A 220,071-nucleotide genomic window follows, 5' to 3' on the forward strand; every position below is an offset into this window, starting at 1 on the left:
TCGGGGCCGGATTCCTCGGTATCATCGTGGGTATGGCCGCCCGCCAGACGCTCGGGTCGGTGCTCGCGGGCTTCGTCCTGATGCTCTCGCGGCCCTTCGAGATCGGCGACTGGATCGCCGTCGACGACCACGAGGGGACCGTCACCGACATCACCATCGTCGACACGCGTATCCAGACGTTCGACGGCGAGTACGTCATCCTCCCGAACGACCAGATCAGCGGCGGGACGCTCGTCAACCGCACGCGGAAAGGGCGGCTCCGCCTCGAAGTGGAGATCGGCGTCGACTACGCGACCGACCCCGAACGCGCCGCGGAGGTCGCCCTCGAAGCCGTCGAGGAACTCGACGAGCTGATGGGGGTTCCGTCCCCGCGGGTCGTGCTCAAGCGGTTCGCCGACTCGTCGGTGATTCTGGGCGTCCGCGTCTGGATCGACAACCCGAGTGCCCGCCGGAAGTGGCGCGCGCGGACGGCCGTCATCTCCGCGGTGAAATACGCCTTCGAGGAGGAGGGCATCAAGATCCCCTTCCCGCAGCGCGAACTCTCCTCGCGCGACGCGGAGGGCGACGTCCCGCTGGCCGGCGGTGGGGAACGCCATGAGGCGACGACCGACGGCGGAGGCGACGAATGACGGACGAAGAGCAGTCCAGCGCGGACGGTCTCGCCGACCGACGCGGCATGAACGTCCACGTCTACCAGCCCGCGGAGGACTCGGGGTTGCTCGCGCAGGCGGCCGTCGAGTATCCCGTCTCGGGGACGGTGCTGGAAGTCGGCACCGGCTCGGGATGGGTCTCCCAACAGGTGCAGGAGAAGACTGACGCCCGCGTCGTCGGCACCGACATCAACCCGCACGCCTGTCGGCAGGCGCGTGAGCGCGGCGTCGAGGCCGCCCGGGCGAACCTCCTCACGCCGTTCCGCGACGGCTCGCTGGACGCCGTGCTGTTCAACCCGCCCTACCTCCCCACCGACCCGGACAACGAGTGGGACGACTGGATGGAACACGCCCTCTCGGGCGGCAAATCAGGGAGAGAACTCATCGACCCCTTCCTCGACGACGTGGGGCGGGTGCTTGCTCCCGACGGCGTCGTCCTGCTGCTCGTCAGCAGCCTCACCGGCTTCGACGCGGTCGTCAAGCGCGCCGAAAGCCAGGGATTCACCGTCGAGACGGCCGTCCAGGAGTCGTATCCCTTCGAGACGCTCACCGTGCTCGCGCTCTCTGAATAACTGACAGTCATTTTCTTCATTAGCAAATATTAAGCGTCGGCATTTCATAGCCGATAGTGATGAGTAAACTCGTAGCGACGACACCCGGGCTCTTTCCCCTCCCCGACTGGGCGAAAGACCGGCTGTCCGACCTGAAAGGCCACCAGAAGGGCGATCTGATCTCCGGCGACGAGGGCGACGACATCGTCGCCGCCTACGGCGAGGCGCGCGCGGAAGTCATCGAAGACCAACTCGACGCCGGTCTCGACCGCGTCGGCGAAGGGCAGCTCCGCTGGGACGACAATCTCGCACATCCGCTGACCGTCCACGACAACGTCGAGACGGGCGGTATCGTCCGCTACTACGACAACAACAACTTCTACCGCGACCCGCAGGTCGTCGGCGACCTCACGTTCTCCGGCGACGTCGCCGCCGAACTGGAAGCGGCACACGACGTCGTCGACGACGAGGCTCCCCTGCAGGCCGTCCTCCCCGGCCCGTACTCGCTTGCGGACCTCGCGACCGACGAGCACTACGGCGGCGAGGCGGAGTTCCTCGACGCAGTCGGCGACTTCCTCGCCGGCGAGGTCGAGGCGTTCCCGGAGCACGAGACGCTGTTCCTCAACGAACCCTCGCTCGTGACGAACGCGCCCGGTGACGACACCGACGAACTCGCAAGCGAGGTCGTCGACCGCGTCGCCGCCGCAACCGACGCCGACGTCGTCGTCAACACCTACTGGGGTGCACTCGACGAGAAGACCTACGCGCATCTGATGGACGCCGACGTCGACGCCATCGGCTTCGACTTCGTCGCTGGCGACCGCCAGCAGACCCTCTACAACATCAACGAGTACGGCACGAAGGCCGACATCGCGCTCGGTCTCGTCGACGGGCAGAACACGCTCGTCGAGGAGCCGGAGACGGTCCGCGAGCGCGTCGACTGGGTCCAGGAACAGATCGCTTCGCAGGACTTCGAGACGGTCTACGTCACGTCCAACACCGAACTCTTCTACCTCCCGGTGAACAAAGCACAGCAGAAACTGGCCGTTCTGGCCGAGGCCGCGAGCCTCAACGAGGTGAAAGCATGAGCCGTAATCCCGCCGCAAACCGCGAACAGTTCCGCCCCGAGGACCACGACAACGACCACTTCCTGCTGACGACCATCGTCGGCAGCTACCCCAAGCCGAAGTGGCTGAACCGCGCGAAGGAGCTCTCCGAGGACGAGGAGTCGAAGTTCACCGCCGACCACCTCGAAGAGGCCTACGACGACGCCTGTGAGGTCATCACCCACGAACACGAGCGCGCCGGTCTCGACACCGTCGTCGACGGCGAGATGCGCCGCAACGAGATGGTCGAGTTCTTCGCCCACCGCATCGACGGCTACGAATTTAATGGTCCTGTCAAGGTCTGGGGACACAACTACTTCAACAAGCCCTCGGTAGCCGACGAGGTCGAATACGACGAACCGTGGCTCGTCGACGAGTTCGAATTCACCACGAACGTGGCCGAGAAGCCCGTCAAGGTGCCCATCACCGGCCCGTACACCCTCGCGAACTGGTCGTTCAACGAGGCCTACGAGACCGAGGAAGAACTCGCCTACGACCTCGCGGACCTCGTCAACGAGGAGATCGAGAAGCTCGTCGAAGCTGGCGCGCGCTACATCCAGATCGACGAACCCGCGCTCGCGACGACGCCGGACGACCACGCTATCGTCGGTGAATGTCTCGAGCGCATCGTCGCCGACATCCCCGAGGACATCCGCATCGGTCTCCACGTCTGTTACGGCGACTATTCGCGCATCTACCCCGAACTCAACGACTACCCCATCGACGAGTTCGACGTCGAACTCTGCAACGGCGACTACGAGCAGATCGACGTCTTCACCGAGCCGGAGTTCGAACCGGACCTCGCACTCGGCGTCGTCGACGCCCACACCGCCGAAGTCGAACCCGTCGAGGAGATCAAGGAGAACATCCTGCAGGGCCTCAAGGTCGTCCCGCCGGAGAAGCTCACCATCTCGCCCGACTGCGGCCTGAAGCTCCTGCCGCGCGACATCGCCTACGGCAAGATGGAGAACATGGTCAAAGCCGCCCGCGAGGTCGAACAGGAACTCGACGCCGGCGAGATCGACCTCGACGTCGCAGCTCCGAAGGCCGACTGAGCGGTCCGCCACGAACGTCTGCGGTTCTGCTTTCTTGCTTTCTCCCGTTCTCCATTCTCTCGCATCCCCACCCTCTCGCATCTTCACTCTCCATCCATCCGTTCATCCCTCTCTCCAGTCTCCACTTTCACACCTCGAATTCACACCCCGAAACGCCCGCTCACAGTGCGGCACGGAGGGTCCAGAGACCGAACAGCACCGCCCCGAGCGCGACACAGACGAGGACCACCCCGGCGACGCGGTAGACCGTTCGCACGAGTCTCGTCTGTGGCTCGTCTTGGTGGAAGGTGGCCCACGCGGCGACCGGTGCGAGACACGTCGGGAGAGCGAGTACCGCGACAACCCTCGTCGGCTCGCCGGCCAGTGCCAACGTCGCAGCCGAGAGGGCGGTGCCGACGCCGACGAGGACGAAACAGGCGGCGAACAGCGTGTTCGTGCGCATACCGTCCCACCGAGGGGGTGCGGCAAAAACAGTGTGGTCGCTCTGACTCGGCCCCGACTCGGCCCCGACGCGGCCATCCGACACCACCACCTGCACGATTCCCTACGGCTTTCTCCTCCACCGGCGTCTCTCGACCATGACGGACGAAGTTTCACTCGACGGCCGCACCGTCGTCGCCGTCGAGAACGAGGGCGGCGACGTCGGCAGCGACACGCGGATGACGTTCACGCAGGACGGGACGCGGCTCTCCGCGGAGTACAGCGGTGGTGACATCGCCCAGGGCTATCTTCTCGGAACGCTCGTCGACGGCGAGTGGGACGTGCGCTACGTGCAGGTCGACCACGAGGGCGAGACGGCGACCGGCCACTCGGTCGGAACGGTCGAGCAACTGCCGGACGGCCGCGTCCGCATCGCAGACGAGTGGGAGTGGGAGTCGAAACCCGGCGGTGGACGGAGTCTGCTCGAAGAGGTCTGAGTACCGACCCACAGCAGGACCCCGAACGACCGAAACGGTTTCCTTCCCGACACGTCGACTTCTCGGCAGTGTCCTCCCCGCTCCGCTCCGGCCTCCACGTCGCGCTGAACCGGCCACGGGTGCTCGCCCTCGTCGTCGCCGTCGTCTTCGTCGAGACGGCACTCCGCGTCGCGCTCGGCTTCGTCCATCCGCTCGCGTCGGTCGTCTTCCCGCCCGTCGTCGCCGTCGCGGTTCTCGGTGCCGCGCTGCCGACCGTCCGCGGACTCGCGGCTGGCCCGTCGTCGACGCCCGACTGGCAGCTCCCGGCGCGACTGCGCGAGCGCGGCCGTCGACTTGCCAGCGCGGCTGTCGTCTGCCACGTCGTCGCGCTGGCAGTCGGTGTGGCCCTCTTTCTGCTCGTCGACACTCCCACCCGGTTCGCCTTCTACGCTGTCGACGGCAGGCCGCTCCCGTGGCCGTTCGTCTACGCCGCACCGCTGCCTGGCGTGCTCCTCGGGACAGTCCTCGCGTGGGGACCGTTGGCGACGGTCGTCGCCCGCGTGGCCGACGGAGACTCCGTTTCGGTCGCGTTCGAGACGGCGGTCGGCTCCGCAGTCGCGAGCCCCCGGTGGACGGCGACCGTCTTGGGACTGCATCTGGTCGCTCTCGTTATCGTGCTCGGTGCCGCTCTGACCGGGTTCGTCTTCGCGACGCAGGCACGGGTCGACCTCGCGTTCGTCGTCGTCCTCGGCGGACTCGTCTTTCTCACGGGACTGCTCACGCTCGGGTTCCTCTACCCCGTCCACGCGGCACTGGCGAACGCCGCTCCGGAGCGGGCGACGGTTCCCGCCCGGCGCGTCGTTCTCGCGGTCTTCGTCGTCAGCGCGGCCTTCGCCGGTGCGGGTGCGGTCCGGGTGACGGAGTACCGACCCACCCCGGACCTCGCGTCGGCCTCCGTAGAGTCGGCTGACCCGTACGCGGCGGCCGTCGACAACACCGCCCGCACGAGCTACGACGTACGGTACGTCGAAGGGGTTCGCGGCGAGACGCGCGTCTTCCGGCGGGCACTCGAACGCGAGGACCGCGAGTATCTGACCGGGAGCAACGCGTCGGGCTGGTACACCGGCTACAGCGATGCGGGGGTCACCTACCGCGTGTTCGGGACCAACCCGCCGTTCGAACTGAGCCGACGGACGGTCGACGGCAGCACCGCAGCGGCGGTTCCGGGATACTGGCTGGCCCGCAGCCAGGTCGAGCCGACCGGCCAGTTCGGACTGCCCCGCGCAGACGCCGGCCGGTGGAGCGTCGTCGACCGCACCGAAGACACGGTGACGGTCGAACTGACCGACGGCACCGACGTCTACGACGCACTCTTCGACTACCGGCCGGAGAACGCCAGCTACGAGACCGCGTGGGTCAGAATGCGCGTCGACACCGACCGTGGCGTCGTCACGGATGGCGCGGCTCGGATCGATATGACTCGACGGGGAGAACCGCTCGACCTCCGGCGGGAGTACACCGTCCAGACGGGCGACGACGTCGATATCCAACGCCCCACGGAGCTGAACCCGCGCCGTCCGAGCGAGTGGGTCTGGAAGCTCTTCGCGTACTGACTTCTCACTCGGCCTTTGTCGCCCGCACCGACAACGTCATCGGAATCTCCGGGCCGTCGGGTAGTCGCCACCAGCCGTCGTCGCCCTCGACCATCCCGTCGAGTCGCTTGTAGCTCGACTTCGGAAACTCGTGGACGAACTCGATGTCGAGCCCGGCATCGACGAGCGCGGTCACGATGTCGCCGACGCCGTGGTTCCACTCGTAGATCGTGGTTTTCGAGAGCTCCGCGTCCTCGTCGGCGTAGCTCCCCTCGTCGGTCTCGAAGCTCATCGCCTCGTCGTTCGAGTACGCGTAGGGGAGCTGAATCCAGTCGTCGTCGCCGACGGTCTCGCTCATGGCGAAGGTCGGATGAATCTCTGCGAGGTAGAACGTCCCGCCGAGCTTCAAGAAGCGCGACACGACCTCGGCCCAGCGACCGAGGTCGGGGAGCCAGACGAGCACGCCGTAGGAGGTAAAGACGAGGTCGAACGTCTCGTCGAGTACGTCGGATATGTCGTACACGTCGCTCTCGACGAACCGAGCACGTTCCTCGTCGATACCCGCCTCGTCGCGCAACTCACGGGCGGTTTCGATGGCGACCGGGGAGAAGTCGACGCCGGTCACGGTCGCGCCCTCGCGCGCCCACGAGAGCGTGTCGAGCCCGAAGTGACACTGGAGATGGAGCAGGTCTGTCCCGCCCCCGACGACGTCGGCCAGTTCCTCACGTTCGAGGTCCATCAGCGTCGTCTCGCCCGCGAGGAAGGACTCGACGTCGTAGAAGTCCGTCTCCGGGTGGAGTTCGGCCAACTCGTCCCAGTGGGCGCAGTTCGCAGAGAGATAGTCGTCCATACGACGGCGGCGTCACCCCACGGTAAGTGTCTTCCCGTCGTGTGCGGGTCGATCACTCGGCGTCTGCGTCGTCACCCGTCCCGTCGTCCGCCTCGGCGGGACCGACCGACTCGCTCGGCCCAAGCTCCAGCGGCGTCGGGACGGGTTCGAGCCGGGCCTCGACCGACGCCGTCGCCTGCAACTCCCGGCCGTACCGACGCTCCTCGGTGAGTTCGTAGGTCCCTGCCCGGAGACCGTAGGCCCGTCCCTCCTCCTCCCGTTCTGTCTCTGTCTCCTCCGTCACCGTCAGATCCAGTTCGAGGCCGATGGTGGCTTCGCTGAACTGGTAGCTCGTCGGCGTGAAGCCCAGTTCGAGCAGCGACCGCGGCTCGCTCGTCGTGGTCGTCGTCACGGTGCCGTCCTCGCCGACTTCCCGAGCGACCCGTGTCGGAACCTCGACGTCCGCCTCGGCGAGCGTCTGCAACACCTCGGCGGTGTTGCGGTCGAGTTTCGCCTGCGCCTCGGCGACGCTCTCGGCGACGAGGTACAGCAGGTCCCCGAAGGGAGCGTCGCGCTGGTCGCGCCGCGAGGTGGACGTCACGAGGCCGCGTTTCTGCAGGTCCCGTGGGCTGAACGGCATCTAGCTCGACCCACCGCCACCGCCGCCACCACCGCCGTTCTGCGGCGGCGTCCGGTTGTCGACGGTCTCGATCTCCGGCACCATCAGCTCCGGCGGCGTGACCGGCACGAGCGTCGTCTTCATCTTGCTGGTGCCTTCGACGGTCTTGCCGAACTTCCGATTGTGTTCGAAGTCCGCCTGCACGCTGCCGGAGTAGACACCCCAGTTGACCGAGTGCTCGGTCTCGACGCCGAAGGAGGTCTCCGTCTCCAGTTTCGTCTTGATGTCCATCGAGACCTCGATGGTGGCCTCGCTGAACTGGTAGAACGTCGGCGTCAGCCCCACGTGGAGCAGCGACATCTCGATGGGGTCGGGTTGGTTGAACTCGACGCCGTCGTCGGTGATGACGCGTGTGATGGCGGGATAGACGTCGATGGTCTCCTCGGCCAACTCGACGGCCGTCTCGACGGAGTTCTCGTCGAGCGCGTTCTGTGCCTTCGCGATACCCATCGCCAACTCCTCGACCATCCGCGGCAACGGCACGTCGAGCAGTTGTTGTCCGACCGACTGATTGTTACTTGTTGACATAGCGCACCAAACGAATACTCCACGAATCAGGACATAAATACAGTCTGTTTCACGGATAAACGGGGTGGAAGTTGCTGACTCACTCGGGCGGCGTGAGTGCCTGTCGGAGCCGCTCGATGTCGACGTTGACACCGCCGACGTGGCTGACGTACGGCTCGCCGCGCAGCGTCTCGGCGCGGCCGAACGTCGTGTGGACGACGAACAGCCCGTCGGGATGGCCGAGCAGAAGCCTGTCGACGCCGCCCACCGCCGAGAGAAGCCACGTCCGAAACGCCTCGTGGTCGGCCTCGGGATGGCGTTTGACGAGGAAGAATCCGGCGTCGTCCGGCGGCGGTCGTGCGACGTCGACCGTGGCACCGAAGCGGTCGCCGACGTCGCCGAGACTCTCGTCACCCGCCACGTCTCACCACCGCCTGTCGCCGCTCGGCAGTGGTCACTCTGCACTGACTCTCGGCGGTGGTCACTGCTTGTCGCCTCCGCCGGGGTCGCCCGCGAGCAACTGCGCGGCGTGGTCGAGCCAGTGGCCGGCGCGCTCTTCGGACGCACCGGTCAACGTCGCGAGTCGCTCGACGTCGGCGGAGGCGACGTCGCCGACCGTCTCGATACCCCCTTCGCGGAGCCGACCGCCGAAGGTCGGCCCGATGTCGAGGACGTCCTCCACCGGCCGGGCGGCGGCCGCCTCGTCGACAGTCTCGCCGTGGCCGTCGTCCGTCTCCACTCTGTCGCCGTCGTCGCCGCGGTGGCTGTGCCTCTCCTCCGCCGACTCGTCCGTCGACTCCTCTTCGGCGGGGACTTCGACGGTCAACTCGACGACTTCGCCGGGTTCGGCCACCGCTCGACTCGACGGGAACTGGTCGACGACGACGCCCGCGTCGGCCGTGGCGTCGACCGCGAATCCGGCCTGTCGGAGGAGTGCCGTCGCCTCGGCCACCTCGCGGCCGACGACCGAGGGGACGCGCTGGTAGTCGAGTTCGGGTGCGGCCGTCTGGGGTTTGACGCCGAAGCGGATGGTCGACAGCGACTCCGCGCGGACCGTCTCGGAGACGCCCGGGAGGTGAAACCGCACGCCGTTGTCGGTGTTGACCACGCCGGCCTTCAGGTCGACCTGGACGTCGGCGACGCCGTAGCCCGCCGAGCCGAGGTCCGCCTCCACGTCGTCCAGTGCCTTCCCGAAGTTTCCGAGCAGGTCCCGCGCTTCGAGGTCGACGCGGCTCTTACGCGCGTCGGCGAGCTGGTCGACCAACTCGGCGTTGCGCGACTCCAGCGTCGACACCGTCGCCTGCAACTCCGAGCGGTTCGTCTCGGCGGTGACGACGCGGTGTTGGAGCGTGGCGATGCGTTGCTCGCGGGCGACGAGTGCGGACTCCAGTTCGGTCACCTCCGTCGAGGAGAGTTTCGAGAGGTCGACCTCCACCTCGTCGGCGAGATTCAGGTCGACGGTGAAGTCGACTGCCTCGTATTTCGCGGGATCGAAGCGGTTCGGGTCGAAGCCGCCGCCACCACTCATGGCTCCCGTGTCTCCGGTCGGTCGGCGGGGACCGGGACGAGCCGCGCGCGGACCGAACTCGTCAACTCGGTGTCGACCGCCTCCCGCTGGCGGTCCTTCGCGTCGACGGGCGCGGCGGCGACGAACGGCCGGAAGCCCTTCCGCTTCCCGTCGCGCTCCTCGGGGCGGGCCGCGAGCGACAGTTCGAGTTGCACGTCGAGGTCGACCTCGGCGAAGCGGTACGACGTCGGCGGCGGCGTCCCGTTCTGTGCTGCTTCACGCGCGGCGTCGGCGACTGCGCGGTCCAGTTCTGCCTGCCCGTCGGCGACGGCCGTCGCGAGGTCACGCACTACGTCTGCGAGGGGCCGTGTCCGCCACTGTTCGACTGACATATAGTGTGGTATCGTCTGCCATGGTATAAATATCTCTGTGGCGAGAAAAATCGGAGCGGTGACAGACGGTCGTGAGCTGGCCTATGCCACTGTGCGGTCGGGAGTACCGCTGTCGGCGACGGTGACGGGCGTCCGTACGACCGACTGCGCCCGTCGCCCGTTGACGACGACCTCCGCGACGTGGACCGTCGCCTCGATTTCGTCGCCCGGACGGAGGTCGAGGCGGGCCGCGGTCTGTGCCATCAACACCGTCGTGTACGGCTCTCCGTCGGGTCCGTCGAGGACGACGTGGACTTGGCCACCGCGATGCGTTACTGACCGGACGATGCCTCTCAGTCGATTGCCTGGCGTGGGGGACATATAGGAATTTGAACGCGTTGGGAGCGAATAAGGCTTCGCTCGGTGGAGCCGTCGCTGGCGACGGTGAAGAAAACGGAGAAGTTCGGGCCGGGTCGGGTTAGTGGTCTTCGTCTTCGTAGACCCAGACGGCGTTCGTCTGGTCCCAGTCGACGAGTTCCTCGTCGTCGAAGAACAGCTCGATCTCGCGCTCGTTTGCGCCCTCGTCAGCGTGATCCGAACCGTGGATGACGTTCTGACCGAGGTCGAGACCGAAGTCACCGCGGATGGTACCGGGTGCGGATTCGGCGGGGTCCGTCTCGCCCATCATCTGGCGGACCTGACGGGTCGCGTCAGCTCCCTCCCAGACCATCGCGAAGACCGGACCGGACGTGATGAAGTCGACGAGACCGTCGAAGAACGGCTTGCCCTCGTGCTCGCCGTAGTGCTCGTGGGCGAGCTCCTCGTCGATCTGCATGAACTTGCCGCCGACCATCTTGAGACCGCGGTCCTCGAAGCGAGAGACGATCTCGCCGATGAGGCCGCGCTGGACGCCGTCGGGCTTGACCATCACGAACGTGCGCTCGTCGTGGTGGCTCATTGACGGCTCCCTTCCTCGGTCCATTCGAGGTCGCGCGCTTCGCGACCGAGGTCGGCGTTCTTCTCACACTTCGAGGAGCAGAAGTGGATGACTGTCCCGTCGGTACGGACGAACATCGTGCCCGTGCCGGGCTCGATGTCCGCGCCGCAGTAGTCGCAGTCACGGTTCTGTGGCATGGTTTACTGCCCTCCGATGGAGTCGGCGTCGCGCTGGGTCTCGCGCAGCTGGAGGATGTCGCCCTCCCGCACGGGACCGAGCACGTTCCGCGTGATGATGCGGCCCTGGTTCGAGCCCTCGCGGATGCGGCACTTGACCTGCATGGCCTCGCCGTGCATCCCTGTCTTGCCAACGACCTCGATGACCTCGGCGGACGTCGAGTCGCTGGCGGTCTCTTCTGCGCTCATGGATGCTTACTGCAGGTCCTCGAGCTTACCGGCGATGTCCTCGACGTCCTCCGAGGCTTCGCCAGCGTCGACGATGGCCGCGGCGGCACTGCCGACTTCGAGACCGGACGCGTGACCGATGTCGTCCTGGGTCTCGACGTAGATGAACGAGATGCCCTTCTCCTCACAGAGTTCGGGAAGGTGCATCACGATCTCTTCCGGCGAGACGTCCTCGGCGATGAAGACGAGGTCGGCGTTGCCGCGCTCGACGGCTTTCGTCGTCTCGTTGGTTCCTTTCTTTACACTACCTGTGTCTCGGGCGACCTCGAGCGCCTCGACGGCGCGTTCCTGAAGGTCGGCTGGGACTTCGAAATTGACGTAAACTGGCATGGTTGTTCACCTCTCCTGCTCGCGGGCTCGACTGCCTCGCCGTCCCACCGAGAAACCTCAGCGGAAGTGGTCGTTCCCTGACGACGAGGAGTATCATCAACCCCGGGCAGGCTGTAACTCTGAATTGCGCATCACCCCATAAAAGCGCTTTCAAAGCAACCCCGGCGTGAGAGTCTGCGACACGGCGACGAGCATTCACACGCGGGTCTGCTCTCGGTCGCCCCCGACGGCGAGCTGATGGCCGCCTCGGACGACGGTTCCTCCCGCGCCAACGCGGTCGTGCTCAGCGTCGTCGACACCGCGAGTCACGGCTCATCACACCACACACCATGACACGTGTGAACTGTTCAAACGGCCAGTTCCTCGCCGATTGACGCTTTTGAATTGGACAGTAATGAACAGAGATGCACATTCGGCGTAATTTTCACGATTGTGTCGGAGAATCGGAGTCGGGATTCGTGAGGCTTTTCCGCGCTATCGGACAACGGGCGAACCAGACACACACATGAGTGAACGAGAAACGTGGGCAACGAGGGCAGGATTCATCCTCGCGGCCGTCGGCAGTGCCGTCGGTCTCGGGAACATCTGGCAGTTCCCGTTCAAGACCGCACAGTTCGGGGGGGCGTCGTTCCTCCTCGTCTATCTGATCGCCGCGCTCGGCATCGGCATCCCCGCGATGCTCGCCGAGTTCGTCATCGGCCGGAAGACGAACCTGAACACCATCGACGCCTTCGAGAAACTCGGCTACCGCAACTGGCGTATCGTCGGCGCAATCGGGCTGGCGACGGGCTTCTGGATTCTGTCGTACTACAGCGTCGTCGGCGGCTGGGTGCTGCGCTACATCGGCGGCAGCATCACCGGCGCGTACTTCAGTGACCCGGCGGCCTACTTCGGGCAGGTTTCGGCCGGTCCGGAAGCACTCGCGCTCCACGCGGTCTTCATGGCACTCGTCGTCGGCATCGTCGCCCTCGGTATCGAGGACGGCATTGAGAAGGCGACGAAGCTGATGGTGCCGAGCGTCGTCGTCATGCTCGTCGGTCTCGCGGCCTTCGCGTTCACCCTGCCGGGTGCGAGCGAGGGCTACGCGTACTTCCTCTCGCCGGACTTCGGCGCGCTCGCCGCCAACTTCACCGAAATCGTCCCCTTCGCCGTCGGCCAGGCGTTTTTCTCGCTCTCGCTCGGCATGGGCGCGATGATCACCTACGCCTCCTACATCGACGGCGACGAGAGCCTGTTCGCCGACAGCGTCACCATCGTCGTGCTGAACTCCTTCGTCGGCATCCTCGCCGGTCTCGTCGTCCTGCCGCTGCTCTTCGCACAGGGTATCGACCCGAACACCAGCGGTGCCGGTGCGGTCTTCGTCAGCGTCGCCACGGCGTTCGCGGAGCTTCCGGCCGGGCAGGTCCTCGGCTTCGTCTTCTTCGTCGTCGTGCTCATCGCCGCGCTGTCGAGTGCGATCAGCCTCCTCGAAGTGGTCGTCTCGTGGGCCGTCGACAACACGTCTTACAGCCGTCCCGTCATCGCGACGGGACTCGGCGGCGTCATCTTCGCGCTCGGCATCCCCTCGGCGTGGGACACCGCCTGGCTGACGTGGTTCGACAACCTCGCGTACCAGCTGCTGCTGCCCCTCTCCGTGCTCGGCATCCTCGTCTTCGCCGGTTGGGTCTTCGGCCGCCCGGCACTCGGGGAACTGCTGAAGGGCAGCGACTTCGGTGACGGCGTCGGCCTGACGTGGCTCTGGACGGCCCGGACGGTCGTCATCGTCGCCGTCGTCGGCACGCTGCTGCTCGGTCTCCAGACGCTGTTCGTCGGTGGGGCCATCGTGCCGCCGCTCTGAGCACGCGAGCGACTCCGAACGTCTCTCACAGTTGAGAGGTTACGAATCGTCACCGAACAGCCGACTTTTGTGGAAGTTCGTTTCGTTAGACGGCCGTCCGAACGTCGGAAAACCGTTATCATGGGAATTTGACGGTTCCACGACTCGAAACCCACTTTAAGCAGAATAGGCCAATGCATGACAATGACACGAGAAACGTGGGCAACGAGGATGGGGTTCATCCTCGCGGCCGTCGGCAGCGCCGTCGGTCTCGGGAACATCTGGCGGTTCCCGTGGGTGACAGCGGAGAACGGAGGCAGTGCCTTTCTGCTCGTCTATCTGGCAATCGTCCTGCTCGTCGGGGTTCCCGGCATCCTCGGGGAGTTCGTCATCGGCCGTCGCTCCGGCCGCAACCCGGTCGGCGCGCTCCGTGAACTCTCGGGGTCGCGTGCGTGGGGAATCGTCGGGATGTTCAGCGTCGTCACCGGCGTCATCCTGCTCTCGTTTTACAGCGTCGTCGGCGGCTGGATTCTGCGCTACTTCGTCGAGAGCGCGGTCGCGCTCGGCACGGCGGGACCAGCACCCTACTTCACCGACCCCGGCCCGTACTACGACAGCCTCGCGTTCACGACGGAGGCCGTCGCCTACCACGTCGGCTTTCTCGCGCTGACCGGTCTCATCGTCTTCGCGGGCGTCCGCAGGGGCATCGAGGTCGGGACGAAAGTGATGATGCCCGCCATCCTCCTGCTCCTCGTCGGGCTTGCCGTCTGGGCCTCCCAGCAGCCGAACGCGGCCGCGGGCTACGCCTTCTATCTCAGTTTCGACCTCGCGACGCTGCGGGCGAACTTCTTCGACGTCCTCGGTCCCGCCGCGGGACAGGCACTGTTCACCCTCTCGCTCGGCGCGGGCACGATGATCACCTACTCCTCGTATCTCGGTGACGACCGCTCGCTGCCGTTCGACGCGACGACCATCGCCGTGCTCAACACCTTCGTCGGCGTGCTTGCTGGCTTGGTCGTCTTCCCGCTGCTGTTCTCGGTCGTCGGCGAGGCCGGCGGCAGCGGTCCCGGCGCGCTCTTCGTCAGTATCGCCGGCGCGTTCGCCCGCCTCCCCGCCGGGACGCTCATCGCGACGGCCTTCTTCGGCGTCGTGACGCTCGCCGCGCTCTCCTCGTCGATCTCGATGTTGGAGATTCCCGTCTCCTTCCTCGTCGACGAGTTCGACCTCTCGCGACGCGTCGCCGTCCTCGGGATGTTCGGTGTCGTCACCGTCACGGGCGCGGTCAACGCGCTGCAGGCGTCGCTCTTCAGCTTCGTCGCCGGCCCGCTCGTCGACTCGCTGCTCACGGCCGGACTTATCGCCTTCCTGCTGTTCGTCGGTTGGGTGCTCGGCGTCGACGCGCTCGACGAGTTCGTGAAGGGCGGTGGCTCGCTCACGGAGTCGCTGAGCACGCCGTGGCTCTTCGCGGTCGGCGTCGTCATCCCGCTCTTTCTCGTCTTCACGCTCCTGTCGAGTCTCGGCTTCGGCGGGCTGGCCGCGTCCGTCGTCCCGGTTTCGGGCTTCTGGCTGACGCTCGCGGCGACCGTCGTCGTGACCCTCGCGGCCTTCCTCGGCCTGCGCGGGTCGCGCTCGCTGGTCTGAGGGAACCGAAAGAGTCGGCAAACGCCGAGGCTTCCGGCGCGTCCTTCTTACTCCCGAGACAACGGTGGCCATGGTCGGACCGCTCTCGGGTATCGTGACGCCACTTTGGGGCACTTCGGAGCTGTCGAGTCTGTTCTCTGCACCGCCGGAGGTCTATCTCCTCGCGCTCGTCCCCGCGCTGCTGTGGGGGTTCTCACCCGTGCTCTCGAAGCGCGGGATGTCCGAAGGTGGTGACGCCGTCCAGGCCGCGCTCGTCGTGGTGACCGTCGATTCGGCGATCTACTGGCTGCTCCTCTTCTTCCGGCAGGGTTTCGATCTCTTTGCCGACCTGTCGCTCGCAACGCTCGGTGTCTTCGTCGTCGCCGGCGCGGTCGGGACCGCCCTCGGCCGCATCGCCGTCTTCAACGGCGTCGAACGCGTCGGCGCGAGCGTCAACAGTGCCGTCATCAGTGCCCGGCCGCTCTTCGCGACGGCACTCGCGGTCGGCTTCCTCGGCGAGTCGGTGACGCTCACCACCGGCGTCGGCGTCGTCGTCCTCGTCGCGGGGCTCGTCGTGCTCACGCTCGCGAAGGGCGGCGACCTGCGTGGCTGGCAGCCGCGGGACCTGCTCTTTCCGCTCGGCGCGGCTGCCTTCTTCGCCGTCGGTAACGTCCTTCGGAGATACGGGCTGACCACGTCGCCGACGAACGCGCTCGAAGCGGTGACGCTGAACGAGACGGCCGCGCTCGTCGCGCTGGCAGCCTACGCGCTCACCCGCCACCGCGACGCCGTCTTCGGCTCCCCTACGCGGAGCTACCTCTACTTCGCTGGCAGCGGCGTCCTGACCGCCGCCGCCCTCCTGTCGCTCTTCACGGCGTTCTCGCTGCCCGCGGGCGACGTCGCTATCGTCGATCCGCTGGCGGCGACCGCACCGCTCTTCACGACCGTGTTCTCGTATTTCCTGCTCTCGGACCTCGAAACCGTCACGAAGGGCGTCGTCGTCGGCGCGGTGGTCATCGTCGTCGGCGCGGCACTGGTGACGCTCGGGCCAGGGGCCGCGGCTGGGGTGTAAGACGACGTACGCGGTTCCGAATCAGGACACTCTCGACAGCTGTCGAACTCCCCTTGCGACATGCGGAATTTATTTCCCGTGTCTCTTGCATCTTGGTGGTAATGAGCGCAGGTGGTCACAAATGACCATGGACGACCGAATCGAGGAACTCCGCGAGAAGCGCGACGAAGCACTTCTCGGCGGCGGCGAGGACCGCATCGAGTCCCAGCACGACAAGGGCAAGATGACGGCTCGCGAGCGTATCGACTACTTCCTCGACGACGGGACGTTCCAAGAGTTCGACCAGTTTCGCACCCACCGCACCCACACGTTCGGGATGGAGGAGAAACAGCTGTACGGCGACGGCGTCGTCACGGGCTACGGCGAGGTCAACGGCCGGACCGTCTTCGTCTTCGCCCACGACTTCACCGTCTTCGGCGGCTCGCTCGGCGAGGTCTTCGCCGAGAAGATCTGCAAGGTGATGGACAAGGCGATGGAGGTCGGTGCCCCCGTCGTCGGTCTCAACGACTCGGCTGGCGCGCGAATCCAAGAGGGCGTCAAGTCCCTCGGCGGGTTCGGTGAGATCTTCCGCCGCAACACCGAGGCCAGCGGGGTCGTCCCGCAGATTTCGGCCATCATGGGCCCGTGTGCGGGTGGCGCGGTCTACTCGCCCGGCCTGACGGACTTCACCTTCATGGTGAAGGATACGAGCCATATGTTCATCACCGGCCCGGACGTTATCAAGACGGTCACGGGCGAGGAAGTGACGTTCGAGGAACTCGGCGGCGCGAAGACCCACGCCTCGACGTCCGGCGTCGCGCACTTCGCCGCCGACTCCGAGGAGGAGGCACTCGACAACATCGCCCTGCTCCTCTCGTATCTCCCGCAGAACAACGTCGAGGACCCCCCGCGCGTCGAGCCGTGGGACGACCCCGAGCGCGCCGACGAGGAACTCAACGAGATCGTCCCGGACCAGCCCCGGAAACCCTACGACATCACGGACGTCATCGGCCGCGTCGCCGACGAGGGCTCGTTCTTCGAGGTCCACGAGGACTTCGCGAAGAACATCGTCGTCGGCTTCGCCCGCCTCGACGGCCGTTCCGTGGGGATTGTCGCCAACCAACCGCGCGTCAACGCGGGGACGCTCGACATCGAAGCCTCCGAGAAAGCGGCCAGATTCGTCCGCTGCTGTGATGCGTTCAACGTGCCCATCGTGACCTTCGTCGACGTGCCCGGCTTCCTGCCCGGCACCGACCAGGAACACAACGGCATCATCCGCCACGGCGCGAAGCTCCTGTATGCCTACTCCGAGGCACAGGTCCCGCTGCTGACGGTCATCACCCGCAAGGCCTACGGCGGTGCCTACGACGTCATGGCCTCGAAACATCTCGGCGCGGACGTCAACTACGCCTGGCCGTCGGCCGAGATCGCCGTGATGGGTCCGCAGGGTGCGGTCAACATCCTCTACTCGAAGGAACTCGAGGCCGCGGATGACCCGGACGCCCGCCGCGACGAACTCATCGAGGAGTACCGCGAGGAGTTCGCGAACCCCTACACTGCCGCCGACCAGGGCTTCCTCGACGACGTCATCGAACCGCCGGAGACCCGCGCGCGTCTCATCGCCGACCTGGAGATGCTCACCTCGAAGCGCGGGGACCTCCCGGACAAGAAACACGGTAACATCCCCATCTGATGACTCTCGTCGACGACATCAGCCTCCCGGACGACGCCGACCCCGAGGAGGCCGCGGCCATCGTCGCCGCCCTCGGCGCGCACATCCGCGACCAGCAGGCCGCCGCAGCGGCGGCCGCCGGAGATGAAGAAGAGACGTGGCAGGGCGAGAAGTGGACCTTCGCGGGCCGCATCGAGGGGCTGCAGGGTCGCTCGCTGCAACGCGTGCCCGACGGCGCGCCGACTGACTCCTGGACCGCCGCGTCGCGTGCAGACCGGTTCTAGACCAGCCTCCAGTCGTCGACGATGACGCCGTCGACGCCCCGCCCGCGAAGCTCTTCGACCTCTTCACGCGTTGGCACGGTCCACGCGTTGACTTCGAACCCCAAGCCGTGGGCTTCGTCGACCCGGCTTTCGTCTCCGACTTCCAGCAAGAGGGTGTAGAGCGGATGGACGTACGCACAGCCGAGGTCCGTCGCCGTCGCCAGCGACTTGGCCCACTCTTCGGCGAACAGGTACGCGAGCGGGACGTCGCTCCGCTCTCTCACCTCCCGGAGTGCGTCGCTCTCGAACGACGAGACAAGGAACTCGTTTCCTCGGCCACTCAGCTCCGCGACCACCTCCCCGGCCATCCCGGCGTGTTTCAGTTCGACGTTGACGCCGACCGACGGGGGGACGGCGTCGAGCAGCTCCGAGAGGAGTGGGATTCCCTCGTCGCTGCCGTCGACGCGGAGGTCCCGAAGTGTCTCCCAGTCCGTCTCTCGGACCAGCCCGTCCGCGCCCGTCAGCCGCGTCAACGCCTCGTCGTGGAAGACGACCAGCTCGCCCGACCCGCACCGCTGGACGTCGATCTCCACCATGTCGACGTGTTCGACCGCCCGCTCGACGGCGGCGACGGTGTTCTCCGGAGCGTGGGCGGGACAGCCGCGGTGGCCGATGAGACGCATGGCCGTTCTCGACCCGGCGTGGCCAAGAGTCCACCGCCGCGAGACGGCCGTCGTCACGTCGATACGTGAGCACGGCGTGCTGACAACACTCCGATTTCGGACCGATAGAATAACGGGACCATTGTGTGTAGGGGTTCCCAAGAAATGTTCAGTAAGGTTCTCGTCGCGAACCGAGGTGAGATCGCAGTGCGCGTCATGCGCGCCTGTGAAGAGCTCGGAATCCGCACCGTCGCGGTCTACAGCGACGCCGACAAGCACTCGGGGCACGTCCGCTACGCCGACGAGGCGTACAACATCGGCCCGGCCCGCGCGGCCGACTCCTATCTCGACCACGAGGCGGTCATCGAAGCCGGGCGGAAGGCCGGTGCCGACGCCATCCACCCCGGCTACGGCTTCCTCGCGGAGAACGCCACGTTCGCCGCGAAGGTCGGCGAGAGCGAGATGAAGTGGATCGGTCCCTCCGCGGCGGCGATGGAACGGCTCGGCGAGAAGACGAAGGCTCGCGCGCTGATGCAGGAGGCCGACGTCCCCGTCGTCCCCGGCACGACCGAACCCGTCGAGTCCGCCGACGAGGTCAAGGAAATCGCCGACGAGTACGGCTACCCCGTGGCCATCAAGGCCGAGGGTGGCGGCGGCGGCCGCGGCCTGAAGGTCGTCCACTCGGAGGACGAGGTCGAAGACCAGCTCGCGACGGCCCAGCGTGAGGGTGAGGCGTACTTCGACAACGCGTCGGTCTACGTCGAGAAGTATCTGGAAGCTCCGCGCCACATCGAAGTCCAAATCCTCGCCGACGAACACGGCAACGTCCGCCATCTCGGCGAGCGTGACTGTTCGCTCCAGCGGCGTCACCAGAAGGTCATCGAGGAGGCACCGTCGCCCGCGCTGACCGAGGACCTGCGCGAGCGCATCGGCGAGGCCGCCCGCCGCGGTGTCAAGGCCGCCGACTACGCCAACGCCGGGACCGTGGAGTTCCTCGTCGAGGACGGCGAGTTCTACTTCATGGAGGTCAACACCCGGATTCAGGTCGAACACTGCGTCACCGAGCAGGTCACGGGCATCGACATCGTCAAGTGGCAGCTCCGGGTCGCCGCGGGCGAGGAACTCGACTTCGCACAGGACGACGTCGAAATCGATGGCCACGCCATCGAGTTCCGTATCAACGCCGAGAACGCCGCACAGAACTTCGCGCCCGCGCCGGGTGGCAAACTGGAGACCTACGACCCGCCGGGCGGTATCGGCGTCCGCATGGACGACGCCCTCCGGCAGGGCGACGACCTGGTGACGGACTACGACTCGATGATCGCGAAGCTCATCGTCACTGCAGGGGACAGAGACGAGTGTATCACCCGCTCCGAGCGCGCGCTGGCGGAGTTCGAGGTCGAGGGCTTCCACACCATCATCCCCTTCCACCGGCTGATGCTCACCGACGAGAAATTCTGTGCTGGCGAGCACACGACGAAGTATCTCGACGAAGAGCTGGACAAAGAGCGTATCAAGCAGGCCGTCGCGGAGTGGGGTCCGGCCGAGTCCGAGTCGGAGGAAGACGACGACGAAGAAGTCACCGAACGCGACTTCACCGTCGAGGTCAACGGCAAGCGCTTCCAGGTCTCGCTCGAAGAGCGCGGCGCGCCCGCCATCCCGGTTTCCGGCGGCGGCCGGAACAAGGGCAGCTCCCAGCGACCCCCGCAGGCAAAGCAGAGCGAGGAGAAAGAAGAGGTCGTCGTCGAGGGCGACGGCGAACGGGTCGAAGCCGAGATGCAGGGGACCATCCTCTCTGTCAACGTCAGCGAGGGCGACGAGGTCGCGTCTGGCGATGTTGTCTGCGTCCTCGAAGCGATGAAGATGGAGAACGACGTCGTTGCCTCCCGCGGCGGCACGGTCTCGCAGGTCCTCGTCGGCGAGGGCGAGTCCGTCGACATGGGCGACGTGCTCGTCGTCATCGAATAACGGAGAGCGTCCCGTTCCGTTCTTTTTCGTTCTCTCTTTTAGCTCTCGTTCGAGAACAGTGCTCTGAGCCGGCCGTCGAGTTGCCACGAGACGGCGACGCTGGCGAGCACGAAGGCGACTCCGACCCACGGAACGACTGGACGGTCGACGAGCGACAGTGGAAGCCCGACGCCGAGCAGTACGAACCACGCCGCGGCTCGTGGCCGCCCGTCTCGGTATCTTCTGAAACCGGACCAGAGACAAAAGACGCCGCCGACGGCGGCGACGACGAGTGCCGTCCGGACGGCCGTGCCACCCAGTGAGATGCTCGGGACGACGCGGAACAGCACTGCGGCTGCACCGGTGAAGACGACCAGAACACCGAGTCGGACGAGCGACGAACGAGAGACCATCTGTCCGTCACCACTGGTGGCCACGAAGTAGTTCTTGTGTTGATACGAGACCGTGCGGAGCGTCGCTACTGACGGTCTCAGCGTGCGATAGAAATGAATCGAACCGTCTGAACTCGAAATCCCGAGTTAGATGCCGGCCTCGAAGTCGTCGAGGGCGTACGTGGGTTCGGCGCCGCGGCGGTCGAGCGTCTCGTTGGCCAGCAGCCAGTAGACGACCGACAGTGCGCGACGACCCTTGTTGTTCGTCGGGATGACGAGGTCGACGTTCGACGTCTGGTTGTTCGAGTCACACATCGCGATGACCGGAATCCCGACGGTGATAGCCTCTTTGACGGCCTGGCTGTCACCGATGGGGTCCGTGACGACCACGACGTCCGGCTCGATGTAGCCGTCGTAGTCGGGGTTCGTCAGCGTGCCCGGGATGAACCGCCCGGTACGGGCGCGCGCGCCGATGGCGTCGGCGAACTTCTTCGCCGGGAACCGACCGTACTGGCGCGACGAGGTGACGAGCACCTGTTCGGGGTTGTAGTTGGCGAGGAAGTCGGCGGCCGTGCGGACGCGCGAGTCGGTCTGACTCACGTCGAGCACGTACAGGCCGTCGTCTCGGACACGGTGGATGAACCGTTCCATGTCCTTCGTCTTCTGCTGGGTACCGATGTGGACACCAGCAGAGAGATAGTCCTCGACCGGGATGAGGAGGTCTGCCTCGTCGTCGGGCATGACGTCCTCGTCGAACGTGGGTTCTTCTGTTTCTTCGGCCTCGGCGGCAGCCTCGTCGGCTTCCCCCTCGGCGGGCAGGTCCTCTTCGGCGGAGACGTCGGGATCGACAGTCGGGTCTGCACCGGCCTCTTCGACCGGCTCCGCGTCGATCTCCTCCTCCGCGGCTTCGAGTGCTTCGTTGTCGTTTTCGCTCATACAGCGTCCTCCGCGATGCGGATGAGTTCGTTGAGTTTGGCAGTTCGCTCGCCCTGGACGGTGCCCGTCTTGATGAACGGGGCGTCGGTCGCCACGGCGAGGTGTGCGATGGTCGTATCCTCCGTCTCACCGGAGCGGTGAGAGACGACGGACTTGTAGCCGTGCTCGGTCGCCAGTTCGATGGCGTCGAAGGCGTCGGTCAGCGTGCCGATCTGGTTCGGCTTGATGAGGATGCTGTTGCCAGCCCCCTTGTCGATGCCCTCCTGCAGGCGCGACACGTTCGTCACGAACAGGTCGTCGCCACAGATGAGCGTCTGGTCACCGACGCGGTCGGTGAGTTCGGCGAACGCCTCGTAGTCGTTCTCGTCGAGGGGGTCCTCGACGTACGCGAGGTCGTAGTCCGTCACCAGCTCGGCGACGTAGTCGATCTGTTCGTCGACCGACTTCGTCTCGTCGCCGTAGTGGTATTCGCCGTCCTCGTAGAGTTCGGCTGCGGCCATGTCAAGTCCGAACTTGATCTCGAAGCCGCGGTCGTCTGCGACCCGCTCGACGGCTTCCTCCATGATGTCGAAGGCCTCGGCGTCGTCGACGGCGGGTGCCCAGGCACCCTCGTCGCCCTTCGCCGCGGGCACGCCGCGCTCGTCGAGGATGTCGGCGGCGGCGGCGTGGACCTCGGCGTTGGCGAAGACGGCCTCGGCGACGCTCGGCGCGCCGACGGGGGCCGCGAGGAACTCCTGGATGTTGGTGGCGTCCTTCGCGTGTTCGCCACCACCGATGACGTTCCCGAGGGGAATCGGGAAGTTGTCGCCCCGGAACGCGCCACCGAGATGCTGGTACAGCGGCGCGCCGAGCACGTCGGCACCGGCCTTCGCGGCCGCCATCGAGATGGCGACGGCCGAGTTGGCACCGATCTCCGAGAAGTCCTCCGAGCCGTCGGCGGCGTGGAGTGCCGCGTCGACCTCACGCTGGTTGCCAGCGTGGACTTCGCCCACGAGCCGCGGAACCGCGTGCTCGCGAGCCGAGGCGATTGCCTCGCTCGGCGGGAGTTCGATGGCTTCGTACTCACCAGTGGACGCACCACTCGGTGCGGCCGCCCGGCCAAAGCCACCGGACTCGGTCAGAACGTCCGCCTCGACCGTGGGGTTGCCACGGGAGTCGAGGATACGGCGCAGGCGAACAGCAGTGATGAGCGTCATCGTTCTACTGTGCACCCCGCTTGACCGTAAATGGTAGCACGCCTGCGTCGTACTCCTCGGCGGCGATCAGGATCGGCTCCGTCTCGTCCGTGTCGATGAGCACCGGCGCGCCGTACGACACCTGCAGAGCGCGTGCTCCGAGGATTCGGGCTTTCTCGTAGCGGTTGTAGCGTTGGGCAGTCATCATTGATAGGGGGAGACGACGTCGACGAGGTCCTTGTGCGAGACCATCATCCGCCGGCAGCAGTGGCGCTCAACGCCGAGCTCGTCTAAGACCTCGGCGGGGTCTTCGTCGCCGTCACGGGCGCGAGCTTTGAACTCTTCCCAGTGTTCGCCGATGACGTTGCCACACGTGAAACACCGGACGGGTATCATCATGGTGTGATCACCTTAGCGGTAGGACTTCTGGTAGCGTGCGCGGGCGCCAGGTCCGCCCCATTTCTTGGATTCGGACTGACGCACGTCGTTGACCAGCAGCGACCGGTCGAACTCCATGTACGCATCACGGAGCTCGGCGTCGTTGAAGTACTGGACGATGCCGCGTGCGATGGCCGTGCGGGTGGCGTCTGCCTGCCCGCTGAACCCGCCGCCGTCGACCTGCACGTCGATGTCGACTTCGCCGCGGAGCTCTTCGCCAGCGATGCGGAACGGTTCCAGCATCTTCAGGCGTGCCATCTCCGGTTCCGCCAGCTCGACTGGCTGGGAGTTGATACGCACTCGACCCTCGCCCTCGCGCACGGTTGCGCGAGCGACGGCGGTCTTCTTCTTGCCGCTCGTGTTCGTTACCATGTGACGTTAGCACCCAGTTTCTCGCTGATCTCCCCGAGGGAGATGAACTTGATACTCGACAGTCGGTCCAGCGACGTCTCTTCGAGCACTTCGCCGTCCTCGTCGAACGGGTTGCCCACGTAGACGCGGACGTTCTCGAGTGCCTCGCGACCGCGGGTCTTCTTGTACGGGAGCATGCCGCGGACGGCACGCTTGAAGATCCGGTCGGGCCGCTTCGGGTAGTACGGACCCCGGTCCGAACCGACGTCGAGCCGCTTGCGGTAGACGCTCATGATGTCGTCGTCGCTGCCGGTGATGACGGCGTCTTCGGCGTTGATGATGGCGACCTTCTCGCCAGCCATTGCGCGCTGCGCAACTTCGGAGGCAACGCGGCCGAGGATACAGTCCCGTGCGTCGATGACGACGTCTGCGTCGAACTCTGCGAGGCTCATTTAATCACCCGGACGTTCGAACCTTCGGGGTTCTCTTCTGCAATCTGTTCCAGCGACACCGTGCTGCCGACCTGTTCGATCTTCTTCCGCGCCGTGGCGGAGAAGTCGACGGCTGCAACGGTGACGTTCTTCTCCAGCACACCGCTCCCCAGCACCTTGCCGGGGACGACGACGGTCTCGTCCTCCTGGGCGTACCGCTCGATGCGGCCCAGGTTGACTTCCGCGTGGGTGCGCCGGGGCTTCTCCAGACGGTCTGCGATGTCCTGCCAAACTCCGGCATCGGATTCGCGAGAGACCGCCTTCAGCTCGGCGATGAGACTAGTGAGTCTCGGGTTTGTCTTACTCATGATGTAACCTCCTGAAAAAGGGAGTGCAGGGAGCAGGATTTGAACCTGCGGACTCCTATGAGACAGCGCCCTGAACGCTGCGCCGTTGGCCTGACTTGGCTATCCCTGCACGCATTCCGCTCTACTACACGCCCCTTAAAACCAGTTTCGGTACACTGTCGGCGTCCTCGCCGATGAGTGCCCCACACACCCGTTGCTCGGGGTGCCTCGGTGGCAGGCGAGCGCGTGGTGGTGGGTGAAGGGGACATGGGGTGTCAGACCGAAACTTTCTCTTCCAGTTCTGCTGCGCGCAGGTTGATCGACTCAACCGCACGCAGGACCAGTTCCTCGACCGTGAACGAGCCGTCCGTTTCCACGTGGAAGACGAACGCGCCCGGCACGTCGTTTACTGCGACTTCTTTTCCGGGGTATCGGTTGGTGAGGTCGTTGTCGAACTCGTCGGTGTGGACGAGTTCGCCGTCCTCGGTCTCGATGACCCCGCGCAGGATGTGTGGCTCCTCCTCGTCGAACTCGGGAGCGTCGCCGACGACCTCCACCTGCTGGAGGTGACGGTAGCCGACTGCCACGCCGCCCTGATGTTTGGCGTGGGACTTCCCGGATGCGAGAACCGCGTCGGCTTCGAATTCGAGCCGCTGGTTCTCTTTCAGTTCGATGATCGGGATGTTCTCGTCTGCCGGCTGGACGTAGTCGACCGACGACACCATGTCGCCGGAGTACGCCGTGGCCGGTCCTTCGACATCGAGCGCGAGCGTGACCGTCTCACCCTCCTCGAAGTCGTCGAGGCTCGTCGTCAGCGGCACGAGCCCCAGACGCAGCGCGATCATCTCGTCGAACATCACCGAGGAGTTCTCGACGAACCGGACCGTGTCGATCGAGAGCGTCGGAACGTCCGCGACCATCGCACGGCGGATGCCGTTTGCGATAGCCGGGGTCAGCCCTCGGACGAGGAAGCGTGCCTTCCGGTCGCCGCGTTCGATGAACTCGACGTCGAATTCGTGTGCCATGGGTGAGTTACATCCGCTTGTTCTTCGGCGCGCGCGTGCCGTCGTGCGGGATCGGCGTCACGTCTTCGATGCGGCCGATCTCGAGTCCGGCGCGTGCGAGCGCGCGAATCGTCGCCTGGGCACCGGGCCCCGGCGACTTGTTGCCGTTACCGCCCGGACCGCGCACGCGAACGTGCAGGCCCGAGATGCCTGCAGCCTTGACCTCGTCCGCGATGGAGTCGGCCATCTGCATGGCTGCGTACGGCGATGCTTCGTCACGGTTCTGCTTGACGACCGACCCGCCGGAGGACTTCACGATGGTCTCCGCGCCGGTCTGGTCCGTGACCGTGATGAGCGTGTTGTTGAACGATGCGTGGACGTGGGCGATTCCCCACTTGTCACCTTCGGATTCGCTCATGATTGATTACTCCTGTTCCTCCGCCCGTGCCGGGTGGAGATCGTCCGCGAGCTCCGAGTTCTCGTCGAAGCTGACGGTGTCTTCTTCTGCCACCTCGACCTTCTTGGACGGGACGGTGACACGAGCACCGTCGACCGTCACGTGGCCGTGGGTGATGAACTGGCGCGCCTGATTCGGCGTGTTCGCCAGGCCCTTGCGGTAGGCGACGGTCTGGAGACGACGCTCCAGCAGGTCCGTCACGTCGAGCGACAGGACGGCACTGATGTCGTCTTCCTCGCCGAGGATACCGAGTCGGCGGAGGCGAGCGACGAAGTCCGCGCCTTCAGCTTCGGCGACGTCGATGTCACCCTGCGCCTCACCGAGGAGGCGACGGGATTCACGACGGAAGTCACGAAGCTGGGACTGTGCCTTCCACAGTTCCTTCTTGTTCTTGAGGCCGTAGCGGCCCAGCAGATCTGCTTCCTGAGCGATACGCTCGCCCTGGAAGGGATGGTTCGGGGTCTCGTAGAACTTGGTGTTCTTTCCGGTTGCCATTATTCTTCACCACCCTCTTCTGCTTCTGCTTCTTCGCGGATTGCCTCCACGTTGACACCGATGGTACCTTCCGTACGACCGGTGGACTTCGTCCGCTGTCCGCGGACCTTCTGGCCGCGCTTGTGACGAACGCCCTTGTAGGAGCTGATCATCTTCATGCGGTTGATGTCGTGGCGGCGTTTCTGTTCGAGGTCGCTTCCGACTTTGTGGGTGGTCTCCCCGCTGAAGAAGTCCTTCTGGCGGTTAACCATCCACTCCGGGGCGTGGTCTTCGAAGTTCTGGACGACATCGGTGACTGCGTCGATGTCCTCCTGCTCCAGTCGACCGAACGTAGCGTGTCGGTCCACACCCGCGGCGTCGGCAACGATGCGCGCTGTGCGCTTGCCGATACCTTTCATGTCCGTCAGGGACCGCTCGACCGACTTCGTCCCATCGAGGTCTGTCTGCCCGATGCGGACGAAGTAACGGAGGTTGTCCTCCTCCTCGGCTGAGCCGTCCTGTGGTTCTTCTGCACTCATAGCTGGATGGATTGAGCGAGCGTTGCGGCGGGGATTCGAACCCCGGGGGCTTGACGCCACTGAGTTAGCAACCCAGCGCCTTGGGCCAGGCTTGGCTACCGCAACACGCGGTCGGTTATTGTCGCCCTACACGGACTCGGGACCCGACGCCCCTACAGTTGCTGCACTGGATACAATTCGTGGTCACTACTTAAGGGTCACGAAACCTGACCCGGCGTGGTACACTGACACGTGTCGAGAGAGTGCCGCAGCCCCGATGTCGGCCGTGTCTCTCTCGGTTGCAATACGACTCGAACAGACCGAAAAGCGTGGCCGCCACCTACCAGTCGGTGTCGACGGCCCGTGTCCGCCCCAGCAGCGTCTCGCCGTAGACGTCGGCGGCCTGCTCGGGAGCCGCCGCGTCGATGGCGCGTGCCGTCCGCACGGTGTTTGCGAACGTCTTGAACGTCGCCTCGTCGACCATCTGGCCGTCGACGGTGACCGCACCCGTCCCGCTCCCCTTCGCCTCCTGGAAGGCCTCGATGCGGCGGATGTCGCGCTCCAGTTCTTCAACCGACGGCATGTGCAACCGATTGGCCTGGGCGGTCTGCTTGGGATGCAGCGACCAGCTTCCATCGAGACCGACCCGTGCCTCGCGCTCCACCTGGTCGGCGTAGGCGTCGCCGTTGTAGAACCGCACACCCCCTCGCTCGCCGAACAGCTGGTCGAACGGGCCGCCGAGCGCGACGAGACCGTTCGCGCTCGCCTCGTTCGAGAGTCGCCACAGGAGGCTCTCCCACGTCGGTCCCGCCCCGCCGAGTTCCCGGCCACCCAACTCTGCCGTGTAGTCGACCGGGCCGAACACCAGCCCGTGCAGTCGCGACTCACCGCCCCAGCGGGCGATCTCCCGCAGGTCCGACACGGCTCGCCCGGACTCGACGATGACGCTCAGGCCGACGCTCCCCTCGGGATAGCCGTACTCGCGTTCGGCCTCGCTGATGACCGCTTCGGCGCGCTGCACGTCCTCGAGGCGGCCGACCTTCGGGACGACCACGCCGTCGACGAACTCGCCCACCTCGCGGACGAGGGTGTGAATCTGCTCCTCGCCTCGGTCGCGGAACCGCTCGTCGTCGTAGCTCCACTCGACGCGGGGCCAGATCTCACCGACGAAGTCGCTCTCGGGGAGCCGTTCGACGACGTTGTCGAGTGCCTCGGCTTTCATATCGGGGGCCGTCCCGTCCTCGATGTCGGGGACGAGCCAGTCGGGTTTCTCGAAGCCGGTGGCCGAGAGACCCGAGTCGAGATACTTCGCCGTGTTCTCGCGAGGGACGGCGGCCGGTGCGGTCTGAAACGTGCGGCAGAGCCGCGGGTTGTCTGTCGTCATGTGTGGTGTCGTGTCTGTGGTGTCTGTGTGGTGTTCGTCTCCCTGTGTTCAGTCCTCGCGCCGCCGAATCCGCGCCGTCCGCGTCCCCGAGTAGACCACCCGGTCGTCACCCGCGACGGCGTAGTGTTCGAAGGTCACGCGGCCGGTGTCGGCTCCGCTCGCCTCGTCGCTGGCGACGCTCACGTCTCCCGCTTCCGCGTCCGCGTCGACGACGCGAGTGAACGCGAACACGGTGTCGCCCGTGGTCACGAAGTCGTGGAACCGCTCGTCCTCGTAGCACACCTCCCGCCACGTCGCTTCGTCGGAGCGGGCGTGGCCCAACGCGATAGAGCGAGTGACGTCGCCGTAGACGACCATCTCACCCGAAGGAGAGTCGGCCATCATCTCGGCGTTGTGGTGCTGTCCCGCGGTGTTGAGCGTCCGCAGCGGTAGGACGGACATGAGCACGTCGTCGACGGTTCGGCCGCGTTCGTGGCGGTAGGCGACGGCGGCGTCTCGTCCCTCTACTCCCTCTAGAGCCTCACGGAAGTCCTCGAAATACGGGCCCGAAGGAGCGACGAGGTCGATCGGGAGCGAGGGCGTGGGCGACGTCGCCGTCTCCCCACCGTCGGTCGCAACCGCGTCTCCCGGCTCACGACGGGGCACCATGTTCGTCCGCGTGTAGGAACACAGCGGCTCGTCGGTCGCGACGTCGTAACTCGTGGTCTCCCAGCTCACGATGCCGTAGGCTGGCCGGGACGACGAGGTCCGTTTGTCCAGTACCCGAGATTCGACACGGAGGTCCGTGCCTGGAGAGACGGCCTCGCGGTGAAAGCGCACGTCCGTCCGCCCGAGGAAGTAGCCGCCCTTCTCGCTGAGATCTTCGACGCTCGGTCCCATCGTGCAGGCGACGAGGTAATCCGGGTGAATCGGCGGCTCGTCGAAGCCACGGTCGCGGGCGGCATCGGGCCGCCAGTAGGCCGGGTCGTGGTTGAGCGTCTGGCTGGTCCACAGGTCGTTGCCGTCGCGGGTCAGCCGCAGACCGGGCGCGTGTTCGACCGTCTCGCCCTCGGTGAAGTCCTCGAAGTAGCTCCCTTTCTCCAGGGTGTCGGCACGGGCGAGTGCCTCGGGCATCGCTGCCGTCCAGTCGACGTCGTCAGTCATCGGCGGGCACCTCCCGTTCCCCGACAGTCCGCTTCCGACGCGCCACCGTCCGGCGCATCTCGTTGGTCACGAGCATGAACCCCTCGTCGAAGCCCATCCCGGGCTTGGCGAGCACCTGTGCCGCCCGCGTCGCGAGCGCGACGTGCGCGCACGTACGTGCGGAGACATCTGTCTCGTTGCACGTCCCACCGAGATACGCCCGGGTGTCGGTTCCGCGGCAGGTCAGGACGGCCTCGGCACTGCGGTGAATCCCACCCAAGTCGGGCGTCTTCACCTGCACCACGTCGGCCGCACCGGCGTCGACGAACGCCTGCACGTCGTCGAACGTGTTGCACCACTCGTCGGCGACGACGTCGACGGCGACACCACCGTCTGCGAGACCGTCACGCAACTCGGCCATGGCCCGAATCTGTGTCTCCCGGCTCCCCTCGTCCATCGGTCCCTCGACCTGGAGCGGATAGGGCGCGGCCGCCGCACGCAGGTCGGCGAAGTAGTCGACGACCTCGGCGCGGTCGTAGGGCGGGCCGAAGACTTCTCCAAGAATCCCGTAGACGTCGACGTGGAACCGTGGCTCGTAGCCGTCGAGCCGAGTCGCACGCTCGGAGAGCCACCCTAGGTAGTCGCGGAGTCGTTCGCCCGACTCGCCGACCTTCTCGACACTGTTGAACAGCCCGTGAGGGAGCACGGGCACGCCCTTCAGGAGCATCTTCTCGGCGTTGACACGGCGGTCGTCGCCCGACTGCCCGAAGACCGGTATCGGTTCGGTCGCCGGTTCGACGTCGTAGGCGTCGGCGAGGACGTCGGCCATCGTCGTCCGCTGACTCGTGGCCGCCGCGTCCAACAACGCCTGGGAGACACCGTAGCGAATCGCCGTATGCAGTCGGTCACCGCCCTCCCCGGGCGTCATCGCTTCGACCAACTTCGCGTTGGTCAGGAACGCCGTCGCGTCGCGTCCGCGGAGGTTCTCGGCGACCGGTCCCTCCACTACGGAGCGGTACTCACGCGCCCGGAACAGCGGGTCGCGGCCACCGGCACCCGAATACTGCACCGCACAGCAGTCGCCGGTCGCGATCTCGCCGGACGAGAGTTCGAGTTCGACCGAGAGTGCCTCGCCGGCCTCGCGGATCCGACGGAAGCCCGGTGTCACCGGGTCGCCCCGGTAGTCGAATCCCTCCTGTTCGGCCCCGGCTTTGATGGCACGCTGGTCGTCGAAGAAGAATCCCGAGACCGTCGGGACGGCTCGCACCGACTCGATGCGGACGGTCACGTCCATCCCTCCGTGGAGCCTTTCGGTCGGCCGATGAGTCGGCCGTCGCTGATGGCGTCGACGTCGTCGGCGACCATCCGAAAGGAGCAGTCCCGGCCTTCGGTCTCGGCCCGCTCGTCCAGCCGATTTCGGTGAACCTCTTTCAGGTCGGCGGAGAGTGCGAGGTCGCCGAACTCCAGAATCCGGACCCGGCCGTCGTCGTCGCGGGCGGGCAAGACCGCGCCCTTCGCGCTCTCGCTGGGGGCGAAGGGCACGTCGAGTGCCCCGGTCTCGAACGCCCGGAGCGTGCCGTGGGCGACGTCGCCGTCGCCGAGGTCGAACACCGTGTCGAAGAGCGAGCGGGTGGAGCGTTCGATGAAGGCCTGTTCGTCGTCGATACCGTCGAGCGTCACGTCCTGTTCGATGAGCATATCGATGAGCTGTCGTGTGGTTCGCAGTCCGGCGGCGTTGGCCTCCATCGTAGGCACGCCTTGGAACTCCTGGGGCGATTTCGTGATGACCTTGTCCGGCTTCGCGACCGCAGCGGTCGCCCCGCCGAGACCGATGACGCCGTTCGCGCGAGCCTCGTCCGGCGGGAAGCCGCCCATCCACTCGTGGAAGACGGTGGTGACGGCAACGTCGTCCGGGAGATACTCCTCGCCGAGCGCCCGGAGCGCCCGGAGCGCGGCGACGTCCTGCACGAGGTTGCCGACCTGGCCGTAGCCGAGCGTGAGCGACTTCACACCCTGTGTCGCCGCCAACAACCCTTCGACGACGCCGATGGCGATGGCGATGGAGGGGGGAACGAGCGTCCCGGTCAGCGGGCCGAACGGTTCGCGGTTGATGCGGACACCGAACTCCGTGTAGAGCCCTGCAAGGCGGTCGACGAACTGCCAGTGTTCGATGGTCTCTCCCAGGTCGCGACGCTTGGTGTACGGGATGTTGTACGAGATGGGACCGCCCTCGAAGCTCTGGAAGCCGCCAGCGAAGGTGACGAGCGCGAGGAGCCGGGCGTCGGGCGTCCCGTGGCGCACTTCGATGGGGCCGGGGACGCGTTCGATGAGCTCGCGACAGCCGTCGACGCCGTGGTTGACGGCGGGGAAGCCGTTGAGCGTGTCCTCGCCGGACTCGCGGGCCTCGTCCAGTCCCTCCTGTGCCTTCCCGTACTCGTTGTCGCGGGTGTAGGAGTCGATGGTCGTCGGGAGCAGGTCGGCCCCGCCGTCCTCCCAGAGATGGGTCAGGAGGTCGACCTGTGGGTCGAGACGTGGCACGCCCGCTCGGGGCTGTAGCAGCGGCCTGTCGGCCGATTCGAGGACGTGCGCGAAGCGTTTCTCGTCGGGGAGCGTCTCGTGGTAGCCGAGGGCCTCCTCGAAGTCGACAGCCTCGGCTGTCGGCCAGTCTCCACGGAGTCGGTCGGCGATACGGCCGAGTTCGGACTCCGGGAGGCGTTCGTCCCGAACCATCAGGTGTAGGCGGGGACCGACTCGCGGTCGGTCTCTGTCGTCGAGATGTCGAGGTCGACACGGAGTGCGTCGATGGCCTCCTGGGGTTCCGTCTCCGAGTCGAAGACGCGGGTGAACCCCATCCGCTCGAAGCGACGGCGGGTCTCGGTCCACTCGTCCTGTCCGACGGCGAGGTTGCCGCCGATGTAGGTCGGGAGGTCGAGATCAGCCGCCGCGAGCTGCTCGTGGAAGCCGCGGCAGTCCTGCTCGGCGTGGCCGTAGAGCGAGGAGACCAGTACCGCGTCCGCGTCGTGGGCCGTCGCTGCGTCGACGAACTCCGCTTGGGACGTCTGGACGCCGAGGTTGACAACGTCGAACCCCGCCGCCGAAAGAGCCTGGTCGAGTATGGTGATTCCGACGACGTGTGCGTCGGAGCCGATCACGCCAAGGATGACTGTTCGCGGCATCATCGTGAAGGACCGTGAAGGAACAGATAAAGTTAATGATTTATAATGATAATATTCTTTAAGGTGTTTTACCAACCGGTGTGTCATATCCACACAAACTACATGATTAATGGGGTAGATTTTTCCCTCCTATCCACGACGGCGTAAGCCATGGCCGCGCTCAGCGACCTTCGGGTGCTCGACCTGACACAGGTGCTCGCCGGACCGTACTGCACGATGCTCCTCGCGGACCTCGGCGCGGACGTGGTAAAGGTCGAGCGTCCCGGCGGCGACCTCATCCGGTCGAATCCACCGTTCGTCCGTCCTTCGGAAGAGCCTGAGTCCGACGGCTCGTCGCCGTCGGAGCAGCCCTACGGTGGCTACTTCCAGAGCGTCAACCGCGGCAAGCGCTCCATCGAACTCGACCTCGGCAGCGACGAGGGGCGCGCGGACTTCCTCTCGCTCGTCGAGGCGGCCGACGTCGTCGTCGAGAACTACCGCGCGGGGACGATGGAGCGGTTCGACCTCGGCTACGAGACGCTCCGCGAACACAACCCCCAGTTGGTCTACAGCGCGATCCGTGGCTTCGGCGACCCCCGCACGGGCGAGACCCACCGCCAGGGCCAGCCCTCGTTCGACCTCGTGGCACAGGCACTCGGCGGCGTGATGGAGATAACTGGCGAGGAAGACGGCCCACCGACGAAGGTCGGTCCCGGCATCGGTGACCTGTTCACCGCGACGCTCAACGCCGTCGGCATCCTCGCCGCAGTCCACCACCGCGACCGGACGGGAGAAGGCCAGTTCGTCGACACCGGGATGTACGACAGCATCGTCAGCCTCTGTGAGCGGACGGTCTACCAGTACTCCTACACCGGCGACCCGCCGACGCGACAGGGCAACTCCCATCCGACACTCTTCCCCTACGACTCCTTCGAGACGGCCGACGGCCACGTCGTCATCGCCGCCTTCGGCGACAACCACTGGGAGGCACTCTGTCGGGCGATGGACCGGCCGGACCTCGCCGCCGACTACCCGGACGCGGCGAGTCGCCGCCGGAACCGCGAGCCACTGGGCGACGAGATCGCCGACTGGACGGCGAGCCGGACGAGCGACGAGGTCGTCGACGCGCTCGTCGGTGAGGTCCCCTGCGAACGGGTCCAAAGCGTCGAAGACGTCTTCGCCGACTCGCACATCCGCGACCGCGAGATGCTCGTGGAGGTCGACCAGCCCGGCACGGACGAGCGGGTGACCATCGCTGGCCAGCCCATCAAGATGACGGCGACGCCCAGCCAACCGGGCCGCCGCGCGCCACTGCTTGACGAACACCACGAGTCCGTGTTCAGCGATTGGGTGGCACAGCCCTCCGGTAGACGGACCGACACCGCGAGGGACGCAACGGACGCGGCCGACGACTGAGACGGCCGACGACGGCCACGTGGTCATCGCCGCCTGTGGCTGTCGCTGTACCACAGAGAGTAGGTAGGTCCCGCGACACCCAGCTTCTTGGTCCCGACCCCCCTCGTGAGAGCTATGCCCGGTCCAGCGGTTCTCGAAGGCGAGCGTATCACTCTCAACACCGTCGAGGAGGAGGACCTCGAACTGCTCCGCGACGGCGTCAACGACCCCAGCGTCCGCGTCTCCGCGGGGCAGGTCCTCCCGAGCAACGGTCTCCAAGAGCGCGAATGGTTCGAGGAGACCAGCACGAGCAAAGACGTCCTGCAGCTGCTCGTCGTCGTCGACGGCGAGTACGACGACCACGACGACCGCCGTGCTGGCGTCATCGAGTTCGACCCGATCGACCGCGAGACGGGTACCGTCGACGTCGCCTACTGGCTCCGCCCGGCCTTCCGCCGAAACGGCTACGCCCGCGAGGCACTGGAGTTGATGGTCGACTACGCGTTCGCCCAGCTCCGTATCCACCGTGTCAGCGCGGCCGTCTACGACTTCAACGAGGCCTCGATGCGACTCCTCGAATCGATCGGCTTCACCGCCGAGGGCGTCCAGCGGGAGAACGCCTACGTCGACGGCCGCTACTGTGACACGCACTACTTCGGACTGCTGGAGGACGAGTGGAACCGCGGGTGACCGTCAGGCCTTGACGCCCAGATACTTCTCGTTGAGGACGTACTCGCCGCTGTCGTTCTGGACGAGATACTCGCCGTAGTAGGGGACCCGGTTGGCGACGACCTCGCGGAACGTCTCGCGGATCTCGGCTTTCGTCATCTCACCCATCGACTTGAGGTCGTCGTTGCGGTTGAGACAGCCCTTCAGATAACCCTCGTGGGTGACGCGCACTCGGTGGCAGTTCGCACAGAAGGTCTCGTTCTCGACGGGGTCGACGATCTCGACCATCCCCTCACCGACGTAGTACCGCTTGCGGTCGTGCATATCGCGGGTCTCCACGCGGTCGGCGAGGTCGGCGAGCCAGTCGTGGACGCGTCCGATGTCGATGTTCCACTCGGGCTTGCCGGTCAGCTCGGGCATATACTGGATGAGCTGGAGCTGGAGTCCTTCGTTCTCGGCGACGTGGTCGACCATCCCCTCGACGTAGCCCGCGGTGTGTTTGAAGACGACCATGTTGAGCTTGACCGGCGTCAACCCCGCGTCGACGGCGGCGTGGACGCCCTCGATGACCTTCTCGTACGCGCCCGATTTCGTGATCTCGGCGAACGCCTCGCGGTCCAGCGCGTCCTGCGAGACATTGACGCGGTCGAGACCCGCCTCCTTGAGTGCCTCCGCACGGCCCGGGAGGAAGGTGCCGTTCGTCGTCAGCGAGGTCTCCATCGAGTCGGGCGTCCGGCGGATGATCTCTTCGAGGTCCTGTCGGAGCATCGGTTCGCCGCCGGTGAACTTCACCTTCTCGACGCCGAACTCCTCGACGACCTCCAGAAAGCGGACGACGTCGTCGGCACTCATCTCACTGTCTTGGGCGTCCATCGGCCCACGTGTGTCACCCAGTCCCTCGTTGTGACAGTAGACGCAGTCGAAGTTACACCGGTCGGTGAGAGAGATCCGCACCCCAGAGACCTCGCGACCGAAATCGTCCTCGAGCATTATACCTATTCTTCGTGGAAGTGTTCTTAAATGAAGCGGCGATTGCCCACTCCCCGTAACCAGAGTCGGTTACGTCTCCAGGGGAACGTTCGCCCTAACCGTCACAGTTCGTGGTTGCGATGAGACCACCGTGACGCCCCTCCGACGTCTCCGACGCTTCCGACGTCCCGGACGGTTTCCAGGGGTGTCGGGACTGTCTCGGATTCTCGCTCCCGGAAGGTCTTTTGCTCGAAGGGACGACCCTTCGAATATGATAGACGAGACAATCGAGGAGATCCGAGAGATGCAGACGCACTCCTCGTCTGTCGTCGCGGTGAAGGCCACCCGGTCGCTGTCGGCGTTGCTCGACCGTGACTACGCCACCGTCGACGAGTTCGAGCGCGACCTCGAACACAACACGGGCGCGCTCCGTCGGGCGAACCCCTCACACGCCTCCCTGCACAACGCGATGCGGGAGGTCGCCCGCAGCGTCGTCGGCCGCGCGGACTCCGTCGAATCGGCCAAGAAGATCGCGAAGTCGACCATCGCCCGCGTCGTCGAGGACATCGAGACGGGCAAGCGCAAAGCTGCCCGTAACCTCGCGGACACCTTCGTCGACGGCGAGACCTTCCTCACGCACGATTACTCCTCGACCGTGCTGGAGGGGGTCGAACTCGCCGCGAGCGAGGGCATCCACACGACCGCCTACATCACCGAGGCCCGGCCGCGCTACCTCGGCCGGAAGACCGCCCGCACGCTCGCCGAGATCGACCGCGTCGACCCGCATCTGATGGTCGACGGTGCCTCGGGCACGTATCTGCCCGAATGCGACCGCGTCGTCATCGGCATGGACTGCATCGTCGATGACACCCTCTACAACCGCGTCGGCACCTTCCCGCTCATCGCCACCGCCCACCGCCTCGACGTCCCCGTCACCGTCGCCGGAAGCGGCGCGAAGATTATCGAGGACGGCTTCGCCTTCGAGAACGAGTACCGCCCGGCCAGCGAGGTGCTTCTCGAACCGACCGAGGGTGTCATCATCGAGAACCCCGCCTACGACGCGACCCCGGTCGACCTCATCGACGAGGTCGTCACCGACGACGGCGTCCGCGAGTTCTGAGCCGACACGCCACTCTCGCCGCTCTCGACTCTGTTCTCTCAAAAAACACGTCCCGAAGCTGTTCTGCTGGCTTAGTCCAACGAGACCCACTCGCCTCGAAGACTGCCTCGCAGGTGTCGCGCTGACCTACGTCAGCGAGACCCACTCACCAGTCTCGTCACTTCGCTCGATGGCGTCCAGCACGCGCTGGACCTCGTAGCCGTCCTCGAACGACGGATGGAACTCCGCATCGTCGCGGACGGCCGAGAGGAACTCGTAGTTCTCGTGGACGAAGGTGTGTTCCCAGCCGATGACGTGGCCCGGCGGCCACCAGTGCTCCAGATACGGGTCGGACTCGTCGGTGACGAGGATGGTCTCGTAGCCGCGGTGGTCCGCACCCTTGTACTCCAGTTCGTTCAGCCGTTCGAGCGAGAACTTCAAACTGCCCTCCGAGCCGTGAATCTGGATGGTGTGGTCGTTCTTGTGGCCGTCCGTCACGCGAGAGGCCTCGAACGTCCCGATGGCACCGGACTCGTACTCCGCCTGTGCGGTGTAGGCGTCGTCGACGGTGACCGGCCGGGTCTCGTCGCTCCCGGCGACGGGGCGCTCCTCGACGAACGTTTGAAGTTGTCCCGAGATTCGGTCGATTTCGCCGACTTCGTCGCCGACGAGGAAGCGCGCGAGGTCGATGGTGTGGGCACCGAGGTCGCCGAGCGCGCCGCTTCCTGCCATCTCCTCGTCGTTGCGCCACGACCACGGAGCCTCGGGGTCGACGAGCCAGTCCTGGAGATAGCGGCCGCGAACCTGGTGAATCTCGCCGAGCTTGCCGTCGGCGATGAGGTTCCGCGCGTAGCGGATGGCCGGGACGAAGCGGTAGTTGAACGCACAGCCCGCGACGACGCCCGCGTCGGCCGCGGCGTCGCGCATCTCTTCGGCCTCGTCCAGGGTGGGTGCGAGCGGCTTCTCACAGAAGACCGGCGTCCCGGCTTCGAGTGCCGCAATCGACGGCTCGGCGTGGACGTGGTTCGGGCCGAGGTTGTAGAAGACGTCGACCTCGTCGACGACGGCTTCCCAGTCCGTGGAGGTGTGTTCGAAGCCGAACTGCTCGGCCGCCTCCGCGAGTGCCTCCTCGTCGCGGCCGACGAGCGTGTGGCGGTTCACGTCGGGCGCGTCGTCGAAGAACATCGGCAAGCGGGCCAGCGCGTTCGAGTGCGCCTTGCCCATGAACCGATAGCCCAGGACGCCGACGTCGAGTGGTTCGTCCGTCATGGTTACTCCGCCCAGTAGGCGTCACCGGGGGTGGTCTCGAAGACTGCGCGCTGGAGCAGGTCGACCGCCTTCTCCAGACCCTCCCGCGAGGAGGTCAGCGAGTCCTCGTGTTCGATGCTGAGCGCGCCGTCGTAGCCGACCATCCGGAGCGTCGAGACGACGTCCTTCCAGTGTTCCTCGCCGTGGCCGTAGCCGACCGAGCGGAACAGCCACGAGCGGTCGAACTCCTCGGTGTAAGCATCGGTGTCGAGGACGCCCTTCACGTCGGCGTTGGCGTCGTAGACCTTCGTGTCCTTGGCGTGGAAGTGGTGGATGGCGTCCTGCTCGCCGAGGAAGCGGATGGCCTTCGTCACGTCGATGTCCTGCCAGTAGAGATGTGAGGGGTCGAAGTTCGCGCCGATACGCTCGTTCGTCGCCTCGCGCAGTTTCGCCATCCCGGTCGGTTCGTAGACGAGCATGTTCGGGTGCATCTCGATGGCGACGTCGACACCGTGGTCGTCAGCGAACTCGGCGATCTCAGACCAGTAGTCGACGGCGACCTCCCACTGGTAGTCGTGCGCCTCAGCGTGCTCGGTGGGCCACGGCGCGGTGATCCAGTTCGGCACCTCGTCGTTCGGGCCGCCCGCGGGCAGCCCCGAGAACCCGGTGACGGTGTTGACGTCGAGTTCGGCGGCGAGTTGGATTGCCTCGCGAAGCTCCGCGTCGGCCTCGGCCGCCGTCTCCTCGTCGGGATGCAGCGGGTTGTTGTGCGTCGCGAGCGCGCTCACTCGCATCCCGTGTTCGTCGAGGAGTTCCTGTAACTCCGCTTGGGCCTCCTCGTTGCCGAGGTACTGTTCGCGGTCGAGATGTGCATCTCCGGGGAAGCCGCCGCAGGCGAGTTCGACTGCGTCGACACCGAGACCGGAGAGGTATGTCAATGCGTCTTCGAGCGACTCCCCACCGAGGGGGACTGTGAGTACTCCGACGTCCATACGCGGGGCTACAACTACGCGACGAATAAAAGTTCAGGAGGAACCGATGGTTGCCGTCAGGTCGGCGACGCACCGCTCGGCGCGCCGCCGCCTCGCTGCGGCCGCTCATCGTCGGCCGCCTCGTCGAGCGGGTCGTCCAGTTCGCCCATCACCGACTCGAAGGCGTCGGTCGCGGTCAGGAGACCGACGACCTCGCCGTCGCGCATCACGAGCGCGAGTTCCTGACTCTCGGCCTGGAACTGGTCGATAGCGTCGCTGACGCTCGTGTTCGCCGCGAGCGTCATCGGCGGCGCGGCCAACTCCTCGACGTCGATCTCGCCGTTCGAGAACGCCTCAAAGTGGTTGAACACCGCGGGCATATAGACGATACCGCGGAAGTCCTCGAAGCCCTCGCCGACGAGAGGGAAGCGGGTGTGAGGGGTCTCGGAGACGACCTCGAGGTTTTCTTCGGGGCTGTTCTCCGTCGACAGCGCGACGATGTCGTCGCGGTCGACCATCACGCTCTCGACGGACTGGTCGCCGACGCGCAGCGCGTTCATGACCTCCTGACGACGTTCTTCGGGCAGTTCACCCTCGTCGAGCACGGAGCCGAGTCGCTTGTGAAGGTCCGCGCGGGACTCGATGGCGTCCTGTTCGGCCTCCAGCCACGCGCCGGTCATCTCCACGCCGAACAGCTTCAGCGTCCACTTGGCGACGGTGTCGCCGATGGAGATGATGGGCGAGATGAGCTTCGCGAACCAGTAGAGCGGGGTGGCCCCGTACTTACAGACGAACTTGGTCCGCTCGACGCCGAGGTAGGTCGGCGTCTGCTCGCCGTGGGTCAGGTGTACGAGGTTGATGATGATGAAGGCGAGAATCCCCCCGGCCCCGATGGAGGTGAGTGCCGGGTTCGTCAGATACGGCTCGAACAGCGCGGCCAGCGCGGGCTCGGCGACGATACCGACCGCGATGGACGACGCCGTAATCCCGACCTGGCAGCTCGTCAGATAGATCTCGAGGTCGTCGGTCATCTCCCACGCCCGACGCAGCCCCGGCGTGTCGAACTCGTCTTCGGAGTACTGTCGGACCCGTGTCAACGCGAACTCGATGGCGACGAAGAACCCGTTCGCCAGGATGAGCGCGAGCCCGGCGACGAGACGTAGCGACAGCTCTGCGATTTGCATCACTCACGGCTTCACGTCTCACGCCTAAAAATCGTGTGGCCACAGCGAGGACCGATTCCGGCTCGACGGCCGTTCGGAGTCGGGTCCTACTCGTCCAGACGGACGGCGCGGCCGGTCTCCGAGGACTCGTAGATGGCGTCGATGACGCGTTGGACCGCCAGCCCCTGCTCGACGGTGTTGCGGTCGGGTGCCTCACCGTCTTCGACGGCCTGGACGAACAGCTTCTGTTCCTCCGCGTGGGTCGTCACCGACCGCGTGTCGACGGTCGTATCGGTGAGATGGTTCGCACCGCCCTGTCCGGACTCGTAGAGGGTGAGTTCCTGGGCCGCGCGGTCGAAGTTCGCGCCAGCCTCGGTGCCCTGGATGAGGAACTCGTCGTTTGTGGGGCGGTTGACGGCCCACGCGACTTCGAGCGAGACGGTCGTGCCGTCGGCGGTGCGGAGGAACGCGCTCGCGGAGTCGTCGACGTCGAAGCCCTCCGGGCCGGTGTCTTCGCCCCACATCTCGACGAAGGCGTAGTCGTCACGGCCGCCGAACTGCGAGCGGGTGACGCCCGAGACCTCGACGATCTCGGGGAAGTCGAGGAAGTAGAGCGCGAGGTCGATGGCGTGGACGCCGATGTCGATGAGGGCACCGCCGCCGGAGATCTCCTTGTTCGTGAACCACGAGCCGCGGCCGGGGACGCCGCGGCGACGGACGTAGTTCGCCTCGACGTGGGTCACGTCGCCGAAGCGGCCCTCGTCCTGGTAGTGCTTGAGGACTTCGACGGGGTTGGCAAAGCGGTTGTTGAAGCCGACCATACAGAAGCCCTCGGCCTCCTCGGCCGCGGCGGCGATGCGTTCGGCGCTTTCGAGGCTGTGTGCCAGCGGCTTCTCCAGGAGGACGTCGACGCCAGCTTCCAGCGCGGAGATCGCGTACTCCTCGTGGAACCGGTTCGGGGTCGTGATGATGACGGCGTCGACGACCTCGTACAGCTCCTCGTCGCTCTCGTAGGCGAGTGCGTCGAACTCCTCGGTGAACCGCTCGCGGGCCTCTTCGGCGATGTCGACGCCGCCGACGAGGTCGGCGTCGAGGTTCTCGAGCTGGGTGGCGTGGTGGTGGCCGATGTTCCCAAGCCCGACGATTCCGATGCGTGGGGGACGGTCGTTGCTCATCGTGGTGAAGTTTACTCAAAGAATAGTTAAGTTACTCGTTCTCCGCAAGCGGGCGTGATACCGACAGTAACCCCGCGAAAGCAGGACTCGACGGCCGTGAGAACCGAGAAAACGGTGCGCGCGTCAGTAGAGCTGCTGTTCGCGCTCGGAGCGTTCTTCTTCCTCTTTCTTCTCCTCTTTGAGCTTCCGTCGCCCGCGGAGGAACTGCCGTCCCTTCGGGATGTAGATGGACCGGAGGTCCATCACGAACCGCACCACCCCGTAGGCCCACGGCAGGAACAACAGGCTGACGAGCACGATGTACAGCACGCCGGAGTCGGTGACCATCGCTAGTCGTCGCTCTCGGCTTCGGTCTGGGTAGTGCTTTCGGGTGTCGTCGGCTTGACCAGACCGTGCTGGATGGCGTCCCCGTTGTTCGTGTCGAACAGGTGGATCTTGCTGCGGTCGAGGACGACCTCGACGTCTTCGTCCTCCGAGATGTCGCTGTCGGGGTCGACGCTCATGAGCAGCTGGCTGTTCGAGGCCGTCTGCGTCATGTTCATATCGGCGTCCTCGTCGAGCATGAGGTAGATGAAGATCTCGTCACCCATCGGCTCCAGCACGTCGCTGACGGCCGAGATTTCGGCGGTCGGGTGCGAGATGCTCCGACCTTCGTCGATCGGGAAGACGTCCTCCGGCCGGATGCCGAGCGTGACTTCGTCACCGACGTTGACACCCATCTGTGCGGGGTCGAACTCGATGTCGAAGTTCTTCGAGGTGAAGCCGCTTTCCGTGACTTCGCCCTCGATGAAGTTCATCGACGGCGAGCCGATGAAGCCCGCGACGAACAGGTTCTTCGGCTCGTTGTAGCAGACCAGCGGCGGGTCGATCTGCTGGAGCTGCCCGGAGTCGATGACGGCGATACGGTCGCTCATCGTCATCGCCTCCGCCTGGTCGTGCGTGACGTAGATGATGGTCGTGTCCAGCTCCTTGTGGAGCCGCTGAAGCTCCGTCCGCATATGGACGCGGAGCTTCGCGTCGAGGTTCGCCAGCGGCTCGTCCATCAGGAACACTTCGGGGTTCCGGACGATGGCGCGGGCGATGGCGACGCGCTGACGCTGTCCACCGGACATCTCGTCGGGCATCCGGTCGAGCATCCCTTCCAGCTGGACGATGTCCGAGGCCTTCTGGACGCGCCGGTCGATCTCCTCCTTGTCGTAGTCGCGGAGGCGGAGCCCGAAGCTGATGTTGTCGTAGACGTCCATGTGCGGGAACAGCGCGATGTTCTGGAAGACCATCGCGATGCCGCGGTCCTTCGGCGGAAGGTTGGTCACGTCGTGACCGGCGATGGAGACCTTCCCCTCGGAGGGGATGGTCAGCCCCGCGATCATCTCCATCGTCGTGGACTTCCCACAGCCGGAAGGTCCGACGAGACAGATGAACTCGCCGTCGTGAATCTCGACGTTCATGTCGTCGACTGCCGTTACATCGTCGTACTGCTTGGTTACGTGTTCGAGTTTTACGTCTCCCATGGTCTTACTCCTTGAGTGCTCCTGCGGTGAGCCCGCTGACAATCTTCTCCTGTGCGATGATGACGAGGATGGCGACCGGCAGCACCCCCATGATGCTTGCGGCGGCCATCAGATGGTACGGCGTGTCGAACTGCCCCTGCAGGCCGAGGATGCCGGCCACGATGGGGGCCCAGTTGCCCGCTTCGCCGTTGTTCATCAGGAACGAGAAGAAGAACTCGTTGTAGACGCTGATGAACGTCAGGACGCCCGCGGTGGCGACACCGGGTGCCGACAGCGGGATGATGACCCGGAACAGCGCGCCGAGTCGAGTCGTCCCCTCGACACGGGCGGCGTCCTCCAGCCCGTCGGGGATCTGCCCGTAGAACGTCGTGAGGATGAAGATGGACAGCGGCATGAACAGCGCGCTGAACGGAACCACCATCGACCACGGCGTGTTGAAGATGTCCGGACTGTTGATGAACAGGCCGGTCCCGGGAATCGCGACTTGCAGCGACCCCGTGAACAGTTCGAACAGCGGGATGAGGAACGCCGCTGGCGGGAAGTACGAGATGGCCAGGATACCGAGCATCAACGGTGCCTTTCCGGGGAACCGGAGGCGACCGAAGACGTACCCGGCGAGACTCGCCAAGACGAGCACGATGACCGTCGTCAGGACACCGAGCACGAAGCTGTTGAACATGAACACGTGGAACGGGACGCGTTCGAACACCGTCACGAACGACATCGGGTTGAAGCCGTTCGGGAGGAGTCCGACGTTCGACAGCATACTCTGTGGCGTCAGCGCGAGCGCTAACAGCCAGTAGAACGGGAACAGCGTGGTGAACAGGAAGAACACCGTCGCGACGTAGAACATCGCGCGGTAGACCCGTTCGGGGTTCTGGATGGAGCGGTCGACCCAGCGGCCGAACGCGCCGCGTTTGAGCGGGCGGTCCTCGCCGATGGAGGTTCCCTGTCCGGAGTCGGCTGCCATCAGAAGCCACCCCCTTCAGCGTCGGCGAACTTGACGATGTAGACCGAGACGACGATGCCGATGATGGCGGCCGTCACGAAGGCGACGGTCGCGGCCGTCCCCCACGCGCGCTGACTGAAACTCGAGACGACGAGACACGACAGCGACGGAACCGTCTGACAGCCGGTCGTCGTCTCGATGATGCCGTAGACACGCATCGCGGCGATGGTGCGGAACAGCATCGCGACGAGGATGGTCGGCAGGATGAGCGGCAGCGTGATCATCTTGAACTGCTGGAGCTTCGACGCGCCGGACACCCGTGCGACGTCGTAGAGCGAGCGGTCGATGCTCTGCAGTCCGGCGAGGATGAGCAGTGCCATGAACGCCGTCGTCTTCCAGACGTCGGCCACCGTGATGATGAGCGTCGAGTCGATGGTGTTGACGAGCGGCGTCGTGCCGATGATGCCCAGCGAGTTCAGGATCGAGGGGTTCTGCGAGGTCCCCACGAGGAACCCGATCCCCGGCTGGAACAGCAGGTAGAAGATCATCCCCTGGATGACGATGGGAACGGCCCACGGGATGATGATGGCGACGCGGACCCAGCGCCGTCCACGGAAGTCCTGGTCGAGGATGAGCGCCTGCACGAAACCGATGATGGTCTCGAAGAAGACGCTCACGAGGGTGAACACGAGGGTCACGCCCAGCGCACTGGACATGAGCCCTTCGACGCTCAGCGACGTCGGGAGGAACGGCGCGGGTAGCGCGTACGACTTTTGGTTAGTGATCAGTTCGACGTAGTTCGTGATCCCGACGAACTCCCCGAGTGGTGCGGCACCGCTGAGTGCGTCCGCGAAGAGCGACATCCGGAATGTCGACAGCAGCGGATACACCGCGATAACCAGCAGCAGGAGAATCGCCGGCGTCAGGAGGAAGTACGCGAACTGCGTCTCGCTGAGGCTCTCCATCCAACGGATAGCCGTGACGTATGGACCCGAGCGAGAGCTGTCACGTAACGCTCCTTGTGATTCCTGTTCTGTGGCCATTGGTAACAATAATGAAGGTCGAAGGCGAGACGCTTAGGCGTTGTCCTCGATTTCCTGCAGCGTCGACGCCAGTTCTGCCATCGCGTCCTCGGGCGAACTGTCGCCCGCGTACGCGGCGTTCACGCGCTCTGCGACCGGACCGGACTGCTGCGGCCAGACTTCGGTGACCGGCCGGGGAACCGCGTTCTCACCGGCGACACGCAGCTGCTCGACGTAGCGACCCGTGACGGGGACCTCTGCGGCCTCGTCGGAGCTGAGCAGCGACGGACGCGGCGGAATCCAGCCCGTGATACCGAACATATTCAGCTGGAAGTCTTCCTGCGTGATGGTCTGGAAGACCTGCAGCGCGGCACGCTTCTGCAGGTCGGGCGCGCTCGGGTTCATCGTCAGATGCCAGCCACCGAGGGCGGCGACCGGTCCACCGGTTCCCTCGTACTGGGCTTCGCTGGCCGGGATGCCGTACGGGATCGGCATGACGCCGAGGTCCTCGCCGAAGGCGTCCTCGGCACCGGCGGCGTTGATCGAGTACGGCCAGTTGCGGTGTGCGACGACGTTGCCGTTCATGAACGGTGCGCGCGACGGCTCTTCGGTCCACTGCAGGACGGCCTCGGGCGAGATCTGCTCGTAGCCGTCGAGCGTGTTCTCGGCGTCCGAGCCGTGGATGAACGAGCGGACCATCCGGATCGATTCGAGGACGGCGTCTTCCTCGATCGTGATCGGGCGGTCGCCGACCGGGCCGAACAGGTTCTCGTGTTCGCCGAAGAACGCGCCGCCCCACGAGGTCATGAACTCGTTGAAGTCACAGCACGAGAGCCCCTCGTAGATGTCGGCCTGGAACGTGAAGCCGTGTTCGGTGTCGGTCGCGTCACGAACCTCGGCGACCGCCTGCGAGAACTCCTGCCACTGCATGGACTCTGTCGCCCACGTCTCGAAGTCCGAGTCGCTGTAGCCGGCCTCGCGGAAGAGGTCCTTGCGGTACTGCATCGTCGGGAAGTCCGGGAACAGCGGAATCCCGAACATATCGCCCGAACCCGGGTTCTTCGCCGTCTCGACGGAGGCACCGAAGTACTCCTCTTCGACCGTACTGATGAGGTCGTCCGGGAGCGCCGTCGAGAGGTTCTGCAGCTGCTCGCGCACGATGAACGGAATCGTCCAGCCACTGTCCATCATGAGCAGGGTCGGCTCTTCGCGACCCGCGCTGAGCCACTGCTGGTACTGCTGCTGGCGGTTGTCCGTCACCTGCGAGCCAGCAATGAACTCGACGGTGATGTTCTCCGGTAGCCCGGCGTCGTAAAGGGCCTGCTGTACTGCGTCTGCGTTGTCGGAGAGGCGCGTGTCCGCGGCCCAACGGACCGTGACGTCCTCCGTGGGCGCCTCGGTGTCGATCGGCCCGTCACTGCCGCTGCCACCGTCACCACCACTGATACAACCGGCGAGCCCGACGGCCACGCCCGATGCACCTGCTGCTTGCACGAACCGGCGACGCGAGATACCGTCGCGTCCGCCATCTACGTGTGAGTCACTGTCAACCATTACAGTTGGAAAGTATGGACAGGACTTATTTAAACGTTCGGGAAGAATTACTACCTCTGTTGTAGTGAATTCGCTGTCAGATATATGCCGCTCACGTCTTGCGGTTAGTCCCCAGAGCTAAGGTATTTTCGCTCTCTTGGGCGATCTCTTACGAAGTTATGAAAGTGTTCTGTAAGTAATTTCCGGCCGTGGCTGTCGGCTCGTGGTCACAACTCTCAAGCCACCCCGCCCGTGAGACAGTCCTATGTCACTCTTCGAGACGCTCCGCAAGCCGGAGCACACGGGCGACGCCCGATGTTGGCCCTGTACCGCCGTCAACAGCGCGTTCGTCCTCGGTCTCGCCGGGGTCGTCGGCCGTCGCTGGAAGCCCGCGGGTGTGGCCGTCCTCCTCTTCGGCGCGGCCGCCATCGCACTCCGCGGCTACGTCGTCCCCTACACACCACAGTTCGCTCCCCGACTGGTCGAACCGCTGCCGGTCGACTTCAAGACCGACGAACCGCGCTCGGACTCGTTCTCGACGGTCACCGTCGAGCGCGCGGGCGACGGGGAGACGGTCGACGAGACCGACGAGACTGATGAGACTGACGCCGAGGAGGCTGACACCGCTGACGACGAACCGGAGACACCGCCGGACTCCGACTCGCTGACGGCACTCGACGCCGACGGCGCGCAGGTGATGGGCGCGCTCTTGGAAGCGGGAATCATCGTCGACGACGGCGAGATGGTCGTGCCGACGGACGAGTTCGTCGAGGCGTGGGAGTCGACGATGGCCGAACTCCGCGGGCTGGACGACGCGGCGTTCGCCGCCGCGGTCGCCGACGCCGCACCTTTCGAGGCCGAGGGTGCGGTCGACGACGGCTGGGTCGTCGTCGAGGGCCAGGGGCAGGCGGTCCATCTCACGCGCGCCATCGCCATCGCCGAGACCGCAGCCATCCGGGTGATGGCCGACCACGACGTGCCCGAGTCGGTTCGCGTCGACGCGGCCCAGCCGCTCCGGATGTTCCTCGAACACTGTCCGAAGTGTGGTGGCGTCGTCGAGGAGACGACGACCGCCGCCTGCTGTGGCGGGTCGAAAGGTGCCTACGGCGGCGTCGTCTACGACGTACTCGCCTGTAGCGAGTGTGAGACCATCGTCTACGAGTTCGACGAGACAGTCGAAGACTGACCGGCCGAGAGCGGCCGGACGGCCGAAAACGAGTTCTGCTATTCCAAGCCCGGCGGCGCCTCGCGCGCCAGCCGCAGTTCCTGCGCTTCGATGTCTTCGAGCGCCGCGACCAGCCCACCGACTTCGAGACGGCCGTCTTCGGTCTCGATGATCATCGAGGCGACCTCCTCGGTGTCGACGAACGAGACCTCGACGACCTTCCCCTCGACGACGATGGCGTTGCCCGTCTCGACGTCGCGGCCCTGGACGGTCGCGTAGAACTCCCCGCCCATCTCCTCGATGTCCTTGACGGCTCGGCGGATAGAGGCGTAGCGCCGCGGGAAGGGGTGGTGCATCCCGTCGGCCGCGAGCGTCTCGGCGGTCGTCCACAGGACGGTCCCGAAGAAGCCGCTGACGAGGAAGCCCAGTGCCGAACGGTTGAAGATGACGCCGTAGCGGTCCTGGTCGTCGCGCAGCGCGTCCTGTGTCGCGTAGACCGAGTACTCGCCGTCGGCGACGGCCAGCACCGGCGTCGTAATCCCTCGCCGCGCACGGGCGATGGTACAGACTTCGAGATAGTCGAACTCCGCCGGGTCCGGCGCGCGGCTCGCGGGCGTGACGAGCAGGTCGATGCTGACGCCGTCGTCGATGGCGGCCGAGAGATCCTCGTAGAACCGCCGCAGGAGGTCCGGCGTCAGCGACAGGACGAGTTCGTATTCGGCGGTGTCGATGACGTCTTCGAGATACCGCAGGATGGTCGAGCGGGACTTGACGAGCGAGACGGCCTCGGTGTCTCGCGCGGGCGCAGTGTACCGTGCACCGAGTTCCTCGACGAGTTCCGTCAGCGACGACTGGATGTTGCCGAAGGCGTCCTCGGGGTTGACGGCGACGATCTTCATCGGCCGCGACTCGCGGAGCTCGACCAGTCCGCGGTCCGAGAGGCTTCGAACCGTGTCGTACACCCGCGGCTGTGGGATCTCTGTCCTGTCTGCGATCTCGCTCGCAGTGAGTTCGCCGTGTTCGAGGACGGCGAGATATGCGTCGATTTCGTACTCGCCGAGGTTGAAGCGCTCCCCGACGCGCTCCATGTTGACTCGGAGGTCGTCTACCATGGTTCACCCACTGTGGTCCCACCTTAAGGAATTTACTAAAAACCGAGTAGCACAGATTTCCGAAACCCTGTGGTATATCACGGTCGTTCGACTCGCACCGGCTCCGGTCCGGGCGTTCTCCGGATTGGACGGTGTGTGACACGCCCCCTGAGAGGACAACGCTTTTTCACCGACACGGAGAGGGCTATGCAATGACAACTGGCTGGCGGCGACTGCTCGACCGTCTCCTCGCACAGGCAGGGACGTCGACACCGGGCCAGACCGGCACGGACTCCGGCACAGCGACGCCGACTCCCGCGCCAAGCCCCACACCGACGAGCGGTCCCCCGACGCCCGAACCGGCCGGTGGTATCTTCGATCTCCTCCCCGTGCTTCCGGCGACGCCGACGCTCCAGATCCTCGTGGTCATCTTCGTCGCGCTCGTCGGTGCCTCCCTCTCGAAGTACGTCGTCCGGCTGCTCGGTCGGCCCATCGCCAAGCGGTTCCATCGCCAGAGCGTCGCCCAGACCGTCCTCCGGGGCGTCCGTGTCGGGACGGTCCTCGTCTTCACGGTGTTAGGAATGACGCTCGCCGGTCTCGAGATCGGCAACATCGTCCTCTCGGTGACGGTCTTCTCGGCCGTCCTCGGTATCGTGCTCGCACCCATCGTCGGCAGCGTCATCAACGGGCTGTTCGTCCTCGCCGACCAGCCCTACGAGATCGGCGACATGATCGAACTCGACGACGGCAAGCGCGGCTTCGTCGAGGACATCACGCTGCGGTACACCAAGATGATCACCCTTGACAACACCTTCCTCGTCATCGCGAACTCCTCGATCCGCGAGCGCGACGTGACGAACTTCTCCGCCGAGGACGAGCGGACCCGCCTGACGCTCGACGTGCTCGTCACCTACGAGAGCGACATCCCCGGCTCGCGGGACCTCATCGAGCGCGCCGCCCGCCAGTGCGACGACGTCATCGAGGGCGGTCCCGACATCCGCATCGGGAGTGCCCGCTATCCGGCGACGCCGCGGGCCTACATCCAGAGCTACGCCGACCACGGCGTGCTCATCCGACTCCGCTACTGGGCACAGAAACCGTACAAGATCGGCACCGTCCGCTCGAACGTCCAGACCAAGCTGTGGGCTCTCGTCGAGGAGACAGACGTCGACATCGAGTTCGCCTACCCGCACCAGCATCTCATCTTCGACGAGACGAGCGGCGAAGCACAGGTCGCGGTCAGACACGGTACCGCCCCGCCCAGCGAAGAAGGAGACGTCGACGCCGCGGCGACCGGAGACGGCGTCCCCGAGGGCGAGACGCTCGAAGATGGAGGCAGCGCGCCCGACGTCGATGCCGTCGATACCACCGATGTCGACACCTCGGACGCTGACGCCTCCAACGGCGACGCATCCAAAACCCCCGACGAGTCGATGTAGCCGACGTAGCCGGCGGCCGCCGCTCAGCTCGCCCGTACCGTGATGACGGTACAGTCCAGTTTCTCGCGGAGGAACGACTCGATGTCCGGGTCGTCGAGGAACCGACGGAGGGTCCGTCGCCAGCGGCCTGCCTGTTTCGAGCCGATGACGACCACGTCGGCCCCTTCGGCGGCCACCTCTTCCAGAATCGTCTCCTCGACGAGAAAGCCCCGACGGACGACGTACCGCGTCCGGGGGACCTGTCCGAACTCCCGCTCGACCGCGCGTTTCAGCTCTGTCCGCGTCACCCCGTCGCTGTCCTGATAGAGGTTGACGTGCAGGACAGTCAGTTCGGCATCGCGGTCTTCGGCGACCTCGATGGCCTCCGCGAGCGTCGCTCGCGAGTGGCTGGTCAGGGGGTAGCGGACGGGAACCACGACCAGTGTCATTGCCAGAACCCACTCGCCTCGGCGGTGTCAACCTTACCCTTTGGGCGAAAGAGTGCGGGTGGCTGTCGTGCGATTCGGTGACTCGCTGGCGGCCGTCCGGCCCGCCAGCCCACGGCTCACTCCGTCTGACTCGCCGACGTCGCCGTCGTCGCCGACCCCGCGGCCGACGACCGTCGCTCGATACGGCCCTCGACGGCCGAGTCGATGCCGAACTCACGGGCGTAGTCCGCGAGCACGTCGTGTTGAATCCCGAACTCGCCCGCGCGGTGACGTTCCTCGATGGCCGGGAACTCGTGGTCCGAGTGGAGCAGATACTCCGCCATCGCCACCGTGTACAGTCGCTCGGGGTCGACGGGTTCGCCCCCGACGGTCGCCTCGAGAAGTTCCGCGGCGTCGTCGTCCCAAACGATCCGCGCGCCACTGACGTGGCCGTGCCACCAGCCGTCCTCGCCGAAGTCGACGACGGCCGAGGACATCTGTCGGAAGGCGTCGAGCAACTCCGCGCCCGTCACCTCGGCGACGGCGACGGGTTCCTCGAAGGGGACGACGCTCACGAGGTCGGCGATGGTCACGTCGCCCGCGAGCGGCGGACCCGCACGCAGGCCGCCGCTGTTCTGGAGCGCGACGTCCGAGTCGGCCGCCCACCGGTAGGCGTCGGCGACGAAGTTGCCGACGCGACACTCGCCGCCGTGGACCACGTCGGCGTCGCGCGGAATCGGCTCGTCGACCGTCGCGACCACCTCGTCCAGCCCGGCCGCCGCGACGCGGGCACGGAGGGCGTCGGCCAACTCGGGCGTCTCCGGTCCCTGCGTCGCATCGTGGCGTTCGACGCGCGCGCCGTCGGCGTCCAGCGTGACTTCGAGGACGACCTCGCCGTTGACGCCGGGGCGAGTCAGGAGCGTGTCGTTAACGTACTCCGCGCGCTCGCTGTGGACGTGGCCGCCGAGGATAACGTCGACGTCGACCCGCTCGGCCAGTTCGTCGTCGCCCCCGCCGAGATGGGAGAGCGCGACGACGTAGTCGACGCCTTCGGCACGGAGGTCGGCGACGGCCGACTCGGCGGCCTCGTAGGGGTCCGAGAGGGTCAACTCGGCCGCACTCGGGTTCAGCGAGTCGGTCGCGGGGTCGGTGACGCCGAAGAAGCCGACGCGTGCGCCGTCGACCTGTTCGACGGTCCACGGGACGACGCCCTCGGCCGCGCCGAAGGGTTCGCCGTCCTCGTCGAAGACGTTCGCGCTCACCCAGGTCTGGGGGGCGTCGGCGAGGAGCGTCCGGGTCTCGTCGGGACCGTAGTCGAAGTCGTGGTTGCCGAAGGTCGCGAGGTCGGCGTCGACGGCGCGGAAGAAGTCCAGTGCCTGGTGGCCCTTCGCGACCATCGCGACGACGCCCGGCGAGGTGTTGTCGCCGGTGCCGACGACGAGCGCGTCGTCGCCGTCCAGCTCAGTGATGGTCCCGGCGAGGCGGCCCGCACGCTCGGGGTCGTCGTAGACGTTCTCGATGTCCGAATAGTGGAGAAACCGCGGCATTACCCGAGGTGACGCTTCCGACGACAAGAAGCCGTCGGGATGCGGCTCGGGATACGGTCGGCGACGCAGCCTCCGTCGCAGCGTCGCTGGCGTCCGGTTCGTCGGTTAGCCCTGTGGCTCTTCGAGCTGGAAGGCCACCTCGACCTCCGCCTGATACTCTCGTGTGTCGACCGTGGCGATTTCGACACCCAGCTCTTTCACCTCGATCCAGTGGACGTTGTCGAGGGTGTTCTGTGCGCGGTCGATCGCGTCGTCGACGGCGTCGTCGAAACTCTCGTCACTGCGGCCGATGAGGGTGATCTTCTTGTATACCATCCACCCTCCTGTTCACTCGGCTAGATGAAAAAGACCGTCCCTAATGATACCACGTGACGCACTCTCCGACTGCCGCCGACGGTTCGCGCTCCCGCCTCAGTCCCCCGTCCCGTCGAGCCGCGCGGTCACCGCTCCGGCGACGTCCGTCAGGTGGGCCGTCCCCCAGACCGCGACGATGACGCCGCCGACGATGTCGAAGATGAGGTCGGTCATCGTGTCTTCCAGTCCGTACTGCGTCAGGACGGCGTCGTTGCCCGTGATGTCGGCCGCGCCGCCGATGGCGAACTCGATGACCTCCCAGAAGACGCCGAAGGCGACGACAAAGAGGAGGATGAAGACGAACATGAACCGCGGGGGGAGCCGGACGGCCTCGGTGTGTTCGTCGATGCCGCGGGCGACCGTGTAGCCGATGGCGGCGACGACGCTGGCCGACAGCGCGTGGGTGACGCTGTCCCACCACGCGAGCGACGTGTAGAACGACTGGTCGGTCCCCGGCACGCCGACGGTGCCGAGCGCGTGGAGGAAGACGGCCGAGGAGATCCACAGCGTCAGCCCCGGATTCATCGGGACGTGGTAGTCGCGTTCGAGTATCGCGGGCAGGTAGGTGATGGCGAGTGCGACGGCCGTATTGACGATGATGCCGAGGTCGCCGCGTTCGAGACCGATGAACAGCAGCCCGACGAGCGTCAGCTGCATCGCTCGCGCGAGCCACCGCTGGGTCCGTTCGTCGAGGTCGACGAGCGAGCGGAAGCGGGCGAGTGCCGCCGACGCCGGGGCGTCCGCCGTCTCACCCATCTCACCCGCTTTCGGGCCTGACTCCACGTCGGACGAGGCGTCTGCCCCCACGTTGGACGAGGCGGCCGACCCGCCGTCGGAGGCTCTCTCGCCCCCGGAGCCTGCGTCGGAACTCACGTCTGCACCTCCTCGACGAGCGCGGCTTCGCGGTCACGCTGCCTGCGGAAGTAGAACTCGAAGAGCAGCCCCGCGCCGAGCCCGGCGGCCGTCGCGGCGACGAAGTCCCACATGAGTCTCGTCTCGGCGGTCGTCGTCTCACCGACCCGTTCGGCGAAGAAGGCGGTCCCGAGATAGATATCCGAAAGCCACTGGGCGACCGCCCAGACGCCCGCAGCGGCCATCGTCGCGATGACGACGAACAGGACGGCGAAGGAGTAGTTCATCTTCACCGGGGTGAACACGTCGAGTTCGACGGCGATGATGAGCGCGACCGCTGCGACGGCGAGATAGGTCGTCACCCGTCCGGTGAGAGTGATTCCGCCGACGCGCTGGCCGGTGATGAGTACACGGGCGAGCATCGGCAGCGACGCCAGGGCGACGACCTCCCACGGCAGCATCGCCAGCGGGTCACGGGAGACGACGGCGGGCACGACGACGAGCGCGGCGACGACGATGGTGAACCCGGCCCAGAGCAGGTCGCCGGTGAACAGCCCGGCACCGGCGACGAGGGTGAGAAACCCCACGAGTAGCCAGCCGATGACGGCGTTCGTCTGTCGGCGTTCGACGACGTCTCGGAGGCCGGAGCGCGACATACCCATCCGTAGGTGGGGTGTGGTGCAAAACGTTTCGGCCTCGGAACCGCTCAGGCGACGAGATAGAGGACGGAGTACGCGAGCCACGCGAGCGTGACCGCGGCCAGTCCGGTCAGGGCGGCCGAGTAGCGGTCGGGCAGCTCGAACGCCGCGAACCGGCCGACTACCGGGGACCCGGTCAGGACGGCGGACGCTCCGTCGGCTCCGGTCCGCCCGCGCCGGTTCATCCGCGGCGTCGCGCCGATTGCCCCGACCGCGAGCACGGTGAAGACGAAGGGATACGAGAGGTCGAGCGTCGGTGCCGGGATGACGAGCAGGCTGGCGGCGTAGCCGACGCCGAGTGCCGCCCGCGGGTCGACGACGGTCCGAAGCGACCGGCCGGTGAGCCACAGTGCGACGAGCGCGGCCGCCCAGACCGTCGCGAGTTCGAGACCGAACGCCGAGAGGAGATGGAGCGTCGCGGCCTCGTGGAGCGTGACGCGCTCGGCGACGAGCGTCACCTCGAACGGGTAGAGCATCGCTGGCGGCTCGCCGGTGAAGAGGTCGCCGAAGGGGTGGGAGGCGACGCCGACGAGTGCCGCGCTCGCAACCGTCTTCGCGTCGAGGTCGGTCCGGTCGGCCGCCGCGACGGCGACCGCGAGCGAGACGAGAACGAACAGTCCCATGACGCTCGCGCCCAGCACGCCACTGACCGCGCCCGCGACGGCGACGAGTGCGGTCGCGACGACGAGACCGGCGGCCCCTGCGGGCCGTGCGCCAGCCCCACCTTCAGCCCGTCGCCAGCTGGTGACGAGTCCGACGGCGACGCTGACGACGACGGCGACGACGAGCGAGTGGGTGACCGCCCGGTGGACGAGGTTGCCAGTCTGCCAGAAGACGCCCGCCAACGCCAGCGCGTCGGTCACGCTCGCGGTGGCGACGCCGACGAGCGCGTAGGCGATGTCGACGTCGGGCGCGGCGGCGAACAGCCCGGCGACGATACCGACCGTGAGCGCGCGCTCGCGCGGCCACCCGCGAAACGCGGCGACGCTCGCGACGAGCGCGAACGCGAGGAGAGCGTGACCGATAAACACGGCCAGTCGTTCGCTCGCTGGAGAGATAAGCCGCTCGGAAGATGTGCTAGCTAGTCACACTCGCGTCGGTCTCGGCGTTTCCGGCGTTTTCGGCGTTTTCGACGTTCTCTGCCGGTGGTCCCATCTTCCGCCACTTCTTCTCGATCTCGGCGTTGCCACGGACGACCGTGTCGCCGTCGACTGCGAGTCGGGTCTTGCGGAGTTCGATGGTCTCGACGACGCCCGTGGTGTCGCCCGCCTGCACCTGGTCGCCGGGGTTGAAGTCGGGGTCCTTGAGCAGATAGACGCCCGCGACGGCGTCGGCGATCATGCCCGACGTGGCGTAGGAGATGCCGAGTGCGATGAAGCCCGCGGCGGTCCCGAGGGAGGCGGCGATGCTCTCCAGACCGACGATGGAGAGAAACGACAGGCCGACGCCGAACCAGAGGAAGACGGCGACGATGGTCGTGATGAACTGTCGGTAGGCTGGGGCCTCCCCGGGGAGCGTCCGCGAGAGGGCGACTTTGAGCGCAAACAGGATACCCTTGACCGCGATGGCGGCCACGAACAGGAAGACGAGTCCCGAGATGATTGCGGGGAGCGCGGCTCGGAAGTTGGCGGCGAACTCGGCGAGTGCCTGTGTGACGATGTCGAGTTGGAGTACGGCCATGGCTCTCCGGTCGGCTGGTGGGGTGAAAAAGTCGGTGGGCTGTCAGCCCGGTCAGGCCGGGACGGTCGCGTTGTCGAGGACCTCGTAGCCGCCGTGGTTGTCGACCTCGATGACCGCCCAGTCGTACGGCGGCTTGACGTCGAGTAGTCGCTCACGAAGCTCCCCTGCATAGCCGTCCCACGTGACGAAACAGCGCAATCGCGGCTCGCCGTCGCCGCCGTCTGTGCGGATACATTCGGTCTCCGCATCCGTTCCGGTCATCGCGGTTACGTGGACGGTGCGCCACTTGCGCTCCGCCGTGAGTTCCGTCCCCTCGCCGGAGACGACGTAGCCGAGACGGGTGAATATCTCCCGCGCTTGCTCGACTGGTGGCATGGTAACAGGGGCCATGTAAATGATTATTGTTCACCACCCATGATAAATCTTGGCACGGGCGTCATCGACAACTTGAAGCCCTCTGGCGCGAGAATCGCCTGACTCGGCCTACTCGTGGGCGGCGTCCCACTCGTCGGGTTTGCGGATGTTGCCACACTGGTTGCAGGCGATGCGGCCCATCGTGTCCATCGCGTTGTCGAACGTGTCGCAGTTGCTACAGTAGAACCCCCAGCGGTTGTCGGCGTCGTCGGAGACGTAGACGACGAAGAACGGCCCTTCCGAGCCGCGGAGTCCCTCGCTTCGGCTGACGTAGACCTGCTCGCCGTCGGGCGTCGTAGATGCTTCGAGTGTCACGACGACCAGTACGTTACGGTGGCTTTTGAACTTGGTTCCTCCGTCAGAGGATGACAGCGTCGGTCGAACAGTAGGACTGCGTGAACTCAACGAAGTACGCCGCTCCTTCGACGTTCTCGTTTGCTGAGAGCGCGATGAGCAGCCGTTCCGGTGGGTGGTCGCCGCCCGTACAGTCGGGGAGGAAGTGGTAGTGTGCCTGGTCGATGTGGCGGCCACTAGTGTCTCTGGCTGCGACGCGAACCAGATACGGCCGGCTGGGGACGGCGTTCTCGTCGCTGACTCTCCCGGACTCCTCGTCGCGTCCCGGCAGCTCGTACCACTCGTTCAGGACTCTCGCCTCGCTTCGCTCGTTCCCATCCGCCCTGAGTAGTTCGACATGGAACTCAACCGGGTTCGGGTAGCGGTTGATTAGGTCAAGGGTCAGGTCGGGCCGTCGCGCGAACTGCCAGTCGGTACAGCCCGCGAGTGCCGTCGCCGCCGCTACGCTCCCGAGTCCGAGAACGTCGCGTCGTGAGTGGAGGGCCATACGCCCACCTACGGAGCCGACGAAAAGAACCTTGCTCTACGTCCGGAACGACTCGCCGCAGCCGCACTCGCTCTCGACGTTGGGGTTCTCGACGTGGAAGCCCTTGGCCTGCAGGCCGCTCTCGTAGTCGAGCGTCGAGCCGCCGATGTACTTCATGCTCGCGGGGTCGACGAAGACCCGGAGACCGTGGAAGTCGGTGACCGTATCGTCGTCTTCCGGTTCGTTGTCGAAGCGCATCCCGTAGGAGAGACCCGCACAGCCGCCCTGCTGGACGAACAGCCGCAGCCCGGCGACGTCCGTGTCCATCCCCTCGCTGTTCAGAAGCGAGAGGGCCTCGTCGGCCGCCGCTGGTGTGACCGTGATGGGCGCGCGCGCGCTCCCCTCGGCGGTTTCCGTGCTCATAGCCATCATTACTTGGTCCGACGTGTTAACCCTGACGCTGGGGTAGGGGTTCGCCGGTTCGCCCCCCGCTCACCGCCGTGCGACGACGAGCACCGCGCCCTCGTCGGCCGCGTCGTGTTCGACGACGACGTCGCCGAAGCCAGCCGCCGCGAGCGCGTCACGGAGTTCGACGAGGGTGAACGTCCGAACCGGCAGTCGCTCGCTCGCGGTCGCCTGTCGGTCGCCCGCGACGTCGGTGACGCGGTAGTCGGTGTCGACGCGAACGCCGGGGAGGTCGGGCGCGGGGACGACGTCGACGGCGCGTTCGAGCCGGTAGCCACCGCCCGTGAACACGTCGACGCCCGGCTCCTCGACCGCGACGGGGTCGACGACCGCGTCGAAGACGAACACGCCCTCCGGCTGCAGCCGGTCGTAGACCGTCTCGAAGGCGGCCGCGAGGTCGTCGTCGGTCAGCAGGTGGGCGGTGACGTACTCGACGGCGACGACGACGTCGAAACGCTCGTCGAGGTCGCAGTCGGTCACGTCGCCCTCGACGAGGGCGGCGTGGCGGGCGCGTCGCTCGGCGAACGCCAGGAGTTCGGGCCGACGGTCGAGGCCGACGACGTGCGGGAAGCGGGCTTCGAGCAGGGGGAGGAGACCGCCGACGCCGCAGCCCACCTCCAGGACCGTCTCGGCCGTCTCGGGGACGTGCGGCGCGAGCGCGCGGAACTTGTTGTCGTAGTGCTCTTCGAGGTCGGCCATCAGCCGGTCGTACAGCGGCGCGAGCGTCGTATACAGCGAGTGCTCGCTCTCCGGCTCCGAGAGGACCGACTCACAGGCGTCGGCGAACGTCGGCGTCGACTGGCTGCGGTTCACTCGTCGGCGTCGTCGCCTGCTTCGGTCGTCCCGTCGGTCGCCTCGCCGTCGAACCGCTTGCGGACGCTCGCGGCGTGGGCCTCCAGCCCCTCGGCCTCGGCGAGCGTCGTGACCGTCTCGGCGAGACCGTCGAGTCCCTCGCGGTCGAGTCGCTGGACCGTCGTCGACCGGAGGAAGCTGTCCACGGAGAGCCCGCCGTAGAGCCGCGCGCCGCCGTTCGTCGGCAACACGTGGTTCGTGCCGGAGGCGTAGTCGCCCGCCGCGACAGGAGTATATGGTCCGAGAAAGACGCTACCCGCGTTGGAGATGCGGTCGAGCAGCTCCTCGTCGTCGCGCGCCTGAATCGTCAGATGTTCGGCGGCGTACTCCTCGGCGAAGAGGACGGCCTCGGACATCGAGCGGGCGAGGAAGACGCCGCTGGCGTCGTTGTCGAGCGCGTCGGCGATGATGTCGGCGCGTTCACGCTCGGCGGCCTGCTTGTCGACCTCGTCGGCGATGGCCTCCGCCGTTGCCTCGTCGTCAGTGACGGCGACGACCGAAGCGTTCGGGTCGTGTTCGGCCTGTGCGACGAGGTCCGCAGCGACGAAGGCGGGGTCGGCGGTGTCGTCGGCGACGACCATGACCTCGCTCGGGCCGGCGAGGAAGTCGATCTCGACGTCGCCGCGGACTTCGGCCTTCGCGGCCGTGACCCACTTGTTGCCCGGCCCGACGACCTTCTGGACGGCCTTGACCGTCTCCGTGCCGTAGGCGAGCGCCGAGATGGCCTGCGCGCCGCCGATGCTGTAGACGACGTCCGCGTCGGCGACGTGGATGGCCGCGAGCGTCACGGGGTTGATCTCGTCGGCCGGCGGTGTCGCGACGGCGACGTGGTCGACGCCAGCCACCTTCGCCGGGACGACGCCCATCAGGACGCTGGAGGGGTAGGCGGCGGTCCCGCCGGGGGCGTAGACGCCGACGCGGTCCAGCGGCCGGTAGCGACGGCCCAGCTCGCGGCCGTCGAAGTCCTCGCGCCAGTCGTCGGGGACCTGTCGCTCGTGGAACTCGCGGATGTTCTCGGCCGCGGTCTCGATGGCTTCGCGAACCCCCTCGTCGATCTCGTCGTAGGCGCGTTCGGCCGCGTCGGTGATGTCGAGGTTGCCGACCTCGACGCCGTCGAACTCGCGGCAGAACTCCCGGACGGCCACGTCGCCCTCCGTCTCGACGCGGTCGACGATGTCGCGGACGTCACCCCGGACCGCCTCGATGCCGGCGTCGCGCTCGAAGAGGGCGGCGCGCTCGTCCGGCCCGAGGTCGGCGATGTCGCGTACGTTCATGGCTCGACGTTCGGGAGGGGCCTGAAAAACGGTTTCCATAGCGTGGCTGGCTCTCTCGGAGCACGACTCATGTACTGTCACGACGTCTAGTACGCTATGAGCCGTGCGGCATCCCACGGGCCGAACCAGGCCGTCAGTGCCCTCTCTGAGAGACTCGGCGACCTCCTCGCACTCGGTGACGACGCGTTCGTCGAGCGCGGGCCAGCCCTCCTGCAAGCCGCCATCCGCGACCCCACGTTCTTCGACGGCGTCGCGACCGACCCGGCCCCGGCGGACAGCTACACCCGCCGGAAGGTCGTCGGCGACCCCGGCAGCCACGTCGTCCGTTTCATGGAGTGGCCACCGGGCTACAGCCTCCTGCCGCACGAACACCACGGCCGTCCCTGTTTTGAGGTCCTCGTCGACGGCTTGCTCGTCGTCGTCGACATGGTTGCCCACGAAGCCGGTCACGACGAGTACGAACTCCGCATCCTCGACTCACACGTCCTCCACCCGGGCGACGCGGCGGTCGTCGACCCCCGCGTCAACGACATCCACGCCGTCTACAGCCCCGTCAGGAGTCGGTCGCTGCACGTCTATCCCGACGACGCGGCCTTCGCTGTCGGCTACTGTCTCGGCGACAACGACCGGTACACGCGGACTCGCTTCGAGTTGGACCGCGACTCCTCGCGGCCCTGATGGGCACTCTCAGGACTCGTCGCGAGTGTCGTCGCCAGCGACGCCAGAGATGCCAGCAACGCCACCGACCAACCGGTCTATCGCCGCAATCTCGTCGTCGTTGATGCTGTGGCCGAGTCCGTCGTAGACGCGGTCGGTCACGTCGGCACCGAGTCGCCGGAACGTCGCTGCCGACCCTCGGATTCGGTCGGCGTCGACGTGCGGGTCGTCCGCGCCACAGCCGAGGAAGACGGGCGTGCCGTCGAGGTCGCCGCCGTGGTCGCCGCCCGCGTCGGGACCGAACAGGCTCCCCGCGAGGACTGCGAGGCCGCCGTATCGCCGTGGCTGACTGGCGACGTACTCCGCCGCTATCGACCCACCCTGTGAGAAGCCGACAAAGACGACCCGCTCGGGTGGGATACCTGCGTCCGCGGCCACGTCAACCGCGCGGTTGACGAGCGCGAGTGCCGAGGAGAGCCACGGCTCCTTGTTCTCTCGGGGTTCCTCAAGCGGCCCCGGATACCACGCGCGACCGGCCGCTTCCGGGGCGATAGCGAGCACGCCGCGGTGGTGGAACTCGTCGGTCAGCCGGAGGAAGTTCCGTGGACTGTCGCCGCGGCCGTGGAGCATGACGACGGCCGCGTCGGCGACGGCCAGCGGCGCGCCCGCCGTCTCGATGGGCTGGTCGGCATGAGGTCCCTCCGCGGCCATTATTCGCTCTCACCCGGCGCGGAGAGCGGCGGCAGCTGTCCCTCGATCATCCCTCTGTCCTGCTCCAGCCACGGCGGCAGGACGAGCGACTCGCCCGGTACCGGCGCGTCGACGGCGACGCCCTCGCGCTCCGTCGCCAGCTCGAACAGGACGCCGCCGGGTTCCCGAACGTACAGCGAGTGCATGAACTGGCGGTCCTTGACGCGCGAGACGTCGAAGTCGCGCTCCTCCAGCAGCTCGCGCCACTCGTGAAGCGTGTCCTCGTCCTCGACGCCGAAGGCCACGTGGTGAATCGACCCCGCACCCTCCCGGCCGAAGGAGGCGTCGCCCGTCAGGATGTCGACGGTCGAGCGGCGGCCGCCGGGGAGTCGGTAGCGGACGCGCTCGTCGTTCTCGCCGACGAGGTCGAAGCCGAAGGTGTCGAGCAGGCTCGCGGTGACGTAGGGACTCCGCGACTGGAGCGAGACGCCACGGACGCCCCGAATCGCGCGGTCGACCGGGACCGGACCGGCCTCGTAGGGTAGGTCTTGGGACGGCCCAGTCACCAGTTCCACCTGCATCCCGTCGGGGTCCGTGAAGGGGACGACGGTCTCTGCTCGCGGCTGGTCGTCGCTCGCTTCTCTCGAAGCACCTTGCGCCTCACTGCCGAACCTCGTGGTCAGCTCGCCCACCTCGACGTCGTGGCTCCGCAGCCGTTCGACCCAGTATTCGACGGCGTGCTCGGGAATCGCCAGCTGCGTCGTGTGGATACCGGGGCTGCCGAGGCGGCCTTCGACCTCCCGTGGATACGCGAAGAACGTCAGCACGGACCCCGGCGAGCCGTCGGCGTCGCCGAAGTAGAGATGGTAGTTGAACTGGTCCTCGAAGTTGACGGTGCGCCGGACGAACCGAAGCCCCAAGACGTCGGTGTAGAAGTCGACGACTCGCTGGGGGTCGCTGGCGATGGCGGAGACGTGGTGGACGCCGGAGACGTCGGTCAGCATTGACTGATTGGTTGTCGCCGCAGCGATTTAACACCCCAACTGACACGAGCGTAACCGGCTGGGGTGGGGGTAACTGCCGCGTTTATCGGTCCGCCGTGTGTAGTCGAGGGTGATGAGCGACAACCCAGTCACCGCCGACCTGCCCGACAGCCCCTTCCACACCACCGGCACCGACCACATGACCATCTGGGGAAGCAACGAGGAGGACACGGTCGCCTTCTACCGCGACCTGCTCGGGATGCCGCTCGTGCTCCGCCAGCCGAACCTCGACGACCCCTCCCAGACGCATCTGTTCTTCGACACCGGCGACGGCCGCATCGTGACGTTCTTCGTCAGCGACGACCGCCCCTCGAACCGCCGCGGCCAGCGCGGTCAGGTCGGCTCGGTCCACCATCTCTGTTTCAGCGTCGACCCCGAGCGCTTCGGCGAGATGGTCGAGGCCATCGAGGAGGACGGCCGCGGCTACAACATCTTCGACCGCGGTATCTTCTTCTCGCTGTACACGCAGGACAACAACGGTCTCGTCATCGAGCTGTCGACGGACAAGTACGACATCCCCGACGAGCGCCGTGGTGAAGTCCTCGCCAAGACCCAGGAGATTCGCGAGGAGGCCGGTGCGGACTACGCGAAGGACGAGCACATGAAGGCCGCACTCGACGAACTCGGCATGGATTCGACGGCCCACGACCTGCCCGACGCGGCCTCGGGTGTCGGCGGCCTGTCGTAAGCCCCACCAGCCTCACACCGCTCCCGCTCCCGCGAACCCGACGCGCGGCTTTTCTCCCCAGACAGCCTACGACAGTCGTGACCACAGCTATCGAAACGACGGTCGCCGCCTGGCCCGGCGTCGCCGTCGACGACCACCGGTTCGGCGGCCGCGAGTTCACCCTCGCGGGCCGCGAGTTCGGCCATCTCCACGGCAGCCGGCAGGCCGACATCCCCTTCCCGAAGCGCGTCCGCGACGTCGTCGTCGCCGCGGGCCTCACCTCGAAACACCATCTCTACCCCGACTCGGGCTGGGTGACGAAGTATCTCGAGCGCGGCGACGACGAGACCGCCGTCGACCTCCTGCGGCTCAACTATCTCTATCAGGTCGCCGCACTCCAACGGCGCGAGACGGTCGACGAGGCCATCGTCGCTATCGACGTCGCCGCGGAACTCGACGCGATGGCCCTGCCCGACGGACTCCGTGAGCTGTTTCCGCTCGACTCGTCTACGGGGTCAGGGTCGGGCGCGGCCGCGGAAGGGTAGTCCCGCTCCTCACTCGGTCGCGTAGCGGTCGAGTACGGGTTCGCGACTCCGGAGCAACGTGCCGAGGTGGTCAGCCTCGGGGAAGGTCGTCGTCTGGGCCGCCGGCAGTCGCCGTCCGAGCGCCGCCGCGTCGCCGCCGACGTTCGTGTCCGCGCCGCCGTACCACAGTCGGGCGGGACCGTCGACATCGCCGAGCGAGACGTCCCAGTCGTCGGCGAGGAGCCGCGTCTCCCGCACGAACCCCTGTCGGTGGGTCTCGAGCGCCTCGACGAAGTCCCGTGCGACGAGGGCGGCGACCTCGTCGGCGACGCTGTCGGGGTCTGCGGCGTACTGCGAGACGACGAGCGACGGCGACGCCCGGGCGGCGACCAACGCCTGTACTCGCAGTAGCCCACCCAACAGCCGCGGCGTCGTCGTGGCCAGTCGTTCGAAGAGTCGAACCGGTGCGGGCGTCGTCGTCCGCGCGTCCGGCGGGAGCGCGCCCGCGACGACGTCGACGGCGGTGACGAGGTCGTCACGTGTCGCCGCGGCCGCCAGCGCGTGCGGGCCGCCACCGGAGAACCCCACGAGTCCGGCCGTGTCGACGCCCGCGTCGGACAGAACGGCGGCGACGACGTGGCCGGTGTCGGCCAGCGTCCGGTCGGGCCACGGCGGCGACCCGCCGTACCCCGGTCTGTCGGGCGCGAGCACGCGGACGCCGCGGTCCCGTGCGGCCTCGTGGAACAGCGCGCCGAGCAGTCGCGACCCCGGCGTGCCGTGGAGGAAGACGACCGGGTCGCCGTCCGGAGCACCGTACTCGGCGTAGGTGACGGCCTGACCGTCGACGACGGCGCGCCCGTCGCACACGTCTGCGGCGTGGGAGTCGAGGGGAGCGTCGGTGAGAGCCATCGTCTGTTTCTTCTCGCGCCCGAGTGGAGGCCGTGATGCCGAACTCGTGCGGCTTTTTATATACTTCGTCGGTAGCCACTCGGCATGAAGCGCGTCGCGTTCCGGGTGAGCTATCCACCGACCGCCGCCCATCCGATTCACCGTCGACTCGCAGACACGGACGAGGTCTCCCGTATGGAACTGCTCGTCTGGGGACCCACCGCAGAGGTCACGACCCTCTCGTGGTACGATGCCGAGCCGGCGACGGTCCGGGAACTCCTGACGGCCGTCGAGACGGCTGTCGCGTCGAGCACCGTCGCCGGCGATGGCGGGACCTACGCCTTCCTCCACCAGTCCGAGTACGAACTCGACGCGGACGTGCTCGACCTCGTCGCTCGCTCCGGTGTCGTCTTTCTCCCGCCGGTGGTCTTTCTCGACGACGGCGACGCCGTGTTCGAGGCAGTCGGCGAGCAGGCCGAACTGAGCCGGCTCTACGCCGACCTCGGGGATCTGCTCGACACCCGTATCGAACGTGTCTCGGAGTTCCGCAAGCCGTCGTCGCCGGCGCGGCTCACCGACCGCCAGCAGGCCGCGCTCGCTGCCGCCGAGGCCCTCGGTTACTACGACGTCCCGCGAACCGGGAGCGTGAGCGACGTCGCCGCCGAACTCGACTGCGCGCGGAGTACGGCCGGCGAACTCCTGCGGAAGGCTGAGGCAGCCGTCGTGCGGGAACAGCTCCACCGCGGCGGTGAGCGGTGACGCCACAGCCTGCGGACGGTGCGGCGACCGGGCCGACGGTTCTCGCCCGGTGGGGGCCGGCGTACCGGTTTATCGGCACTCGTGACGTACTCTCGTGTATGGTCCAAACACAGATGGAAGGGGCCACCGTGCCCCGACAGCTCTGGCCGCTCGGCTTCCTCGGCTTCCTCGCCGCGATGGGCTTTCAGGCGTTCCAGTCGGGCGACCCGCTCTCGCTGTTCTGGTTCGCCTTCGCCGGCTTCTTCTCCTTCTTCGGCTACCGCTGGGCGTCGCTGAAGTATCTCGGACTGCTCGGGGTCGTCGGCCTACTCGTCGCGGTCCTCGGTGTGCTCGGTATCGTCTCGGTCTGAACCGGAATCACTTCGCCCGCGGTCACTCGGGGAACCGAAACGCGAGGCTGTACATCCGGCCGACGTCCTCTGAGCCGATTTCTCGCTGGAGCCGGTCAGCCTCGGCTGCCAGCGACGCACCGAGGTCGCCCGAGACCTGCGACGCGAACGACCGCGCGACGTTCGCGTGAGCCTCGACGTGCCCCGCGGTCCACGGTACTGGCTCCAGCAGCGTCCGCTCGCGGTCGAACGTCCAGCCCGCACCGACGGCCGTCCGCCGTACCGACGTGGCGGGGTAGAACGTCAACGCTGACTCGCCGCGCGCTAGTTCGCTCGCTGCGTTCTCCAGGGCGAAGAGGTCGCGGACGGCCGCTTCGGCGGGAAGCGGGTCGTAGTCGTCGACGACGAGCCGGCAGCCGGGGGCGGCGACCCGCGTCAGCTCGCTGACGACCGTGTCGAGCGCGGCGGGGGTGAGCACGTTGAGCAGGCCGTGGGCGGTGACGACGTCGACCGAGTCGGCCGCGAGCGGCAGGGCACGGAGGTCTGATTCGAGGACCGCTGCCCGCCCGGGGTGGTCGTCGGCGACGCGCTCGCGGACGGTCGCGGCGTGGTCGGCGTCGTTGGTGACGGCGTAGACGCGCTCGGCTCCCGCCGCGAGCAACCCGGCAGTGGTGTTGCCGACGCCCGCACCGGCCTCAAGACAGACCGCACCCTCGACCGGCTGGTCTGCGAGCGCGGCCGAGACGGTCGTGGGGACGTCCATTTGAGGGAACGACTCAGTGGTGCAGCTGTTCGGGTACGGGGCTGTCGTCGTGCCGAAGCCGCTCGACGAGCGACCGCTGGGCCTCGTCGGTCATGCCGTCGTACTGGGTCGCGGCGTGCAGCACCATCGACACCAGCTTCGGGTCGCCCATGCTGACGACGCTCGTCAGTCCTTGCGAAGCCGCGAAGTCGAACCGCTCTGTGATCTCGTCGGGCGTGTCGACCGGTTCGTACCAGTTGGCGTACGGCCGGTCGGCCTCCGGAAGCTCGTCGGTCGAGGGCCACGGCCCGCGCGCGAAGGCTTTGATTCCCAGCGTGCCGATGCCCTCCTCCGCTGCGCGTTCGAGGACGGCGTCGTAGGCGTGGTCCTCGTCGTCCTTGCCGACGACGACGGGGTTGAGCGGGAACATCAGGCTGTCGAGGTCGTCGATGCGGTCGATGGCGTCGAGGATGAGCTGGGGGTTGCCGTGGCTCGTCAGGCCGATGTGGCTGATGGTGCCCTCCGCCTTGGCCTCGCGGATGGTCTCCAGCGCGCCGCCCTCGGCCGTGATGGTGTCCAGTTCGTGTTCGTACTCCAGGCCGTGAATCTGATAGAGGTCGATGTGGTCGACGCCCAGCCGATTGAGCGACTGGTCCATCTTCCGGCGCGCACCCTCGGCGTCGCGCTCTTGGGTCTTGCAGCCGAGGAAGATGTCCTCTCGGTGCTGACGGAGTTTCGGGCCGAGTTTCAACTCGGCGTCGCCGTACATCGGGGCGACGTCGAAGTGGTTGACCCCGCGGTCGAGCATCAACTCGACCATCTGGTTTGCGCCCTCCTGGTCGAGCCAGTTGAGCGCGATTGCCCCGAAGGTCATGATGGTGCTGTCGTGACCGGTGTCGCCGAGCGGGCGTGTCTGCATATTCGGACACTCACGGTCGGTCCACAAAAGCGTGCGTCTCGGTGGCGGTCTCGCCGGTGCTTGCTCGTCCCGACGGCGTCGCCGACGATGCGAACGACAGCGTCGCCGACGGACGTCCTGATCGCGTCGCCGACACCGGCGGCTCCCGAGTCGTCCACTACGCCTGACCGCACCGACACCTCAATCTATTTAGTTGGCCATAGCCAACTTCGCGTATGCGAGAGTTCGCCTTCACCATCGAGTACGAGAAGGGGGCCGACCCCCTGATGGACGTCTTCATCGACAACCCCGACCTCCACGCGCGGACGATGAACACCCACGTCTCGCCGACGAGTATGTGGCGCATCGACCGGATCGCCGGACCCGAGACCGCCCTGAAAGAACTCGACGAGATCTACACCGCGCCCGAACACTGCAACGAGTGTATCGGCTCGCGACACTGCCACACCGACTGGGAACACGAGATTCTGGAGTCGTCGCCGTCGCGCCGGACGGTCTACACCTACCGACCCTCACCGGGCGACTGTTACTCGATTCCCCAACTCGCCTGTATGTATCTCGGCGAGGGCTACATCCCGACGGCGGAACGCCGGGAGAACCGCTACGAGTGGCGGATTCTGATGCGCGACGACGGCGACGCGGGCGGGCTCCACGACGCGCTCAGCGAGGAACTCCGCGACGGACTCTCCCTGAGCTTCCGGCAGATCGGCGGCCCGTCGTACTGGGCCGAAGAGGCCGTCTCGCTGGCGGAGCTGCCGTACGAGCAGCGCGAGGCAATCGAGACAGCGGTCCGGATGGGCTACTACCAGACGCCCCGCGGGACGTCGATGTCGGAGGTCGCCGACGCGCTCGGTGTGCCGCGCTCGACGCTCCAGTACCGCCTCCAGCAGGCCGAATCGTGGATCATCGGCAACTTCGTCTCACAGTCGGTCGCCGACATCGGCGAGGACCGCTCGGGGCCTCCGATGGCGACGGAAGTCTGAGAAAGAGGGTTGTTTACGCCGCGAGGTTCGCCTTCGCGTCGTCGAGGTCGGCCTGGTCGGCCGCGTCGAACAGTTCGCGGTAGCGGTTTCTGATGGTGACTTCGCTGATGTCGGTCACGTCGCTGACTGCCGCTTGCGTCAGCTCCTCGTTGGCGAGGAGACCACCGGCGTAGATGGCGGCCGCGGCGAGACCGACCGGCGATTTCCCGCTGTGGACGCCCTGTTCCTTCGCGTTCTGGAGGAGCACGTGTGCGTAGCTCTCGACGTCGCCGTCGACGTCGAGGTCGCTGACGAACCGCGGGAGATACTGCTCGGGGTCCGCGGGCTGGACCTCCAGTTTGAGTTCGCGCACGACGTAGCGGTAGGTCCGACTGACCTCGTCCTTGTCGACGCGCGAGACGCGGCGGACCTCGTCGAGGCTCCGCGGAACGCCCGCCTGTCGGGCGGCCGCGTAGAGCGAGGCGGTGGCGACGCCCTCGATGGAGCGGCCGGGGAGGAGGTTCTCGGCGAGTGCGCGGCGGTAGACGACCGAGGCCGTCTCGCGGACGTTCTTCGGCAGACCGAGCGCGCTGCCCATCCGCTCGATCTCGCCGAGTGCCTGCTTGAGGTTCCGTTCTTTGGAATCCCGCGTGCGGAACCGCTCGTTCCACGTCCGCAGGCGTTGCATCTTCTTCCGCTGGCGGCCCGACAGCGAGTTGCCGTAGGCGTCTTTGTTCTGCCAGCCGATGTTGGTCGACAGCCCGTCGTCGTGCATCAGTTTCGTCGTCGGCGCGCCCACGCGGGACTTCGCGTCGCGCTCCGCGCTGTCGAACGCGCGCCACTCCGGCCCGTGGTCGAGCTGGTTCTCGCGGACGACCTCGCCGGTCTCGGGGTCGACCCACTCGCCGTGGCGTTCGTCGTAGACGAGATCCTCGTCCGTCGACTGCCGCTCGGCGTCGGCGTCAGCCTGCTGACGCGCGTCCTCCGTCGTCGATTCGGTCTCGTCGGCTGCGGACCGCAACCGTGCCCGTGTTGCATTCGACATTTGAGTACCTCTTCGTAGACGCTCCTCTCTATTGGGTACTCGGTTGGCATATGACGAACGGAAGTCGCGTCGCCTGCGCTCACTCGGCCGTGACGACGATGTCGTCGAGGTAGTGTGTCGCGTCGGCCTCCCAGACCACCGAGACGCCGACGGCGAGAAACAGCGACTCCGGCGTCGACTCCGGCTCCCACTCGAAGCTGTACTCGCGCCATCCCTCGGCGAGATGCAACGGTTCCCGAAGCCCGCCGAAGGGTGCCTCGGGGACCGCCGTCGAGTTCGCCCCTGGGTCGGGGAAGTCCCCCTCCGCGGTCGGTTCGGTCGGCCCGAGGTAGGCGACGAGGTTTCGCAGGGTGTTGAAACTCTCCGACTCGCTCCACGCCTGCAGCGAGACGCTGAACGACGTTGCCTCGCCGGGGTCGAGTTCCGTCGAGACCCACGCCGTCCCGTCGTCGTGGTCGCCCTCGGTGAACAGTTCGAGACTCCAGTCGCCCGTCGCCGCCTGCGTCCGGCTCCGTTCGATCTCCCACTCGAAGGCCGACAGCGGCTCCTCCGGTCCGATGTGGGCGTGGGAGTCCCAGCTGTCCAGTTCCGACTCGAACCCCTCGCTCAGGAGCGAGTCGCGCGTCGGCGCGCCGACACAGCCCGCGAGGCCACCGAGTGTCACTACCGCGCCCGACCGAAGGACGTCCCGTCGGCTCCGTCGTCGTGTCATACCCCAGTAGTGATTGCCCATGAACCTAACCGTTGGGCCGACATCGAAGGTCCGCGACTCGCGAGGTATGGGTCGCCCTGCGACCAGCTACCAGCGGTGGCCGCCGATGTCGACGACGGCACCACAGTTGGCACACTCCGTCACCTGGAGTGGGTCCGAGAGCGAATGGTTCGTCACGACGTCGTCGACGTCCGTGGGCGCGCCGCACCGCGTGCAGGTGTGGGCGTGTCTCGATTCCGATTCCGGTTTCGGTTTCGGTTTCGATGTTGGTCTCTGGTCTCTTGTTTCCCGTGTTGGTCTCTTCTGGCTCGTTCTCTGTGTTGGCACTAGTTCTCTACTACGCTAGTCTCTATCTCACACGATATAGCTGCCTCAAACTGTCTGTCGAACGTCCGCTCCGGCAGAGAAGTAAATCAATCGCGTGCGGGAGGCTAGTTCGGATTCGGTTACTTCGCGCGCAGTTCCGCTTCGGCCTCGACCTCTTCCGTCGAGACGGCCGGGACGACGGTGGTCGGCGGCGTCTCTGCGACCGGTTGGGCTGGCGGTTCCGTCGCCCGCGTCCCGCCAGAGAGCACGCGGAGCGAGCCGACCAGCAGCGCGCCGAGGAGGACCAGCCCGCCCGCGACGCTGAAGGCGGCAAGGTAGCCGAAACTCGCCGCCCAGCCGCCGAGGACGCTGCCGATGCCGCCCGCGACGGCTCCGAGTGCTGTGTGGAGACCGAGCACTTCCCCGCGGACGCTGGCCGGTGCGAGTCGGGTGACGATGGCCGTCCCGACGACGGCGATGACCGCCCACGTCACGCCGATTCCGGCGAGGACGACGCCAGCCGTCACGAGACCCACCGACACCGCGCCGACGGCCGTCGCGAGCACCACGGCCGGAAACAGGACGCCTCGCAGTGTGAGCGCGCCGGACTGCAGCAGCCGGACGTCGTACGTCGACGCGAGCCGCCCGGCACGTTCGTACAGGGCGGCGGAGGCGACGCTGGAGACGAGATACAGCCCGAAGACCTCTCCGGAGCCGAACGACGCCTCCGTGAAGAACAGGGGCAGCGGTGCCCAGAAGGCCGCGAAGCCGACGAAGAAGAGCGTCGCCGCGGCGAAGTAGGTCACCAGTGCCGCGTCGAACCGCCCGGCGAGCTTTCGGGGATGGATGTTCCGCGTCGTCCAGTACAGCCGGTTCGGCGAGAAGGCGAACGTCGCCCCCTTGACGCCGCCGCGAGAACTCGCCAGGAGCCGGGCGATGCGACGGACGCGGTGCTCGCTCGTGACGTGGTTCTCGGGCGCGGGCCGCGGCAGCGACCGTGCGGCTCCGAGCGCGCTCAGCGCGGCACAGCCCGCGAGCAGCCAGAAGAGCGTCTGCGTCACGAGCGTCACGTCGACCGCCGGTCCGGCCGTGGCGGCTCCCACGACGAGCGGGCCGACGAAGGGCCAGACCGTCCCGAGGACGAGGCCGCCGGCCCAGCCGTAGCCCTGGAACTTGTTCAACCGGCCGATGCGCGCGCTCCACGCCGACTCGGGGGCGTCGTCGACGACGAGCATGGTCAACACCGGTGCAACGGACGACACGACGAGCCACAGCGCCGCGTTGGCGACGATGACCGCCGTGATGTTCGAGAGGAAGGGAATCGCGGTGAGCGCGAGGGCGACGCCGACGAGCGTCACCAACACCAGCGGTCGGCGTTGGCTGACGCGGTTCGCGAGCCGGCCGAAGACGATCGCGCCTGGCGCGGCGATGACGGCGGCCGTCGCAGCCAGAATTCCGAGCTGTACGGGTGTCGCACCCAGTTGGACGATGTAGAGCGGGACGAGCAGCGACGCCCCACCGAAAGCGACGGAGCCGAGTCCCCACGCGTAGAGCCACCGTTCTGTCATCAGTGGCTGTCGACGTGGAATCGACTAAGTGTTACCGACAGTCGTTCCCAGCGATACGACCAGCTTGTCCGCGCTGGATTCATGTCGTCACGCCAGACGCTGCCATGGCCCGGTAACACTCACGTCAGCGGTAATTGAAGTCGCTCCAGCACCTACCGTTAGGTAATGGCAACCCCTACACCGACACCGGGTATCCACCACGTGACCTGCATCGCGGGCGACCCCCAGCGCAACATGGACTTCTGGGTGGAGACGCTCGGTCTCCGACTCGTCAAACGCTCCATCAACCAGGACGACCCCGGCACGTACCACTTCTTCTTCGCGGACGCCGAGGGCACCCCAGGGACGAGTATGACGTTCTTCCCGTGGGAGGACCTGCCGCAGGGGAAGGTCGGCTCCGGGCAGGTCTCGCGGACGGCCTTCCGCGTCCCCGAGGGAAGCCTCGACTACTGGGAGGACCGCTTCGACGAGTACGACGTCGACTACGACGCGAGAGTGGAGCGCTTCGGCGAGACCGTCCTGCCCTTCCGCGACCCCGACGGTCTCCCAATCGAACTCGTCGAAGTCGAGATTCCCGACGACGAGCCGACGGTTCCGTGGACGGAGTTCGTTCCTGAAGAGTCCGCCATCCGCGGTTTCCACTCGGTGACGCTCTGGCTCGCCGACCCCCACCCGACGCAGGACCTCCTGCGCACGATGGGTCTCGAAGAGGTCGGTACCGAACAGGCGCAGGGTGACACCCCCGGCGACGAGCGGACCCGCTTCGCCGCCAGCGGCTCGGTCGGCAAGTACGTCGACGTGCTGCCGACCATCCAGGGCGGCCGACAGGGCCACGGGACGGTCCACCACGTCGCCTTCCAGACGCCGACCGACGAGGACCAAGCCGAGATGCGGAAGGCCGTCCGCGGGCAGGGGCTGAATCCGACGAACCAGATCAACCGCCACTGGTTCCGCTCGGTCTACTTCCGTGAGTTCGGTGGGGTCCTGTTCGAGCTTGCGACGAGTGAGCCGGGCTACGACAGCGACGAACCGCTCGACTCGCTCGGCGAACGGCTCGTCCTCCCCGGTAAGTTCGAGGGGCGGCGCGAGGAGATCGAAGCCGGATTGCCGGACGTGACGGTGCCGCGGGCCGAGTCGGTCGAAGCGGACGACTGAGCCGACTCAGTACGGCGGTAACGGCACCGCGCCACCGTGTTCACGGGTCGTGACCTCGTCGGCGAGGTCGCGCATGAACGGGTGGACGGTGTTGGCCATGAACATCACCGGCTGGTCCGTCGCGAGCAGCGCGTCGAGCACGTCGCTTGCGTCCGTTTCGTCCGTGTCGTGCTCCGTCGCCGGGACGTCGACGCGACGGGCGAAGACCCTGGTGTACGCGCCGCCGACGTGGACGCGGTCGATGAGGTCGCGGTCGGCCAGGATGTTGATGTAGCGGACGAACGACGCCGTCCGCCCCCGACGGTCCCGGCGGAGGAAGACGAACGGACAGACGGGTTCCGCACCGTCGCCCTCACCGGCGAGTTGGCGGCGGAACAGCTCGGTGCTCTCGATCTCGTTGACCTTTGCGGCGTTGAACACGCGGCCACCGGGGAGCGTCGTCCACTCCGGTTGAATCGCATCGAGCATCTCTCGGAGTTCGGTGTCCGGAACCCGCTCCTCGTCGAGATAGTCGAGGACGTGGTTCAGCGCGTGGACCGTCTCCGCACCGGTCAGATGGCGGTGGCCCTCCGGGACGTCGACCTGTTCGATGGTCCCGCCGCGGGCTTCGATCTCTTCGCGGAGATAGTCGTGGATGACGGGATGTTGCTCGCCGCTGATGACGTGACAGCCCTTCGGCACCGACCGAGCGAACGAGCGAGCGATGGTCTGTCGACGCTTGCCCAGCGTGTCGTTGTGGTCCTGTCGGACGTTACAGATGAGCACCACGTCGGGCTTGAGGAACTGCTCGTTGACCATCCGCATCGTGTACTCGGTGATGGCCTGATTCTCCATGACGATGCTGTCGTCGGGCGCGGTGTTCGCCAGCTGGGGGACGAACTGCCTGATCAGGTTCAGGTTCTCGTACAGCGTCACCCGCGGCCCTCGCCGCTGGATGGGAATCATGCGACCGTTGTAGTAGGAGGTCGGATGGTCGCCGGTGATCTTCGTGTACGTGTCGTGGCCCCGCTCCGCGAGCAGTTCGCCCAGCCGCTTTGCGGTCGATGACTTGCCGCGGATGCCCGAGACGCTGATGCGGAAGTCCGCCTCCGCGAGCAGGTCGCGGTGGTGGTCCCCCCGCCCGAAGAAGGCCCGAATCCGGTCGAGCAGTCCCGTCCCACTCAGCTCCGTCCCGCCGTACGAGAGATGGTGTTCGAACGGTCTCATCAGCCGTCACCTCCCGAGAGAACGGACGCCGAAAACACGTCTTCGTCGGCCGGTTCGGGGATGCGCAAGCTGTACGCCACCAGCAGGCAGACAGCGACGACAAGCGCGCCACCGACGAGATGCCAGACCGTCAGCTCCTGGATGAGACCGCGACGGAACGGGTCGACGACCGTCCGGACTAAGAGGAGCATGCCGACGAACACCCCGAGGGCGAGAAACGGCTGGATGCGGCGCTCACGGGGCGGCGTCGTGTGGACGGCGTAGGCGTCGACACCGGCGATGACGCCGACGAACAGTGCCGACATCCCTCTGACGACGGGGAGCTGCATCGCGAACGCCAGCGCGGCCAGCGAGCCGACGCCGCAGCCGAGACTGATGAGCACCCGACCGTACAGCAACGTCGTGTGGTGAATCGCCCAGACAGCCACGAGCGACACGAGAAACGAGAGCACGAACAGGATAAGCAGCCAGTAGCTGACGAGCGCGAACAACGCGAGCAACGCCATCGAGATGATGCCGATACGGATGCCGAACCCGCGGCGGACGAGTTCCGAGAGCATCATCCCGACCGTCATCAGTGCCACGATAGTGGTCTTGATTTCGACGTTCGGCGCGAGATAGCCGTCGACGACTGCGCCCCTGAGGACGGCGACGTCGGCCGTCCTGGCGAACAGCACGAGCGGCGTCAGGTCGCCGATTGCGCGGGCGGTCCACGGCGAGATGACGAGACCACCGAGCAGGATCAGTCCGAGCACCAGCGCGGCCGTGTAGAGCAGGTCCTGGCGGCGGTATTCGGGTTTCGTCTGGCTCACGTTGTACGCAGCGAGTCCCGGCAGGATACTCCCGAGCAGGAGGACGGAGTTGGTGTCGACGATGGCTGGCACGAATGTCCTGAGGGCGAGATAGCCAGCCACCGGCAGGAGTGCCCCGGCCGCGAGGGCGACGATGAACTCGTCGCGCCCGTAGACCAGGGTCCGTTCTTTCGCCTGCCAGAGCACGAGATAGGCGACGGCGGTGCTGACGAGGAAGACCGGGAGCGTGGTGAAGTCTTTGAGCGCGTACACCACGATTGTCGGGACGAGAATCGCCCCGCCGAGTCGGAGCCCTTTGGTCTGGGTCACGGCAGCCGTCAGAAAGAATCCGAGTGCCGAGAGGATGATTGCGACGATCACGGGGCGATGGGCGAACAGTTATCGTCACTATATTTAACTTTGACCCGTCGGTGACGCTACAGTTCTCGGTTTGACGCCCGTTCTGTCGTCTCTGTGGCGACAGTCAACTCCCTGGTACGTCCGGCCGTCGGGGGTCGTTCTCGCCGTCGCCTGCCGCGCCGATATTGGATGCAATCACAAGTACCATGCCGTCCGCCGACACAGTGCAGAATACTCAGGTGGCATCCGTGACCAAGAAACGCGAATACAGAGACGACTATCGCGAAAAGACACTGTACATCCCCGGCCCGACCGAGGTCCGCGAGGACGTCATCGAGGAGATGGCCCAGCCGATGTTCGGCCACCGGATGGACCGGATGACGGACCTCTATACGACCATCGTCGAGGACACGAAGGAGTTCCTCGGCACCGAGCACAACCTCGAAATCCTCACGGCCTCTGGTACCGAATTCTGGGAGGCTGCGACGCTCAACCTCGTCGACGAGAACATCCTCGTCACGACCTGCGGCAGCTTCTCCGAACGCTTCGCCAACGTCGCCGACCGACTTGGCAAGAACGTCGACCGGCTCGAATACGAGTGGGGCGAGGCGGTCAAACCCGAAGACGTCCGACAGTATCTCGACGAGAGCGACAAACACTACGACGTCGTCGGCTGCGTGATGAACGAGAGTTCGACCGGCGTCCGCAACCCCATCGAGGAGATCGGCGACGTCGTCGCGGAGTATCCGGACACCTACTTCGTCGTCGACGCGGTCTCCTCGCTCGGCGGCGACTACGTCGACATCGACGAGCACAACATCGACGTCATCTTCGCCTCCACGCAGAAGGCCTTCGCCATGCCGCCGGGACTGGCGGTCTGTGCCGTCTCCGACGCCGCCTACGAGCGTGAGGTCGCAAAGGACCAGGCGTCGTGGTACGGCGGCTTCCAGCGCGCGTTCGACTACTACGACCGCAAGGGCCAGACCCATTCGACGCCCGCCATCCCGGTCATGCTCGCCTACCGCAAGCAGATGAAGTATATGCTGGAGGAGGGCCACAAGGCCCGCAGCCAGCGTCACGCCGAGATGGCCGAGTACACCCGCGAGTGGGCCTACGAACACTTCGATATGTTCCCCGAGGAGGGCTACGAGTCGCAAACTGTGGCCTGCATCGAGAACACCCAAGGCATCGACGTCGCCGCGACCATCGAGGAGGTCTCCGAGACGTACGACTTCGCCTTCTCGAACGGCTACGGCTCACAGCTCGGCGAGCAGACGTTCCGTATCGGCCATATGGGCGAACACACTGTCGAGTCCATCGAGGAACTGACCGACGCCATCGAAGACGTCGCCGGGCTGTAACTGCGCTCGGAGACCGACGCAGTCACTCCGCGTCGACGTCCTCGTCCCCGTCCATCCACTTCTCGCCCCACGCATGGATCTCATCGAACGCCGCGTGGAGTTCCGACCCCTTCTGCGTGAGCGAGTAGTAGACCGCGACCGGACTGCCGTCGGCGACGCGGCGGTCGACGTAGCCCGTCTCTTCCAGGTCTTCGAGGACGCGCGAGAGCGTCTGTGAGTTCGCGTCCGTCGCGCGCTTCAGTTCGTTGAACCGGAGGTCACCCTCGCGGAGGACGTGAATCACCGTCATCCGCCAGCGCGAGCCGATCTCTTCGAGCGTCTTGACCACCGGACAGTCGCCGTACTTCGCCGCGAGGTCGCCTTCTGATGACATCGGTGTTACCTGGTCAAGTCGACGTTCGCTGAGCTATATGAAGGTCACGCACCAATACCTGGTGTGAAGAGATGACCGCTCACCCGCGGTGGGTCGGCGGTGACTTTCGACCACCCCAACAGACACCATGAAGGTACTCCTACTCGGCGCAAGCGGACGCATCGGACGACGAATCACGACCGAACTGCTCGACCGCGGCCACGCGGTGACGGGCGTCTCCCGAAGCGGCGACGTCGACGGAATCGACGACCCGGACTTCGAGACCGTCGCTGGCGACGCCACCGACGCGGGCGACGTCGCCGAACTCGCGGCGGGTCACGACGCGGTCGCCTCCGCGCTCGGTCCCTCCGAAGACGAAGATGTCGCGGCTCTCGTCGAGATGGCCGAGGCCGTCGTCGAGGGCGTCCGCGAGGCGGGCGTCGACCGGCTCGTCTGGACCGGCGGCGCGGGCATCCTCGAAGTCGCGCCCGGCGTCCAGCTCGTCGACACCGAGGACTTCCCCGACGAGTGGGAGCCGGTCGCCCGCGCGGCCATCGAGGCCTACGACGTCATCAGTGCGGCCGAGGACATCGAATGGACCTACCTCGCGCCCCCGGCGTTCATCGAACCCGGCGAGCGCACGGGCGAGTACCGGACCGCAGAAGGCGAACTCGTCGCCGACGACGAGGGCGAGAGCCGCATCTCGATGGAGGACTTCGCCGTCGCCTTTGCCGACGTGCTCGAAGACGGCACGGCAGTCCACACACAGCTCGGCGTCGGCTACTGACTCCGTCGGCCAACCACCGCGCCGACGACATCGACGACACTGGCGACACTGACAACATCACCGACACCGACGACTATTCCCCACCTCGTGGCGTTTCTCCGGAGAGACTCCCTCGATAGCCTCCACGCTTCACACTCATGACTCACTCCCCAGCCGTCCCTGACACCGCACGCATCGGCCGCACCGCCCTGACCGTCAGCGACCTCGACGAGACGGTCGCGTTCTACCGCGACGTCGTCGGTCTCACGGTCCAGACACACGACGACGACGCGGCGACGCTCGGCGTCGACGGGACGCCGCTGCTCGTCCTGCGCCGGGACGCCGAGGCAGCGCCCAGAGACCGCGACGGAGCGGGGCTGTTCCACAACGCGTTCCTGTTTCCCTCGCGCGCCGCGCTCGGTGCCGCGCTCGACCGCGTGCGAGAGCACTGGCGGCTGAGCGGTGCCTCGGACCACTACGTGAGCGAGGCACTCTACACCAGCGACCCCGAGGGCAACGGGGTCGAACTCTACTGGGACAAACCGCGCGAGGAGTGGCCCCGCAACGACGACGGGACGGCCGACATCGGGACGATACCGCTCGACATCGGCGAGGTCGCGGCCGCCTCCGACGGGTCGGCGAGCGCGCCCGCCGGGACGACGGTCGGCCACGTCCATCTGGAAACCACCTCGCTGGACGCGGCGCGCGACTTCTACACCGAGACGCTGGGCTTCGGCGTCCAGACCGAACTGCCCTCGGCACTGTTTCTCGCCGCGGGCGACTACCACCACCATCTCGGTCTCAACGTCTGGAACGGCCGGTCGAAGCCGGTCGGCGGCCGCGGTCTCGCGTGGTTCGAGGTGATCGTTCCGGACGACGAGACACTCGCGACGACGCGACGGAGACTCGCCGAGGCGGGGGCCGAGGTGACGGACCGCGGCGACGCCGAAGACGGCTTCGAACTCGCCGACCCGGACGGTATCACAATTCGGTTCCGCGCCGACTAGACGCGCTTTTGCACCGGCTGCCATCTGTATCGCCTGCTATTCGCATCAGCTGCCATTTTCATCGGCTGCCATTCGGCCTCCAAAGGGCTATGTTGCATTCCTCTGCTCGTCGGACGCCTCGTACATCACCGGCCACACGGTCCCCGTCGACGGCGGGCAGGCGGCCGACTGACGGCGACTGCCCGCAGTCGCTGACGAGAGAATCGCGCGACTTATCGGCGACGCCAGCAATTTTCAGACACGCGACAGTGGCCACCGAGACATCCGACGACGTTCCGACCGACGACAGTTCTGCCGAGGAGATCCCCGACGACGAACGCGACGCACTGTTGACCATCGGCCACGGTGCAGTCGTCACCTCCGGCGGACAGTCCCTCCAGCGGGCACTGACGACGGCGACCGAGTACGTGCTCGCACAGGGGTTCGGTCCCGTCGTCTACGGCGTCTACGCCTTCGCCTGGCGCGTCACCCAGCTGTTGTTCCGGCTCGTCAACCTCGGGTCGGTCGCGACGCTCCAGCGGTATCTCTCCGCGTACGACGGCGACCCGGACCGACAGGGTCGCGTCGTGGGACTGGCGTATCTGACGACGCTGGTCGTCGGCGTCGCCATCGCCGGTGGCTTGCTGCTCACCAGCGGCTGGCTCAACGACGCGACGGTCGCACACCCCGACTTTCCGCCGACGATACAGCTCTTTGCGGCACTGGTCGTCCTCGTCGGCGTGGTGCGGATTCACGCCGGTGTCCTCCGGGCGGTGCAGTCGGCCCGCGGCGAGGTACTGTTCAACCGCGTGCTCCGCCCGGTGGTCAAACTGGCCGTCGCCGTGGGGGCGACGGTGCTGGGCTATTCGGTCGTCGGCGTCGCTGGCGGGTTCGTCGCCGGGATGGCCGTGCTCGCAGTCGTGGGCTTTCCGATGGTCATCGCAGCGAGCGACATCCGCCCGACGCTCGCCGGTGCGCGCTCGGAGGCACGGCGGTTCTACAACCACTCGGGACCCATCGCCCTGAGCAGTCTCGGGAAGGTGTTTCAGAACCGCGTGGACGTGCTGCTCGTCGGCTTCCTGTTGACCGCGAAGGCCGCAGGTGTCTACAACGTCGTGCTCGTCCTCGTCTCGCTGGCGTGGATTCCGCTCCTCTCGTTCAATATGCTTCTCCCGCCGGTCGCATCGGAACTGTACGCCAACGACGAGATGGAGACGCTCGATGCGGTCTACACGGCGGTGACGCGGCTCATCGTCACCTGTGTCGTCCCGATTCTCGTGGTGCTGGTCGTCTACGGCCGGGCGATCCTCTCCGTCTTCGGCCCGACCTTTACGACCGGCTACCTCCCGCTCGTGGTCTATCTCGGCGGGGTGCTCGTCGGCAGTGCCGTCGGCGCGACGGGCTGGCTGCTCATGATGACCGACCACCAGTACGCCCGGATGGTGCTCGACTGGCTCCTTGCCGTCCTGAACACGCTTCTCACCTTCGCGTTCGTCAGCGCGTTCGGTCTGCCCGGCGCGGCACTCGGCACGGCCATCGCCATCGCGGTGCAGAACGGTATCCAGGTCGGTCTCCTGCGGCATTTCGAGGGGCTGTGGCCCTTCGACGCGACGTTCTTCAAACCGCTCGCGGCGGGTGCTGCTGCGACTGGGGTCATGCTGCTCGTCCGTGAGACGCTGCGCGGTGTCGAGGCGGTCGCCGTCGGACTCGTCGTGGGTGCCGTGACGTACGTCGGGACGCTCGTCGTCCTCGGCGTCAACGACCGCGACCGGCTCGTGGTGACGGCCCTCGCCGCCCGATACCGTCGAGCGATACGGGCAGCGCTCGGCGACTCGCGCTCAAGCGAGTCTCGCAACGGATAGGACGGCCGCACGGCGGACAGTGTTTCCCATGCTTCCCGTTCGGCTGTCTCGCTTATTCCCTCAGGCAGCGTAGATACAGGGACATGACTGGGATTTTCCGAGAACGGATGGCTGCGGAGATGGACGACGGCTTCGTGATCTACATCAACGGGATGCGGCTCAACAAGCTCCGCGCGCTTCCACACTGGCTTATTGCGAACTGGAAGGTCGCGAAGATGTTCAAGCAACTGGAGGCGGACCCGGACAGCGGCTTCCTCGGCTACACCCCGATATTCCTCGGGTTCCGCAAGGGGGCGGCGATGCAGTACTGGCGCTCGCTGGAGGATCTCCAACGGTTCGCGACAGACCCTGACGGCCCGCATATCCCGGCGTGGAAGTGGTACAACGAGGAGGCCGACCCGGACGGTGGGCTCGGGTTCTGGGCGGAACTCTACGTCGTCGACGGCGACTCCTTCGAGACCTTCTTCCGGAACGTCCCGCCCATCGGCATCGGGAAGTTCGCCAAGATGGTCCCGATGCGGGACCATAAGCGACGACTCGGACTCTCTCCGGACGGGAGCACTGAGCGTGCAACGGCTCCGAGCGAATCCGTCGAGAGGTAGACCCGTACCGCTCTTTGGAACCTGCTTCGGGAGTAGGAATTCAGACAGTACGCGTCATGCAGAGATGAATCTGGTAGTAGACAGAACTGTTGCCCGGAACACTGGAGATTGGTAAACTGCTAGGCGCGACTACAGAGGTACGGCAGTACACTGATTACGTCGGCACACGAATCTCAGACCATGCCCGTGAGTATCGATGACTTCGAGTCTGGAGACCTTCCACAGGGACCGAGCGTTCCAGAACAGGTAGTCGTCTATCTCCATACACATCGTGACCAAGCGTTCACTCGCTCGGAGATTGCCAGTGCTATCGGTGAACGCCCGAACACTGTTGGAACTGCCCTGTCACGGTTGAAGCAGCGTCAGCTGGTCCGGCACAAGGGCGAATACTGGGCGATTACGGACGACGAAGAGAGAATCACGGCCGCGTACGATTTACACACCGTTAGCAGCCGACTCGACGACGAAGACGACGGGATCGACGTCGACGAGTGGGAGACGACCGCACCGGAGACGCCCCATCCGAGCGAGCACCACGAAAGCGAGGACACGACGTAGATACAACCAGAGCGTGGTGACGTCGTTCGAAGCGCGGATCCATTCAAACTCGGCGACGACCGGCAGCGACCCTGGCTCATCGTGAGCAACGACACTCATCCGTTCGACGGTGAACAGTACATCGCTGTCGCCATCTCGACGAAAGAGTACTCCGACTCGATTGCACTCGCTGACGAACGCTGGGGGGTCGGTGGTGTTCCTCTGCAGTCGTTCGTCTCACCGTGGGCTGTTCATTCGCCTCGACGCGAGGACTTCGTCGCGTGGCAAGGTCGCGTGACGGGCTCGTTCGTCGACCGCGGCGCAGAAGCAGTAGAGACGTATCTCCGATAGTCTGAGCTGTTGCCCGGAACACTATCAATCGACATACTACTAGTAGATTCTGGAGAAGTCGAAGTCCGCCATCCCAGATACTGACCGCAGAATTTGACGCACCTATGCGCTGGCGTTCCTGACAACCTCGACCCAATCTAGTTTTGAGAACCGCGACCTGGATTCAGCAGTGTCTACACGACCACTCAAAAGTCCATCTGGATACGTGTGGCCGATTCAGAGGAGGTATACACCACAGCATTCAGCCATTTGACATCCGTTGACTCGCTCTCGATGGGCGACCGGTCGAGTCGGCCGGTCCGGTCAGGAGTGACGACGGACCCCTCGACGGCCAGCACTCGCCGGTTACCGGATGAGGGTGACTGGAACCGGAATCCGATCGACGACGCGTTCGGCGACGCTTCCGACGAAGAACCGCTCGAGGAAATCACGGCTGTGACTCCCGAGAACGACGTGGTCGACGTCGTGATCGTCGACGTAGTCGAGGATCTCCTGCCACGGTCGGCCCTGTTCGATCGCCGTCGTCAGCGGCGCGTCGAACTCCGCAGCGACCGCCTCAGCCTCCTCAAGCATCGCTTCGCCCTCCTTCTTGCGCTGCTCGTAAATCTCGCCGAGTTTCACACCCACGTACTTTTCGGGCTGGTACGTAACGCTCGTGTCGACGACGAACAGCGCCGTCACCTCCGCCTCCGGGAAGCGCTCGTAGGCGAACCGGAGGGCCTGGATTGCGAGCTTCGAACCGTCGAACGGAACCAGAACTTTGGTCATGGCCTACCCTCGAGAGCCAGCGCATTAAATTCGGGCTCGACTGTTGGATGGTATTTATATAACTGTTCGACTGTTGGATGGCCTTTATATAATCTTGTGTAGTATGTGCACATATGACAGAGTTTGGGGCACTATCGCTCATCCCGCCGTTGCTGGCCATCGTTCTCGCGATCGCCACTCGAAAAGCGGTCCTCTCGCTGTTCGTCGGCGTCTGGGCCGGGGGTGTCATCCTCACCGGTGGTGTCGGGCTTGGACAGACGTTCGACTGGATCGCGGCAGCAGTCGGTGAGAGCGTCTTTCACGCCCAGATAATCATCTTCACGTTGTTGCTCGGGTCGTCTGTCGCGATGATCTGGCGGCTGGGTGGCTCGCACGCTGTCCGGGACTTCGCGCTCGAACGCATCGACACGAAACGCAAGGCCGGCGTCGCGGCGTGGATACTCGGGGTCGTGCTGTTCTTCGACGACTACGCGAACACGGCCGTCGTCGGGAGTACGATGAAAGACGTCTCGGACCATCTGCACATCTCACGGGAGAAACTCTCGTACCTGGTGGACTCGACCGCCGCGCCGGTCGCGACGCTGGCGATTTCCTCGTGGGTCGCGTTCCAGCTGTCGATGATCGAGTCGGGCTACGAGGCGACGAACCTGGCCGAGAGTGAGATTCCCGACTCCTTCGGGATCTTCTTGCAGTCGATCCCCTACAACATGTACGCTATTTTGGCCATCGTAATGGTCGGTATCGTCGTGCTCACCCAGCGGGACTTCGGCGAGATGCTCACCGCCGAACACCGCGCCGCCAGAACCGGCAAGGTGACCCGCGACGACGCCCGACCGATGCAGGACGTCGAATCCGAACTCGGGACGCCGAACATCGACGACCCACGGCTAATCTCGTTCTTCTTGCCCATCGTCGTGCTCATCTCCGTCACTATCGGTTCGGCATTGTACACCGGCTACGAACCGGGGGCGTCGCTGTACGATATGGTCACGGGTGCCGACTACGCGGTGGCGTTAATATTCGGCTCCTTCGCGATGGTCGTCTCGACCTACGTGCTCGGATACGTGTACAACCTGCTATCGCTGGGCGAGAGCGTCGACACGACCATCGACGGGTTTGGCATCATGTTGACAGCAGTGACGATTCTGGTCCTCGCGTGGAGCATCGGCAACGTCGTCGCGCCGGTCGAGGACGGCGGACTGGGCACGGGCGCGTACATCTCGACTCTCGTCGGACAGTTCCTCTCGCCCGAGATCCTGCCCGTCGCGGTGCTGATTACGGCCGCGTTCATCGCCTTCTCCACGGGGAGTTCTTGGGGGACCATGGCCATCGTCACCCCGATCGCCGTTCCGGTGGCCTGGGACCTCACCGGTAGCCACACCATGGTCGCGGCCATCGTCGGAATGGTGTTCTCGGGGGCCATCTTCGGCGACCACTCCTCCCCTATCTCCGACACGACAGTGCTGTCGTCGACGTTCACCGGTGCCGACCTCATCGACCACGTCCGTACGCAGTTCTACTACGCAGCGACGGTCGTCCTCGTGGCGATCGTGCTGATGCTCGTGTGGGGGTACACCCGTATCACGCCGTTCGTCCTGCTCGCGGTCGGCGGCGTCTCCCTGGTCGGACTCGTCTACGGCCTCTCGGAGTTCGACGCGAACCGCCGCGGAATCGACCCGAAGTCGACCGACGAACCTCCAGAGGCCGCACCTACCGACGACTGATTCGGGCGCCCCCTGACGAGTGACCGTGGGGTCGCACCCCGGGTGGGGCCGCCCCGACCGTTGAATCCGCACGGACACCGGTGGCCTTGTCGACATGGCGTGGGGACCGAATCCCCCCGTCCACGGGTCGTGTTTAGTTAAGCGTCAAAAATGAGGCGAGGTGATTTGTTGGTGCCTATGCCAGAAATCCGCCGCCTCGTCGGTCATCGCGACGGGATTGGTTTGGAGTGACTGACTCACGGGCGTATCACACGCACTTGCGAGTCCACCAATACGCGTTCTGCGAGTTCCCGCTGTCGTAGTTCTCTTCGCGCGGATGGTCGGTCTCTTCGCTGTCAACCGGATGTTCATCCGGGTCTGCATCATCAGGAGAACGGTGGACGTCCTCGACGAACCTGTGCTGACCCGGAACGTCGACGGCTTCGAGCGTCTCGGTGTCGCCGTCGAGACGTACTGAACCCATCACTTAATTCGTGTAACCGGAGAGCAGCAACCGCTCGTCGAATCAGAACTGTTGCCCGGAACACTAACGGCCGGTCTCATCCCGATGGCAGCATGCCGAGTCAACCGGGAAACCCTCGTGCCGGGCACTCGTCTCTTTGGGGCGGACGGAGTCCTGTCCGTCGTCGTCGCCGACGTCGGATGGCCACTCAGTACGTGGCCCTGGAATGTCGCACACCCGGGTTCGCCGCGCGGTCATCGCTTCCAAGGTGGAAGAACTCGGGCGGGGACTAAAGGTGTGCAGTCGAGGGTAGACGACGACCCCACAAACGTGTTCCGTTCGACGTGTCGGCGTCGACTGCGTCGTCGGCAACGGCGACGTGCTCAGATCCAATGTCGTCGGTGTGACCTCTCTCGACAGTCTCGGCAGATACTGCCGCCCCACCCGGAATCCAAACCGCCTTAAGCTATTGTCACCCTATCGCATAGCAATGTCAGTACGAGTCGGAATCCTCGGTGCAACCGGTGCAGTCGGCCAGCGATTCATCCAGCTTCTCGACGGCCACCCGACGTTCGAACTCGCGGCGGTCACCGCCAGCGAGTCCAGCGCGGGCAAGAGCTACCGCGAGGCGGCCAAGTGGCGCGTCGGCACCCCCATCCCGGACGACGTCGCCGAGATGGAAGTCCAGCCCACGGCGGCCGACGCCCTCGACGACGACCTCGACCTCATCTTCTCCTCGCTCCCGTCGGGCGTCGCCGCCGACGTCGAACCGGACTTCGCCGAGGCGGGCTACGTCGTCTCCTCGAACTCCTCGAACGACCGGATGGCCGAGGACGTGCCGCTCACCATCCCCGAGATCAACGCCGACCACCTCGGTCTCATCGAGGTCCAGCGCGACGAGCGCGGCTGGGACGGCGCGCTCATCAAGAACCCGAACTGCTCGACCATCACGATGGTCCCGACGCTCGCCGCGCTCGACGAGTTCGGCCTCGACCGCGTCCACGTCACGACCCTCCAGGCCGTCTCCGGCGCGGGCTACGACGGCGTCACCTCGATGGAGATCATCGACAACGCCATCCCGCACATCGGCGGCGAAGAGGAGAAGATGGAGTCCGAATCCCGCAAGCTGCTCGGCTCCTTCGACGGCGCGGAACTGAGCCTCCACGGTGCCGAAGTCAACGCTTCATGTAATCGGATCCCGACGCTCGACGGCCACCTCGAATCCGTCTTCGCGGACCTCGCCGACGACCCCAGCGTCGACGAGGTCGCCGAGGCGATGGAAGCGTTCCCCGGTATCGACCTCCCGAGCGCGCCCGAACAGCTGATTCACGTCTTCGACGACCCGATGCGCCCGCAGCCGCGGCTCGACCGCAACCTCGAAGGCGGCATGGCCGTCGCCGCCGGCGGCATCCAGTCGACGGCGAACGGTATCAAGTACAACTGCCTCGCGCACAACACGATTCGCGGCGCGGCCGGTGCCTCGGTGCTGAACGGCGAACTGCTCGTCGAAGAAGGCTGGGTCTAAGGGACGACCTTTTGCTCTGCGGGCTGGCTTCGCCAGCCCTCGGCAAAAGCTCGATCAAAAGCACTCCTCCTTCTCTTCGGACGGCTTCGCCGTCCTCCGTTCAGTCGTCGGCCCACTCGCTCACTCCGTTCGCTCGTGGTACAATACCTGTGTCTTCAGAAGCGGTTTGACTGGGTGTCGTTCTCAGAACGGAAACGAGAATCTCTGTCTACTGTTGTATTACTGTGGACGTGCTGAACACAGGGCGCGAATCGACTATCCGCCTAGCACCATCACAAACTGAAGAGCGAACCCAATAGCTAACACGCCAATCCCGAGACGACGAATATACCGGGCCTCCCAATCTTTCACAGTGGCCGAGAATTCCTTCCGACGAAGAGGTGAATCACGGTATTCTACTCCATCTGGAATGCTAATGGTGTATCTCTGCCGACCAATTCGATTTGACCGAATGTCTCCGTTTACGTCTCTTTCCAGATGCTGTTCCAGGATGTCACAGATCTCTTCGTGCGCTTTATCCCCCTTCCGAAGCCAGACCTCACCACCGCCTTCTTTGGTCGTCATCTCTCGTCTCACCCTCTCTACGTGCTTGATCCGAGGACAATACCGGGAGAACTCTTGACGCCGGTTAGGTAAGTCAGCAATAACGAGGATGAACGCTCCGAGAATATCGATTGCCAACCCGGCAGCCGTAATCAGAGACATACTGAATTTCTATCACTCATCGAAAATAGTGGTTAGCCAATCAATCTACTTCGTTGGGGATCACGCCGGAAGATTGGTCAAATTTTAATCCCGTATGAATCATGTGAATAGTACCCCGAGTTGAACCTCATGACCTCCATACTGAATCGGACTGTGTTTCACGAACCGTCCGGACGTCCCAATACGGTGGCACTGTTCGCCGGGTCACTACTCTCTCTGAGCAGCTACGTCTACTACTGGTCGCTCGGTGCGTCACCGTCGGTTACTGCACTGGCCGTCGCAGTCGGCTTTGCCCTCTCCGGGGTCGCCGAATCCCTGCCGAAACGGCGACGGCGCGTCGCCGGTGTCTTTCGTGTCGCCTTGCTGACTCTACTGTTCGGTCTGTTGGCGACGACGATATTCTCTCCTGAGGTCATCTGACAGACACGCTCGGCGAACAGTGGTCTTTGCCAAATTACTTGAGCGAGCGCAGTTTATAATCCGTATGAGTTTTTTCACAGTTATTGAGTCCCGGTCCGTTCTTTGCAGGCAGATGGCCTTCGACCTGGGTGGGTCGTGAACCCGAGTCGCGTCGACTCCATCGTCGACTTGACCTACGGGCTGTTGATCGCGATTTCGGTCGGGCTGATCGTCGTCGCCGGAAACGCCATCGGGCTGGCGTTCGGGTTCGGGGTGCTGGTCTCCTACGTCCTCCATGTCGTCTGGAAGATGGCCCGGTTCGACCCGAACTGGATGACGACGGCCGTCAAGGAGACTGTCGAGGAGACCGTCAACGAGACCGTCGAAAAGACGGTTGGTGAGACGGTGGAGAAGACGGTCGACGAGAAAGTCGGAGAGACGGTGGAGAAAACCGTCGGCGAGACGGTAGAGAAGACAGTCGACGAGAAGGTCGGCGAGACGGTCGAAAAGACTGTCGGCGAGACAGTCGAGAAAACGGTCGGAGAGACGGTGGAGAAAACCGTCGGCGAGACGGTAGAGAAGACAGTCGACGAGAAGGTCGGCGAGACGGTGGAGAAAACCGTCGGCGAGACCGTCGAAGAGACGGTAGAGAAGACAGTCGACGAAAAGGTTGGAGAGACAGTCGAGAAAACGGTCGGCGAAACTGTCGAAGAGACGGTGGAGAAGACAGTTGACGAGAAGGTCGGCGAAACGGTGGAGAAAACAGTCGGCGAGACTGTCGAGAAGACCGTCGGAGAGACGGTGGAGAAGACTGTCGACGAGAAGGTCGGCGAGACGGTGGAGAAGACAGTTGGCGAGACGGTGGAGAAGACCGTCGAAGAGAAGGTCGGCGAGACGGTGGAGAAGACTGTCGAAGAGAAGGTCGACGAGACGGTGGAGAAGACTGTGGGAGAAAAAGTCGACGAGACTGTCGAGAAGACCGTCGAAGAGAAGGTCGACGAAACGGTCGAGCGGACCCTGGAAGAACAGAAAGCGGCCGAGCGTGCGGACGGTGACGCGGACGAGGCTGCCGACGACGAAGCCAAAGACAACGAGGCCGACGACGACGAGACCGAGGACAACGAAGCCAAAGACAACGGAACCGACGACGACGAGACTGAGGATCGATGAGCAGCGTACTCCTCGTCGCTGGCGTCGTCGTCGCGATGTTCGTCGCCTACAACATCGGCGGCTCGACCACGGGACCGGCGTTCGGGCCTGCCGTCGGTGCCGACGCGATCTCGAAGCCCGTCGCCGCGGGGCTGATGGGTGTGTTCTTCTTCATCGGTGCCTGGACGCTCGGGCGAAACGTGGTGACGAAACTCGGCAGTGAACTGGTCGTCGACACCGGGGTCTTCACGCTCGAAGCTTCCATCGCGGTGCTCTTCTTCATCGGCATCGCCCTGTTGGTCGGCAACGTCTTCGGCGTCCCGGCCTCGACCTCGATGACCGCGGTGGGTGCGATCGCCGGTCTCGGGCTGGCCGGTGGCGTGCTGGACTTCGCTGTGATGGGAGAGATCGTCGTCTGGTGGGTCGTCTCGCCCATCATCGGCTTTTGGGTCTCGCTGATCATCGGCCGGTACTTCTACGCTCGGCTGAACGAGATGGTCGCGATGGAGCGGAGTACGGGCCCGCTGTTCGACATCGACCGCTCGGGGCTGATTCCCATCCCGCGGGTCCACCGGACGACCAACCGCCGGGAGCTGGGCGGGACCTTCACGGTCGTCGCCATCGGCTGTCTGATGGCCTTCTCCTCGGGCACTTCGAACATCGCCAACGCGGTCGCACCGCTGGTCGGCAGCGGCGAACTGGCGATGAACCCGGCCATCATCTTCGGCGGCGTCGCCGTCACCATCGGCGCGTTCACCATCGCCCGACGAACCCTGGAGACGATGGGCAGCGACATCACGGAACTCCCCCTGACTGCCGCCATCGTCGTCGCGTCGGTCTCCTCGACGCTGGTGGTCTTCCTCTCGGCACTCGGCATCCCCGCGAGCTTCGTCATCATCGCGACGATGTCGATTGTCGGGCTGGGCTGGGGCCGTGCGACCCGACCGCTGACCGCGCCCGAAGTCGTCACCGGCGACGGCGGCGCACGGGTCACGGTCGACGCGCTGGCGGCCGACGAGGAGGGTGAACCGCTCCCCCCGATCGGTGCCGAGGACGTCGACGACATCCCCAGTCCGGGGGCACTGTTCAACCCCGTGACGACCGCCCGCGTCGTCCTGATGCAGAACGTCGTGCCTGCCATCGCGACGGTTGGCTCCTATCTCGCCTTCCGGTTCGTCCCGATCTTCGGGTTCTGAGCCGAGGCGACCCGCCTCACTCGGTGGCCGACGGACCCCCACAGCTTTCTGTCCGACTCCACCAACCACCAGCCATGAGACGTGCGCGTATCCAGACCCCCGAGGGACCACGTGAAGGCGAATACCGCGACGGCGTCGTCGTCACCGACGATGGCGAGTACGTCGTCGGCGACGACGGCCCGCTGCTCGCGCCGTGTGAGCCGTCGGCACTCTACTGCGTCGGCCGGAACTACGCGGCCACGTTGGAACAGATGGAGTACGAGCGGCCGGAGGAACCGGACTTCTTCATCAAGCCTCCCGCATCCGTTATCGCCCACGAGGAACCAATCCCGTACCCCGAGTTCACCGAGGAACTCACCTACGCGGGCGAGCTGGTCGCCGTCATCGACGACACCTGCCACGACTTCTCGCCGGAGGAGGCTCCCGACCATATCCGTGGCTACACGATAATGAACGACGTCGACGCGCTGGACCAACAGGGCCGCACGGCCAGAAAGGCGTTCGACGGCTCGGCTCCGCTCGGCCCGTGGCTGGAGACGGACCTCGACCCGCGAAGCATCGATATGCACACCGACGTCAGCGGCGAGCGTCGCCAAGAGGCCAACACCGAGTTGATGCTGTTCGGCCCGTACGAGGTCGTCTCGTATCTCTCGAAGCGCTTTACCTTTCGGCCGGGCGACGCCATCGCGTTCGGTAGTCCGGCGAATCCGGGCACCGTCGAACCCGGCGACGTGATCGAGATTACCTACGATGGAGTCGGGACGTTGCGGAACGAAGTCGTCTAGTTCTCTTAGTTTACCTGGTTCTCCAGGTCCTCATAGCTCCCCGTCTCCTCGACCTGTTCGACGTTGCGCGCGAGGATGTCGGCGAGCCGTTCCCAGTAGTTCGGGGTGTGTCCGGCGTTGTGCGGCGTGATGAGCACGTTGTCGAAGGTCCAGAGGTCGTGGTCCGAGGGGAGCGGTTCGGGGTCGGTGACGTCGAGTGCGGCACCCCGGATGGCGTTGCCCTTGAGCGCGGAGACGAGGTCGTCGGTGTCGACGATGGGACCGCGGCCGATGTTGACGAGGACGCTCTCGGGCTTCATCGTCTTGAACGCGTTCGCGTCGAACATCCCCTCCGTCGCGTCGGTCAGGGGGGCCGCGATGACGACGTAGTCCGAGACGGCGAGTGCCTCGTGAAGCTCGTCGAAGCCGAGAATCTCGTCGGCAGGGCCACCCTTCTCGGGGCTGTAGCGGACGCCGACCGTGTGGACGCCGAAGGCGTCGAGGCGGTCGAGGACGGTCTGGCCGATCGCGCCGAGACCGACGACCGAGACGGTGCTTCCCTGGAGTTCGTGCGTTTCGAAAGAACGCCACTCGGTCCGTTCCTTCTGACGCCACGCGGTGTGGAAGCCGCGGGTGAAGCTCAGGATGGCCCCGAGGACGTGTTCGGCGATGTTCGGCCCGTGGACGCCTGAGGCGTTGGTGACGGCGACGCCGTGCTCCTCCAGTGCGTCCATCGGGAGATGGCCCGTGCCGGCGAACGAGCAGGCGAAGAGCTGCAGGTTCTCGGCGTCGTCGAGCAGTTTCGCGGGCACGTTGAAGCCGGCCGCAATCTCGGCTTCCTTCAGCAGTTCGCGCTCCTCTGCCGGCGTCTGCCCGTAGACGATGTTCTTCTCTGGTAGCCGCTCGCGCAGTGCGTCGATGTAGCCGTCGGCGGACATCCCGTGGATCTTCTGTCGCAGGACCGCGATGTCGACATCGGAGTCGGTCATGCGTGGCAGTTACACGGTAGGGGTTAAGATAGCACCTCATTCGGCAGCGTCTTCGCGGTCTCTCTCGGAGCGCTTTCGAGAGACGTTTAGGGCCGATTACCGTAGCCCCCGACAGTGACCCTTCGCGACCGCCTCGTCGTCACCGTCGCCGCCGCCACCCGCTTCGGCAGCGGCATCCTGATGGGGACGGCACTCGGCTTCTACATCGGTGACGGCGGCGGCTCGGACCTCGCTGCCGCGCTCGTCTACACCGCGTACTTCGCGGGCATGATGCTCTTTGCCCCCTTCTGGGGGGCCGTCGCCGACGTGACCGGCCGCCGCCGGGCCGTCCTCGTCGCGACCGGCGTCGGCGCGACGCTGGCCGTCCTCCCGCTCGTCGCCGTCGAGGCGACGTGGGCGTTCGTCGGCCTCCGGGGGCTGTACGCCGCCTTTGCCGCCGCGTTCCCGCCCGTGATGCTCACCGTCGTCAGCGCGAGCGGCGGCGACTCTGGCCGTGGCCGTGCGGTCGGCTTCTTCAACAGTGCTCGCGCGGTCGGCTTCACCGGCGGCCAGCTCACCGCGGGCGCGCTGCTCGGACTCTTCGTTCCGGATTCGCTGTTTCTCGTCATCGCCGGTGTGAGTCTCGTCTCCACTATCGCTGTCGTTTTCCTCACTGACAACGCCCCCAAACCGGACGCCGACCCGACCGTGGCCGAAGTCGCCAGCGAGGTCAGAGAGCGGCTCTTCCCCGCCGTCGGCGACCGCGCCCATCTGGAGACAAATGGACTCAAATGGCTCTACGTCGCGCTCGCGCTCCGGAACATGACCGTCCTCGGCGTGATGTCGCTGATGCCGGTCTACCTCCCGCAGTCGCTCGGTCTCTCGGCGTTCCTGATGGGTGTCGTCCTCGCGCTCAACCCCGGCGGACAGGCCGTCTTCATGCTCCTCTTCGGCCGTGTCGCCGACGTCACGGGACGCAAACGGCTCATCACGCTCGGGATGGCCGGGAGCGCGCTGTTCGCGCTGGTGGCCGCGGCGGCGACACTCCCGGCGTCGCCGACCGTGCGGTTCGCCGTCGCCGTCGTCGCCTTCCTGCTCATCGCCGCGTCGTTCTCGGCGATGACGACCGGCGCGCTGGCGTTCATCGGCGACGTCGCGCCCGCCGACCGCGAGTCCGAACTGATGGGGCTGCGGACGACGGCGAAGGGCGTCGGCGGCGTCCTCGGCCCGGTGCTCGTCGGCGGTCTCGCGCTCGTCGTCTCGAAGGAGGTCGCGTTCGTCGTCGGCGCGGTGCCCGGTCTCGTCGCGACGGCCATCGTCGCCGCCACGCTCGTCGAGAGCTACGGCGCGCGGGCCGGAGTCCCGTTCCTCGGTGACTGACCGCGCGCGGAGGACAGAACCCCGCGGCGACGCGACGTTCCGGACCTTTAATAGCCCAGTGCTGCCGGTAACAGAGTATGAAGCGCGTTGACGTGGCAATCGTCGGTGGCGGGCCTGCCGGGTCCGCAGCGGCACACGCCGCCGCCACGGCCGGTGCGGACGCCCTCGTCTTCGAGAAGGGCGTTCCGCGCGCGGACCGCGAGCGACTGGGACCGGACTCGACTGACGCGGCGGGTATCCTCGACTACTGGGTCGACATCATGGGTATCCACCCCGACGAGTTCCCCGACGACGTCGTCTTACACGAGTTGGACCGCGCCGAGTTCATCGGCCCGAACGAATCGCTGACGATGCGGACGACCGGCATCGAGTCGTCGTACGACCACTTCGGGTACGCGATGCAGCGCGCCCGCTTCGACGACTTCCTCCGCGACCGCGCCGAGGACGCCGGTGCCGAATATCGGGTCAAGGCCTCGGTCAAGGACGTCGAGACCGACCTCACGGCCTCCGGCACCGAGGACGACCCCCGACACGTCCTCACGCTCGCCGACAAGTCGACGGTCGGTGCGGACTTCATCGTCCTCGCCGACGGTCCCCAGCGCACGGTCACCAACAAGGTGCTCGACCGGTTCCTGCCGGGTGACAAGCAGGCCTCGGAAATCATGGCCTCGGTAAAGGCCAACCACATCGCCTACCAGGAACACCGCGAGTTCCCCGAGGAGGTCTTCGAGGAGGTCGCCGGTGCCATCATGTTCTGGTGGGGCTATATGCCCGGCCATACGGCCTATCCGTGGGTCTTCCCGAACGACAACAACGTCGCCCGCGTGGGCCTGACGATGCCCATCGGGATGGACATCGACGAGGTCGAAGACCGCGAGAAGTACGCGCTGCTCCACGAGGACGACGAACGCATTCCTTCTGGGAGTGTCTACATCGAACGGCTGCTCGAACATCTCTGGGGCGACGAGTACGACATCGACGAGGACTTCCCGGTCGTCGAAGACCGCGGCAAGTCGAAGGGGACCGAGACGTATCCCATCTCCTCGACGCGACCCATCGACTCGCCGGTCGACGCCGGGATCGCCGTCACCGGCGGCGCGATGGGTGCCACCTCGGCGTTCCACGAGGGCGGCGACCACGTCGCGGTCCGCACGGGCGCAATCGCTGGCGAACTTGCGGGCGAGGGCGACCTGAGCGAGTACAACAAGCGGTGGAAGGACGCCATCGGCGACGAAGTCCTGCGCAACGTCGCGATGGCCGAGTGCGTCCGCGGCTACGGTCCCGACAAGTGGGACTGGGCGTTCAAGACCGCGAACAAGCTCAAGGCCGACGACGACGGCTACAAACTGTTCAACACCTCGAAACTCGGCGCGGGGCTGAGCGCGGCCCGCCTCGTCGGCGGCTACCAGAAGACGAAGTTCAAGTACCGCAACGGCAAGTACGTCCAGATCAAAGAGAGCGACTACGACTACTGAGCGGCCGACGTCGGTGCTGTTCTCGCTGGCGGCTTCTTCGTTGACGTCGTTTCAGCTGTCGTCTTTCTCGCTGATTCGTCTCGCCACGACTCGACGACGACACTGTCGTCACTGCACGCTCGCTTCGGGAGAACTGAGAGAGACCAGACCGATTACGCTTCGACCGTCGCGCCGCCCTTCTTCCGCGTGACGTAGCCCGCGATGCGGTTACGAACCGGCTTCGACTCGACGTTCGTCAGCTTGCTCACGTTCTCTTTGTTCGTCTCGAAGTCCGTGTTGAACGCCTCCGGGTACCGCTCCAGCAGGAGAGTCCCCATCTGCTTGACGTACTTGGGCTTGATTGCCATGTCCAACAGTTCCCTAGAGAGCCACTAAAACGATTCGTTCCGTGTCGGCTCCAGCCTACTGCTCGCGGTAGCTCCGCCACTCGGTCTCCTCGGAGAGGGTCTCGAAGGCCTCGGCCTCCCGCGGCCCGCCGCACTTCTCGACAGTCTCCGCGAAGTACTCCAATCGGTTCACGAGGACCGCCGTGTCGAAGGCGGGCACGTCCAGCCGCGAACAGGCGACGGTCGCGTCGACGACAGCCGAAAAGCCCCGGTTGATGGTCGGCACGGACTCGCGGACGACCGCGCTCTCGACGGGCCGAAGCTCCCACCGCTCCCAGCGCGTCCCGCCCTCGGAACCTGCGTCGACCTGCGTGGCCTCCACCTCGACCCAGGCGTCCGCGCCGGGTAGCGTCGGTTCCTCTCGCTCGTGGATGGTCAGGGCGGCCGCGACGAACTCTCTGGGGTCCCCCGTGAACTGGACGACGCCGCCGCCTTGCCGGTGAAAGTTTCGGCGAGTTCGGGTGTTGCCCCACGTCGTCGCCGTCACCGGCGCTCCGTTCTCGCTCGGCGCGTGCAACCCCAACGCGGCGAAGTTCCACAAGTCGTTCGGCCCGAGCGTGGCGACGACTGATTCGGTGACGCCCCTGAGTTCCACGGGCCAGTCTCCAGTCTCGCTCATACTGGAAGCCCCCGCTCCAGCGCGACGAACAGTGCCGCGGCGGTGATGTCGGCCGTCGTCCCGGGGTTCAGTCCCTCGGCGACGAACTCGTCGGCCAGTCGCTCGACGGCCTCGGGGTCGCCCTGCACCTCGGCGGCGCGTCGGCTGACCTCGCGTGCGACCTCGGGACCGTGCTGGGTCGCGACGAGCGTGTCCGGTTCCTCGGCGAGCAGGTCGACGAAGGCCCGCGAGGCGCGGTCCAGCACCGGGCCGTCGTCCGCGAGGATGGACTCGGCCGTCGCGAAGGTCCGCGCGAAGCCGCCGGTCCACTCGCGGGCGTTGCCGTCGCGCTCCTCGCTCATCGCCATCACGTCGGCGAGGGTCAGTCCACGCTCCTCCAGCGTCGGAATCGCCCCAGCCCCGCGGCGGACGTCGAGGTCGGGGGCGTCCGCCGGGGGGTCGTCGACCGCGACGTCGACGTGCTCGAAGGCACGGTAGAAGTCCGCCGCGTCGGCGACGGTGGTCGACTCGACGACTGCGGTCACACCTTCAGGCGTCAACTCATGGTCGTCGCTCGCGGCGGCTCTCACGAGCGTCACCAGTAAGAGCAGACAGCCGAACTGCGTGTTTCCCCCTCTTTGTTGGCTCATCCCAGCTACGCCGTGCTCGAACGCCTCGCCGACGCGCGCGCCCTCCTCGGCCAACTGGAGACCGCGGCGCGAGCCGACCGACCCGGCGAGGAAATGTTCGAACCGCAGGTCGTCCAGGTCGTGCGTGCGGTCGACGTTGCCGGGTTTGGGCGTCCCCGCGACTTCGAGCAGGAGCGCGAGTTCGGCGTGTTCGGCTGGCGAGAAGTCGCGGTCGCTCGTCGCCGTCACGGCGACGCCTCCGGTTCCGGTCGGTCCTCGCCCCCGCCAGCGAACCAGCCGTCGACGGCCGCACGGACCCGCCGGAGGACGGCTGGATTGTCGCTCGGCCGCCCGACACTCACCGCATCCGCGCCGTACTCGAGATACTCTCGAACGGTCGCTGCGTCGCGGACGCCGTTGTTCGCGACGACGAACAGGCCCGTCGCGTCGGCGACGTCGCCGACGACGGATTCCGAATCCATCGCGTCGATGTGGATGAGGTCTGCACCGGCGGCTTCGACCGCCTCCGCCGTCTCGACGAGGTCGACGCCGTCGACTTCGGCGCGGACCTTCACACTCACCGTCGCACCGGCGTCGACTGCGGCGGCGACGTACTCGGCGAGGCGGTCGGTGTCGCGCAGTAGCGACTCGCCGCAGCCGACGGCGCACAGCTCTTCCTGCCGGCAGTGGGCGTTGATTTCCAGTATCGCGTCGTGGTCGGCACAGACCGCCGCGGCGTCGGCGACGGGGCCGACCGTGGCACTTCGGACGTTGAAGCCGACGGTGAGCGACGAATCGGCGAGTTTTGAGAGCTCGCTGTCGACGAAGGCCAGCGGGTCGTCGGGCAGGAACTCGTCGCGGTCGCGGGCGACGAGTTCGCGGGCCGCCGCTCGCGACGCGTCGTCGAGTGCGATACCGCCGAGGAAGGCGGCTCCGGCGTACTCACTCCCCGCCCGTGCCCACGCCGCGTCGGCTTCGCCGGAGAGGCTGGCGAGCGCGAGCCGCGGCTCGAACCCGGCCATCAAGCGGCCTCCGCCCCGGCTGAGTCGGTCAATTCGGCCAACGCCTTGGCGACGGCGCGCGCGACCCGCTCGGCGTCCGCGGGACCGTCGATCTTCGTGTCGGTCCGGACGACCGGCCGGTCCAATTCGGTCCCGTCCGCGGTGTCGAGGACGAACGCGTCGGCGAAGGGGTAGGCCTCCGCGACGCCCGCCGTGCTCGCCTCGTAGCCGACAGCCTCCATCAGCTTCGCTGCCGGCCCGGAGAACACCTCGTCCTCGACGAACGGCGAGACGGCGACGACCGGCGTCTCGTGGAGTGCTCGCTCGACGCCCGGCAGTGCCAGCATCGGGCCGATGCTCGTCACCGGATTGGAGGGGCCCACGACGACCGGGTCGGCGAGCGCGTCGAGGGTCTCCGAGGAGGGGCGGGCCTCGTCGGCCCCGCGGAACTCCACGTCCTCGACGGCGGGGGCAGCACGCTCTGCGACCCAGAACTCCTGGAAATGCATCGCGCCCTCGTCGGTGTGGATGATACTTGCTACGGGGTCGTCCGACATCGGGACGAGGTCGACCGCGAGGTCGAAGGCGTCCGCGAGGATGCGTGTGACCTCGGTCAGCGAGTTGCCCTCGTCGAGGAGGCTGGTTCGGGTGACGTGAACTGCCCGGTCCTTGTCGCCGATCTCCATGAACTCCGCGACGCCCGAGAAGCGTCGCCAGCGGGCGATGTCGCGGCCCGCGACCTGTGCCTCGTCGTCGAGGTAGCGCGGCCCCGGTTCGAACCCCGCAGCGTCGGCGAGGCGGTGCAGTTCGGCGTTCGTCTCGGTGGTGTCGTCGGCGATGCCCCACCACCGGTCGGTGTCGAGGACGCCGCCGCCGTGAAAGAGCACGGTGTCGACGTCGGGGCAGACGAGCAGCCCTCCGAGTTCGACGTCGTCGCCGGAGTTGCCGACGACGGTCGTCTCGGCGGGGTCGAACACGTCTGCCGCGCCGTCGAGGAGCTTCGGCGTGCCCGTCCCGCCCGCGAGAAAGGTGACCATTGCCCCGTGGTTGTCCGCGGGGCGGTTTGTATCTGCCCCTCTCCGTGGTGCCACGACACACTCACGTCCGGAGTTTTGCCACCCCGAGCGCGACGGCTGTCGGTCCCAGGAAGACGACGAGTGCCAGCACCGTCCACGCCACGACGGCTTCGGTGCCCGTGAGGAAGGTGATGTTGTACCGCTGAAAGTCGCCAAAGACGACGAACAGCGAGGTGACCAGCGCGACGGGCAGGCCGACGGCGGCGTACCGGAGTGCTCGCTGACCGTCGAGGCCGCGGCGGACCAACACCCAGCGGGCCAGTCCGAACGGGAGCACCCACAGGATCCCGGCGGCCCCGACGACGATGACGCCGACGACGATGCCGACGTCGAGCGCGAGGAAGGAGGCGGCGACGACGAGGGCCGCAGCGAGGACACCGACCCCCGCACCCACGTAGGTGAGCGCCCGCGAGAAGGGGCGGACCCGACGCTCGAGGAGGAACGCCGCTGCGACGAATAGCACCGACCCGACGACTGCGCCGAGGAAGACGAAGATGACGAAAAGCCCCGCAGGGTTGTTGGTCACGGTCACCGCACACTATGGTCTGCTGACAGCATAACCTCTCTCCCCGTTCCGAAACACCAAACACCCGACACCACGCACCACGTCTATGACCGCCGTCAAGGACAGCGTCCACGACTACATCTCGCTCGACCCGCTCGCCCAGGACCTCGTCGACACCCCCGAGTTCCAACGACTCCGCCACATCAAACAGCTCTCCACCGTCCGGCTCGTCTACCCCTCTGCGAATCACACCCGCTTCGAGCACTCGCTCGGCGTCTACCATCTCGCCTCCCAGGCCCTCTCACATCTCGGTATCGACGGCGACCGCGCCGACCATCTCCGTGCCGCCGCGCTCCTCCACGACATCGGCCACGGTCCCTACGGCCACCAGACCGAGCACATCATCATGCGCCACACGGGGCTACACCACGACGAGATTGAGTGGCTCCTCACAGACCCCGAAGCGGGCCACCCGAACGGCGAACCCGCCACCCAGACAGTCCGCGACACCCTCGTCGACCACGGTCTCGACCCCGAGCGCGTCGCCGCCCACGTCCGCGGCGAGGGTGAACTCGGCCAGCTGGTCTCGGGCGAACTGGACGTCGACCGGATGGACTATCTCGTCCGCGACGCCCACCACACCGGCGTCCCCTACGGCACCATCGACACTGGACGGCTGGTCCGCGAACTCCGGTACAGCGCGGGCGAACTCGTGCTCGACGAGGGCAACGTCCAGACCGCCGAATCCCTCTTGCTCGCCCGCGGGCTGATGAACGGTATCGTCTACCGCCACCACGTCTCGCGCATCGCGGGGGCGATGCTCGAACGCGCCTCCGAGCGGCTCATCGCTCGCGACGACACTGTCGACATCGCGACCTTCCAGCGCATGGCCGACCACGACCTGCTCGTCGCGCTCCGCGAGCACGTCCCCGAACTCGGCCGCCGCATCGAACGCCGCGACCTCTACAAACGCGCCGTCTGGGCCGACCTCGCCGACGTTCCGGTCGACGTCGTCGACTGCTCTCACGAGGACGAACGCGCCGCCGAGCGCGAGATCGCCGACGCGGCAGGTATCGACCCCATCGAGGTCGTCGTCGACGTCCCTTCCCGGCCGAGTCTCAAGGAGTCGAACGCCCGCGTCGTCGTCGGCGGCGTCGTCCAGCGGCTCGAGGAGGCCTCCGAACTCGTCGGCGCGCTCCGCGACGCCGAACGCGCGCAGTGGCGACTCGGCGTCTACACGAAACGCGAGCACGTCGACCGGGTCGCCGACGCCGCTCGCGACGTGCTCGGCGTCCGTCTCGGCCGTACCGAGTAGCACTTCGCGACGCTCCGAGGGCTTTTGTCATCGTCAGGCGAAAGCACTCGCAAGCGATGCCCTCCACCGAAGCACCCGCAGAGACACACGAGGTCGAGACCGTCCACGGCTCGGTCGAGTACGAGACGGTCACCTGCAGCAACTGTCGACACGAGTTACAACCGGCCGAAGCGCTCCCGGTCGGCATCGGTCTTGAAGCGACGGACGACCACTTCATCGGCGATCAGACGCGAACTGCCTACACCGCGGCCGAGGTTCGACACCTCTGTACGCACTGCGCCGAGTCGACGCTCGGTTACGACGGGCCGCCGGGTCGGTTCGAAACTCTCACCGAGACGATTACGTCGCTCTCGACGCTCGAACGGGCACTGCTCGCTCTCGGGAGTCTCGCACTCGTCGGGCTGTTCGTGCTCAACCTCGCTGTCCTCGTCTGACGGCGACGGTTGCTCCCACGGTTTTTATCCGAGAACGCCAAACCCACCCCCATGCTCACCATCAAGGACAGCGTCCACGACCACATCGAGGTCGGGGGCGTCGCCGAAGCCCTCCTCGACACGCCGGAGATGCAGCGGCTCCGGCACATCAAGCAGCTGGGGACGGTCCAACTCGTCTACCCCTCCGCCAACCACACGCGCTTCGAGCACAGCCTCGGTGTCTACCATCTCGCGAACCGCGTGCTCTCGCATCTCGGCATCGAGGGCGTGCTGGCCGAGCGGATCCGCGCCGCCGCCCTGCTGCACGACGTCGGCCACGGACCCTACAGCCACAACATCGAGGCACTCACCCACCGCCACACGGGCAAGTACCACGACGACGTGGCGGAACTCCTGGCGAGTGGCCGCGTCGGCGACGTGCTCCGCGAGCACGACCTCGACCCCGCTGCCGTCGCCGACCTCGTCGCGGGCGAGGGGCAGTACGGCCAACTCGTCTCGGGTGAACTGGACGTCGACCGGATGGACTATCTCGTCCGCGACGCCCACCACACCGGCGTCCCCTACGGCACCATCGACACCGGACGGCTCGTCCGCGAACTGACCTTCGTCGACGGCCAGCTCGTCTTGGACGAAGGCAACGTCCAGACCGCCGAGTCGCTGCTGCTCGCGCGGGCACTGATGAATCCGACCGTCTACCAGCACCACGTCGCCCGTCTCTCGAAGGCGATGCTCCGCCGTGCCTCCGAGCGACTGCTGGAGGAGCCGGACATCTCCGCCGACCAACTCCGGCGGATGGACGACCACGACCTGCTCGCCAGCCTGCGGATGACCGGGCGTACCACGGAACTCGCGCGCCGCCTCGACGAGCGCGACCTCTACAAGCGCGGCGTCTGGGCCGAGCGCGAGGACGTGCCGGACGACGTGCTCGACCTCCCGCACGAGGAGATCCGCGAAATCGAGCGCGACGTCGCCAACGACGTCGGCGTCGAGCCTGACTCGGTCATCATCGACGTACCCGCAGAGCCGTCGATGAAGGAGTCATCCTCGCGGGTGATGGTCAACGGCGACGTCCGGCGGCTCGACCGCCAGTCGCCGCTGGTCAACGCGCTGCGGACGGCCCAACGCCAGCAGTGGCGGCTCGGCGTCTACGCACCCGGCGACGTCGCCGACGACGTGGGCGAGGCCGCTGTCGACGCGCTCGGTCTCGACATCGAGGGCGCGCTCGTCAACTACGTGCGCACCGGCCACCGAACGACGCTCGACCAGTTCGAATAGCGGGTCCAAGCGTGCTTGCGACGACCGCGCGACGACGTCGAGACGAGTCGTTGGGCGGCTTCGAGAGCTTCAAGCCGTTCGCGCTTCGTTCTCAGGACGATGATACTGGAGGGAACCGTCCTGCGCGGCCGGGACTTCGAGCCGGTCGAGGGACGCGTCGTCGTCGAGGACGGGACGATCATGGAAATCGAGGAAGCGTCGGTCGAGTCGACCGACGTCATCCTCCCGGCGTTCGTCAACGCCCACACCCACATCGGCGACTCCATCGCCAAGGAGGCCGGTGCGGGACTCTCGCTGGACGACCTCGTCGCGCCACCCGACGGGCTGAAACACCGCTTGCTCCGACAGGCCAGTGCCGAGGAGAAGATCGCGGCAATGCGTCGCTCGCTCGAATATATGCAGGCCGGTGGCCAGGCCGCCTTCCTCGAGTTCCGCGAGGGCGGTGTCGACGGTGTCGACGCCATCCACGACGCGCTGGACGGGCTGGACATCGAGGGCGTCGTCCTCGGCCGCGAGACGGAGGCCGCGATGGAGGCCGCCGACGGCTTCGGGGCGAGCGGTGCCCGCGACGCGGACTTCGACTATCTCCGCAACGCCACACGCGGCGCGGCCAAACTGTTCGGCATCCACGCCGGGGAGCGCGACTCCGCCGACATCAACCCCGCGCTCGACCTCGATCCGGACTTCCTGGTCCACATGGTCCACCCCAAGCCCCTCCACTTGGAGCGCGTCGAGGACAAGGGAATCCCCATCGTCGTCTGCCCGCGCTCGAACCTCGTCACGAACGTCGGCGTCCCGCCGCTGCGCGACCTCTTGGACCGCACGACCGTCGCGCTCGGCACCGACAACGTGATGCTCAACAGCCCGTCGATGTTCCGCGAGATGGAGTTCGCGAACAAGCTGACCGACGCGACGGCGAAAGAAGTCCTCCGGATGGCGACGGTCAACGGCGCGGAGATCGCGGAGCTGAACTGCGGACTCGTCGAACCCGGACGCGACGCCAAACTGCTCGTCCTCGACGGCGACACCGACAACCTCGCTGGCGCGCGGGACCTCGTCCGCGCGGTCGTCCGACGCGCTGGCCACGCCGACGTGAAGCGGGTCGTGCTCTGAGTCGGCGGCGTCTCTCCTTCTGACAGCCGCCACTGCGCGAAGAGTTAATACGGCCGACCGGCTATCGTGCGGTGAGTTACCATGGCACTCTACGACCGGATTCTCGTCCCGACCGACGGCTCCGACGGCGTCGAACGGGCGATCTCGCACGCTGTCGACCTCGCGACGGTACACGGTGCGACGGTCCACGCCGTCTACGTCGTCAACTCCGCGGGCTTCACCGGACTGCCGATGGAGGCCTCGTGGGAGGGCATCGACGAGATGCTCCGCGCCGACGCCGAGGCCGCGCTGGCGACGGTCCGCGACATCGCCACCGCCCGCGACATCCCGGTCGAGACGCACGTCCTCGACGGGTCGCCGCAGCGGGAAATCGTCCGCTACGCCGAGGAGGAGGGCTGCGACCTCGTCGTCATGGGCACCCACGGCCGCGGCGGCATCGACCGCCTGCTCCTCGGGAGCGTCGCCGAGAAGGTCGTCCGCGCGTCGAACGTCCCGGTGATGACCGTGCGGGTCGGCGACGAAGAAGTCGAAGGAGTCGAAGAGACCGGAGAGGTTGGCGAAGCCGAAGAGACTGAGCAGGGAGAACAGGGGCAGACCGCGTAGTCGGAGTCAGACAGGACGGAGATGTTCGCAGTCGCCCGCGTGGACCGTCACGTCGCCCCTGCCCGTCCGCACGACGAGCGCGCCGGGGAACTCCACGTCGACGGCGCGACCCTCGACGACGCCGCCGGGGGTCTCGACGCGCACGCGCTGGCCGAGCGTCGCCGAGTGGGCACGCCACGCTGGGAGCACGTCGTCGGGATTGTCCCGCAGGTCCGCGAACTCCTCCAAGAGCCGCTGGACGAACAGCCGCCGGTCGACGTCCTCGCCGAGTTGCTCGCGGAGGCTCGTCGCTCCCTCGGGCAGGTCGGCGGCGTCGACGTTGGCGTTGACACCGATCCCCGCGACGAGCCACGAGACGCGGTCGGCCTCGCCCTCCATCTCGGTCAGGATACCGGCGAGTTTCTTGCCACCACGGTCGCCTCCGCTCGCTTCGCTCGCGGACACAGCGTCAGCACTCCGCGTTGACTGGCCCTCGTTCGTTCCACTCACGAGCAAGTCGTTCGGCCACTTGATACTCGCGTCCACACCGGCCTCACGGCAGGCACGCGTCGCCGCCACCGCCGCCGCGAGCGTGAAGACCGGGACGTGCGCCGGCGGGCGCTGCGGCCGGACGAGGAGCGAGACCCAAACGCCGCCCGAAGGTGCGGTCCACTCGCGCTTGAGCCGGCCGCGGCTGCCGACCTGCTCGTCGGCGACGACGGCGACGTCTTCGGCTCCCTCGGCCGCGAGTTCCCGCGCTCGGTCGTTGGTGCTGCCGATGCTGTCGTGATACTCTACCGAGAAGGGTGCGTCCAGTCCGTACTCGATGGCCGCCGCGCCGTAGGGAGGGACGTCGCTCACGACGTAGCCGTCGCCCGTGCTCTCGATGCCGAAGCCCTCGTCGCGTAGGGCTTCGACCTGCTTCCAGACCGCGGCCCGCGAGACGTCGAGTCGCTCGGCCAGTCCGGGACCGGTCACCGGCCCGGACGCGAGCGCGTCGAGGAGGGCCCGTCGGGTGTCGTTCATATCTCCTCGTCGGCGACGCGGGGTGAAATGTCCGCCGCTCTCGCTCAGGTAACGGACACGACGCCGACCCGCTTCCGGAGTTCGTCGTCGTCGAGCCACGCGACGTGCCGCGTCGGGCCGGACGACTCGCCTCCCCACGTCGCCGGCGACGACAGGGCGTACGTGTCGGCCGCGGCGTCGAGGTCGTCGGTCCCCAGCAGATACGCACAGGGACCCTGCCCGACCGCGCGCAGGCGGTCGACCAGCCACGACTCCTCGTCGAGCGGTTCGGCCAGCGTCACGGGCTGGCCGGGGAACGTCGCCAACGACGCCCCGAGTGATTCGTCAGCCCAGCGTTCGGCCGTCGGGAAGCCGTAGACGCGCCGGAAGCGCTCGGCCGCACGGTCGAGCTCCGAGACGGCGAGGACGACCTCGCTGATACCGGAAAGCGGGCCGTCGGCGACGCTCTCCGTGGGTGTCACGCGTCGCTCGCGCGGCGTCCGGTCGGTGATGGCGAAGGGGTGGAGTTCCCGTTCTCCCTCGCCGCCGACGAAGACCATGTCCCACTCGACGCGGCGGCCGTCGTCGCGCTCGCGTCCGGCGGTCTTCGGGCCGTCGACGGGGAGTCCGGCGTCGATGCAGCGTTTGGCCCACTCACGAGTGTCGTCGACGCCGATGCACCACGCGGCCGGACCCGCGCTGGCGGCGATGTACTCGGGCCAGAAGCCAGCGTCGGCGGGTTCCGCCTCGGGCGTCGTCGACAGCAGTTCGAGATACGAGCCGTCAGCGAAGCCGAGCAGCGACATCCGGGTCGTGCCGGTGGCGTGGACGCCGCCGTACTCCGGGTCGAGACCGACGCGCTCGAACGCGTCGACGACGGTGTCGAAGTCCTCGTGGGCGAACGCGACGTGGTCGATGTCCATGGCGGGGGGTCGGCCGCCGCCGACATAGCTGCATCCCCCGGAGTTTTACTCCCGTCGCCCGACAGGTCGGTCGTGACGATATCCGACGAGACCGTGCGGCTCTCTACGGGCCGCGAGGTCGACTTGCCCTTCCGGTGTGAGGCCGACGTCGCTGGCGCGCTCTTCTCGGCCGACTGGGACGCGCTCCGCCGAGTGGTCCCCGACGCGCTGACGCCCGTCCGGCTCGGCCCGCGAAGCGGCGGGGTCGTCGTCGCGGGACTCTCCTACTCGCAGGCGGGCGACTTCGAGCCGTACGACGAACTCGCGGTCGTCGTCCCCGTGGCTCGCCACGCCGTCGCCGGCGTCCCCCGACTCGACGGCGGCGTCGGCGGCTACGTGGTCGCCCTGCCAGTCAGCACCGAGGCCTCCTGCCATCTCGGCCGGGAAGTCTGGGGCTTTCCGAAGACCGTCGCCGACGTCGAGGTTCGACGCGAGGGCGTGGGGGGAGATGGAGCCGACCGAGGCGACCGACGTGACAGGCGGGACAGACGTGACAGGCGTGCCGAGTGGCACGTCGACGTCCACGAGGACGGCGAACGCGCGCTCTCGCTCACGGTTCGCGAGACCCGTCGCCACAGCCGCGACGTGACGCTCGACGCCTACACGCGGAAGGACGACCAGCTGTGGCGGACTCCAGTCGAGATGGTCGGGCCAGCAGGCTTCGGGTTCGGACTCGGGCGCGTCGAGTTGGACGTCGGTGCCGGGCCACTGGCGGCCGACGTTCGACGGCTGGGGGTTCACCGCCCGGTCGGCCGGTTCACTGGACGGCTCCGGGCACACCTCGCCGTCGGCGAGCCTGCGGCCGAGACCGACGGCCACGTCTGACCACGGATCCTCGCACGCGGCCATCCGGAACTTCTGTTATCCCCCACCGCTTTCCTCCGGGTATGACCGTCTCAAGCGCCCCCGGCAAGGTGTATCTGTTCGGGGAGCACGCCGTCGTCTACGGCGAGCCGGCGGTCCCCTGCGCCATCGAGCGCCGGGCGACCGTCACCGTCGAACCGCGAGACGACGACCACGTCCGCGTCGTCGCCGAGGACCTCACCCTCGACGGCTTCACCGTCGAATACTCCGGGTCGACCGACAGCGGCCCGGACGTCGACGTCCCCCGGCCGCTCGTGCAGGCCGCGATGGGCTACATCGACGCCGCCGTCGACCAGGCGCGCGACGCCGCCGACGCACCCGACGCCGGCTTCGACATCACCGTCGAGAGCGCGATTCCGCTCGGCGCGGGGCTCGGGTCGTCGGCCGCCGTCGTCGTCGCGGGTATCGACGCCGCCACCCGCGCGCTCGGCGTCGACCTCGACCCGGAAGAGATCGCCGACCGTGCCTACCGCGCCGAACACGAAGTGCAGGACGGCCAGGCCTCCCGCGCCGACACCTTCGCCTCCGCGATGGGCGGCGCGGTCCGCGTCGAGGGCGACGACTGCCGCGCCGTCGACGCGCCCGCACTCCCCTTCGTCGTCGGCTTCGACGGCGGCGCGGGCGACACGGGCGAACTCGTCGCCGGGGTCCGCGCGCTCCGCGAGAAGTACGACTTCGCCGCCGACACCGTCGAGGCCATCGGCGACATCGTCCGCGAGGGCGAGACGCTGCTGGCCGAGGCCGACCCCGAGAGCGAGCCGAGCGAGGACCTGCTGGACGCGCTCGGCGAGCTGATGGACTTTAACCACGGCCTGCTGGAAGCCCTGGGCGTCTCCTCGCGCTCGCTCGACAGTCTCGTCTGGGCGGCGCGCTCGGGCGACGCCTACGGGGCGAAGCTGACAGGCGCAGGCGGCGGTGGCTGCATCGTCGCACTCGACCCGACCGACGAGACGCAGACCGCGCTCCAGTACACACCCGGCTGTGTCGACGCCTTCCGCGCCGAGTTGGCGACGACGGGCGTCCGCGCAGAGGACGGAAATGATACGAAGACGAGCGAGGAGGACGCATGACGACGGTCCTCAAACTCGGCGGCAGCGTCATCACCGACAAAGACCGCCGCGAGACGGTGGACCTCCCCGCACTGGAGGCGGCGGCGACGGCCGTCGCCGACTCGTTCGCCGACGGAAGCGACGAGCGCGACGAGCACGAAGACCTCGTTATCGTCCACGGCGGGGGGAGCTACGGCCACTTCCACGCCGAGGAACACGGCGTCAGTACGACGACGGGTACCCACGACGCCCACGGTGCGTTGGCCATCCACGACGCGATGAAGCGGCTCAACGGCCACGTGCTCGACGCCTTCGGCCAGCGCGAAGTGCCGACGCTGCCCGTCCACCCCTTCTCGGTCGGCGCACGCGACGCCGACGGCGACCTCACGTTCCCACTCAGCTCGGTGAGAACGATGCTCGACGAGGGCTTCGTCCCGGTTCTCCACGGCGACGTCGTCGCCCACGCTGGCGAGGGTGTCACCGTCGTCAGCGGCGACGAACTCGTGGTCCGGCTCGCGGAGGGGCTCGACGCCGACCGCGTCGGTCTCTGCTCGACGGTCCCCGGTGTGCTCGACACGGACGACGAGGTCGTCCCCGAGATTCGGGAGTTTGGGGACGTCGCCGCCGCGCTCGGCGGCAGCGACTCGACGGACGTGACGGGGGGGATGGCCGCGAAGGTTCGTTCCCTCTTGGACCTCGGCGCGCCCGCCCACATCTTCGGCCCGGACGGCATCGCTCCCTTCCTCGCGGGCGAGTCGCCGGGGACGCGAATCGACGGCTAAGCCCTCTGAGGACGTACTCGACAGTCTCGGTTCAGCTGCTGTGAGCGAGAAACGTTTCACCGGAAACGTGGTGTGTGATGCTAGCACACGTAGCTCAGTTCCGCGAGCGACAGCTGTCGAGAATCAGCAGACAGCGTCGACTCGCCGCTAAATCTCGAATCGGAGTCCGTCGCGGGCGAAGCGGACGTCGCCGTCGAAGGTCGCCTCCACCGAGTCCAGCATCTCGCGGTGTTTCCCTTCGGTATGGGGGTAGAGATGCGTCAGATAGACGCGGCCGACGTCGCAGCCGGCGAGTGCCTCGCCCAACTGCGTCGGCGTCGGATGGTTCGCGACGTCGACCTCGTCGGGAAAGGAGCAGTCGTGGGCGAGCACGTCCGCGCCGTCGGCGAAGCGCGCGAGTCCGTCGAAGGCCTCGGTGTCGCCACTGAAGACAAATCCGTCGTCGAAGCGGTAGGCGAGACAGTCCATCGAGTGCCGCACCTCGTAGCCCTCGACGTCGAAGCCGGCGACCTCGAATGAGTCGGCGCGGACCTCGCGGACCGCGAGGTCGATGCGGTCTTGGAGATAGTCGTGGAGGTCCAGCAGGCCGTCGAGGAGTTCTTTCGTGCCCGTCGGCCCGACGACTTCCAGATGTTCCTCGCCCGCGAGCCAGCGGGCTTTGAGCAGGGGGAGGAGATCAGAGACGTGGTCGAGATGGTGGTGCGTGAGGAGCACGGTCGAGACGCCCTCGTAGCCGACGTCGGTCTGGCTCAGCCGGTGGAGGACGCCGCTGCCGCAGTCGACCAACAGGGTCCGGTCCCCGTCCTCCAGCAGGATGCCGGTCTGGACCCGGTCGGCCGTGGGCATCGCGCTGCCGGTGCCGAGGAAGGTGACGCGCATGGTTCGGGCCACAGCCCGGAGGCCGAAAGCCGTTCGGGTGGCCGACGGCCTGCGAGCCCACTCCCGTCCCGCCGTTCGCGGGCACAACCCACTTACCCGCTCGGCCAAAGGAGGTGGTAATGAGTGGCCGGGAGCTGTTGGCCGGGACCGACGTCGACTTCGACGCCAAGACCGTCGACATCGCCGACGAGGACGTCTTGGACCTGCTCGAACCGTCGGTTCGGGAGTGGTGGGTCGAGCAGTTCGGCGACTACGTCCCCGGCAACGGCGGCTTCTTCACCCCGCCGCAACGGGGAGCCATCCCGCGGATCCACGAGGGGACGAACTCGCTCATCTGCGCGCCGACCGGCTCCGGCAAGACGCTCGCCTCCTTCACCGCCATCATCAACGAACTGTTCCGCCGCGACCGAGAACTGGACGACGGTCTCGACAACGCGGTCTACTGTCTCTACGTCTCGCCGCTGAAGTCGCTCGCCAACGACATCGGCCGCAACCTCGGCGAGCCGCTGGACGGCATCACCGAGAAGTTGGCCGACCGCGGCGAGGACGTCGAGCTCCGCCACGCCATCCGCCACGGCGACACCTCCTCCAACGACCGCCAGAAGATGCTGGAGACGACGCCGCACATCCTCAACACGACGCCCGAGACGCTGGCCATCCTGCTCAACTCCCCGAAGTTCAAGGAAAAGCTCCGGAACGTGGAGTACGTCGTCGTCGACGAGATTCACAGCCTCGCGGAGAACAAACGCGGGACCCACCTCTCGGTCTCCTTGGAACGGCTCGAAGCGCTCGCCGACACGTCGCCGACGCGAATCGGCTGTTCGGCGACGGTCGAACCCCTGACCACTGTGGCCGAATATCTCGTCGGCCGTGACGACGACGGCGACCCGCGAGACTACGACATCGTCGACACGCGGTTCGTCCGCGACTTCGACATCCGACTGGAGTGTCCCACCGACGACCTCATCGACACGCCACGGAGCGTCGTGACCGGGCGATTCTACGACCGACTGCACGAACTCATCCAGTCGCACACGAACACGCTCGTCTTCACCAACACCCGCTCGGGGGCCGAGCGGGTCCTGCACAACCTCAGAGAGGACCATCCCGACAGCTACGACGAGACCAACTCCGGCTGTCACCACGGCTCGCTCTCGAAGGAACGTCGCCAGGAGATCGAGTCCCAACTGAAGGCGGGCGAGTTGGACTTCGTCACGTCGTCGACCTCGCTGGAACTCGGCATCGATATGCCCCACATCGACCTCGTGGTACAGGTCGGGTCGCCGAAGTCCGTCGCCTCGTTGCTCCAGCGCGTCGGCCGCGCGGGCCACCGCCTCGGCCAGACCGTGCAGGGGCGCGTCATCGCGCTCGACCGCGACGAGCTCGTCGAGTGCGCGGTGATGCTCAAGAAGGCCGAGGAGGGCTTCGTCGACCGCGTGTTCGTCCCCGAGAACGCCTACGACGTGGCCGCCCAGCACGTCTACGGCATGGCAATCAACGAGGTCCGGCCGGAGTCCGAGGTCCGCGACATCCTGACGCGAGCGTACCCCTACCGAAACTTTTCCGACACCGATTTCGACCGGCTCTTTCGCTACCTGACGGCGGACTACGAGGGCATGGAGGACAAGAACGTCTACGCCAAGATCTGGCGCGACACCAACGACGCCCCCGACGGCGAGTACCACTATGACGAGTACGAGGTGGGCGAACCTCTCATCGGCAAGCGTGGGCGACTCGCTCGCGTCATCTACATGACCAACATCGGGACGATTCCCGACTCCTTCACCTGCGACGTCTACACCCGCGGCTCCAACGAGTGGGTCGGCAACCTCGACGAGAACTATCTCGACACGCTGGAGAAGGGCGACGTCTTCGTCCTCGGCGGCGACCACTTCGAGTTCAGCTACCGCCGCGGGTCGAAGGTCTACGTCGACCGGACGAGCGCCCGGCCGACCGTCCCCTCGTGGTTCTCCGAGCGGCTTCCGCTCTCCTACGACCTCGGACGCGAGATCATCTCGTTCCAGGGCGACCTCGTCGAGCGCCTCCAGTCCGGCGGCCGCCCCGCCGCCCGCGACTGGCTCCGGGGCTTCCCGCTGGACGAGAACAGCGTCCGTGCCATCACGCGGATGTACGACGAGCAGTTGCAGTACGCCGGTCCCGAGAGCGTCAGCACCGACGACCGCCTGGCCGTCGAGGAGGTCCTGGACCGCGAGCAGTACCGTCGGCACTACCACGTCCACTCCAATTATGGCAGAAAGTTCAACGACGGGCTCTCGCGACTCGTCGCCTACCACTGCGCCCAGCAGGCGAACACGAACGTCCAGGTCGCCGTCGCCGACAACGGCTTCTCGGTGTCGATGCCGCTGAACCGGAAGGTCGACGTCGCTGGCGTCGTCAGGGGGCTGGACCCCGCGGCCGTCGGCAGCGACCTCCGGGCCGCACTCGACGGGACCGACCTCCTCAAACGCTACTTCCGCATCAACGCGACGCGCTCGCTGATGATTCTGAAGCGGTACAAGGGCTACGAGAAGTCCGCCGCCGAACAGCAGGTCTCAAGCGAGATGCTGCTCTCGTTTGCCCAGGATCTCGACTCCTTCGCGGTCATCGAGGAAACCTATCGAGAGATTCTGGAGGACAAACTCGCCGTCGGCGCGATTCGTGACTTCGTCGAAGCCGTCCAGGCAGAAGAAATCGAGGTCGTCCACCAGCAACACGACTATCCGTCGCCGCGGGCGTTCGGCCTGGCGACGCTGATGGCCTCGGACGTCGTGCTCGCGGACGACGAGTCGGCGGTCCTGAAAGAGTTCCACGAGCGCGTACTGGCCGAGATCGGCGATGACGGCGAGGACGCCGACGGAGCCGTGGCCGACGTCGACTGACTACTCCGCTGCGGCCCAGTCGCCGCCGACCCGGTCGACGCCCATCATGTCCTGTCCCTCGTGTTCGGAGAAGACGACCTTCAGGTTCGGCTCCGGGACTCCGAACTCAGCGTGGGCGTAGTCCATCGTCGCCAGCGCGAAGGCGCGCTTGCGCTCGAAGGGCCGTCCCTCGCGGACGTCGGCGTTGAGGAACAAGAGCGGCCCGTCGACGGCGCGGCCGAGCGCGAGGTTTGAAGCCTCGTGCTCGCGGACGACGCAGGCGACGTGGCCCGCAGTCGTCGCCATCTCGTCGGTGTAGAACTCGGTCACCGCGTCGGTGAACGCTCGTTTCTCGTCGGCCGAGAGGTCGAGGGTCGTGTCGAACTGGAGCAGTGGCACGGGTCGATCGACAGAACCGGGGGACCTGAATCCGTCGCCCGCGCCGACTGAGGCAGCTTCAAGTAGCCCTGTCGACTCCCACCGTCCATGTCCGGCACACTCGCACTCGACATCGAGACGGTCAGTCCCGACCGCGAGCCGACCGACCAGGCTCACTTCAGAGACTCCTCGTACTTCGAGTTGCTCGCGGTCGGTCTCGGCTTTCGCCCTGCACCCGGCGAACCGGTCGAGACGACGGTCTGTTTCCGCGACGGCGAGGACGCCGAATCGGAACTCGCGCTCGTCGACGCCGTCTGTGACTGGTGTGTCGAACGCCCGGCCGACAGGCTCGTCACCTACAACGGCGACGGCTTCGACCTCCTGCATCTGCCCGGCCGGGCTGCGGTTGCTGGCGAGGCCGTCGGCGACATGACCCCGCGGGACCGACTCGACCGGATTCTCGACCTCCAGCACGTCGACCTGATGGACGAGACCCGTCGGGTCTACGGCGGCTTCCGCGGACTCGAACAGGTCTGTGAGGACCTCGCTGTCGACGTGCCGGAGACCCACTGGGCCGACTACGAGCACGGGATGCATCCCGACGACTGGCGACCGCTGGGCAAGCGTGGCAAGAAGCAGGTCGTCAACACCGACGTGCCACAGTTCGGCGAGCGGTATCTCGCGCTGGCGGCCGTCGACGCCCAAGAGACGGTGACCTTCCGTGCACTCTCCGATCTCCTCCGAGATTACACCGTCGCCGACATCGAGCCGCTGTTCGAACTGCTCGACCGACGGCCGTTCGACGGCGACTGAGCCGACTCAGTCAACTCAGTCGACGAGCAGCGTGTTCAACGCGTCGGGGACGACGAGCACGTCGCTGCCCGGTTCGACCGCGTCGCCGACGGACGGCCGAGCGTGCATGAGACAGTCCTCGACCACCGAGGGCAACCGGCTGTTCGTCACGTAGACAGGATGCTCGCGGAGCGCGCGGGCGACGACGAACGCCCGTTGCGCGCCGGGCTCGTAGCCCGAACGCATCTCCTCGTAGAGTTCGCTCGCGCTCGTCGCCGTCGACAGCCGGTCGTAGAACCGCTTCTCGCCCTTCCCCTCCCCAGCACCTTCGGGCAGCAGTGCCGGAATCACGACCCGCCCGCCGGGTCGGAGCGGGTTCCGGTCGCCGAGCACGAGATAGGTCGCCGCCCGCGTCGTCTGATAGAGGTTCGCGTCCTTCGGCGCGCCGACGCCCGCGACGACGGCGTCGTACTCGCGGTCGACGGAGACCGAGAGTGCCGCCTTCGCCCGCTCGGCGAGGTCGGCGACGACCTGGCGCGGACGGCCCGCGCTGGCGGCGAGAATCCCGCTCGGTCCCTTCGTCACGTTACAACAGAAGTCCGGCCCGGCGAGGTCGCCCGCGCGGTCCAGCGTCTCGCGGAAGGGGTTGTCGGCGACGCGGCCGAGTCGGACGCCCTCCCGCGACAGCATCTCCGGGCCGTGCGTGTAGCGGATGAGCGACTCGCTGCCCGCGCCGACGACGACGGTCTTCGCGCCGCCGGAGAAGCCCGCGTACTGGTGGGGTTCGACCATTCCCGTCGAGACCACGAGGTCCGCGTCGGCCACGCGCTCGTTGACCTCGACGGGACAGCCGTCGACGTCGCCGACGCGGACGGTCTCGGCGGGGTCGTGGTTCACGGCGAGGTCGGCGTGTTCGCCCAGCCCCGCGCGAAGCTCCGCGTCGGTCATCGGCCGGTGGAGACCGAGACCGACGACCACGGTGATCTGCTCACGGGGAACCGGCAGTTCGGCGAGAAGCGCGTCCAGCAACACGTCGTCCGGCGTCGCCCGCGTCACGTCGGTGACGACGATTGCGACGTCGTCGTCCGGGTTTGTGAGGTCCGCGAGCGCGGGACCGTGGGGGTCGGCCATCGCACCCTCTGCGGCCTCGCGCGGGTCGACGGCCTCGCCGCCCGGCGGAGTGCAGACGGTCACGTCGCACTCGGGGAGGTCGAATTCGACAGTTCCCGAGCCGAGTGGGAGTTCCATGGGCGGACGTCGGCGGCGGGCCGAGAAAAGCTACCGGCGCGCCCAGTCGAGCATCCGAGCGTAGAACGGCTCGGAGGCCAGTGCCGTTGGGTCGCCGACGAGCACCAAGCCCTTCTTCGCTCGCGTTAGCGCGACGTTCAGTCGACGGTAGTCCTCGAAGATGGGTTCCTCCAGGTTGCCGGTGGCGACGAACGAGACGACGATGACCTCCTTCGAGGAGCCTTGGAAGCGGTCGACGGTGTCGACGGTCACGTCGACGCGGCGGCTGATTTCGGCGACCTGCGCCCGGAACGGGGCGATGACGCCGATGTCGTCGGCGTCGACGCCGGCAGCGCGGAACGACCGGACGACGTCGGCGACGCGGTCGGCCTCGACGGGGTTGGTGTTGCCGACGCGCTCGCCTTCGGGGTCGACGAAGCTCACGGTGTCTCGGAGGTCGTCGGGGAGCGCGCTCACGTCGACGCCCGCGAGGTCCGAGAGCCGCTGGGCGGCGACTGCGCCCGTTGCGGGTCGGAGGCGGCCGTCGTAGAACTCGACCGACGAGAACGCCTGAATCCGCTGGGCCATCCGGTACTGGCGGTCGAGCATCACCGAGGCGTCGGGGTAGCGTTCGATGAGCCGCTGGAACAAGGAGGTAGAGAGGTCGTTCTCGGCGCGCACGACGGGCGGCAGCTGTTCGTGGTCGCCGACGAGGACGAACCGGTCGGCGAGGTTGGTCGCAGCGAGCGTCCCCGGTTCCGTCAACTGGGAGGCTTCGTCGACGAGCGCGACGTCGAACTCCTGTTCGCGCATGACGCGAGAGCCGCAGGTCGAGGTCGTCGCGGCGACGACCTGCGCGTGGGCCAACTCGGCGACGCGGTCGTTCGGCTCCCCGGCCTGCTCCAGTCGGAGGTCCTGCATGTCCGCGCGGACGCCGTTTTCGGTGCCGACGCGAATAATGTAATCGGACTCTGTCCGATTGCCAGCGGAGCGTTGCTCCGCGCTGTCCTCGTACCCCTGGTCGCGCAGGGCTTCCAGCGCGTTGTCGACGGCGCGGTTCGTGAACGCAGAGAGCAAGACTCGGTTCCCGTCGTCGACGAGCGCGCGAATCGTCCGGGCGATGGTGTAGGTCTTGCCCGTGCCCGGCGGGCCGTGGATGAGCGCGCAGTCCTTCGCGTTGACCGCGAGGTTGACCGCAGCGTTCTGCGAATCGTTGTTGTCGATGAAGGTTTGACTGCCAGATTCGAACTCCGGCTCTCGCCGACCGAACAGTACGTCCTTCCGGTCGGGGTCGCCCTTGAGCAGCGCGTCGTGGAGCGCGGTCAGCATCCGGTCGACCGAGATTTCCGAGGGGTAGACGTCGAGCCGCCGGAGTTCGGTCGGCTCGTCGGTCGTGACGACGACTTCGTCGCCGAGTTTCTCGATGCGGCCCAGCTCGGCGTGGCCGGTCACGGGGTCGCCGTCGCTGGCGAGGGCGATGTCGCCCTCGCGGAGCTTCGAGACCGCGTCGTCGGTCTTCTTCGCGCGGAGTTCCCACCGTCCGCCGTCGATTTCGGTCTGGCTCACTGGTTCGAGACCGATGATGGCACGGTCGTCGGCAGCGCGTTCTTCTGCCGACTGTTGCCACAGCTTCCGGTACTCGCGGTGGGTCTCGCGGCGTTCCTCTTCGAGCGCGCGGTACATCCGGTCGAAGTAGTCGCGCTCTTCCTCGGGGAGCGGTTTGGCGAGTTTGCCGGCCTTCGACTCCTGGTCAAGCCGTCCAGAGACGACCATGCAGGTGTCCTTCTCGAAGCAGTATTCGCACTTCGCGTCCGCCTCGAAGCCCGTGGGGACGGACATATCGAACTCCATCGCCGCGAGTTCGTTGCGCTTGCGGACGACGAAGTCGAGAAAGCCCTTGCCGATGGAGAAGTCCTTCGCGGGCGAGAGGTCGCCTGACTCCTCGTTTCGGTCCAGTGCGGTGTTCTTGGTGTAGAGCAGCGTGCCCGTGTCGGCCGGGACGCCCCGTTCGGCGAGCATCAGCGCGTAGCAGGCCGCCTGCACTTTGTCCTGAAAGCGCGGGTCGCGCTTGGTGTTCTTGCCCGTCTTCAGTTCGACCGGCATCCCGCGGCGGAGCGCGTCGGCGCGGCCCTTGATGCCGAAGGTCGGCGAGATGAGCGTATACTCCGAGCGCCAGTTGTCCTCCTCGCTCAGCGTGCCCTGCGAGAGCCACCCCTCGATGGCGGCGGCGTTCTGCCGCACCTCGTCTTCGACCTCCTCACGCTCGCGACCGAGCAGGCCGAGTTCGAGTCCGGCCTCCTCGACGCGTTCCTCGATGGCGGATTCGAGATCCTGCCCGCGGAGGAGGTCGCCGAAGACCTCGTGGACGATAGTCCCCTTGACGACGGGATAGTTGAGCGGGATGCCCGAGAGCTTGTTCAGATAGTACATCCGCGGGCACTGCACCCACGAGCGGATGGCGGTCACGTTGACGAGGAAGCCGGGTTCGAGGACGACGTACGACTCTTTGGAGGTAGTGTAGCCGACCTCGCCGCCGAACTCGTTTTCTTCTACTTCCGTGACGAGCAACTCCATCCCCTCCGCTGCGTGTTCGGCGGTGTGGGTCCACTTCCCCCAGAGCGTGACCGTGACCGGTTCGCTTCTGTCGGCTGGTGCCTCGTCGGGCCGAACCGTGAGTTCGACGAGGTCGCGCTCGCCGTAGCTGGTGTCGACACTGCGCGACTCTCCGACGGCGACGATGGGACCCCGGACGTTCACTACCGGTGAGTGTCCGTCGGGTCGAAAAACGCTGTCGGTCGGACCGACCACAGCACCGAAGTAGCGGCCCGCCCGAGAGGGGGCATGGCCTGGCTCTCGGACAGACAGATTACGCTTCTCACACGGGCGTTCGTCCTCGTGCTCGTCGTCTTCGTCGTGCTCGGGGCGTACTTCCAGCTGCAGACCGGTGGGACGGCCGCGCTCCTCGAAGTCGTCGTCAGCCTCTACGTCGTCGGTCTCGTCGCGCTCGCGGTCTTCCGCGGCGGCTTCGACACCAAACGGTTCCGTATCGCCCTCTACATCGGCGTCGTCGCCTGGGCACTCGTCAGCTACGTCAGCGGCAACGACTCTCTCGTCACGCTCCTCCTGCTCGGCGTCGGCGCGCTCTTGCTGACGCGCGAACTGACCTTCGGCGACTGAGTTCGATTCTCACCGCGGTTTCTCCCACTGTCGGCGACGACGGCAACGGCAACGACGGCGACGGCGACCACATCCCGACCCGTGCGACGGACCGACACGCTCATTCTCACCTCGCTCCAAGACAGCCCATGCGCGTCAGAGACTGGACCGACATCCTGCGTGACGTCACCGAGAGCAGTGGCGACCCGGAGGACTGGCGAGCGGTCGCCGGACAACGCCGTGGCGGCGTCGGCGAGGATCTCTATCTCGGCCACCCCTCGGTCGGCGTGTTTCAGCTCAAGACGTACGCGAAGAACCCCTACGACGTGAAAGGCGTCGGCGCGAGAGTCGCCCGGAAGGTCGACGGCGACATCGACCCGCTGCTCCCCAAGCGCGACGACTCGACCGGCCGGTTCGCCGTGCAAGGAAGGCCGGAAAACGAGGACCAGGCGAAGTCGATGGCGAAGCGACTGGAGGAGACCGTCAGGGTCCACGCCGAGGCACCCACGACGGGCGAGGACTTCTTCACCGACGTGATGGAGGCACTCGACAGCCCCGCGTTCGGCCCGATGGAGTTCGAACTCTCCGAACGACCCGACCGGCTGGACGACCTCTCGTCGACGTTCGAGGAGGCCGAGGAGCTGCTCTCGGCGGAACTCGACGACCTCATCGAGGAGGATGAGGTCGGCCGCGGCTTTTACTAATCCATCGGGGAGCGTTCAAATGCCTCGCGCCCCTGGTGTCAGCTATGACCGCAGAAGAGACGGTCCTCGACTACTACGAGGCACTCCGTCGCGGCGAACCGCTGTATCCGTACTTCGCCGAGGACGGCGACGTGGTGAAGTTCGGCATCGGCGAGCGACTGACCGGCTACGACGCCGTCGCCGAGGGACTCCGCGAACAGTCGCGCACGACCGACGACTGGCACGTCGAGAGCCGGAAACTCCGGGTCGTCGGCGGCGACGGCTTTGCCGCCTTCAGCGACGACGTTCGGATGGCGTGGACGGATACCGAGACGGAACACGAGTACGAGTTCGACAGTCGCTGGTCCGGCACGCTCGAACGGCGTGACGGCGAGGACGACGAGTGGCAGTTCGTCGGGATGCACGTGAGCGCCCCTTACCCCTTCGAGAGCTAATGGTCGGGCCGAGCTACACCGACGACGAACGACGCACCGCGTCGCTCCGCCTCAAGGTCGGGTTCGTCCTCGTCGTCGGCGTCTCCGCTGGCATCACCGCGCTACAGGTGCAGGGGTCGCTCCTCCAGGCCGGGGTCTTCACCGTCGTCGGTCTCCTCCTCGGCTGGATACTCGTCGTCTACCTCTCGCATATCGTCCCCTCTACCGGCCGGTAACCGGACTCTTTCCCCGCGGTTTCTCCCCCGACAGCGAGCGACTACAGTAGTGGATACTACTTGATTTCTAACACGAATCAACTCGCCCAAACAATTATGAAGAAGTATTTCTTCGCACAAAATGGCAATGAGACGACGAGACTTCCTGCGTGGGCTCGCCGCCAGTGGCGCGCTCTCGCTCGGGGGGACGGCCCTGACCACAGCAGCACCAGCACCCGCGGGTGGCATCGACGCGACGTGGACCACCGGCGAGCAGTACGGCATCGGCACCGTCGCCGACCACGGCACGGACGACCCGTCGCGCGTCTGGTTCGCACTGACCGAAGGCGCGCTCACGGGCGTCCGGTTCCCGCGGGTCGACTTCCTGAACGTCCGCACGCTCGACCTCGTGGTCACGGACACTGACAGTGAGTACGCCGCGCGAACGCACAACGTCTCGCGCACCGACGACGACACGTCGACCGTGGAGCGTCGCGTCGAACCGACCGCCGAGGACGCGCTGCTCTTCCGACACGTCGTCAGCGAGACCGGTGGCGGCCGCGACTGGACGCTGACCGTCGAGTACGCCACGGACAGCGAGCACGACGCGCTCCTCGCCGACGTCTCCTTCGAGGCCCGCGACGGCGCGAACTACGACGTCTACGCCGTGCTCGACCCGTCGCTCTCGAACAGCGGGAAGGCCGACGTGGCGCGGGTCTCCGGGGCCAGCGACCCCGGACAGGCCGCCTCGGATGGCAAGAAGCAGGGCACGGCGAAGGGCAACGGTAAGGGGAAGGGACAGGACGGCGGTCCCGTCCTGACCGCCCGCGACACCGGCGCGAACGACGACGCGGCCGCCTTCCGCGACGCCGACGGCGAAGCCTACAACGTCGCCGCCGCGTTCGTCGCCGACCGCGGCTTCGACTGGGCCACTGTCGACGTCGTCGGCGGCGACAGCCTCTCGCCGCTGCTCACGACGGGTGATGCGAGCACGACCTACGAGAACGCGGAGGGCAACGTCGCGCTCGTGGGGCGACTCGGCTCGGGCGTCACCTCGCTCTCGGACACGCTCTCGCTTGGCTTCGCCGAAGAGGCCGACGAGTCGGCAGCCACAACAGAAGCGACTGGCGCGCTCGACAAGGGTGGCTTCGCCCGGACGCGAGCCACGTACCGCCAGTCGTGGCGCGACTATCTCGCCGAACTGGACGTGCCGGACGCTGTCGGCGACGACGACCTCCGCTGGCAGTACGACGTCGCCGCGATGGCACTGAAGGCCGCTGACTCCAAGCAGTATCCGGGCGCGGGTCTCGCCAGCCTCTCGGTCCCGTGGGGCAACGGCACCAAAGCTAACGACCCCGCCGACTACGGCTACAACTTCGTCTGGTCGCGCGACCTCTACAACGCCTTCACCGCACTCCTCGCCGCGGGCGACGTCCACAGCGCGACCGAGGCCGTCGCGTACATCTACGAGTACCAGCAGGACGACGCGGGCTTCATCCCGCAGAACACCTTCATCGACGGCCGAACCCGGTGGGGCGGCGAACAGATGGACAACATCTCCTTCCCGCAGATCATGGCCTACCAGCTCGCCGAGCGCCACGGTGTCGACCTCGGCGACGCGGGCTACGACTACACGAACGTCAAGCGCTCGGCGGACTACGTCGCCACGAACGGCCCCGAAACGGCCCAAGAGCGCTGGGAGGAGGAGGGCGGCTACTCGCCGAGCACGACCGCCGCCGAGATTGCGGGCCTCGTCTGCGCGGCCAGTCTCGCGGTCGACGAGGGCGACGACGATGCCCGTGCCGACGCGTTGGTCTACCTCGGCCTCGCCGACCACTGGCAGGCGAACACCGCGAACTGGATGGCGACGACGACCGGCTCGAAGTCCGCCGACCCCTACTACGTCCGCATCACCGACGACCGCGACCCCGACGACGGGGCGACGCTGGACATCAACAACGGCGGCCCGTCACTCGACGAGCGCGAGGTCGTCGACGCGGGCTTCCTCGAACTCGTCCGCCTTGGCGTGAAGCCGTGGGACGATTCGGTGGTTCGGAACTCCCTCGAGGTCGTCGACGACACCATCCGCGTCGACACGCCGAACGGGCCGGCCTTCTACCGCTACAACGGCGACGGCTACGGCGAGCAGGGACAGGACCCCAACGACAGTCTCCCGCCGGGCGCGCCGTGGGGCCTGAACGGCGATTATGGTGGAAAGGGTCGGCTGTGGCCCATCTTCACCGGCGAACGCGCCGAGTACGAACTTCTGGCGGACACCGACTCCGGCGCGACCGCACCCGACACGATGCTGCGGGCGATGGCCGACTTCGCAAACAGCGGTGGGATGATTCCCGAACAGGTGTGGGACAGACCTGAAGAGACCGAGTTCGGTTGGGAGTTCGGCGAGGGGACGGGGAGTGCGACGCCGCTCTCGTGGAGCATGGCGCAGTACGTCCGGCTCGCCCACGGTATCGACGCGGGCGAACCCGTCGAGACGCCCGCCGTCGTCCGCGACCGCTACGTCGACGGCGAGCCGGCGGAGGGCCCCGAGCTCACCGTCGAGTTCCCCGACGACAGCGTCGTCGGTAGCGTCCAGCCCGTGTCGGGGACGACCGACGCAACGGACGTCGTCGTCTTCTCCGAGTCCGAGCGGGTCCACGTCGAGCCGACTGATGGAACGTTCAGCACCGAGATCGATCTCGGCGACGGTGAGTCCTTGGTTAAAGTAGTCGCCGCCGACGCGGCCGACTCGCTGGCCGAGACGGGGACGACGCTCGCGGAGAAGACAGTGACCGTCTTCGACCTCGGCGAGCAGGTCGCCGCCTTCGACGACCCCGCGGGCGACGACGCCGGGCCGGGGAGCTACACCTACCCGACGGCGGACGTGTTCAAGCCAGGTGTCTTCGACCTGGACGCGCTGGAGGTCTACGAGACCGACGACCGCTACCAGTTCCTCTACCGCTTCGTCGGCCCGGTCGCGAACCCGTGGGGTGGCTCGGGGGGCTTCTCCGTCCAGCATCTCCAACTGTATATCCGTGACCCGGCTGCCTCCGGCGGCACGACCGAGGCCCGCGAGGGCGTCAACGCGACGTTCGAGTCGGCCTACCACCGCCGCGTCGCCGCCGACGGCTTCACGAACGAGTTCGCGCCGCGCGTCGAAGCCGCCGACGGCAGCGTCGTGACCGAGGACGTGGAACTGACGGCGTACCAGTCTATCGACGCCATCAAAGTGGGAATCCCGAAGTCGTCGCTCTCGGGACTCGGCTCGCTCGACTCGTTGGCGTTCGTCCCGCTCGTGTTGGGACAGGACGGGTTCAGTCCCGGACGCATCCGGCCGGTGCAGGCGAGTAACGGAGCCTACGTCTTCGGTGGCGGCCGCGACGATTCGGCGAACCCGAACGTCATCGACCTCGCGACGCCCGAGGGCGTGACCAACGCGGACGCGCTGGCGTACAGCGCGGAACAGCAGGCGACGGTTCCGTATCTAACCCTCTAGGCCACCCGACGCATCCAGCGTTCGGGGTGGTCTAACTCGTCGTCGGTCGGCAGGTTGTCGGGATGCTCCCACACCTTGCTCGCCGCGGCGACGCCGCGTGCGTCGGCGACGGCTTCGAAGAACTTCGCGCCGCGTTCGTACTGCCGCCGTTTGAGACCGAGCCCGAGCAGCCGACGGACGAGCGTCGCCATCGGGCCGCCACCGCGACGGCGGGCATCGAGCTTCCGCCGGAGGTCGGTGTAGTCGTCGTCGAACGCGCGGTCCATGAGCAGTTCGGCGTAGCCCTCGACAGCGGTCATCGCCGTGTCGAGTTCGCGGAAGGCCGTGCGGTCCAGCCCGCCTTCCGAGAGCGCGTCAATTCCCTCCTCCATCCGCTCTTCGAGATAGTCCGAGAGCCACGGAGCCGCGCCGAACTCGGCGGCGTGAGAGACTTCGTGGAAGGCGATCCAGCGGCGGAACCGCGGATAGTCGACGTCCAGCGATTCGGCGACCTTCGTGATGTTCGGATGGACGAAGTAGAGACCGTGGTCGTCGTCGCCCTCGGCCAACAGGAGCGGGTCGTACTGCCCGAGGACGTTCTTACCCAAGAAGGAGAGCATGAACGCCATCGTCCCGGTGTTGGCGACGCGGGCGATACCGGGGAAGACGCCCGTCCCCTTCTCCTCGAGGGGCTGCATGACCCGCTCGAAGGTGGCGACGTTGGCGTCGATCCAGTGGTGGCGGTTCTGCACCTCGACGACGTCCGGCAGGTCGAATTCGACCTCGCCGACCGTCCGGAGCCGTTCGCGGGCGTCCTGCACGTCGGTCTTGTAGCCGAGTCGCTCCTCCTCGGAGAGCGTGAGGTCGCCGGGCGGCGTGGAGGCTTTCGCGGCCTCGGCGACGGCGTCCCAGTCGACGATGCCCGTGCCGGAGGCACCGGTGACTGCGCGGACGCTCCGATAGATGTTCATACTGGTAGTGAGAGACCGCGAGACAAAACCCTTGTGCGAATCTGTGACGCGGGTCGTGGCCGTCAGCCGGTTCGGCGACTGTGCCGCGTCAGAAGACGGTTACGGCGTGATGACCAGTTTCCCGAGGAAGCTGTCCTCCATCACCGCTCGCTGGGCCTCGGCCGCCTCGTCGAGGTCGTACGTCTCCGCGACCGAGATGTCGAGGTCGCCGGAGTCGACCAGATAGCCGACTTTCTCCAACGCCGCCGAGAGGTCCGGCGTGTTGAACATACTCATCAGCGTGACCTGGAGGTCCTTTCCGCGTGCCGCGGAGGACTGCGAGAAGCCGACCTGTGGGTCGTTCTCGCCGATGCCGACGACCCGTGCCCCGACGTTCGCCACGTCGGCGTCGAACTGGAGATAGTCGTCGAGGCGGTGGTCGAGCACCACGTCGACGCCGCCGTCGCCCGCCGCTTTGACGGCCTCGGCGAGGTCGTCGCGAGCGTAGTCGAGGACGACGTCCGCGCCAAGTGCTTCGACTTCGTCGTGGTACTCCGGCGCGGCGGTGGTAATCACGTGTGAACCCGTCGCCGCTGCAATCTGGACCGCGGCGTGGCCGACGCCGCCGCTCCCGCCGTGGACCAGCACGACGTCGGCGGGCTTGAGGTTCGCGTGGTCGACGAGTGCTCGCCAGGCTGTGACGGCCGCGACGCCCAGTCCGCCCGCCGCGACGAGGTCCGCGTCGTCGCCGACAGTCGCGAGTCGGTCGGTGGGAACGGCCACGTACTCCGCGTAGCCCCCGTAGTGGTCCTTGCCGATGCCTGTGCCGACGACGCTGTCGCCCTCGGCGAAGCCCTCGACACCGTCGCCGACCGCGACGACCTCGCCGGCGACGTCGACGCCCGGAATCATCGGGAGCGTGAACGGCTGGTACGACCCCTCGCGGAAGTAGGTGTCGACGGGGTTGACGCCCGCGCCGTGGACCTGCACGAGGACCTCGCCCGCCGCTGGCTCGGGCCGGTCGATGTCGTCTACCTGCAGGACGTCGCCGCCACCGTGCTCGTGGAACCTGACTGCGTGCATGTGCTGGTGTGCCACGGCGAGAAAGATAAAACCGCGAGAAGCGGAAGGCGGGCGTCGGTTGCATCGCCCCGCCGCCAGCCGGAAGCGTGAAGTGATGACAATTTGACTGTTTTGTGTGGACCGAGAGCTCGCTTGGGGTGTCGGCGTCGCCGCCGTCGGTCTCCTCGTACTCGGCGCGCTCGCCGCCACCGGGGCGTTCGCCGACCCGTTCGCGTCCGGTGCACAGCGTCGGCCAGTGACTCTGTACGCCGCTGGCGGTGCCATCCTCCTCGTTGTCGCCGGAGCCGTGACCACCGTTCGGGCCGTCGGTGACGACTGAGCACGTCACCTCCCGCTCGCCGTCAGGGACTGGCTTATGCTGGTCGACATCCTCTCTCTTCGACATGAGCTTCCCCGAGCAACGACGCTGCCCGGACTGTGGCGTGACGATGGAACGAACCACACCCGTCGTCGTGGGCGGCGGCAGCGAGGTGCTGAAACTGCGGACGGCCGAGCGGGCGAAGGGGCTGCTCGGTTCGCTCGGGATGAAAGAGACCATCGGCGTCACCGCACACGTCTGCCCGGAGTGTGGGCTGACACGGCTCTACGCCGACCTCGACGAGGAGTAACGTCGTCGCCGAGAAGCGGAGTTACCGCACCGTGTAGCCGCCGTCGACGACGATGCGCGCGCCGGTCATATACCGCGAGGCGTCGCTGGCGAGGAAGACGGCCGCGGGGGCGACGTCCTCCGGGCCCGCGATCTCGTCCATCAGCATCTCCGACTTCCAGACCTCGTCGATATCGGGGTCGATAGCGTCGGCCTGGTCGGTGTTGTCGGTGCGGATGTAGCCCGGCGCGATGGTGTTGACGCGGATGTCGTGTTCGGCCCACTCGGAGGCCAGTTGTCGCGTGAAGGACTCGATGCCGCCCTTCGAGGCGTTGTAGGCGACCTGTCGCTGCGGATAGTTGGCGATGAGTGCCGACATCGACGAGACGCTGAGGATGGAGCCGCCGCCGGATTCCATCATTTCTTGACCGACTGCTTTCGAGCAGAGGAAGGTCCCCTTCAGGTTGATGTCGACGACGGAGTCCCACTCCTCCTCGGTCATCGTCTCGGCGGCCTCGTGGACGACGATGCCCGCGTTGTTGACGAGGATCTCGATGGTCTCGAACTCGTCGACGGCGGCGTCGACCATCGCGTTTACCGATTGCTCGTCGGCGACGTCCGTCTCGACGGCGAGCGTGTCGACGCCGGTCGACTCTGCAATCTCGGCTGCGGCCGCTTGGCCCGACTCGCTGTTGCGGTTGGCGACGACGACGTTCGCGCCCGCCTCGGCGAGTGCCTGGGCAATCTCGCGGCCGATGCCGCGGTTGCCGCCGGTGACGATGGCTGTCTGTCCGTCCAGTCGGAACCGGTCGAGGACTGTCATGGGTAGGTCTCACCGAGCGACAGGATAAGTTGCGGGGTGGCGACACCGACGCGGTGGGCTGTCGGTGCGGCCGAAAGTCCGAACTGCTTTGACAGCAGGCGACGACACAGCGGCCATGGGACTGAAACGAGTCGGACTCTCGCTGTTCGGTATCGGCGTCTTCGTCGGTTCTCTCGCTGCGGTCACGCCCGAGATACTCGGCTCGGTCGCGAGCGCGAACCTCGTTCTCGGTAGCGCTGCACTCGCCGTACTCGGGGTCCTCGTCGGTGTCGTCGGCGTCGCTCGCGCCGAACTGCAATGGGAACCCTGAGCCGAGTAAATATTCCCGGGAACCGGCAGGCGAGAGCGGTGTCTCCGGCAGGTCTTGGCACGGATGAATGGGATTTAAGCACATACCTCGCCCGCTTACGGACGCATGAAACTTCACGAATACCAAGCGAAGGGCATCTTCGCTGATGCCGGGATTCCCGTCCCCGAGTCTCGGCTCGCTTCGAGCGTTGACGAAGTGATGGCGGCCGTCGAGGACATCGGTTATCCGGCCGCGATCAAGGCACAGGTCCACGTTGGCGGCCGCGGCAAGGCTGGCGGTATCAAGATTGCGACAAGTGAGGAGGAGGCCCGCGAGGCCGCCGAATCCATCCTCGGGATGGACCTCAAGGGATACACCGTCGAGGAAGTCCTCGTCGAGGCTGGCGTCGAGTTCAAGAACGAACTGTACGTCGGTGTCACGATGGACCGCGCGGCGGGCAAGCCCGTCGCGATGGTCTCGACGGAGGGTGGCGTCGACATCGAGTCGGTCGCCGAGGAGACACCCGAGGCCATCGCCCGCGAGCACATCGACCCCGCCTTCGGCATGCATCCCTACCAGGCCCGGAAGGTCTGCTACGAGGCTGGCATCCCGAAGGAAGTCGCACTCGACGTCGCCTCGATTCTGACGACGCTCTACGACCTCTACGAGTCCAAGGACGCCTCGGAGATCGAGGTCAACCCCGTCATGATCACGGAGGACGACGAGGTCATCGCGGCCGACGCTGTCATGAATATCGACGACGACGCCCTCTTCCGCCAGCCCGAGCTGGCCGAGATGGAAGAGGAGACCTACGAGGACGAACTCGAGAAGAAGGCCGGCGAGTACGGCTTCGACTACGTCCGACTCTCGGGTAACGTCGGTATCATCGGCAACGGCGCGGGTCTCGTCATGACGACGCTCGACCTCGTCGACTACTACGGCGGCGCGCCCGCCAACTTCCTCGACATCGGTGGCGGCGCGAAGGCCGAGCGCGTGACGCAGGCACTCGACATGGTCTTCTCCGACGACAACGTCGACGCCGTCGTCTTCAACATCTTCGGCGGTATCACCCGCGGCGACGAGGTCGCCAAGGGTATCAACGAGGCACTGGAGTCCTTCGACGAGATTCCGAAGAAGGTCGTCGTCCGCCTCGCCGGCACGAACGCCGAGGAGGGGATGGAGATCCTCAACACCGAACTCGTAGAAGTCGAAACGACCCTCGAAGCAGCAGTACAGCGTGCGGTCAAGAACGCTGAGGAGGCAAACCAATGAGCATTCTCGTCGACGACGACACTCGCGTCGTGGTACAGGGCATCACCGGTGGGGAGGGCAAGTTCCACACCGAGCAGATGATGGAGTACGGAACGAACATCGTCGCCGGGGCGGTCCCCGGCAAAGGTGGTCAGAAGGTCCACGGCGTCCCCGTTTACGACACGGTCCACGAAGCCGTCGAGGAGGAGAACGCCGACGCCTCGGTCGTCTTCGTGCCGCCCGCGTTCGCCGGAGACGCCGTCTTCGAGGCACTCGACACGGACCTCGACTTCGTCGTCGCCATCACCGAGGGCATCCCGACGCAGGACATGGCCAAGGTGAACAAACGCCTCTCGGAGACCGACACGCGCCTGCTCGGCCCGAACTGTCCGGGTATCATCACGCCCGGTGAGGCGAAGCTCGGCATCCTGCCGGGGAACATCTTCTCGGACGGCAACGTGGGTCTCGTCTCCCGCTCGGGGACGCTCACGTACCAGGTCGTCGACAACCTGACCCAGCGTGACATCGGTCAGACGACCGCCATCGGTATCGGTGGCGACCCCATCATCGGCACCTCGTTCGTCGACGCCCTCGAACTGTTCGAGGAGGACGAGGAGACCGAGGCCGTCGTCATGTGCGGTGAGATCGGTGGCGAGGACGAGGAGGAGGCCGCCGCGTTCATCTCCGAACACATGGACACGCCGGTCGCCGGCTTCATCGCTGGCCGCACGGCACCGCCGGGCAAGCGCATGGGTCATGCGGGTGCCATCGTCTCCGGCAGCGGGACGGGCACGGCCGAGTCCAAGATCAGCGCGCTCAACGACGCGGGCGTCCCGGTCGGTGACACCCCCGAGGAAGTCGCAGACCACATCGAGAGCTTCCTGTAAGCCCGCGGCTCCCGGTTCGTGGAGTCTTTTTTGAGAAGATAGCTACCGTCCGATACTGCCGAGTCTCCGCAGCCGTCGACGCGACGGCCTTAGATCGAACAGCGGCCGTCGAGGCGGTCGAGGCGGCCGAGACGGCCGCTTCTGACCGTTTACGCGACGGTGATGGCTGCCGCGACAAAGGACCACTTGGTCCCGCTGCGGGATTCCGTCTTCTTCTGCTCGGCTTTCGACTGATCTCGCTTGTGCGTCCAGTTCATATCTACTCTAAATCTTTACTCGGATATGAGTTTTGTGGTTAGCTGACAATTCTGTCACGGTCGTACACACAGGATAACGATTGTTCGAGGCGTTCTCCGTCTCGTTTTCGGGAGACTGTTCGAAATTCCGATGTTTCCGAGGAGAGATTCATCACGACGGAGACCGGTTCGTCACCGGCCGACGGGAGAGAGACATTCGTGGCAGAAGCGGACGTCGTCGGGGTTGGGCGTCCCGCAGGTCCCGCAGGCGACGAACGACTCGCGGCCGATGGCGTCGGTGTCGACGGTCGGGAGGAAGTCGCTCACCAGCGGCGAGTCGTCGAAGGAGCCTGCGGTGTGGCGGTTCATCCGGGCGATGAGCTCGTCGTCACGCAGCGCGTGTAGACCGTGCCAGAGACCGAGAAAGAGGAGAGAGGGGGCGACGATGAGGACGCCGGCGACGAGCAGACGGAACACGAGTTCCATGACCGCCTTCAGGACCGAACCGACTTGTGTGTGACGGTGACACACCACACTGTCAACGGGGCCGACTGGAGTCCTGCTCGTGCGATTCGGTCGCCAGTGGCGTCTCGCTGTCGACGACGTCGGCGAGACCGAGACGGTCGACGGTCGCCACGGTCGGCAGCCCATCACCGTCCCAGCCGCGGGCGGCGTAGTAGGCGTCGAGGAGGTCCTCGAACCGCTCGGGGTCGATACGGTGGCCCGCGGCGGGCCCGTCGGGGAGCGGCTGCCGGAAGGTCGCGGGCAGTGCGTCGTCCTCGCGAGTGAAGCCTTCGCGGACGTTGAACAGCCGAATCAGGGTCCAGATCCGACGGCCGGTGTCGCGCAGTTCGTCGCGGCTGTACTCCCTCCCGGCGGCGGCGAGCCACTCGCGGCCGAAATCCGTCCAGAGCGGTTCGCCGGCGAAGTCGTCGGCGACGAGACTCCAGAGGACCGACCGGGTCGTCTGGGCGGTGATGACCGCGCGGACGCGGTCTTCGGTGTCCCAGTCGTCGCGGGCGAACGCCTCTCGCTCGACGGGCCGGGCGCGACGGTGACAGCCGCCGCGGTCGCTCGTCGCGTAGGCCAGTGCCATCGCCACGGCCCCGCGGGGGTCGTAGGAGGGGACGGCCATCGATTTCACCGTCGGGATGTAGTCGCCGCCGAACCGCTCGGCGGCGGCGTCGACCCCGTCGGCCAGTGCGTCGCCGAGCGCGCCCTCACGTCGGGCGATACGGCCGAGCAGTCGGCGAGCGCGGTCGCCGTCGCCGAACGCGAGGGCCTCGCCGTCGTCGCCGGTGGCGACCCGCCCCTCGGCGGTCGCCCGAACCGCCCACGCGACGGCGTTGCCCGCGCTGATGACGTCGAGTCCGAGCCGGTCGCAGGTCGCGCCGAGCGTCGCCACGACGTCGAAGTCGTCGATACCCAGCCCCGCGCCGAGCGTCATCGGGACGGCCCCGCGCGGGACGCTCTCGCCATCGTCGGTTCGGACGCGGAAGCCACCGGGAACCGCGTCGTCGGGGTTCTCGCGGCCGACGGCGACGTCGCGGGCGGCCTCGATTCCGATTCTGCCCGCGCCGTCGAACTGGCCACCCTGCCAGCCCTCCGTGGCGAGGAGACCGACCTCGTTGGCGAAGTCGACGGATTCCAGTGTCTCGCCAGCGGCCAGCCAGCGGCCGGTGTCGCCGTCGGCGTAGGTCCCGCCGTCGCGAGCGCGGAGGTCGGCAAAGACGGGTGACGGCTCGGGGGAGTCACCGCGAGCGACGACCGCCTTCAGCCCCTTCGAACCCATGACCGCACCCGCCCCGCCGCGGCCAGCGTGGTGGTCGCCGCGGTCCGAGGCGACCGTCGCGTACTCCACGAGCTGTTCGCCCGCGGGACCGATGCACGCGACGCCCGCCTCGGGGAAGGCGTCGGCCGTCTCGACGGTGTCGCGGCCCCAGACGTCGGCCGCAGGCTCGATGCGGGCGTCCCCCTCGTCGACGACGAGGACGACCGGCTCGTCGGTCGCTCCCTCGACGAGGATTCCGAGCGCGCCGTCGAGCGAGCCCGCGAGCCGTCGGGGGAACTGGCCGCCGCTGTAGGAGTCGAGAAACCCACCCGTCAGCGGCGACTTCGTGACGGCCGCATAGCGTGTCTCGCCGGGAAGCTCGCCGGAGAGCGGACCGAGGAGAAAGGCGAGCAGGTTGTCCGGACCGAGGGGGTCGGTCCCGGCGGGGACGTCCTCGTAGAGATAGCGCGCGCCGAGACCCTTGCCACCGAGATAGTCGCGGAGCCACCGCTCGGGAACTCGCTCGCGCGCGACCGTCCGCGTCGAGAGGTTTACGCGGAGAACCGACCCTTCTGCCATTCACCCAGGGTTCCAGTCTCGTGCCGTTAAGCGTTGGTACACCGAACTGTGTTGCCGGATGCCGTCGGATGCAGTCGGATGCAGTCGGACGCTGTTGGACGTCGTTGGATACCCTCGGCTGCCGTCGGCTGCGAACACCACGTCGGCACCGACAGACGACGGCTGCTCTGGTTCACTCGCACCACCACTGGCCAGTTATATATTTAGATAGCTGTCTAAACGCACATCTAAACAACAGAGTCGGCAGAACAGCAACGTACTGCCACACGACTCTCCGAGCTGTCTGTCGGCCACCGACGCGTTCGACCGTACCGTCACTCCGAGCACTCGGCCAGCAACTCGCCCAGTCGTGCCTTGTGGAACGCGACGGCGGCGTCCCCCTCGCGCTCGGGGAATCCCGGCCGGGTTACGACGCCCCGCGAGTCGACGGCCGAGCGCGCGACGGCGACGAGCCGGTACGCCAGCGGCACCGTCGGCACCGGTCGGATCGACTCGTAGCCTTCGTGTAGTGCTGCCCGGAGTGCCGCGCCGTCCTCGACGTACCAGTCGCAGACGACGTACTCGGCCTTCGCGAGTGAGAGTCCGGCGTCGGCCGCGAGCGGGTCGCCCCAGTCGAGGACTGCGGTCAGCTCGCCGTCGGCGACGAGCGCGTTCCCCGGCCGGAGATCCCACGGATACAGCCGCGGCGTCGGGACCGTCGGGAGATCGGCCGTCGCAAGCACCTCTTTAATCGCTGCGCGCTCCTCGTCGAACACCGCCGGGAGCGCGGCGAGACCCTCGCGTGCGTACGTGGAGAACCACGCTTCCCAGTCGGTCGAGCCGACGGCTCTGAGCGGCTGGTCCCCCGAGACGTCGACCGTAGCGACGGTGCCAGTGCCCTCGTCGTCGGCGACGTGAACGCGTCCGTATCCCTCGAACCGGAACGCCTCGTGGAGTTCCGCGAGGCAGCGGCCGAACCGGCGTGCGAGTCCATGCTGGTGCTCGGGAGCCAGTCCGGCGAACTCCTCGTGAAGGTCAACACCCTCGGCGTGTTCGCAGACGACGTAGCCGACGCCGTCGAGTTCGCCCGCGGCCAATACGGCCGGGACCGGCAGCGAGGTCCGCTCGCGGACCGCGGCGGCGAGCGTGAACTCCGTTCGGAGTGCCGCCGGACGCGTCGACCACTGGACGACGACGCTCGCTGCCTCGGCGAACTCGACGACGGCCGTCTGCTTGTGGTTGCCCCGCTGGACCGTTCGCACCGACGTGACGGCTCGCTCGGGGAACGTCTGGGCGACGATCTCGCGTTCGGTGGTCGCGTCCGCGCCGTCAGCCATCGGTCACTGGCCTCCGAAGACCGAGCCGAAGTCCGCGAGCGACGCCAGGACGTACTCCGGGCGGTACTCGCCGGGGTCGGTCTCGCCGTCACGGGGACACCAGGCGACGTCGAGACCCGCGCCCTGTGCTCCGGCGACGTCGTGTTCCAACGAGTCGCCGACGTACAGCGACCCGGCGGCGTCGACGCCGAGGTCGGCGACGGCGCGGTCGAACGGGTCCGCGTGCGGCTTTCGCCGCGCCATGTCGCCCGCAAAGACGACGGTGTCGAAGGCGTCGGCGAGACCGAGCGCCTCGAGTTTCACCGACTGGCGGTATTCGGGACCGTTGGTCACGAGACCGACGGCTCCCTCGTCGCGAGCGCGTTCGAGGGCGTCGGCCGCGCCGGGGCGGAACCCAACCCGCGAGAAGTCGACGGTCGACAGGAAGCCGTCTGCGAGGGCGGCGGCGTCGACACGCTGGCGGCCGTACTGCGCGGCGACCTTGGTGAACCCCGCGGCCAGATGCTCGGCGTGTCGCTCCTCGTCGGCCGGAGGGGAGCCGTCGAGGGCGTTCCAGAGGTCGCTCGGCTCGCCGAAGGGGTCGATACCGGCCCGCTCGAACGAGCCGAAGTAGATGGTCTCGGCGTCCTGTTCGTGCTGACAGAGGGTGCCATCGAGGTCGAACAGGACGGCGTCGAAGACGGTCACAGACGCGCTAGGGGTGGGAGAGAGAAAAGGGGCGTGGGGGATTCGCTCCACGGTCGTCGCTGCCGCTCGTCGGTGTGAGGAATCAGAAAGTGGGTTGGGGCGGATTCGAACCGCCGGCCTGCTCCGTGTGAAGGAGCCGTCATAACCTGGCTAGACCACCAACCCAGGTACCAAAAGATACCCGAGTTCGACACTTAAGGGTTACCTTGTCGCGTCACTCCGCCGGCGACGTCCCGCGATACTCGTCGATGCGACCCTTGGCACCTTTCAGTGCGTGCTTCCCCCTGCTGGGAGCCTGTCGGAGTTCCTTCTGGACTTTCTCCAGACGCTTCGGCTCCGGCTGCGTCTCGCGACCGGCGGCCGTGCGGGCGCGGTCGGCGACGGGCGCGAGTTCCTCGGAGATGCCCGCCCGGAGATGCGACCCGGCGCGCTTCAGGTAGTACCATGCATCGCTAAAGTGGCGGTTCATAGCTGTTCATAGGCCGAGAACGGATATATCGCTTACGTCAGAATAACACGCACGCAGATATTTTTAGGCAAACCTAAATCGACACGTTTATGGAGTAGATTAGGCTAACCTAAAACACGGTGTGACACGCAGCGTGTGCACCGCGTCTGTTCCCTCCCGTTCGACCGTGGGCATCATCTCGGTCCAAACGGGACCATCTCTCTGTCCCCTGAACGGTCAGTAGCTCGGCGTGTCCTCGCGCTCGCCGTCGCGCTTGTTGACGAGTCGCGCGAAGGTGAACAGGGCGTCCGAGAGCCGGTTGAGGTAGGTGATGGCGTGTTCGTTGACCGCCTCGTCGGCGGCGAGACCGACCGCCCGACGCTCGGCGCGGCGCGACACCGCCCGTGCGTGGTGGAGCTTCGCCCCCGCCTCGCTGCCGCCGGGGAGGATGAACGACCGCAACGGGTCGAGTTCCTCGTCGGCCTCGTCGATCCAGTCCTCTAACTCCTCGACGTGTTCCGCCGTTATCTGCGGATCGTCCTTCTCGGGGTTCGGGTTCGCGAAGTCCGCCTGGATGATGTGTAGGCGGTTCTGGACGCCGACGAGCTTCTCGTCGATGTCGTCGTAGCCGGTCGGCCGGACCGTCCCGACGAGCGCGTTCACCTCGTCGACGGTGCCGTAGGCTTCGATACGCGAGCTGGTCTTCGAGACGCGGGTCATGTCGCGGAGGTCGGTCAGTCCCTCGTCGCCCCGGCCGGTGTAGATCTTCATGCGAGGCTCGCGTCGACGTATTCGAGGATCTTCTCGCTCTCGGCCATGGTCACGCCTCGCTCGTCGTCGATGAGGACGGGCACGCCGCGCTGGCCGCTGACTCGCTTGACCTCGTCGCGCTTCGAGTGCAACGCCTCGACCCAGACGGTCTCGTACTCGATTCCGTTGTCTTCGAGGGCGTCGTGCACCTTCTCACAGAAGGGACAGCCGTCGAGCGCGTAGAGCGTAATCGACATACGCCTGCGTTAGCACGCCCGAGGCAAGTAGCTTCGCCTGCCGGTGAGGACGTGTGGAACGTGGGAGACGTATAGCGGCACGGCCCGACCGGCCACCGACCGTCTCAGAGTTCGACGAGGACCTTCACGGCCTCCCGTTCGTCCATCGCCCGGTAGCCCTCCGGAACGCCGTCGAGGTCGACCGTCTTCGTGAATACCGGCGAAGGGTCGAGCGTCCCCTGGAGCACGTCGGCCATCAGCTCCTCGGCGTACGCGCGGACCGGCGCGACGCCACCCCGGAGCGAGACGTTCTTGCCGAAGAAGGAGAACACGTCCAGTCCACCGTCCAAGCCGTGTGGGACGCCGACGTAGCCGACGGTCCCGCCGGGCCGTGCGATGCCGGCCGCGGTCTCCATCGCCGACGCCGCACCGACACATTCGAGCACGTGGTTGACGCCGCCGTTCGTCAGCTCCGTCACGCGCTCGATGGCCGCATCGCCGCGTTCGGTCACGAGGTCCGTCGCGCCGAACTCCTCGGCGATCTCCAATCTGTCTTCGTGGTGTCCCAGCGCAATGATGCGTTCGGCACCGAGCCGTCGAGCCGCGAGGACGCCGCAGAGTCCGACCGCGCCGTCGCCGACGACTGCACAGGTCGACCCGGCCTCGACACCCGCGTTGATGGCCGCGTGGTGGCCCGTCCCCATCACGTCGGTCAGGGGAAGCAGTGCCTGCAGGACCTCCTCGTCGTCGGCGTAGCGGTCGGGGACCCGCACGAGCGTCCCGTCGGCCTGGGTACACCGGATGTACTCGCCCTGACAGCCGCCGTTGTCGCCGCCCCACGAGTCACCGTTCACACACGACGTGTGCAGTCCCTTCCGGCAGAACTCACAGGAGCCACAGCTGATGACGAACGGCGCGAAGACGCGGTCGCCGGGTTCGACCGAGCGGACGTCCTCGCCGACCTCCTCGACGATGCCCATCGGCTCGTGGCCGACGCCCGAGGGAGCCTCACGGTCGCTGTCGCCGCGGTAGAACCAGAGATCAGACCCACAGATCGCGGTGTGTGTCACACGGACGATGGCGTCGTCGGGCGAACTCAACTCGGGTTTGGAGACCGACTCGACACGGATGTCTTCCGGGCCGTGATAGACTGCTGCGCGCATACGTGGTGTGCCTCGGGCGACAGTAAAAGCGTCGTGAACGGGGAGACGCCCGCCTGTTGTCCGGTGAGGGTGCCTGTGACTCCGGACTTCCTGTTTCGTTCAGTCAGGGGATTCAGTATCGCCAGATGTGGTTTATTTACTGTGTGACGTGCCGACCGAGCACCGTCAGCATCCGACTCCACAGAGAGCGACGGCAGCCTCGACGATCCGACGGCACCGGCTGTGACTGTCCCTGTGGAGGTGTGGGTTGCGGGCAGTGAGCGTCATCGAAGCCCGCCGAATCAACATCTTCAACATACCCCACGCCGGATTCGGTAGTATGAGCCTGGAAATGGAACACAGCTGTCCCGAGTGTGGTGAGGCCACGGAGTTCTACCGCGCAGCGAGCACGACGGTCCACCTCGGCGAGAAGACGAAGTGGCGGTGCACCGAGTGCGACTACGGGTTCGTTCTCATCAACGACGAAGTCGACAGCTCGGCGTAATCCCCCACTGCCGTTTCGGCGACCGACGAGTGACGTCTCTCCCCTCGTTGCTGTCTAGTCTCGGGTGTCGCTCCGTACTCTCTCTCTGTTCGTAATTCGTGATGTGACGAGCTTCTCCGTCAGGTTCGGTTGGTGTGACGAACGGCCCTGTCGGATTCGTGATGCCGTGACGAACTTCGTTGAGAGGCGTCTACGCCCGTGAACAGGCCCGTCTCACTCAGAGACTGTACCCCCAACTGTTGCCAGACGCCACTATAAATCAGATATCGCGATACAGAACCGCCTGGTATGCGGGAGCCGACGATTACAGTGAAACCTGTCGCTCGAGGAGCAAACGGACGAGAAAACGGAGAGAGTCGTCTACGAGTCAGTCGTCGTCGAGCGCGTGCCACGAGAGCCGTGGGTTGCGCGCGGCACCCACTTGGTCGATGCGACGCGCGGCCGTCTTGTTCGGCGCGTTCGCGAGGGTGTCGTCGTCCTCGCCGTGGGCGGCGTTGAACGCCGCGGCCAGGTCGTCGAGCGTCTCGCGGTTCTCGACTTCGGTTGGCTCGGTGAGCATCGCCTCGGGAACCATCTCGGGCCACTTCGTCGTCGGCGGGTGGACGCCGTAGTCTAGCATCCGCTTCGCGACGTCGGCGGCGTCCTGGTCACCTGCCGTGGCGGCGAACTCGTGGTGGTACGGACCGTAGGGAATGTCGTACTCGATCTGCGAGCCGAGGTAGTTGGCGTTGAGGACGGCCTTCGCGCTGGCGTCGGCGAGGCCTTCGTCACCGAGGCGGGCGATGTACGCGTAGGCCTTCACGAGCACGAGCCAGTTGCCGTAGAAGCCGTGGACCTTTCCAATCGAACGCTCGGGGTCGAACAGCTCGAACCCGCCGTCGTTTCGCCGGACCTGCGGACTCGGCAGGAACTCGGCGAGTTCGTCGACGACACCGACCGGGCCGGCACCGGGACCACCGCCGCCGTGCGGGGTGGCGAACGTCTTGTGGACGTTGTAGTGCATGATGTCGAAGCCCATGTCGCCGGGGCGGGCACGGCCCAAGAGCGCGTTGAGGTTCGCGCCGTCGTAGTAGAGCAGCCCGCCGACGTCGTGGACCATCTCGGCGATCTCGGTGATGTCGCGCTCGAACAGGCCGACCGTGTTCGGATTGGTCAGCATGAGCGCGGCAGTGTCCTCGCTGACGGCGGCTTCGAGCGCGTCGAGGTCGACGCGGCCGTCCTCACCCGAAGGGAGTTCGACCACGTCGTAGCCGGCCATCGCCGCGGTGGCGAAGTTGGTGCCGTGGGCACTGGCCGGGATGACCACCTCGCTACGGTCGTTACCGTTGGCCTCGTGGTAGGCCTTCGCGACGAGGATGCCCGTGAACTCACCGGCCGCGCCCGCGGGGGGCTGGAGCGTCACCGCGTCCATCCCACCGATGCGACCGAGATAGTCCTGCAGGTTGTAGAGCATCTTCAACGTGCCCTGCGTCGACCGCTCCGAGCGGTCGGGGTGGACGGCGGCGTTCGGGTCCGCGGCGACGTCCTCGGTGAACTTCGGATTGTACTTCATCGTACAGCTTCCGAGGGGATACGGTCCCGTCTCGACGCCGTAGTTCATCTGCGAGAGCCGCGTGTAGTGGCGTGCGAGCTCCGGCTCCGAGAGTTCCGGCAGTTCGACCGAGTCGCGGGTCAGATCGTCGGGGAGCGGCGAGTCGTCGCCGCCGACATCGACCGCTGTGCTGTCCTTCTCCGAGAGGAGCGGTTCGTACTCCCCGTTCTGGGTGAATCGTGCTTGGTCGTACATTCAGGCCACCTCCTCCATCGCCGCGACGAGCGTGTCGATGCGGTCTCTGTTGACCTCCGTGACACACAGCTGAATCTCGTGTTCGCCGACGACGTGGACGGCGAAGCCCTCCGCCTCCAGATCTTCGGCGACGGCCGCCGCGGGCTGGTCAGTGTGGGCGACGAACTCGCGGAAGTGGTGTCGGTCGTGGACCGGTGCCTGCACGCCCGACACCTCGTCGAGGCGGGCGGCGAGTGTCTGCGCGTCGCGGACGCAGTCCTCGGCGAGGTCGACCAGTCCGTTGGGGCCGAGCGACGCCGCGTGGATGGCGGCGCGCAGCGCGACCCACGCCTGGTTCGTACAGATGTTACTCGTCGCGCGCTCCTTGCGGATGTGCTGTTCGCGCGTCTGGAGCGTGAGCGTGTAGGCGCGGCGGTCGCTCATGTCCTCGCTGACGCCGACGAGCCGCCCCGGCACCTGCCGGAGGAACTCCTCTTTCGTCGCGAAGAGACCGAGCCCCATCCCGTAGCTCGCGGGCATCCCGAGCGCGCCGGCCTCGCCGACGACGACGTCGGCACCGACGCTCGCGGGTTCCTGCAGGAGCGAGAGGGCGACGACGTCCGAGCCGAGACAGAACAGCGCGTCGTTGTCGTGGGCGAGCTCGCCGATCTCTTTCAGCCCTTCCTCGATGGTCCCCCGAACCGTCGGGTTCTCGGCGTAGACGAACACGGTGTCGTCGCCGACGAGGTCCGTGAGAGCCTCAAGGTCGACGTTGCCGTCAGCCATCGGGTAGCTCTCGACCGCCAGGTCCGTCCCGTCGACGTAGTTCTCCAAGACGCCGCGCTTGCCCGCGCGGAGATACTCGGGCACGAGGACGGTCGACCCCGAGGTCCGCCGGACACGGTTGGCGAGGCGTGCCGCCTCGGCGAGCCCCGTCGCCGCGTCGTACATCGAACAGTTAGCAATGGGTAAGCCAGTGAGTTCGACCAGCATCGACTGGTACTCAAAGAGCACCTGCAGGAAGCCCTGGGTGATCTCGGGCTGGTACTGCGTGTAGCTCGTGAGGAATTCGGATCGCAACGACAGATGGTCGACGATGGACGGGACGTAGTGACTGTAGTGGCCGCGGCCGAGGAACTCCGTCAGGTCGTCGTTCTTCGCGAACAGCCGCGACAGTTCGCCGCAGAGTTCGCGCTCGCCGCGCGATTCGATACCGAACTCGCCGGTGAACGCGACGTCGTCGGGGATGTCGAACAGCGCTTCCTCGCTGTCGACGCCGATAGCGTCGAGCATGGCGGCCGTCTCCTCGGATGTGTGGGGCGCGTACGGGCTGCCCCGTTCGTGGCGCGTCATTCGATCTGGTCGCGGTACTCCTCGGGAGAGAGCAGGTCGTCGAACTCTCCGCGGTCACTCGGCTCGACTTCGAGCATCCAGCCCTCGCCGAAGGGGTCCTCGTTGACGAGTTCCGGCTGGTCGAACAGCGTCTCGTTGACGCCGACGACCTCGCCGGAGACCGGCGAGTAGAGGTCAGAGACGGCCTTGATGGACTCGACGACGCCGAACTCCTCGTCCTTCGTCACCTCGTCGCCCTCGCCGGGCAGTTCGACGAAGACGACGTCACCCAGTTCGTCCTGGGCGAAGTCGGTGATGCCGATCTTGACCGTGTCGTCGGTGCTCGTCCACTCGTGCGATTCCAGATACCGGAGGTCGTCAGGTACGTCGAAGCTCATTGGTTCAGAAAGGGGGTTTCGGTTACGTTCGCGCGCTTTTCTCGGCCGCGGACGACGACGTTCACGTCGGTTCCGGGCTCTGCGTACTCGACTGGGAGATAGCCGAGCGCGATCGGCTCTCCCAGCGTGGGACTCATCGTCCCGCTCGTGACGTGGCCGACCACGTCACCGTCTGCGTTCGTCAGGTCGTAGCCGTGGCGGGCGATACCGCGTTCGGCCAGTGTGATGCCGACGAAGGTCTCCTCGACGCCGTTCTCCTTGACTTCGGCCAGCGCGTCGCGGCCGACGAACTCGGTGTCGAGTTTGACGGTGAACGCGATGCCCGCCTCGTAGGGGTTCCGGGGCTCCGCCTCGGGGTCGAAGTCCTGTCCCGAGAGCAGGTAACCCATCTCGATACGGAGCGTGTCGCGCGCGCCCAGCCCACAGGGCTGGCAGTCGAACGCGCTCCACACGTCCTCGGCGGCGTCCCACGGACAGAGGATCTCGAAGCCGTCCTCGCCGGTGTAACCGGTGCGGGCGACGAGACAGCGCGCCCCCTCGATGTCGGCCCAGGTGGCCTGGAACTTCGAGAGCGCGAGCACGTCGTCGCTGGCATCACCGACAGCGTCGCCGACGAGATCCGGGGCGTCCGGGCCTTGCACCGCAAACATCGCCCACTCGTCGGTGACGTTCGCGACGTCGGCGTCGAGTTCCCACTCGTCGCGGTAACTCGTCCACCGGTCGTACATCTCGGCGTCGTGGCCGGCGTTCGGGATGAAGAGGTAGGTCGGGTCGTCGTCGGCTGCGTGCTCGTCGTCGAGCGGCAGCCGGTAGACGACCGTGTCGTCGAGGATGGTCCCCTCGGCGTCCGTGATGGTCGAATACTGTGAGTCGCCAGGGTCGAGTCGCGTCACGTCGTTCGAGGTGAGCCGCTGCATCAGCGCGGTCGCGTCCGGCCCGGACACCCGAATCTCGCTCATGTGCGAGACGTCGAAGATGCCCGCGGTATCGCGGACCGCGGCGTGTTCAGTCTTGATGGAGTCGAACTCCACCGGCATATCCCACCCACCGAACTCGGTGAACGTCGCCCCGCGACCGTCGTGTACTGCTCGCAACGGCGGCTTCCGAAGGGCCATGTTCTGACCTTGGGTCGGGGGAAGTAATGCTTTGGTATCTCGGCCGACTGCAACGACGCGGATATACAGATATGTGCATATTCCTCACTGAACAAACATGAGTCTGTGGCGTGTTCGTGCCAATTCTTGCGCTCTACAAACACGAACGCGCATACGTCGGGCTGGAGAGATTCATCCGCGAGACCTGTTCTCACACGTATCTTTAATATGCCCCGGACCGAAGTATTTACTATGATTGTAGCAAACTCTTCTGAGCCACGTGCCGACTTCGACGCAACCGCCGCCCGCCGCCGCACCGCGACGTTCGTCGAGATGACGCAGGCGATGCGGCAGTTCTGATTCCGACGCGAATCTCTCACTTCTCCGGACTATCGGCTGTCGACGACCCAGTGCGCCGTTGTCACGAACCGTGCTACCTGTTGGCGAGCGAACCGTTTTGTCCTCCCGCGACGTATCGTTTCTGATAGGCGCACCAGCGTCGTGATACTCATGGCAGACAAACCACACCAGAATCTGGCAATTATCGGCCACGTCGACCACGGGAAGTCCACGCTCGTCGGACGGCTCCTCTTCGAGACGGGTAGCGTCCCCGAGCACGTCATCGAACAGCACCGACAGGAGGCCGAGGAGAAGGGCAAAGGCGGCTTCGAGTTCGCCTACGTCATGGACAACCTCGCCGAGGAGCGCGAGCGCGGTGTCACCATCGACATCGCCCACCAACGCTTCGACACGGACAAATACTACTTCACCATCGTGGACACACCCGGTCACCGCGACTTCGTGAAGAACATGATTACGGGCGCGAGCCAGGCCGACCACGCCATCCTCGTCGTCGCCGCCGACGACGGGGTCGCCCCGCAGACGCGCGAACACGTGTTCCTCTCGCGGACGCTCGGCATCGAGACGCTCATCATCGCGGTCAACAAGATGGACGTCGTCGACTACTCCGAGGACACCTACGAGGAGGTCAAAGAGGAGGTCCAACAGCTCCTGAAGCAGGTCCGGTTCGACTCGGACGACGCCCGCTTCATCCCGATCTCGGCGTTCGAGGGCGACAACATCGCCGAATCCTCGGACAACATGCCGTGGTTCAAGGGCCCGACCGTGCTCGAGGCACTCAACAATCTCCCGGAGATGTCGCCGCCGACGGACGCGCCGCTGCGCGTGCCGATTCAGGACGTCTACACCATCTCCGGCATCGGGACGGTCCCGGTCGGCCGCGTCGAGACGGGGATGCTCAAGACGGGTATGAACGTCGTGTTCAACCCCTCCGGCTCCGGCGGCGAGGTCAAGACCATCGAGATGCACCACGAGGAGGTCGCGGAGGCCGGTCCCGGCGACAACGTCGGCTTCAACGTCCGCGGCGTCGGCAAGGACGACATCCGCCGCGGCGACGTCTGTGGTGCCGCCGACAACCCGCCGAAGGTCGCCGAGACCTTCCAGGCGCAGATCGTCGTCATGCAACATCCCTCGGTCATCACCGCGGGCTACACGCCGGTCATCCACGCCCACACCGCCCAGGTCGCCTGCACCTTCGAGTCAATCGACAAGAAGCTCGACCCCAAGTCGGGCGAAGTCGCCGAGGAGAACCCGGACTTCATCAAGGCCGGTGACGCCGCCATCGTCACCCTCCGCCCACAGAAGCCGCTGAGCATCGAACCCTCGTCGGAGATTCCCGAACTCGGCTCGTTCGCGATCCGCGACATGGGCCAGACCATCGCCGCTGGCAAGGTGCTGGAAGTCCACGAGAAGTAGTTCCTCTGCACTGACCCGGATTTTTTCGACACGCGACACGCCGAGCGCGAGCGAACGTTCTTCACGGAAGACGCGGCCACCGCCCGTATGCGCTGACGAGCCCCCGCGAGCGTCGCCGCGATAGCACGGCAGCCACGCTCGCGGCTTCGAATCCCCTTCGCTGTCGTCTGTCCGTCCTCGCCTCGCTGCTCTCTCACGGCCGCGTCCCGAGTTCAGTCCTCGAGAAGCTCCGGATATCTCGACTCCAGCATCGCAAACAGTTCCTCGACGACCGGGCCGTTTCTCGTCCACAGACCGGTGAAGGTGTCCGGTTCGGTCTCTCGGGCGATGAGCGCGCCCTTTCGCTCGCTCCCGTCGAACAGGACGAACCAGTAGTCGGCGAACTGCTTCTCGTGGTCCTCGTAGATCGACACCAGCGAGTCGTCCACCGTGACGTCGGGGTAGCCACAGACCGTCACGTCGAGTCCAGCACGGACGAGTTCGTCGTAGACTTCCTGCGTCCGCGACTGCTTGCGGAACGTCGACAGCTCCTGGAAGCCGACGACGAGCCGACCGCCACCGTCCCGCCAGGCGATCGCCTCCAGCTCCCGCGAGATGGAGGCCAACTTTGGAATCGATTCTTCGAAGAGGATGGTCGTCTCGGGGTCGACGGCCGAGAGAACCGAAGGGACCGTGTCGCCTGCGAGCGACGCCTCCAGCTCCGTGTACTGGTCGAGTTCGGCCAGTGTCGTCGTCGCCAGGACGCCCTCGTCGTCGTAGAGGACACAGAACCCCGGCGGTGTCGCGGCCGCAGTCTCGACGACCGAGAGTTGGATTCCGTGTGCCGACAGGAGCGACCGGATCGGCTCCAGGTCGACCGACCGGTCGGGGTTGTGAACCGCGAGCGTCCGACGGTGGTCGACGAGGTGGTCGTAGAGGGCCCTCATCGGCCACCCTCCGTCTCGAAGTCCAGCGGCTGCCAGTCGGTCTGTACCCCGTCGCCACCTCGGAGCCGAACCGAGCGGCTGTCGTCGTCGAGTCGAAGGTCGACGAGTAGTTCGAACAGTTGGGTGATGGAGGCGCGGTCTTGCGACGAGTGCGAGTCTGTGTTCAGCAGCTGAATCGTACGGCCCTCGGCTGCCTCGACCCGGCCGGTCAGCAGGTGAAGAAACCGAAAGACCGTGTCAAGCTCGCTGTAGAGCAGTAGCGACGAGATGTTGTCGACGAGAACGACCGGCTGCTCCGACGTCTGTTCGAGGAGTCCCGTGAGTGCCATTCCGATACCGGTCAGGTCTGCGGGCGACGACGCGTACCGCGTGCGGCTGTCCTCGCGGGTCGCCACTCCGGACTGCCGCGAGACCGCGTCGACGACGAGCAGTCGGTCGCTGTCACCACCTGCCGACTCGAACGCCTCGCGCACTCGTTTCGAGGTGTCCGTCGTCGTCACGCAGATCGGACGCGAGTCGCTCGCTGCCTGTGCCAGCGCGCGGTACGCCAGCAGATGCTTGCCACTCATCGCCGGTCCCTCGATTAAGAGGTCGTCACCGACGCTCGCCGACACAGTCGCGAGGAAGTCGTCGATAGTGACTGCTGACGAGACGTTCTGTTCCACGGTTGAACGTCTCGCCGAAGCTATTTCAACGCACCGCAGCACGCGCGACCCTACCGTCGGGCGACGTCGACCGGACAGCCGTTGATCTCGCCACCCCGCATCCCGTCGGCGATCCAGTACATCGAGAGGACGAGCGGAAACAGCGCGAGGAAGGTAAACTCCAACCCGTCGAACGGGAGCAGCAGCAGGAGACCGGACGCGCCGACCAACGAGAACAGTCCGGCGAGAAGCACGGACCCGCAGGCAGCACAGCCCGCACCGAGGGTCCCGAGGAGGACACCGACCGCACTGCCGCTGCTCTCACGGGGAGAGACGCCGTGTTCGCGGAAGTGGTAGACGACCATCGCGATGTCGACACCGACGAGTGCGGCGATAGCGACGATGGCGACCGCCGTCGTCGGGGTGAACGCGCCGCCGAGGAACGGATACTGTCCGAACAGGACACGGAGCCGGTTCGCCAGCGGGATGGTCCCGTTGAGGACGACGTCGCCGACGAGTGCCAGGTTCTGCGTCAGCACGAAGACGGAGAGGGCGACGATTCCCGTTAAGAGCGCGACGACTGCATACGTCGGTATCGTCAGCACCAACCGGGCGGTTCGCGCCGTGAGTCGCCAGTCGTCGCGGCTCGTTGGGAGTTTTACCGCACCGACGCCGAGGCTCATAGCTCCAGTGTCCCGGCGATCACGTCGTAGTTGGCAGCACTCCCGCGGACGACCGTCCGATACTGGCCGTCACGGAACAGAAAGAGCGACGGAGTGATGCCGTTGGCACCGGCCGCGTCGCCAGCGTCGAGGTCGCTCTGGACGGCGTCGTCGTACCGCTTCGCCTCGGCGTCGGCGACGACGGCGTCGGCGTCGAGGTCGGTGTTGGCCGAGAGCCACGTGCGCGTCAAATCGAGGACGTTGGCCGTCGAGAACGTCCCCTGTTCCTCGAAGTAGTGGCGGTACAGCCCCCAGAAGGCGTCTTCATCGCGGGCGTAGGTCGCTTCGAGTGCCTGCACGGCGGGTTTGCCCCACGGGTAGATGACGGGGTAGCTCCGGGCGACGAACGAGAGCGTTCCGTTCTCGATGGCCGGCTGGAGTCTCGGAACGACGTTCTGCTCGAAGCGCCGACACGTCGGACACGACGGGTCCTCGAAGGCGACGATGGTCGCCGTCGCCTCGAAGGGGTCAGGACCGAGTGAGGGCTGGGCGTCGAGACCGACAGCCGCCTCGTGGTCTGCGAGCGACCGGTTCGCGCCGTCGGCGGTCGTCGAGGTCCCGCTGTCGCCTCCGGACCCAGTGCCACCGACACCGCCGAGACAGCCGCTGAGACCGCTGAGACCGACGAGGCCGGCAGCACCGAATGCGAGTACGTCGCGCCGGGCGACGCGTGAACCCTCTCTCATGGCGGTGACGACGGGCGGGGAGAGCAAGGGTCTTTGCCGCTCTGTGGCGGCCGACGCACAGCCGTCGCTGCCGTCGGTCGCGGCACGGTGACGGGGCGAAGCCCGAGAGAGAACAGCGTCCACGGCGGTCGGTGACAGTGACAGTGGGTGCCGCCGTGGCAGCGGTCGTTACTCGTACTCGACGATCTCGAGCGTGTAACTGCCGCTCCCCGAGTAGGAGTCGACGAGGATGCTGAGATCCGCCGACGTGTCGGGGTTATCGATGGTGATGCTCTCCTGGCTGGTCGTCGTCCACGAGCGGTAGTCGTAGCTGCTCGTCGACGGACACGTGCCCGTGCCGTCGTTCGCGTAGAGGTCGAAGTCAGCGTAGGAGGGGCCGTCGAGGCTGATGACGACCGTCGAGGGGTTCGAGTACTCGAAGGCGTAAGTCCAACACTTCGAGTCGGCGGAGTTGGTGAGCGAGTCCGTGACGGAGGCACTCGTCGAGCCACCGCTTCCACCGTCGTCGCCGCCGTCGCCGCCGTCGCCACCGCCGCCGTTGGCGGGGTCGGTCTCGACGGCGTTGGCCGCGTCGACGCGGCCGCTGCCCTGCTGGCTGCTGGAGAGGCCGATGTCGACGGCTGTGTTCTTCAGGTGGTCGCGGAGGGTGACGTTGTCGACGTCCCACTGCGCGAGCGTCAGTCCGGCGACGCCGGCGACGACGGGCGTCGCCATCGACGTCCCCGAGAGTTCCCCGTAATCGTCGGTCGGCAGCGTCGCGAGGACGTTCGACCCGGGGGCGGCGAGTTCGATCGAGCTACCGTACTGCGAGTAGGAGGCGAGCGAGCCGTCGGGGTCGAGCGAGGAGACGGCGAGACACTCGCTGTAGGCGGCCGGATACGAGACGCTACTGGTCCCATTGTTGCCCGCGGCGGCGACGACGAGCGCGCCGTTGTTGGTGGCGTACGAGACGGCGTTCTTCATCGTGCTGGTGTAGCCGCCGCCACCCAGCGAGAGGTTGATGACGTCCGCACCCTGGTCTGCGGCCCACTCGACGGCGTCGGCGATGTCGGCTGTCGAGCCGCGGCCGCTCTCGTCGAGCGCGCGGCCGCTGATGAGCGTGGAGTTGCTGATGCCCGAGGTTCCCGTGCCGTTGTCCGTCACGCCGCCCGCGATGCCCGCGACGTGCGTGCCGTGGTATTCGTCGGCGAGGACGTCCGGATAGGGGTCGCCGTCGTCGTCGACGAAGTCGTAGCCGGGGTTCGAGCCGAAACTTCCGGCGAGGTCCGGGTGGTCGTACTGGACGCCGGTGTCGACGACGGCGATAGTGACCGACGAGGAGCCGAGCGTCGTGTCCCACGCGGTGTCGGCGTTGACCATCTGCGGGGCGTACTGGTCGCCGTAGCGTGGGTCGTTCGGCGAGAGCGACGTCGAGAGCGTCGCGTTCTTCTCGGCGTACTTGACGCGGTCATTCTTCGTGACCGCCTCGATGAAGTTCTCGCGGGCGACGTCGGCCGCCTGCGAGGGGAACTTGACCGCGACGTAGCTCAGCGTCTTGTTCTCGTGGACGATACGCGCCTTGCCGGGGACGGCCTTCTTTACGACGTCGGCCGGGCTGTCGTCGCCCTGTGCGACGCCGACGAGAATTTCGTCTTCTTTCGGGCCGGGACTCCGGCCGGGTGTCGCGCTCGCGACGCCGCCCAACGCGCCAGCGAGACCGACCGCGCCAGTCGCTTGGAGAAACCGTCGACGGTTCAGGTCCGGGGTGCCATCTTGCGTCATGTTGCGAACTCACATGAGGTGCACTCTCATTTATATTTTTTCTTTGTTTCTTGTATTTATGTATGAATATTAAAAGTCAACTGTATTATATGAACGTTCTTTTCGTTTGTGCGAGTTGTCGGCAGAAATCAGCAGGGATAATGGCACCCACCGTCCATCGAGGAGTATGGACCTGTTGGACGGCCCTGTCGACGACAGTCGTGGCCACCGTGAAGGGGTGGCACTGTTCGTCGACGGCCCGAACATCCTCCGCGACGAGTTCGACGTCGACCTCGAAGACATCCGTGAAGCAGCGAAGGACGCCGGTCGACTCGTCGCCATCCGCCTCTACGTCGACGAGCACGCGACCCCCGGCCTGATCCAAGCGGCCGAAGCCTTCGGCTACGAGGTCGTCGTCACCAGCGGCGACGTCGACGTCAAACTCGCCGTCGACGCCACCCGCGTCGCCGTCGAAGGTCGCGCCGAGACCTTCGCCATCGCCTCCCGTGATACCGACTTCAAGCCCGTCCTGGAGGTCGCGAACGCCTACGGGATGAAGACGTTCGCCATCGCCCCCGGCACCCACGGTCGGTCGGACGCCCTGCGGAACTCGGCGACGATGAGCGTCACGCTCGGCGAGTAGGCACTTTCTCGAGCTACTCCGCGAAGAACTCCACGAGCGCGTCGGCGACGCGGACCGGTTCCTCGTGGTGGACCCAGTGAGTTGCGTCTTCACAGAGCATGAGCCGACCGTCGTCACAGAGATTCACGCTCTCTCTGGCCATCGACTTCTTCAGGAACTGGTCGCGCGCTCCCCAGAAGACGAGCGTCGGGACCGTCACCCGCGTGCGTCGCGGGCTGGGACGGTCGCGGACGATGGCGCGGTACCAGTTGACCATCGCGCGGAACGACCCCGGCTGGTTCCACGCCTCGCGGTACCGCTCGAAGTCGGCGCTGGTGAAGGTGCCGGGGAGGCTCGTCCGGCGCATCGTCCGGACGAGCAGGCCCCAGTTGTGGACGCGAGAGAGGAGTTCGGGGACTGCGGGGACCTGAAACGCCAGCACGTACCAGCTCTTGAGCTTCTGGTCCCACCGTCGCCGCAGGGTCCGGCTGAACACGTGCGGATGAGGGACGTTGACCGCACAGAGTTTCTCGACGCGCTCGGGGTAGTGGAGCGCGACCCACCACGCGACCGCCGCGCCCCAGTCGTGGCCGACGACGTGGGCTTTCTCGCGGCCGAGCGCGTCGACGAGACCGACGACGTCGCGGGCGAGTTCGTCGATGTGGTAGGCGTCGACGCCGTCGGGCTTGTCGCTGAGGTTGTAGCCGCGCTGGTCGGGGACGACGACGCGGTAGCCGGCGTTCACCAGCGGCCGCAGCTGGTCGTGCCAGCCGTACCAGAACTCGGGGAAGCCGTGGAGTAAGAGGACGAGTGGGCCGTCCTCGGGACCGGCCTGGACGGTGTGGAGCCGGACACCGTTCGTCTCGACGAAGACCGACTCGCCGGGTTCGTCGTCGGGGTAGCCCTCGGGGGTCTCGGTGTCGACGTTCATCGGTAACACTGCACGCGCTGTCGTATTAGCGGTTGCGCGAGTCAGACGCGGAGAGAAAGAATCAGCGGCTACGCAGGTTCGAGGCGGAGGGACGGAGCGTCGTCACGCGAGCACGACGACGGCCTCGGTGAGCCAGCAGCCGGCGAGCTTCCCGGTGACCCGCCGGGAGAGACGGAACTCGTAGACCGTCTCGTGGCCGTCGCCGTCGACGACGGTGACCTCCTGTCTCGCGTCGTCGCCGAAGCGTTCGATGGGCGTCGTGCCAACGCGGTCGAAGTCGATGAGCGGTTCGTACCGCTCGCTGCGGACCACGCTCGCGAAGCGCTCGAAGGGCCCGACGACACTGCGGACGGCTGGCGACGCGAAGACGAACGCCGTCTCGATGCCGCTGTCGGCGTACGGTTCGTCGTTCACACGCAGCGCGTCGAGTTGGAGTTGCACCACCGATTCGGGGGAGAGCTCGGGGTCGGGACGGGGAAGCCCGTGGTTGACGTACTGTTCGGTCATCAACTATGGTACGCTGTGACAGGGGATATACTTGTGTCCCATGCCGTCCGGCTACGCACCGCTTAAATCTCGAAAACAGGTGGTAGGGAGACCCTACCGGCGTCTTCCGCGGTCGACTCAGTCGCGACCGTTCGTCGCGGCCGTCATCGTCCAGACGGCCGTCAGTCCGAGCAAGAGAGCCGGAATCATCGGCAGCGCGAGGAACGCCGCGAGATACGGGATGCCGAACGACGCCGGGATGCTCGGGAAGACATAGATGAGACCGGGCACGACGAGAAACGAGAGGACGACGATGGCGACGAGTATCCACCCTTGCCCGCCGAAGCTGCCCGCTGACTCCCCGTCGTCGCCGACGGTCTCGTCCTCGCCGGGGCGGTGGACGTATCCCCCGTCGCTCTCCGCGTCCGTGTCGGTCTCAGAGCTCACTATCGGGGATTACGACCACCTTGCCAAAGCCCTCACGGTTTTCGATCATCTCGTGGGCGCGCTCGGCCTCGCTCATCGGCAGCGTCTCGCGGACGCGCGGCTCGAAGGTGCCGTCCCAGACGAGTTCGAGCACGTCGTCGACCTGTCCGGGCGTCGCCATCGTCGAGCCGATGACCGACAGCTGGTTCCAGAAGATGCGGTTGAGACCCGCGTCGGGGTTCGGTCCCGTCGTCGCCCCGCAGGTGACGACACGGCCGCCCTTCGCGAGGCTCTTCAGGGAGTCTTGGTACGTCGCCTCGCCGATGTGGTCGACGACGACGTCGACGCCACGCTTCCCCGTCAGCTCCTTGACCTGGGCGGCGAAGTCCTCGTCCTCGTAGTTGATGACGTGGTCCGCGCCGCACTCGCGGGCGTACTCCAGTTTCTCGTCGGTCGAGGCGGTCGCGAAGACCTCTGCGCCCGCGTAGTCGGCGATCTGGACGGCCGCGTGGCCGACACCGCCGGACGCACCGAGGACGAGCACCTTCTCGCCCGCTTCGAGGCCCGCGCGGTCGACGAGCATCCGCCACGCGGTCTGGAAGACGAGCGACGCCGACCCGGCGACCTCCCAGTCGACGTGTTTCGGCACTTCGACGAGGTTGGCTTCGGGGACGACCGCTTCTTCGGCGTGGACGCCGCGGACGTGTTCGCCGATGATGTGGAAGCGGACGCAGAGCGACTCGTCGCCGTCACGGCAGAACTCACACTGCCCACAAGCGACGCCCGCGCTGACGGCGACATGGTCGCCTTCTTCGAAGCGCGTCACGTTCTCGCCGACGGCTTCGACGACGCCCGCCGCGTCGCTGCCGGGGATGTGTGGCATCTCCAGGTCGACACCCGGCAGCCCCTTTCGTGTCCAGATGTCGAGATGGTTCAGCGCGCCCGCCTTGACGTCGACGAGCACCTCGTCGCGGCCCGGTTCGAGATCGTCGAACTCGTCGTAGGTCAGAACGTCGCGGTCGCCGTGCTCCGAGAACTGAACTGCCTTCATGTACTGTCCCGGTCCACCCGGTGGTGTAAAACCCTGATGTTCGTGGAACGACTTGCAGCCTTTCGACGTCTGTCGAGAGAGCGGAGCGGAAGTGAACACCGGAGAGGTTTTTCCGCACGCCTTCCGAAGCGACGGCCATGACTGACCACGACCACGATGGCCACAATCACGACCACGGCGAGGAGAACGACCACAGTCACGAACACAGCGGCCACGGCCACGGTGACGATGAAGGGGACGACCACGGTCATCACGACCACCACCACCACGACGTCGACACCGTCGGCTACGGTATCGTCACCGTCTCCTCCTCGCGCTCGCTCGACGACGACCCTGCGGGCGACGCCATCGCGGCCGCTGCCGAGACCGCTGGCGGCGAGGTCGTCGTTCGCAACCTCGTCCCCGACGACTACGACAAGGTGCAGGCGGAGATTCACAACCTCGTCGGCCGCGGCGACGTCGACGTCGTCGTCACCACGGGCGGTACGGGCGTCACCCCCGACGACGTGACCGTCGAGGCGGCCAACCCGCTGTTCGAGAAGGAACTGCCCGGGTTCGGCGAGCTGTTCCGCCAGCTCTCCTACGACGAGATCGGCACGAAGGTCGTCGGGACGCGAGCCGTCGCTGGCGTCGCCGACGGCGTCCCGGTCTTCTGTCTGCCTGGCAGCGAGAACGCTGCACGGCTCGGCATCGAGGAGATCATCGTCCACGAGGCGAGCCATCTCGCGGGGTTGGCGGGGCGCGAGGAAGACGAGAGCGAGGAGTGAGGCGGCGAAGAGTGAGACGGCGGCAACGAGAGTGAGGCGTACACTACCGGTTCGACAGCAATCCTTGTCGTGTCGCGTCCATTTATCAGGCTCCGTAGCAACTTCCGACTATGAGCAACCAGCAGACGTCCGAGGAGCGAGACCCCTTCTCGGGCGGCAAGGACCCGCGACTCCGCAGCACCGAAGTCACAGAGGGTGCAGAACGCGCCCCCCACCGTGCGATGTTCCGCGCGATGGGCTTCGACGACGAGGACCTCTCGTCGCCGATGGTCGGCGTCGCCAACCCGGCCGCCGACATCACCCCGTGTAACGTCCACCTCGACGACGTCGCACAGGGTGCCATCGACGGCGTCGACGAGAGCGGTGGGATGCCCATCGAGTTCGGTACCATCACCATCTCCGACGCCATCTCGATGGGGACCGAGGGGATGAAAGCCTCGCTCATCTCCCGAGAGGTCATCGCCGACTCCGTCGAACTCGTCGCCTTCGGCGAGCGGATGGACGCGCTCGTCACCGTCGCCGGCTGTGACAAGAACCTCCCCGGCATGATGATGGCCGCCATCCGCACCGACCTCCCGAGCGTCTTCCTCTACGGTGGCTCCATCATGCCCGGCCAGCACGAGGGCCGCGAAGTGACCGTCCAGAACGTCTTCGAGGGCGTCGGCACCTACGCCGAGGGCGACATGAGCGCCGAGGAACTCGACGACCTCGAACGCCACGCCTGCCCCGGTGCCGGCTCCTGCGGTGGGATGTTCACCGCCAACACGATGGCCTCCATCAGCGAGGCACTCGGTCTCGCGCCGCTCGGCTCCGCCTCCGCGCCCGCCGAGTCCGAGGAGCGCTACGAGGTCGCCCGCCGCGCCGGCGAGGCCGCTCTGGACTGCGTCGAGAACGACCGCCGTCCCTCCGACATCCTCACGAAGAAGTCCTTCGAGAACGCCATCGCCCTCCAGGTCGCCATCGGCGGCTCGACCAACGCCGTCCTCCACCTGCTCGCGCTCGCCGCCGAGGCCGGTATCGACCTCGACATCGAGGAGTTCGACGAGATCTCCCGGCGCACGCCGAAGATCGCGAACCTCCAGCCCGGCGGCACGCGCGTCATGAACGACCTCCACGAGGTCGGCGGCATCCCGGTCGTCGTCCGCCGACTCGTCGAGGCGGGGCTGTTCCACGGCGACGCGATGACGGTCACCGGCCGCACGGTCGCCGAAGAACTCGACCAGCTCGACCTGCCCGACGACGAGGACATCGACGAAGACTTCCTCTACACCGTCGACGAACCGTACCAGTCAGAGGGAGCCATCAAGATTCTCACCGGCAACCTCGCACCCGGCGGCGCGGTGCTCAAGGTGACGGGCGACGACGCGTTCCACCACACCGGTCCCGTCCGCGTCTTCGAGAACGAGGAAGCGGCGATGCGCTACGTCCAGGAGGGTCACATCGAGTCCGGCGACGTCATCGCCATCCGCAACGAGGGGCCGCGCGGCGGTCCCGGGATGCGCGAGATGCTCGGCGTCACCGCCGCTGTCGTCGGTCAGGGCCACGAGGACGACGTGGCACTGCTGACCGACGGCCGCTTCTCCGGGGCGACTCGCGGACCGATGGTCGGCCACGTCGCGCCCGAAGCCGCCGACGGCGGCCCCATCGCCCTGCTCGAAGACGGCGACGAGGTCACCGTCGACATTCCGAGCCGAACGCTGGAGGTCGACCTCTCGGCAGACGAACTCGAAGCCCGCCGCGCCGAGTGGGAACCGGCGGAACCGAAGTACACGACCGGCGTGCTGGCGAAGTACGGCATGATGTTCGGGTCGGCGTCCAACGGCGCGGTGACGAATCCCGGCGTCAAGAAGGACGACTGAGCGGGTCGATTCGATTCGATTCGGTTCTCGCTGTTTTCTCAGGCCGACTCCGACAACGCGAGCGACTCGTGTCGCGCTGTGAGCACGCCGAGAACTCGTCGAAGACTCACGCCCAGGAGGAAGCCAGCAACGCCGAGCGGGACGCCGAACGAGACGCCGAGTATCGCCCCGATCTCGAGTGCCGAGGGCAGTGAGACGACCTCGTTGTAGTGGTGGTAGGCTGGCGTCGTCCCGTAGCGCGTCGTCCCGAGTCCGAAGACGGGCGCCGCCACGAGCAGGACGGTCGGCACCAGCCCGGAGTTGAACGCGGCACTCGTCGCGCCGATGCCGACGAGGACGCCGCCAGCGACGAACAGCAGCCAGTTCGGGTCGGTCCCGGTCCACGTCCCGACGAACCACGCCTCGACGGCGTGGTAGCCGATTCCCGTGCCGATCCACCACGCCGTCGCGAGCGCGAGGACAGGTGCGAGCAGGACGGTGAGAAACGTCACCTCGACGCGCTGGCCGAAGAGGAATCCACCGAACGCCTTCGCCAGTCGGCGACCCCGGTCGCTCGTCGCGGCCGTTCCGGTCGCACCGAGCACCGTGAGTAGGCCGCCCGCGAGGAGCGATGCGATTCGGACGGCGAGCCACCGGAGCTGTCGCCAGCCACCGGCGGCGGCGTGGCCGACGGCTGCGAGCTGTCGGCCGAGCCACTGGCCGAGGCCTCCGAGTCGATTCGACGCGAGAGAGCGGATCGAGACGTCAGAACGGCTGTCTGTCTCTGGTGTGGAGGGCATCGTTGACTCGCTCTCGGCGATCTGTCAAAAATATGTCGGTGGTTTATCACCCACAGTATCGGCCGACTACAGCCGGAGCAACAGGTCGGCGACGCCGGACGCCTCCGCCGTCGCGTCGCTCACCGGTAGCTGTCCCGCGGCGTCGAAGCCCGGCCCGGAGAGTATCGTCCCGTCGGCACAGCCCGCGAGGACGGTCGGCCCGGCGGAAGCGAAGGAGACTGCGAACCGCTCGCCGACCTCGGCGACACCGGGGTCGTCGCTCGCGACGTCGCCGACGTAGATCGCCGCGTCGGTGCCGTCCGACGGCTCCCCCGGCGACGACCGGTTCAGACTCGCGTAGAGTCGCCCGTCGTTGACGAATACCGAGCGGGCGTACGGCCGGTCGCCGGTGTGCAGTCGCGCCCAGTGGTCGCCAGCGTCGCGGGTCCGGTAGACCCCACCGCCGGTCGCCGCGAGCCAGTGGTCCGGGCCGACGCTGACGAGGCGGTGGACGTCGTCGCTCCGCTCTGGCGCTTCGGGGTCGTCGACCCGGAGGTCTCCCGAGACGTCACGCCAGGTCTCGCCGCGGTCGTCGCTGACGGCGACGCCGCCGCGTTCGAGACCGACGACGAGACGGTCGGGAGCGTCGGGATGGCCAGCGAGCGCGTTGATTCGCGCCCCGTCGCGAGAGGAGTCCGTCGGCGACGAGTCGGTGTCCGAGACGTCGGCTACAGGGTGCTCGGTCCACTCGCCGCTCGCGTCGTCGCGGCGGAAGATCGTCGGCGTCGCTGTCGACCCGGCAACGTAGAGCGCGTCGCCGAGCGGGAGCACGTCTCGAGCGTCGGCAGCGAGGTCGCAGTCGGTCCACTCGGTCCAGTCGCTCTCGCCCGTTGCGTGGGAGACTCCCGACTCGGTGGCAGCGTAGACACCACCCTCCGGTCCCTCGCGGAGCCGCCGGGTCGCGTGGGGAAGGACCCGTTCGACGCCGTCGTCGAAGGGTGGAAGCGGTGTGCGAAACAGGCCCGCTGATGTGGCGGCAAGGAGATGCATACCGAATCCATAGTGATAGGTTGCTTATGTTCGTCGGTTTCCTCATCGAGAGAGGTGGCGAGAGCTACTGTGACGCGTCGGCGAGCTAACGGCTCAGGCGTATAGCTTCCGTGAGAAATTGAGTGGGACCGCCGAGGTACGCGAAACGAGGCTTTCGAGGACCCACCGGCGAGCGTAGCAACGACATGATCACTCGTCCTCCCCGTCGAGCCGGTCGAGGTGAGACCGCCGACTCTCCATCCGCTTCAGGAGATCGGGCTGGTCGTAGTGGTCGCGGATGACCTGGGGCGTCGCGTTCACCCGCTCGGCGAGCTGCTCGATCGGCCAGCCGCAGTCGAGGTGATGCGTAATCGCACCCGTCCGAACCCGATGCGGAGAACGGGAGCTGGGACACCGCGACTCGTAGGGCGAACGACGCGCCTCGCACGACTCGATCTCCCTACCGTGCGGGCAGCCGTGGCCGAACCGGCACGGTTGGGTCATGATGTTCATGCGCGAGCGGAGCGCGCCCTTCGTCATCCGGCCCTCACCCTTCTTCGTCGAAAAGAGTGGTTCGCGCCCGTCCTCGTCGCGACCAGCGACACGGTTCACGCGAATGTACTCGTCGAGGAAGTCAGCGACCTCCTCGGAGATGGCAACCGGACGCTCGCCCTCCTCCTGATTCTTCAACGGCGTCGACGAGCGGTGACGGAAATAGATGAACGGGATGGAGACCTCTTCGAGGATCTCGTCGTCCACGTCGTCCTGGTGGCGGAGGCGTTCGAGGTCGTCCTCGGAGAGGTAGCAGTCCTGCACGTCGAGCGACCGGAGGCCACCGAGACGAGCGCAGGTGTGCCAGGCGAGCAGGAACAGCGCGTGGTCACGCGAAGCGCGACGGTAGCGTTTGAGGTCCTCGAGCAGGACCTCGGCACGCTCGGTCGAGAGTTTCTCCTCGTTCGTCCGGTCCTTCTTGGTGAGCTGTGGGACGTCGACCTTCAGCGGGAGTTCCGAATCCACCGCCTCGATGTCGGCACAGAACGAGATGAACTGCCGAAGCGTCCCGAGCTGGTTATTCAGCGTCGACTGACTGAGGTCGAGGGAGCGACGGTGCGAATCGTACTTGAACATATCACGGCCAGTGAGGTCGTTCAGGTTGTCGAACCCGTTCTCCTCGCACCATTCGACGAAGGTATTCAGTCGGTAGAAGTACGATTGAAGCGTCTCCTCTGCACGCTCGGAACGCTGGCGATCGAGCCACATCTCCATCGCCTCGCGCGGGTGCAGTGGCTTCAGCTCGGTGTCGCTCATTGGACACCTCCGCGTGTTCTACTTTCGGTCCATTCGCTACGCTTACGGTATGGGGATTGGTATCCTGTCATGGCTTCCATCTTGGAGCCGCGGTCCGGGGCGGGGGCACTGATCTTGGTAGTGAGGTTGCCCCCGCAGGGGACCGTCAGCCTGTCGACTGTTTGTGCCGCGCTGGTTAAATACGCCATCCAGATGCGCGGAGTGAAAGTGGCTGTATCGGCGAAAGTGAAACTCGGCGAGTCGGTACTATCCGTTCGTGCGAGGTCTTCAAGACCCCGTGGCGTGTCTGCTTTCATGCTTCCGTACCCTGTTTACGGGAGCCACAGCGGGCCAGTGGTGCTACACTGGGTCCGCTCAGTTTCTCATCGACCAGACTTTCTGGCAAATCGTAGCTTCCGTTATCAGTCTCTTGAGACGAGCGGCGTAATAAAACTGTCCGTGAATACGTCCATATGGACTTGTTTGTGTCCAGCAACCAATAGTACCGATTTTATTATACAACGAGGGTGAGTAGAGTAGACAATGCGACCGAATCGGCGGGACGAGGCGATTCTGCAGTTCCTCGCCGACAAGGATATCGCTCTCCCGCCGACGCCGATCTACGAGAATCTTCGTCTGGAGGGAGCGACGTTCTCACAGCGTACTGTTCGTCGACGGTTGAAGCAGCTCCACGAGAACGAGTTCGTCGAGAAGATTCTCGGGGAGAAGGGTTACTACCGAATCTCGGAGAAGGGTCGAGCGTACCTCGCTGGGGAACTGGACCTTGCGGACACCTGACCACACCACCCTTCACCCCCATTGAGGGGGATTCGGGCGGGCGGTCGGGTGGCAGTTAGAGTTTCTGGCAGGGTTTTCGTTACGCCGTAAAGAAGGAGTAGGGATTGTCGGTCTGTTGAAATCCTCCGAACCAGACATTATCGGCGTGCTAAAGATCCTTCCATATTTTTATCAGCTTAGATGATGTTGCACTGTGTGAATGAATGAATCCCGCCAAGATTCGAGTCCACAGAAAAGAATCATTTTTGTATTTATCACCTCTGTCTTTGTATCGCTCTCAACTTTAGAAATTTCTTCATTTGGTTCTGGAGTACTATTCCTCTGGGTCTTACTTTTGGCCTTACTTGGGTTTATTTTCGCCACCAGTTTGGCCGAAGATTTGAGAGATATGTTTTCTGGAGGCAAAGAAGAAAAAGAAACGGAAACTGAGAACCCAGAAAATAGTGATGACCAACTTAGAGAGTTTATATATCTCGATTCTCTCTCAATACAAAGTCTCCTTGCATCTATAGAATTTGGCACACCCGAGTCAGTCAGAGAGTTATCAGAACGGTCTCAGACAAAACAACAAACGACCACTACATCTGCTAATGTCAAAGCTTCTGAGGTTGGAAAAATAGAGGGTGGGTTCAGTATGTCTAACTCTGAGACAGGAAAGGAAGTTCTGGAGACAAATAAAAGAATTCACGATCAACATAGGTTCAAAGAGCTATACTCTAATTTGGAAGACAGAGGAAAAATAGATGTTCTACCGGCAGATTGGAGAAACAACCCGGATGATTACAATCTTGATTCTTCAGAGATGGATATTGTTGAATTCAGAGGAACTGCCCAAACAGACCCTCTCTATCGCATGATGAATGTTATTTCTTTAGTAACTCGGTCAATATCTCTGCTCACACCATACCTTGATGTTGACGACCCAGAAAAACTTGAGAACATCAACCAGGATACTGTTGAAGAAGTACGCGATGCCGTCTATGGAAACCAAATAGGTCTAAAAGTCGATGTTTCAGATAGTGACCTGAACTATGTGATGGCATTAGATGATGACAAGCTGTGGATAGATAATCCTCGAAGAGAATTCTCAGGATCAAAGGAGTACACCGTTTTAGGTCGTGTCATTGGTGTTGTTGGCGAAGATAATGACTGGGACTATATCGACGTATTCCGTGTGACTAGTACTGTACTGGGAGACGAATCGATGTCAACTATTCGTGAGGTCATATCAGATCTCATCGAGTTGGTTGACGGATTTGACAAGGAGGTGCCAGTTCCGAATTTCTCCGAAATGGACATTGAGAACATGTCTGAAGAAGTTGATGAAAACAAATCAATGCATACTATAAAAATAGATATTGAGGATAAAGATATGTCTGTTGAGGGACCTGCTGTTATTGTTGATCCGATTGCAGTCTATTGGTAGGTATCTGGTCAAACATCGTGGTTAATAACCAATCTACTATAATCTCTTGACCGCGCGCTGAATTGAGCAGAGCTCAAGTAAACTACCAGCGGATGTGGATTTTCAACAGAGTCAAGATTCTAAGACTCGGCAGGGCCTTGACTCTTGAGCGTGCGGAGCAGTTGCGCCGCGTCGAGGTCACGAGCGAACAGCTCAGGCTGTAGGTTCCAGTCCCACGGCGCGAGGTCGTTCGGGTCGTACTCGGAACTCGTCGCCTCGATCGGCTCCAGCGACCCACCGAACAGCGCCCCACTCGGCCGGTCCGAGTCAGGGTTCCAGCCGGAGAAGAAGTCGACCGACTCCTTCGAGTTCTTGAAGAACGCTGTCGTCGTGAGCCGCTTCATCTCCGGGTGAAGGTCCTTGCCGGTGTGGCCGACGACCGCGCACACGTCCGTCCCGATCTTGCCCATGCGCTTGGCGAGTGGCGTCCACTGGGAGGCCACCTCGTAGGAGTTCGTTCGAGCGTCGAAGTGCGTCGAGCCTTCGTCGACGAAGACGAACTTCGGCACGTCGCGGTGTTCGAGCAGCGCGACGGTGAGGTCGTGTGCCGACCCGACGAACACGTCGCAGAGGTCCCACGAGCGCATATTCGAGAGAACGAGGTAGTTCTCGCCCATCTGGATTTTCCGCATCTCGGCGATGGTCGACATGGTGTTGGTCTTCCCGGTCTTCGGGTTCCCGATGCCGGTGACGAACGAGGTCGCGCCGTCGTTCTCCAGCCGGTCGAGGATGCGGAGCGGGAGCGTCATCGAGGAGGCGTCGAGGTCCTGCTCGGTGACGCCGACCAGGTGCGACGCGACCGACGAGTTCCCCTGGTGAACCGCGTCGGTCATCACGTCCGTCGAGTTCTTCCGCGCGAGAATCTGTCCGAGGTCGTCGTCGAAGAACGAACTCACGTCCGTCTCTACGTCTTCGTCCAGGGCTTCCGGTTCGAAGATGGATTCGACGAACGACAGGGCGGTTCGGTCCTCTCGATTCGAGGTCACGACACCGTGACGGTGCGGGAGCGCCTCGCCGTCGATCCGACCGCGCAGCTGCTCTCTGAGCTTCGCCATCGTGAGCAGGTGTTCGTCAGTCATCGATCTGAGTCCTCCCCGCTTGCGGACAGCGTGACACCCTTCGCGAGCATCCAGTTGAGAACACCGGCAGTGATGACTAAGAGCGCGGGAGACGCGACAAGAGCACTGTCTTGGCCTTGCTCAATGACCTTCATCGTCACTCCCGTCGCGAGTAGAATCCAGGTCGCACCCAACACACTCCGGTCAGTCATCTGTTCGCCTCGTTCTTGGTTCTGGACTCGTGATTAGTAGGGTAATCACGGGTACTCGGTCGCATTTCGCGCAGGAGTTGCACACCGACCAGCAGCGCGAAGCTCCCCAAGACGAGCAGGGCAAGCACGTCGAGGTCAGTCATCGGCGGGAGCCTCCGGTTGGGCAGCGTCGGCAGAGTTCGTCGACGGGCTGCCGTTCTCTTCCATCTTCTCGACCATCTCCGAGAGGTTCCCGAGCGGGTTGTTCTCGTCCGTGTCGTCGAGGTCGCGCTCGATGCCGAAGTCTTCGAGTGCCGACTCGATAGCATCGTCCAGGCCCTCACCTTCGTCCGGCAGCGAGCCGCGTTTGAACGTCGAGACCACGGACATGGTGGCCGAGCGAGCCGCTTCACGCACGACGGACCACGCTTGCGACTTGAGCGCGAATCCCTCCTGGGCGTCTTTCTCGAGCTGGCCGCGACAGCGTTGGACTGCGTGGAGCGATGCGAGCAGCTCTCGATCAGTGAGCGTTCCACGCCACGTCCCCCGGAGAGTTCCTTCGTCCTCGTTCACGTCGCGAGCGAAGACGAGCGTCGGGTGTATCCAGTCGAGCGCGCCTTCGACGACCTCGAGGTCGCGGAACTCCTGCGAGGAGACCTGAAAGACACCCGCGCCGGATGGGTCCGCCGCGTCCACGTCGACGATGGTGATGAGCGACGGGTCGAACAGCATCGAGCGAACCCGCCGACCGAACGGCTTGCCGACCAGGGGCGTCAGAACAGCGACGGAGATCCCGACGATTCGCAGGTTGCGCGGAATCTCGACACCGAGCAGCGAGCCAGCGACGAAGACCAGGAGGCCAACGCCCCCAAGAATCCACATCCGGTTGTCGACGCACCAGACGGCCAGCTCGTACCACGAGGTCGAAGGGTCCTCGGTCGGGTTGTCGGCTTGCTCCCGTGGAGCGAGGTCAGCGTCACTCATGCCAACCGCTCCAGTCCGAGGTTCGATCCAACCTTGGCAGCGACGGCCTCGTCAAGGACGGCGATTACGATGGCGAGCGCCCCGCCGATGGCAGCGTCACGAACGTCCGTGCCGTCAAAGGGGCCGCCGATCAGGGAGGAACTCGTCTCGACTTTGACCCAGGCGTACTCGTTGTTCTCGATAGAGCCGGGAGTCGTAAGCGACAGTGCCGGATTCGACGAGTCTTGTACGTTGATTCGCACGACGTTCGTCCCCTTCGAGAGACGTTTTCTGACGAGTGTGCCCGTCCCAGTTCCTGACGAGTCGGAGGTCACGGCCTCGGTGACGGTGAGTAGCGTCGGAGCCTTCGCCTCGATCGTGAGCCGGAACGTTCCGTCCGAGTAGTCCCACTCGGTGATGCGAGTCAGCGGCCCGATTACTTGGACCGTCGAAGCGTTCTGATCGGGAGACGAGGTTACGGTCGAGTTCGGCGTCGACGTGGTGGTCGAGGTCGTCGACTCTTGCGCCGCTGCGGGAGCCGTCGCGACGAGCGCGAGGAACAGTACGACAAGCACAGTTCGGTGGTTGGATTTCATGACCGAAGGGACAGGAGGGGAATCGAACCCCTCAGAGACACCAGTCTGTCAGGGTGCGAGGGCGTCGAGCGCGATGCCCTCGAGGAAACTCACGAGCCAGTCATAGCCCATCCCGAGAACGTCGATTCCCAGGAACTGCAGTGCCGCCACCACTAGGACGACACCAGCGATCTGGCCGAGAGGGACAACACGGAAGATGAGCCAAACGAACAGCATCAGCTGTCCTTGTTGGCATAGACGGCGATGGCAGCCACCGCGACCAGCGCGACGACGATCTTGTTCGAGGTCCAACCGCTGGAGGCCCCACCACCGGAGGATTGGGCCTCTTGCTGCTCCTCGTAGAGCTTGGTGAGCTGGTCGATCTGCTCCTCGAGGTTGCTCACGTCCGTCGTCTCGTAGACGTGTTTCACGATGGTCGTGTTGGACACCGATTCACCGGTCTTCGTGTTGACCGCTGAGGTAATCTCGAACGAGGTCGCACCGGAGATCTCGTCGAGGTCCTGGATGTAGGCCGACTGATTCGAGTCAGCAGGCTGGACCGCCATCACGAAACGACCGCTGTAGTCTGCGAGCGTGTACGTGACATTGTTTTCGAGCGTCGAGAGGTCGTCGGCAGTGTAGTAGAGGGTGCCGTCGAGCGTCTCGATCGTCCCTCCCGTCGAGTTGTAGACCTCGATGGTGTGCGAGGCCGTGAGGTTCCCCGAGTAGCCGAGCGCGGCCATCTGGTAGGCAGCGAAGCTGTACGCTCCGGTGCTGTTGTAGGCAGTCGCACTCTGAACACCGATAGTGAACGGGTCGTAAAGGTCCGAGACGTTCAGCTCACCAGCGTTGTATTGGTTGTAGATTTCAGTAGCGAGCGTGTCGGTGTTGCTCTTGGCCCATTCGCTCTGTTGGACGATTTCGTGCCAGACGTCGGCGTAGCCCTGAGTGTCGACAACGACCTTCTCAGTGCCCGTCGAGTTGACGTAGCGAACCGGCTTGTAGGCGCGGTAATCGGGGCTGGGGTCGCCCATGTAGTCGTTCCACGCATTAGCAGCGGGAGAACTGACGGGATTACTGTTGAGAGGCATGATTTTGTACGTGTAGTCCGGCTTGGACGTGACGTACAGGTGAGTCGTTACCTCGGAGCCGTCGACGAGGGTGTGGTTGTCCTCGCGGAACGATTCGGTGTACATATTGTCGCCCCCGGCGGTGGAGACGCGCAGCCACGTAGCAGAGTTCGCGTCGGAGACGTTCTTCATGTACATGGCGGCCTGCATATCCGTCTCGAAGCGGTTCAGCATATTCTCCTGAATAGTGGCGTAGTACGCTTCGACGGTGTTGGTGGCCTTCTCCTTGGCGACGGTCGCGTTGTCGCCGTCGTTCATGGACATGATGATGGTCTGCTTAGCCTGCATCATGGCCTGTGCGCGGGTGTCTTCGAGGCGGTTGGACATGGCCGTCGTGTACTGCTCACTGGACGACTCTTGTGTTGCCGCGAGAGCGTCGAGGTTCGCCCGCGTGTCGGCGGGTGGGTCGTCGGGGTTGAATCGACACTCACCGTCAGCGTTCGGGCTAAACATACCACGGACGAACGCAGCGGTCATGCTGTCGGCTGCGTCACAGTCTTGGAAGATAGCCGCCGAAGCCGGACCAGTCGCGCCGCTCGAGACGAGCAGAACGACGAACAGGGCAGCGACCGCTTTCCTTGCTATAGTTGTCATGAAGTGTGGAGAGAGGGTTGTTTACCGGACTGCGACGGCCCACGACACGAGCGTAGCCAGGAAGGCCAGCTGCATCCCGAGCGGATCACCGATTCCGGTGAGGAAGTCTGCGACCTCGGTGACGTACTCGTAGCCGAGGATGACACCAGGGCCAGCGAGGATAGCGATCTTCTCCCAGTCCTCGTACCGCTCGAAGGACTTGGTTTCGCTGGACATGAACGCCACGAGGAACGCACCGAGCGATACGATGATGCTGTGAGTCCCGGTCAGGGTGTAGTTCGACAACCAGACGAGGGTGATGTCGGAGATCCCCCCAAACTGGTAGAGACTCGCCGCGATGAACGCCACCGACAGCGTGGCCGGGAGCGTCTTCAGCTCGCCGTAGTTCTTGAGGAACGACGACTTGTAGGAGGTCGCCATCAGTTGTCCCCCAGAACAGCGACTTGGAAGTCGTAGGCTTCGCGTTCGTCGCCGTCGTCCGTTTCGTACTCGTAGGAGTCGGTACTCTTGCGAATCCCGATCGTGTCTCCGGGGCCGACGTCGGCCGCGTCGAGCTTGCGGTCGATCGTCCCGTTCGACCACATCTTGCAGAGTTGACCGTCGGGACGGGTGAGGTGCAGGACGTTGTTCTTGTACTTGCCGACGCCGCGCTCGATGTGCCGAACTTCGGCCACGAGGTCCTCGCCGGGCTGGAGTTTGACTACCGGAACGTCGTCGTTGTCGTCGTCGTTCGGGACGCTGACGGGAGTCAGATCGTCGAACGAAGGCGTATCGTTGCTAGACATGATACAGATGTATCTAGTCGAGGGGCCACTAGAACCGCAATCCGGCCTCGGTGGAAGTATCTCTTGAGAGGTATCGCCGGTTCACTACGACTGTGCCAACAGCGGCAGCTCACGATTCTAAAACGAGAGAGTAGCCGCGGACCGGGTAAGACCGCGGCCGGTGTCTCGGAGAGAACAGGGCGAGTCTATTCATCCCTCGCCCGTGCGATTCGCACGTATTACCTGTTCGTGGTCTGACGACCACGAGGTAAAATCGTTCTACAGGCTCTTTACCCTTCCGTTCACGCGAATCGGCGTGAAACGCCCAAGTTGCGTGCCGCCTCAGCCGACACCACGACATTGCTACCATTAACCCGAACCGGGGCGTCGGCAACGTCGGCAAGGAAGTTCGCGAGTTCCGAAAGATACTGCTCACACCTCGATTCACGGAATGTCACCGTATCCTTGTCCTCGAACTGGTGGCCGCGATTCTGGAGATAGACCTCGGCGAACCGACGTCGAACTCCCGTAGAGGCACTCGGTAACCAGATGGGGAGTGTCAGCTTCGTGTCTGAATTCTTTACCCCGATCGGCGCACCGAGGACGTGCAGTAGCCGACCGAGGACAGAGGCATCCTGGCCTGGCACGACCTCAGTCGCGCGACCTGTCCCACGCTCGACAATCTTCGCGCTGACGCCAACCTCTTCAAGTGTGCGCCGAATCACTGACTGTTCCTCGCGAGCGTTCGTCGAAAAGTGCGGCACCCAGCGGTCGTTGATAGACCCTCCAGAAAACACCCACGCGACAAGTTCGACCATCGGGCCGAACATCCTCGAGTCGGCTTCAAGCGGTAGCCACTCGCGGCCCACCGCTGCGTCGATACCTCGGACTGCGTCAGGTTTCGCGCCGTCCATCCACGGTCGGATACGACTACGGGGCAGGTCAACACGCGTCGAAACGGCTTGACTTCCTTTGTTCGGATGCTTTGATGCGTAGCGCATTACGCGACGGTAGTCTTCGACACAGTCGTAAGGGTCGGCGTATCCCGGCGTTTTGTAAGTTCGTGCGAGATCCTGTTCGGTAGCGATGTAACTCATGAGGGTTGTAACATTACAAAAAACGGATTAGTTTGCCAGTTTAGCCCTGGTAGGTGCTAGAGGCGACAACCTGACCGTCGACGACGATACGAGTCGTGTCACCGCTGGCGTATGCGTGGTCGATTGTGACCGTGTTACCGACAGTCAACTCGCTACCAAGATCGGTACTCGATACGTCAGTAGTACCGTCTTCAGTGATGATGGTGTAGGTTGCCGACGTTGGGATAGGGTCGCCACCCTCATGGGTGACTACTGCACGGTCAACGTCGCCGTCATCATTAGTGTCAACGTAGTCAAACGACAGACTTGCCTGCGGCGACGTATCATTCACGGAGTCGCCCAGACCGAGGACGAAGGTCCCGATGACGGCCGCGAGAATGACCGTGATAGCGACCATAAGGATAACTCCAATAACGGGCGATACAGCGCGATCGTCTTGTGTAAACAGCGATTTGAGGTTCATTTTATTCTCTCCGACACCTTTCCACATTGGGGATGCACAGTCTTTGCCCGGTGGCGACATCGCGCCTAACGTGCGATCTGTCGCGATCTCCAAGATATGTGGTGTGTCTGTAAGAGTAGAATGTCAGCAAAGGATATAAACTTTGCTCCGAGATGTATCTGAAGTTAAATAACTATGTCTAAGGCTCACATATCTCTCGCTGTGGAGACAACTTCGAATTCGACAGATCACCACGAGTAAGAAGGTTCAACGGAGCCAGTCTGTCGGTCCCGTTCAGCTGGATGCTTCATGCACTCACGATTTAGATCGTAGTAGTCCTCAACGTGGAGCACACTGTCGGCAGACTCTGGTCTGTCGAGACCGTGAGTTTCCACCAGATGTCGGGCCATCCAGACAGTGTCGTGAGTCGCAGTACGGCACTCCGAACAGCGCCACACCTCACCTGTACGGAGATCGTGACGAAGCCGTGTTTCGTCGAGGATCTGTTGAACGGGTAATTTCAGAGGGACCATATCGACACCACCGCCACCGGGTTGGTGTTCCTCACCGTCGCGGTCGACGATGGCAACGAGTTCCCACTCGTCGGAGGAAATGGGTCGACGGAACGACTCGGGTTCTGGTTCTTGGCCGTCGACGACCTCACGCACAATCGGGGCGTGAATCGGGTCGATCATCAGCTCACCGAGGAGGTGTGGAATCAATACGGGACTGGGGTCGTAGAGTTCGAGGTACTCCTCGACTTTCGAGCGGATTCGAGCACGAGTAGGTAGTTCTCCGATAGACGCCGCTTCTTTCGCGGACGGCCAGCGTTCGCTCAGCGACAGCACTCTGTCCTCCGTATCATCATCAAGAGCAGCAGTGAGTTCCTCGTCTGAAATTGGTTCATCGAGCTGTGTTTGATCGACGGACCAGCCGGAGCCACAGCAGGAACACACCACGTCGAGACCGTTGCCGTCGTTCCATTTCACGTCCTCACCGTGAGCTAGTGTTTGGCGAGACTCGGGATGTTCAGCCCGCTGTTCACAGGCGTCGGCTTTGACGGCGGAGGTCACAATCTTCGAGCGCGAGGTTCGGCGTCGAGCAGCGGACCAGTAAATCGCACCCCACGCTAGGTACTCGATGGGCTTGTCGAGGAGATCCTCGGTGTAGCCACCCATGTACGTCGCGAGGTACGAACCCATGTTGCCCACGTCAGCGTTGAGACTGATGCAGCCGTGGGAGTCTTCGAGATAGTCGACGTTCCGGTAGTCGTGTGCGTCGAAGGTGGCGTACTCGCACTCAGCGACGTGTTTGTCGACGACCCGCTCGAACTCGGGACCCACGGCTTCGAGGTTGAGGTCAGTCGCTTCGAAGTAGACGCCGACGTGAAGGTGAGTGTAGCAGGCGTTCATGCCGGGTGAAGCGTCAGGGTCAGCGGCGTCACCGACACCGTGTGGTTCCGCCTGGAGCCAGTACCCCCAATCGTCGGCCTCGAGGCCGAGATGGTACTCCATCGTGTTCCGCAGAGTGTCGCGGACGCCGTTGTACGAAAACGAGTCGTGAAGTGCGTCGGTGTGTTCGACCGGCGGAATGCGGTTTCCGCCGGGAACCGACGAGCCGGTGAGAGTCAGCATAGCCGTCGCGGGTGATTCCCATGCAGCGACGGCCTCTCCTCCAGTTGGCCGGTCGCCACCGGCCATCTGTCGCTGGAGTGCGAGCGCGCGAGCGTACTGTTTCTTCGAGTATTCTTCACCCCAGGCGTCAGCGAGCGGTACGTCGAACTGGTCGCCGTCACCGGTCGCGAAACGTGCGAGCAGTCCTTCGTACTTCGTGTGCGCGGTGAGGAACGCGGAGAGTGCGTCAGCCCATGTGGCCGCGTCTCGCCGAGCGAGTTCCGACACTTGAAAACTACCCTCTGTCGGCTGGTCGGATTCAACCATCACGTCGTGCCACTCTGCTTCGGTGACGATCCGGCGGAGCTTCCGGCCGTGCGTGCGGGAGATCGGGAGGTCAGCTAAGTGCGGGTACTCGTGCATGAACTCGATTACACGCTCGTGGACCAGCTTGTCGTAGTCGTCCTCTCCGATTCGCTCGTTTCCGCCGGTTACAGAGTTAGTCTCCTTGGAAGGCCGAGAGGCAGCCCCGTTGTCCGATGTGGACGAACCGGCGGCTCCAGGGCTTTCAGTGTCACTCACTGGAACCACCGTCAGAGAGAATAAAATCGCTCAGACGCCGCTGTGGCTCGCTCGTTGCCCCCTCACTCCGCTCGGGGGCTGCGGACCGGCTTCCGGGTCGACCCGCGAGGGGTCGCTTCCGGCGGGCAGCCGAGGGCGGGCGCTCGGGGCACTCGCGCCCGCCGAGAACCTCGGCGGCCTCTCCGGTCCTTGCGGTGGTTTCGGAGACAGCGTGGAAGGCCCACAGGAGAGAGGTGAGACGATGGTCGACGGGTTCGCCTCGATCGAGGACAGGAACGCGGTGACAGGAGAGACACTCGCGGTACTTGGCCCGTCGTTCCTGGTGGTCGACGAGGCACGTTGAGTGACAGCTGTGGCAGCGATATTCGAGCAGTCGCCACCCGACAGTCGGCGAGTTCGCACTCGCCATTTAGCACACCCCCCAAACGTCGATTTCGGTAGAGAGGGTACTCTCAGCTTTTGGATGTTGACGACCTGTAAAATTTAGTATGGGACCGCCGAGATTCGAACTCAGGTCCTACCGACCCCATCGGCAGAGGATACCACTACCCTACGGTCCCTTGGTGTCTGCTGTTTTTCCGCATTACAGGCGACGGCCGACTGTCGTTTAAGGGCTTCGTTTCAGTCGTCAGAGCGACAGCCGGTGCCACGCGTCACTGGTGATTCGGCTCAGACCAAGACGCGTTCGAGGCGGACTACTTCGCCCGACTCGGCGTCGGGATCGCCGACGAGTCGGCCGAGACAGACGACCGCGTCGTCGGGCGTGTAGCAGGCGACGAGCGCGTCGTCTGCGATGCCGTCGTCGGTGTCGATGACGCCGGGCGCGTAGACCTGCGCGCCGTGGGCGACCTGCTCGGCCGCGCTCGGTGCGATGGTCACACGAGGGAGATGCGTCAGGCTGCGTTCGGCGGGCGCGACGACCTCTCGGAGCAGTTCCTCGTCACCCTCTTCGGCGAAGGCCAGCGCGTCCGTGAAGTCGTGGAGGTTCACGAGGTCGGTGTCGTCGAAGGGGTCCGTCCGGGTCCGGCGGAGATGGCCCATGTGGCCGCCGGTGCCGAGTGCCAGTCCGAGGTCGTGACACAGTTTGCGGATGTAGGTGCCGCTCTCACAGCCGATGCGGAGCAGGACCTGTTGGTCCTTCACCTCCAGGACCTCCAGCTCGTGGACCGTCCGCGTTCGCAGTCGTCGGGAGACGGCACTCTTGCGCGGCGGTTTCTGGTAGAGTTCGCCTTCGAACTCCGCGACGACGCGTTCGAGGTTCGTCGGCACGGGACCGTGGAGTTCGAGCACGGCGACGTACTCCTTCGAGCCTTCGAGGAAGACCTGCGCGAGCCGTGTCGCATCCCCGAGGAGAACCGGCAGACAGCCCGTCACCTTGGGGTCTAACGTCCCGGCGTGGGCTGCCTGCTCGACGCTGGCGAGATCCCGAACCCAGCCGGAGACCTGGTGGGCGGAGGGACCCGGCGGCTTGTCGAGGTTGACGACACCGAAGTTCAGGAGTTCGTCGACGGAACGCTCCTCGGGTGGTCCGCGCATGGTTAGAAGTCGTAGACGACGCCGTCGACGGGTGCTTTGCCTTCGTCGCTGTCGGGGTCGTAGGAGTCGACGGCCGTGGTGAGCATCCCGAGGACGCCTTCTGGACTCCAGCGAGCGGTGTTGTAGACGATGTCGTAGATCGAGCGGTCGTCGATGTCGATGTTGTAATACTCCCGGTAGCGCTTGGCCTCGCTGGCCTCGCGGCGGTCAGTCTCCTCGCGGGCGACGTCGACGGGCTTGTCCTCGCGGTCGGCGATGCGCTCGGCGCGGATGTTGAGCGGCGCGTCGAGCCAGATGCGGATGTCGGCCTGGTCGGCCGCGAGCCAGCCCGCGAGCCGCGATTCGAGGAGCACGTCGTCGCGCTCCTGGGCGATCTCGTACAGCCGTCGGTCGAGATCGCGGTCGATCTGGTCGTCCTCCTCGGCGAGTTCGTTGAACTCGACGGGGGTCATGTCGCGCTCGGCGGCGAGCTCGCGGAAGATGTCGCCACCGGAGATGTGTTCGAGACCGAACGCTTCGGCCAGGGCGGCCGCGGTCGTGCTCTTCCCGCTGCCCGGCGGGCCAGAGACGGTCAGTAACATACGGTAACTGCGGCGGTATCCTTCAAAACGGTTGTCGTTGCGTCAGGGGATGGCCCGTGCGAACGCACCACGCTGTCCGCGAGCGTCGTCGACTCCGGCGCGTTCGGAGGGGAGTGTACGGTTTGCAACGGAAACGTGCTCTCGTCGACGGCGCGGACTGCTGGCTGCGGCTGTCGGCACTCGGCGTCGGAGAGACGAAAGAGGAGAGACCGCGGTTAGCTCGTCGACGGCGTCGTCGAGATGTTCAGGCCCTTGCGGATGACCTGCGTGAACGCCATCGAGCAGAGGAAGTACCAGACAATCCAGGTCTGCATCGGACCGAGGATGCCTTCCTTCCAGGTGACCTCGCCAGCGAGCGGCAGGACGAGGTTCCCGAGGTCGACGTGGACCGGGTTCCCGCCGATGCCGATGGCCCAGTACATCCAGAGGAACACCGGGATGGTGAGGAACATGATCCAGACCATCGGGCGGAACTGCTCTTTGAACATCCCCATCTGGTCGCCCATCGCCTCCATCTGCTCCTCTTGGATCTGTTCGAGGGCGGCGTCGTCACCGGCTTCCTTGGCCTCTTTCCGGCGCTCTTGGATGTCCTTCATCCGCTCTTGGTACGCGCCCATCTTGTCCATGTTCATCAGGTTCGCCTGCAGGAGCGTCGAGTACAGCCCCGTCCCGAGTGCGAGCACCATGACGACGGCGTAGAACGGCAGCACCTCGGCCAGCGGGCCGAGGATGATGTCCATCACACCGCCGATGACGTTGCGGACCTCCGTGAGCGAGTAGCCCGCGAACAGGCCGACGGTGACGAGGGCCGCGCCCTTGTCGTACTTCGACCAGCTCGTGCCCTCGACGTCGTCGACGCCCGAGGAACCGGAGCTCGAGGACCCGTCGTCGGACTTCTCTTCGAGACCCTCGCGGGTGGCGTCGACGTCGGCGAGCGCGAAGCCTTCGTCGCCGTCGACGAGGACGCCCTTCTCGATGAGCCGACCCCACTGCCCGCTCGACAGGTCGTTCTTGACGTCGACCCACTTGATCTCGCCGTCCTCCGAGCGGTCGAGGACGGTCTCGATGGCCCCTCGCATCTCCGGGTCGTCGGAGACGAGCGACCGAACCTTCGCTTCGATACGTGCCATTACCCTCCTTTAGCAACCACCGTTTATCAAGCTTTTACTCTCGCTGCCGCTGACGCGCCGCTCGCGATGGGGCTGATACTGGTGCTGACGCTCACGAGCGGGAGAAAAACGGGAGATGAGTCGAACTGTCGAATCGGCGGCGCGACGAGGCGGTGTCGGCGGCGCGACCCGTTCAGTCTCGCAGTTCGGTCGCGAGCTCGTCGAAGACCTCGTCCGGCGTCCCCTCGCCCTCGACCTCGACGAGCGTGCCCGTCTCACGGTAGTGCTCGACGACCGGCGCGGTGTTCTCGTGGTAGACGCGGAGCCGCTCGCGGACGGTGTCCTCGGTGTCGTCGTCGCGCTGGGTCAGTTCAGCACCACATTCGTCGCAGACGCCCTCTTCTTCGGGCTGGTCGAACTCGGTGTGGAAGGTCGCGCCACAGTCCGGGCAGACGCGGCGGCCGGTGAGGCGGCGGACGAGTTCGTCCTCGTCGACGGCGAGATAGAACACGTAGTCGAGCTCGGTCACGCTGTCGAGATACTCGACCTGGTCGAGGTTACGCGGGTAGCCGTCGAGGACGTATCCGTCGGCGTCTTCGAGGGCCGTCTTGACGATCTCGTTGACGACCGGGTCGGGGACGAGTTCGCCCGCGTCCATGAACGAGGCAGGTGTCCCGTACTCGGTCTCCATGTGCTTGTTCGCACGGAGCGCGTCACCCGTGGTGACGTGTTCGAGGTCGAATTCGGCGGCCAGTCGCTTGCTCTGCGTTCCTTTGCCGGCTCCCGGCGGTCCGAGCAGGAGTACGTGTTCGTTGCTCATGTCTCACCCGTCCCACTCCGGGCTTAAAATCTTGTAGAAACGCGCGGCTTTGTCGACACGGCCGTCCGTCACACTGTGGGCACGGGAATCCAGTAGAAATCTCCGCTATCACTGTCGGCTCTCTCGCCAACCGCCGACCGAATCCTGTCGATTCGGCCGCGAACCAGCAACACTCGCTGCTACTCGTGACAGAGAGCGATAGGTTCAACTGCGGCCTTCGGGAAACACCACCAAATGGCGACCGACAACTCCTCGGTACGACACGTGGACGGTCCGGCCGGGTCGGTGGTCCGCGCGTGGGCCGCCCTCGACCGCGGCTGGCAGGCGACGGTGCTCGGTATCGGCGTGGTCGGTGGAACCGTCCTTCTGCAGACACTCTGATGGCGACGGCGACCGCGCTCCGTGAGCGGCTGCCCGGTCTGGGGTTTCTCGTCGTGCTCGCGGTTCTCGCACATCTCCTCGCGGGCGTGCTTCCCGCGCTCAGCCCGCTCATCGTCGCCGTCGCCCTCGGCGCGCTCGTCGCCAACACGCTCGGCAAGCCCGACTGGGCCGCGCCGGGCATCGGTCTCGGCTCGCTCTCCTTGGAGACGGGCATCGTCCTCCTCGGTGCGAGTGTCTCGCTCGCGGAGGTCCGCGCGTCCGGCCCGCTCGTCGTCGGTCTCGTCGTCGTGACGGTCGCCGCGGGCGTCCTCAGCGTCGAACTGCTCGCACGCCGCGGCTTCGGTCTCCGCGACAAGACCGCCTCACTGTTGGCCGCTGGCTCCAGCATCTGTGGCGTCTCGGCCGCCGCGGCCGTCGCCGGAACCATCGACGCCGACGGCGACCAGCTGACCCACGTCGTCGCGACCATCCTGCTCTTCGACGCGGCGACGCTCCTTGCGTTCCCCGTCGCGGGCGACCTGCTCGGTCTCACGGGCAAGCAGTTCGGCATCTGGGCGGGACTGTCGATGTTCTCGACCGGTCCCGTCGCAGCCGCCGGATTCGCCCACTCCGCCGTCGCGGGCCGGTGGGCGACGGTGACCAAGCTGACCCGCAACTCGCTGCTCGGTGTCGTCGCGCTCGCGTACGCGGTCCGGTACGCCACGGGCGACACGCGAAGCCCGGAGTTCCGCCGCATCGTCACGGAGTTCCCGAAGTTCCTCGTCGGCTTCTTCCTCGTCGCCGCCGTCGCCAACGCGGGGCTGCTCTCCGACGGCACGCTGTCGACCATCGACATCGCCGCCGACTGGCTCTTCACGCTCGCGTTCGTCGGACTCGGCTTCGACATCCGGCTGGCCGAGATGCGCGACACCGGCCTGTCGCCGACGCTCGTCGTCCTCGTCCATCTGCTCGTCGTGAGCGGCGTGACGCTGCTCGCGGTGACGACGCTGTTCTGATCGAGTGACGAGTCGCCGCCCGCGACCGAGGCCGCCCCGCTTTTCAGTGGTCTCCGCGTAGGCACGGCCATGACCCGATTCGAGGCCGACACCCCGGCCGAACGCCGGAAGCTCTTCGCCGACGGTATCGTCGCCCACCGCAACCGTGGCAGTGCCTATCTCACCATCGAGGCCGACCCCGACCCCGACCTCGACGGGACGGACGACGACGGCGACCCGCTGCCGACCGCGTGGGTCCAGTTCTCCGAGAAGACGTTCAACCTCGACGTGACCGACGAGGAGCTGGAACGGCTGAAGGCGATGCTGCAGGAGTTCCCCGAGTTCCGCATCGACCAGCTGGAGAGTCCCGAGACGGCCGAGGGCACGAACGTCCGGGTCTCGGCGCGTTCGGACGCCAACCGCCTCTCGGCGTTCGTCGACCGCACGTTCCAGGAGGTCTACGGCCGCGACGAGGACTACCGGGCGTGGGTCGTCGCCCTCTGATTCGTCACCCGTTTACCCCTGCACAGATGTCGGTAAGGGAACGAACTAAGAGTGGTCGCAACATAGCGACTCGTATGAATCCCGTACGGAAAGTCACACAGACGTTTCTAAACCGTCCGTTCACCTCGTTCGACAGTGGAGGAGGTGGGACCCATGGTTAGGCAGCTCTTCGACGTTCCGCTGCTTCCCGTCGCCAATGACGACGACGCCGTCACCACCTGCGACGCGGCTCTGCCGTACGTCGCCGACGCGGACGGCCGCGCCCTGTTCGTCCACGTCGTCGAGAAGGCCGGCGGCGCGCCGGACAAGGCGTCGGTCGAACAGCGAGAGGAACTGGCCGAGGAGCTGTTCGAACTCGTCCGCGAGCGGGCCGAAGAGGCCGGCGTCGATGTCGAGACACAGCTGCTCTACGGCACCGACATCGGGGAGACCATCCTCGACGCCGCCCGCGACGCGGACGCGAGTTCCATCGTGTTCACCCCACGTGAGGGCAAGAAGTGGTGGGACATCTTCGGCCACGACGCCCGCGACACGCTCGTCGACGACAGCGACCGACCGGTCGTCGTCCTTCCGGGTGGAGACGAATGAATGGCGAGACCCCCTCGTTACCCACGGCCGCCGTCCACGACGGAGGTGACTCGCGATGAGTGACGAGGAACTCGCCAAAGACCTCGGCCCGCTCGCCGCCCTGACCATCGGCGTCGGGACCATGATCGGTGCGGGTATCTTCGTGCTACCCGGCGTCGCCGTCGCGGAGGCGGGACCGCTCGCGGCCGGGGCGTTCGTCCTCGGCGGTGCTATCGCGCTGTTGACCGCACTCTCGGCCAGTGAGCTGGGGACGGCGATGCCGAAATCCGGCGGGGCGTACTACTACGTCAACCACGCGCTCGGACCACTGTTCGGATCGGTCGCGGGCTGGGCCAACTGGCTCGGTCTCGCGTTCGCGTCCGCGTTCTATATGTTCGGATTCGGCCAGTACGTGATACAGTTCGCACCCGTCCCGGCAGTCCTCGGTCTCGACCCGGCGAAGGTCGTCGCGCTCGGCGGTGCCGCGCTGTTCATCGGTATCAACTACGTCGGCGCGAAGGAGACCGGCCGACTGCAGAACATCATCGTCATCACGTTGGTCGGTATTCTCGGTGTCTTCACCTTCGTCGGCGCGCTGAACGCCAACTTGGAGACGCTCCGACCGTTCACGCCCTACGGGACCGACCCACTGCTGCCCGTCACGGGACTCATCTTCGTCTCCTACCTCGGTTTCGTCCAGATCACCTCGGTCGCCGAGGAGATCAAAGACCCCGGCCGGAACCTACCGCGAGCCGTCATCGGCAGCGTCCTCATCGTGACGTCCATCTACGCGCTCGTCCTGCTCGTCGTGCTCGCGGCCGTCGACAACAGCGTCGTCGCCAACAACGACACCGCCGTCGTCGACGTCGCCCGCATCCTCTTGGGACCGGTCGGTGCCGTCGCCCTGCTGTTCGGCGGGCTGCTCGCTACCGCGTCGTCGGCGAACGCGTCGATTCTCGCGTCCTCACGCATCAACTTCGCGATGGGACGGGACAAGATCGTCACCCCGGAACTCAACGAGATTCACCCGCGGTTCGGGACGCCGTACCGCTCCATCGCGCTGACGGGGGCGTTCATCCTCGCGTTCATCGTCTTCGGCAACCTCCAGCTGCTGTCGAACACGGGGAGCGCGCTCCACCTCGTCATCTACGGCCTGTTGAACATCGCGCTCATCGTGATGCGGGTCGCCGACCCGGAGGACTACAATCCGGACTACACGATTCCGTTCTACCCGGTGCTTCCCATCCTGGGAGCGATCATCTCCTTCGCGCTCGTCGCGTACATCGACCCGTTCGTCATCGGTCTCACCGGCCTCCTGGTCGGCTTCGCGGCACTGTGGTATCTCCTGTACGCCCGCGGGAAGACGGAGAAACAGGGTATCCTCGGCCAGTACATCCTCTCGCGGAAAGACGAGATGCCCGACTCGGCCGTCTCGGCCGCGTCGTCGGTCCAGCCCGACGGCGGGAAGTTCCGCGTGATGGTGCCGCTCTCCAACCCCGAAAGCGAGAAGGACCTCATCACGCTGGCCAGCGCGGTCGCCAAGCAGCGCAGCGGGACGGTCGTCGCCGTCAACATCGAACAGGTGCCCGACCAGACGGCCCTCTCGGCCGCTCGCGACCAGGGCGACCACGAGGCTGCACACAGCATCCTCCAACAGGCTCGCGCGGACGCCGAGACCTTCGACGTGCCGGTCGAGACCCACACCATCCTCTCGCACCGGACGTTCGAGGAGGTCTTCGACGCCGCGCGCACCTACGACGCCGACATGACCGTCATGGGCTGGGGACCGGACTCCCACGGCTCGCCGGGACGTGCGGAGAGTGCGATCGACGAACTCGCCCACGACCTGCCGTGTGACTTCCTCGTCCTGCGGGACCGCGGCTTCGACGCCTCCGAGGTGCTCGTGCCGACCGCCGGTGGTCCGGACTCGGACCTCTCGGCGGCCGTCGCCAAGATCCTCCGCGAGGAGTACGGCGCGCGCGTCACGCTCCTCCACGTCGCCGACGACAAGGAGGAGGGGATGTCGTTCCTCGAAGCGTGGGCCGCCGACCACGACCTCTCGGATGCGAACCTCGTCGTCGACACCGGCGGGGTCGAGGAGTCCATCGAACGGCACGCCGCCGCGTCGTCGATGCTCATCGTCGGCGCGACCGAGCGCGGGCTGCTCTCGCGGCTCGTCTCCGGCGCGCTCGTGCTCGACGTCGTCAACGACGTGGAGTGTTCGGTGCTGCTCGCCGAGAAGAAACGCGAACGCAGCCTGAAAGAGCGGCTGTTGGGCTGAGCGGACTGCCGCTCTGCTGACACGACGCGAATCTTTTTCCCGTCGCCACCTCTCCCCCCGAGCGAATGCCCTCCTCCACCGCTCGCTCCCACACGGCCGGATTCCGACGGCTCCTGTGGGGGCAGCCTCGCGACCAGCGTCGCCACTGGCTGACCTTCGTCGGCGGCTACGCGCTCGCCCTGTTCGCCCTCTTTCTCGTCGCGCTCACCTTCGACAGACTCCTCGCCCCCGTCGTGGGCGCGACCGGCCGACTCGTCGCCAACGTGGCACTCCCCGTGGCACTGTTCTACTCGGTGCCGTTCGTCTCGGCCGCCAGCGCGTACCGCGGTGGTGGTCTCCTCGCGAGCGTCGTCGTCGCCCTCGTCCCGTCGTTCGTCTTCGGGACTGTCGCCGTCGCCGACACACTCCTCCGGGCACTCTCGACCGGCGCGATTACCTCTCAGGGTGACGCACCGCTGTGGGGACTGCTGCTCGTCTACGCGACGCTCGGGCTGGCTGGGTCGCTCGTCGGTTATCTCGGCGGGCTAGTTGGCAGGTTCGTCGTCGACCGCTACCAGCAGTGACGCGGCGCGACGGTACCGACCGCCGTCGAAAAGAGAAGAACGCGAAACCTGACTGGCCCGCGACAGAGCGGACGTGCGTCAGGCGAACCGGTCTTTCGTCAGATCGGCGGCCATCACGAAGTCCGGTTCGTCGGAGACACCGACACGCGAGGCGGCGACGTCGCTGACCCACCGAGCGGACTCGGGAATCAGGACGCGTGTCTTCTCCGCACCCACGCTTGCGGCGTCGCGTGCGACGGCCGCGAAGAGCGATTTGCAGGCATCGAGGTCGGCCCACGCGCCGACGGCGTACTCGGCCCACGTCTCCTCCTCGCCGTCGTCGGTCGGCCGCTCGTAGGTCCGGTTGCGGTAGGTGAAGCCGCGCGTGCCGTCGTCTCGGACGACGAACAGCCGGTCCTCGTCGGCAGCGCGCCGGAGCTTCTCGCGGGTCAGCTCCGAGACGGCCCACGACTCGTCGCCGTCGAGCGCGAGACCTTTCAGGTCCACTCGGGTGTCGCTGGCGGTCCAGAACGCCCAGGCTGCGTCGGTCGCGTAGCTTCCGGCCGTCTCGTCGCCGTCGCTGCCGACGATGTCGAGCACCGGTTCGGCGTCGGCGTCGGGCGTCGGCTGTGCCCAGCGGAACTCGGTGCAGGGGTCGAAACCCGCCGCGCGTGACCCGCCGAGCCCGCCGACGTTCCACGAGAAGACCATGTTGCGGCCGACGGTCGCGCCTCGCTCGCGCGCCCAGCGGAACGCGGCGTCGTTGATGCGCGTGCTCAGGCCCTGCCCGCGGTAGTCGGGATGGACACGCATCCCCTGCGCCCACGCCTCGTGCTCCGAGAGGAGGACGCACTGGAGGAGCGCGGCGATGTCGTCGCTGCCGACCACGTCGACCACGAAGGTGCGCTGGCGTTCGCCGTCGCCCGCGATCCATCGGTCGAAGATGCGGGGGATGTAGTCGCCGCCGCGGTCCGTCCAGATACGGGACGTGAGGTCGACGACGGCCTCCTCGTCGTCGAGGGTGGCCTGTCGAATCTCGTACTCCTCTGTGGCTGGCTCCTCGGCCATCACGTCCACGGCCGCGACTGCTCCGTCAGCTCGCCAGCGAGGTCCCGCTGCATCGCCTCGGCGGGGCTGTCGGTGTTCGCGATGGCCCACATCAGCTTCACCTTCGCCGTCTCGGGGAGGGTGTCGCCCGCCTCGACGACGCCGGCGTCGAGCAGGTCGCGGCCGGTGTCGTAGACGCGGTCACAGACGCGGCCTTCGAGACACTGGCTGGTCATGGCGACGGTCGCACCCCCGTCGACGAGTTCCTCGATGCGCGGGATGAGGTCCGTGTGGACGTGGCCGAGGCCCGTCCCCTCGATGATGATGCCGGACTTCCCGTCGAGGTAGTCCCACGCTGCGGGGTCCATACCCGGCGTGAACTTGACGAGTTCGACGTCCTCGGCGAGGTCGTCGGCGATGTCGAGGTCGACGCCGCCGCGCTCGGCGTAGTCGCGCCGAAAGGTGATCTCCTCCGTATCGTAGTCGATCTCGCCGAGCGGCTTCGCGCCGATGGTCCGGAAGGCGTCACGGCGCGAGGTGTGGCTCTTGCGGACGCGCGTGCCGCGGTGGAGTGCGCAGACGTCGTCGGACTCGGAGCCGTGCATACAGACCATGACCTCCGCGGCGTCGCCCTTGGCCGCTTCGACGGCGCAGACGGCGTTCATCACGTTGTCCGAGGAGGGGCGGTCCGCCGAGCGCTGGCTGCCCGTGAAGACGATGGGGACCGGCGTGTCCAGCATGTAGGAGAGCGCGGCCGCCGAATACTGCATCGTGTCGGTGCCGTGCATGACGACGACGCCGTCCGCGCCGTTCTCGATCTCCTCGTGGACAGCCTGCGCGAGGTCCTGCCAGATGGCGGGCGTCATGTTCTCCGAGAGGATGTTGGCAACGACGCGGCCGCGGTAGTTCGCGCGCCCTGCGAGGTCCGGGACAGCCCGGAGGACGTCCTCGGCGTCGAAGCGGGCGGTGACGGCACCCGTCCGGTAGTCGACGGTGGAGGCGATGGTGCCACCGGTGGAGATGAGCGAAATCGTCGGCAGGTCGTCGTCGAAGTCGACGACCGAGGCCTCGCTGTCGTCGTCCTCGTCGCCCACGTCACCGACGTCGTAGACGTCCGTCTCCAGCACGTCGACCGACGCGTCCTCGCGCTCGATTCCGACGTTGTAGCCGCCGTCGAGCTTGACGACGAGGTAGTCCGCGGTCGTGGAGGGCATCAGTACGCCTTCGTTCGTCACGCCCGCGCGGTCGACGCGGACGCGGTCCCCTGCGTTCATACGCGCTCGTTCCGCGCGACCGGACTTGAATCCACTCGTTCGACTGTTCGGAGTGGGTGAGGGACGCTGAACGAGAACCCGGTGTGGCGCGTGGCTTCGCGCCGTCTCGTCGGCGCGAGCCACTCGTGCGAGGGATGAGCGAACGAGCCTGCGAGTGAGCGAATCGGTTGGGGAGGGTGTGGCTGTGCGGAGAGCGGTGGGTGGGACTGAAAGGGGACGCGCGCTCGGCGAAGCACGAGGACGTAAGCACCACAGCCGAACGAAGTGAGGCGAGGAGCACAGCGACTCGCGCGAGTCGAGCGCGCGTGGGCTTTCGAGGGGTTCTCTGAATCCGAATCAACGACGCGGGACAGTGCAGTGCTTCCTGAGAGACCGTTCCACCCGGACACCGTGCTCGCAACAACCTCGAAAGCCCATCATCGCAGTAAGAGCCATACGTCCGGCGCGACACTCACCACCATGCAGCGTAGCGACGACGCCGAGTCCGAGGAGACGCTCGGCGCGCCCTCCGCGGACGACGACCTGCTCACCGGTATCGAAGCCGACATCGAGCGGGCCGACCGAAAAGCCGAGCGCGACGCCGACGACGACAGTGGCCGAACCGGTATCCGGGGGCGACTCGGCCGCCTGTTCTCACCGAAGCTCTTCCTCGCGACCCTGCTCCTCACGGTCGTCGCGATGGCGGTCGGCGGCTCCATCCCGCTCGTCGGCTTCGTCGGCCGGTTCGTCGGTCTCTTCGCCGTGGCCTTCGCCGTCGGCCTCGTAGCGAAACGCCGCCACTACCTCGAAGTCGCCGCCGCGGGCGGCGTCGCCTCGGGGCTCGGCTTCCTCCTGAGCACGCTCAGTGCGACATTTCTGCCGGTCGCCGCCGACCTGCTGGGCCAGTATGGCGTCGCCATCGCTGGCGGTGGGGCGGTCGCCGGGATGCTCGTAGCACTGTTGGGTCACTACTTCGGTCGAGACCTGCGCGACGGGCTGACGAAGGGCGTCTAATCCGCCTCAGAGTGTCTAATTCGCCTCAAACGATGACCCAGCGGCCCTGTTCGCGGTCGCGGGCGACGAGTTCTCGTTCGGCGAGCCGCGAGAGCGCGTCGGCGACGACGTGTTCCGGCGCGTCCACCTCGCGGCTGATGGTCTCGGTCGTCTCGTTTCCCGTGGCAATGGCCGCGAGCACGTTCGCGTAGAACCGGCTGTCGGCGTCCGCGCCGATGGCGTCGTTCAGGCGGTCCAAGACCTTCGTCATCCGGCCGTGGACCCACCGCTGGGCGAGCGAGAGTTCGTTCTCCAGTTCGTCGAGTTGGGCGAGTTCCGTCGCGAGATCAGAGAGGTCGTCGTCCTCTTCGCTGGCCTTCACGTCCAGCGAGACGTGCGGACAGCGGCCAGCCATGTCGAGGCTCGCGCTGGCGGGATACGCGCTCTTGGCACCGAAGCCGTGCGGCGAGACGTTGACCTCCAGCCGGAGGTTCCGCGAGATGTTGAAGTATTTGCGTCGCTGGTCGTCCGTCCGTGACTCGATGAGACCCGCCTCCTCCAGCTTCCGGAGATGGTCGATGACGGCCTTCGGACTGACGCCGAGATACTCGCTGATCTCCGTGACGTAACAGGGTTTGTGTGAGAGAAGCCGGAGAATGCGCCGGCGGTTCTCGTTACCGAGGAGATCGAGCAGTACCGCGGAATCCATATGGAGTGTGATATGCCGCCTGGACTCAAAAGGCTGACTCACCGACCGCGTGACAGCACGGGGGTCGCCCCGTGTGCACCGACCGCACGGTAACCGTGTGACTGGGGCGCAGTCGACCGCTCAGACTGCGGCTGGCAGCGGCCCGACGACGGCGGTGTCGACGGTCACGCCATCGGCCGCGTCGTCGTCGCCGTTGCCGCGGGTGTCGTCTCCGGGACCGTTGGCACGGTTGTTGCCTTCGACACCGTTACCGCCGTTCCCATTTCCCTCGCCACGCCGTGGTTCCGGGGCGTCGGTCGTCGACTCGTTCCCGTCGGCTGTGTCCGTCGGGTCGGTAGTGGTCGGCCGTCCGACACCGAGACCATTGCCTCGACGCTCGGCGTCGATGTCTTCGCGAACGCGCTGCAGCCCCGGCGCGTGCGTGTTCAACCGCGTCGCCGCGCGCTCGGTGTCCTGCGTCGCCGTCGACAGGGCCGCAAGCTGCCCGTTCAGTTCGGCCAGCCGCGAGCGGTACTGGAGCTGGGAGAGCTCACCCGCTTTGTAGGCCGCACGCAGTTCCGCCCGTTCGGCCCGGAGCGTCGAGACTCGCTCGCGAAGCTGGGTGACGCGGCGGTCGACCGCATCGGGCCGGTTCGACCGCGTCACGTCCGCAGCCCACATCCCGCTGTCGACGGACCCCTCGGTCTCCGACGAAGTGGACTGGACGAACGACGAGACACGGTGTCCGAGAGCCGCGTCCGACGCGTTCGTGTCGTTCGACGTCTCCGTCTCGCTCGACTGACTCGTCGTGGTTGTCGTGGTTGTCGTCGACGTGGTCGTCTCCCCGGTCTGAAGTGTCACACCTGCCCGGTCACCGAGGTCGGCCGAGGCGGACGTGCCGGGTCGGTCGGCGCTCGACTCGCCGAGCGCCATGGCCGCGGGTGCGAACGAGGCGCACACGAGAAGGGCGACGACGGCCACAGTGGTGAGTCGCATAGTCGACTCTTGCCGATACAGCCTAAAAAACGCAGCCTTCGTTCGTTCCGTTCATCCGCCGTCATCGACTCGTTGTCGACCGTTTATTCGGTTCGCGCCGAGAGCGGAGCGAACACGCGGCCTGCCAGAAGAACCGTTCCGAACGATAGGACGACCGTAACCGCCGGGAGGACGAGGTCGGGCGTGTACCGCAGCGGCGGGTGGAAGCCGAACCAGTAGTCGAAGATGTCGTTGGCGAGGAGCAGCACCAGCGCGAAGCCGAGGGCACCGCGGGTCGTCCGGCCGATACGAGCGATGGCGACGGCTTCGAGGACGAACAGGAGATGCGTCCCGATGATGAACCAGTAGTCGTAGAGCGCGCGGGCGTCGAAGCCGAAGTAGAGTTCGGGCCGGAGATTGAGCGCGATGGCCGTCCAGACGCCGTACTTCACCAGCCAGACGAACGAGAGGGTGTGGAGATAGGCGAGCGGCCGGTTCATCGGCGTGTCCAGCACGCGACTCCCCAGCGCGGGCAGGAGCGTCGCCAGCGACAGCGTCGCCAACGCGAGTGCCATCGGCGAGTCGCCGTAGAGCGGCCAGAGGAACGTCGGCACCGACGGCATCGTCTCGACGTAGAAACGGATGCCGACGAGGAAGGCCGTGGCGTTGACCACGAGCAGCCAGACGAGCGTCGGTCCCGAGCCGAGATACTCCTCGATGGCGCGGTCGGAGAGCAGTCGCGAGAGATCCATTCGTGCGACCTGTCGGCCGAAGTCGGGTAAAAGCTGTCGAGGTGGCTACAGCGGCGTCTCTAACGCGGTCTCCGTCCGGTTCTGCGCGACCTGCAGACGACGCCGGACCAGCCCACGGACCTGCCCGGACAGCCTGACGCCGCCGTCGTCGTTGTCGAGCGCGCCCCGAATGGCCTCCAGCTGCTCTTGGAGCACCCGGAGACCGTCGTTCGCGGTTTCCTCGTCACCCGCCTCCGCCGCTTCCAACGACAGCCGTGCCGTCACGAGAGACAGTTCGATGGCGTCGACCAGTGCCTCGACGTCGCTTGGCCGACGCGCCGGTGTGGCTGTCTCGGTCGGTATGGCTGTCTCAGTCGGCGTGGCCGTCTCGGTCGGCGTGGCCGTCTCCGTCTGCCGGTCTGTCGCCGTCCGTGTCGTCTCCGTCGTCAGTCGCGTGGCGTCGTCAGTCTCGTCTCCGTCGAGCGTGGTGTCGGTGGCCGTAGTCGTGGTTGTCTCCGTCGAGAGCGTCTCGGTGGTGTCGGCGTCGACGGTGGCGTCTGCCTCGACGGTCGTGTTCGTGTCGGTGTCACCATCGAGGTCCGCGTCGGCGTCGACGGTGGCGTCCGCTTCGACGGTGGCGTCCGCTTCGACGGTCGCGTCGGCGTCGCCATCGAGTTCCGCGTCGGCGTCGACTTCCCCATCTTCGTCGTCGAGTCCGGCTTCCGCCCGAACCGACGCGCGGAGTTCCGAGAGGATGTCGACGACGAACGAGATGTACGAGACCTTCCCGGTCCGAACCGTCCCGAGCCCGACCGAGTCGTCGCCCACGTTCGGATTGACCCGGTAGGCCGCCGACCCGCCGTCCTCGTCGGTCACCTCCGCGGTGTAGGCGCCCGCGTTGTGGACGTAGACGGCGAAGCCGTTCTCGCCCGGCGGGGTGCCGTCGTAGAGGCGGCCGCCCACGTCGTCGGTGACGGTCAGGTTCGTCAGGTTCGACTCCGAGTCGGCCTCGACGCGGACGGCGTCCTCGTTGGCGACGGTCGTGACCGCGCCGTCGACGCCGATGGTGCCGGTTCCCTGCCCGCGCTCGACGGTGAGTTCCTCGGCGTAGGGGGCGAGTCCTGCGCCGTTGACGGTCAGCCGGTGGTCGCCCTCGGGGACGTCCTGGAACGCGACGACGCCGTTGAACGTCGGGACGGCGACCGGGTCGCTTTCGAGGAGGCAGACGCCTTCGACGCCCGACTCCTGGGTCGTCACGCCCTCACCGTCGGGCGCGTCGGGGGCGGGTACCGCCTGTCGAATCGCCCCGACGAGCCGGTCGCCCGTGTTCGAATGCTCGATACCGTATCGCTCACGCAAGGCCTCGCGGTGGCGGCCGTCGCTCACGTCGAGCGACGGGTCGGTAAAGCGGTCCTGTTCCCACGGGAGGTCGGGCGCGGTGAGGTGGCTCGCGATGGCGTTCTCGGCCGCCGTCGGGACCGCGAACTCGAAGCTCAACTGCGGTCCCGTGAGTTCCGTGATGTCCCGAACCTCCTCGATAGGGACGAGGTCGTACTCGTAGTCGACTTCGGTGTCGACGCCCGTCCCCTCCGTCCCGTCGGCGACGGCGGGCGCGAAGGTATAGCCCGTCTCCCGCATCGGCAGATCACCCGGGGGCGACGACAGGTCCGAGAACGACCGGACGGTCACGTCCGCGGCGAGCAGGTCGTCGGCGGTCACGTTGGGCAGGCGGTCGTCCTCGTAGACCGGCTGGCCGTCGAGTTCCGGGACGGCGAAGGGGAGCCGAAAGCCCTCGTCGCGGGGCAGGCCGTAGGCGACGGGCAACGACGCCAGGTCGGCGAGCTCCAGCGGGCCGTTGGTGATGTCGGCGATGAGCCCGTCGAGCGGGACCCGCTGGAAGGAGTCGCGCTGGTCGTTGACGCCGAGCGCGCTGGAGTGCGAGCCGATCTCCGAGATGATGCTCGGCCGGGTCGTCTCGGGGTCGAGGAACTCGTTGTTGGGGACCGAGGTGGAGTGGGCACTGGCGACGTAGAGCACCGGCTCCTCCGACTCCGTGTCGACGAAGACGTGCAGCACCTCCCAGTCGTGCCAGTGGAAGTTGGTGGTGAACTGGTCGAACGCGGAGTAGAACCAGTACTGGACGGCGACGAGCGAGCGGTCGGGATACTCGACGACGTGGTAGCAGGCCGCCGGGGCGGGCGGGTCGCCGGACTCCATGAACCGCCGGGTGTACTCGTCGAACGCGGTGAAGCCGTCGAGGACGGTCTCGCCGTCCTGCTGGGTCGTGAACTCTCGGGGGTCCGTCGGGAACCACTTCTCGCGCGCGCCGAAGTAGAGCGTCGGGGCGTGACGCTCGGCGAGTTCCTGTGAGGTGTTATCGTCCGGCGTCGTCGTCTCGATAGGCTCGGGCTCGCCGAGCAGCGACCCGCCAGCGACCGCGCCGCCGCCGACGACGCCGACCGTGCCGAGTGCCGCGAGGACCTGTCGCCGCGAGAGATCACCGAGGGAGGGGATTCTGGATGCCATGCGTCGTATGTTGACCGGACGTGCGGTCCCGAGACACATATACGACACGACCGAACCCGATGAGCGGTGTGTCGACTCCGAGTGGTCGGCGGACGGGGCGAGTGCCCGAAGCGAAGGGTAGTTACGACCGGACCGGGTTGTGTCGAGCATGAAAGCTGCCCTCGTCATCCTCGACGGCTGGGGACTCGGAGACCACGACCGACGTGACGCCGTGAAAGCCGCCGACACGCCCAACTTCGACCGCTTCGCCGAGGCGGGCGCGTTCGGCCAACTGGACGTCTCGGGCCGCCGCGTCGGCCTTCCGGACGGCCAGATGGGAAACAGCGAGGTCGGCCACATCAACATCGGCTCGGGCCGCGTCGTCATGCAGGCCTACACCCGCATCAACGACGCCATCTCCCGCTCGCGCGGCGACCTCGGGATGGACGAGGGCGACGCCTCCGACGGCGCGTTCTTCGCGAATGAGGCCATCACCTCCGCGTTCGACTACGCCGAGGAAAACGACGGCCGCGTGCACTTCATGGGGCTCGTCTCCGACGGCGGCGTCCACTCCGACCAGGAACATCTCCACGCGCTCATCGAACACGCCGCCGACCGCGGCGTCGAGGCCGTCACCCACGCCTTCACCGACGGCCGCGACACCGACCCCCACGGCGGCGAGGACTATCTCGCGGAACTGGAGGGCGTCGTCTCCGACTACGGGACGGGCGACGTCGCCACCGTCTCGGGGCGCTACTACGCGATGGACCGCGACCAGAACTGGGAGCGCACGAAGCGCGCCTACGACGCCATCGTCGAGCGGGAGGCCGAGTTCGAGGCCGCCTCCGCCGTCGACGCCGTCCAGGAGTCCTACGACCGCGGCGAGACCGACGAGTTCGTCGAGTCCACCACCGTCGAGGGCGGTCCCGCACTCGACGACGGCGACGCCGTCGTCTTCTTCAACTTCCGCTCGGACCGCGCCCGTCAGCTTTGTCGGATGCTGACGAACACGCGCCCGGACTGGGACTACGACCTCGAACCGCCCGAGATCGAGCTGGTCACGATGACCCAGTACGACAAGACGTTCGACTTCCCGGTCGCCTTCCCGCCGAACCAGCCCGAGGACACCCTCGGCGAGGTCGTCTCAGAACACGGGATGACCCAGTTGCGACTCGCCGAGTCGGAGAAGTACGCCCACGTCACTTACTTCCTCAACGGCGGCCGCGAGGTCGAGTTCGACGGCGAGATGCGTCACATCGTCCAGTCGCCGGACGTGCCGACCTACGACGAGACGCCCGCGATGAGTTCGGTGGAGCTGACCGACACCGCCATCGAGAGCATCGAGCGCGACGACCCTGACCTCCTCGTGCTCAACTACGCCAACCCGGACATGGTGGGCCACACGGGCGATTTTGATGCTGCTGTCGCCGCCGTCGAAGCCGTCGACGAACAGCTCGGCCGACTCGTCGCCGCGATTGGGGCGGCGGGCGGCCACGTCCTCATCACCGCCGACCACGGCAACGCCGACGACATGGGGACGCCCGAACAGCCCCACACCGCCCACACCTACAACCCGGTTCCGCTCGTCTACCTCACGCCCGAAGGCGACGACGGCGGCCGGACGCTCCGCTCGGGTGGGTCGCTCTGTGACCTCGCGCCGAGCCTGCTGGAACTGATGGAGATAGAGAAGCCCGCCGCGATGACGGGCGAGTCGCTCTTGGAGTAGGTCTCCGAGAAGACCGAAGCTATTGACCCCGGCCGCATCGTCGACCGACCATGCGCGTCTCCTCGGTCGTCGACGACTATCTCCTCCTCTGGATTCTGCTGTCGGTCGGTGTCGGTCTCGCCGTCCCAGACGTCGCCATCGTCACGCGGGCGTCGACACCCATCCTCGCCGTCATGGTCGGCAGCATCTCGCTCACGCTGACGGTCGACGAGTTCCGGTCGGTCGACCGCTCGGCGCTCGGAGTCGTCCTCGTCGGCCACGTCGCCATGCCGTTTCTCGGCTTCGGCATCGCTCGACTCCTCGGGCTTTCGCCCGCACTCACGGCGGGGTTCGTCCTGCTCGGCGCGGTGACGCCCGAACTCGTGACGCCGACGATGACGGAACTCGCCGGGGGCGACACGGCACTCGCGTCGACGGCACTCGTCGTCGGCGGTCTCGGGAGTACGGTGTTCGTCCCGGTAGTCGTGACCGCGTTGCTCGGGTCGGGAGTCGAGGTGCGTTCGTGGGCAATTGTTGAGCAACTGCTGCTCGCCGTCGTCCTCCCGATGGGCGTCGCTCTCGCTGTCCGGGCGAGGTACGACGACCGAGTGAGTTCCTACGAGGACTCGTATACGACGGTCTCGGCGGTGATGGTGATTCTCATCATCGGCGGCGTGACCGCGGCGAACGCCGGACTCGTCCGGTCGAACCTCGCGGTCGTCGCCACCGTCGCGCTCGGAGCGGTCGCGCTGAACGCTGCGGGCTACGCGCTCGGCTGGTTCGGCGGGCGACGTGCCGCGGGACCGACGCGGACGGCGACGACGCTCTCGGTGGGGATGCGCGACTTCGCCGTCGCCGCGGCGTTGGTCGTCGCCGCGGGCTTTCCGACCGTCGCAGCACTCCCGGCCGTCACGTTCGGCGTCGTCGAGATGGTGTCGAGCGCGGGGCTGGTGCGCGTCTTCGGCAGGGAGTGAACCCCTGAGGGAGTGAGCCTCCGAACGCGAGCGGAAGTCGCTACTTCCCGCCGTCGGCTTCGGTGCGGGCCTCTTTCTTGCCGTGGACCTCCTCGGGGTCGAGGTGGAAGAAGCGGAACTCCAGTTCGCGGGGATTGCGGTCGAAGACGTCCACGAGCGGGATGTGGATGCGGCGGATAGCCGTGACCACCTCGGAGTTGATCGCCGCCTCGGTCACCTCGTGGAGCTTTCCGGTGACGACGACGCTGCGCCAGCCCGTGTCGGTCTGCTCGTGGGTGACGAACGTGATCGGGGTTCGGTCGGTGACGACGTCGCCTTTCGACGTGTCGGGACCGAACGCGAGCCGGAAGTAGAACCCTCCCGTCTCGGGGTCGTAGCCGTAGGAGACCGGGAGGGAGTAGGGAGCCTCGCCGTCCGCTTGGGGGAACGAGGCGACACCCGTCCCACCCGCGCCGAGGAACTCGTCGCGCTCTTCGTCGCTCATCGTGACCGACCGAGTGTCTTCCATACCAGAGATACGTGCCCAGTGTGGAAAAAGCTGTAGCCGGAATCACACGAACGGGACTCTCGGCACAGACAAACCAGAGACTGCGATACGAAATCGGTTCGACGGCCGTGGCCGCGCACAATCATCGCTCCGCAACCACTAAACGCGACTCACGCCAACCTCCGGTAAATGGATTGGACCGAGAAGTATCGCCCCACGACGCTCTCCGAGGTCCGGGGCAACGACAAGGCCCGCGACGCCTTCGCGAAGTGGGGCCGGTCGTGGGACGACCACCGGAAGGCCGTCATCCTCCACGGCAGTCCGGGCATCGGCAAGACCTCCGCAGCCCACGCGCTCGCCAACGACATGGGTTGGGACACGGTGGAGTTGAACGCCTCCGACAAACGCACGGGCGACGTCATCGAGCGGTTCGCCGGGCGGGCTGCGATGAACGCCACGCTCGCCGGGTCGTCGAACAAGACGGGCGACGCCGAGACGGACAAAAAGCAGAACCGCCAGCTCGTCATCCTCGACGAGGCCGACAACATCCACGGCAACTACGACCGCGGCGGAGCCTCGGCCATCACGAAACTGGTCAAGAAGTCCGAACAGCCCATCGTCCTCATCGCCAACGAGTTCTACGACATGAGCCGCGGGCTGCGCAACGCCTGCAAGGACATCGAGTTCCGCGACGTCTCCGCGCGCTCTATTGTGCCTGTCCTCCGCGACATCTGTCGCCGTGAGGGGCTTGAGTACGACTCGGATGCCCTCCAGCAGATCGCCGAGTCCAACGGCGGCGACCTGCGCGGCGCGGTCAACGACCTCCAGGCGGCCGCCGAGGGAGAGGAGAAGGTCACGCTGGAGACCATCGCCACCGGCTCGCGCGACCAGAGCATGGGCATCTTCGAGTTCCTCGACGCCGTGTTGAAGGAACAAGACCCCCAGGAGGCGTTGCAGTCCTCCTACGCAGTCGACGAGACGCCGGACGACATCACGAAGTGGATCGAGGGCAACATCACGAAGGTCTACGAGGGCGAAGAACTGGCCCGCGCCTACGAGTTCCTCGCGAACGCCGACCGGTGGCTGGGTCGCGTCCGCGCCTCGCAGAACTACTCCTACTGGCGTTACGCCGGTGACAACGCCGCCGCCGGAGTGGCCGCTGCCCGCGACGGGACCAAGGGTGGCTGGACGCGCTTCGGCCGCCCGCAGTTCTGGGCCGGCTCGAACAAGACCGCCGACTACGTGGCACAGAAAATCGCCGAGGAGAGCGGCGTCAGCATGGGTACGGCCCGCCGGGACGTCATCCCGTTCCTCGCGGCGATGACGCACCACTGCAAGCCCCGCGAGCTGACGGTCGCGATGGCCGCCGCCTACGATCTCGACGAGAGCCACGTCTCGTTTATCACCGGCAGCGGCGAGACGACGAACAAGGTCGAGTCTATCGTCGAAGACGCCCAGGAACTCCGCGCCGAGCGGATGGAGGAGCATTCGGGGAGCGCGTTCGAGGGTGCGGTGCGCTCGGAGGAGGACGAAACGGACGAAGCCGACGGTAGCGAGGACGACGACGGACAGGCGACGCTGACCGGCGGTGCAGGTGGCGATGCGGACGCCGCCGACGCCGACACCGACGCTGACGACGAACCCGAGAAAGACGACAGCCAGTCCGGGCTGAACGACTTCTTCTAACTGGGAACGCGGCTTTTTGTCACCTCCCTCTGTGGATGGGGTATGCGCGCCGCAGTCCTACAGGAGTACGGCGAACCGCTCGCAATCGAGGCCGTCGACCGGCCGGAGCCGGAACCACACGGCGTCGTCGTCGACGTCGAGGCCTGCGGGGTCTGTCGGAGCGACTGGCACGCCTGGATGGGCCACGGCGAGTGGGCGAACGACCAGGCCCCGCTGGGGCAGATTCTCGGCCACGAACCCGCGGGGCGGGTCGTGAGCGTCGGCGACGAGGTTCGCGAAGTCACCGAGGGCGACCGTGTCGCTCTGCCGTTCAACCTCGGCGACGGGACCTGTCCGCACTGTCGCAACGGCCACGGCAACGTCTGTCCGAACGGCCGAGCACTGGGCTTCCAGTCGGCCGCCCCCGGCGCGTTCGCCGAGGAGGTCCACCTCCCGTGGGCCGACTACAACGCGATGCCGCTGCCCGAGGGCGTGAGTGCCCGCGACGTGGCTGCACTCGGCTGTCGGTTCATGACGGCATTCCACGCGCTGGCGCACCGCGCCGACCTCGGTGGCGGCGACTGGCTCGCGGTCCACGGCTGCGGCGGCGTCGGTCTCTCGGCGATTCACATCGGCAACGCACTCGGCGCGCGCGTCGTCGCCGTCGACATCGACGACGGAAAACTGGCGCGAGCGACGGAGTTGGGTGCAGACGAGGTCGTGAACGCTGGCGAGACCGAGCGCGTCCCCAAGGAGATCAAGATCCGCACCGACGGCGGCGCGCACGTCTCGGTCGACGCGCTGGGTATCGCCGAGACCTGTCGCAACTCGGTGGTCTGTCTCCGCCGACGCGGCGAACACGTCCAGTTGGGGCTGACGACGGACGCCGAAAAGGGTGAGATTTCGCTGCCGACCGACCGGATGGCCCACATGGAACTGAGCTTCCACGGGTCGCGCGGGATGCCGCCGACGCGGTACGACGAACTCTTTGGGCTCATGCAGACCGGCGACGTCGACCCTGGCAAGCTGGTGAGCAAGGAAGTCGCGCTCTCGGACGTCTCAGAGAGACTCGCGGCGATGACGAACTACGAGACGGACGGGGTCGAAGTCGTGACCGACTTCGAAAACTGACCGAGACTACTGTTTCCGCCCGGAGCCGCTGCCGACGCCCGGAATCGCCGTCCGGTCCTCGACGCGGTTCATCAGCCCCGACGCCGAGAGGACGAGCGCGAGATAGAGCAGGCCGGTCAGCGTGAAGACCGCGGTATACCGGAAGTTCTCCGAGGCGATGGCGTTCGACCGCTGGAACAGCTCGGGGACGGTGATGAATGCCGCGAGCGACGAGTACTTGATGAGATAGATGAACTCGTTCGACCAGCTCGGAATCGCGTAGCGCAGTGCCTGCGGCAGGACGACGAAGCGGATGGCTTCGAGCTTCGAGAGTCCGATGGCGCGGCCGGCGGTGAGCTGGCCGGTGTCGACGCTCTCCAGTGCCGCACGGATATACTCCGCCTGGTAGGCCGCCCCGTTGAGCGTGAAGCCGACGATGGCGACCCAGACGGCCGGGTTCGCGAAGACGCCCTCGGCGAAGCCGGGGACGTAGCCCGCGAGGTCCATCCCGTAATAGAGCACGAACAGCTGGGCGAGCAGCGGCGTCCCGCGGACCAGTTCCGTGTAGAACAGCGAGGCGTAGGAGGTCCACGTCCCGTAGACGCGGGCGACGCTGAGCGGGACCGCGATGACGAGTCCGAGCAGGAGGCTCGTGACGGTCAGGACGACCGTCAGCCACAGTCCCGACGCGAGGTTCGGGAGGTAGGTCGTCGCGAACGCGGCCGCGTCGAAGACGCCGCCGACGAGCGGGACCCCGGCACCCAACGCTTCCAGCGTCGCCGGGTCGACGAACGGCTGGTCGGCGGGGACGAGGAGACCGCCGGTCCAGTCGTTGACCCAGCGGAGGACGAGCCAGCTCCAGAAGACCACGCCGCCGACGAGCATGGCGACGCGGCCGACGGAGCGGCCGCCGAGGAACGACGTCGACTCGGTACCACGGTCGACTGTCGGCTGACTCATGACTCGGTTTCCGTGAGGCGGCGCAGGAACGCCTTGGTGCGGTCGTGTTCGGGCGCGTCGAACAGCTGTTCGGGCGGGCCGCGCTCGACGACTTGCCCCTTGTCGAGAAAGAGCATGTTCGACGCGACGGAGCGCGCGAAGCTCATCTCGTGGGTGACGACGAGCATCGTCATGCCCTCGTCGACGAGGTCGCGCATGACCGTCAGCACCTCGCCGACCAGTTCTGGGTCGAGCGCGCTCGTCGGCTCGTCGAAGAGCAGGAGCTTCGGCTCCATCGCCAGCGCGCGGGCGATGCCGACGCGCTGCTGTTGGCCGCCGGAGAGTTCGGCGGGGTAGGAGTCGAGTTGGTCGGCCAGTCCGACCTGTTCGAGCTGTTCACGAGCGCGAGCGCGAGCCTCGTCCTTGCTCAGGCCGAGGACGCGCTGCGGGCCGAGTGCGACGTTCTCCAGCGCGGTGAGATGCGCAAAGAGGTTGAAGTCCTGAAAGACCATCCCGACCTCACGGCGGAGGCGGTTGACGTCCATCTCGGGGTCCGTCACGCACTCGCCGTCGAGGTAGATGTCGCCCTCTTGGGCCTCGGTGAGCCGGTTGACACACCGCAGCATCGTCGACTTGCCCGAGCCGCTGGGACCGATGAGGACGGTCACGTCGCCGCGGTCCATGTCGAAGCTCACGTCGGTCAGTACCTTCTCGTCGCCGTACCACTTCGACACCTCGTCGACGCGGAGTAGTGAATCACTCATAGTTAGTTGCCCTCCGGAATCGCGTAGTAGTCGCTCGCGTAGTCCAGCGCGCGGTTCGTCGTAAACGTCAGCACGAAGTAGATGGCACTGACGAAGAGGATGACCTCCAGCACCGCCGACGTCTGCCGGACGAAGAGGTCGTAGCTCCGGGTCAGCATCTCGGCCAGTCCGATAGCGAAGACGACGCTCGTGTCCTTGAGGACGATGGTCACCTCGTTTTGGAAGCCGGGGACGCTCCGGCGGAGTGCCTGCGGCACGACGACGTAGCGGATGCCCTGGAGCCGACTCATCCCGACCGACCGTGCGGCCTCCAACTGTCCTTCGTCGACGCTCTGGAGCGCGCCGCGGAACACCTGCGACAGATACGCCGCGCTCCGCAACCCGAGGCCGAGCACCCCGGCGACGAACGCGCCGCCGATGGTGAAGAAGCCGAGCGGGATGTCCGGGGTCGGGAAGACGAAGAACGCGAAGATGAGGAGGACGACGATGGGCGTCCCGCGGAGGACGACACCGACCGTCTTCACCGCCCGTTTCGGCAGTCCGCCGCCGTAGACCTCGACGACGCCAGCGGGAAAGCCCGCGGCGAGGCCGAGGAGGACGCTCGCCACCGTCAGTGCGACGGTGATGACCGCCCCACCGAGGAGATAGGTGGCGTTGTTGGCGACGAACACCCAGTCAGACTGCGCGACGATACCGAGGAGTCCGGTCATGGGTCTCGGTTAGGCGTCGCTGAACCACTCGTTGCGGATCTCCTCGTACGTGCCGTTGTCCTGGACCGTGGCGAGGCCGTCGTTGAGTGCCGACTGGAGGTCGGAGTCGTCCTGGCGGATGCCGAAGCCGTAGCGTTCGCCCGTCTCGTAGACGAAGGCGACCTGCACGTCGCGCTGGCTCTCGAAGGTCTGGGCGACCGGCTGGTCGAGGACGACGGCGTCGATGTTGCCGTTCTCGAGGTCCTCGACGGCGAAGACGTAGTTGCCGTAGGTGTTGAAGTTCGACTCGTCGAGCTTGCCCTCCTCGATGAGTTCGCTGTTCACGACACCGGCACCGGTCGTTCCCTCCTGGGCACCGACGCGCTGGCCCGACAGGTCGTCGAGGCTCTCCGGCCGGAAGTCGCTGTTGTTGGCGACGAGGATCGACTGGTCGGCGTTGTAGTACGGGTCCGAGAAGGAGATGGTCTCCTGGCGTTCCTCGTTGATGGTCATCGCGGCGGCGATGGCGTCGATGCGGTCGTTCTGGAGTGCCGGGATGAGCGAGCTGAACTCGAACTCGCTCCACTCTTCGAGCGTGTAGTCGGTCTCGTCGACGACGGCCTCGAACAGGTCGATGTCGAAGCCGACCAGCTCGCCGTCCTCGTTCTTCATCTCGAACGGCGGGAAGCCGGGTGCGGTCCCCGCGACGATGGTCTGCCCACCGGAGCCGCCACCCATACAGCCTGCGAGGCCGGTGACTGCGGCGGCACTCGATGCACCGGTCAGCTTGAGGTAGGTCCGACGGCTCATTCCTGACGTGTTAAACGATTTCATACCAATAACCCAAGGACAGTGGCTTTTTGAAGGTTTTCTTTCCAGTCGCCAATAGAACGACAAGTTCTATTCGAGATATCAAGACCCAAATACTGTCGGTCGGCCGCGCGGTGGTCTCCGCCGTCTCGTGGGGCGTGGCGACTTCCTCGGGACTGCGGCCGTTCAGTCGCTACTCGGATACGCCTGTGACGTCGTCGTCGAGCCGTCGTGGCGGTATGCGGCCCACGCGACGCCAGCGAGACCGAGGAACGCCGCGGCGAGGATACCGAGGTTGAGGAGTCGGACGGGCGCGGTGTAGATGAGCAGGTCGCGCCCCAAGAGGAGATGGACGAACACGAGTCCGGCGACAGGGAGCGTCGCTAGTTTCACCCGCCGGAGACCGGCGGCACCGGCCCAGTAGACCGTCGCGACGAGCGCGGCGTAGACCGGCAGGGAGGCGAAAACGAACGTGGCCTGCATCCCCGGCGAGTACGTGAGGAGACCGGGCGCGCGGCTGACGAGCGCGCTCACGGGCAGAATGACGAGCGCGGCGAGCAGTGCCCGCTGGGTGCGCGAGAGTGCCGAGCGACGGTGGTGGCCGGTGTAGGCGAACAGCGTCGTCGCGACGAGCGACGTGAAGATGGTCAAGGCGACGAGGAGATGTGCGGACTGCGTCGGCGGCGAGTAACCCCCCGGCAGCCAGCCGTTGAGCGTCACGGTGACCGCGCCGATGCTGATCTGGAGGGGAAGGAGGACGACGGCGAGCGTCGCGGCGAGTTTCGTCCGACGACTCGTGTCACCGCGCCAGGCCCAGCCGACAGTCCCGAGGATGAAGAAGCCGGTGATCATCGCCACGAGCCGGTGGAACCACTCGATGAAACTCGGGATGGTCTGGGGCAGCAGCCCGTTGTCACACAGCGGCCACTGGGCCGAACAGGCGAGTCCCGACCCCGTCGCGGCGGTGTAGACACCGAGCGCGATGAGGCTGGCGGTGAGTGCCGTCGTGAACGCGGCGAACCGCCGGAACGTCAGCCAGTCCGGCCGGAGACGTGCGGTATCCATGCTAGGTGGTGCTCAGGACTCAGACCACTTATGCCTGTCCGAACGGCCCTGAGGCGGCCGATTCTGGTTCACCTCTCGAATCCCGCGACCGTCGCTCTCGGCGACGGCCCCGGGTCGCTCCTGACGACGGCTCCGGGCCGCTCTCGGCGACGATTCCATGTCGCAGTCCTGACCGGAACCGCCGGTTTCAAAGCCGATACTCCGTAGGCTCACGTATGACGGACTTCCTCGACTCCCGCGTCAGTCGACTCGACAGCTATCTCGACACGCACGACCTCGATGCGGTCTGGTTCGCCCGGCCGAACTCGTTCAAATGGCTCACCGGCGGCGACAACGTCGTCGACTACGCGGGCGACGTCGGCGTCGCCGCCGCGGGCTACGACGGCGAACTGCGCGTCGTCACGGACAACATCGAGGCGCAGCGGCTCGTCGACGAGGAGGTTCCGGACGCCTTCGACGTCGAGCACGTGCAGTGGTACGAGTCCTCGCTCGCCGAGGCCGTCGCCGACGCGTCGCCGACGCCCGCCGCCGCCGACTTCGACGTGCCCGGCTTCGCCGACGTCGACGCCTCCACGCTCCGCCAGCCGCTCACGGAGGAGGATATCGAGGTCTACCGCGCGCTCGGCCGCGACGCCGCCGAGGCCGTCGAGTCCGTCGCCCGCGAACTCCAGTCGGACGACACCGAACACGAGGTCGCCGCGGGACTCCGTATCGCGCTCGCCGCCCGCGACATCAACGCACCCGTCGCGCTCGTCGGCGGAGCCGAACGCGCCCAGCAGTACCGCCACTACACGCCGCAGGTCGCGGAACTCGGCGACTACGCGCTGCTGTCGGTGACGGCCGAGCGTAACGGGCTGTACGCCAGCGTCACCCGGACGGTCGCCTTCGACCCGCCGGAGTGGCTCACGGAGCGCACCGAAAAGGCCCAAACCGTCGCCGCGAGCGCGCTCGGCGCGACCCAGCGCGTCGCCCGCGAGGGCGGGAACGCGGGTGACGTGTTCGAGACCGTCCAGGCGGCCTACGACGCGGTCGGCTTCGAGGGCGAGTGGCGGAACCACCACCAGGGCGGCGCGGCTGGCTTCGCGGGCCGCGAGTGGGTCGCGACGCCGACGAACGACGAGGAGGTCCACACGCCGATGGCCTACGCCTGGAACCCCACGGTGCAGGGTGCAAAGAGCGAGGACACCGTCCTCGTCACCGACGACGGCTTCGAGGTGCTGACGACGACCGGCGAGTGGGAGACGCGCGAAGTCGAGTCTCACGACGGCGAGGTCGCCGTCGACGCCCACGAGATTCTCCGTCTGGACTGACTGTCCCGGTACACTGCTTCGGCCGACCGTCCGGTCTCACGGATTCGACCGACAGCCCCGTCACGCGTGAGTCCCCGACTCGGGCGTGACGCCCGCATCACAGCAACCTATTTGACACCGCCGCGACACTCGTCGACCATGCCCTGGTACGCGTTCGACGCGGTCGACGACGCCCTCGATGCGACCCGCAACTTCCTCTTTCCCTTCACCTGGGGACGGTGGCTCCGGCTGGCGATCATCGTCTTCTTCCTCGGTGGGGGTGGGGGGAGTTTCAGTAACGTCAGCAACGTCCCCTCCTCTATTCCCTCCGACGGGGGGACGACACCGCCGCCGACGACGGGCGGTCAACTGCCGACGATCGGCGAGAGTCTGGGGTCGATATCGCCGCTCGTCTACGTCGTCATCGCCGTCATCCTGCTCATCGTCCTGGGACTAATTCTCGTCTCCGCGGTGATGCCCTTCGTCTTCGTCGACGCTCTCCGGACGAACGACGTGCGGATCCGTGGTCCCTTCAAACGACGGTTCGGCAAGGGGATGCGGCTGCTCGGCTTCCAGATCGGTCTTTCCCTGCTCCTCGCGTTGCCGTTCGTCCTCCTCGGAGCTGGCGTCGTCGTCGGCGCGGTCGACCCGACGGTCTTCACGAGCCTCGGCGTGGGCGGTCTCCTCGCTGGTGTCGCCCTCTTCGCGGTCGGAGCCGTCGTCGTCGGGCTCTTCTTCGGCTTCACGAACCAGTTCGTCGTGCCGGTGATGATCGCGACCGACTCCGGTGTCATCGCGTCGTGGCGGCGGTTCTGGTCGACGCTGCGCGAGCAGTGGAAGCAGTTCGTCGTCTATCTGTTCGTCCGGTTCGTCCTCCAACTCGGCGTCGGCATCGGGGCGGCCATCGTCACGCTCGTCCTCGGCGGTATCATCGTCGTCGTGGCGTTGCTCGTCGGCTTCGTCGTCAGCGGCGCGGTCGGCGGGGTGGGTGCCGCGCTACACAGCACCGCCGGTCTCGTCGCGCTGGCGGTACTCGGCGTCCTCGCACTGCTTGCCTTCCTCGCGGTCACGTTACCGGTGCAGATCCTCGTTCAGTCGTACTTCACGGCCTACGAACTGTCGGTCCTCGGCGCGGCGAACGAGGAGTTCGCCCTGCTGCCGGAGCGACCCGAGGGCGGCAACGACGGCGACGACTCGGCCGCACAGTCCGACGACGGCGATGGCGGCGGTGACGACGGCGACGGCCGAACCACCGACAGCGGCCGCGACTCCACGGACGACACCGACTTCTCGTGGGGCGACGATTCGACGACGGCCTGAGCCGGAGAACTGAGTCACTCCCGAGTAAACATTCGACGTCCGTCGAACTGCAAATTCGACAGACACGCATAGTTTTTTGCCGCCCCCCAGTGTCGGCCCTGCCATGGGACTGGACGACGACGCACGGGAGTACCACCGACAGACACCTCCGGGTAAACTGGAGATATCGACGACGAAACCGACGAACACCCAGCGGGATCTCTCGCTCGCCTACTCGCCGGGTGTGGCCGCGCCGTGTCTCGATATCGCCGACGACCCCGAACAGGCGTACAACTACACCGCGAAGGGCAACCTCGTCGGTGTCATCTCGAACGGGTCGGCCGTCTTGGGTCTCGGCAACATCGGTGCGCAGGCGTCGAAACCCGTCATGGAGGGCAAGGGTGTCCTGTTCAAGCGGTTCGCCGACATCGACGTGTTCGACGTCGAACTCGACGAGGCCGACCCCGAGGAGATCATCAAGTCGGTCAGCATGATGGAGCCGACGTTCGGCGGCATCAACCTCGAAGACATCAAAGCCCCCGAATGCTTCGAGATCGAGGAGCGACTCCGCGAGGAGATGGACATCCCCGTCTTCCACGACGACCAACACGGGACGGCCATCATCTCCGGGGCCGCGCTCGTCAACGCCGCCGACATCAGCGGCAAGGATCTCTCGGAGCTGAACATCGTCTTCTCCGGGGCTGGCGCGTCGGCCATCGCGACCGCGCGGTTCTACGTCTCGCTCGGCGCGAAGAAGGAGAACATCACGATGTGCGACTCGACGGGCATCATCACGAAGAAACGTGCCGACGAGGTCAACGAGTACAAGCGGCAGTTCGCCCGCGACGTGCCGGAGGGCGACCTCGCCGACGCGATGGACGGTGCGGACGTGTTCGTCGGTCTCTCCATCGGCGGCATCGTCAGCCAGGAGATGGTCCAGTCGATGGGCGACAACCCGATCATCTTCGCGATGGCGAACCCCGACCCCGAGATCACCTACGAGGACGCCAAGGACGCCCGTGACGACACCGTCATCATGGCGACCGGCCGCTCGGACTATCCGAACCAGGTCAACAACGTGCTGGGCTTCCCGTTCATCTTCCGCGGCGCGCTCGACGCGCGTGCGACCGAAATCAACGAGGAGATGAAGGTCGCCGCCGCCCGCGCGCTGGCCGACCTCTCCCGGCAGGACGTCCCCGATTCTGTTGTCAAGGCGTACGGCGACGAGCCGCTGCAGTTCGGCGCGGACTACATCATCCCGAAGCCGCTCGACCCCCGCGTGCTGTTCGAGGTCGCGCCCGCCGTCGCGCAGGCCGCGATGGACAGCGGGGCGGCCCGGAAGGAGCTCGACATCCCGACCTACACCGAACGGCTCGAAGCGCGACTCGGCAAGTCCCGCGAGATGATGCGGGTCGTCCTGAACAAGGCGAAGGCGGACCCGAAGCGCGTCGCCCTCGCGGAGGGAACCGACGAGAAGATGATCCGGGCGGCCTACCAGCTCGAAGAGCAGGGGATCGCCGAACCCATCCTCATCGGCAACCCGAACAGCATCCTGCGGACGGCCGAGGCCCTCGGGCTGGAGTTCGATCCGACCATCGCCAACCCGCGGGACGACGAGTGGGAGCACTACGCCGACCGACTCTACGAACTCCGTCGGCGCAAGGGGCTGACCCGCAACGAGGCGGCCGACCTCATCCGCCGCGACTCGAACTACTTCGCGAGCGTGATGGTCGAGTCCGGCGACGCCGACGCGATGCTGACCGGGCTGACCCACCACTATCCCTCGGCACTCCGCCCGCCGCTGCAGGTCGTCGGCACGGCCGACGATGCCGACTACGCCGCCGGTGTCTATCTGTTGACGTTCAAGAACCGCGTCGTCTTCTGTGCGGACACTACGGTCAACCTCGACCCCGACTCGGAGGTCCTCGCCGAGATCACGAAACACACCGCGGACCTCGCCCGCAGCTTCAACGTCGAACCGCGGGCGGCGATGCTGTCGTACTCCAACTTCGGCAGCGTCGACAACACGGGCACACGCAAGCCCCGTGACGCCGTGAAACTGCTGCACGACGACCCCGAGGTCGACTTCCCGGTCGACGGTGAGATGCAGGCCGACACCGCCGTCGTCGAGGACATCCTCGAAGGAACCTACGACTTCGCGGATCTCGACGAACCGGCGAACGTCCTCATCTTCCCCAACCTCGAGTCGGGTAACATCGGCTACAAACTGCTCCAGCGGCTCGGCGGTGCGGAAGCCATCGGCCCGATGCTGGTCGGCATGGACAAGCCCGTCCACGTCATGCAGCGCGGTGACGAGGTCAAAGACATCGTCAACCTCGCCGGCGTCGCCGTCGTCGACGCGCAGGAAGAAGGGAACTAACGACTAACTCGCGTTTCCGTTTCGTTTTCTCAGTCCGATTAGTGCTATTTCTCCGAGTCGCCAGCAGAGCGCGCTGCCGACGCCGAGGAAGCCGAGGAGGACGGCGAGAAAGAAGACGAGGACGCCGACGAGGAAGTCGACCGCGACGGCAACCCCGGCAGCGACGACGAACCCACCGCCGAAGCAGGCGGCTGCGGCCTTCAGCAGCAGCCGTTGGTGCTCGCCGAAGCCGAAGAGGTCGTCGCCGCCGAAGACCGCCGGGAGGACGATCCCGACGCCCGTGATGCCGAGAGTGAGAACGAGTGCGACGCCGCCCCAGAGATACGCGCCGCCGGTGACGAAGCCGTCGCTCCCCGGCGGCGCGGGTGGGAGCGTCGCGAGCGAGTAGACGAGGAGGACGGACGCCCCACCGCCGACTGTGACGAGCAGCACCTGGATGGCAGTGAGAACGTAGTCTTTCGGTGTGGAGGGCATCGCTCGCAGGGTGTCCAGGGAACAACATAATTCTTCGCCCCGACGCCGAGAACGACCTACTCCGCCGCGCCAGTGGGCGGCTCAACCGACCCGTCGCCGTCGTCCTCGTCGTCAGACTCCGATGTCGGGGAGAACTGCGTCGCCTTCGGGCCGACCATCGTGACGCCCGCGGGGACGTCGTCGCTGACGACGGCACCGGCTCCGATGCGCGCGCCTTCGCCGACCGTAATCGCGCCGATGAGCGTCGCGTTCGCCCCGAGGACGGCGTCGTCCTCGATGGTCGGATGGCGTTTCTCGCGGCGCATGGAGTTGCCGCCGAGGGTCACGCCGTGGTACATCAGCACGTCGTCGCCGATGTCGGCCGTCTCGCCGACGACGACGCCCATGCCGTGGTCGATGAAGAAGCGTCGGCCGATGGACGCGCCGGGATGGATTTCGACGCCGGTGAGCAGACGCGCGAGATGTGAGAGGAGGCGTGCGAGCAGGTGGTGGTCGCGTCGCCACAGCGCGTGGGCGACGCGGTAGCACCAGATCGCGTGGAGGCCCGGATAGGTCAAGACGACTTCGAGCGCGCCGCGAGCGGCGGGGTCCTTGGCTTGCGCCGTCCGGACGTCCTCAGTGAGACGAGTGAAGAGCGAGAGCATTGGCGGACGGTACGAGAAGCGCGCGGAAAACAGTTGGCGACTCGGCCGTGGGATGCCACCGCGTTTCAGTCGCTGGCACGCCGGTCGTACCGCGAGGGCGGCGGAATCTGCGTGGACTCCGTGCGTTCGGTGGGGGTCTCGGGGAGCACACAGCGGTCCGGCTGGTCGCGGAGATGCGCGTACTCCTCCGGAGAACTCGCCAGCGAGTGTGCCGGGTTCGACCGGCTGGCGATACACGCCGCACGGAGTTCGTCGAAGCCGGCGATGCGTGCGCGAATGCCGCGCCAGTGGTGTTCGCTGCCGGTCGGGACCGCGATCTCGCGGGCGGGTTTCCAGTCGGGATGGCTCGCCGCGAGCACGGCGTGGTTGACGTTCGTCGCCAGCGTGTCGTGGTCGACGAGGATACCGACGCGGGCGGTCGGCGGTGCACGGGCGGCGAGGACGTCGAGACCGAGATGCAGTGCCCGATACTCGGCGACGTTGTTGTCGGGCACGCGGTCGGGCATCGAGACGCGGGCGACGCGCTCGCCGTCTCGTGTTTCGATGACCGCGCCGAGGCCGCCGCCGTCCCGTCGGTAGGAGCCGTCGGTGGCGACGTAGAAGTGTCGGTGGTGGGTGCGCGGCGGATGCGCGAAGTGGGGGGTCGGAGAGTCGTCGAACAGGTCTCGAAGGGTGGACCGGCCGTGAACGGCCATGTCTCCAGATGTGCTGGAGTCATATTTAAACTCTCGCCATCGAGTGAAACTGAACAGTGAAGCCTGAATCTGTCTACGAAAGGACGATACCGGTCATCGGTTGCTCGAATTTACCATAGCATATTTAAGGGTCTCTGCCGGAAGTACCCTTCATGACTGATAACCAGTCGCACGTTAGCAGACGGTCGTATCTCAAGCTCGCCGGTGGTGCCGCCGCCTCCGCGGCCATCGCGGGCTGTGCCAGTGACGGTGGCGAGACGACGACCACGTCCTCCGACGGTGGCAGTGAGACGACCACCACGTCCTCCGATGGTGGCGACGGCGGAAGCATGGACGAGTTCGACGTCACTATCACGCAGGGCAACATGCCCTCGGGACTCGACCCCCACGACCACCGTGAGACGACGACCGACATCGTCGTCCTCCACGCCTACGAGGGAGTTCTGACCCGTGACGCCGACGGTGCGGTCGTGGCCGGTCTCGGTACCGACTACAGCCGCGTCGACGGCGAGGACGCCGTCGAGTTCCAGATCCGCGAGGGCGTCACCTTCCACAACGGCGACGAACTCACCGCCGAGGACGTCGCCTACAGCATCAACCGTATCGTCCAAGAGGACGTCGGCTTCGCCAGCCCGCAGGTCGACCAGCTCGCTGGCGTCACGGGTGCCGAAGCGACCGGCGACGGGACGGTGAAGGTGATGAACGACGGGCTGAACCCCATCGTCTTCTCCGAGTTCGCGACGTACTGCGACGTCATGCAGCAGTCGTGGGTCGAGGAGAACGACAAGTCCTACATCAGCCAGAACATGAACGGCACCGGACCGTTCCAGCTCTCGTCGTACACCGAGGACGTCGAAGTCGTCCTCGAACGCTACGACGACTACTGGCAGGAACCCGCCGAGGCCTCGGGCGTCACCTTCCGTGCCGCCGCAGAGGCGAGTACCCGCGTCAACCAGCTGCTCCAGGGCGAGACGGACATCGTCGTCAACGTCCCGCCGCAGGAGGTCCAGCGGGTCAACAACAGCGACAACGTCCGCATCGCCTCCGCGCCGTCGACGCGTATCATCTACAACGCGATGCGCTACGACGTCGAGCCGTTCTCGAGCGTCCAGTTCCGCCAGGCGATGAACTACGCCATCGACCTGGAGAGCATCGTCTCGAACGTCCTCGAAGGCTTCGGTGCCCAGACGGGCCAGCCGACGCTGGAGGGCTTCGTCGGCCACAACTCCGACGTCGACCCCTATCCGTACGACCCCGACATGGCCGAACAGATGGTCGAGGAGAGCGGCTTCGCGGGTGCTGAGATCGAACTCAACACGCCCGTCGGCCGCTACCTGAAGGACCTCGAAATCGCCCAGGCAGTCGCCGGCTACATCGACGAACTCCCGAACGTCACGGCGTCGGTCCGCCAGCGCGACTTCGGGTCGCTCGTCGACGAACTGCTCACCGGCAACATTGAAGACAAGCCGCCGTGGTATCTCATCGGCTGGGGTGAAGCGACGTTCGACGGCGGACTCGTCATGACGGCACTGCTCAGCACCGACGGAGCGCTCTCCTCGTGGAGTAACGAGGAGTTCGACCAACTGCTCGCGGACGCCGGACAGCAGTCCGGCGACGAGCGCGACCAGACGCTCCAGCAGGCCAACCAGCTTGCACACGACGAGGCACCGTGGATCTTCCTGAACCAGCAGTTCAGTGTCTACGGCGTGAACGACAGCCTCGCGTGGGAGGCACGCGCCGACGAGCGCATCGACGCCTACGCCATCTCCCAGCAGTAGCCAATGTCACTGTCCCGGTTCCTGCTCAAGCGGTCGCTTCAGGGCCTCTTCGTCATCTGGGGGGTCGTGACTGTCGTGTTCGGTCTCCGGTTCATCTCGCCGGGTGACCCGGCGAACGTCCTGCTCCCGCCCGACGTGGACCCTGAGGTCCGCCAACAGGTCGTCCGGGAACTCGGGCTGAACCAGCCGCTGTACATCCAGTACGCCGAGTTCATCGCCGGCATCCCCGTCGGTGACCTCGGGCTGTCGCTGACGACACGGACACCCGTGTTGGCGCGTGTGCTAGCGAGACTGCCAGCGACGCTCGAACTCGCCATCGCCGCGACGGTCGTCGCGGTCGTCATCGCCATCCCGCTCGGGGTCGTCAGCGCGACGCGACGCCACGAGCCTGCGGACTACGGCGCGACGGTGTTCTCCCTGCTCGGCATCTCGACGCCGAACTTCTGGCTCGGCGTGATGCTCATCATCGTGCTCGCGGTGCAGTTGAACCTGTTCCCGACGAGCCAGCGGCCCGTCGGTCTCGACACGGCACTCGCACAGATCGCGACGTTACAGTTCGCGGCCGGATTCGACGACCTGGTGACGTGGGCGTGGCATATCACACTCCCGGCGATCACGCTGGGGACGTACTTCACCGCGCTCATCACACGGCTCACACGGAGCGGGATGCTCGACGAACTCGGGAAGTCCTACGTTCGCGCGTCGCGAGCGAAGGGCCTCCCCGAGACGCTCGTCCGCTACAAGCACGTGCTGCGGAACACGCTCATCCCCATCATCACCGTCGTCGGCCTGCAGATCGGGACGCTCATCGGTGGGGCGGTCATCACCGAAGCGGTGTTCGCGTGGCCCGGACTCGGGACGCTCATCATCGACAGTATCAACGCCCGCGACTGGCCGGTGCTCCAGGGGTCGCTCATCATCGTCGCCGTCGGCTTCGTGGTCGTGAACATCCTCGTCGACGCGCTCTACGCGTACGTCAACCCACAGGTGGCGTTCGACTGATATGCTCTCAGATATTCTCGATCAGATAACGCGGGCACTTGGCTCGGCACTCTCACCGCGGACGGTACGGAACCTCAAGCGGGAGCTTCGCCGGAGTGTCCTCTCGAAAGTGGGAATCGCCATCGTCGTCCTCATGCTGTCGATGGCGGTGTTCGCCCCGCTCATCGCGCCGTACAGCCCCGGACAACAGAACTTAGAGGAGGCACGCCAGCCTCCGCTCGGCTTCAGTACCGCCGAGACGCAGGAGGTGACCGTCCAGGAGAACGGCAGCGTCGTCATCGAGAACGGCCAGATCGTCACCGAAAACCGGACGGTCTACGAGAACGCGACGCTCGCACATCCGCTCGGGACCGACGGCAACGGCCGTGACATCCTCTCGCGGGTCATCTACGGCGCGCGCACCTCGATTCTCGTCGGGCTGTTCGGGACCGGCTTGGCCGCGCTCATCGGCGTGACCGTCGGCCTGACTGCGGGGTACTACGGCGACAAAGTCGACGACGCGTTGATGCGCGCCGCCGACATCATGCTCGCGTTCCCGTCGCTCGTGCTCGCCATCGCACTCGTCGGGGTCTGGGGACAGGCGGTGGTCCGCATCCCCGACCCCTTCGTCACCACTGGCTTCGCCGGCTGGTGGCGCGAGTTGCTCGGGCTGACGACCGGGACGATGCCGTCGAACGTCGTCCTCCCCGGGACGGTCATCGTCGTCGTCGCGCTCGTCAACTGGGTGTGGTTCGCCCGCGTCTCGCGCGGGGAGGCACTCTCGGTGCGCGAAGAGGAGTACGTGAAGGCCGCCCGCGCGCTCGGCGCGGGCAACTCCCGTATCATCGGTCGGCACGTCCTGCCGAACTCGGTGACGCCCATCCTCGTGTTGGCGACGATTCAGGTGGCGGCGATCATCCTCTTGGAGTCCGCACTGTCGTTCCTCGGCTTCTCCGGGGCCGACGTGTCGTGGGGCTTCGACATCGCGCTCGGTCGGCAGTATCAGTCGACCTCGTGGTGGATCTCGACGATTCCCGGCATCGCTATCGTGCTGACGGTCATCGGCCTCAACCTCGTCGGTGACTGGCTCAGAGACGCGTTCGACCCCGGTATCGAAGGGGAGGGTGGTGTCTGATGGCAGACGAGATTCTCAAAGTCAGAGACCTGAAGACCCGCTTCTTCACCGAGGAGGGGCAGGTCAACGCCGTCGAGGGCGTCTCCTTCGACGTCCGCGACGGCGAAGTCTACGGTATCGTCGGCGAGTCGGGGTCCGGCAAGTCCGTGACCGCGCTCTCGCTCATCGACCTCATCGAGTCGCCCGGCCGCGTGACCGGCGGCGAGGTGTGGTACCGCAACGCCGAGTTGGCCGACGAGTTCCGCGAGAAGATACCGGAGGGGGTCGACGGCGACTTCGTCGACATCCGACGGCTCCCGAAGGGCGTCCGGCGGTCGCTGCGCGGCCCGTCGTTCAGCATGATCTTCCAGGACCCGATGAGCAGCTTCAACCCCTCGTTGACGGTCGGCGAGCAGATCGCCGAGGCCGTCGAGGTCCAGCGGCGTGCGCGGGCGAATCCCCGGCGCACCCGCTCGCGGACGCAGGGGTACGGGCTCGGCAGCCTCATCGTCGACAGCCTCCTGCCCTCGCGGGACTACGTCAACGACGAGAGCATGGACCGCGCCGTTGAGCTGCTCGAACAGGTCGGCATCCCCGACCCCGCAGAGCGCGCCGACGAGTATCCCCACCAGTTCTCCGGCGGGATGCTCCAGCGCGCAATGATCGCGCAGGCACTCGCTGGCGAGCCGGACGTGCTCGTCGCCGACGAGCCGACGACGGCACTCGACGTCACCATCCAGGCACAGATCCTCAACCTCCTACGCGACCTGCAGGACCAGGAGGGGATGACGGTCGTGATGATCACCCACGACCTCGGCGTCATCGCCCGGATGTGCGACCGCGTCGGCGTGATGTACGCCGGCGAGGTCGTCGAACGCGGGACGCTCGAAGACGTCTTCGAGAACCCTGTCCACCCCTACACGCAGGGCTTGCTCGGCTCGATTCCGGACCTCGTCGATCCCGCACCGCGCCTGCAACCCATCGAGGGCAACGTGCCGAGTCTCATCGACTCGGAGATGGACGACCGCTGTTACTTCGCTGACCGCTGTCCCAAGGCGATGGAGGACTGTCTGACCCGCATCCCGGAGATGGACACCGACGGAACCGAACACCGTGTCCGATGTGTGCTCGCAAACCAGGAATACGACGAGTCACAGGCGTTAGAGAACGGCCACTTCACCGCCGAGGAAGAGGAGGTGTCCGCCGATGACTAGTGATTCTGAGGCGGCCGCGAATGCCGCCGCCGAAGGAGAGACGGTTCTCAGCGTGCAGGGACTCAAGAAGTACTACTTCGAGCGCGACACGTTCCTCGACACGGTCCTGCGTCGGGACACGAAGAGCGTCAAGGCCGTCGACGGCATCAGCTTCGACATCGAGAAGGGCGAGACGCTGGGTCTCGTCGGCGAGTCGGGCTGTGGCAAGTCGACGACCGGCGAGACGCTGCTCAGACTTCGCGAGGCCACCGACGGCCGCGTGGAGTTCGACGGCGAGAACATCTTCGACATGGACAAGTCGGAGCTGAAGGCGTTCCGCCGCCGTGCGCAGATCGTCTTCCAGGACCCCTTCTCCAGTCTCGACCCACGGATGACCATCGGCGACATCCTCGCCGAGCCGTTGAAGATTCACGACCTGCCCGCCGAACCGCCGACCGGTCTGTCGAAAGACGAGGCGCGCCGCGAGCAGGCGAAAGACTACCTCGAACGCGTGGGGCTGTCAGCGGGACAGATCGACCGCTATCCCCATGAGTTCTCCGGCGGCCAGCGGCAGCGCATCGGTATCGCCCGCGCGCTGATGCTCGAACCGGAGTTCATCGTGCTCGACGAACCCGTCAGCGCGCTCGACGTCAGTGTCCAAGCCCAGGTGCTCAACCTGCTCGACGACCTGCAAGACGAGTTCGGCCTGACGTATCTCTTCATCGCCCACGACCTCTCGGTCGTCCGCCACATCTGCGACCGCGTCGCCGTGATGTATCTCGGTAACGTCGTCGAACTCGGCCCGACCGACGAGCTGTTCGAGAACCCGAAACATCCCTACACGGAGGCACTCTTGGAGAGCGTCCCCCGCGCGGCCGTCGAAGAACACGGCCGCCGTGTCGAGGCACTCCCGGGCGACGTCCCGTCGCCGCGGAACCCTCCCTCGGGCTGTCGCTTCCGGACGCGGTGTCCGAAGGTCATCCCGCCCGCGGACGTCGACATCGACCAGTCGACCTACCGCGAGGTGATGAACCTCCGCGACCGCGTCGAGTCGGACCTAAACCTCGACGCGCTGTGGGCCGAAGTCGACGGCGACAGAGGCGACAAGCCGGCGTTCAAGCGACATCTCCGCGAGACGTTCTTCGCCGAGCGGCTGTCGGGTGAGAACGAGACGGTCGTCGAACGCGCGCTCGACGCGCTGGCGGAGGACGAACGCGAGCAGGCCGCCGACGTGCTCCGCGCTCGGTTCAAGAGCGTCTGTGAGACGACGCGGCCCGCGTTACAGGAGGACGCCCATCCGTCGGCGTGTCACCTCTACGAACAGCCACCGGCGGCCGACGCGCCGCCGGAGCCGACCGCCGACAACTGAGCCGACTCACGTCGCCTCGTCGCGGTCGAAATCCTCTCTTGTCCTGCCACCGGCTTCTTGTCCCACCGACACCTCTCTCCGAGTATGCGCGCACGCGACATAATGAAAACCGAAGTCGAGACCGTCAGCCCCGACGACGACGTGAGCGACGTCCTCGGGCGGTTGGCGAAAGCACAGTTCAACGGCTTTCCGGTCCTCGACGACGACGGAGGTGTCGTCGGCATCGTCACCCAGCAGGACCTCGTCGGGTTGTTTCAGACCAAAGACCGGACGCTGTGGATTCCCATCGGCTTCCCGCCGTTCATGGAGACGCTGACCTACGCCGTCGACGTGTCGTGGAAGGACCTCGACATGGGCGTCGACGTGCTGAAGAACGCCGGGCGGCCCATCAGCGAGGTGATGACGACGGATGTCGTCACCGTCGCCCCCGACGACGACTTCGACCGGATTCTGGACCTCCTAGCCGACGACGAGCGCGACATCAACCGGTTGCCGGTCGTCGACGACGGGCAGTTGGTCGGCATCATCGCCCGCCAGGACGTCCTGCGGGCACTGCGTGACGAACGTCGCGCACAGTAGCCGTCCTTCGTCTCGTCACCGAGAACGAAACCTTGAGGCCACCCCCACGACGAGCGTCTACGTGACCCGTTATCGGAACGTCCTGTTGTTCGCCGTGCTCGCCGCGCTCTGGGGATCGGCGTTCATGGCCATCAAGGCTGGCCTGCTCGCCGGGATTCCGCCGGTGCTCTTTGCGGCCGTCCGCTACGACATCGCGGGCGTCATCATGCTCGCCTACGCCCTCGTCGTCCTCGACGACCCCCTGCCACGCGGCCGAGGACAGTGGGCACTCGTCACCGTCGGCTCCGTCCTGCTCATCGCAGCCTACCACGCGCTCCTCTTTATCGGTGAGACGGACCCGAACGTCAACAGTGCTGCCGCTGCCGTCATCGTCAGCCTCTCGCCCGTCTTGACGACCGGGTTCGCCCGCGGTCTCCTGCCGAAGGAGCGGCTGAACGCGGCGGGCGTCGTCGGTCTCCTGCTCGGCTTGGTCGGCGTCGCCGTCCTCGCGGATCTCGACCCGGGGAACCTGCTGGCGGGCGGTGTCGTCGCGAAGCTACTCGTCCTCGGGGCGACGGCGTCGTTCGCGCTGGGCAGTGTGCTCACGCGCCGTATCGACGCCGAGATGCCCATCGAGTCGATGGAGGCGTGGTCGATGCTCGGCGGCGCGCTGTTGATGCATCTCCTGAGTCTCGGGCTCGGCGAGTCGCCCGCGGCCGTCGCGTGGTTCTCGTTCGACGTCCTCTGGTCGCTCACCTATCTGTCGGTGGGTGCCAGTGCGGTCGGCTTTCTCATCTACTTCGACCTGCTCGACCGGCTCGGCCCGATTCAGATCAACCTCGTCTCGTACGTCGCGCCCGTGTTTGCGGCGCTCAGCGGCTGGGTCGTCCTCAACGAAGAGCCGACGGTTGCCACGTTCGGCGGGTTCGTTCTCATCTTCCTCGGCTTTCTCCTGCTCAAGCGCGACGCGATCCGCGACGCGCTCGTTCGGCGTGGAACGGTCTCGTCCTAGTCGTCCTATTCGCTCTAGTCGTTCTAGTCGTCCTAGTCGTCCTGGTCCTCCTGCCTGTCTTAGTCGTCTTAGTCGCCACCGTCTGCACGCTCAACCTCGACGACTTCACCGACCATGCGCCAGCCGTCGTCGTCGGGGGCCTTGCGGCCGACGATGACTGCCGACTCGTCTTCGGTCGTCGTCAGCCGGTAGTCGGCGTCGTCGGCATCGCACGTTCCCTCGCCTTGGAACTCCGTCTGGAACCACTGCGTACTCGACAGCTGGTAGACCGCCGAGCTGCCGTCGTCGAGGGTGAGCCGGACGGGGTTCGGACTGATGTTGTGAATCCGCTTCGCGAGACGGTTGAGCTCTGCCATGTGGGAGGGGACGGCCGTCGAGAGGATAAAACCGGACGACTGCGTGCTGGTGATTCGAGAGCCGCGGGCGGGTCGGAACCGGGGGTAGGTGCGGCGTGCCGGGAGGTAGCCAGTATATAGCTATCACCGGAGGGGGCCTCTCTCCGGTCACGCACCCCGAATCCGGTTGCGTACCGATTCGCCTCTCTCCCGTGTCGGTTGACGTATTCGGGCCGTGCGTGACCAACGGAGCATTGTGATGCATCCGGCCTGCTGCGGGTGTGACTTCCGGCCACCACCACGGTGGCCGGTCACCCCGACTTCGGATGCCACCTCCGATACCGTTTTCGTACGACATCTCTCGCGACCGTGGTTGCTCTCCGAGCCTCCGCCCGTCCGACGCGGACAGCGTTGCCGTGGATTCCCTGAGCCGACGACCGCCCACCGTATTGGCTCGTTATGGCCGTCTCTCCGGCAATCCATGACATCTTTTAGCACGATACAGAGAAAAAGACTTAGAAGCGAGAATAAACGTTCTTATCTGATTTAATCGTCTCGTAAAACGTCTGGGCGACTATATTTCCGGCGTAAAACACGGCGAAACGGATCGAAGGCTCACCTGGGTATATCCCCCCCGACGTCCATGGTGGAGATACAGAGGTTCCCACAAATGTCAAACTCCTCCACGCAACTCACGGACTCGGTGTCCCGCTTCACCACCACCTTCCCGGTCGAGCGCGGCCGGAAGATGCTCGCCGCGCCCATCCGGTTCGTCGGCTTCTGGGCGGCGGTCTCGCTGCCGTTCCTCTACCTCCCGCTGTTGGCGGGTGGACTCGAATCCAGCGAGCTGTCCGTGTTCGCAGGCCTGCTCCTGCTCAATCTGGTCGCGTTCGTCGTCGGCCACGAGCACCGTCGGTGACACGCCCACGACCACGATCACGGACGCAGACGGCCCTCCACCGCTGTTCTCTCCCCCTCTCTTCGCTCCACCCGACCTGCTTCACCTGCTTCACTCTCCGCTGATACCACCGACGTCCGTCTCACAACCGTTAGGTGTCGTCGTCGTCAACCGGGCGTATGAGCGACACTGACTTCGACGCCGACGAGTGGGCGGAGAGACTGGAGGCGAACCGGGCGGAAAAAGACGAGTTCTTCGCGGAGCATCCACAGTCACCGATCCCGCCGGGCGAACGCGAATCGTTCGACGGGCTGTCGTACTTCGACCCCGACGCGGAGTACCGTGTGGAGGCGACCGTAGCAGTCGTCGACGACCCCGAAGCCGACCCGGTCGAGATGGAGACCTCTGCCGGGCCGAACGTCCGGTATCTCCGCGTCGCCCGGTTCACCTTCGAGATCGGTGACACCGAACAGACGCTCACCGCGTACCAGCAGGAGCCGGGCAGTGGCGAACCGCTCTTCGTCCCGTTCCGCGACAAGACGACGGGGCAACAGACCTACAAAGACGGTCGGTATATCGAGTTCGAGACCGACCGTACTCTCGACGACGGCGATACGTTCACGCTCGACTTCAACCTAGCTTACAGCCCCTTCTGTGCGTACAGCGAGACGTTCGCCTGCCCGCTGCCACCCGAAGAGAACTGGCTCGACGTGGTGATTCCGGCGGGCGAACGGTTCGAGGGATAGCTGGGGGGAACCGAGACTGTCGAGGAGTCAAGTCCACCGCTCGGTCTGTCTCCGCCGATTCGTGAGCCTTGGTAGCATGAAACAAGCGAATTCGGCCGAAAAGCGAAATTCATTATGTAACCCACACCCAATAGCCCGTAGAGACATGGACTTCACAAAGAAAGGGCTCGTCGGCATCGTCCTGATGGTCGTCGGCACGCTTGCGTTCATTCCCGGCCTCTTCCCCGGAGCAACCACGCTCGAATCGGTACTGCTCGTCCCCGCAGCCGCCGCATTGACCTACGGAACCTACCTCGTCGGGACCGAGGGTCAGGGTCGCCCGGTCTGATTTCGGGGGAGACGTCCGCCGATTGGTGACGGTTGACACCATGAATACGAATCACACGATTCGACTAACAATCTAACATTATTCTCCAGGCAGTTGGTCACTCGCCACGTATTAGGTCGGGATAGGTGTGTAAGGACACAATTTAAGGTGCTTGCGTCATAGTATTGCTATATGACCACCGTCGCTCCGAATCCCGCGCCCCGCACTGTCACCATCGACCGGAAGATGAACCGCTACGGCACGCTCACCGTCCACGTCGCCGAAGAGAACGAGACGCGTCACATCGTCGAATACACCTCGGACGACCTCGAAGAGACGCTCCGCGAACTGCCGAAGGGCGCGTCGGTACCGCTCGTCACGGAACCCATCGGCACCCGCGGCAACGCCTGGCGCGCGCTCTCGTTCGGTCGGTAATCGCGTCCTCTCTCCCTCTCTCTTTCGCCTTCCTCCACTCGTTCATCTCGGAGCGATGTCGACGCCCGCTCGTCGGCTGTGGCTCGTTCGCCGTCTCCGACTCGCTCGTTGTCTGCGGTTCACTCGTTACTCGTTACTCATAGCTTGTTGCTCCTTCGTCGACTGTGACCGTCGCGGTCTCCGTCACCGTCGGGCCGTCGGCACAGTCGACCGTAACCGGCACCTCGTAGTCGCCGGCGGACGGTGTTGGTCCGTCCGTGACTTCGACGACCAGTTCGTCACGCCGACGGAGTGTGGTCTCGGGAGCAAACGAAACCCGGAGCGTCGTCCCGGCCACGTCGGCCGTCTCGACGTCGATCTCGTCTCTCGTCTCGGGTCCTTCCAGTGCAGCCGTCACCGATGGCTCGCCGAGTGAGTCTCCGGCCGCCGCGACCGCCCCGAAGTCGACTGCGAGCGACGCGATCTTGCCCGTCACACGCTCCCGAGACGAGACGGACGCCGTGTAGGTCGTCTCGCCTGTCGGAGTCGCGTCGGCTGTGACGGTGACTACCGGGTCCTTCTCGCGCCCCCACGCGGCGAGGGGCAACAACGAGGCGAGAAGCGACTCTCTGTAGAGCGCGACGACGGCTCCCAGCGAGACGAGAGAGACGGATGTGACGACCGCGGTGGGCGATGCCGAGAACCCGTCGTCGTCACTTCCTTCGGGGGTGACCGTACGGTCACCGTCTTCGCCCCCCGTAGATGTCGCGTTCCGAGCCGTCTCCGTCGGCTCTCGGCTGTCGGTGGTCGGAGAGGCCGTCGAATCCGGTGAATCTGTCGTCGACGTGTCTACTGACGTCGGGGTCGACGTCGGGGTCGAAGTCGTTGTTGGTGTCGACGTCGTTGTTGCTGTCGGTTCGGGGGTCGGTGTCGTTGTTGCAGTCGGTTCGGGAGTCGCCGTCGACCCACTCACTGACATCCCTGGCTCCGTCGGGGTCGGCGTCGGCGTGGAAGTCGTCGTAGCCGTCGCTGTCGGTGTCGATGTTGAAGTCGTCGTGGTCGTGGTTGTCGGAGTCGGCGTCGACGTGGATGTCGTCGTAGTCGTCGTTGTGGCCGTCGGAGTCGGCGTTGGCGTTGAAGTGGCCGTCGCAGTCGACGTGGCTGTCGCTGTCGCCGTGGAGGATGTCGTAGTAGTCGCAGTCGTCGTCGATGTGGAGGTCGCCGTAGTCGTAGCTGTCGCAGTCGTCGTCGACGTGGAGGCTGTCGTAGTCGTTGGAGTCGGCGTCGGCGTCGAAGTGGCCGTGGCCGTCGCAGTCGGTGTCTCACTCACGACGCGGAGTGTCGCCGTCGCGGGCTCGTTCGCGCTGGCGGGGTTGATGACCAGCCTGACAAGATACTCTCCCGTCGAGGCCGGATTAGTGACGCCGTCGAGGACGAGGACGATTTCGTCGCCGCTGGTCATCCCATAATTACCGCCGAGCGTGATCTCCAGCGTGTGCGCGGCGGTTTGAATGCTACTGACGTCGCCACGGACACTGACATCTGTGGCCGCTCCGGGTGCGTCGTCGCCACGGTCGATACCGAACGTGACGATGTCGGGGCGGCCGACGTCGGCGACGTCGGACTGGTCGTAGGCGACCTCGAAGCCGGTCAGTGAGCTGCCTGCGGCGTCGCCGTCGACGGTTACCGTCGCCGTGTGCTCGGCTTCGGAGCCGGCTGTGTCGGGGGATGCGACGACGGAGGGCGTGGTCGCGGAGTCGACACCGACCGAGAAGGCTGCGAGGACGACGAGCGTACAGACGGCCAGACAGACCAGTAGCGGCAGGTCTGTGTCTCTCATGTATTGCTCTGTTCCGGCTGGGTGAAATCCCCTGTGGCCGATACCGGCAACGCCGTCCGGAGCGCGTCGCAGCCTTATGCAGTTCGGCCGCGTAGAAGAGGCGATGAGCGTCACCACCGACGAACACACACGGATTCGACGGCTGTGGGTCACACTCGGAGCCGTCTGCGCCCTCCTGCTTCTCGCCGTCGTCTACTCCTTTATCGGAACGTTCGTCTTCGGCGTCTTCGTCTACTACGCGGTCCGGCCCATCTACCGACGGCTCCGCGGGCGCGTCGCCTCGCCGACGCTCGCTGCCTTCCTCGCGATGTTCCTCCTCGTGCTCCCCGCGCTGGTCATCGTCGTGGCGACGCTCTCGGTCGCCGTCGAAGAGCTTTCGCGGTTCCTCCAGAGCCGTCAACTCGACGGTCTCCAAGCACAGCTCGCCCCCTCCCTCAACGCCCTGGTGACGGACGTCGACCTCGAGGCGTTGCTTTCGGGGTCTCTCGACACCGCGACGCTCCTCCAGTCGCTCTCGGTCGCGAGCCAGTCTATCTCGTTCGTCGGTCTCGGCGCGCTCCACCTGTTCGTCATCCTGGCAGTCGCGTTCTACCTCCTCCGCGACGGCCCCCGACTCGCCGCGCTGTGTCACCAGTGCGTCCCCGATGCGACTTTCAGCGCGTACGCACACGCGGTCGACCGCGACCTCAAGAACGTCTACTTCGGCAACATCGCCAACGCCGTCTTCACGGGGACCATCGGTGCCATCACCTACACGCTGCTCAACACCGTCGCGCTTGACGGGTTGGCGATTCCCTACCCCGCGCTCCTCGGACTCCTGACCGGCGTCGCCAGTCTCATCCCCGTCGTCGGCATGAAACTCGTCTATATCCCGGTCGCGCTCTACCTCGCCGGTCTCGCCGTCGTCAGAGGCCAGACCGAAGCCCTGTGGTTCGTCGTCACCTTCGCCCTGCTCTCGCTCGTCGTCGTCGATACCATCCCCGACATTGTGCTCAGACCGTTCGTCTCCGGCGGGACGCTCCACAGCGGGACGCTCATGCTGACGTACATCTTCGGCTCGCTGCTCTTCGGCTGGTACGGCATCTTCCTCGCGCCGTTGCTCTTGGTCGTCGTCGTCGAGTTCGTCCGGGTCGTGCTACCGACGCTGTACGAGTCGTGGGGGGAACCGGTCGACGTCGGCCAGACGAGTCTCCTCGAACCCGCGTGGACAGAGAGAGGGGGAGAGACGGGGCTGGAGAGTGCCGACGGCGGCTCCGAAACCCACTGAGCGGGCGTTGTGTGGATAAGCGTGCGAATAGTTTTCCCTTGAGACGACGACATTTTATCATGGAACGGCGGAAACTCCTCCTCTCCGGTACTGCACTCATCGCTGCGTTAGCGGGATGCTCGTCGTCGGGGGGAGACCCCCTCCCGACAACGACGACCACCGCGGAACCCACGGCGACGCCGACTGCGACGCCGACTCCCGAAGAACCGACCGCGGAGCCGACGCCGACCGATACCCCGGAGCCGACCGACACGGCCGAACCCACGGAGGAGCCGACGCCAGCCGGTTCAGAGGCCGCCGCTGCGTCAATCGAGGGCGCGAGACAGGACCTTCGGGAGGCCCACGAGATATACGTCAGGCGTTCGGACGAGAGCGACCCGAGTCTCCTCGACATCGACGCCACGTTCGGCTTCCACTTTCCCAGTGTGACGAACGTCGTCCGGAAGGCAGAACGGAAGCTCAACAGGGCCGAGAGGGAGGGGTCTCGGGCACAGCGGACGACGGTGTCGAAGCTCCGTGGGGTGGCTCTCTTCCTGTCGACGGCGGCGAGAGCACAGGCGAACGTCGGGAGGGCGTACGAGGAGTTCGCCGACGGCGCGGACGACCTGATCAGCGGCAGCGACGCCGACGCCGAGATACCAGCAATCGAATCCGAGCTACAGGAGCTGGACGCCCATCTGACCACGCTCAACGAGCAGTCTCGGGCGAGTGATTTCGACGCGTTCGACGCCATCTCCGGGTCGGTGATGCGGCGGAAGATCGAACAGTTCGAGCGGGAACGAAGCTCGCTACAGCTCTTCGTGACGCTCTTCGCCGACTTCCAGGAGGGGATCGAGCAGTACGAGGACGCCGAATCCGAGTACCACGACGGGGACGACGACGACGCGGTGGCGATTGCGAGAGGAGTCAGCGACCTGTTCGAGGGAATCGTCGACGAGATCGACGAGGCTGAGTTGGCAGACTCGGTCGCGGACGTCGCAGACGCAGTCCGCACGGAGGCCGAAAACTGGGTCACCAGGGCGGACGACCTCGCCGACGAGGCGGCCGCCTGAGCCGACACATGGTCTGAAACCGCGAGCAACGCGGTTCGAGAGACTGACGACTCGGGGGCGTAGAGAAGTCGAAAAGTGCCCGGGGTGGGCTCCGAACCCACGATCTCCGCATGTCCCAGGTCCGAGGCTCGGCAGTCCTCTATGGGACGGAGGCTTCCAAGGCGGTTACCGCACCGAAGCTCGTTTGCCGCGTCGGCGAGGCCGACGCAACGAACCCTATGAGTGCGGCGCTATGTCCAGCTAAGCCACCCGGGCTCACCCTTACGTACCGCGATGATACTCTTTAAGCTTCTCATATCGCCCGCCATCGCCAGCTGCTCACACAGCTGACTCTCCCTTTCGCTCCGGGTCGGCACCCCTCGGTTTTATCTCCCCACACCGGCTCTCACCTGGCATGAGCCTACCGGAACTCGTCCAATCACAGCTGGGCGACGAGTCCGTCGCCGCCCGCGTCACGCTCGGTGGCGAGGACGAGCTGTTCGTCACACCGACGCGAACGCTCATCTACCGTGCGGAGGGACTGCTGTCGGACGAATCCGTCGAGGAATACGGCCACGACGCCGAACGGCTGCTCGTCTCGGAGGGTCGTCGCAAGTCGAAGATCACCCTCGACTACGGTCTCGACGGCGAGGAAACCTTCGCGGTTCCCTCGAAGCGACTGTCGGACGCCCTCCATCCCGTCCTCGCGGGGATTCTCAACGCTGCAGGCATCACCGACCCTGGCGAGACGGTGAAACACACCTTCCAGTTCAGCGAGCTGACGCTCGTCATCACCAGCGCGCGCGTCGTCAAACATATCGGCAATGCCGTCTGGGACGAGGACTTCGAGGAGTTCCACTACGACGACGTGACCGACCTCGACTTCGAGGACGGCAGCGTCGCGACGACAGTCGTCCTTACGACCGGCGACCGCCAAGAGCGGTTCAAGACGCCGAACGAGAACGCCCGCGCCGTCCGCGAGGGGCTGACCGAGGCCCTGCTCGCGCACTACGACGTCGCCAGCTTAGAGGAGTTCCGCGTCACCGCCACGCCCGACGAGGACGAGGAACCGCCCGAACGCGACAACGTCGACTTCGGCGACGGTCCCGACCCGCTCAGTGCGAACCCCGGCGAACTGTCGGAGGCACCGAAGAACGCGACGCGGACCGACGAGGAGCCGACCGGGAACGGTGCGGATGCGGACCTCGACTCGCCCGCGGCCGTGGCGGAGTCGCTCGAACAGCCCGCGGGGACGGCCACTGGCGCGGAAGCGGCCACCGCCTCCGACGGCACGGACGAGACAGGCGGCTTCGACGGCTCGGGCTTCGAATCGGCCGTCGAGCAGGACGGCCGCGTTGCCGACGAGCTCGCAGCGCTCACCGAGGCGGTCGAACAGCAGAACCGCGAACTGCGAAAACAGCGCGAGACGATGACTCAACTCATCGAAGAGCTGCGACAGGGTCGTTAGGACTCCCGCCCAGTCACCTTCCGGATACACGACGAGCCGAACGGTCCCAACTCTCCCGACTCGAATTTGATGAAGTGGCCCGTCGACAGCCCACAGCCACAGCGCCGACACTCGAAGTCGCCCTCTTTCGTGACGACCTGACTCTCGAAGCGGACGAACGTCCCGCCGCGTCGCGTCCGGAGTCGCCCGTCCTCGCGTTCGAGGATGCCGCGTTTCTCGGCCTCGTCGAGGACCGTCCGGGTCAGCGTCGGGTTCGTCGTCACCGTCTCGATGCGGTCGACGGCCTCGGCGATGCTCAGCTCGTCGAGTTCTAAATGTGCGAGCAGGTCGAGCGCGAGTTCGACCTTCGCCGCCGAGTCGTCGGGGTCCGCTGTCACGGTCGGCGATATTCCCGCGGCGCGCTTAACGATTGCGCGACGGCGGAGTGTCACGGCTGGTGGCTCGGGTCGACAACGGGGCCGACTCGGAGGCACAAAGCGTTTGCCGCGGCGTGACAGAGTGGAGGTATGAACCGACGGACACGGCTGGCACTGGGTGTCGGTACCCTGCTGGTCGTCGCCGTCGCCGCCCTCCTCACGTCGCCCGCAGCGGTCCTCGAACGGCTGTCATGGCTCGCGGCCAACCCCCTGCTGTTCGCGGCCGTCCTTCTCGGCGTCTCGGTCGTCCGGCCGTTTCTCGCCTGGCCGACGACGCTCTTGGCCGTGGCCGCGGGATACGGCTTCGGGCTGGTCGGTGGGACCGCCTTCGCGCTCCTGTTGATGACCGTCACCGCGCTCCCGCCGTTCCTCCTCGCTCGTCGCGCACGCGGCTCGGGTGCCGGACGGCTGACTGCGGCCTCCGAGGGCTTCGTCCGGCGCACGGGCGACTTCCGGAGCGTCGCCGCGAGCCGCTTCCTCCCGGCACCTTCGGACGTCGTCTCCGTCGCCGCTGGCGTTGCCAACGTCGCTGTCGGTCCGTTCCTCCTCGGAACCGCTGTCGGCGAACTGCCGTGGGCCGTCGCGGGCGTCCTCGTCGGCTCGTCCCTCGACGGCCTCTCGGCCGGTTCGCTGGCGGCCGTCGTCGACACGCGTCTCGTCCTCGCAATCGCGGTGCTCGGGGTGCTCGGTCTCGCTGGCCCGGTCTACCGCCACGTCGTCGCCGACGGGGCTGGCGACGGCGACTCGGCGAGTCAGCGGCTGTAAGTGACTGACACGCTCGGGCAAGGGATTTTAAACGGGACCGTGTCCGTCGAAGTATGTTCCCCGAAGTCGTCGAGACAGAGCGTCTCAGGTTGGAGCGGTTCAGCCGCGAGACGGTCGACACTCTCGACCTCTACGAGTACACCGCGAAGGCGGACAGCATCGAAGAGGAGACGCAGTACGTCACTTGGGACCCGCACACCACGCCGAAGGAGACGTGGGACTTCCTGACGGGGATGGAAGAGGCGTGGGACGACCGGGAGAACGCGACGTACGCGATCTTCCCGAAGGCGGGCGAGGACGGCGCGGGCGAGTTCGCCGGAAACACTGGCTTCGACATCGACTGGGAGAAGCGCAAAGCCACCCTCGGAATCTGGCTCCGCAAGCCCTTCTGGGGGCGTGGCTACTCAGGTGAGCGCGCCGGAGCGCTCTTCCAACTCGCGTTCGACCGGCTGGACCTCGAAGTCGTCGACGTCGGCCACGTTCCGGACAACGACAAGTCGCGGCGAGCAATCGAGAAATATATCGACAGCTACGGTGGCCGTCACGACGGCATCCTCCGCAACTGGCAGTTGACGGCCGACGGCGACCCGGTCGACCTCGAACTCTACTCGGTCTCCCAAACGGAGTGGCGCGAAGTCGTCGGCGACGAGCGCGAGGCGACGTTTCTCGAGGAGAGGGACGATGAGTGACCTCTTTCCGACCTACGTCGAGAGCGAGCGGCTCCGATACGACCCACTGCACGAGTCCATCGACGCGCTCGACCTCTACGACTACCACCGAAGCGGCGAACTGGACGCCGTGCTGCAACCCCTCGGCGAGACGCCGCACGCGACGCCGAAGGAGACGTGGGACGAATTGGACGGGGTACGCGAGCGCTGGGACGAGGGTAAGAAGGCCAGTTACGCCATCACGCGGAAGGAGGACGGCGGCGGAGCGGAGGGCGAGTTCGTCGGCGTCGCCGAACTCTGGATGGAGTGGGATTACTCTCGAACGTCGCTCGGGACGTGGATTCGCAAGCCCTTCTGGGGCCGTGGCTACGCGGGCGAGCGGGCGGGAGCGATGCTCGTCGTCGCCTTCGAGTGTCTCGATCTGGCCCTCGTCGACGTCGGCCACGAACCCGGCAACGAACAGTCGCGACGAGCTATCGAGAAATACGTCCAGCAGTACGGCGGCCAACACGACGCGTCGGTTCGCAACTGGCTCCCGCCAGGTGATTCGGGGGGACCGCGCGACC

General features: G+C 66.0%; 240 protein-coding genes, 5 tRNA genes and 2 pseudogenes (2 of these 247 cut by a window edge). 102 read left to right on the forward strand and 145 right to left on the reverse strand.

The genetic code is table 11. The features are described from left to right. The 4 genes in view from BLR57_RS07605 to BLR57_RS07620 are tightly spaced (at most 59 nt apart) and all read left to right on the forward strand, a layout consistent with a single transcriptional unit that may run on beyond the window. On the forward strand, positions 1-629 hold the 3' portion of the coding sequence (locus BLR57_RS07605) for a mechanosensitive ion channel family protein (protein ID WP_089696150.1). 574 nt of this gene lie to the left of the window's left edge; 629 of the gene's 1,203 nt are visible here — the last part of the coding sequence; its start codon lies off the left edge, out of view; the stop codon is at positions 627-629. Next, entirely contained in the window at positions 626-1,222 is a 597-nt protein-coding gene (locus BLR57_RS07610; protein ID WP_089696153.1) for a HemK2/MTQ2 family protein methyltransferase, read from the forward strand. The genes BLR57_RS07605 and BLR57_RS07610 overlap by 4 nt, the downstream gene beginning before the upstream one ends. A gap of 59 nt (positions 1,223-1,281) precedes the next feature. Continuing rightward, positions 1,282-2,289 carry a 5-methyltetrahydropteroyltriglutamate--homocysteine methyltransferase gene (locus BLR57_RS07615; RefSeq protein ID WP_089696156.1) on the forward strand — a complete coding sequence of 336 codons (1,008 nt, stop codon included), beginning with the start codon at positions 1,282-1,284 and terminating at the stop codon, positions 2,287-2,289. Beyond that, a complete protein-coding gene (locus tag BLR57_RS07620) occupies positions 2,286-3,362 on the forward strand; it encodes a methionine synthase (RefSeq protein ID WP_089696159.1) in 1,077 nt (358 codons plus the stop codon). Before BLR57_RS07615 ends, BLR57_RS07620 begins: the two co-directional genes overlap by 4 nt. A gap of 160 nt (positions 3,363-3,522) precedes the next feature. Here the strand turns inward: BLR57_RS07620 and BLR57_RS07625 are convergent, their stop codons facing one another. Continuing rightward, positions 3,523-3,804, reverse strand: coding sequence for a hypothetical protein (locus BLR57_RS07625; RefSeq protein ID WP_089696162.1), 282 nt, complete (start codon positions 3,802-3,804; stop codon positions 3,523-3,525). Positions 3,805-3,940: 136 nt separating this feature from the next. Between BLR57_RS07625 and BLR57_RS07630 the strand changes: the two genes are divergently transcribed. Together BLR57_RS07630 and BLR57_RS07635 are read left to right on the forward strand one after the other, a co-directional pair. After that, a complete protein-coding gene (locus tag BLR57_RS07630) occupies positions 3,941-4,279 on the forward strand; it encodes an avidin-fold protein (protein ID WP_089696165.1) in 339 nt (112 codons plus the stop codon). Between the two features lie 68 nt (positions 4,280-4,347). Beyond that, entirely contained in the window at positions 4,348-5,871 is a 1,524-nt protein-coding gene (locus tag BLR57_RS07635) for an inner capsid protein VP7 (protein ID WP_089696171.1), read from the forward strand. 4 nt (positions 5,872-5,875) lie between these two features. On the opposite strand, the gene BLR57_RS07640 is transcribed toward BLR57_RS07635, so the two are convergent. The 11 genes from BLR57_RS07640 to rpl7ae all read right to left on the reverse strand — a co-directional run bounded on the left by BLR57_RS07640 (position 5,876) and on the right by rpl7ae (position 11,474). Beyond that, the gene (locus BLR57_RS07640; protein ID WP_089696174.1) at positions 5,876-6,700 is read right to left on the reverse strand and encodes a class I SAM-dependent methyltransferase; all 825 of its coding nucleotides are present in this window, start codon (positions 6,698-6,700) and stop codon (positions 5,876-5,878) included. 52 nt (positions 6,701-6,752) lie between these two features. Then, a complete protein-coding gene (locus BLR57_RS07645) occupies positions 6,753-7,319 on the reverse strand; it encodes a hypothetical protein (RefSeq protein ID WP_089696180.1) in 567 nt (188 codons plus the stop codon). Further along, positions 7,320-7,886, reverse strand: a complete 567-nt coding sequence (locus BLR57_RS07650; RefSeq protein ID WP_211603183.1) for a hypothetical protein — start codon at positions 7,884-7,886, stop codon at positions 7,320-7,322. Between the two features lie 79 nt (positions 7,887-7,965). Beyond that, a complete protein-coding gene (locus BLR57_RS07655) occupies positions 7,966-8,286 on the reverse strand; it encodes a hypothetical protein (protein WP_089696185.1) in 321 nt (106 codons plus the stop codon). A 60-nt stretch (positions 8,287-8,346) separates the two neighbouring features. Next, positions 8,347-9,393 carry a helix-hairpin-helix domain-containing protein gene (locus tag BLR57_RS07660; RefSeq protein WP_089696189.1) on the reverse strand — a complete coding sequence of 349 codons (1,047 nt, stop codon included), beginning with the start codon at positions 9,391-9,393 and terminating at the stop codon, positions 8,347-8,349. Beyond that, complete coding sequence (locus tag BLR57_RS07665; protein ID WP_089696192.1) at positions 9,390-9,764, reverse strand: hypothetical protein; 375 nt, start codon at positions 9,762-9,764, stop codon at positions 9,390-9,392. The genes BLR57_RS07660 and BLR57_RS07665 overlap by 4 nt, the downstream gene beginning before the upstream one ends. 81 nt (positions 9,765-9,845) lie before the next feature. Continuing rightward, complete coding sequence (locus BLR57_RS07670; RefSeq protein WP_089696195.1) at positions 9,846-10,124, reverse strand: TOBE domain-containing protein; 279 nt, start codon at positions 10,122-10,124, stop codon at positions 9,846-9,848. 97 nt (positions 10,125-10,221) lie between these two features. Next, on the reverse strand, positions 10,222-10,701 hold the full coding sequence (gene ndk, locus BLR57_RS07675; protein WP_089696198.1) for a nucleoside-diphosphate kinase: 480 nt from the start codon (positions 10,699-10,701) through the stop codon (positions 10,222-10,224). After that, positions 10,698-10,877: a 50S ribosomal protein L24e gene (locus BLR57_RS07680; RefSeq protein ID WP_089696201.1), complete on the reverse strand. Its 180-nt coding sequence runs from the start codon at positions 10,875-10,877 to the stop codon at positions 10,698-10,700. Before BLR57_RS07680 ends, ndk begins: the two co-directional genes overlap by 4 nt. Before the next feature lie 3 nt (positions 10,878-10,880). Next, positions 10,881-11,105: a 30S ribosomal protein S28e gene (locus tag BLR57_RS07685; RefSeq protein ID WP_009374932.1), complete on the reverse strand. Its 225-nt coding sequence runs from the start codon at positions 11,103-11,105 to the stop codon at positions 10,881-10,883. Between the two features lie 6 nt (positions 11,106-11,111). Beyond that, the gene (gene rpl7ae, locus BLR57_RS07690; protein WP_089696204.1) at positions 11,112-11,474 is read right to left on the reverse strand and encodes a 50S ribosomal protein L7Ae; all 363 of its coding nucleotides are present in this window, start codon (positions 11,472-11,474) and stop codon (positions 11,112-11,114) included. Positions 11,475-11,979: 505 nt separating this feature from the next. On the opposite strand from rpl7ae, the gene BLR57_RS07695 reads away from it, so the two are divergent. The 5 genes from BLR57_RS07695 (at position 11,980) to BLR57_RS07715 (ending at position 17,917) form a co-directional block, all read left to right on the forward strand. After that, positions 11,980-13,311, forward strand: a complete 1,332-nt coding sequence (locus tag BLR57_RS07695) for a sodium-dependent transporter (protein ID WP_089696207.1) — start codon at positions 11,980-11,982, stop codon at positions 13,309-13,311. A gap of 183 nt (positions 13,312-13,494) precedes the next feature. Next, entirely contained in the window at positions 13,495-14,931 is a 1,437-nt protein-coding gene (locus tag BLR57_RS07700) for a sodium-dependent transporter (protein WP_089696211.1), read from the forward strand. A gap of 70 nt (positions 14,932-15,001) precedes the next feature. Next, positions 15,002-15,982: a DMT family transporter gene (locus tag BLR57_RS07705; RefSeq protein WP_170830588.1), complete on the forward strand. Its 981-nt coding sequence runs from the start codon at positions 15,002-15,004 to the stop codon at positions 15,980-15,982. 127 nt (positions 15,983-16,109) lie between these two features. After that, the gene (locus BLR57_RS07710) at positions 16,110-17,654 is read left to right on the forward strand and encodes an acyl-CoA carboxylase subunit beta (RefSeq protein WP_089697628.1); all 1,545 of its coding nucleotides are present in this window, start codon (positions 16,110-16,112) and stop codon (positions 17,652-17,654) included. Further along, positions 17,654-17,917, forward strand: coding sequence for a DUF8022 family protein (locus BLR57_RS07715; RefSeq protein ID WP_089696213.1), 264 nt, complete (start codon positions 17,654-17,656; stop codon positions 17,915-17,917). Before BLR57_RS07710 ends, BLR57_RS07715 begins: the two co-directional genes overlap by 1 nt. Here the strand turns inward: BLR57_RS07715 and BLR57_RS07720 are convergent. Beyond that, complete coding sequence (locus tag BLR57_RS07720; RefSeq protein ID WP_089696216.1) at positions 17,914-18,579, reverse strand: glycerophosphodiester phosphodiesterase; 666 nt, start codon at positions 18,577-18,579, stop codon at positions 17,914-17,916. The two genes, BLR57_RS07715 and BLR57_RS07720, sit on opposite strands and share 4 nt — an antisense overlap. A 144-nt stretch (positions 18,580-18,723) precedes the next feature. On the opposite strand from BLR57_RS07720, the gene BLR57_RS07725 reads away from it, so the two are divergent. Continuing rightward, positions 18,724-20,526 (forward strand): acetyl-CoA carboxylase biotin carboxylase subunit, encoded by a 1,803-nt coding sequence (locus BLR57_RS07725; RefSeq protein WP_089696220.1) that lies wholly within the window; start codon positions 18,724-18,726, stop codon positions 20,524-20,526. A 38-nt stretch (positions 20,527-20,564) separates the two neighbouring features. On the opposite strand, the gene BLR57_RS07730 is transcribed toward BLR57_RS07725, so the two are convergent. The 19 genes from BLR57_RS07730 to glmS all read right to left on the reverse strand — a co-directional run bounded on the left by BLR57_RS07730 (position 20,565) and on the right by glmS (position 32,710). After that, positions 20,565-20,918 (reverse strand): hypothetical protein, encoded by a 354-nt coding sequence (locus tag BLR57_RS07730; protein WP_089696223.1) that lies wholly within the window; start codon positions 20,916-20,918, stop codon positions 20,565-20,567. 126 nt (positions 20,919-21,044) lie between these two features. After that, entirely contained in the window at positions 21,045-21,833 is a 789-nt protein-coding gene (gene rpsB / locus BLR57_RS07735; protein WP_089696226.1) for a 30S ribosomal protein S2, read from the reverse strand. Continuing rightward, positions 21,830-23,029 (reverse strand): phosphopyruvate hydratase, encoded by a 1,200-nt coding sequence (eno, locus tag BLR57_RS07740; protein ID WP_089696230.1) that lies wholly within the window; start codon positions 23,027-23,029, stop codon positions 21,830-21,832. Before eno ends, rpsB begins: the two co-directional genes overlap by 4 nt. 4 nt (positions 23,030-23,033) lie before the next feature. Next, positions 23,034-23,213, reverse strand: a complete 180-nt coding sequence (locus tag BLR57_RS07745; RefSeq protein WP_089696233.1) for a DNA-directed RNA polymerase subunit K — start codon at positions 23,211-23,213, stop codon at positions 23,034-23,036. Then, on the reverse strand, positions 23,213-23,407 hold the full coding sequence (locus tag BLR57_RS07750; RefSeq protein WP_089696236.1) for a DNA-directed RNA polymerase subunit N: 195 nt from the start codon (positions 23,405-23,407) through the stop codon (positions 23,213-23,215). The genes BLR57_RS07745 and BLR57_RS07750 overlap by 1 nt, the downstream gene beginning before the upstream one ends. A gap of 12 nt (positions 23,408-23,419) precedes the next feature. Beyond that, on the reverse strand, positions 23,420-23,818 hold the full coding sequence (locus BLR57_RS07755; protein WP_089696239.1) for a 30S ribosomal protein S9: 399 nt from the start codon (positions 23,816-23,818) through the stop codon (positions 23,420-23,422). After that, entirely contained in the window at positions 23,812-24,249 is a 438-nt protein-coding gene (locus BLR57_RS07760; protein ID WP_089696243.1) for a 50S ribosomal protein L13, read from the reverse strand. The genes BLR57_RS07755 and BLR57_RS07760 overlap by 7 nt, the downstream gene beginning before the upstream one ends. After that, positions 24,246-24,596: a 50S ribosomal protein L18e gene (locus tag BLR57_RS07765; RefSeq protein WP_089696247.1), complete on the reverse strand. Its 351-nt coding sequence runs from the start codon at positions 24,594-24,596 to the stop codon at positions 24,246-24,248. Before BLR57_RS07765 ends, BLR57_RS07760 begins: the two co-directional genes overlap by 4 nt. Positions 24,597-24,620: 24 nt before the next feature. After that, positions 24,621-24,705, reverse strand: a tRNA-Leu gene (locus tag BLR57_RS07770). 145 nt (positions 24,706-24,850) lie between these two features. Continuing rightward, a complete protein-coding gene (locus tag BLR57_RS07775; protein ID WP_089696251.1) occupies positions 24,851-25,600 on the reverse strand; it encodes a DNA-directed RNA polymerase subunit D in 750 nt (249 codons plus the stop codon). Positions 25,601-25,607: 7 nt separating this feature from the next. Next, on the reverse strand, positions 25,608-25,997 hold the full coding sequence (locus BLR57_RS07780) for a 30S ribosomal protein S11 (RefSeq protein ID WP_089696254.1): 390 nt from the start codon (positions 25,995-25,997) through the stop codon (positions 25,608-25,610). Between the two features lie 6 nt (positions 25,998-26,003). Then, positions 26,004-26,531 (reverse strand): 30S ribosomal protein S4, encoded by a 528-nt coding sequence (locus tag BLR57_RS07785; protein ID WP_089696258.1) that lies wholly within the window; start codon positions 26,529-26,531, stop codon positions 26,004-26,006. Beyond that, positions 26,531-27,049, reverse strand: a complete 519-nt coding sequence (locus BLR57_RS07790) for a 30S ribosomal protein S13 (RefSeq protein ID WP_089696261.1) — start codon at positions 27,047-27,049, stop codon at positions 26,531-26,533. Before BLR57_RS07790 ends, BLR57_RS07785 begins: the two co-directional genes overlap by 1 nt. A gap of 20 nt (positions 27,050-27,069) precedes the next feature. After that, positions 27,070-27,154, reverse strand: a tRNA-Ser gene (locus BLR57_RS07795). 214 nt (positions 27,155-27,368) lie between these two features. Continuing rightward, complete coding sequence (gene citE, locus BLR57_RS07800; RefSeq protein WP_089696263.1) at positions 27,369-28,412, reverse strand: L-malyl-CoA/beta-methylmalyl-CoA lyase; 1,044 nt, start codon at positions 28,410-28,412, stop codon at positions 27,369-27,371. Between the two features lie 48 nt (positions 28,413-28,460). Further along, on the reverse strand, positions 28,461-29,555 hold the full coding sequence (gene mch / locus BLR57_RS07805; RefSeq protein WP_089696266.1) for a 2-methylfumaryl-CoA hydratase: 1,095 nt from the start codon (positions 29,553-29,555) through the stop codon (positions 28,461-28,463). Then, positions 29,548-30,828, reverse strand: coding sequence for a methylaspartate ammonia-lyase (locus BLR57_RS07810; RefSeq protein WP_089696269.1), 1,281 nt, complete (start codon positions 30,826-30,828; stop codon positions 29,548-29,550). Before BLR57_RS07810 ends, mch begins: the two co-directional genes overlap by 8 nt. Next, positions 30,819-32,264 (reverse strand): methylaspartate mutase subunit E, encoded by a 1,446-nt coding sequence (locus BLR57_RS07815; RefSeq protein ID WP_089696273.1) that lies wholly within the window; start codon positions 32,262-32,264, stop codon positions 30,819-30,821. Before BLR57_RS07815 ends, BLR57_RS07810 begins: the two co-directional genes overlap by 10 nt. Further along, a complete protein-coding gene (gene glmS, locus BLR57_RS07820; protein ID WP_089697629.1) occupies positions 32,264-32,710 on the reverse strand; it encodes a methylaspartate mutase subunit S in 447 nt (148 codons plus the stop codon). The genes BLR57_RS07815 and glmS overlap by 1 nt, the downstream gene beginning before the upstream one ends. 150 nt (positions 32,711-32,860) lie before the next feature. Here glmS and mct point away from each other — a divergent pair, with 150 nt between their 5' ends. Continuing rightward, positions 32,861-34,105 carry a succinyl-CoA:mesaconate CoA-transferase gene (mct, locus tag BLR57_RS07825; RefSeq protein WP_089696276.1) on the forward strand — a complete coding sequence of 415 codons (1,245 nt, stop codon included), beginning with the start codon at positions 32,861-32,863 and terminating at the stop codon, positions 34,103-34,105. Positions 34,106-34,219: 114 nt separating this feature from the next. Continuing rightward, complete coding sequence (locus tag BLR57_RS07830) at positions 34,220-34,774, forward strand: GNAT family N-acetyltransferase (protein WP_089696280.1); 555 nt, start codon at positions 34,220-34,222, stop codon at positions 34,772-34,774. Between the two features lie 3 nt (positions 34,775-34,777). On the opposite strand, the gene moaA is transcribed toward BLR57_RS07830, so the two are convergent. Next, complete coding sequence (moaA, locus tag BLR57_RS07835; RefSeq protein ID WP_089696283.1) at positions 34,778-35,743, reverse strand: GTP 3',8-cyclase MoaA; 966 nt, start codon at positions 35,741-35,743, stop codon at positions 34,778-34,780. A gap of 250 nt (positions 35,744-35,993) precedes the next feature. On the opposite strand from moaA, the gene BLR57_RS07840 reads away from it, so the two are divergent. Then, positions 35,994-36,842: an eIF2B alpha/beta/delta subunit family protein gene (locus tag BLR57_RS07840; protein WP_089696286.1), complete on the forward strand. Its 849-nt coding sequence runs from the start codon at positions 35,994-35,996 to the stop codon at positions 36,840-36,842. 126 nt (positions 36,843-36,968) lie between these two features. Here BLR57_RS07840 and BLR57_RS07845 read toward each other — a convergent pair whose 3' ends face one another. From BLR57_RS07845 to BLR57_RS07885, 9 genes are all read right to left on the reverse strand, one after another. Continuing rightward, complete coding sequence (locus BLR57_RS07845) at positions 36,969-38,090, reverse strand: Gfo/Idh/MocA family protein (protein ID WP_089696288.1); 1,122 nt, start codon at positions 38,088-38,090, stop codon at positions 36,969-36,971. 2 nt (positions 38,091-38,092) lie between these two features. Further along, entirely contained in the window at positions 38,093-39,061 is a 969-nt protein-coding gene (locus BLR57_RS07850) for a sugar phosphate isomerase/epimerase family protein (protein WP_089696291.1), read from the reverse strand. A 56-nt stretch (positions 39,062-39,117) separates the two neighbouring features. Beyond that, entirely contained in the window at positions 39,118-40,224 is a 1,107-nt protein-coding gene (locus BLR57_RS07855; RefSeq protein ID WP_089696294.1) for a CNNM domain-containing protein, read from the reverse strand. Positions 40,225-40,310: 86 nt separating this feature from the next. Beyond that, a complete protein-coding gene (locus tag BLR57_RS07860) occupies positions 40,311-41,378 on the reverse strand; it encodes a Gfo/Idh/MocA family protein (protein ID WP_089696297.1) in 1,068 nt (355 codons plus the stop codon). Positions 41,379-41,501: 123 nt separating this feature from the next. Further along, positions 41,502-41,705: a DUF8005 family protein gene (locus tag BLR57_RS07865; RefSeq protein WP_089696299.1), complete on the reverse strand. Its 204-nt coding sequence runs from the start codon at positions 41,703-41,705 to the stop codon at positions 41,502-41,504. Positions 41,706-41,707: 2 nt separating this feature from the next. Further along, positions 41,708-42,889, reverse strand: a complete 1,182-nt coding sequence (locus BLR57_RS07870; RefSeq protein ID WP_089696302.1) for an ABC transporter ATP-binding protein — start codon at positions 42,887-42,889, stop codon at positions 41,708-41,710. Between the two features lie 4 nt (positions 42,890-42,893). Further along, positions 42,894-43,859 carry a carbohydrate ABC transporter permease gene (locus tag BLR57_RS07875; protein ID WP_089696305.1) on the reverse strand — a complete coding sequence of 322 codons (966 nt, stop codon included), beginning with the start codon at positions 43,857-43,859 and terminating at the stop codon, positions 42,894-42,896. Then, positions 43,859-44,803 (reverse strand): carbohydrate ABC transporter permease, encoded by a 945-nt coding sequence (locus BLR57_RS07880; protein WP_211603188.1) that lies wholly within the window; start codon positions 44,801-44,803, stop codon positions 43,859-43,861. The genes BLR57_RS07875 and BLR57_RS07880 overlap by 1 nt, the downstream gene beginning before the upstream one ends. Positions 44,804-44,914: 111 nt before the next feature. Next, on the reverse strand, positions 44,915-46,354 hold the full coding sequence (locus BLR57_RS07885; RefSeq protein WP_089697630.1) for an extracellular solute-binding protein: 1,440 nt from the start codon (positions 46,352-46,354) through the stop codon (positions 44,915-44,917). Between the two features lie 304 nt (positions 46,355-46,658). On the opposite strand from BLR57_RS07885, the gene BLR57_RS07890 reads away from it, so the two are divergent. Beyond that, positions 46,659-47,579 (forward strand): DUF8054 domain-containing protein, encoded by a 921-nt coding sequence (locus BLR57_RS07890; RefSeq protein ID WP_089696311.1) that lies wholly within the window; start codon positions 46,659-46,661, stop codon positions 47,577-47,579. A 38-nt stretch (positions 47,580-47,617) separates the two neighbouring features. Here the strand turns inward: BLR57_RS07890 and trmB are convergent, their stop codons facing one another. Next, the gene (gene trmB / locus BLR57_RS07895; protein ID WP_089696315.1) at positions 47,618-48,670 is read right to left on the reverse strand and encodes an HTH-type sugar sensing transcriptional regulator TrmB; all 1,053 of its coding nucleotides are present in this window, start codon (positions 48,668-48,670) and stop codon (positions 47,618-47,620) included. Positions 48,671-48,861: 191 nt separating this feature from the next. Here trmB and BLR57_RS07900 point away from each other — a divergent pair, with 191 nt between their 5' ends. Next, positions 48,862-50,088, forward strand: coding sequence for a mechanosensitive ion channel family protein (locus BLR57_RS07900; protein WP_089696319.1), 1,227 nt, complete (start codon positions 48,862-48,864; stop codon positions 50,086-50,088). Positions 50,089-50,111: 23 nt separating this feature from the next. On the opposite strand, the gene BLR57_RS07905 is transcribed toward BLR57_RS07900, so the two are convergent. From BLR57_RS07905 to hisD, 13 genes are all read right to left on the reverse strand, one after another. Further along, positions 50,112-50,516: a universal stress protein gene (locus tag BLR57_RS07905; RefSeq protein ID WP_089696322.1), complete on the reverse strand. Its 405-nt coding sequence runs from the start codon at positions 50,514-50,516 to the stop codon at positions 50,112-50,114. Between the two features lie 116 nt (positions 50,517-50,632). Next, positions 50,633-52,042 carry a bifunctional metallophosphatase/5'-nucleotidase gene (locus BLR57_RS07910; RefSeq protein WP_089696326.1) on the reverse strand — a complete coding sequence of 470 codons (1,410 nt, stop codon included), beginning with the start codon at positions 52,040-52,042 and terminating at the stop codon, positions 50,633-50,635. A 105-nt stretch (positions 52,043-52,147) separates the two neighbouring features. Beyond that, a complete protein-coding gene (locus BLR57_RS07915) occupies positions 52,148-52,357 on the reverse strand; it encodes a dodecin (RefSeq protein ID WP_089696329.1) in 210 nt (69 codons plus the stop codon). A 96-nt stretch (positions 52,358-52,453) separates the two neighbouring features. Further along, positions 52,454-53,152: a DUF2238 domain-containing protein gene (locus BLR57_RS07920; RefSeq protein ID WP_394327574.1), complete on the reverse strand. Its 699-nt coding sequence runs from the start codon at positions 53,150-53,152 to the stop codon at positions 52,454-52,456. A gap of 113 nt (positions 53,153-53,265) precedes the next feature. Next, positions 53,266-53,904, reverse strand: a complete 639-nt coding sequence (locus tag BLR57_RS07925; protein WP_089696332.1) for a hypothetical protein — start codon at positions 53,902-53,904, stop codon at positions 53,266-53,268. A 50-nt stretch (positions 53,905-53,954) separates the two neighbouring features. Beyond that, positions 53,955-54,977, reverse strand: a complete 1,023-nt coding sequence (locus BLR57_RS07930; protein ID WP_089696335.1) for a metal-dependent hydrolase — start codon at positions 54,975-54,977, stop codon at positions 53,955-53,957. A gap of 46 nt (positions 54,978-55,023) precedes the next feature. After that, positions 55,024-55,626, reverse strand: a complete 603-nt coding sequence (locus BLR57_RS07935; RefSeq protein ID WP_089696338.1) for a mechanosensitive ion channel domain-containing protein — start codon at positions 55,624-55,626, stop codon at positions 55,024-55,026. 51 nt (positions 55,627-55,677) lie between these two features. Further along, complete coding sequence (locus BLR57_RS07940) at positions 55,678-56,016, reverse strand: DUF7116 family protein (protein WP_089696341.1); 339 nt, start codon at positions 56,014-56,016, stop codon at positions 55,678-55,680. Positions 56,017-56,109: 93 nt separating this feature from the next. After that, entirely contained in the window at positions 56,110-56,355 is a 246-nt protein-coding gene (locus tag BLR57_RS07945) for a DUF5816 domain-containing protein (protein ID WP_089696342.1), read from the reverse strand. A 43-nt stretch (positions 56,356-56,398) separates the two neighbouring features. Next, positions 56,399-56,881, reverse strand: a complete 483-nt coding sequence (locus tag BLR57_RS07950) for a twin-arginine translocation signal domain-containing protein (protein ID WP_089696345.1) — start codon at positions 56,879-56,881, stop codon at positions 56,399-56,401. A gap of 36 nt (positions 56,882-56,917) precedes the next feature. Beyond that, positions 56,918-57,283: a HesB/IscA family protein gene (locus BLR57_RS07955; RefSeq protein WP_089696348.1), complete on the reverse strand. Its 366-nt coding sequence runs from the start codon at positions 57,281-57,283 to the stop codon at positions 56,918-56,920. A 69-nt stretch (positions 57,284-57,352) separates the two neighbouring features. After that, the gene (locus tag BLR57_RS07960; RefSeq protein WP_089696352.1) at positions 57,353-58,138 is read right to left on the reverse strand and encodes a class I SAM-dependent DNA methyltransferase; all 786 of its coding nucleotides are present in this window, start codon (positions 58,136-58,138) and stop codon (positions 57,353-57,355) included. Further along, positions 58,135-59,451, reverse strand: coding sequence for a histidinol dehydrogenase (hisD, locus tag BLR57_RS07965; protein ID WP_089696355.1), 1,317 nt, complete (start codon positions 59,449-59,451; stop codon positions 58,135-58,137). Before hisD ends, BLR57_RS07960 begins: the two co-directional genes overlap by 4 nt. Before the next feature lie 96 nt (positions 59,452-59,547). Here hisD and BLR57_RS07970 point away from each other — a divergent pair, with 96 nt between their 5' ends. Then, positions 59,548-60,129 carry a hypothetical protein gene (locus BLR57_RS07970; protein WP_089696358.1) on the forward strand — a complete coding sequence of 194 codons (582 nt, stop codon included), beginning with the start codon at positions 59,548-59,550 and terminating at the stop codon, positions 60,127-60,129. Positions 60,130-60,138: 9 nt separating this feature from the next. Here BLR57_RS07970 and BLR57_RS07975 read toward each other — a convergent pair whose 3' ends face one another. Together BLR57_RS07975 and BLR57_RS07980 are read right to left on the reverse strand one after the other, a co-directional pair. Then, on the reverse strand, positions 60,139-60,819 hold the full coding sequence (locus tag BLR57_RS07975; RefSeq protein ID WP_089696361.1) for an alpha/beta hydrolase: 681 nt from the start codon (positions 60,817-60,819) through the stop codon (positions 60,139-60,141). Next, positions 60,819-61,802: a VOC family protein gene (locus BLR57_RS07980; protein ID WP_089696364.1), complete on the reverse strand. Its 984-nt coding sequence runs from the start codon at positions 61,800-61,802 to the stop codon at positions 60,819-60,821. Before BLR57_RS07980 ends, BLR57_RS07975 begins: the two co-directional genes overlap by 1 nt. A gap of 112 nt (positions 61,803-61,914) precedes the next feature. Between BLR57_RS07980 and BLR57_RS07985 the strand changes: the two genes are divergently transcribed. Next, positions 61,915-62,529 (forward strand): VOC family protein, encoded by a 615-nt coding sequence (locus BLR57_RS07985; protein ID WP_089696367.1) that lies wholly within the window; start codon positions 61,915-61,917, stop codon positions 62,527-62,529. A 77-nt stretch (positions 62,530-62,606) separates the two neighbouring features. Next, positions 62,607-63,053, forward strand: a complete 447-nt coding sequence (locus BLR57_RS07990; protein WP_089696372.1) for a luciferase domain-containing protein — start codon at positions 62,607-62,609, stop codon at positions 63,051-63,053. 9 nt (positions 63,054-63,062) lie between these two features. On the opposite strand, the gene BLR57_RS07995 is transcribed toward BLR57_RS07990, so the two are convergent. Continuing rightward, on the reverse strand, positions 63,063-63,941 hold the full coding sequence (locus tag BLR57_RS07995; RefSeq protein WP_089696375.1) for an alpha/beta fold hydrolase: 879 nt from the start codon (positions 63,939-63,941) through the stop codon (positions 63,063-63,065). An 84-nt stretch (positions 63,942-64,025) separates the two neighbouring features. Between BLR57_RS07995 and BLR57_RS08000 the strand changes: the two genes are divergently transcribed. Both BLR57_RS08000 and BLR57_RS08005 read left to right on the forward strand, forming a co-directional pair. Then, positions 64,026-64,679: a helix-turn-helix domain-containing protein gene (locus BLR57_RS08000; protein WP_089696377.1), complete on the forward strand. Its 654-nt coding sequence runs from the start codon at positions 64,026-64,028 to the stop codon at positions 64,677-64,679. Positions 64,680-64,777: 98 nt separating this feature from the next. Further along, positions 64,778-65,029 (forward strand): hypothetical protein, encoded by a 252-nt coding sequence (locus BLR57_RS08005; protein ID WP_211603190.1) that lies wholly within the window; start codon positions 64,778-64,780, stop codon positions 65,027-65,029. A 22-nt stretch (positions 65,030-65,051) separates the two neighbouring features. Here BLR57_RS08005 and BLR57_RS08010 read toward each other — a convergent pair whose 3' ends face one another. Together BLR57_RS08010 and BLR57_RS08015 are read right to left on the reverse strand one after the other, a co-directional pair. Continuing rightward, entirely contained in the window at positions 65,052-65,771 is a 720-nt protein-coding gene (locus BLR57_RS08010) for a class I SAM-dependent methyltransferase (protein ID WP_089696380.1), read from the reverse strand. A 13-nt stretch (positions 65,772-65,784) separates the two neighbouring features. Further along, positions 65,785-66,669, reverse strand: a complete 885-nt coding sequence (locus BLR57_RS08015; protein WP_089696385.1) for an aldo/keto reductase — start codon at positions 66,667-66,669, stop codon at positions 65,785-65,787. A gap of 215 nt (positions 66,670-66,884) precedes the next feature. Here BLR57_RS08015 and BLR57_RS08020 point away from each other — a divergent pair, with 215 nt between their 5' ends. Further along, positions 66,885-67,652 (forward strand): helix-turn-helix domain-containing protein, encoded by a 768-nt coding sequence (locus BLR57_RS08020; RefSeq protein ID WP_089696388.1) that lies wholly within the window; start codon positions 66,885-66,887, stop codon positions 67,650-67,652. Between the two features lie 13 nt (positions 67,653-67,665). Here the strand turns inward: BLR57_RS08020 and BLR57_RS08025 are convergent, their stop codons facing one another. The 3 genes from BLR57_RS08025 to BLR57_RS08035 all read right to left on the reverse strand — a co-directional run bounded on the left by BLR57_RS08025 (position 67,666) and on the right by BLR57_RS08035 (position 71,262). Beyond that, positions 67,666-68,676, reverse strand: coding sequence for a transcription initiation factor IIB (locus tag BLR57_RS08025; protein ID WP_089696391.1), 1,011 nt, complete (start codon positions 68,674-68,676; stop codon positions 67,666-67,668). A gap of 79 nt (positions 68,677-68,755) precedes the next feature. After that, positions 68,756-69,388, reverse strand: coding sequence for a hypothetical protein (locus BLR57_RS08030; RefSeq protein ID WP_089696394.1), 633 nt, complete (start codon positions 69,386-69,388; stop codon positions 68,756-68,758). 446 nt (positions 69,389-69,834) lie between these two features. Beyond that, positions 69,835-71,262 carry an MFS transporter gene (locus BLR57_RS08035; RefSeq protein ID WP_089696397.1) on the reverse strand — a complete coding sequence of 476 codons (1,428 nt, stop codon included), beginning with the start codon at positions 71,260-71,262 and terminating at the stop codon, positions 69,835-69,837. A gap of 165 nt (positions 71,263-71,427) precedes the next feature. On the opposite strand from BLR57_RS08035, the gene BLR57_RS08040 reads away from it, so the two are divergent. Beyond that, positions 71,428-72,417 (forward strand): ring-cleaving dioxygenase, encoded by a 990-nt coding sequence (locus tag BLR57_RS08040; RefSeq protein WP_089696400.1) that lies wholly within the window; start codon positions 71,428-71,430, stop codon positions 72,415-72,417. A 6-nt stretch (positions 72,418-72,423) separates the two neighbouring features. On the opposite strand, the gene BLR57_RS08045 is transcribed toward BLR57_RS08040, so the two are convergent. After that, the gene (locus tag BLR57_RS08045; protein ID WP_089696403.1) at positions 72,424-73,623 is read right to left on the reverse strand and encodes a Mur ligase; all 1,200 of its coding nucleotides are present in this window, start codon (positions 73,621-73,623) and stop codon (positions 72,424-72,426) included. Continuing rightward, complete coding sequence (locus BLR57_RS08050) at positions 73,623-74,795, reverse strand: poly-gamma-glutamate biosynthesis protein PgsC/CapC (RefSeq protein WP_170830589.1); 1,173 nt, start codon at positions 74,793-74,795, stop codon at positions 73,623-73,625. The genes BLR57_RS08045 and BLR57_RS08050 overlap by 1 nt, the downstream gene beginning before the upstream one ends. 227 nt (positions 74,796-75,022) lie before the next feature. Between BLR57_RS08050 and BLR57_RS08055 the strand changes: the two genes are divergently transcribed. Then, positions 75,023-76,135, forward strand: a complete 1,113-nt coding sequence (locus tag BLR57_RS08055; protein WP_089696410.1) for a pyridoxal-phosphate-dependent aminotransferase family protein — start codon at positions 75,023-75,025, stop codon at positions 76,133-76,135. 22 nt (positions 76,136-76,157) lie between these two features. Here the strand turns inward: BLR57_RS08055 and BLR57_RS08060 are convergent, their stop codons facing one another. Continuing rightward, positions 76,158-76,508, reverse strand: coding sequence for a winged helix-turn-helix transcriptional regulator (locus BLR57_RS08060; protein WP_089696413.1), 351 nt, complete (start codon positions 76,506-76,508; stop codon positions 76,158-76,160). A gap of 127 nt (positions 76,509-76,635) precedes the next feature. Here BLR57_RS08060 and BLR57_RS08065 point away from each other — a divergent pair, with 127 nt between their 5' ends. From BLR57_RS08065 to BLR57_RS08090, 7 genes and pseudogenes are all read left to right on the forward strand, one after another. Continuing rightward, positions 76,636-77,274 carry an NAD(P)-dependent oxidoreductase gene (locus BLR57_RS08065; protein WP_089696417.1) on the forward strand — a complete coding sequence of 213 codons (639 nt, stop codon included), beginning with the start codon at positions 76,636-76,638 and terminating at the stop codon, positions 77,272-77,274. Between the two features lie 137 nt (positions 77,275-77,411). Beyond that, positions 77,412-78,260 (forward strand): VOC family protein, encoded by an 849-nt coding sequence (locus BLR57_RS08070; RefSeq protein WP_089696420.1) that lies wholly within the window; start codon positions 77,412-77,414, stop codon positions 78,258-78,260. Positions 78,261-78,345: 85 nt separating this feature from the next. Further along, positions 78,346-78,432 (forward strand): annotated as a pseudogene (locus BLR57_RS19970) (SDR family oxidoreductase); the annotation flags it as partial. A gap of 76 nt (positions 78,433-78,508) precedes the next feature. Next, complete coding sequence (locus BLR57_RS08075; RefSeq protein WP_089696423.1) at positions 78,509-80,101, forward strand: lipopolysaccharide biosynthesis protein; 1,593 nt, start codon at positions 78,509-78,511, stop codon at positions 80,099-80,101. A gap of 83 nt (positions 80,102-80,184) precedes the next feature. Then, entirely contained in the window at positions 80,185-80,703 is a 519-nt protein-coding gene (locus BLR57_RS08080) for a monooxygenase family protein (protein ID WP_211603192.1), read from the forward strand. A gap of 180 nt (positions 80,704-80,883) precedes the next feature. Then, complete coding sequence (locus tag BLR57_RS08085; RefSeq protein ID WP_089696430.1) at positions 80,884-81,261, forward strand: cyclic nucleotide-binding domain-containing protein; 378 nt, start codon at positions 80,884-80,886, stop codon at positions 81,259-81,261. Next, positions 81,262-81,591 (forward strand): hypothetical protein, encoded by a 330-nt coding sequence (locus BLR57_RS08090; RefSeq protein WP_089696433.1) that lies wholly within the window; start codon positions 81,262-81,264, stop codon positions 81,589-81,591. It begins immediately after the preceding gene. A 345-nt stretch (positions 81,592-81,936) separates the two neighbouring features. Here the strand turns inward: BLR57_RS08090 and BLR57_RS08095 are convergent, their stop codons facing one another. Continuing rightward, the gene (locus tag BLR57_RS08095) at positions 81,937-82,359 is read right to left on the reverse strand and encodes a universal stress protein (RefSeq protein WP_089696436.1); all 423 of its coding nucleotides are present in this window, start codon (positions 82,357-82,359) and stop codon (positions 81,937-81,939) included. 113 nt (positions 82,360-82,472) lie between these two features. Between BLR57_RS08095 and BLR57_RS08100 the strand changes: the two genes are divergently transcribed. The 3 genes from BLR57_RS08100 to asd all read left to right on the forward strand — a co-directional run bounded on the left by BLR57_RS08100 (position 82,473) and on the right by asd (position 86,050). Beyond that, the gene (locus BLR57_RS08100; protein ID WP_089696439.1) at positions 82,473-84,083 is read left to right on the forward strand and encodes a Na+/H+ antiporter NhaC family protein; all 1,611 of its coding nucleotides are present in this window, start codon (positions 82,473-82,475) and stop codon (positions 84,081-84,083) included. Positions 84,084-84,399: 316 nt separating this feature from the next. Then, entirely contained in the window at positions 84,400-84,540 is a 141-nt protein-coding gene (locus BLR57_RS18880) for a PIN domain-containing protein (protein WP_211603197.1), read from the forward strand. 475 nt (positions 84,541-85,015) lie between these two features. Beyond that, on the forward strand, positions 85,016-86,050 hold the full coding sequence (gene asd / locus BLR57_RS08105) for an aspartate-semialdehyde dehydrogenase (RefSeq protein ID WP_089696442.1): 1,035 nt from the start codon (positions 85,016-85,018) through the stop codon (positions 86,048-86,050). Between the two features lie 255 nt (positions 86,051-86,305). Here the strand turns inward: asd and BLR57_RS08110 are convergent, their stop codons facing one another. Further along, entirely contained in the window at positions 86,306-86,755 is a 450-nt protein-coding gene (locus BLR57_RS08110) for a hypothetical protein (RefSeq protein WP_089696446.1), read from the reverse strand. 186 nt (positions 86,756-86,941) lie between these two features. Between BLR57_RS08110 and BLR57_RS08115 the strand changes: the two genes are divergently transcribed. The 4 genes from BLR57_RS08115 (at position 86,942) to BLR57_RS08130 (ending at position 90,284) form a co-directional block, all read left to right on the forward strand. Next, positions 86,942-87,175 (forward strand): DUF8011 family protein, encoded by a 234-nt coding sequence (locus tag BLR57_RS08115; RefSeq protein ID WP_244509959.1) that lies wholly within the window; start codon positions 86,942-86,944, stop codon positions 87,173-87,175. Between the two features lie 135 nt (positions 87,176-87,310). Further along, complete coding sequence (locus BLR57_RS08120; RefSeq protein WP_089696452.1) at positions 87,311-88,324, forward strand: hypothetical protein; 1,014 nt, start codon at positions 87,311-87,313, stop codon at positions 88,322-88,324. Next, positions 88,321-89,499 (forward strand): inorganic phosphate transporter, encoded by a 1,179-nt coding sequence (locus tag BLR57_RS08125; RefSeq protein WP_089696454.1) that lies wholly within the window; start codon positions 88,321-88,323, stop codon positions 89,497-89,499. Before BLR57_RS08120 ends, BLR57_RS08125 begins: the two co-directional genes overlap by 4 nt. A 74-nt stretch (positions 89,500-89,573) precedes the next feature. Further along, on the forward strand, positions 89,574-90,284 hold the full coding sequence (locus BLR57_RS08130; protein WP_089696457.1) for a fumarylacetoacetate hydrolase family protein: 711 nt from the start codon (positions 89,574-89,576) through the stop codon (positions 90,282-90,284). Positions 90,285-90,289: 5 nt separating this feature from the next. Here BLR57_RS08130 and BLR57_RS08135 read toward each other — a convergent pair whose 3' ends face one another. Further along, complete coding sequence (locus tag BLR57_RS08135; RefSeq protein WP_089696460.1) at positions 90,290-91,252, reverse strand: D-2-hydroxyacid dehydrogenase; 963 nt, start codon at positions 91,250-91,252, stop codon at positions 90,290-90,292. Positions 91,253-91,366: 114 nt separating this feature from the next. On the opposite strand from BLR57_RS08135, the gene BLR57_RS08140 reads away from it, so the two are divergent. Further along, positions 91,367-92,611 carry an MFS transporter gene (locus BLR57_RS08140; protein WP_089696463.1) on the forward strand — a complete coding sequence of 415 codons (1,245 nt, stop codon included), beginning with the start codon at positions 91,367-91,369 and terminating at the stop codon, positions 92,609-92,611. Between the two features lie 77 nt (positions 92,612-92,688). Next, positions 92,689-94,086 (forward strand): NAD(P)/FAD-dependent oxidoreductase, encoded by a 1,398-nt coding sequence (locus tag BLR57_RS08145; protein WP_089696467.1) that lies wholly within the window; start codon positions 92,689-92,691, stop codon positions 94,084-94,086. Positions 94,087-94,238: 152 nt separating this feature from the next. Here the strand turns inward: BLR57_RS08145 and BLR57_RS08150 are convergent, their stop codons facing one another. The 6 genes from BLR57_RS08150 to BLR57_RS08175 form a co-directional block, all read right to left on the reverse strand. Beyond that, a complete protein-coding gene (locus tag BLR57_RS08150; protein ID WP_089696472.1) occupies positions 94,239-94,433 on the reverse strand; it encodes a 30S ribosomal protein S17e in 195 nt (64 codons plus the stop codon). Between the two features lie 55 nt (positions 94,434-94,488). Then, on the reverse strand, positions 94,489-95,091 hold the full coding sequence (locus BLR57_RS08155) for a DUF447 domain-containing protein (protein ID WP_089696476.1): 603 nt from the start codon (positions 95,089-95,091) through the stop codon (positions 94,489-94,491). After that, a complete protein-coding gene (locus tag BLR57_RS08160; RefSeq protein ID WP_089696479.1) occupies positions 95,088-95,948 on the reverse strand; it encodes a triphosphoribosyl-dephospho-CoA synthase in 861 nt (286 codons plus the stop codon). The genes BLR57_RS08155 and BLR57_RS08160 overlap by 4 nt, the downstream gene beginning before the upstream one ends. After that, a complete protein-coding gene (locus BLR57_RS08165) occupies positions 95,945-96,721 on the reverse strand; it encodes a tRNA-dihydrouridine synthase (protein WP_089696482.1) in 777 nt (258 codons plus the stop codon). Before BLR57_RS08165 ends, BLR57_RS08160 begins: the two co-directional genes overlap by 4 nt. Next, on the reverse strand, positions 96,721-97,737 hold the full coding sequence (cofD, locus tag BLR57_RS08170) for a 2-phospho-L-lactate transferase (protein ID WP_089696484.1): 1,017 nt from the start codon (positions 97,735-97,737) through the stop codon (positions 96,721-96,723). Before cofD ends, BLR57_RS08165 begins: the two co-directional genes overlap by 1 nt. A gap of 61 nt (positions 97,738-97,798) precedes the next feature. After that, the gene (locus BLR57_RS08175; RefSeq protein WP_089696487.1) at positions 97,799-98,308 is read right to left on the reverse strand and encodes a hypothetical protein; all 510 of its coding nucleotides are present in this window, start codon (positions 98,306-98,308) and stop codon (positions 97,799-97,801) included. Between the two features lie 79 nt (positions 98,309-98,387). On the opposite strand from BLR57_RS08175, the gene BLR57_RS08180 reads away from it, so the two are divergent. From BLR57_RS08180 to BLR57_RS08200, 5 genes are all read left to right on the forward strand, one after another. Continuing rightward, complete coding sequence (locus BLR57_RS08180) at positions 98,388-99,596, forward strand: HD domain-containing protein (protein WP_089696489.1); 1,209 nt, start codon at positions 98,388-98,390, stop codon at positions 99,594-99,596. Between the two features lie 56 nt (positions 99,597-99,652). Next, entirely contained in the window at positions 99,653-100,030 is a 378-nt protein-coding gene (locus BLR57_RS08185; RefSeq protein WP_089696493.1) for a hypothetical protein, read from the forward strand. Between the two features lie 51 nt (positions 100,031-100,081). After that, positions 100,082-101,305 carry an HD domain-containing protein gene (locus BLR57_RS08190; RefSeq protein WP_089696497.1) on the forward strand — a complete coding sequence of 408 codons (1,224 nt, stop codon included), beginning with the start codon at positions 100,082-100,084 and terminating at the stop codon, positions 101,303-101,305. A gap of 99 nt (positions 101,306-101,404) precedes the next feature. Next, entirely contained in the window at positions 101,405-102,418 is a 1,014-nt protein-coding gene (locus BLR57_RS08195; RefSeq protein ID WP_089696500.1) for an amidohydrolase family protein, read from the forward strand. Positions 102,419-102,499: 81 nt separating this feature from the next. Beyond that, entirely contained in the window at positions 102,500-103,021 is a 522-nt protein-coding gene (locus BLR57_RS08200; protein WP_089696503.1) for a universal stress protein, read from the forward strand. A 6-nt stretch (positions 103,022-103,027) separates the two neighbouring features. Here BLR57_RS08200 and BLR57_RS08205 read toward each other — a convergent pair whose 3' ends face one another. Continuing rightward, positions 103,028-104,026, reverse strand: coding sequence for a biotin--[acetyl-CoA-carboxylase] ligase (locus tag BLR57_RS08205; protein ID WP_089696505.1), 999 nt, complete (start codon positions 104,024-104,026; stop codon positions 103,028-103,030). A 44-nt stretch (positions 104,027-104,070) separates the two neighbouring features. Next, on the reverse strand, positions 104,071-104,928 hold the full coding sequence (locus tag BLR57_RS08210) for a VOC family protein (protein WP_089696508.1): 858 nt from the start codon (positions 104,926-104,928) through the stop codon (positions 104,071-104,073). Between the two features lie 72 nt (positions 104,929-105,000). Here BLR57_RS08210 and BLR57_RS08215 point away from each other — a divergent pair, with 72 nt between their 5' ends. From BLR57_RS08215 to BLR57_RS08225, 3 genes are all read left to right on the forward strand, one after another. Further along, positions 105,001-105,792, forward strand: coding sequence for an acetoacetate decarboxylase family protein (locus BLR57_RS08215; protein WP_170830590.1), 792 nt, complete (start codon positions 105,001-105,003; stop codon positions 105,790-105,792). Positions 105,793-105,854: 62 nt separating this feature from the next. Next, positions 105,855-106,901: a mevalonate kinase gene (gene mvk, locus BLR57_RS08220; RefSeq protein WP_089696514.1), complete on the forward strand. Its 1,047-nt coding sequence runs from the start codon at positions 105,855-105,857 to the stop codon at positions 106,899-106,901. After that, on the forward strand, positions 106,898-107,662 hold the full coding sequence (locus BLR57_RS08225) for an isopentenyl phosphate kinase (protein WP_089696517.1): 765 nt from the start codon (positions 106,898-106,900) through the stop codon (positions 107,660-107,662). The genes mvk and BLR57_RS08225 overlap by 4 nt, the downstream gene beginning before the upstream one ends. Before the next feature lie 147 nt (positions 107,663-107,809). Here the strand turns inward: BLR57_RS08225 and BLR57_RS08230 are convergent, their stop codons facing one another. Continuing rightward, the gene (locus tag BLR57_RS08230) at positions 107,810-108,541 is read right to left on the reverse strand and encodes an MBL fold metallo-hydrolase (protein WP_089696520.1); all 732 of its coding nucleotides are present in this window, start codon (positions 108,539-108,541) and stop codon (positions 107,810-107,812) included. A gap of 119 nt (positions 108,542-108,660) precedes the next feature. On the opposite strand from BLR57_RS08230, the gene BLR57_RS08235 reads away from it, so the two are divergent. Next, positions 108,661-111,420: an ATP-dependent helicase gene (locus BLR57_RS08235; RefSeq protein ID WP_394327569.1), complete on the forward strand. Its 2,760-nt coding sequence runs from the start codon at positions 108,661-108,663 to the stop codon at positions 111,418-111,420. Here the strand turns inward: BLR57_RS08235 and BLR57_RS08240 are convergent, their stop codons facing one another. Beyond that, entirely contained in the window at positions 111,421-111,798 is a 378-nt protein-coding gene (locus BLR57_RS08240; RefSeq protein WP_089696527.1) for a tautomerase, read from the reverse strand. An 87-nt stretch (positions 111,799-111,885) separates the two neighbouring features. On the opposite strand from BLR57_RS08240, the gene BLR57_RS08245 reads away from it, so the two are divergent. Further along, the gene (locus tag BLR57_RS08245; protein ID WP_089696530.1) at positions 111,886-112,590 is read left to right on the forward strand and encodes a hypothetical protein; all 705 of its coding nucleotides are present in this window, start codon (positions 111,886-111,888) and stop codon (positions 112,588-112,590) included. Between the two features lie 15 nt (positions 112,591-112,605). Here BLR57_RS08245 and BLR57_RS08250 read toward each other — a convergent pair whose 3' ends face one another. Continuing rightward, positions 112,606-113,817 carry a lactate racemase domain-containing protein gene (locus BLR57_RS08250; RefSeq protein ID WP_089696533.1) on the reverse strand — a complete coding sequence of 404 codons (1,212 nt, stop codon included), beginning with the start codon at positions 113,815-113,817 and terminating at the stop codon, positions 112,606-112,608. Between the two features lie 30 nt (positions 113,818-113,847). Next, the gene (locus tag BLR57_RS08255; RefSeq protein WP_089696535.1) at positions 113,848-116,553 is read right to left on the reverse strand and encodes an AAA domain-containing protein; all 2,706 of its coding nucleotides are present in this window, start codon (positions 116,551-116,553) and stop codon (positions 113,848-113,850) included. 84 nt (positions 116,554-116,637) lie between these two features. Between BLR57_RS08255 and BLR57_RS08260 the strand changes: the two genes are divergently transcribed. The 6 genes and pseudogenes from BLR57_RS08260 (at position 116,638) to BLR57_RS20030 (ending at position 121,780) form a co-directional block, all read left to right on the forward strand. After that, complete coding sequence (locus BLR57_RS08260; protein ID WP_089696538.1) at positions 116,638-116,973, forward strand: hypothetical protein; 336 nt, start codon at positions 116,638-116,640, stop codon at positions 116,971-116,973. A gap of 128 nt (positions 116,974-117,101) precedes the next feature. Then, positions 117,102-117,656, forward strand: coding sequence for a hypothetical protein (locus BLR57_RS08265; protein WP_089696540.1), 555 nt, complete (start codon positions 117,102-117,104; stop codon positions 117,654-117,656). Between the two features lie 44 nt (positions 117,657-117,700). Then, positions 117,701-118,090, forward strand: coding sequence for a nuclear transport factor 2 family protein (locus tag BLR57_RS08270; protein ID WP_089696543.1), 390 nt, complete (start codon positions 117,701-117,703; stop codon positions 118,088-118,090). After that, the gene (locus tag BLR57_RS08275; RefSeq protein ID WP_089696546.1) at positions 118,090-118,305 is read left to right on the forward strand and encodes a hypothetical protein; all 216 of its coding nucleotides are present in this window, start codon (positions 118,090-118,092) and stop codon (positions 118,303-118,305) included. The genes BLR57_RS08270 and BLR57_RS08275 overlap by 1 nt, the downstream gene beginning before the upstream one ends. A 190-nt stretch (positions 118,306-118,495) precedes the next feature. After that, positions 118,496-121,075: pseudogene (locus BLR57_RS08280) on the forward strand (glycoside hydrolase family 15 protein); the annotation flags it as partial. Then, positions 121,073-121,780, forward strand: a complete 708-nt coding sequence (locus BLR57_RS20030) for a glucodextranase DOMON-like domain-containing protein (RefSeq protein WP_449271667.1) — start codon at positions 121,073-121,075, stop codon at positions 121,778-121,780. The pseudogene BLR57_RS08280 and the gene BLR57_RS20030, both read left to right, overlap by 3 nt. Here the strand turns inward: BLR57_RS20030 and BLR57_RS08285 are convergent. Together BLR57_RS08285 and BLR57_RS08290 are read right to left on the reverse strand one after the other, a co-directional pair. Beyond that, a complete protein-coding gene (locus BLR57_RS08285; RefSeq protein WP_089696551.1) occupies positions 121,777-122,730 on the reverse strand; it encodes a zinc-dependent metalloprotease in 954 nt (317 codons plus the stop codon). The two genes, BLR57_RS20030 and BLR57_RS08285, sit on opposite strands and share 4 nt — an antisense overlap. A gap of 99 nt (positions 122,731-122,829) precedes the next feature. Beyond that, positions 122,830-123,792: a quinone oxidoreductase family protein gene (locus tag BLR57_RS08290; RefSeq protein WP_089696555.1), complete on the reverse strand. Its 963-nt coding sequence runs from the start codon at positions 123,790-123,792 to the stop codon at positions 122,830-122,832. A gap of 115 nt (positions 123,793-123,907) precedes the next feature. On the opposite strand from BLR57_RS08290, the gene BLR57_RS08295 reads away from it, so the two are divergent. Next, positions 123,908-124,111, forward strand: a complete 204-nt coding sequence (locus BLR57_RS08295; protein ID WP_089696559.1) for a hypothetical protein — start codon at positions 123,908-123,910, stop codon at positions 124,109-124,111. A 109-nt stretch (positions 124,112-124,220) separates the two neighbouring features. Next, positions 124,221-124,400, forward strand: a complete 180-nt coding sequence (locus BLR57_RS08300; RefSeq protein WP_244509960.1) for a hypothetical protein — start codon at positions 124,221-124,223, stop codon at positions 124,398-124,400. Between the two features lie 21 nt (positions 124,401-124,421). Here BLR57_RS08300 and BLR57_RS08305 read toward each other — a convergent pair whose 3' ends face one another. Further along, positions 124,422-125,201 carry an SDR family NAD(P)-dependent oxidoreductase gene (locus tag BLR57_RS08305; RefSeq protein WP_089696566.1) on the reverse strand — a complete coding sequence of 260 codons (780 nt, stop codon included), beginning with the start codon at positions 125,199-125,201 and terminating at the stop codon, positions 124,422-124,424. A gap of 115 nt (positions 125,202-125,316) precedes the next feature. Here BLR57_RS08305 and BLR57_RS08310 point away from each other — a divergent pair, with 115 nt between their 5' ends. The 3 genes from BLR57_RS08310 (at position 125,317) to sucD (ending at position 127,628) form a co-directional block, all read left to right on the forward strand. Beyond that, complete coding sequence (locus tag BLR57_RS08310; RefSeq protein ID WP_089696569.1) at positions 125,317-125,511, forward strand: hypothetical protein; 195 nt, start codon at positions 125,317-125,319, stop codon at positions 125,509-125,511. Positions 125,512-125,616: 105 nt separating this feature from the next. Then, complete coding sequence (sucC, locus tag BLR57_RS08315) at positions 125,617-126,762, forward strand: ADP-forming succinate--CoA ligase subunit beta (RefSeq protein ID WP_089696572.1); 1,146 nt, start codon at positions 125,617-125,619, stop codon at positions 126,760-126,762. Further along, positions 126,759-127,628, forward strand: coding sequence for a succinate--CoA ligase subunit alpha (gene sucD / locus BLR57_RS08320; RefSeq protein WP_089696575.1), 870 nt, complete (start codon positions 126,759-126,761; stop codon positions 127,626-127,628). The genes sucC and sucD overlap by 4 nt, the downstream gene beginning before the upstream one ends. Before the next feature lie 428 nt (positions 127,629-128,056). Here the strand turns inward: sucD and BLR57_RS08325 are convergent, their stop codons facing one another. The 9 genes from BLR57_RS08325 to BLR57_RS08365 form a co-directional block, all read right to left on the reverse strand. Further along, positions 128,057-128,350 carry a zinc ribbon domain-containing protein gene (locus tag BLR57_RS08325; RefSeq protein ID WP_089696578.1) on the reverse strand — a complete coding sequence of 98 codons (294 nt, stop codon included), beginning with the start codon at positions 128,348-128,350 and terminating at the stop codon, positions 128,057-128,059. Positions 128,351-128,402: 52 nt separating this feature from the next. Further along, complete coding sequence (locus tag BLR57_RS08330) at positions 128,403-130,214, reverse strand: aldehyde ferredoxin oxidoreductase family protein (protein WP_089696582.1); 1,812 nt, start codon at positions 130,212-130,214, stop codon at positions 128,403-128,405. 314 nt (positions 130,215-130,528) lie between these two features. Beyond that, positions 130,529-131,530: a phosphotransferase family protein gene (locus BLR57_RS08335; RefSeq protein WP_089696585.1), complete on the reverse strand. Its 1,002-nt coding sequence runs from the start codon at positions 131,528-131,530 to the stop codon at positions 130,529-130,531. A 3-nt stretch (positions 131,531-131,533) separates the two neighbouring features. Next, positions 131,534-132,217 (reverse strand): HAD family hydrolase, encoded by a 684-nt coding sequence (locus BLR57_RS08340; RefSeq protein WP_089696588.1) that lies wholly within the window; start codon positions 132,215-132,217, stop codon positions 131,534-131,536. 90 nt (positions 132,218-132,307) lie between these two features. Further along, positions 132,308-132,382: transfer RNA gene (locus BLR57_RS08345), tRNA-Val, on the reverse strand. A gap of 49 nt (positions 132,383-132,431) precedes the next feature. After that, complete coding sequence (locus BLR57_RS08350; RefSeq protein ID WP_089696592.1) at positions 132,432-132,686, reverse strand: DUF7553 family protein; 255 nt, start codon at positions 132,684-132,686, stop codon at positions 132,432-132,434. Positions 132,687-132,902: 216 nt separating this feature from the next. Next, positions 132,903-133,436, reverse strand: a complete 534-nt coding sequence (locus tag BLR57_RS08355; protein ID WP_089696594.1) for a cob(I)yrinic acid a,c-diamide adenosyltransferase — start codon at positions 133,434-133,436, stop codon at positions 132,903-132,905. Next, entirely contained in the window at positions 133,433-133,672 is a 240-nt protein-coding gene (locus BLR57_RS08360) for a glutaredoxin family protein (protein ID WP_089696597.1), read from the reverse strand. Before BLR57_RS08360 ends, BLR57_RS08355 begins: the two co-directional genes overlap by 4 nt. A gap of 104 nt (positions 133,673-133,776) precedes the next feature. After that, on the reverse strand, positions 133,777-134,814 hold the full coding sequence (locus tag BLR57_RS08365) for a zinc-dependent alcohol dehydrogenase family protein (RefSeq protein ID WP_089696600.1): 1,038 nt from the start codon (positions 134,812-134,814) through the stop codon (positions 133,777-133,779). 319 nt (positions 134,815-135,133) lie between these two features. On the opposite strand from BLR57_RS08365, the gene BLR57_RS19325 reads away from it, so the two are divergent. Then, the gene (locus BLR57_RS19325) at positions 135,134-135,298 is read left to right on the forward strand and encodes a DUF7838 family putative zinc beta-ribbon protein (RefSeq protein WP_170830591.1); all 165 of its coding nucleotides are present in this window, start codon (positions 135,134-135,136) and stop codon (positions 135,296-135,298) included. A 367-nt stretch (positions 135,299-135,665) separates the two neighbouring features. Here the strand turns inward: BLR57_RS19325 and gcvPB are convergent, their stop codons facing one another. From gcvPB to gcvT, 4 genes are read right to left on the reverse strand one after another with little or no spacing between them, the layout of a single operon-like run. Continuing rightward, positions 135,666-137,084 carry an aminomethyl-transferring glycine dehydrogenase subunit GcvPB gene (gene gcvPB / locus BLR57_RS08375; RefSeq protein ID WP_089696605.1) on the reverse strand — a complete coding sequence of 473 codons (1,419 nt, stop codon included), beginning with the start codon at positions 137,082-137,084 and terminating at the stop codon, positions 135,666-135,668. Continuing rightward, positions 137,085-138,416: an aminomethyl-transferring glycine dehydrogenase subunit GcvPA gene (gene gcvPA / locus BLR57_RS08380; protein ID WP_089696606.1), complete on the reverse strand. Its 1,332-nt coding sequence runs from the start codon at positions 138,414-138,416 to the stop codon at positions 137,085-137,087. Continuing rightward, the gene (gcvH, locus tag BLR57_RS08385) at positions 138,413-138,793 is read right to left on the reverse strand and encodes a glycine cleavage system protein GcvH (RefSeq protein ID WP_089696611.1); all 381 of its coding nucleotides are present in this window, start codon (positions 138,791-138,793) and stop codon (positions 138,413-138,415) included. Before gcvH ends, gcvPA begins: the two co-directional genes overlap by 4 nt. Further along, positions 138,790-139,908, reverse strand: a complete 1,119-nt coding sequence (gene gcvT, locus BLR57_RS08390; RefSeq protein WP_089696614.1) for a glycine cleavage system aminomethyltransferase GcvT — start codon at positions 139,906-139,908, stop codon at positions 138,790-138,792. The genes gcvH and gcvT overlap by 4 nt, the downstream gene beginning before the upstream one ends. Before the next feature lie 489 nt (positions 139,909-140,397). Here gcvT and tuf point away from each other — a divergent pair, with 489 nt between their 5' ends. Then, positions 140,398-141,663, forward strand: a complete 1,266-nt coding sequence (gene tuf, locus BLR57_RS08395; protein ID WP_089696618.1) for a translation elongation factor EF-1 subunit alpha — start codon at positions 140,398-140,400, stop codon at positions 141,661-141,663. Between the two features lie 212 nt (positions 141,664-141,875). On the opposite strand, the gene BLR57_RS08400 is transcribed toward tuf, so the two are convergent. The 5 genes from BLR57_RS08400 to BLR57_RS08420 all read right to left on the reverse strand — a co-directional run bounded on the left by BLR57_RS08400 (position 141,876) and on the right by BLR57_RS08420 (position 146,402). After that, complete coding sequence (locus BLR57_RS08400; RefSeq protein WP_089696621.1) at positions 141,876-142,589, reverse strand: DICT sensory domain-containing protein; 714 nt, start codon at positions 142,587-142,589, stop codon at positions 141,876-141,878. Beyond that, positions 142,586-143,254, reverse strand: coding sequence for a DUF7504 family protein (locus tag BLR57_RS08405; RefSeq protein ID WP_089696624.1), 669 nt, complete (start codon positions 143,252-143,254; stop codon positions 142,586-142,588). The genes BLR57_RS08400 and BLR57_RS08405 overlap by 4 nt, the downstream gene beginning before the upstream one ends. A gap of 50 nt (positions 143,255-143,304) precedes the next feature. Continuing rightward, positions 143,305-143,916, reverse strand: a complete 612-nt coding sequence (locus tag BLR57_RS08410; RefSeq protein ID WP_089696627.1) for a hypothetical protein — start codon at positions 143,914-143,916, stop codon at positions 143,305-143,307. Then, positions 143,913-144,641, reverse strand: coding sequence for a DsbA family protein (locus BLR57_RS08415; RefSeq protein ID WP_089696630.1), 729 nt, complete (start codon positions 144,639-144,641; stop codon positions 143,913-143,915). The genes BLR57_RS08410 and BLR57_RS08415 overlap by 4 nt, the downstream gene beginning before the upstream one ends. A 168-nt stretch (positions 144,642-144,809) precedes the next feature. Beyond that, positions 144,810-146,402, reverse strand: coding sequence for a S8 family serine peptidase (locus BLR57_RS08420; protein WP_089696635.1), 1,593 nt, complete (start codon positions 146,400-146,402; stop codon positions 144,810-144,812). 166 nt (positions 146,403-146,568) lie between these two features. Here BLR57_RS08420 and BLR57_RS08425 point away from each other — a divergent pair, with 166 nt between their 5' ends. Further along, positions 146,569-147,024: an NYN domain-containing protein gene (locus BLR57_RS08425; protein ID WP_089696639.1), complete on the forward strand. Its 456-nt coding sequence runs from the start codon at positions 146,569-146,571 to the stop codon at positions 147,022-147,024. Between the two features lie 13 nt (positions 147,025-147,037). On the opposite strand, the gene BLR57_RS08430 is transcribed toward BLR57_RS08425, so the two are convergent. From BLR57_RS08430 to BLR57_RS08445, 4 genes are all read right to left on the reverse strand, one after another. Then, on the reverse strand, positions 147,038-147,934 hold the full coding sequence (locus BLR57_RS08430; protein WP_089696641.1) for an alpha/beta fold hydrolase: 897 nt from the start codon (positions 147,932-147,934) through the stop codon (positions 147,038-147,040). Positions 147,935-148,036: 102 nt separating this feature from the next. Then, positions 148,037-148,441, reverse strand: coding sequence for a DUF4864 domain-containing protein (locus tag BLR57_RS08435; protein WP_089696644.1), 405 nt, complete (start codon positions 148,439-148,441; stop codon positions 148,037-148,039). A gap of 117 nt (positions 148,442-148,558) precedes the next feature. Further along, a complete protein-coding gene (locus tag BLR57_RS08440) occupies positions 148,559-148,867 on the reverse strand; it encodes a DUF7977 family protein (protein ID WP_089696647.1) in 309 nt (102 codons plus the stop codon). Further along, positions 148,857-149,897 (reverse strand): zinc-binding dehydrogenase, encoded by a 1,041-nt coding sequence (locus BLR57_RS08445; RefSeq protein ID WP_089696650.1) that lies wholly within the window; start codon positions 149,895-149,897, stop codon positions 148,857-148,859. Before BLR57_RS08445 ends, BLR57_RS08440 begins: the two co-directional genes overlap by 11 nt. A 137-nt stretch (positions 149,898-150,034) precedes the next feature. Here BLR57_RS08445 and BLR57_RS08450 point away from each other — a divergent pair, with 137 nt between their 5' ends. Further along, positions 150,035-150,664, forward strand: coding sequence for a MogA/MoaB family molybdenum cofactor biosynthesis protein (locus BLR57_RS08450; RefSeq protein WP_089696653.1), 630 nt, complete (start codon positions 150,035-150,037; stop codon positions 150,662-150,664). 110 nt (positions 150,665-150,774) lie between these two features. Next, positions 150,775-152,523 (forward strand): dihydroxy-acid dehydratase, encoded by a 1,749-nt coding sequence (gene ilvD, locus BLR57_RS08455; protein WP_089696656.1) that lies wholly within the window; start codon positions 150,775-150,777, stop codon positions 152,521-152,523. 38 nt (positions 152,524-152,561) lie between these two features. Here ilvD and BLR57_RS08460 read toward each other — a convergent pair whose 3' ends face one another. From BLR57_RS08460 to BLR57_RS08470, 3 genes are all read right to left on the reverse strand, one after another. Further along, positions 152,562-153,302 carry a DUF8071 domain-containing protein gene (locus BLR57_RS08460; protein WP_089696659.1) on the reverse strand — a complete coding sequence of 247 codons (741 nt, stop codon included), beginning with the start codon at positions 153,300-153,302 and terminating at the stop codon, positions 152,562-152,564. Between the two features lie 66 nt (positions 153,303-153,368). Beyond that, on the reverse strand, positions 153,369-154,331 hold the full coding sequence (locus tag BLR57_RS08465; protein ID WP_089696662.1) for a WD40/YVTN/BNR-like repeat-containing protein: 963 nt from the start codon (positions 154,329-154,331) through the stop codon (positions 153,369-153,371). Positions 154,332-154,520: 189 nt separating this feature from the next. Continuing rightward, the gene (locus tag BLR57_RS08470) at positions 154,521-155,618 is read right to left on the reverse strand and encodes a tyrosine-type recombinase/integrase (RefSeq protein ID WP_089696665.1); all 1,098 of its coding nucleotides are present in this window, start codon (positions 155,616-155,618) and stop codon (positions 154,521-154,523) included. Between the two features lie 522 nt (positions 155,619-156,140). Here BLR57_RS08470 and BLR57_RS08475 point away from each other — a divergent pair. Beyond that, positions 156,141-156,395: a winged-helix domain-containing protein gene (locus tag BLR57_RS08475; RefSeq protein WP_089696668.1), complete on the forward strand. Its 255-nt coding sequence runs from the start codon at positions 156,141-156,143 to the stop codon at positions 156,393-156,395. Between the two features lie 199 nt (positions 156,396-156,594). Further along, entirely contained in the window at positions 156,595-157,821 is a 1,227-nt protein-coding gene (locus tag BLR57_RS18885) for a DUF6414 family protein (protein ID WP_139173297.1), read from the forward strand. 119 nt (positions 157,822-157,940) lie between these two features. Here the strand turns inward: BLR57_RS18885 and BLR57_RS08485 are convergent, their stop codons facing one another. From BLR57_RS08485 to BLR57_RS08560, 16 genes are all read right to left on the reverse strand, one after another. Beyond that, positions 157,941-158,939: a hypothetical protein gene (locus tag BLR57_RS08485; protein ID WP_089696674.1), complete on the reverse strand. Its 999-nt coding sequence runs from the start codon at positions 158,937-158,939 to the stop codon at positions 157,941-157,943. A gap of 187 nt (positions 158,940-159,126) precedes the next feature. Further along, positions 159,127-159,273, reverse strand: a complete 147-nt coding sequence (locus BLR57_RS19330; protein ID WP_170830592.1) for a hypothetical protein — start codon at positions 159,271-159,273, stop codon at positions 159,127-159,129. Then, positions 159,266-160,093, reverse strand: a complete 828-nt coding sequence (locus BLR57_RS08495; protein ID WP_089696679.1) for a DUF8125 domain-containing protein — start codon at positions 160,091-160,093, stop codon at positions 159,266-159,268. The genes BLR57_RS19330 and BLR57_RS08495 overlap by 8 nt, the downstream gene beginning before the upstream one ends. Then, positions 160,090-160,668, reverse strand: coding sequence for a DUF8063 family protein (locus BLR57_RS08500; RefSeq protein ID WP_089696681.1), 579 nt, complete (start codon positions 160,666-160,668; stop codon positions 160,090-160,092). The genes BLR57_RS08495 and BLR57_RS08500 overlap by 4 nt, the downstream gene beginning before the upstream one ends. 48 nt (positions 160,669-160,716) lie before the next feature. Next, positions 160,717-160,884 carry a hypothetical protein gene (locus tag BLR57_RS19335; RefSeq protein WP_170830582.1) on the reverse strand — a complete coding sequence of 56 codons (168 nt, stop codon included), beginning with the start codon at positions 160,882-160,884 and terminating at the stop codon, positions 160,717-160,719. Continuing rightward, positions 160,884-162,230: an Env/VP5 family phage fusion protein gene (locus BLR57_RS08505; protein WP_139173299.1), complete on the reverse strand. Its 1,347-nt coding sequence runs from the start codon at positions 162,228-162,230 to the stop codon at positions 160,884-160,886. The genes BLR57_RS19335 and BLR57_RS08505 overlap by 1 nt, the downstream gene beginning before the upstream one ends. 162 nt (positions 162,231-162,392) lie before the next feature. Next, entirely contained in the window at positions 162,393-162,791 is a 399-nt protein-coding gene (locus tag BLR57_RS08510; RefSeq protein ID WP_089696687.1) for a DUF8023 family protein, read from the reverse strand. Further along, the gene (locus tag BLR57_RS08515) at positions 162,791-163,156 is read right to left on the reverse strand and encodes a hypothetical protein (protein WP_089696690.1); all 366 of its coding nucleotides are present in this window, start codon (positions 163,154-163,156) and stop codon (positions 162,791-162,793) included. The genes BLR57_RS08510 and BLR57_RS08515 overlap by 1 nt, the downstream gene beginning before the upstream one ends. A 281-nt stretch (positions 163,157-163,437) precedes the next feature. Next, entirely contained in the window at positions 163,438-164,232 is a 795-nt protein-coding gene (locus BLR57_RS08520) for a hypothetical protein (protein WP_089696693.1), read from the reverse strand. A gap of 40 nt (positions 164,233-164,272) precedes the next feature. After that, the gene (locus BLR57_RS08525) at positions 164,273-164,695 is read right to left on the reverse strand and encodes a type IV pilin domain-containing protein (RefSeq protein WP_089697633.1); all 423 of its coding nucleotides are present in this window, start codon (positions 164,693-164,695) and stop codon (positions 164,273-164,275) included. 227 nt (positions 164,696-164,922) lie between these two features. Continuing rightward, positions 164,923-166,710, reverse strand: coding sequence for a hypothetical protein (locus tag BLR57_RS18890; RefSeq protein ID WP_139173301.1), 1,788 nt, complete (start codon positions 166,708-166,710; stop codon positions 164,923-164,925). A gap of 648 nt (positions 166,711-167,358) precedes the next feature. Next, positions 167,359-167,429, reverse strand: a tRNA-Pro gene (locus tag BLR57_RS08540). A 109-nt stretch (positions 167,430-167,538) separates the two neighbouring features. Further along, positions 167,539-168,405: an RNA-guided pseudouridylation complex pseudouridine synthase subunit Cbf5 gene (locus tag BLR57_RS08545; protein WP_089696699.1), complete on the reverse strand. Its 867-nt coding sequence runs from the start codon at positions 168,403-168,405 to the stop codon at positions 167,539-167,541. A 2-nt stretch (positions 168,406-168,407) separates the two neighbouring features. Beyond that, positions 168,408-168,986 carry a (d)CMP kinase gene (gene cmk, locus BLR57_RS08550; RefSeq protein WP_089696703.1) on the reverse strand — a complete coding sequence of 193 codons (579 nt, stop codon included), beginning with the start codon at positions 168,984-168,986 and terminating at the stop codon, positions 168,408-168,410. A 215-nt stretch (positions 168,987-169,201) separates the two neighbouring features. Next, positions 169,202-170,116, reverse strand: coding sequence for a DUF106 domain-containing protein (locus tag BLR57_RS08555; protein WP_089696706.1), 915 nt, complete (start codon positions 170,114-170,116; stop codon positions 169,202-169,204). 172 nt (positions 170,117-170,288) lie between these two features. Further along, positions 170,289-170,915, reverse strand: a complete 627-nt coding sequence (locus tag BLR57_RS08560; RefSeq protein ID WP_089696709.1) for an adenylate kinase — start codon at positions 170,913-170,915, stop codon at positions 170,289-170,291. 234 nt (positions 170,916-171,149) lie between these two features. On the opposite strand from BLR57_RS08560, the gene BLR57_RS19340 reads away from it, so the two are divergent. The 6 genes from BLR57_RS19340 (at position 171,150) to BLR57_RS08585 (ending at position 176,185) form a co-directional block, all read left to right on the forward strand. Next, entirely contained in the window at positions 171,150-171,296 is a 147-nt protein-coding gene (locus BLR57_RS19340; RefSeq protein WP_170830593.1) for a hypothetical protein, read from the forward strand. Further along, positions 171,296-172,291: a YeiH family protein gene (locus BLR57_RS08565; protein WP_089696712.1), complete on the forward strand. Its 996-nt coding sequence runs from the start codon at positions 171,296-171,298 to the stop codon at positions 172,289-172,291. The genes BLR57_RS19340 and BLR57_RS08565 overlap by 1 nt, the downstream gene beginning before the upstream one ends. 69 nt (positions 172,292-172,360) lie before the next feature. Further along, complete coding sequence (locus tag BLR57_RS08570) at positions 172,361-172,774, forward strand: DUF7975 family protein (RefSeq protein WP_089696715.1); 414 nt, start codon at positions 172,361-172,363, stop codon at positions 172,772-172,774. A gap of 153 nt (positions 172,775-172,927) precedes the next feature. After that, positions 172,928-173,362 (forward strand): universal stress protein, encoded by a 435-nt coding sequence (locus BLR57_RS08575; RefSeq protein WP_089696718.1) that lies wholly within the window; start codon positions 172,928-172,930, stop codon positions 173,360-173,362. Positions 173,363-173,417: 55 nt separating this feature from the next. After that, positions 173,418-175,622 carry an amino acid permease gene (locus tag BLR57_RS08580; RefSeq protein ID WP_089696721.1) on the forward strand — a complete coding sequence of 735 codons (2,205 nt, stop codon included), beginning with the start codon at positions 173,418-173,420 and terminating at the stop codon, positions 175,620-175,622. A 65-nt stretch (positions 175,623-175,687) separates the two neighbouring features. Further along, the gene (locus BLR57_RS08585) at positions 175,688-176,185 is read left to right on the forward strand and encodes a hypothetical protein (protein WP_089696724.1); all 498 of its coding nucleotides are present in this window, start codon (positions 175,688-175,690) and stop codon (positions 176,183-176,185) included. 78 nt (positions 176,186-176,263) lie between these two features. Here BLR57_RS08585 and BLR57_RS08590 read toward each other — a convergent pair whose 3' ends face one another. Both BLR57_RS08590 and gatD read right to left on the reverse strand, forming a co-directional pair. Further along, entirely contained in the window at positions 176,264-177,232 is a 969-nt protein-coding gene (locus BLR57_RS08590; RefSeq protein ID WP_089696728.1) for a GNAT family N-acetyltransferase, read from the reverse strand. Next, positions 177,232-178,485, reverse strand: a complete 1,254-nt coding sequence (gatD, locus tag BLR57_RS08595; RefSeq protein WP_089696730.1) for a Glu-tRNA(Gln) amidotransferase subunit GatD — start codon at positions 178,483-178,485, stop codon at positions 177,232-177,234. Before gatD ends, BLR57_RS08590 begins: the two co-directional genes overlap by 1 nt. 459 nt (positions 178,486-178,944) lie before the next feature. Between gatD and BLR57_RS08600 the strand changes: the two genes are divergently transcribed. Next, entirely contained in the window at positions 178,945-179,478 is a 534-nt protein-coding gene (locus tag BLR57_RS08600) for a hypothetical protein (RefSeq protein ID WP_089696733.1), read from the forward strand. A 25-nt stretch (positions 179,479-179,503) separates the two neighbouring features. Here BLR57_RS08600 and BLR57_RS08605 read toward each other — a convergent pair whose 3' ends face one another. From BLR57_RS08605 to BLR57_RS08620, 4 genes are all read right to left on the reverse strand, one after another. Beyond that, positions 179,504-180,166, reverse strand: coding sequence for an ArsR/SmtB family transcription factor (locus tag BLR57_RS08605; RefSeq protein ID WP_089696736.1), 663 nt, complete (start codon positions 180,164-180,166; stop codon positions 179,504-179,506). Positions 180,167-180,286: 120 nt separating this feature from the next. Further along, a complete protein-coding gene (locus tag BLR57_RS19345; RefSeq protein WP_089696739.1) occupies positions 180,287-181,141 on the reverse strand; it encodes a hypothetical protein in 855 nt (284 codons plus the stop codon). Between the two features lie 83 nt (positions 181,142-181,224). Beyond that, positions 181,225-181,872 carry a DUF1405 domain-containing protein gene (locus BLR57_RS08615; RefSeq protein WP_089696742.1) on the reverse strand — a complete coding sequence of 216 codons (648 nt, stop codon included), beginning with the start codon at positions 181,870-181,872 and terminating at the stop codon, positions 181,225-181,227. Positions 181,873-181,917: 45 nt separating this feature from the next. Then, positions 181,918-184,377 carry a hypothetical protein gene (locus BLR57_RS08620; RefSeq protein ID WP_089696745.1) on the reverse strand — a complete coding sequence of 820 codons (2,460 nt, stop codon included), beginning with the start codon at positions 184,375-184,377 and terminating at the stop codon, positions 181,918-181,920. Between the two features lie 148 nt (positions 184,378-184,525). On the opposite strand from BLR57_RS08620, the gene gpmI reads away from it, so the two are divergent. Continuing rightward, on the forward strand, positions 184,526-186,082 hold the full coding sequence (gene gpmI, locus BLR57_RS08625; RefSeq protein WP_089696749.1) for a 2,3-bisphosphoglycerate-independent phosphoglycerate mutase: 1,557 nt from the start codon (positions 184,526-184,528) through the stop codon (positions 186,080-186,082). Positions 186,083-186,132: 50 nt separating this feature from the next. Then, on the forward strand, positions 186,133-187,035 hold the full coding sequence (locus BLR57_RS08630; protein ID WP_089696752.1) for a bile acid:sodium symporter family protein: 903 nt from the start codon (positions 186,133-186,135) through the stop codon (positions 187,033-187,035). A 40-nt stretch (positions 187,036-187,075) separates the two neighbouring features. On the opposite strand, the gene BLR57_RS08635 is transcribed toward BLR57_RS08630, so the two are convergent. Beyond that, complete coding sequence (locus BLR57_RS08635; protein WP_089696755.1) at positions 187,076-187,543, reverse strand: pyridoxamine 5'-phosphate oxidase family protein; 468 nt, start codon at positions 187,541-187,543, stop codon at positions 187,076-187,078. A 168-nt stretch (positions 187,544-187,711) separates the two neighbouring features. Here BLR57_RS08635 and BLR57_RS08640 point away from each other — a divergent pair, with 168 nt between their 5' ends. Together BLR57_RS08640 and BLR57_RS08645 are read left to right on the forward strand one after the other, a co-directional pair. Further along, positions 187,712-189,208, forward strand: a complete 1,497-nt coding sequence (locus BLR57_RS08640; RefSeq protein ID WP_089696758.1) for a replication factor C large subunit — start codon at positions 187,712-187,714, stop codon at positions 189,206-189,208. Positions 189,209-189,250: 42 nt separating this feature from the next. Next, positions 189,251-190,318 carry a zinc-dependent alcohol dehydrogenase family protein gene (locus BLR57_RS08645; RefSeq protein ID WP_089696761.1) on the forward strand — a complete coding sequence of 356 codons (1,068 nt, stop codon included), beginning with the start codon at positions 189,251-189,253 and terminating at the stop codon, positions 190,316-190,318. A 6-nt stretch (positions 190,319-190,324) separates the two neighbouring features. Here BLR57_RS08645 and BLR57_RS08650 read toward each other — a convergent pair whose 3' ends face one another. From BLR57_RS08650 to BLR57_RS08670, 5 genes are all read right to left on the reverse strand, one after another. Next, positions 190,325-191,257 carry an amino acid ABC transporter permease gene (locus BLR57_RS08650; RefSeq protein ID WP_089696764.1) on the reverse strand — a complete coding sequence of 311 codons (933 nt, stop codon included), beginning with the start codon at positions 191,255-191,257 and terminating at the stop codon, positions 190,325-190,327. Continuing rightward, complete coding sequence (locus BLR57_RS08655) at positions 191,254-192,000, reverse strand: amino acid ABC transporter ATP-binding protein (protein ID WP_089696767.1); 747 nt, start codon at positions 191,998-192,000, stop codon at positions 191,254-191,256. The genes BLR57_RS08650 and BLR57_RS08655 overlap by 4 nt, the downstream gene beginning before the upstream one ends. 2 nt (positions 192,001-192,002) lie before the next feature. Beyond that, the gene (locus BLR57_RS08660; protein WP_089696770.1) at positions 192,003-192,710 is read right to left on the reverse strand and encodes an amino acid ABC transporter permease; all 708 of its coding nucleotides are present in this window, start codon (positions 192,708-192,710) and stop codon (positions 192,003-192,005) included. A 9-nt stretch (positions 192,711-192,719) separates the two neighbouring features. Then, complete coding sequence (locus BLR57_RS08665; RefSeq protein ID WP_244509963.1) at positions 192,720-193,523, reverse strand: transporter substrate-binding domain-containing protein; 804 nt, start codon at positions 193,521-193,523, stop codon at positions 192,720-192,722. Positions 193,524-193,685: 162 nt separating this feature from the next. Then, positions 193,686-194,564 carry a COX15/CtaA family protein gene (locus BLR57_RS08670; RefSeq protein ID WP_089696776.1) on the reverse strand — a complete coding sequence of 293 codons (879 nt, stop codon included), beginning with the start codon at positions 194,562-194,564 and terminating at the stop codon, positions 193,686-193,688. A gap of 215 nt (positions 194,565-194,779) precedes the next feature. Between BLR57_RS08670 and BLR57_RS08675 the strand changes: the two genes are divergently transcribed. The 3 genes from BLR57_RS08675 (at position 194,780) to BLR57_RS08685 (ending at position 199,532) form a co-directional block, all read left to right on the forward strand. Then, the gene (locus BLR57_RS08675) at positions 194,780-195,874 is read left to right on the forward strand and encodes a M24 family metallopeptidase (RefSeq protein ID WP_089696779.1); all 1,095 of its coding nucleotides are present in this window, start codon (positions 194,780-194,782) and stop codon (positions 195,872-195,874) included. A gap of 138 nt (positions 195,875-196,012) precedes the next feature. Further along, positions 196,013-197,173, forward strand: coding sequence for a DUF7544 domain-containing protein (locus BLR57_RS08680; RefSeq protein ID WP_089696781.1), 1,161 nt, complete (start codon positions 196,013-196,015; stop codon positions 197,171-197,173). 103 nt (positions 197,174-197,276) lie between these two features. Further along, a complete protein-coding gene (locus BLR57_RS08685) occupies positions 197,277-199,532 on the forward strand; it encodes an NADP-dependent malic enzyme (protein ID WP_089696784.1) in 2,256 nt (751 codons plus the stop codon). Positions 199,533-199,535: 3 nt separating this feature from the next. On the opposite strand, the gene BLR57_RS08690 is transcribed toward BLR57_RS08685, so the two are convergent. From BLR57_RS08690 to BLR57_RS08700, 3 genes are all read right to left on the reverse strand, one after another. Continuing rightward, the gene (locus tag BLR57_RS08690) at positions 199,536-200,006 is read right to left on the reverse strand and encodes a hypothetical protein (RefSeq protein ID WP_089696787.1); all 471 of its coding nucleotides are present in this window, start codon (positions 200,004-200,006) and stop codon (positions 199,536-199,538) included. A 56-nt stretch (positions 200,007-200,062) separates the two neighbouring features. After that, complete coding sequence (gene cysE, locus BLR57_RS08695; protein WP_089696790.1) at positions 200,063-200,650, reverse strand: serine O-acetyltransferase; 588 nt, start codon at positions 200,648-200,650, stop codon at positions 200,063-200,065. A gap of 65 nt (positions 200,651-200,715) precedes the next feature. Next, on the reverse strand, positions 200,716-201,345 hold the full coding sequence (locus tag BLR57_RS08700; protein ID WP_089696792.1) for a reverse transcriptase-like protein: 630 nt from the start codon (positions 201,343-201,345) through the stop codon (positions 200,716-200,718). A gap of 152 nt (positions 201,346-201,497) precedes the next feature. On the opposite strand from BLR57_RS08700, the gene BLR57_RS08705 reads away from it, so the two are divergent. The 7 genes from BLR57_RS08705 (at position 201,498) to BLR57_RS08735 (ending at position 209,350) form a co-directional block, all read left to right on the forward strand. Next, positions 201,498-203,123 (forward strand): ABC transporter substrate-binding protein, encoded by a 1,626-nt coding sequence (locus BLR57_RS08705; RefSeq protein ID WP_089696796.1) that lies wholly within the window; start codon positions 201,498-201,500, stop codon positions 203,121-203,123. Between the two features lie 3 nt (positions 203,124-203,126). Then, the gene (locus BLR57_RS08710) at positions 203,127-204,125 is read left to right on the forward strand and encodes an ABC transporter permease (RefSeq protein WP_089696799.1); all 999 of its coding nucleotides are present in this window, start codon (positions 203,127-203,129) and stop codon (positions 204,123-204,125) included. Position 204,126: 1 nt separating this feature from the next. Then, the gene (locus BLR57_RS08715; RefSeq protein WP_089696801.1) at positions 204,127-205,239 is read left to right on the forward strand and encodes an ABC transporter permease; all 1,113 of its coding nucleotides are present in this window, start codon (positions 204,127-204,129) and stop codon (positions 205,237-205,239) included. Further along, a complete protein-coding gene (locus BLR57_RS08720; protein WP_089696803.1) occupies positions 205,239-206,432 on the forward strand; it encodes an ABC transporter ATP-binding protein in 1,194 nt (397 codons plus the stop codon). The genes BLR57_RS08715 and BLR57_RS08720 overlap by 1 nt, the downstream gene beginning before the upstream one ends. Beyond that, complete coding sequence (locus BLR57_RS08725; RefSeq protein ID WP_089696806.1) at positions 206,425-207,780, forward strand: ABC transporter ATP-binding protein; 1,356 nt, start codon at positions 206,425-206,427, stop codon at positions 207,778-207,780. Before BLR57_RS08720 ends, BLR57_RS08725 begins: the two co-directional genes overlap by 8 nt. Before the next feature lie 84 nt (positions 207,781-207,864). Next, a complete protein-coding gene (locus BLR57_RS08730) occupies positions 207,865-208,359 on the forward strand; it encodes a CBS domain-containing protein (protein WP_089696809.1) in 495 nt (164 codons plus the stop codon). 61 nt (positions 208,360-208,420) lie between these two features. Next, positions 208,421-209,350: a DMT family transporter gene (locus tag BLR57_RS08735; RefSeq protein ID WP_089696812.1), complete on the forward strand. Its 930-nt coding sequence runs from the start codon at positions 208,421-208,423 to the stop codon at positions 209,348-209,350. 68 nt (positions 209,351-209,418) lie between these two features. Here the strand turns inward: BLR57_RS08735 and BLR57_RS08740 are convergent, their stop codons facing one another. After that, the gene (locus BLR57_RS08740; RefSeq protein WP_089696815.1) at positions 209,419-209,706 is read right to left on the reverse strand and encodes a DUF8072 family protein; all 288 of its coding nucleotides are present in this window, start codon (positions 209,704-209,706) and stop codon (positions 209,419-209,421) included. A gap of 649 nt (positions 209,707-210,355) precedes the next feature. Between BLR57_RS08740 and BLR57_RS08745 the strand changes: the two genes are divergently transcribed. The 4 genes from BLR57_RS08745 (at position 210,356) to BLR57_RS08760 (ending at position 212,071) form a co-directional block, all read left to right on the forward strand. Then, entirely contained in the window at positions 210,356-210,604 is a 249-nt protein-coding gene (locus BLR57_RS08745) for a DUF8028 family protein (protein WP_089696817.1), read from the forward strand. 158 nt (positions 210,605-210,762) lie between these two features. Next, positions 210,763-211,329, forward strand: coding sequence for a DUF1684 domain-containing protein (locus BLR57_RS08750; RefSeq protein ID WP_089696820.1), 567 nt, complete (start codon positions 210,763-210,765; stop codon positions 211,327-211,329). Between the two features lie 145 nt (positions 211,330-211,474). Beyond that, positions 211,475-211,657, forward strand: a complete 183-nt coding sequence (locus BLR57_RS08755) for a DUF8178 family membrane protein (protein ID WP_089696823.1) — start codon at positions 211,475-211,477, stop codon at positions 211,655-211,657. A 171-nt stretch (positions 211,658-211,828) separates the two neighbouring features. Beyond that, on the forward strand, positions 211,829-212,071 hold the full coding sequence (locus BLR57_RS08760; RefSeq protein ID WP_089696826.1) for a DUF7999 family protein: 243 nt from the start codon (positions 211,829-211,831) through the stop codon (positions 212,069-212,071). Positions 212,072-212,204: 133 nt separating this feature from the next. Here the strand turns inward: BLR57_RS08760 and BLR57_RS18900 are convergent, their stop codons facing one another. Then, entirely contained in the window at positions 212,205-212,657 is a 453-nt protein-coding gene (locus tag BLR57_RS18900; RefSeq protein ID WP_139173303.1) for a hypothetical protein, read from the reverse strand. Positions 212,658-212,724: 67 nt separating this feature from the next. Between BLR57_RS18900 and BLR57_RS19605 the strand changes: the two genes are divergently transcribed. The 4 genes from BLR57_RS19605 (at position 212,725) to BLR57_RS08775 (ending at position 216,209) form a co-directional block, all read left to right on the forward strand. Continuing rightward, complete coding sequence (locus BLR57_RS19605; RefSeq protein ID WP_211603199.1) at positions 212,725-213,519, forward strand: hypothetical protein; 795 nt, start codon at positions 212,725-212,727, stop codon at positions 213,517-213,519. 38 nt (positions 213,520-213,557) lie between these two features. Beyond that, the gene (locus tag BLR57_RS19350; RefSeq protein ID WP_170830594.1) at positions 213,558-213,707 is read left to right on the forward strand and encodes a hypothetical protein; all 150 of its coding nucleotides are present in this window, start codon (positions 213,558-213,560) and stop codon (positions 213,705-213,707) included. Between the two features lie 286 nt (positions 213,708-213,993). Continuing rightward, positions 213,994-215,157, forward strand: coding sequence for an AI-2E family transporter (locus BLR57_RS08770; RefSeq protein WP_170830595.1), 1,164 nt, complete (start codon positions 213,994-213,996; stop codon positions 215,155-215,157). 59 nt (positions 215,158-215,216) lie between these two features. Then, positions 215,217-216,209 (forward strand): hypothetical protein, encoded by a 993-nt coding sequence (locus tag BLR57_RS08775; RefSeq protein WP_089696833.1) that lies wholly within the window; start codon positions 215,217-215,219, stop codon positions 216,207-216,209. Between the two features lie 76 nt (positions 216,210-216,285). Here the strand turns inward: BLR57_RS08775 and BLR57_RS19355 are convergent. Beyond that, positions 216,286-216,464 (reverse strand) — tRNA-Met (locus BLR57_RS19355). A 139-nt stretch (positions 216,465-216,603) separates the two neighbouring features. Between BLR57_RS19355 and BLR57_RS08780 the strand changes: the two genes are divergently transcribed. Then, entirely contained in the window at positions 216,604-217,656 is a 1,053-nt protein-coding gene (locus BLR57_RS08780) for a DUF7115 domain-containing protein (protein ID WP_089696835.1), read from the forward strand. Here the strand turns inward: BLR57_RS08780 and BLR57_RS08785 are convergent. Continuing rightward, positions 217,653-218,033: a DUF5830 family protein gene (locus BLR57_RS08785; protein ID WP_089696838.1), complete on the reverse strand. Its 381-nt coding sequence runs from the start codon at positions 218,031-218,033 to the stop codon at positions 217,653-217,655. The genes BLR57_RS08780 and BLR57_RS08785 overlap by 4 nt on opposite strands. 129 nt (positions 218,034-218,162) lie before the next feature. Here BLR57_RS08785 and BLR57_RS08790 point away from each other — a divergent pair, with 129 nt between their 5' ends. The 3 genes in view from BLR57_RS08790 to BLR57_RS08800 are tightly spaced (at most 53 nt apart) and all read left to right on the forward strand, a layout consistent with a single transcriptional unit that may run on beyond the window. Next, positions 218,163-218,837, forward strand: coding sequence for a TVP38/TMEM64 family protein (locus BLR57_RS08790; protein WP_089696841.1), 675 nt, complete (start codon positions 218,163-218,165; stop codon positions 218,835-218,837). Positions 218,838-218,890: 53 nt separating this feature from the next. Next, positions 218,891-219,526, forward strand: a complete 636-nt coding sequence (locus BLR57_RS08795) for a GNAT family N-acetyltransferase (protein ID WP_089696843.1) — start codon at positions 218,891-218,893, stop codon at positions 219,524-219,526. Continuing rightward, positions 219,519-220,071, forward strand: partial view of a GNAT family N-acetyltransferase gene (locus BLR57_RS08800; RefSeq protein ID WP_089696846.1) — the 5' portion only. It continues 83 nt past the right edge of the window; the window shows 553 of its 636 coding nt (coding positions 1-553); the start codon lies at positions 219,519-219,521; the stop codon falls past the right edge of the window. Before BLR57_RS08795 ends, BLR57_RS08800 begins: the two co-directional genes overlap by 8 nt.

Origin of the sequence: Halogranum gelatinilyticum (assembly GCF_900103715.1) — an archaeon.
Lineage (GTDB): Archaea > Halobacteriota > Halobacteria > Halobacteriales > Haloferacaceae > Halogranum > Halogranum gelatinilyticum.

Bases quoted from the DNA above. Each gene is read 5' to 3' on its own strand.
- BLR57_RS07610 (WP_089696153.1), top strand. From the start codon at position 626: ATGACGGACGAAGAGCAGTCCAGCGCGGACGGTCTCGCCGACCGACGC.
- BLR57_RS07615 (WP_089696156.1), top strand. From the start codon at position 1,282: ATGAGTAAACTCGTAGCGACGACACCCGGGCTCTTTCCCCTCCCCGAC.
- BLR57_RS07620 (WP_089696159.1), top strand. From the start codon at position 2,286: ATGAGCCGTAATCCCGCCGCAAACCGCGAACAGTTCCGCCCCGAGGAC.
- BLR57_RS07625 (WP_089696162.1), bottom strand. From the start codon at position 3,804: ATGCGCACGAACACGCTGTTCGCCGCCTGTTTCGTCCTCGTCGGCGTC.
- BLR57_RS07630 (WP_089696165.1), top strand. From the start codon at position 3,941: ATGACGGACGAAGTTTCACTCGACGGCCGCACCGTCGTCGCCGTCGAG.
- BLR57_RS07640 (WP_089696174.1), bottom strand. From the start codon at position 6,700: ATGGACGACTATCTCTCTGCGAACTGCGCCCACTGGGACGAGTTGGCC.
- BLR57_RS07645 (WP_089696180.1), bottom strand. From the start codon at position 7,319: ATGCCGTTCAGCCCACGGGACCTGCAGAAACGCGGCCTCGTGACGTCC.
- BLR57_RS07650 (WP_211603183.1), bottom strand. From the start codon at position 7,886: ATGTCAACAAGTAACAATCAGTCGGTCGGACAACAACTGCTCGACGTG.
- BLR57_RS07660 (WP_089696189.1), bottom strand. From the start codon at position 9,393: ATGAGTGGTGGCGGCGGCTTCGACCCGAACCGCTTCGATCCCGCGAAA.
- BLR57_RS07665 (WP_089696192.1), bottom strand. From the start codon at position 9,764: ATGTCAGTCGAACAGTGGCGGACACGGCCCCTCGCAGACGTAGTGCGT.
- BLR57_RS07670 (WP_089696195.1), bottom strand. From the start codon at position 10,124: ATGTCCCCCACGCCAGGCAATCGACTGAGAGGCATCGTCCGGTCAGTA.
- ndk (WP_089696198.1), bottom strand. From the start codon at position 10,701: ATGAGCCACCACGACGAGCGCACGTTCGTGATGGTCAAGCCCGACGGC.
- BLR57_RS07680 (WP_089696201.1), bottom strand. From the start codon at position 10,877: ATGCCACAGAACCGTGACTGCGACTACTGCGGCGCGGACATCGAGCCC.
- BLR57_RS07685 (WP_009374932.1), bottom strand. From the start codon at position 11,105: ATGAGCGCAGAAGAGACCGCCAGCGACTCGACGTCCGCCGAGGTCATC.
- rpl7ae (WP_089696204.1), bottom strand. From the start codon at position 11,474: ATGCCAGTTTACGTCAATTTCGAAGTCCCAGCCGACCTTCAGGAACGC.
- BLR57_RS07695 (WP_089696207.1), top strand. From the start codon at position 11,980: ATGAGTGAACGAGAAACGTGGGCAACGAGGGCAGGATTCATCCTCGCG.
- BLR57_RS07700 (WP_089696211.1), top strand. From the start codon at position 13,495: ATGACACGAGAAACGTGGGCAACGAGGATGGGGTTCATCCTCGCGGCC.
- BLR57_RS07705 (WP_170830588.1), top strand. From the start codon at position 15,002: ATGGTCGGACCGCTCTCGGGTATCGTGACGCCACTTTGGGGCACTTCG.
- BLR57_RS07710 (WP_089697628.1), top strand. From the start codon at position 16,110: ATGGACGACCGAATCGAGGAACTCCGCGAGAAGCGCGACGAAGCACTT.
- BLR57_RS07715 (WP_089696213.1), top strand. From the start codon at position 17,654: ATGACTCTCGTCGACGACATCAGCCTCCCGGACGACGCCGACCCCGAG.
- BLR57_RS07720 (WP_089696216.1), bottom strand. From the start codon at position 18,579: ATGCGTCTCATCGGCCACCGCGGCTGTCCCGCCCACGCTCCGGAGAAC.
- BLR57_RS07725 (WP_089696220.1), top strand. From the start codon at position 18,724: ATGTTCAGTAAGGTTCTCGTCGCGAACCGAGGTGAGATCGCAGTGCGC.
- BLR57_RS07730 (WP_089696223.1), bottom strand. From the start codon at position 20,918: ATGGTCTCTCGTTCGTCGCTCGTCCGACTCGGTGTTCTGGTCGTCTTC.
- rpsB (WP_089696226.1), bottom strand. From the start codon at position 21,833: ATGAGCGAAAACGACAACGAAGCACTCGAAGCCGCGGAGGAGGAGATC.
- eno (WP_089696230.1), bottom strand. From the start codon at position 23,029: ATGACGCTCATCACTGCTGTTCGCCTGCGCCGTATCCTCGACTCCCGT.
- BLR57_RS07745 (WP_089696233.1), bottom strand. From the start codon at position 23,213: ATGACTGCCCAACGCTACAACCGCTACGAGAAAGCCCGAATCCTCGGA.
- BLR57_RS07750 (WP_089696236.1), bottom strand. From the start codon at position 23,407: ATGATGATACCCGTCCGGTGTTTCACGTGTGGCAACGTCATCGGCGAA.
- BLR57_RS07755 (WP_089696239.1), bottom strand. From the start codon at position 23,818: ATGGTAACGAACACGAGCGGCAAGAAGAAGACCGCCGTCGCTCGCGCA.
- BLR57_RS07760 (WP_089696243.1), bottom strand. From the start codon at position 24,249: ATGAGCCTCGCAGAGTTCGACGCAGACGTCGTCATCGACGCACGGGAC.
- BLR57_RS07765 (WP_089696247.1), bottom strand. From the start codon at position 24,596: ATGAGTAAGACAAACCCGAGACTCACTAGTCTCATCGCCGAGCTGAAG.
- BLR57_RS07775 (WP_089696251.1), bottom strand. From the start codon at position 25,600: ATGGCACACGAATTCGACGTCGAGTTCATCGAACGCGGCGACCGGAAG.
- BLR57_RS07780 (WP_089696254.1), bottom strand. From the start codon at position 25,997: ATGAGCGAATCCGAAGGTGACAAGTGGGGAATCGCCCACGTCCACGCA.
- BLR57_RS07785 (WP_089696258.1), bottom strand. From the start codon at position 26,531: ATGGCAACCGGAAAGAACACCAAGTTCTACGAGACCCCGAACCATCCC.
- BLR57_RS07790 (WP_089696261.1), bottom strand. From the start codon at position 27,049: ATGAGTGCAGAAGAACCACAGGACGGCTCAGCCGAGGAGGAGGACAAC.
- citE (WP_089696263.1), bottom strand. From the start codon at position 28,412: ATGACGACAGACAACCCGCGGCTCTGCCGCACGTTTCAGACCGCACCG.
- mch (WP_089696266.1), bottom strand. From the start codon at position 29,555: ATGACTGACGACGTCGACTGGACGGCAGCGATGCCCGAGGCACTCGCC.
- BLR57_RS07810 (WP_089696269.1), bottom strand. From the start codon at position 30,828: ATGGACGTGACCGTCCGCATCGAGTCGGTGCGAGCCGTCCCGACGGTC.
- BLR57_RS07815 (WP_089696273.1), bottom strand. From the start codon at position 32,264: ATGGTTCGGGACGAACGCCTCCCGGAGTCCGAACTCGGCCGTATCGCC.
- glmS (WP_089697629.1), bottom strand. From the start codon at position 32,710: ATGCCGCGAACAGTCATCCTTGGCGTGATCGGCTCCGACGCACACGTC.
- mct (WP_089696276.1), top strand. From the start codon at position 32,861: ATGGCCGCGCTCAGCGACCTTCGGGTGCTCGACCTGACACAGGTGCTC.
- BLR57_RS07830 (WP_089696280.1), top strand. From the start codon at position 34,220: ATGCCCGGTCCAGCGGTTCTCGAAGGCGAGCGTATCACTCTCAACACC.
- moaA (WP_089696283.1), bottom strand. From the start codon at position 35,743: ATGCTCGAGGACGATTTCGGTCGCGAGGTCTCTGGGGTGCGGATCTCT.
- BLR57_RS07840 (WP_089696286.1), top strand. From the start codon at position 35,994: ATGATAGACGAGACAATCGAGGAGATCCGAGAGATGCAGACGCACTCC.
- BLR57_RS07845 (WP_089696288.1), bottom strand. From the start codon at position 38,090: ATGACGGACGAACCACTCGACGTCGGCGTCCTGGGCTATCGGTTCATG.
- BLR57_RS07850 (WP_089696291.1), bottom strand. From the start codon at position 39,061: ATGGACGTCGGAGTACTCACAGTCCCCCTCGGTGGGGAGTCGCTCGAA.
- BLR57_RS07855 (WP_089696294.1), bottom strand. From the start codon at position 40,224: ATGCAAATCGCAGAGCTGTCGCTACGTCTCGTCGCCGGGCTCGCGCTC.
- BLR57_RS07860 (WP_089696297.1), bottom strand. From the start codon at position 41,378: ATGAGCAACGACCGTCCCCCACGCATCGGAATCGTCGGGCTTGGGAAC.
- BLR57_RS07865 (WP_089696299.1), bottom strand. From the start codon at position 41,705: ATGGTCACCGACTCCGGCGTGCTGTACATCGTGCTCGTCAGCCTGTTG.
- BLR57_RS07870 (WP_089696302.1), bottom strand. From the start codon at position 42,889: ATGGGAGACGTAAAACTCGAACACGTAACCAAGCAGTACGACGATGTA.
- BLR57_RS07875 (WP_089696305.1), bottom strand. From the start codon at position 43,859: ATGGCAGCCGACTCCGGACAGGGAACCTCCATCGGCGAGGACCGCCCG.
- BLR57_RS07880 (WP_211603188.1), bottom strand. From the start codon at position 44,803: ATGGAGAGCCTCAGCGAGACGCAGTTCGCGTACTTCCTCCTGACGCCG.
- BLR57_RS07890 (WP_089696311.1), top strand. From the start codon at position 46,659: ATGTCACTCTTCGAGACGCTCCGCAAGCCGGAGCACACGGGCGACGCC.
- trmB (WP_089696315.1), bottom strand. From the start codon at position 48,670: ATGGTAGACGACCTCCGAGTCAACATGGAGCGCGTCGGGGAGCGCTTC.
- BLR57_RS07900 (WP_089696319.1), top strand. From the start codon at position 48,862: ATGACAACTGGCTGGCGGCGACTGCTCGACCGTCTCCTCGCACAGGCA.
- BLR57_RS07905 (WP_089696322.1), bottom strand. From the start codon at position 50,516: ATGACACTGGTCGTGGTTCCCGTCCGCTACCCCCTGACCAGCCACTCG.
- BLR57_RS07910 (WP_089696326.1), bottom strand. From the start codon at position 52,042: ATGCCGCGGTTTCTCCACTATTCGGACATCGAGAACGTCTACGACGAC.
- BLR57_RS07915 (WP_089696329.1), bottom strand. From the start codon at position 52,357: ATGGTATACAAGAAGATCACCCTCATCGGCCGCAGTGACGAGAGTTTC.
- BLR57_RS07920 (WP_394327574.1), bottom strand. From the start codon at position 53,152: ATGGGTGAGACGGCGGACGCCCCGGCGTCGGCGGCACTCGCCCGCTTC.
- BLR57_RS07925 (WP_089696332.1), bottom strand. From the start codon at position 53,904: ATGTCGCGCTCCGGCCTCCGAGACGTCGTCGAACGCCGACAGACGAAC.
- BLR57_RS07935 (WP_089696338.1), bottom strand. From the start codon at position 55,626: ATGGCCGTACTCCAACTCGACATCGTCACACAGGCACTCGCCGAGTTC.
- BLR57_RS07940 (WP_089696341.1), bottom strand. From the start codon at position 56,016: ATGGCCCCTGTTACCATGCCACCAGTCGAGCAAGCGCGGGAGATATTC.
- BLR57_RS07950 (WP_089696345.1), bottom strand. From the start codon at position 56,881: ATGGCCCTCCACTCACGACGCGACGTTCTCGGACTCGGGAGCGTAGCG.
- BLR57_RS07955 (WP_089696348.1), bottom strand. From the start codon at position 57,283: ATGAGCACGGAAACCGCCGAGGGGAGCGCGCGCGCGCCCATCACGGTC.
- hisD (WP_089696355.1), bottom strand. From the start codon at position 59,451: ATGAACGTACGCGACATCGCCGACCTCGGGCCGGACGAGCGCGCCGCC.
- BLR57_RS07970 (WP_089696358.1), top strand. From the start codon at position 59,548: ATGAGCCGTGCGGCATCCCACGGGCCGAACCAGGCCGTCAGTGCCCTC.
- BLR57_RS07975 (WP_089696361.1), bottom strand. From the start codon at position 60,819: ATGGCCGCGGAGGGACCTCATGCCGACCAGCCCATCGAGACGGCGGGC.
- BLR57_RS07980 (WP_089696364.1), bottom strand. From the start codon at position 61,802: ATGCTGACCGACGTCTCCGGCGTCCACCACGTCTCCGCCATCGCCAGC.
- BLR57_RS07985 (WP_089696367.1), top strand. From the start codon at position 61,915: ATGAGCGACAACCCAGTCACCGCCGACCTGCCCGACAGCCCCTTCCAC.
- BLR57_RS07995 (WP_089696375.1), bottom strand. From the start codon at position 63,941: ATGGCTCTCACCGACGCTCCCCTCGACTCCCACGCCGCAGACGTGTGC.
- BLR57_RS08000 (WP_089696377.1), top strand. From the start codon at position 64,026: ATGAAGCGCGTCGCGTTCCGGGTGAGCTATCCACCGACCGCCGCCCAT.
- BLR57_RS08005 (WP_211603190.1), top strand. From the start codon at position 64,778: ATGGTCCAAACACAGATGGAAGGGGCCACCGTGCCCCGACAGCTCTGG.
- BLR57_RS08010 (WP_089696380.1), bottom strand. From the start codon at position 65,771: ATGGACGTCCCCACGACCGTCTCGGCCGCGCTCGCAGACCAGCCGGTC.
- BLR57_RS08015 (WP_089696385.1), bottom strand. From the start codon at position 66,669: ATGCAGACACGCCCGCTCGGCGACACCGGTCACGACAGCACCATCATG.
- BLR57_RS08020 (WP_089696388.1), top strand. From the start codon at position 66,885: ATGCGAGAGTTCGCCTTCACCATCGAGTACGAGAAGGGGGCCGACCCC.
- BLR57_RS08025 (WP_089696391.1), bottom strand. From the start codon at position 68,676: ATGTCGAATGCAACACGGGCACGGTTGCGGTCCGCAGCCGACGAGACC.
- BLR57_RS08030 (WP_089696394.1), bottom strand. From the start codon at position 69,388: ATGACACGACGACGGAGCCGACGGGACGTCCTTCGGTCGGGCGCGGTA.
- BLR57_RS08035 (WP_089696397.1), bottom strand. From the start codon at position 71,262: ATGACAGAACGGTGGCTCTACGCGTGGGGACTCGGCTCCGTCGCTTTC.
- BLR57_RS08040 (WP_089696400.1), top strand. From the start codon at position 71,428: ATGGCAACCCCTACACCGACACCGGGTATCCACCACGTGACCTGCATC.
- BLR57_RS08045 (WP_089696403.1), bottom strand. From the start codon at position 73,623: ATGAGACCGTTCGAACACCATCTCTCGTACGGCGGGACGGAGCTGAGT.
- BLR57_RS08060 (WP_089696413.1), bottom strand. From the start codon at position 76,508: ATGTCATCAGAAGGCGACCTCGCGGCGAAGTACGGCGACTGTCCGGTG.
- BLR57_RS08065 (WP_089696417.1), top strand. From the start codon at position 76,636: ATGAAGGTACTCCTACTCGGCGCAAGCGGACGCATCGGACGACGAATC.
- BLR57_RS08070 (WP_089696420.1), top strand. From the start codon at position 77,412: ATGACTCACTCCCCAGCCGTCCCTGACACCGCACGCATCGGCCGCACC.
- BLR57_RS08080 (WP_211603192.1), top strand. From the start codon at position 80,185: ATGACTGGGATTTTCCGAGAACGGATGGCTGCGGAGATGGACGACGGC.
- BLR57_RS08085 (WP_089696430.1), top strand. From the start codon at position 80,884: ATGCCCGTGAGTATCGATGACTTCGAGTCTGGAGACCTTCCACAGGGA.
- BLR57_RS08095 (WP_089696436.1), bottom strand. From the start codon at position 82,359: ATGACCAAAGTTCTGGTTCCGTTCGACGGTTCGAAGCTCGCAATCCAG.
- BLR57_RS08100 (WP_089696439.1), top strand. From the start codon at position 82,473: ATGACAGAGTTTGGGGCACTATCGCTCATCCCGCCGTTGCTGGCCATC.
- BLR57_RS18880 (WP_211603197.1), top strand. From the start codon at position 84,400: ATGGTCGGTCTCTTCGCTGTCAACCGGATGTTCATCCGGGTCTGCATC.
- asd (WP_089696442.1), top strand. From the start codon at position 85,016: ATGTCAGTACGAGTCGGAATCCTCGGTGCAACCGGTGCAGTCGGCCAG.
- BLR57_RS08110 (WP_089696446.1), bottom strand. From the start codon at position 86,755: ATGTCTCTGATTACGGCTGCCGGGTTGGCAATCGATATTCTCGGAGCG.
- BLR57_RS08125 (WP_089696454.1), top strand. From the start codon at position 88,321: ATGAGCAGCGTACTCCTCGTCGCTGGCGTCGTCGTCGCGATGTTCGTC.
- BLR57_RS08130 (WP_089696457.1), top strand. From the start codon at position 89,574: ATGAGACGTGCGCGTATCCAGACCCCCGAGGGACCACGTGAAGGCGAA.
- BLR57_RS08135 (WP_089696460.1), bottom strand. From the start codon at position 91,252: ATGACCGACTCCGATGTCGACATCGCGGTCCTGCGACAGAAGATCCAC.
- BLR57_RS08145 (WP_089696467.1), top strand. From the start codon at position 92,689: ATGAAGCGCGTTGACGTGGCAATCGTCGGTGGCGGGCCTGCCGGGTCC.
- BLR57_RS08150 (WP_089696472.1), bottom strand. From the start codon at position 94,433: ATGGCAATCAAGCCCAAGTACGTCAAGCAGATGGGGACTCTCCTGCTG.
- BLR57_RS08155 (WP_089696476.1), bottom strand. From the start codon at position 95,091: ATGAGCGAGACTGGAGACTGGCCCGTGGAACTCAGGGGCGTCACCGAA.
- BLR57_RS08165 (WP_089696482.1), bottom strand. From the start codon at position 96,721: ATGGCCGGGTTCGAGCCGCGGCTCGCGCTCGCCAGCCTCTCCGGCGAA.
- cofD (WP_089696484.1), bottom strand. From the start codon at position 97,737: ATGGTCACCTTTCTCGCGGGCGGGACGGGCACGCCGAAGCTCCTCGAC.
- BLR57_RS08180 (WP_089696489.1), top strand. From the start codon at position 98,388: ATGACCGCCGTCAAGGACAGCGTCCACGACTACATCTCGCTCGACCCG.
- BLR57_RS08185 (WP_089696493.1), top strand. From the start codon at position 99,653: ATGCCCTCCACCGAAGCACCCGCAGAGACACACGAGGTCGAGACCGTC.
- BLR57_RS08190 (WP_089696497.1), top strand. From the start codon at position 100,082: ATGCTCACCATCAAGGACAGCGTCCACGACCACATCGAGGTCGGGGGC.
- BLR57_RS08195 (WP_089696500.1), top strand. From the start codon at position 101,405: ATGATACTGGAGGGAACCGTCCTGCGCGGCCGGGACTTCGAGCCGGTC.
- BLR57_RS08200 (WP_089696503.1), top strand. From the start codon at position 102,500: ATGGCACTCTACGACCGGATTCTCGTCCCGACCGACGGCTCCGACGGC.
- BLR57_RS08205 (WP_089696505.1), bottom strand. From the start codon at position 104,026: ATGAACGACACCCGACGGGCCCTCCTCGACGCGCTCGCGTCCGGGCCG.
- BLR57_RS08210 (WP_089696508.1), bottom strand. From the start codon at position 104,928: ATGGACATCGACCACGTCGCGTTCGCCCACGAGGACTTCGACACCGTC.
- mvk (WP_089696514.1), top strand. From the start codon at position 105,855: ATGACCGTCTCAAGCGCCCCCGGCAAGGTGTATCTGTTCGGGGAGCAC.
- BLR57_RS08225 (WP_089696517.1), top strand. From the start codon at position 106,898: ATGACGACGGTCCTCAAACTCGGCGGCAGCGTCATCACCGACAAAGAC.
- BLR57_RS08230 (WP_089696520.1), bottom strand. From the start codon at position 108,541: ATGCGCGTCACCTTCCTCGGCACCGGCAGCGCGATGCCCACGGCCGAC.
- BLR57_RS08235 (WP_394327569.1), top strand. From the start codon at position 108,661: ATGAGTGGCCGGGAGCTGTTGGCCGGGACCGACGTCGACTTCGACGCC.
- BLR57_RS08245 (WP_089696530.1), top strand. From the start codon at position 111,886: ATGTCCGGCACACTCGCACTCGACATCGAGACGGTCAGTCCCGACCGC.
- BLR57_RS08250 (WP_089696533.1), bottom strand. From the start codon at position 113,817: ATGGAACTCCCACTCGGCTCGGGAACTGTCGAATTCGACCTCCCCGAG.
- BLR57_RS08260 (WP_089696538.1), top strand. From the start codon at position 116,638: ATGGCCTGGCTCTCGGACAGACAGATTACGCTTCTCACACGGGCGTTC.
- BLR57_RS08265 (WP_089696540.1), top strand. From the start codon at position 117,102: ATGCGCGTCAGAGACTGGACCGACATCCTGCGTGACGTCACCGAGAGC.
- BLR57_RS08270 (WP_089696543.1), top strand. From the start codon at position 117,701: ATGACCGCAGAAGAGACGGTCCTCGACTACTACGAGGCACTCCGTCGC.
- BLR57_RS08275 (WP_089696546.1), top strand. From the start codon at position 118,090: ATGGTCGGGCCGAGCTACACCGACGACGAACGACGCACCGCGTCGCTC.
- BLR57_RS08285 (WP_089696551.1), bottom strand. From the start codon at position 122,730: ATGAACATCTATCGGAGCGTCCGCGCAGTCACCGGTGCCTCCGGCACG.
- BLR57_RS08290 (WP_089696555.1), bottom strand. From the start codon at position 123,792: ATGCACGCAGTCAGGTTCCACGAGCACGGTGGCGGCGACGTCCTGCAG.
- BLR57_RS08300 (WP_244509960.1), top strand. From the start codon at position 124,221: ATGGAACGAACCACACCCGTCGTCGTGGGCGGCGGCAGCGAGGTGCTG.
- BLR57_RS08305 (WP_089696566.1), bottom strand. From the start codon at position 125,201: ATGACAGTCCTCGACCGGTTCCGACTGGACGGACAGACAGCCATCGTC.
- BLR57_RS08310 (WP_089696569.1), top strand. From the start codon at position 125,317: ATGGGACTGAAACGAGTCGGACTCTCGCTGTTCGGTATCGGCGTCTTC.
- sucC (WP_089696572.1), top strand. From the start codon at position 125,617: ATGAAACTTCACGAATACCAAGCGAAGGGCATCTTCGCTGATGCCGGG.
- sucD (WP_089696575.1), top strand. From the start codon at position 126,759: ATGAGCATTCTCGTCGACGACGACACTCGCGTCGTGGTACAGGGCATC.
- BLR57_RS08325 (WP_089696578.1), bottom strand. From the start codon at position 128,350: ATGGAACTCGTGTTCCGTCTGCTCGTCGCCGGCGTCCTCATCGTCGCC.
- BLR57_RS08330 (WP_089696582.1), bottom strand. From the start codon at position 130,214: ATGGCAGAAGGGTCGGTTCTCCGCGTAAACCTCTCGACGCGGACGGTC.
- BLR57_RS08335 (WP_089696585.1), bottom strand. From the start codon at position 131,530: ATGGCTGACGGCGCGGACGCGACCACCGAACGCGAGATCGTCGCCCAG.
- BLR57_RS08350 (WP_089696592.1), bottom strand. From the start codon at position 132,686: ATGAACCGCCACTTTAGCGATGCATGGTACTACCTGAAGCGCGCCGGG.
- BLR57_RS08355 (WP_089696594.1), bottom strand. From the start codon at position 133,436: ATGAAGATCTACACCGGCCGGGGCGACGAGGGACTGACCGACCTCCGC.
- BLR57_RS08360 (WP_089696597.1), bottom strand. From the start codon at position 133,672: ATGTCGATTACGCTCTACGCGCTCGACGGCTGTCCCTTCTGTGAGAAG.
- BLR57_RS08365 (WP_089696600.1), bottom strand. From the start codon at position 134,814: ATGCGCGCAGCAGTCTATCACGGCCCGGAAGACATCCGTGTCGAGTCG.
- BLR57_RS19325 (WP_170830591.1), top strand. From the start codon at position 135,134: ATGAGCCTGGAAATGGAACACAGCTGTCCCGAGTGTGGTGAGGCCACG.
- gcvPB (WP_089696605.1), bottom strand. From the start codon at position 137,084: ATGTACGACCAAGCACGATTCACCCAGAACGGGGAGTACGAACCGCTC.
- gcvPA (WP_089696606.1), bottom strand. From the start codon at position 138,416: ATGACGCGCCACGAACGGGGCAGCCCGTACGCGCCCCACACATCCGAG.
- gcvH (WP_089696611.1), bottom strand. From the start codon at position 138,793: ATGAGCTTCGACGTACCTGACGACCTCCGGTATCTGGAATCGCACGAG.
- gcvT (WP_089696614.1), bottom strand. From the start codon at position 139,908: ATGGCCCTTCGGAAGCCGCCGTTGCGAGCAGTACACGACGGTCGCGGG.
- tuf (WP_089696618.1), top strand. From the start codon at position 140,398: ATGGCAGACAAACCACACCAGAATCTGGCAATTATCGGCCACGTCGAC.
- BLR57_RS08400 (WP_089696621.1), bottom strand. From the start codon at position 142,589: ATGAGGGCCCTCTACGACCACCTCGTCGACCACCGTCGGACGCTCGCG.
- BLR57_RS08410 (WP_089696627.1), bottom strand. From the start codon at position 143,916: ATGAGCCTCGGCGTCGGTGCGGTAAAACTCCCAACGAGCCGCGACGAC.
- BLR57_RS08415 (WP_089696630.1), bottom strand. From the start codon at position 144,641: ATGAGAGAGGGTTCACGCGTCGCCCGGCGCGACGTACTCGCATTCGGT.
- BLR57_RS08420 (WP_089696635.1), bottom strand. From the start codon at position 146,402: ATGACGCAAGATGGCACCCCGGACCTGAACCGTCGACGGTTTCTCCAA.
- BLR57_RS08425 (WP_089696639.1), top strand. From the start codon at position 146,569: ATGGACCTGTTGGACGGCCCTGTCGACGACAGTCGTGGCCACCGTGAA.
- BLR57_RS08430 (WP_089696641.1), bottom strand. From the start codon at position 147,934: ATGAACGTCGACACCGAGACCCCCGAGGGCTACCCCGACGACGAACCC.
- BLR57_RS08435 (WP_089696644.1), bottom strand. From the start codon at position 148,441: ATGACCGAACAGTACGTCAACCACGGGCTTCCCCGTCCCGACCCCGAG.
- BLR57_RS08445 (WP_089696650.1), bottom strand. From the start codon at position 149,897: ATGAAGGCAGTTCAGTTCTCGGAGCACGGCGACCGCGACGTTCTGACC.
- BLR57_RS08450 (WP_089696653.1), top strand. From the start codon at position 150,035: ATGACTGACCACGACCACGATGGCCACAATCACGACCACGGCGAGGAG.
- ilvD (WP_089696656.1), top strand. From the start codon at position 150,775: ATGAGCAACCAGCAGACGTCCGAGGAGCGAGACCCCTTCTCGGGCGGC.
- BLR57_RS08460 (WP_089696659.1), bottom strand. From the start codon at position 153,302: ATGCCCTCCACACCAGAGACAGACAGCCGTTCTGACGTCTCGATCCGC.
- BLR57_RS08465 (WP_089696662.1), bottom strand. From the start codon at position 154,331: ATGCATCTCCTTGCCGCCACATCAGCGGGCCTGTTTCGCACACCGCTT.
- BLR57_RS08470 (WP_089696665.1), bottom strand. From the start codon at position 155,618: ATGAGCGACACCGAGCTGAAGCCACTGCACCCGCGCGAGGCGATGGAG.
- BLR57_RS08475 (WP_089696668.1), top strand. From the start codon at position 156,141: ATGCGACCGAATCGGCGGGACGAGGCGATTCTGCAGTTCCTCGCCGAC.
- BLR57_RS18885 (WP_139173297.1), top strand. From the start codon at position 156,595: ATGAATGAATCCCGCCAAGATTCGAGTCCACAGAAAAGAATCATTTTT.
- BLR57_RS08485 (WP_089696674.1), bottom strand. From the start codon at position 158,939: ATGACTGACGAACACCTGCTCACGATGGCGAAGCTCAGAGAGCAGCTG.
- BLR57_RS19330 (WP_170830592.1), bottom strand. From the start codon at position 159,273: ATGACTGACCTCGACGTGCTTGCCCTGCTCGTCTTGGGGAGCTTCGCG.
- BLR57_RS08495 (WP_089696679.1), bottom strand. From the start codon at position 160,093: ATGAGTGACGCTGACCTCGCTCCACGGGAGCAAGCCGACAACCCGACC.
- BLR57_RS08500 (WP_089696681.1), bottom strand. From the start codon at position 160,668: ATGAAATCCAACCACCGAACTGTGCTTGTCGTACTGTTCCTCGCGCTC.
- BLR57_RS19335 (WP_170830582.1), bottom strand. From the start codon at position 160,884: ATGCTGTTCGTTTGGCTCATCTTCCGTGTTGTCCCTCTCGGCCAGATC.
- BLR57_RS08505 (WP_139173299.1), bottom strand. From the start codon at position 162,230: ATGTTTAGCCCGAACGCTGACGGTGAGTGTCGATTCAACCCCGACGAC.
- BLR57_RS08510 (WP_089696687.1), bottom strand. From the start codon at position 162,791: ATGGCGACCTCCTACAAGTCGTCGTTCCTCAAGAACTACGGCGAGCTG.
- BLR57_RS08515 (WP_089696690.1), bottom strand. From the start codon at position 163,156: ATGTCTAGCAACGATACGCCTTCGTTCGACGATCTGACTCCCGTCAGC.
- BLR57_RS08520 (WP_089696693.1), bottom strand. From the start codon at position 164,232: ATGAGTTACATCGCTACCGAACAGGATCTCGCACGAACTTACAAAACG.
- BLR57_RS08525 (WP_089697633.1), bottom strand. From the start codon at position 164,695: ATGAACCTCAAATCGCTGTTTACACAAGACGATCGCGCTGTATCGCCC.
- BLR57_RS18890 (WP_139173301.1), bottom strand. From the start codon at position 166,710: ATGCACGAGTACCCGCACTTAGCTGACCTCCCGATCTCCCGCACGCAC.
- BLR57_RS08545 (WP_089696699.1), bottom strand. From the start codon at position 168,405: ATGCGCGGACCACCCGAGGAGCGTTCCGTCGACGAACTCCTGAACTTC.
- cmk (WP_089696703.1), bottom strand. From the start codon at position 168,986: ATGTTACTGACCGTCTCTGGCCCGCCGGGCAGCGGGAAGAGCACGACC.
- BLR57_RS08555 (WP_089696706.1), bottom strand. From the start codon at position 170,116: ATGGCACGTATCGAAGCGAAGGTTCGGTCGCTCGTCTCCGACGACCCG.
- BLR57_RS08560 (WP_089696709.1), bottom strand. From the start codon at position 170,915: ATGAGCAACGAACACGTACTCCTGCTCGGACCGCCGGGAGCCGGCAAA.
- BLR57_RS19340 (WP_170830593.1), top strand. From the start codon at position 171,150: ATGGCGACCGACAACTCCTCGGTACGACACGTGGACGGTCCGGCCGGG.
- BLR57_RS08565 (WP_089696712.1), top strand. From the start codon at position 171,296: ATGGCGACGGCGACCGCGCTCCGTGAGCGGCTGCCCGGTCTGGGGTTT.
- BLR57_RS08570 (WP_089696715.1), top strand. From the start codon at position 172,361: ATGACCCGATTCGAGGCCGACACCCCGGCCGAACGCCGGAAGCTCTTC.
- BLR57_RS08575 (WP_089696718.1), top strand. From the start codon at position 172,928: ATGGTTAGGCAGCTCTTCGACGTTCCGCTGCTTCCCGTCGCCAATGAC.
- BLR57_RS08580 (WP_089696721.1), top strand. From the start codon at position 173,418: ATGAGTGACGAGGAACTCGCCAAAGACCTCGGCCCGCTCGCCGCCCTG.
- BLR57_RS08585 (WP_089696724.1), top strand. From the start codon at position 175,688: ATGCCCTCCTCCACCGCTCGCTCCCACACGGCCGGATTCCGACGGCTC.
- BLR57_RS08590 (WP_089696728.1), bottom strand. From the start codon at position 177,232: ATGGCCGAGGAGCCAGCCACAGAGGAGTACGAGATTCGACAGGCCACC.
- gatD (WP_089696730.1), bottom strand. From the start codon at position 178,485: ATGAACGCAGGGGACCGCGTCCGCGTCGACCGCGCGGGCGTGACGAAC.
- BLR57_RS08600 (WP_089696733.1), top strand. From the start codon at position 178,945: ATGCAGCGTAGCGACGACGCCGAGTCCGAGGAGACGCTCGGCGCGCCC.
- BLR57_RS08605 (WP_089696736.1), bottom strand. From the start codon at position 180,166: ATGGATTCCGCGGTACTGCTCGATCTCCTCGGTAACGAGAACCGCCGG.
- BLR57_RS19345 (WP_089696739.1), bottom strand. From the start codon at position 181,141: ATGCGACTCACCACTGTGGCCGTCGTCGCCCTTCTCGTGTGCGCCTCG.
- BLR57_RS08615 (WP_089696742.1), bottom strand. From the start codon at position 181,872: ATGGATCTCTCGCGACTGCTCTCCGACCGCGCCATCGAGGAGTATCTC.
- BLR57_RS08620 (WP_089696745.1), bottom strand. From the start codon at position 184,377: ATGGCATCCAGAATCCCCTCCCTCGGTGATCTCTCGCGGCGACAGGTC.
- gpmI (WP_089696749.1), top strand. From the start codon at position 184,526: ATGAAAGCTGCCCTCGTCATCCTCGACGGCTGGGGACTCGGAGACCAC.
- BLR57_RS08630 (WP_089696752.1), top strand. From the start codon at position 186,133: ATGCGCGTCTCCTCGGTCGTCGACGACTATCTCCTCCTCTGGATTCTG.
- BLR57_RS08635 (WP_089696755.1), bottom strand. From the start codon at position 187,543: ATGGAAGACACTCGGTCGGTCACGATGAGCGACGAAGAGCGCGACGAG.
- BLR57_RS08640 (WP_089696758.1), top strand. From the start codon at position 187,712: ATGGATTGGACCGAGAAGTATCGCCCCACGACGCTCTCCGAGGTCCGG.
- BLR57_RS08645 (WP_089696761.1), top strand. From the start codon at position 189,251: ATGCGCGCCGCAGTCCTACAGGAGTACGGCGAACCGCTCGCAATCGAG.
- BLR57_RS08650 (WP_089696764.1), bottom strand. From the start codon at position 191,257: ATGAGTCAGCCGACAGTCGACCGTGGTACCGAGTCGACGTCGTTCCTC.
- BLR57_RS08655 (WP_089696767.1), bottom strand. From the start codon at position 192,000: ATGAGTGATTCACTACTCCGCGTCGACGAGGTGTCGAAGTGGTACGGC.
- BLR57_RS08660 (WP_089696770.1), bottom strand. From the start codon at position 192,710: ATGACCGGACTCCTCGGTATCGTCGCGCAGTCTGACTGGGTGTTCGTC.
- BLR57_RS08665 (WP_244509963.1), bottom strand. From the start codon at position 193,523: ATGAAATCGTTTAACACGTCAGGAATGAGCCGTCGGACCTACCTCAAG.
- BLR57_RS08670 (WP_089696776.1), bottom strand. From the start codon at position 194,564: ATGGATACCGCACGTCTCCGGCCGGACTGGCTGACGTTCCGGCGGTTC.
- BLR57_RS08675 (WP_089696779.1), top strand. From the start codon at position 194,780: ATGACGGACTTCCTCGACTCCCGCGTCAGTCGACTCGACAGCTATCTC.
- BLR57_RS08680 (WP_089696781.1), top strand. From the start codon at position 196,013: ATGCCCTGGTACGCGTTCGACGCGGTCGACGACGCCCTCGATGCGACC.
- BLR57_RS08685 (WP_089696784.1), top strand. From the start codon at position 197,277: ATGGGACTGGACGACGACGCACGGGAGTACCACCGACAGACACCTCCG.
- BLR57_RS08690 (WP_089696787.1), bottom strand. From the start codon at position 200,006: ATGCCCTCCACACCGAAAGACTACGTTCTCACTGCCATCCAGGTGCTG.
- cysE (WP_089696790.1), bottom strand. From the start codon at position 200,650: ATGCTCTCGCTCTTCACTCGTCTCACTGAGGACGTCCGGACGGCGCAA.
- BLR57_RS08700 (WP_089696792.1), bottom strand. From the start codon at position 201,345: ATGGCCGTTCACGGCCGGTCCACCCTTCGAGACCTGTTCGACGACTCT.
- BLR57_RS08705 (WP_089696796.1), top strand. From the start codon at position 201,498: ATGACTGATAACCAGTCGCACGTTAGCAGACGGTCGTATCTCAAGCTC.
- BLR57_RS08710 (WP_089696799.1), top strand. From the start codon at position 203,127: ATGTCACTGTCCCGGTTCCTGCTCAAGCGGTCGCTTCAGGGCCTCTTC.
- BLR57_RS08715 (WP_089696801.1), top strand. From the start codon at position 204,127: ATGCTCTCAGATATTCTCGATCAGATAACGCGGGCACTTGGCTCGGCA.
- BLR57_RS08720 (WP_089696803.1), top strand. From the start codon at position 205,239: ATGGCAGACGAGATTCTCAAAGTCAGAGACCTGAAGACCCGCTTCTTC.
- BLR57_RS08725 (WP_089696806.1), top strand. From the start codon at position 206,425: ATGACTAGTGATTCTGAGGCGGCCGCGAATGCCGCCGCCGAAGGAGAG.
- BLR57_RS08730 (WP_089696809.1), top strand. From the start codon at position 207,865: ATGCGCGCACGCGACATAATGAAAACCGAAGTCGAGACCGTCAGCCCC.
- BLR57_RS08740 (WP_089696815.1), bottom strand. From the start codon at position 209,706: ATGGCAGAGCTCAACCGTCTCGCGAAGCGGATTCACAACATCAGTCCG.
- BLR57_RS08745 (WP_089696817.1), top strand. From the start codon at position 210,356: ATGTCAAACTCCTCCACGCAACTCACGGACTCGGTGTCCCGCTTCACC.
- BLR57_RS08750 (WP_089696820.1), top strand. From the start codon at position 210,763: ATGAGCGACACTGACTTCGACGCCGACGAGTGGGCGGAGAGACTGGAG.
- BLR57_RS08755 (WP_089696823.1), top strand. From the start codon at position 211,475: ATGGACTTCACAAAGAAAGGGCTCGTCGGCATCGTCCTGATGGTCGTC.
- BLR57_RS08760 (WP_089696826.1), top strand. From the start codon at position 211,829: ATGACCACCGTCGCTCCGAATCCCGCGCCCCGCACTGTCACCATCGAC.
- BLR57_RS08770 (WP_170830595.1), top strand. From the start codon at position 213,994: ATGAGCGTCACCACCGACGAACACACACGGATTCGACGGCTGTGGGTC.
- BLR57_RS08775 (WP_089696833.1), top strand. From the start codon at position 215,217: ATGGAACGGCGGAAACTCCTCCTCTCCGGTACTGCACTCATCGCTGCG.
- BLR57_RS08780 (WP_089696835.1), top strand. From the start codon at position 216,604: ATGAGCCTACCGGAACTCGTCCAATCACAGCTGGGCGACGAGTCCGTC.
- BLR57_RS08790 (WP_089696841.1), top strand. From the start codon at position 218,163: ATGAACCGACGGACACGGCTGGCACTGGGTGTCGGTACCCTGCTGGTC.
- BLR57_RS08795 (WP_089696843.1), top strand. From the start codon at position 218,891: ATGTTCCCCGAAGTCGTCGAGACAGAGCGTCTCAGGTTGGAGCGGTTC.